The 230,686-nt window shown below is 71.3% G+C and carries 185 protein-coding genes, 1 tRNA gene and 5 pseudogenes (2 of these 191 only partly in view); 108 read left to right on the forward strand and 83 right to left on the reverse strand.

Going from position 1 to position 230,686, the window contains the following annotated elements; all coding sequences use genetic code 11:
• Together OG310_RS18450 and OG310_RS18455 are read left to right on the forward strand one after the other, a co-directional pair.
• A protein-coding gene (locus tag OG310_RS18450) for an endonuclease/exonuclease/phosphatase family protein (protein ID WP_329456975.1) crosses the window boundary here: on the forward strand, window positions 1-330 show its 3' end. Its footprint begins 654 nt before the window's first position; 330 of the gene's 984 nt are visible here — the last part of the coding sequence; the start codon falls outside the window, past its left edge; the stop codon is at window positions 328-330.
• 70 nt (window positions 331-400) lie between these two features.
• Entirely contained in the window at window positions 401-658 is a 258-nt protein-coding gene (locus OG310_RS18455) for a DUF2630 family protein (RefSeq protein ID WP_329456976.1), read from the forward strand.
• A gap of 291 nt (window positions 659-949) precedes the next feature.
• Here OG310_RS18455 and OG310_RS18460 read toward each other — a convergent pair whose 3' ends face one another.
• Window positions 950-1,453, reverse strand: coding sequence for an RNA-binding S4 domain-containing protein (locus OG310_RS18460; RefSeq protein WP_329456977.1), 504 nt, complete (start codon window positions 1,451-1,453; stop codon window positions 950-952).
• A gap of 573 nt (window positions 1,454-2,026) precedes the next feature.
• On the opposite strand from OG310_RS18460, the gene OG310_RS18465 reads away from it, so the two are divergent.
• The 3 genes from OG310_RS18465 to OG310_RS18475 all read left to right on the forward strand — a co-directional run bounded on the left by OG310_RS18465 (window position 2,027) and on the right by OG310_RS18475 (window position 6,520).
• The gene (locus OG310_RS18465; RefSeq protein WP_329456978.1) at window positions 2,027-3,442 is read left to right on the forward strand and encodes an APC family permease; all 1,416 of its coding nucleotides are present in this window, start codon (window positions 2,027-2,029) and stop codon (window positions 3,440-3,442) included.
• 160 nt (window positions 3,443-3,602) lie between these two features.
• Window positions 3,603-4,805 (forward strand): hypothetical protein, encoded by a 1,203-nt coding sequence (locus OG310_RS18470; protein ID WP_329456979.1) that lies wholly within the window; start codon window positions 3,603-3,605, stop codon window positions 4,803-4,805.
• Window positions 4,806-4,906: 101 nt separating this feature from the next.
• Window positions 4,907-6,520 (forward strand): VWA domain-containing protein, encoded by a 1,614-nt coding sequence (locus tag OG310_RS18475; protein WP_329456980.1) that lies wholly within the window; start codon window positions 4,907-4,909, stop codon window positions 6,518-6,520.
• 188 nt (window positions 6,521-6,708) lie between these two features.
• Here the strand turns inward: OG310_RS18475 and OG310_RS18480 are convergent, their stop codons facing one another.
• The 6 genes from OG310_RS18480 to OG310_RS18505 all read right to left on the reverse strand — a co-directional run bounded on the left by OG310_RS18480 (window position 6,709) and on the right by OG310_RS18505 (window position 11,794).
• Window positions 6,709-8,073: a sensor histidine kinase gene (locus OG310_RS18480; RefSeq protein ID WP_329456981.1), complete on the reverse strand. Its 1,365-nt coding sequence runs from the start codon at window positions 8,071-8,073 to the stop codon at window positions 6,709-6,711.
• Complete coding sequence (locus OG310_RS18485) at window positions 8,070-8,723, reverse strand: response regulator transcription factor (RefSeq protein WP_329456982.1); 654 nt, start codon at window positions 8,721-8,723, stop codon at window positions 8,070-8,072. The genes OG310_RS18480 and OG310_RS18485 overlap by 4 nt, the downstream gene beginning before the upstream one ends.
• A gap of 428 nt (window positions 8,724-9,151) precedes the next feature.
• On the reverse strand, window positions 9,152-9,697 hold the full coding sequence (locus tag OG310_RS18490) for a hypothetical protein (protein ID WP_329456983.1): 546 nt from the start codon (window positions 9,695-9,697) through the stop codon (window positions 9,152-9,154).
• Between the two features lie 41 nt (window positions 9,698-9,738).
• Entirely contained in the window at window positions 9,739-10,587 is an 849-nt protein-coding gene (locus OG310_RS18495) for a heavy metal-binding domain-containing protein (protein WP_329456984.1), read from the reverse strand.
• The gene (locus tag OG310_RS18500; RefSeq protein WP_329456985.1) at window positions 10,584-10,775 is read right to left on the reverse strand and encodes a hypothetical protein; all 192 of its coding nucleotides are present in this window, start codon (window positions 10,773-10,775) and stop codon (window positions 10,584-10,586) included. Before OG310_RS18500 ends, OG310_RS18495 begins: the two co-directional genes overlap by 4 nt.
• Before the next feature lie 17 nt (window positions 10,776-10,792).
• Window positions 10,793-11,794: a hypothetical protein gene (locus tag OG310_RS18505; protein ID WP_329456986.1), complete on the reverse strand. Its 1,002-nt coding sequence runs from the start codon at window positions 11,792-11,794 to the stop codon at window positions 10,793-10,795.
• Between the two features lie 415 nt (window positions 11,795-12,209).
• Between OG310_RS18505 and metG the strand changes: the two genes are divergently transcribed.
• The gene (gene metG, locus OG310_RS18510; RefSeq protein WP_329456987.1) at window positions 12,210-13,817 is read left to right on the forward strand and encodes a methionine--tRNA ligase; all 1,608 of its coding nucleotides are present in this window, start codon (window positions 12,210-12,212) and stop codon (window positions 13,815-13,817) included.
• 200 nt (window positions 13,818-14,017) lie between these two features.
• Here the strand turns inward: metG and OG310_RS18515 are convergent, their stop codons facing one another.
• The 4 genes from OG310_RS18515 to OG310_RS18530 all read right to left on the reverse strand — a co-directional run bounded on the left by OG310_RS18515 (window position 14,018) and on the right by OG310_RS18530 (window position 16,871).
• On the reverse strand, window positions 14,018-14,803 hold the full coding sequence (locus tag OG310_RS18515; RefSeq protein ID WP_329456988.1) for a YqjF family protein: 786 nt from the start codon (window positions 14,801-14,803) through the stop codon (window positions 14,018-14,020).
• Between the two features lie 126 nt (window positions 14,804-14,929).
• A complete protein-coding gene (locus OG310_RS18520; RefSeq protein ID WP_329456989.1) occupies window positions 14,930-15,250 on the reverse strand; it encodes a hypothetical protein in 321 nt (106 codons plus the stop codon).
• Window positions 15,247-16,290 (reverse strand): helix-turn-helix domain-containing protein, encoded by a 1,044-nt coding sequence (locus tag OG310_RS18525; protein ID WP_329456990.1) that lies wholly within the window; start codon window positions 16,288-16,290, stop codon window positions 15,247-15,249. Before OG310_RS18525 ends, OG310_RS18520 begins: the two co-directional genes overlap by 4 nt.
• 224 nt (window positions 16,291-16,514) lie before the next feature.
• Window positions 16,515-16,871 (reverse strand): ATP-binding protein, encoded by a 357-nt coding sequence (locus OG310_RS18530; RefSeq protein ID WP_443078683.1) that lies wholly within the window; start codon window positions 16,869-16,871, stop codon window positions 16,515-16,517.
• On the opposite strand from OG310_RS18530, the pseudogene OG310_RS18535 reads away from it, so the two are divergent.
• Window positions 16,845-17,075, forward strand: a pseudogene (locus OG310_RS18535) (Scr1 family TA system antitoxin-like transcriptional regulator); the annotation flags it as partial. The gene OG310_RS18530 and the pseudogene OG310_RS18535 sit on opposite strands and share 27 nt — an antisense overlap.
• A complete protein-coding gene (locus tag OG310_RS18540) occupies window positions 17,072-17,281 on the forward strand; it encodes a DUF397 domain-containing protein (RefSeq protein ID WP_329456991.1) in 210 nt (69 codons plus the stop codon). The pseudogene OG310_RS18535 and the gene OG310_RS18540, both read left to right, overlap by 4 nt.
• A gap of 313 nt (window positions 17,282-17,594) precedes the next feature.
• On the opposite strand, the gene OG310_RS18545 is transcribed toward OG310_RS18540, so the two are convergent.
• The 5 genes from OG310_RS18545 to OG310_RS18565 all read right to left on the reverse strand — a co-directional run bounded on the left by OG310_RS18545 (window position 17,595) and on the right by OG310_RS18565 (window position 22,631).
• Window positions 17,595-18,443 (reverse strand): tetratricopeptide repeat protein, encoded by an 849-nt coding sequence (locus tag OG310_RS18545; protein ID WP_329460243.1) that lies wholly within the window; start codon window positions 18,441-18,443, stop codon window positions 17,595-17,597.
• Window positions 18,444-18,572: 129 nt separating this feature from the next.
• The gene (locus OG310_RS18550) at window positions 18,573-19,742 is read right to left on the reverse strand and encodes an NB-ARC domain-containing protein (protein WP_329456992.1); all 1,170 of its coding nucleotides are present in this window, start codon (window positions 19,740-19,742) and stop codon (window positions 18,573-18,575) included.
• Window positions 19,739-20,137 carry a hypothetical protein gene (locus tag OG310_RS18555; protein WP_329456993.1) on the reverse strand — a complete coding sequence of 133 codons (399 nt, stop codon included), beginning with the start codon at window positions 20,135-20,137 and terminating at the stop codon, window positions 19,739-19,741. The genes OG310_RS18550 and OG310_RS18555 overlap by 4 nt, the downstream gene beginning before the upstream one ends.
• A 279-nt stretch (window positions 20,138-20,416) precedes the next feature.
• Window positions 20,417-21,340, reverse strand: a complete 924-nt coding sequence (locus OG310_RS18560) for an alpha/beta fold hydrolase (protein ID WP_329456994.1) — start codon at window positions 21,338-21,340, stop codon at window positions 20,417-20,419.
• A gap of 403 nt (window positions 21,341-21,743) precedes the next feature.
• A complete protein-coding gene (locus tag OG310_RS18565; RefSeq protein WP_329456995.1) occupies window positions 21,744-22,631 on the reverse strand; it encodes a L,D-transpeptidase family protein in 888 nt (295 codons plus the stop codon).
• A 796-nt stretch (window positions 22,632-23,427) separates the two neighbouring features.
• On the opposite strand from OG310_RS18565, the gene OG310_RS18570 reads away from it, so the two are divergent.
• Together OG310_RS18570 and OG310_RS18575 are read left to right on the forward strand one after the other, a co-directional pair.
• Window positions 23,428-23,994, forward strand: coding sequence for a GNAT family N-acetyltransferase (locus OG310_RS18570; RefSeq protein WP_329456996.1), 567 nt, complete (start codon window positions 23,428-23,430; stop codon window positions 23,992-23,994).
• Window positions 23,995-24,319: 325 nt separating this feature from the next.
• A complete protein-coding gene (locus tag OG310_RS18575) occupies window positions 24,320-25,780 on the forward strand; it encodes a lysine N(6)-hydroxylase/L-ornithine N(5)-oxygenase family protein (RefSeq protein ID WP_329456997.1) in 1,461 nt (486 codons plus the stop codon).
• Here the strand turns inward: OG310_RS18575 and OG310_RS18580 are convergent.
• Window positions 25,756-26,790, reverse strand: a complete 1,035-nt coding sequence (locus OG310_RS18580) for an iron-siderophore ABC transporter substrate-binding protein (protein ID WP_329456998.1) — start codon at window positions 26,788-26,790, stop codon at window positions 25,756-25,758. The two genes, OG310_RS18575 and OG310_RS18580, sit on opposite strands and share 25 nt — an antisense overlap.
• Before the next feature lie 294 nt (window positions 26,791-27,084).
• On the opposite strand from OG310_RS18580, the gene OG310_RS18585 reads away from it, so the two are divergent.
• From OG310_RS18585 to OG310_RS18595, 3 genes are read left to right on the forward strand one after another with little or no spacing between them, the layout of a single operon-like run.
• Window positions 27,085-27,573 carry a hypothetical protein gene (locus OG310_RS18585; protein ID WP_329456999.1) on the forward strand — a complete coding sequence of 163 codons (489 nt, stop codon included), beginning with the start codon at window positions 27,085-27,087 and terminating at the stop codon, window positions 27,571-27,573.
• Window positions 27,574-27,615: 42 nt separating this feature from the next.
• Entirely contained in the window at window positions 27,616-28,209 is a 594-nt protein-coding gene (locus tag OG310_RS18590; protein ID WP_329457000.1) for a SigE family RNA polymerase sigma factor, read from the forward strand.
• Window positions 28,206-28,526 carry a hypothetical protein gene (locus tag OG310_RS18595; protein ID WP_329457001.1) on the forward strand — a complete coding sequence of 107 codons (321 nt, stop codon included), beginning with the start codon at window positions 28,206-28,208 and terminating at the stop codon, window positions 28,524-28,526. Before OG310_RS18590 ends, OG310_RS18595 begins: the two co-directional genes overlap by 4 nt.
• Window positions 28,527-28,677: 151 nt before the next feature.
• On the opposite strand, the gene OG310_RS18600 is transcribed toward OG310_RS18595, so the two are convergent.
• Window positions 28,678-29,553 (reverse strand): glycosyltransferase family 2 protein, encoded by an 876-nt coding sequence (locus OG310_RS18600; protein ID WP_329457002.1) that lies wholly within the window; start codon window positions 29,551-29,553, stop codon window positions 28,678-28,680.
• A gap of 280 nt (window positions 29,554-29,833) precedes the next feature.
• Here OG310_RS18600 and OG310_RS18605 point away from each other — a divergent pair, with 280 nt between their 5' ends.
• A complete protein-coding gene (locus OG310_RS18605; protein WP_329457003.1) occupies window positions 29,834-30,706 on the forward strand; it encodes a helix-turn-helix domain-containing protein in 873 nt (290 codons plus the stop codon).
• 50 nt (window positions 30,707-30,756) lie between these two features.
• On the opposite strand, the gene OG310_RS18610 is transcribed toward OG310_RS18605, so the two are convergent.
• Both OG310_RS18610 and OG310_RS18615 read right to left on the reverse strand, forming a co-directional pair.
• Window positions 30,757-32,100, reverse strand: a complete 1,344-nt coding sequence (locus tag OG310_RS18610) for an acyltransferase family protein (protein ID WP_329457004.1) — start codon at window positions 32,098-32,100, stop codon at window positions 30,757-30,759.
• 483 nt (window positions 32,101-32,583) lie between these two features.
• A complete protein-coding gene (locus tag OG310_RS18615) occupies window positions 32,584-33,630 on the reverse strand; it encodes a zinc-dependent alcohol dehydrogenase family protein (protein ID WP_329460244.1) in 1,047 nt (348 codons plus the stop codon).
• 500 nt (window positions 33,631-34,130) lie between these two features.
• Here OG310_RS18615 and OG310_RS18620 point away from each other — a divergent pair, with 500 nt between their 5' ends.
• Window positions 34,131-35,726 (forward strand): Na+/H+ antiporter, encoded by a 1,596-nt coding sequence (locus tag OG310_RS18620; protein WP_329457005.1) that lies wholly within the window; start codon window positions 34,131-34,133, stop codon window positions 35,724-35,726.
• 110 nt (window positions 35,727-35,836) lie between these two features.
• On the forward strand, window positions 35,837-36,658 hold the full coding sequence (locus OG310_RS18625) for a class I SAM-dependent methyltransferase (protein WP_329457006.1): 822 nt from the start codon (window positions 35,837-35,839) through the stop codon (window positions 36,656-36,658).
• A gap of 61 nt (window positions 36,659-36,719) precedes the next feature.
• On the opposite strand, the gene OG310_RS18630 is transcribed toward OG310_RS18625, so the two are convergent.
• Window positions 36,720-37,232, reverse strand: a complete 513-nt coding sequence (locus OG310_RS18630) for an SPW repeat protein (RefSeq protein WP_329457007.1) — start codon at window positions 37,230-37,232, stop codon at window positions 36,720-36,722.
• A gap of 540 nt (window positions 37,233-37,772) precedes the next feature.
• Between OG310_RS18630 and OG310_RS18635 the strand changes: the two genes are divergently transcribed.
• Entirely contained in the window at window positions 37,773-39,185 is a 1,413-nt protein-coding gene (locus tag OG310_RS18635) for a S53 family peptidase (RefSeq protein WP_329457008.1), read from the forward strand.
• A 134-nt stretch (window positions 39,186-39,319) separates the two neighbouring features.
• On the opposite strand, the gene proP is transcribed toward OG310_RS18635, so the two are convergent.
• Window positions 39,320-40,870 (reverse strand): glycine betaine/L-proline transporter ProP, encoded by a 1,551-nt coding sequence (gene proP, locus OG310_RS18640; protein WP_329460245.1) that lies wholly within the window; start codon window positions 40,868-40,870, stop codon window positions 39,320-39,322.
• A gap of 589 nt (window positions 40,871-41,459) precedes the next feature.
• On the opposite strand from proP, the gene OG310_RS18645 reads away from it, so the two are divergent.
• The 6 genes from OG310_RS18645 (at window position 41,460) to OG310_RS18670 (ending at window position 48,422) form a co-directional block, all read left to right on the forward strand.
• Window positions 41,460-42,128, forward strand: coding sequence for a hypothetical protein (locus OG310_RS18645; protein ID WP_329457009.1), 669 nt, complete (start codon window positions 41,460-41,462; stop codon window positions 42,126-42,128).
• A 130-nt stretch (window positions 42,129-42,258) separates the two neighbouring features.
• Entirely contained in the window at window positions 42,259-43,794 is a 1,536-nt protein-coding gene (locus OG310_RS18650; RefSeq protein WP_329457010.1) for a nucleobase:cation symporter-2 family protein, read from the forward strand.
• Entirely contained in the window at window positions 43,794-43,979 is a 186-nt protein-coding gene (locus tag OG310_RS18655) for a hypothetical protein (protein WP_329457011.1), read from the forward strand. Before OG310_RS18650 ends, OG310_RS18655 begins: the two co-directional genes overlap by 1 nt.
• 282 nt (window positions 43,980-44,261) lie before the next feature.
• Entirely contained in the window at window positions 44,262-45,008 is a 747-nt protein-coding gene (locus OG310_RS18660) for a DUF4232 domain-containing protein (RefSeq protein ID WP_329457012.1), read from the forward strand.
• 128 nt (window positions 45,009-45,136) lie between these two features.
• The gene (locus OG310_RS18665) at window positions 45,137-47,731 is read left to right on the forward strand and encodes an excinuclease ABC subunit UvrA (protein ID WP_329457013.1); all 2,595 of its coding nucleotides are present in this window, start codon (window positions 45,137-45,139) and stop codon (window positions 47,729-47,731) included.
• 298 nt (window positions 47,732-48,029) lie between these two features.
• Window positions 48,030-48,422: a hypothetical protein gene (locus tag OG310_RS18670; RefSeq protein ID WP_329457014.1), complete on the forward strand. Its 393-nt coding sequence runs from the start codon at window positions 48,030-48,032 to the stop codon at window positions 48,420-48,422.
• A gap of 283 nt (window positions 48,423-48,705) precedes the next feature.
• Here the strand turns inward: OG310_RS18670 and OG310_RS18675 are convergent, their stop codons facing one another.
• From OG310_RS18675 to OG310_RS18690, 4 genes are all read right to left on the reverse strand, one after another.
• Window positions 48,706-49,794 (reverse strand): helix-turn-helix domain-containing protein, encoded by a 1,089-nt coding sequence (locus OG310_RS18675; RefSeq protein ID WP_329457015.1) that lies wholly within the window; start codon window positions 49,792-49,794, stop codon window positions 48,706-48,708.
• Window positions 49,795-50,186: 392 nt separating this feature from the next.
• Entirely contained in the window at window positions 50,187-50,852 is a 666-nt protein-coding gene (locus OG310_RS18680; RefSeq protein ID WP_329457016.1) for a class I SAM-dependent methyltransferase, read from the reverse strand.
• Window positions 50,853-50,897: 45 nt separating this feature from the next.
• A complete protein-coding gene (locus OG310_RS18685) occupies window positions 50,898-52,040 on the reverse strand; it encodes a TDT family transporter (protein WP_329457017.1) in 1,143 nt (380 codons plus the stop codon).
• Between the two features lie 318 nt (window positions 52,041-52,358).
• Window positions 52,359-55,172, reverse strand: coding sequence for an N-acetylmuramoyl-L-alanine amidase (locus OG310_RS18690; RefSeq protein WP_329457018.1), 2,814 nt, complete (start codon window positions 55,170-55,172; stop codon window positions 52,359-52,361).
• Between the two features lie 445 nt (window positions 55,173-55,617).
• Between OG310_RS18690 and OG310_RS18695 the strand changes: the two genes are divergently transcribed.
• Complete coding sequence (locus OG310_RS18695; protein WP_329457019.1) at window positions 55,618-56,637, forward strand: DUF2786 domain-containing protein; 1,020 nt, start codon at window positions 55,618-55,620, stop codon at window positions 56,635-56,637.
• A 42-nt stretch (window positions 56,638-56,679) separates the two neighbouring features.
• Here OG310_RS18695 and OG310_RS18700 read toward each other — a convergent pair whose 3' ends face one another.
• Together OG310_RS18700 and OG310_RS18705 are read right to left on the reverse strand one after the other, a co-directional pair.
• Window positions 56,680-57,876 (reverse strand): FAD-dependent oxidoreductase, encoded by a 1,197-nt coding sequence (locus tag OG310_RS18700; RefSeq protein ID WP_443078863.1) that lies wholly within the window; start codon window positions 57,874-57,876, stop codon window positions 56,680-56,682.
• 104 nt (window positions 57,877-57,980) lie between these two features.
• A complete protein-coding gene (locus OG310_RS18705) occupies window positions 57,981-58,670 on the reverse strand; it encodes a TetR/AcrR family transcriptional regulator (protein ID WP_329457021.1) in 690 nt (229 codons plus the stop codon).
• Between the two features lie 506 nt (window positions 58,671-59,176).
• Here OG310_RS18705 and OG310_RS18710 point away from each other — a divergent pair.
• Window positions 59,177-60,556: an MFS transporter gene (locus OG310_RS18710; RefSeq protein WP_443078864.1), complete on the forward strand. Its 1,380-nt coding sequence runs from the start codon at window positions 59,177-59,179 to the stop codon at window positions 60,554-60,556.
• A gap of 147 nt (window positions 60,557-60,703) precedes the next feature.
• Here OG310_RS18710 and OG310_RS18715 read toward each other — a convergent pair whose 3' ends face one another.
• Window positions 60,704-62,377 carry an esterase-like activity of phytase family protein gene (locus OG310_RS18715; protein WP_329457023.1) on the reverse strand — a complete coding sequence of 558 codons (1,674 nt, stop codon included), beginning with the start codon at window positions 62,375-62,377 and terminating at the stop codon, window positions 60,704-60,706.
• A gap of 579 nt (window positions 62,378-62,956) precedes the next feature.
• Here OG310_RS18715 and OG310_RS18720 point away from each other — a divergent pair.
• Both OG310_RS18720 and OG310_RS18725 read left to right on the forward strand, forming a co-directional pair.
• Window positions 62,957-63,604 carry a DUF1707 SHOCT-like domain-containing protein gene (locus OG310_RS18720; RefSeq protein WP_329457024.1) on the forward strand — a complete coding sequence of 216 codons (648 nt, stop codon included), beginning with the start codon at window positions 62,957-62,959 and terminating at the stop codon, window positions 63,602-63,604.
• A 268-nt stretch (window positions 63,605-63,872) separates the two neighbouring features.
• Window positions 63,873-65,447, forward strand: coding sequence for a cryptochrome/photolyase family protein (locus tag OG310_RS18725; RefSeq protein ID WP_329457025.1), 1,575 nt, complete (start codon window positions 63,873-63,875; stop codon window positions 65,445-65,447).
• Between the two features lie 510 nt (window positions 65,448-65,957).
• Here OG310_RS18725 and OG310_RS18730 read toward each other — a convergent pair.
• The 5 genes from OG310_RS18730 to OG310_RS18750 form a co-directional block, all read right to left on the reverse strand.
• The gene (locus OG310_RS18730) at window positions 65,958-67,856 is read right to left on the reverse strand and encodes a serine/threonine-protein kinase (protein ID WP_329457026.1); all 1,899 of its coding nucleotides are present in this window, start codon (window positions 67,854-67,856) and stop codon (window positions 65,958-65,960) included.
• 1,064 nt (window positions 67,857-68,920) lie between these two features.
• The gene (locus tag OG310_RS18735; RefSeq protein WP_329457027.1) at window positions 68,921-69,139 is read right to left on the reverse strand and encodes a CarD family transcriptional regulator; all 219 of its coding nucleotides are present in this window, start codon (window positions 69,137-69,139) and stop codon (window positions 68,921-68,923) included.
• A gap of 499 nt (window positions 69,140-69,638) precedes the next feature.
• Complete coding sequence (locus OG310_RS18740) at window positions 69,639-69,971, reverse strand: hypothetical protein (protein WP_329457028.1); 333 nt, start codon at window positions 69,969-69,971, stop codon at window positions 69,639-69,641.
• Window positions 69,962-70,996 carry a hypothetical protein gene (locus OG310_RS18745; protein WP_329457029.1) on the reverse strand — a complete coding sequence of 345 codons (1,035 nt, stop codon included), beginning with the start codon at window positions 70,994-70,996 and terminating at the stop codon, window positions 69,962-69,964. Before OG310_RS18745 ends, OG310_RS18740 begins: the two co-directional genes overlap by 10 nt.
• A gap of 17 nt (window positions 70,997-71,013) precedes the next feature.
• A complete protein-coding gene (locus OG310_RS18750; RefSeq protein ID WP_329457030.1) occupies window positions 71,014-73,371 on the reverse strand; it encodes a glycoside hydrolase domain-containing protein in 2,358 nt (785 codons plus the stop codon).
• Between the two features lie 416 nt (window positions 73,372-73,787).
• On the opposite strand from OG310_RS18750, the gene OG310_RS18755 reads away from it, so the two are divergent.
• Window positions 73,788-74,558, forward strand: coding sequence for an AfsR/SARP family transcriptional regulator (locus OG310_RS18755; protein ID WP_329457031.1), 771 nt, complete (start codon window positions 73,788-73,790; stop codon window positions 74,556-74,558).
• Between the two features lie 110 nt (window positions 74,559-74,668).
• On the opposite strand, the gene OG310_RS18760 is transcribed toward OG310_RS18755, so the two are convergent.
• Window positions 74,669-75,367 carry a ScbR family autoregulator-binding transcription factor gene (locus OG310_RS18760; protein WP_443078688.1) on the reverse strand — a complete coding sequence of 233 codons (699 nt, stop codon included), beginning with the start codon at window positions 75,365-75,367 and terminating at the stop codon, window positions 74,669-74,671.
• A 508-nt stretch (window positions 75,368-75,875) separates the two neighbouring features.
• Here OG310_RS18760 and OG310_RS18765 point away from each other — a divergent pair.
• The 4 genes from OG310_RS18765 (at window position 75,876) to OG310_RS18780 (ending at window position 79,741) form a co-directional block, all read left to right on the forward strand.
• A complete protein-coding gene (locus OG310_RS18765; RefSeq protein ID WP_329457032.1) occupies window positions 75,876-76,721 on the forward strand; it encodes an HAD family hydrolase in 846 nt (281 codons plus the stop codon).
• A gap of 606 nt (window positions 76,722-77,327) precedes the next feature.
• Window positions 77,328-78,653: a peptidase gene (locus tag OG310_RS18770; protein ID WP_329457033.1), complete on the forward strand. Its 1,326-nt coding sequence runs from the start codon at window positions 77,328-77,330 to the stop codon at window positions 78,651-78,653.
• 165 nt (window positions 78,654-78,818) lie between these two features.
• Window positions 78,819-79,121, forward strand: a complete 303-nt coding sequence (locus OG310_RS18775; RefSeq protein WP_329457034.1) for a hypothetical protein — start codon at window positions 78,819-78,821, stop codon at window positions 79,119-79,121.
• Window positions 79,122-79,432: 311 nt separating this feature from the next.
• Entirely contained in the window at window positions 79,433-79,741 is a 309-nt protein-coding gene (locus tag OG310_RS18780; protein WP_329457035.1) for a hypothetical protein, read from the forward strand.
• A gap of 440 nt (window positions 79,742-80,181) precedes the next feature.
• Here OG310_RS18780 and OG310_RS18785 read toward each other — a convergent pair whose 3' ends face one another.
• From OG310_RS18785 to OG310_RS18795, 3 genes are all read right to left on the reverse strand, one after another.
• Window positions 80,182-80,979 carry a putative T7SS-secreted protein gene (locus tag OG310_RS18785; protein ID WP_329457036.1) on the reverse strand — a complete coding sequence of 266 codons (798 nt, stop codon included), beginning with the start codon at window positions 80,977-80,979 and terminating at the stop codon, window positions 80,182-80,184.
• Between the two features lie 2 nt (window positions 80,980-80,981).
• Window positions 80,982-81,251 carry a hypothetical protein gene (locus OG310_RS18790; protein ID WP_329457037.1) on the reverse strand — a complete coding sequence of 90 codons (270 nt, stop codon included), beginning with the start codon at window positions 81,249-81,251 and terminating at the stop codon, window positions 80,982-80,984.
• A gap of 239 nt (window positions 81,252-81,490) precedes the next feature.
• Window positions 81,491-84,013 (reverse strand): VC0807 family protein, encoded by a 2,523-nt coding sequence (locus OG310_RS18795; RefSeq protein ID WP_329457038.1) that lies wholly within the window; start codon window positions 84,011-84,013, stop codon window positions 81,491-81,493.
• Between the two features lie 88 nt (window positions 84,014-84,101).
• Here OG310_RS18795 and OG310_RS18800 point away from each other — a divergent pair, with 88 nt between their 5' ends.
• Both OG310_RS18800 and OG310_RS18805 read left to right on the forward strand, forming a co-directional pair.
• Entirely contained in the window at window positions 84,102-84,605 is a 504-nt protein-coding gene (locus OG310_RS18800) for a MarR family winged helix-turn-helix transcriptional regulator (RefSeq protein WP_329457039.1), read from the forward strand.
• Window positions 84,606-85,161: 556 nt separating this feature from the next.
• Complete coding sequence (locus OG310_RS18805; protein WP_329460247.1) at window positions 85,162-85,392, forward strand: transposase; 231 nt, start codon at window positions 85,162-85,164, stop codon at window positions 85,390-85,392.
• Here the strand turns inward: OG310_RS18805 and OG310_RS18810 are convergent.
• From OG310_RS18810 to OG310_RS18820, 3 genes and pseudogenes are all read right to left on the reverse strand, one after another.
• Window positions 85,359-86,036 (reverse strand): annotated as a pseudogene (locus tag OG310_RS18810) (RHS repeat-associated core domain-containing protein); the annotation flags it as partial. The gene OG310_RS18805 and the pseudogene OG310_RS18810 overlap by 34 nt on opposite strands.
• Before the next feature lie 296 nt (window positions 86,037-86,332).
• Entirely contained in the window at window positions 86,333-87,784 is a 1,452-nt protein-coding gene (locus OG310_RS18815) for a sensor histidine kinase (RefSeq protein WP_329457040.1), read from the reverse strand.
• Window positions 87,781-88,530 (reverse strand): response regulator transcription factor, encoded by a 750-nt coding sequence (locus OG310_RS18820; protein WP_329457041.1) that lies wholly within the window; start codon window positions 88,528-88,530, stop codon window positions 87,781-87,783. The genes OG310_RS18815 and OG310_RS18820 overlap by 4 nt, the downstream gene beginning before the upstream one ends.
• A 147-nt stretch (window positions 88,531-88,677) precedes the next feature.
• Here OG310_RS18820 and OG310_RS18825 point away from each other — a divergent pair, with 147 nt between their 5' ends.
• The 6 genes and pseudogenes from OG310_RS18825 (at window position 88,678) to OG310_RS18850 (ending at window position 94,202) form a co-directional block, all read left to right on the forward strand.
• The gene (locus OG310_RS18825; RefSeq protein ID WP_329457042.1) at window positions 88,678-90,051 is read left to right on the forward strand and encodes a ferredoxin reductase family protein; all 1,374 of its coding nucleotides are present in this window, start codon (window positions 88,678-88,680) and stop codon (window positions 90,049-90,051) included.
• Between the two features lie 20 nt (window positions 90,052-90,071).
• Window positions 90,072-90,503, forward strand: coding sequence for an FMN-binding protein (locus OG310_RS18830; RefSeq protein WP_443078690.1), 432 nt, complete (start codon window positions 90,072-90,074; stop codon window positions 90,501-90,503).
• Between the two features lie 34 nt (window positions 90,504-90,537).
• A complete protein-coding gene (locus OG310_RS18835) occupies window positions 90,538-91,266 on the forward strand; it encodes an FAD:protein FMN transferase (RefSeq protein ID WP_329457043.1) in 729 nt (242 codons plus the stop codon).
• Between the two features lie 272 nt (window positions 91,267-91,538).
• Window positions 91,539-91,589 (forward strand): annotated as a pseudogene (locus OG310_RS18840) (hypothetical protein); the annotation flags it as partial.
• 20 nt (window positions 91,590-91,609) lie between these two features.
• Complete coding sequence (locus tag OG310_RS18845; protein ID WP_329457044.1) at window positions 91,610-92,815, forward strand: MFS transporter; 1,206 nt, start codon at window positions 91,610-91,612, stop codon at window positions 92,813-92,815.
• 118 nt (window positions 92,816-92,933) lie between these two features.
• Window positions 92,934-94,202 carry an APC family permease gene (locus OG310_RS18850; protein ID WP_329457045.1) on the forward strand — a complete coding sequence of 423 codons (1,269 nt, stop codon included), beginning with the start codon at window positions 92,934-92,936 and terminating at the stop codon, window positions 94,200-94,202.
• Between the two features lie 241 nt (window positions 94,203-94,443).
• Here OG310_RS18850 and OG310_RS18855 read toward each other — a convergent pair.
• A tRNA-Gly gene (locus tag OG310_RS18855) sits at window positions 94,444-94,517 on the reverse strand.
• A gap of 578 nt (window positions 94,518-95,095) precedes the next feature.
• Between OG310_RS18855 and dcd the strand changes: the two genes are divergently transcribed.
• Both dcd and OG310_RS18865 read left to right on the forward strand, forming a co-directional pair.
• Complete coding sequence (gene dcd, locus OG310_RS18860; protein ID WP_329457046.1) at window positions 95,096-95,671, forward strand: dCTP deaminase; 576 nt, start codon at window positions 95,096-95,098, stop codon at window positions 95,669-95,671.
• An 18-nt stretch (window positions 95,672-95,689) separates the two neighbouring features.
• Entirely contained in the window at window positions 95,690-96,187 is a 498-nt protein-coding gene (locus OG310_RS18865) for a phosphoribosyltransferase (RefSeq protein WP_329457047.1), read from the forward strand.
• 691 nt (window positions 96,188-96,878) lie between these two features.
• Here OG310_RS18865 and OG310_RS18870 read toward each other — a convergent pair.
• A complete protein-coding gene (locus OG310_RS18870; RefSeq protein ID WP_329457048.1) occupies window positions 96,879-97,832 on the reverse strand; it encodes a Yip1 family protein in 954 nt (317 codons plus the stop codon).
• 190 nt (window positions 97,833-98,022) lie between these two features.
• On the opposite strand from OG310_RS18870, the gene OG310_RS18875 reads away from it, so the two are divergent.
• Complete coding sequence (locus OG310_RS18875) at window positions 98,023-98,583, forward strand: hypothetical protein (protein WP_329457049.1); 561 nt, start codon at window positions 98,023-98,025, stop codon at window positions 98,581-98,583.
• A 296-nt stretch (window positions 98,584-98,879) separates the two neighbouring features.
• On the opposite strand, the gene OG310_RS18880 is transcribed toward OG310_RS18875, so the two are convergent.
• On the reverse strand, window positions 98,880-101,174 hold the full coding sequence (locus tag OG310_RS18880) for a (Fe-S)-binding protein (RefSeq protein ID WP_329457050.1): 2,295 nt from the start codon (window positions 101,172-101,174) through the stop codon (window positions 98,880-98,882).
• Window positions 101,175-101,286: 112 nt separating this feature from the next.
• Window positions 101,287-102,144 (reverse strand): sugar transferase, encoded by an 858-nt coding sequence (locus OG310_RS18885; protein WP_329457051.1) that lies wholly within the window; start codon window positions 102,142-102,144, stop codon window positions 101,287-101,289.
• 269 nt (window positions 102,145-102,413) lie between these two features.
• On the opposite strand from OG310_RS18885, the gene dnaK reads away from it, so the two are divergent.
• From dnaK to OG310_RS18905, 4 genes are all read left to right on the forward strand, one after another.
• Entirely contained in the window at window positions 102,414-104,282 is a 1,869-nt protein-coding gene (gene dnaK / locus OG310_RS18890; protein WP_329457052.1) for a molecular chaperone DnaK, read from the forward strand.
• Window positions 104,279-104,965 carry a nucleotide exchange factor GrpE gene (gene grpE / locus OG310_RS18895; RefSeq protein ID WP_329457053.1) on the forward strand — a complete coding sequence of 229 codons (687 nt, stop codon included), beginning with the start codon at window positions 104,279-104,281 and terminating at the stop codon, window positions 104,963-104,965. Before dnaK ends, grpE begins: the two co-directional genes overlap by 4 nt.
• 156 nt (window positions 104,966-105,121) lie before the next feature.
• Entirely contained in the window at window positions 105,122-106,312 is a 1,191-nt protein-coding gene (gene dnaJ, locus OG310_RS18900) for a molecular chaperone DnaJ (protein WP_329457054.1), read from the forward strand.
• 4 nt (window positions 106,313-106,316) lie between these two features.
• Window positions 106,317-106,793, forward strand: coding sequence for a heat shock protein transcriptional repressor HspR (locus OG310_RS18905; protein ID WP_329457055.1), 477 nt, complete (start codon window positions 106,317-106,319; stop codon window positions 106,791-106,793).
• Between the two features lie 223 nt (window positions 106,794-107,016).
• Here OG310_RS18905 and OG310_RS18910 read toward each other — a convergent pair whose 3' ends face one another.
• Together OG310_RS18910 and OG310_RS18915 are read right to left on the reverse strand one after the other, a co-directional pair.
• Window positions 107,017-107,991 (reverse strand): helix-turn-helix transcriptional regulator, encoded by a 975-nt coding sequence (locus tag OG310_RS18910; RefSeq protein WP_329457056.1) that lies wholly within the window; start codon window positions 107,989-107,991, stop codon window positions 107,017-107,019.
• A 129-nt stretch (window positions 107,992-108,120) separates the two neighbouring features.
• Entirely contained in the window at window positions 108,121-109,104 is a 984-nt protein-coding gene (locus OG310_RS18915; RefSeq protein ID WP_329457057.1) for a helix-turn-helix transcriptional regulator, read from the reverse strand.
• 321 nt (window positions 109,105-109,425) lie between these two features.
• Between OG310_RS18915 and OG310_RS18920 the strand changes: the two genes are divergently transcribed.
• The gene (locus OG310_RS18920) at window positions 109,426-109,746 is read left to right on the forward strand and encodes a (2Fe-2S)-binding protein (RefSeq protein ID WP_329457058.1); all 321 of its coding nucleotides are present in this window, start codon (window positions 109,426-109,428) and stop codon (window positions 109,744-109,746) included.
• A 119-nt stretch (window positions 109,747-109,865) separates the two neighbouring features.
• Here the strand turns inward: OG310_RS18920 and OG310_RS18925 are convergent, their stop codons facing one another.
• Entirely contained in the window at window positions 109,866-110,276 is a 411-nt protein-coding gene (locus OG310_RS18925) for a pyridoxamine 5'-phosphate oxidase family protein (RefSeq protein WP_329457059.1), read from the reverse strand.
• A 358-nt stretch (window positions 110,277-110,634) separates the two neighbouring features.
• Between OG310_RS18925 and clpB the strand changes: the two are divergent.
• From clpB to OG310_RS19005, 16 genes and pseudogenes are all read left to right on the forward strand, one after another.
• A pseudogene (gene clpB / locus OG310_RS18930) lies at window positions 110,635-113,223 on the forward strand (ATP-dependent chaperone ClpB); the annotation flags it as partial.
• Window positions 113,224-113,973: 750 nt separating this feature from the next.
• Window positions 113,974-114,507, forward strand: coding sequence for a YbjN domain-containing protein (locus OG310_RS18935; protein ID WP_329457060.1), 534 nt, complete (start codon window positions 113,974-113,976; stop codon window positions 114,505-114,507).
• Window positions 114,508-114,743: 236 nt separating this feature from the next.
• Complete coding sequence (locus tag OG310_RS18940) at window positions 114,744-115,925, forward strand: aminotransferase class I/II-fold pyridoxal phosphate-dependent enzyme (protein WP_329457061.1); 1,182 nt, start codon at window positions 114,744-114,746, stop codon at window positions 115,923-115,925.
• A 978-nt stretch (window positions 115,926-116,903) separates the two neighbouring features.
• Window positions 116,904-117,422 (forward strand): DUF2617 family protein, encoded by a 519-nt coding sequence (locus OG310_RS18945; RefSeq protein ID WP_329457062.1) that lies wholly within the window; start codon window positions 116,904-116,906, stop codon window positions 117,420-117,422.
• A 170-nt stretch (window positions 117,423-117,592) separates the two neighbouring features.
• Window positions 117,593-119,269, forward strand: coding sequence for a polyamine aminopropyltransferase (locus tag OG310_RS18950; RefSeq protein WP_329457063.1), 1,677 nt, complete (start codon window positions 117,593-117,595; stop codon window positions 119,267-119,269).
• A 37-nt stretch (window positions 119,270-119,306) separates the two neighbouring features.
• Entirely contained in the window at window positions 119,307-120,239 is a 933-nt protein-coding gene (locus OG310_RS18955; RefSeq protein WP_329457064.1) for a carbon monoxide dehydrogenase, read from the forward strand.
• Window positions 120,240-120,436: 197 nt separating this feature from the next.
• Window positions 120,437-121,225 (forward strand): aldose epimerase family protein, encoded by a 789-nt coding sequence (locus OG310_RS18960; protein WP_329457065.1) that lies wholly within the window; start codon window positions 120,437-120,439, stop codon window positions 121,223-121,225.
• A gap of 10 nt (window positions 121,226-121,235) precedes the next feature.
• Window positions 121,236-121,784 carry an orotate phosphoribosyltransferase gene (gene pyrE / locus OG310_RS18965; protein WP_329457066.1) on the forward strand — a complete coding sequence of 183 codons (549 nt, stop codon included), beginning with the start codon at window positions 121,236-121,238 and terminating at the stop codon, window positions 121,782-121,784.
• A gap of 86 nt (window positions 121,785-121,870) precedes the next feature.
• Entirely contained in the window at window positions 121,871-122,902 is a 1,032-nt protein-coding gene (fbaA, locus tag OG310_RS18970; protein ID WP_329457067.1) for a class II fructose-bisphosphate aldolase, read from the forward strand.
• A 259-nt stretch (window positions 122,903-123,161) separates the two neighbouring features.
• The gene (locus OG310_RS18975) at window positions 123,162-124,676 is read left to right on the forward strand and encodes an MFS transporter (RefSeq protein ID WP_329457068.1); all 1,515 of its coding nucleotides are present in this window, start codon (window positions 123,162-123,164) and stop codon (window positions 124,674-124,676) included.
• Window positions 124,677-124,678: 2 nt separating this feature from the next.
• The gene (locus OG310_RS18980) at window positions 124,679-125,092 is read left to right on the forward strand and encodes a DUF3151 domain-containing protein (RefSeq protein WP_329457069.1); all 414 of its coding nucleotides are present in this window, start codon (window positions 124,679-124,681) and stop codon (window positions 125,090-125,092) included.
• 236 nt (window positions 125,093-125,328) lie between these two features.
• Window positions 125,329-126,153 carry a tryptophan 2,3-dioxygenase family protein gene (locus OG310_RS18985; protein WP_329457070.1) on the forward strand — a complete coding sequence of 275 codons (825 nt, stop codon included), beginning with the start codon at window positions 125,329-125,331 and terminating at the stop codon, window positions 126,151-126,153.
• Complete coding sequence (locus OG310_RS18990) at window positions 126,146-127,393, forward strand: kynureninase (RefSeq protein ID WP_329457071.1); 1,248 nt, start codon at window positions 126,146-126,148, stop codon at window positions 127,391-127,393. The genes OG310_RS18985 and OG310_RS18990 overlap by 8 nt, the downstream gene beginning before the upstream one ends.
• 86 nt (window positions 127,394-127,479) lie before the next feature.
• Entirely contained in the window at window positions 127,480-128,415 is a 936-nt protein-coding gene (locus OG310_RS18995; RefSeq protein WP_329457072.1) for an alpha/beta hydrolase family protein, read from the forward strand.
• A gap of 431 nt (window positions 128,416-128,846) precedes the next feature.
• Window positions 128,847-130,031, forward strand: a complete 1,185-nt coding sequence (locus OG310_RS19000) for a sensor histidine kinase (RefSeq protein ID WP_443078865.1) — start codon at window positions 128,847-128,849, stop codon at window positions 130,029-130,031.
• On the forward strand, window positions 130,028-130,687 hold the full coding sequence (locus OG310_RS19005; protein ID WP_329457074.1) for a response regulator transcription factor: 660 nt from the start codon (window positions 130,028-130,030) through the stop codon (window positions 130,685-130,687). The genes OG310_RS19000 and OG310_RS19005 overlap by 4 nt, the downstream gene beginning before the upstream one ends.
• A 440-nt stretch (window positions 130,688-131,127) precedes the next feature.
• On the opposite strand, the gene OG310_RS19010 is transcribed toward OG310_RS19005, so the two are convergent.
• Window positions 131,128-131,985 carry a diacylglycerol kinase gene (locus OG310_RS19010; RefSeq protein WP_329457075.1) on the reverse strand — a complete coding sequence of 286 codons (858 nt, stop codon included), beginning with the start codon at window positions 131,983-131,985 and terminating at the stop codon, window positions 131,128-131,130.
• A gap of 157 nt (window positions 131,986-132,142) precedes the next feature.
• On the opposite strand from OG310_RS19010, the gene OG310_RS19015 reads away from it, so the two are divergent.
• Window positions 132,143-133,426, forward strand: a complete 1,284-nt coding sequence (locus tag OG310_RS19015) for an adenylosuccinate synthase (RefSeq protein ID WP_329457076.1) — start codon at window positions 132,143-132,145, stop codon at window positions 133,424-133,426.
• Window positions 133,427-133,537: 111 nt separating this feature from the next.
• Here the strand turns inward: OG310_RS19015 and OG310_RS19020 are convergent, their stop codons facing one another.
• A complete protein-coding gene (locus OG310_RS19020; RefSeq protein WP_329457077.1) occupies window positions 133,538-133,774 on the reverse strand; it encodes a DUF397 domain-containing protein in 237 nt (78 codons plus the stop codon).
• On the reverse strand, window positions 133,771-134,607 hold the full coding sequence (locus OG310_RS19025) for a helix-turn-helix domain-containing protein (RefSeq protein ID WP_329457078.1): 837 nt from the start codon (window positions 134,605-134,607) through the stop codon (window positions 133,771-133,773). Before OG310_RS19025 ends, OG310_RS19020 begins: the two co-directional genes overlap by 4 nt.
• A gap of 158 nt (window positions 134,608-134,765) precedes the next feature.
• Here OG310_RS19025 and OG310_RS19030 point away from each other — a divergent pair, with 158 nt between their 5' ends.
• Window positions 134,766-135,170: a hypothetical protein gene (locus OG310_RS19030; RefSeq protein WP_329457079.1), complete on the forward strand. Its 405-nt coding sequence runs from the start codon at window positions 134,766-134,768 to the stop codon at window positions 135,168-135,170.
• A gap of 247 nt (window positions 135,171-135,417) precedes the next feature.
• Here the strand turns inward: OG310_RS19030 and OG310_RS19035 are convergent, their stop codons facing one another.
• Together OG310_RS19035 and OG310_RS19040 are read right to left on the reverse strand one after the other, a co-directional pair.
• Window positions 135,418-136,536 (reverse strand): tetratricopeptide repeat protein, encoded by a 1,119-nt coding sequence (locus OG310_RS19035; protein ID WP_329457080.1) that lies wholly within the window; start codon window positions 136,534-136,536, stop codon window positions 135,418-135,420.
• Window positions 136,533-138,086, reverse strand: coding sequence for an ATP-binding protein (locus tag OG310_RS19040; protein WP_329457081.1), 1,554 nt, complete (start codon window positions 138,084-138,086; stop codon window positions 136,533-136,535). Before OG310_RS19040 ends, OG310_RS19035 begins: the two co-directional genes overlap by 4 nt.
• A gap of 535 nt (window positions 138,087-138,621) precedes the next feature.
• Between OG310_RS19040 and OG310_RS19045 the strand changes: the two genes are divergently transcribed.
• Window positions 138,622-139,290: a nitroreductase gene (locus OG310_RS19045; RefSeq protein WP_329457082.1), complete on the forward strand. Its 669-nt coding sequence runs from the start codon at window positions 138,622-138,624 to the stop codon at window positions 139,288-139,290.
• A gap of 218 nt (window positions 139,291-139,508) precedes the next feature.
• Here the strand turns inward: OG310_RS19045 and OG310_RS19050 are convergent, their stop codons facing one another.
• From OG310_RS19050 to OG310_RS19060, 3 genes are all read right to left on the reverse strand, one after another.
• Window positions 139,509-140,276: a hypothetical protein gene (locus OG310_RS19050; RefSeq protein ID WP_329457083.1), complete on the reverse strand. Its 768-nt coding sequence runs from the start codon at window positions 140,274-140,276 to the stop codon at window positions 139,509-139,511.
• A gap of 87 nt (window positions 140,277-140,363) precedes the next feature.
• The gene (locus OG310_RS19055; protein ID WP_329457084.1) at window positions 140,364-141,677 is read right to left on the reverse strand and encodes a lanthionine synthetase LanC family protein; all 1,314 of its coding nucleotides are present in this window, start codon (window positions 141,675-141,677) and stop codon (window positions 140,364-140,366) included.
• A gap of 21 nt (window positions 141,678-141,698) precedes the next feature.
• On the reverse strand, window positions 141,699-144,299 hold the full coding sequence (locus OG310_RS19060; RefSeq protein ID WP_329457085.1) for a serine/threonine-protein kinase: 2,601 nt from the start codon (window positions 144,297-144,299) through the stop codon (window positions 141,699-141,701).
• Between the two features lie 559 nt (window positions 144,300-144,858).
• Here OG310_RS19060 and OG310_RS19065 point away from each other — a divergent pair.
• The 3 genes from OG310_RS19065 (at window position 144,859) to OG310_RS19075 (ending at window position 148,414) form a co-directional block, all read left to right on the forward strand.
• Complete coding sequence (locus tag OG310_RS19065) at window positions 144,859-146,229, forward strand: aspartate aminotransferase family protein (protein ID WP_329457086.1); 1,371 nt, start codon at window positions 144,859-144,861, stop codon at window positions 146,227-146,229.
• A gap of 182 nt (window positions 146,230-146,411) precedes the next feature.
• Window positions 146,412-147,233 carry a GntR family transcriptional regulator gene (locus OG310_RS19070; RefSeq protein ID WP_329457087.1) on the forward strand — a complete coding sequence of 274 codons (822 nt, stop codon included), beginning with the start codon at window positions 146,412-146,414 and terminating at the stop codon, window positions 147,231-147,233.
• Window positions 147,234-147,763: 530 nt separating this feature from the next.
• Complete coding sequence (locus OG310_RS19075) at window positions 147,764-148,414, forward strand: hypothetical protein (RefSeq protein WP_329457088.1); 651 nt, start codon at window positions 147,764-147,766, stop codon at window positions 148,412-148,414.
• A gap of 83 nt (window positions 148,415-148,497) precedes the next feature.
• Here the strand turns inward: OG310_RS19075 and OG310_RS19080 are convergent, their stop codons facing one another.
• Window positions 148,498-149,739, reverse strand: a complete 1,242-nt coding sequence (locus OG310_RS19080) for an MFS transporter (protein WP_329460249.1) — start codon at window positions 149,737-149,739, stop codon at window positions 148,498-148,500.
• A gap of 81 nt (window positions 149,740-149,820) precedes the next feature.
• Between OG310_RS19080 and OG310_RS19085 the strand changes: the two genes are divergently transcribed.
• Window positions 149,821-150,582 (forward strand): DeoR/GlpR family DNA-binding transcription regulator, encoded by a 762-nt coding sequence (locus tag OG310_RS19085; protein ID WP_329457089.1) that lies wholly within the window; start codon window positions 149,821-149,823, stop codon window positions 150,580-150,582.
• 227 nt (window positions 150,583-150,809) lie between these two features.
• On the opposite strand, the gene OG310_RS19090 is transcribed toward OG310_RS19085, so the two are convergent.
• Window positions 150,810-151,586 carry an SLATT domain-containing protein gene (locus OG310_RS19090; protein ID WP_329457090.1) on the reverse strand — a complete coding sequence of 259 codons (777 nt, stop codon included), beginning with the start codon at window positions 151,584-151,586 and terminating at the stop codon, window positions 150,810-150,812.
• A 391-nt stretch (window positions 151,587-151,977) separates the two neighbouring features.
• On the opposite strand from OG310_RS19090, the gene OG310_RS19095 reads away from it, so the two are divergent.
• From OG310_RS19095 to OG310_RS19130, 8 genes are all read left to right on the forward strand, one after another.
• Window positions 151,978-152,313, forward strand: coding sequence for a YbaB/EbfC family nucleoid-associated protein (locus tag OG310_RS19095; RefSeq protein WP_329460250.1), 336 nt, complete (start codon window positions 151,978-151,980; stop codon window positions 152,311-152,313).
• Between the two features lie 261 nt (window positions 152,314-152,574).
• Window positions 152,575-153,174 (forward strand): recombination mediator RecR, encoded by a 600-nt coding sequence (recR, locus tag OG310_RS19100; protein WP_329457091.1) that lies wholly within the window; start codon window positions 152,575-152,577, stop codon window positions 153,172-153,174.
• Entirely contained in the window at window positions 153,167-153,829 is a 663-nt protein-coding gene (locus tag OG310_RS19105; RefSeq protein WP_329457092.1) for a DUF5063 domain-containing protein, read from the forward strand. Before recR ends, OG310_RS19105 begins: the two co-directional genes overlap by 8 nt.
• Before the next feature lie 488 nt (window positions 153,830-154,317).
• On the forward strand, window positions 154,318-155,589 hold the full coding sequence (locus OG310_RS19110; RefSeq protein WP_329457093.1) for an aspartate kinase: 1,272 nt from the start codon (window positions 154,318-154,320) through the stop codon (window positions 155,587-155,589).
• 19 nt (window positions 155,590-155,608) lie between these two features.
• Window positions 155,609-156,679, forward strand: a complete 1,071-nt coding sequence (locus tag OG310_RS19115; protein WP_329457094.1) for an aspartate-semialdehyde dehydrogenase — start codon at window positions 155,609-155,611, stop codon at window positions 156,677-156,679.
• Window positions 156,680-157,310: 631 nt separating this feature from the next.
• A complete protein-coding gene (locus OG310_RS19120) occupies window positions 157,311-158,093 on the forward strand; it encodes a SigE family RNA polymerase sigma factor (RefSeq protein ID WP_443078692.1) in 783 nt (260 codons plus the stop codon).
• 73 nt (window positions 158,094-158,166) lie between these two features.
• Entirely contained in the window at window positions 158,167-159,690 is a 1,524-nt protein-coding gene (locus OG310_RS19125) for a hypothetical protein (protein ID WP_329457096.1), read from the forward strand.
• Between the two features lie 364 nt (window positions 159,691-160,054).
• On the forward strand, window positions 160,055-160,807 hold the full coding sequence (locus tag OG310_RS19130) for an SURF1 family protein (RefSeq protein ID WP_329457097.1): 753 nt from the start codon (window positions 160,055-160,057) through the stop codon (window positions 160,805-160,807).
• 80 nt (window positions 160,808-160,887) lie between these two features.
• On the opposite strand, the gene OG310_RS19135 is transcribed toward OG310_RS19130, so the two are convergent.
• Window positions 160,888-162,714 carry a S9 family peptidase gene (locus OG310_RS19135; RefSeq protein WP_329457098.1) on the reverse strand — a complete coding sequence of 609 codons (1,827 nt, stop codon included), beginning with the start codon at window positions 162,712-162,714 and terminating at the stop codon, window positions 160,888-160,890.
• 399 nt (window positions 162,715-163,113) lie between these two features.
• Here OG310_RS19135 and OG310_RS19140 point away from each other — a divergent pair, with 399 nt between their 5' ends.
• Entirely contained in the window at window positions 163,114-164,139 is a 1,026-nt protein-coding gene (locus OG310_RS19140; protein ID WP_329457099.1) for a hypothetical protein, read from the forward strand.
• Window positions 164,140-164,821: 682 nt separating this feature from the next.
• Here OG310_RS19140 and OG310_RS19145 read toward each other — a convergent pair.
• Both OG310_RS19145 and OG310_RS19150 read right to left on the reverse strand, forming a co-directional pair.
• Window positions 164,822-165,076: pseudogene (locus OG310_RS19145) on the reverse strand (histone deacetylase); the annotation flags it as partial.
• Entirely contained in the window at window positions 165,073-165,759 is a 687-nt protein-coding gene (locus OG310_RS19150; RefSeq protein ID WP_329457100.1) for a TetR/AcrR family transcriptional regulator, read from the reverse strand. The gene OG310_RS19150 and the pseudogene OG310_RS19145, both read right to left, overlap by 4 nt.
• 201 nt (window positions 165,760-165,960) lie before the next feature.
• Between OG310_RS19150 and OG310_RS19155 the strand changes: the two genes are divergently transcribed.
• Window positions 165,961-166,950, forward strand: a complete 990-nt coding sequence (locus tag OG310_RS19155; RefSeq protein ID WP_329457101.1) for an SDR family oxidoreductase — start codon at window positions 165,961-165,963, stop codon at window positions 166,948-166,950.
• A 145-nt stretch (window positions 166,951-167,095) separates the two neighbouring features.
• Here OG310_RS19155 and OG310_RS19160 read toward each other — a convergent pair whose 3' ends face one another.
• Window positions 167,096-168,619 carry a transcriptional regulator gene (locus OG310_RS19160; RefSeq protein WP_329457102.1) on the reverse strand — a complete coding sequence of 508 codons (1,524 nt, stop codon included), beginning with the start codon at window positions 168,617-168,619 and terminating at the stop codon, window positions 167,096-167,098.
• A gap of 187 nt (window positions 168,620-168,806) precedes the next feature.
• Between OG310_RS19160 and OG310_RS19165 the strand changes: the two genes are divergently transcribed.
• On the forward strand, window positions 168,807-169,538 hold the full coding sequence (locus OG310_RS19165) for a DUF4232 domain-containing protein (RefSeq protein WP_329457103.1): 732 nt from the start codon (window positions 168,807-168,809) through the stop codon (window positions 169,536-169,538).
• 60 nt (window positions 169,539-169,598) lie between these two features.
• Entirely contained in the window at window positions 169,599-169,727 is a 129-nt protein-coding gene (locus tag OG310_RS19170; protein ID WP_329457104.1) for a hypothetical protein, read from the forward strand.
• 198 nt (window positions 169,728-169,925) lie between these two features.
• Here the strand turns inward: OG310_RS19170 and OG310_RS19175 are convergent, their stop codons facing one another.
• Both OG310_RS19175 and OG310_RS19180 read right to left on the reverse strand, forming a co-directional pair.
• Complete coding sequence (locus tag OG310_RS19175; protein ID WP_329457105.1) at window positions 169,926-172,031, reverse strand: hypothetical protein; 2,106 nt, start codon at window positions 172,029-172,031, stop codon at window positions 169,926-169,928.
• A gap of 372 nt (window positions 172,032-172,403) precedes the next feature.
• Window positions 172,404-173,552 (reverse strand): hypothetical protein, encoded by a 1,149-nt coding sequence (locus OG310_RS19180; RefSeq protein ID WP_329457106.1) that lies wholly within the window; start codon window positions 173,550-173,552, stop codon window positions 172,404-172,406.
• Between the two features lie 649 nt (window positions 173,553-174,201).
• Here OG310_RS19180 and OG310_RS19185 point away from each other — a divergent pair.
• Both OG310_RS19185 and OG310_RS19190 read left to right on the forward strand, forming a co-directional pair.
• Entirely contained in the window at window positions 174,202-174,768 is a 567-nt protein-coding gene (locus OG310_RS19185; protein WP_329457107.1) for a LemA family protein, read from the forward strand.
• A complete protein-coding gene (locus OG310_RS19190) occupies window positions 174,765-176,339 on the forward strand; it encodes a DUF2207 family protein (RefSeq protein ID WP_329457108.1) in 1,575 nt (524 codons plus the stop codon). The genes OG310_RS19185 and OG310_RS19190 overlap by 4 nt, the downstream gene beginning before the upstream one ends.
• A 291-nt stretch (window positions 176,340-176,630) precedes the next feature.
• On the opposite strand, the gene OG310_RS19195 is transcribed toward OG310_RS19190, so the two are convergent.
• The 5 genes from OG310_RS19195 to OG310_RS19215 form a co-directional block, all read right to left on the reverse strand.
• The gene (locus OG310_RS19195; RefSeq protein WP_329457109.1) at window positions 176,631-178,199 is read right to left on the reverse strand and encodes a phospholipase C; all 1,569 of its coding nucleotides are present in this window, start codon (window positions 178,197-178,199) and stop codon (window positions 176,631-176,633) included.
• Between the two features lie 91 nt (window positions 178,200-178,290).
• Window positions 178,291-181,629, reverse strand: coding sequence for an NHL domain-containing protein (locus OG310_RS19200; protein WP_329457110.1), 3,339 nt, complete (start codon window positions 181,627-181,629; stop codon window positions 178,291-178,293).
• A 637-nt stretch (window positions 181,630-182,266) separates the two neighbouring features.
• Window positions 182,267-182,809: a hypothetical protein gene (locus tag OG310_RS19205; protein ID WP_329457111.1), complete on the reverse strand. Its 543-nt coding sequence runs from the start codon at window positions 182,807-182,809 to the stop codon at window positions 182,267-182,269.
• Window positions 182,806-183,696 carry a hypothetical protein gene (locus OG310_RS19210; RefSeq protein WP_329457112.1) on the reverse strand — a complete coding sequence of 297 codons (891 nt, stop codon included), beginning with the start codon at window positions 183,694-183,696 and terminating at the stop codon, window positions 182,806-182,808. Before OG310_RS19210 ends, OG310_RS19205 begins: the two co-directional genes overlap by 4 nt.
• A complete protein-coding gene (locus OG310_RS19215; protein ID WP_329457113.1) occupies window positions 183,693-184,061 on the reverse strand; it encodes a hypothetical protein in 369 nt (122 codons plus the stop codon). The genes OG310_RS19210 and OG310_RS19215 overlap by 4 nt, the downstream gene beginning before the upstream one ends.
• Before the next feature lie 23 nt (window positions 184,062-184,084).
• Here OG310_RS19215 and OG310_RS19220 point away from each other — a divergent pair, with 23 nt between their 5' ends.
• The 7 genes from OG310_RS19220 to OG310_RS19250 all read left to right on the forward strand — a co-directional run bounded on the left by OG310_RS19220 (window position 184,085) and on the right by OG310_RS19250 (window position 191,471).
• Window positions 184,085-186,961 (forward strand): CHAT domain-containing protein, encoded by a 2,877-nt coding sequence (locus OG310_RS19220; protein ID WP_329457114.1) that lies wholly within the window; start codon window positions 184,085-184,087, stop codon window positions 186,959-186,961.
• Between the two features lie 59 nt (window positions 186,962-187,020).
• Window positions 187,021-188,133, forward strand: a complete 1,113-nt coding sequence (locus OG310_RS19225) for a tetratricopeptide repeat protein (RefSeq protein WP_329457115.1) — start codon at window positions 187,021-187,023, stop codon at window positions 188,131-188,133.
• A gap of 115 nt (window positions 188,134-188,248) precedes the next feature.
• Window positions 188,249-188,437, forward strand: a complete 189-nt coding sequence (locus OG310_RS19230; protein WP_329457116.1) for a hypothetical protein — start codon at window positions 188,249-188,251, stop codon at window positions 188,435-188,437.
• On the forward strand, window positions 188,434-188,694 hold the full coding sequence (locus OG310_RS19235) for a hypothetical protein (protein ID WP_329457117.1): 261 nt from the start codon (window positions 188,434-188,436) through the stop codon (window positions 188,692-188,694). The genes OG310_RS19230 and OG310_RS19235 overlap by 4 nt, the downstream gene beginning before the upstream one ends.
• A gap of 215 nt (window positions 188,695-188,909) precedes the next feature.
• Window positions 188,910-189,968, forward strand: coding sequence for a hypothetical protein (locus OG310_RS19240; protein WP_329457118.1), 1,059 nt, complete (start codon window positions 188,910-188,912; stop codon window positions 189,966-189,968).
• A 207-nt stretch (window positions 189,969-190,175) separates the two neighbouring features.
• Entirely contained in the window at window positions 190,176-190,418 is a 243-nt protein-coding gene (locus OG310_RS19245; RefSeq protein ID WP_329457119.1) for a DUF5302 domain-containing protein, read from the forward strand.
• Window positions 190,419-190,970: 552 nt separating this feature from the next.
• Window positions 190,971-191,471 (forward strand): NUDIX domain-containing protein, encoded by a 501-nt coding sequence (locus tag OG310_RS19250; protein ID WP_329457120.1) that lies wholly within the window; start codon window positions 190,971-190,973, stop codon window positions 191,469-191,471.
• Between the two features lie 223 nt (window positions 191,472-191,694).
• On the opposite strand, the gene OG310_RS19255 is transcribed toward OG310_RS19250, so the two are convergent.
• Complete coding sequence (locus OG310_RS19255) at window positions 191,695-191,922, reverse strand: hypothetical protein (protein WP_329457121.1); 228 nt, start codon at window positions 191,920-191,922, stop codon at window positions 191,695-191,697.
• Between the two features lie 1,073 nt (window positions 191,923-192,995).
• Here OG310_RS19255 and OG310_RS19260 point away from each other — a divergent pair.
• The 5 genes from OG310_RS19260 to OG310_RS19280 all read left to right on the forward strand — a co-directional run bounded on the left by OG310_RS19260 (window position 192,996) and on the right by OG310_RS19280 (window position 204,538).
• Entirely contained in the window at window positions 192,996-197,717 is a 4,722-nt protein-coding gene (locus tag OG310_RS19260) for a DEAD/DEAH box helicase (protein ID WP_329457122.1), read from the forward strand.
• On the forward strand, window positions 197,714-199,231 hold the full coding sequence (locus OG310_RS19265; RefSeq protein WP_329457123.1) for a nuclease-related domain-containing DEAD/DEAH box helicase: 1,518 nt from the start codon (window positions 197,714-197,716) through the stop codon (window positions 199,229-199,231). Before OG310_RS19260 ends, OG310_RS19265 begins: the two co-directional genes overlap by 4 nt.
• The gene (locus OG310_RS19270) at window positions 199,228-202,407 is read left to right on the forward strand and encodes a helicase-related protein (RefSeq protein WP_329457124.1); all 3,180 of its coding nucleotides are present in this window, start codon (window positions 199,228-199,230) and stop codon (window positions 202,405-202,407) included. Before OG310_RS19265 ends, OG310_RS19270 begins: the two co-directional genes overlap by 4 nt.
• Window positions 202,388-204,190, forward strand: coding sequence for a DUF1998 domain-containing protein (locus OG310_RS19275; RefSeq protein WP_329457125.1), 1,803 nt, complete (start codon window positions 202,388-202,390; stop codon window positions 204,188-204,190). Before OG310_RS19270 ends, OG310_RS19275 begins: the two co-directional genes overlap by 20 nt.
• A 159-nt stretch (window positions 204,191-204,349) precedes the next feature.
• A complete protein-coding gene (locus OG310_RS19280; RefSeq protein WP_032767136.1) occupies window positions 204,350-204,538 on the forward strand; it encodes a hypothetical protein in 189 nt (62 codons plus the stop codon).
• Here the strand turns inward: OG310_RS19280 and OG310_RS19285 are convergent.
• Window positions 204,519-205,184, reverse strand: a complete 666-nt coding sequence (locus OG310_RS19285; protein ID WP_233520741.1) for a very short patch repair endonuclease — start codon at window positions 205,182-205,184, stop codon at window positions 204,519-204,521. The genes OG310_RS19280 and OG310_RS19285 overlap by 20 nt on opposite strands.
• A gap of 137 nt (window positions 205,185-205,321) precedes the next feature.
• On the opposite strand from OG310_RS19285, the gene OG310_RS19290 reads away from it, so the two are divergent.
• The 6 genes from OG310_RS19290 to OG310_RS19315 all read left to right on the forward strand — a co-directional run bounded on the left by OG310_RS19290 (window position 205,322) and on the right by OG310_RS19315 (window position 214,171).
• Window positions 205,322-206,767 carry a DNA cytosine methyltransferase gene (locus OG310_RS19290; RefSeq protein ID WP_329457126.1) on the forward strand — a complete coding sequence of 482 codons (1,446 nt, stop codon included), beginning with the start codon at window positions 205,322-205,324 and terminating at the stop codon, window positions 206,765-206,767.
• A 271-nt stretch (window positions 206,768-207,038) separates the two neighbouring features.
• Window positions 207,039-209,621: a Z1 domain-containing protein gene (locus OG310_RS19295; RefSeq protein ID WP_329457127.1), complete on the forward strand. Its 2,583-nt coding sequence runs from the start codon at window positions 207,039-207,041 to the stop codon at window positions 209,619-209,621.
• Between the two features lie 23 nt (window positions 209,622-209,644).
• Window positions 209,645-210,634 carry a PD-(D/E)XK motif protein gene (locus OG310_RS19300; RefSeq protein WP_329460251.1) on the forward strand — a complete coding sequence of 330 codons (990 nt, stop codon included), beginning with the start codon at window positions 209,645-209,647 and terminating at the stop codon, window positions 210,632-210,634.
• The gene (locus OG310_RS19305; RefSeq protein ID WP_329457128.1) at window positions 210,631-212,511 is read left to right on the forward strand and encodes a hypothetical protein; all 1,881 of its coding nucleotides are present in this window, start codon (window positions 210,631-210,633) and stop codon (window positions 212,509-212,511) included. Before OG310_RS19300 ends, OG310_RS19305 begins: the two co-directional genes overlap by 4 nt.
• 47 nt (window positions 212,512-212,558) lie before the next feature.
• On the forward strand, window positions 212,559-213,410 hold the full coding sequence (locus OG310_RS19310) for a hypothetical protein (protein ID WP_329457129.1): 852 nt from the start codon (window positions 212,559-212,561) through the stop codon (window positions 213,408-213,410).
• A complete protein-coding gene (locus OG310_RS19315) occupies window positions 213,410-214,171 on the forward strand; it encodes a DUF6339 family protein (RefSeq protein ID WP_329457130.1) in 762 nt (253 codons plus the stop codon). The genes OG310_RS19310 and OG310_RS19315 overlap by 1 nt, the downstream gene beginning before the upstream one ends.
• An 86-nt stretch (window positions 214,172-214,257) precedes the next feature.
• Here OG310_RS19315 and OG310_RS19320 read toward each other — a convergent pair whose 3' ends face one another.
• A complete protein-coding gene (locus tag OG310_RS19320; RefSeq protein WP_329457131.1) occupies window positions 214,258-215,565 on the reverse strand; it encodes a restriction endonuclease in 1,308 nt (435 codons plus the stop codon).
• Window positions 215,566-216,352: 787 nt separating this feature from the next.
• On the opposite strand from OG310_RS19320, the gene OG310_RS19325 reads away from it, so the two are divergent.
• The gene (locus OG310_RS19325; protein ID WP_329460252.1) at window positions 216,353-217,288 is read left to right on the forward strand and encodes a phosphotransferase family protein; all 936 of its coding nucleotides are present in this window, start codon (window positions 216,353-216,355) and stop codon (window positions 217,286-217,288) included.
• 48 nt (window positions 217,289-217,336) lie between these two features.
• Here the strand turns inward: OG310_RS19325 and OG310_RS19330 are convergent, their stop codons facing one another.
• From OG310_RS19330 to OG310_RS19355, 6 genes are read right to left on the reverse strand one after another with little or no spacing between them, the layout of a single operon-like run.
• Window positions 217,337-217,591 (reverse strand): PTS glucose/sucrose transporter subunit IIB, encoded by a 255-nt coding sequence (locus OG310_RS19330; RefSeq protein WP_329457132.1) that lies wholly within the window; start codon window positions 217,589-217,591, stop codon window positions 217,337-217,339.
• A gap of 26 nt (window positions 217,592-217,617) precedes the next feature.
• The gene (locus tag OG310_RS19335; protein ID WP_329457133.1) at window positions 217,618-218,019 is read right to left on the reverse strand and encodes a hypothetical protein; all 402 of its coding nucleotides are present in this window, start codon (window positions 218,017-218,019) and stop codon (window positions 217,618-217,620) included.
• Window positions 218,016-218,654 carry a hypothetical protein gene (locus tag OG310_RS19340; protein ID WP_329457134.1) on the reverse strand — a complete coding sequence of 213 codons (639 nt, stop codon included), beginning with the start codon at window positions 218,652-218,654 and terminating at the stop codon, window positions 218,016-218,018. Before OG310_RS19340 ends, OG310_RS19335 begins: the two co-directional genes overlap by 4 nt.
• Window positions 218,651-220,747: a phosphotransferase gene (locus OG310_RS19345; RefSeq protein ID WP_329457135.1), complete on the reverse strand. Its 2,097-nt coding sequence runs from the start codon at window positions 220,745-220,747 to the stop codon at window positions 218,651-218,653. The genes OG310_RS19340 and OG310_RS19345 overlap by 4 nt, the downstream gene beginning before the upstream one ends.
• A gap of 25 nt (window positions 220,748-220,772) precedes the next feature.
• On the reverse strand, window positions 220,773-222,398 hold the full coding sequence (locus OG310_RS19350; protein ID WP_329457136.1) for a carbamoyltransferase family protein: 1,626 nt from the start codon (window positions 222,396-222,398) through the stop codon (window positions 220,773-220,775).
• A complete protein-coding gene (locus OG310_RS19355; RefSeq protein WP_329457137.1) occupies window positions 222,391-223,323 on the reverse strand; it encodes a glycosyltransferase in 933 nt (310 codons plus the stop codon). Before OG310_RS19355 ends, OG310_RS19350 begins: the two co-directional genes overlap by 8 nt.
• A gap of 212 nt (window positions 223,324-223,535) precedes the next feature.
• On the opposite strand from OG310_RS19355, the gene OG310_RS19360 reads away from it, so the two are divergent.
• Window positions 223,536-223,769, forward strand: coding sequence for a hypothetical protein (locus OG310_RS19360; protein ID WP_329457138.1), 234 nt, complete (start codon window positions 223,536-223,538; stop codon window positions 223,767-223,769).
• 43 nt (window positions 223,770-223,812) lie between these two features.
• Here OG310_RS19360 and OG310_RS19365 read toward each other — a convergent pair whose 3' ends face one another.
• The 3 genes from OG310_RS19365 to OG310_RS19375 form a co-directional block, all read right to left on the reverse strand.
• Window positions 223,813-224,265, reverse strand: a complete 453-nt coding sequence (locus OG310_RS19365; protein WP_329457139.1) for an ATP-binding protein — start codon at window positions 224,263-224,265, stop codon at window positions 223,813-223,815.
• Between the two features lie 208 nt (window positions 224,266-224,473).
• On the reverse strand, window positions 224,474-225,046 hold the full coding sequence (locus OG310_RS19370; protein ID WP_030898560.1) for a flavoprotein: 573 nt from the start codon (window positions 225,044-225,046) through the stop codon (window positions 224,474-224,476).
• The gene (locus OG310_RS19375) at window positions 225,043-226,278 is read right to left on the reverse strand and encodes a helix-turn-helix domain-containing protein (RefSeq protein ID WP_329457140.1); all 1,236 of its coding nucleotides are present in this window, start codon (window positions 226,276-226,278) and stop codon (window positions 225,043-225,045) included. The genes OG310_RS19370 and OG310_RS19375 overlap by 4 nt, the downstream gene beginning before the upstream one ends.
• 249 nt (window positions 226,279-226,527) lie before the next feature.
• Between OG310_RS19375 and OG310_RS19380 the strand changes: the two genes are divergently transcribed.
• Together OG310_RS19380 and OG310_RS19385 are read left to right on the forward strand one after the other, a co-directional pair.
• Window positions 226,528-227,481: an FAD-dependent oxidoreductase gene (locus OG310_RS19380; protein WP_329457141.1), complete on the forward strand. Its 954-nt coding sequence runs from the start codon at window positions 226,528-226,530 to the stop codon at window positions 227,479-227,481.
• 29 nt (window positions 227,482-227,510) lie between these two features.
• A complete protein-coding gene (locus OG310_RS19385; RefSeq protein ID WP_329460253.1) occupies window positions 227,511-227,912 on the forward strand; it encodes an NUDIX hydrolase in 402 nt (133 codons plus the stop codon).
• Window positions 227,913-228,028: 116 nt separating this feature from the next.
• On the opposite strand, the gene OG310_RS19390 is transcribed toward OG310_RS19385, so the two are convergent.
• Complete coding sequence (locus OG310_RS19390; protein WP_329457142.1) at window positions 228,029-228,733, reverse strand: nucleotidyltransferase domain-containing protein; 705 nt, start codon at window positions 228,731-228,733, stop codon at window positions 228,029-228,031.
• A gap of 503 nt (window positions 228,734-229,236) precedes the next feature.
• Here OG310_RS19390 and OG310_RS19395 point away from each other — a divergent pair.
• Window positions 229,237-230,058 (forward strand): DUF317 domain-containing protein, encoded by an 822-nt coding sequence (locus OG310_RS19395; RefSeq protein WP_329457143.1) that lies wholly within the window; start codon window positions 229,237-229,239, stop codon window positions 230,056-230,058.
• Window positions 230,059-230,138: 80 nt separating this feature from the next.
• Here the strand turns inward: OG310_RS19395 and OG310_RS19400 are convergent, their stop codons facing one another.
• Window positions 230,139-230,686 carry the final stretch of a relaxase/mobilization nuclease domain-containing protein gene (locus OG310_RS19400; protein WP_329457144.1) on the reverse strand. Its footprint extends 1,192 nt past the window's final position, so only the last 548 of its 1,740 coding nucleotides appear in the window; its start codon lies off the right edge, out of view — the gene reads right to left on this strand; its stop codon occupies window positions 230,139-230,141.

Consider the following 230,686-nt stretch of genomic DNA (forward strand, 5'->3'; position numbering starts at 1 on the left):
GACGACTGGCGCACCGAGCTCGGCCGGATCCGCGCGTACGCGGCGGCCGGACGCGGCGGGCCGCCCACGCTCATCGCGGGCGATTTCAACGCCACGCGCGACCACGCGGCCTTCCGCGACCTGCTGGCGGCGGGCGGTCTGCGGGACAGCGCCCTGTACGGCGGGGCCGCGCACACGCCCTCCTGGCCGCACGCGGCCCCCAGGCCGCTGGGCGTCCAGATCGACCACGTACTGGTCAGCCGGGAATTCTCGGTACGGGACGCGCGGTTCATCGGCCTGTCCGACACGGACCACCGCGCCCTGCTGGTACGGCTCGACCTGCACGGGTGAAGGGGGCAGGATCGGCATTAGGACCCAAGGAATCGTCGTCACTGACACGTGTGCGAGAGGCGGGCGCGCGATGAGCGCTTCGAACGACAACAAGGGCATCTTCCACACCATCGACGACCTCGTGGACGAGGAGCACCGGCTGCGCGAGCGCTCCGTCGGGACGCAGGGCCTCGCCGCCGAGGAGCGGGAGCGGCTCCGTGCGGTGGAGGTGGAACTGGACCAGTGCTGGGACCTGCTGCGGCAGCGACGGGCCAAGTCGGAGTTCGGCGAGGACCCGGCGGAGGCGAAGGTGCGCCCGGCGAACGAGGTCGAGGGCTACCAGGGCTGAGACCGCCCCTGCCCGCCCGTCAGGTCACGGACCGCCGTCCGGGCGTTCCGACTGCCCTGCCGTTCGGCGCCGGCGGATCGTGGCGAGGGCGAGGGCGAGGGCGAGGGCGAGGGCGAGGGCGAGGGCGGCGGACGGTGGCGGCGTGGTGCGGGCATGGCCCGTCGCCCCGCGACGGTTGGCGAGGGGGCCGCGTGGGTCCCGGGTCCCGAGTGCCCGGACGGCGCCCGGCACCCCCGCCGCGCCCCGACCCCTGACCTCTGACCTCTGACCCCCGCGATGGGCCGGCCCGTCTCAGTTGCCCTGGAGGCGGTCCAGCTCCCTGCGGTCGCGCTTCGTGGGGCGGCCCGCACCGCGCGGGCGCACCGCGGCCGGTGCCGTGAGTTCCCTCGGCGGAGGCGGCGGGCTGTTGTCGATGTAGCAGGTCGTGGCGACGGGGGCGCCCACCCGCTTCTTGATCAACTTGGTGATGACGACGCGTCGTTCATGGGCCGAGTGCCAGACGCGCACCTCGTCGCCCGCCCTCACCGGCTGTGACGGCTTGACGCGCTCGCCGTTCACCCGGATGTGGCCGGCCTTGCAGGCGGTCGCGGCCTGGGAGCGCGTCTTCGTCAGGCGTACGGACCAGACCCAGCTGTCCACCCGCACGGACGGGCCTCCGCCGGGGGCGGGGGCGGGTGCCTCGGCGCCGGGCGGCGGGGCCGGGGACGCGGCGGGAGTCCCGGCCTCGGCGGTCCGGCCGGGCTGCTCGGTCCGGCCGGACCGTTCGGTCTGCTCGTTCGGGTCGTCGGCGGGCATACCACCGAGCCTAACCGCAGCGCGCCGGCAGGAGCGGTGCCGCGGGACGGGGGCGGGAGAGGGCGGACAGCGGGAAGGGCGTCGGCGAGGCGGCCGCCCGCAGTCGGGCGCCGGGGTCCCGCGCGACGCGCCGCCCGCAGTCGGGCGCCGGGGTCCCGCGCGAGGCCCCGCCGCCTGCGATCGGGCCTCGCGGTGCTGGCCGGCGGTCCTGGCCAACGGGGAGCCGCCCGCGGCCGGGCGCCGGACCGTGCGTCGGCGCGCGTGACTTTGACGCGTACGCGTCGTTGGGTACGACGGCGTCGAACTGGTCTTCGTCATAGGGGACTTGCTCGAACAAGCCGTCCCGCGACCGGCGGTGTCGGACGGACTTGACGCCGTGAGGCACCGCGCGCGGCGCCGCCACGTCGCTACCATGCCGACCCCGCCCCTCTCCGGAAGCAGTGGGTGATCGCGATGCGCGGACGTAACGCACGCAGTGGACGTCGTGGGCCCGACGGGCGCGGCGGAGCCGTGCGCCCCGGCGCGCGGGGCCGTGGCGCGCCGGGGCGCGGCCTGCAGCCGGGGGTCCTCGGGATGTTCGCCACGACCGTGATGGCCGTCGCGGGCAGTGCGCCCGGGTACACGATCTCCGCCACGACGGCCGTGCTCGTCGGCGCGGTCGGCCTCGCGAGTCCCGCCGCGCTGCTGTACTGCGCGGTACCGATGTTCGGGATCGTCCTGGCCTACGGCAGGCTCGGCCGCGTCGACGGGAGCGCGGGTGCCGCGTACTCCTGGGTGGGGCGCACCCTCCACCCGTTCCTGGGCTTCCTCGCGGGCTGGGCGCTCGTCGTGTCCACCACGATCTTCATGGTGGCGGGCGCGCTGCCGGCCGGCACGCTCACGCTGTCCCTGTTCGATCCGGCGCTCGGCGACCGGACCGGGCTCGCCGCGCTGGTGGGGGCCGGGTGGTTCCTGGTGATGTTGGCGGTCGTGATGTGCGGGGTGCGGCTGTCCGTGCGGACGCAACTCGCCCTGACGGGAGTCGAGGTGGCGCTCCTCGTGGCCTTCCTGGTGCTCGCGCTCGTGCACGGCGGCGGGGGCCGGGACTTCGACTGGCGGTGGCTGGGGTTCGGCGACTTCGACGGGCCGGGCGGGTTCGCCGCAGGCGCGCTCGTCGCGACGTTCTACTTCTGGGGCTGGGACGTCACCAGCAACCTGAGCGAGGAGACCCGCAACAGCCGGCGGACCGCCGGGATCGCGGCGCTGATCGGGGTGGGTGTGGTGTTCCTGCTCTTCGAGGCGTACACCGTCGCCGTCACCATGCTCCTGACGCCCGGGCAGGTCGCGGGGGGCGGCGCGGACGTGCTGCGGGTGCTGGGAGAGGCCGTGTGGCCGGGGGTGGGCGGCAGGTTGCTGATCGTCGCGGTGCTGCTGTCGACGGTGGCGACGTTCGAGACGACCCTCATCCAGGTGACCCGGTCCCTGTTCGCGATGGGCCGCGACCGTACGCTGCCCGCCGCGCTCGGCCGGGTGCACCGCCGGTGGAACACCCCGTACACGGCGATCGCGGTGGTCGGTGTGGTGGCCCTCGTGATGCTGCTGGCCGCGGGCCTGTTCGGGTCGGTCACGGAGGTCGTGTCGGACGCGGTGACCGCCATCTCCCTCCAGATATGTGTGTATTACGGGCTCGCGGGGCTTGCCGTGGTCGTCGCCTACCGGAAGCTGCTGCTGACCTCCGTGAAGGAGTTCCTGCTGAGCGGGGTCTGGCCGCTGCTGGGTTCCGTGTTCGTGTTGTGGATGTTCTTCGAATCGCTGGGCCGGCTGACGGGACCGCAGGCCACCATCGGGCTCGGAGGACTCGGTATCGGAATCGTCCCGATGTTCTGGTACTGGCGGAAGGGCAGTTCGTACTACCGTCCAGCACGCCTGGACGCGTCGCGGGCGACCGCGGGACCTGCCCGGGAAAACGGTGTACGGCACGACGACGGCGCGATGGCGACGGACTTCTGAGGGCGTGGGAGCACGCGGGGGCGCGCGGGACGAAGCGGGCCGGCTCAGCTGAGGAGGGTCTGCCATGGCGACGGAGAACCGGCACAGGTCGGCCGGAGGCCGCGGGTGGCTCGGACGGCCGGTATGGCCGGGACGTCCGGGGGTGGCGAGCTTCGCGGGGATGCCGGACACCGACCGCGCGCCCGCCGCACCGGAGCCGTACGAGAAGCGCCACAAGCGTGCGGCGCCCTGGGCGCCGGGGGGCCGCGGCACCCGGGAGCCGCTCGACCCGCACGCGCCGCCACCCGCGCCCGGCGGACTGGGATGGACCGTGCGCCCCGCCGCCCTCGCGGAGGACCAGGTGGACGACGGCCCGCCCTGTCCGCCGCCCGGCACGGCGGAGGACGCAACCGACTTCGACCCGGGCTTCGGCGACATACGGCTCACCGAGGCGCGCCAGGACATCGTGATCGGCCGCTGGCAGGGCGTACGCGACCTGTTCGCGGTCACCGGCGACAACTGGCCACGCCGTACGCACCGGTTGCGGGTCCTCTCCAACGCGGCGGCGGCAGGGTCGGTCTCCGAGACGTGGGCCGAGGCCGAACCGGGCAACCCGGACGCGTTGGTGCTGCGCGCGGCCACGGAGGTGGTGCGGGTCTTCGACGAGGCGATCGCGCTGCACGGCGGGGTACGTCCCGGCAAGGGCAGCGGCGTCGCGGAGTCCCGGCTCGACGGCGTCGTACGGTCCTGCCTGCGCGCGGCGGACGCGAGCCCCCTCGACCCGGCCCCCTGGATTTCCCTGCTGACGGTCGCCAGGCTGTACGGGAAGGGCGTGCGCGGCCCGGAACTGCAGCGCTGGTGGGACGGGTTGCGACGGCGCGACCCGCACAACGTGGAGGGGCACACCCAGTTGCTGCGGTACTTCTCCGCGCGCTGGCACGGCACCCACGGCCGCATGTACGGCTTCGCGCGCGACGCCGCCGCCGTCGCACCGCAGGGCTCACCCCTGCCGGTGCTGGTGCAGATCGCCCGTGTCGAGGAGTTCCGGTACGTGATCGAGTCGGCGGCGGCGCAGGGCACACCCCCGCCGTGCGAGACCGGCCAGCACTGGCAGCACGAGATCGCGGTGACGGATGCGCGGCGCACCTACGCGCGGTGGCTCGGCGGGCGCCCCGAAGGCCCGCTCCTCCCGGAAGAGGTCGGCAGCCTCAACTACCTGACCCACGCGCTGTGCCTGGCCGGCCTCGACGCCGCGGCGTCGGACGCGTTCGCGCTGCTCGGCGGCCGGGCGGCGCGCGCGCCGTGGTCGTACACGGGCGACCCGGAGGGGCAGTTCACGGCGTACCGCAGGGCGAGGCGGGGGGCCGGCCGGGACGGCGGCTAACCTTACGTATCCGCCCTGGCCAGAAATGTGGGGTCACTCCGGGTCGATCCGCAGGCCCTGACTTCCACCGGCACACCCAACTCAGCTGAAAGGGCTCCCCCATGGGCATTCGGAGCTTGTTGCGCAAGGTGTTCGGACGCGACGGAGCCGACACGCGCGGCCCCGAGGAGCGCAACGGTGACGAGTCCGCCACGGCGGCCGTCCCGCCGCAGGCGGACCGCGCCGCGTCGGCCCCGCCGGAGCCCGCGACCTCCGCGGAGCCCGAGGAGCCGGCGACGACCGAGCCGGCCGCCGCGGCCACGGAGTCCACGCCGAAGGTCCCCGGGCCTTCGCGCCCGGTCCCCGAGGAGGCGGCGGCGGACCTGGTGGCCGCGGCCTTCGACAAGCCGCGTCCGGCTGCCGCACCCACACCGAAGGTCCCCTCGCAGGGGAGCCACCGGGACACCGCGGAACCCGATGCCGTGACCGTCGAGGCCGAGCCCGCGCCGACGGTGGAAGAGGCACCGGTCGCGAAGCCCGAGGCCACGCCCGCATCGTCGGCCGAGCCGGTACATGCGGTGGAAGAGGCACCGGTCGCGAAGCCCGAGGCCGAGGCGGATTCCGCCGCGCCCTCGGAACCGGAACCGATCGCGTCCGAGCCGGAGTCCGAGCCGGAGGCCGCCCTGGCTGTCGTGGCCGTCGAGCCGGAACCGGCCGAAGCCGCAGCTGTCGAGCCGGAACCGGCCCCCGAGCCCGCGCCCGAGCCCGAGCCGGTCGCGTCCGCCGAGCCGGAGGCGCCGGTGGCGGCGGTGGCCGAACCCGAACCGGCCCCGTCCGCTGAACCCGCCCCGCAGCCCGAACCGACCGCATCCGCTGAGCCGGAGCCGGAGCCGGAGCCGGAGCCGGAGCCGGAGCCGGAGCCGGAGCCGGAGCCGGAGCCGGAGCCGGAGCCGGAGCCACTCGCGTCCGCCGAGCCCGAGCCCGCCCCCGCCCCTGCCCCCGAGCCCAAGCCCGCCCCGACCCCCGCCTCCGAGGTCGAGCCCGAGCCGGTGGCCGTCGCGGCGGCCTCGGCCTCCGCCGATCGTGTGCCGGAGGCTCTGAGAGCCGCGTACACCGCCGCAGGGGAGGCGTTGGGCGGGGCAGGCGACACGCCTGAGCGGGCCGTGTACCTCGTGCTGGACCGCTCGGGCTCCATGCGGTCCTTCTACAAGGAGGGCAGCGCGCAGCGTCTGGGCGAGCAGGTGCTCGCGCTCGCCGCACACCTGGGTACGGACGACCCGGTGGTGCACACGGTGTTCTTCTCCACCGACATCGACGGTTCCGCCGCTCTCTCGCCGGGCGCCTACGAGAACGTCATCGACGAGACGCACGCCGGACTGGGCCGGCTCGGCCGTACCAGCTACCACCGTGCCGTCGAGGAGGTCGTCGAGCACTACGAGAAGTCCGCGGCGGCCGCCGCGGGCCGGCCCGCGCTCGTCGTGTTCCAGACCGACGGGGCGCCCGACGCCAAGCTCGTCGCACGTCAGGCGCTGAGCGATGTCGCGGGCAAGAAGCTGGAGTGGGCGTTCGTCGCGTTCGGGCCGTACGACTCGAAGGCGTTCGACTTCCTGCGCAAGACGGAGCAGGAGATGGACCACGTCGGCTTCTTCCACGCGGGACCGGAGCCGCACCAGCTGTCCGACGCGGACCTGTACGCGGGTCTCGTCGCGGCCTGGGACGCGGCCGGGGGCCGCTGAACCGCTGCCGCTCCACCCGGCGTGCCGACGATCCCTCCATGCCCCGCGGGCCCGTTCCCGCGGGGCATCGGCATGGGCGCCGTGCTCCCGCCCCGCCCCGACCCGGCCCGCAGTCACGCACCGCCCGCACTTCGAGCGGACCGCACTCACGCACCGCCCGCACATCCGAGCGGGCCGGCTCCCGCACTTCAGAGCAGGCCGGTGCCCGCCGTCACCGGCGGGGGTGCGGATGGCGGGGGTGCGGTCGTCGTGGGAAGGACGACCGTGACCTCCAGGCCGCCGACGCCCCTGCGGCCGGGGATCGCCGAGACGCCGCCCCCGTGGGCCTGCGCGATGGAGCGCACGATCGACAGGCCGAGGCCGGCGCCCGCGCCCCCGCAGAGCCGGTCCCGGCCCTCGCCCCGGCGGAACGGCTCGAACAGTGCGGGGATCTCGGCGGGCGGCACCTGAGGTCCCGTGTTCGTGACGCGGAGGGTGCCGTTCTCGACACTGACGTGGACCGTGCCTCCGGGCACGTTGTACTTCGTCGCGTTGGCCAGCAGGTTGGCGGCCAGGCGGGACAGGAGCAGCCGGTTCCCGCGGACGGGCCGGGATGTGCGCTCGACGGCCCCGGCTCGCACGGCTTTCACCGCCACCCCGGACACCGGCGTCAGCAGGGTGACACCGTGCCGCGCCGCTTCCTCCCCCACCAGCTGCACGAGGTCGACGTCCTCCAACTCACCGTCCGCCAGGCCGCGTTCGCTGCGGGCGAGGACGAGCAGACCCTCGATGAGCTGCTCGCTCCTGCGGTTGTTGTCCAACAGCGTGGCGCGTGTGCGGGCCAGTTCCCCGGGTGTGGAGGCGTCGTCGAGTCCCACCTGGATGGCCGCCCGCTGGGTGGCCAGCGGGGTCCGCAGTTCGTGTGAGGCGTTGGCGATGAACCGCCGCTGGCTGTCGAACGCCTTCTCCAGCCGCGCGAGCAGCGCGTCGAGTGTGTCGCCGAGCTCCTTGAGCTCGTCGTCGGGGCCGTTCGCGGCGATCCGCTCGTAGAGGTTCCGCTCCGACAGTCCGCGTGCCTTCTCCGTCATGGCGCGGACCGGGCGCAGCACCCGTCCGGCCGTCCACCAGCCGACGACCACCGCGAACAGCGCCATCGCCAGCAGCGCGACCAGCGACCAGAACAGCAGCTCGTTGCGGGCCGCGTCGCTCACGTGGTCCGTGAGCTGGAAGAGCGTGACGCGCGCGGGCCGCTCCGCCTCCCGCTCGATGAACAGGGAGTCCCGTTCGCCGCGTCCTGTCCCGGGGACCGCGCTCCACACCGGGACGACATCGGCGCGGGCCGCGATGCGGGCCGCCTGGTCGTGGGTGCTGGCGTTGGAGAGCAGGTTCACGACCCCGAGCAGGCAGGCGCCGAGGACGACGAAGACACCGCCGTAGACGAGGGCGATCCGGGTCCTGATCGTGGAGCCGGGTCCGAGCACAGGACCCGGTCCCCGCACCGGGGACCGCAGCGGTCCCCGCGCGAAACCGCGTGCCGGGCCGGGTGCGGGAGGGGTGGCCGCCGTCGCGCTCATAGGGTGTAACCGACTCCTTGTACCGTCTTGATCAGCGGTGGTTCGCCGAGTTTGCCGCGCAGCTTGCTCAGGCACACCCGTACCGCTCCGGTGAACGGGTCGGCGTGCGCGTCCCACGCGCGTTCCAGCAGTTCCTCCGCCGAGACGGGCGCCCCGTCCGCCTCCAGCAGGATCTGGAGTACGGAGAACTCCTTGGGCGACAGGTCCAGTGGACGCCCCTCGCGCGACGCCTCCCGCCGTACGGAGTCGAGCCGCACGCCGGCGCGTTCCAGCTGCGGCGGCACGGGTCGCGCGCTGCGGCGCCGCAGGGCCCGCACGCGCGAGACCAGTTCGGGGAACTCGAACGGCTTGCCCAGGTAGTCGTCCGCGCCGAGATCGAGGCCCGCCACCCGGTCCTCCATCGAGGCGGACGCGGTCAGCATCAGGATGCGCGTACGGGACGACTCGGCGACGAGCTTGCGTGCCACGTCGTCGCCGTGCACGCGCGGCAGGTCGCGGTCGAGGACGACGACGTCGTAGTCGTGCAGTCCGAGGTAGGCGAGTGCGGCGTCACCGCTGTAGACGGTGTCGACGGCGAAGCCCGCGCGGCGCAGCCCCGTCGCCACCAGCTCGGCCAGGATCTCCTCGTCCTCGGCGACCAGCACCCGCATGCAGACGTCCCTGCCTCTCGCCCCGTTCCTTCGTGCGTCGGCCCTGTCCCGGCCGGGCCGGAGCGCTTTCGCTGGGTTCACCCTGAGTTGTCACGGTCCCGGAGGCAGTCCTACCGGATCGGGTGTTTCGCAAAGCTCTCCACGACTGGTCCGCGGGGCTGCCCACGGACCCGGCGGGAGGCTCCCAACGGACCACTCACGGACCGCCCAGGGACCACTCATGGACCCGCGACGGGCCGGCCACGAACCCGCGACCGACCCGCGACGGGCCGGCCACGAACCCGCGACGTCGTGGCCACGCACCCGACGCGACGCCCCGGGCGGGACCACGCGCACCCCGCACCCCGCACCGCGTCCCGCGTCCCGCGCCCCCCGCACGGGCCCGGCCCAGGAAGCCCGCCCGTGGCGAGTGCCGCCCCGGACGGTGGCTACTCGCCGCCGCCGACCACCAGTCGCTCCAGTGCCGCCCGGGCCCGCGCGTCCGAGCGGGCCCGGGTCGCGATCGCCTCGGCGAGCCGCCGCGCCCACTCGTCCATCTCCACCTGCGAACGGGACAGCACCACGCCCCGCACCACCTTCAGGACCTCCGGGACCAGGCGCCCGCGCGTCATGCTCAGCACCAGGCGCTCGTCACCGAGCGAGATCTCGGCGCGCTCGACACGTCCGTCCCGGCCGGCCATCCGGTCCGCCATCGAGCGCTTCCGTTCCAGCTCCACCGAGCCGGCCGGCAGCGCCTCGGCGAGCGAGCCGCTCAGCACCTGCGCGTACACGTCGAGATCGGCCGCGTCCCGGCGCAGGGCGGCGGCCAGCAGCTCGACCGAGGCACCCGGGGCACCCGGGTCGTCAGCGGCGCCGGAGGCACCGGGGACCGCGGGGACCCCGGGGGTCTCCCGTCCTTCGGTGCCGTCCTGCCCGCCCGTGCCGCCCGACGTGCCCTCCGCCGCTCCCGGCTCGTCTCCCCTGGCGTCGTCCATGCGTGACATCCCCCTTCTCGGCTCCCGGCCGTCGTCGTCTCTCAGCCGTCCAGGCTCAGCACCATCGTCGGCCGTGCGATCTCGTGGTCCTCACGCAGGGGGCGTACGGCGGTGCCGATGGAGAAGAACTCCGTCGTGTGCCCGCCCCAGCGGTGGTTGTGCGCGTTGAGCTGGACGCCGACGACGCCCTCCGCGTGCAGTTCCTCGGCCTCCGCCTGCATCCGGGCCATGGCCAGCTCCCGCGCGTCGTACAAGGCCTGCGTGAACTTCTCGATCTCCACGTTCTTGCCGAAGTTCGACAGCGACGCGCCCATCCGCTGGTGTGCCACGTGGTAGACGCACGTGCCCATCACCATGCCGAGCGGCGCATAGCCCGCCCTGATCAGCGTCCAGAAGTCCTGCCCCGACAGGTCGGAGGTGAACGGCTGGTCCTTGTTGTTGCGCCAGGACGTGCCGCCGGGCGCGGGTTCGTCCGCCTTCACGGCGGTGCCGATGGCGATGAACTCGGCGATGTCGTTGCCGAAGTCGCGTGCCTCGACGCTGAGCCGTACGCCGACGATGCCGTCGGCGCCGAGCTGCGCGGCCTCCGCCTCCATCCGCGTCATCGCCAGCTCGCGGGCGTGGTACATCGCCTGGCTGAGCGTCTCCAGTTCCTGGTTCTTGCTCCAGCGGCCGATCTGGATGCCGACGTGGTAGATGGAACTGCCCAGCACCAGGCCGATCGGCCGGAAGCCGGCTTCCCTGACCAGCAGGAACTCATTCACGGACAGGTCGCTGGTGAAGATCGCACCGGCCTTGCCCGGTGTCAGGTCGGCGAGCCGGCGCATGGCGTCGGCGGGGACACCCTCCTGCGAAGGTCCTCGTCCCGGCTCGGATTCCGTACCGCTCACATCGTCACCCCTGTCGTGTCCGCTGCATCAACTGTCGATTCGTTCAGGTCCCGCAGGTCCCGTACGTTGCCCGGGTCCCGCAGGTCCCGTACATTGCCCGGGTCCCGCAGGTCCCGCAGGTCCCGCAGGTCCCGCAGGTTCCCCGGGTCCTGCGCGTCCCTCAGGTCCCTTGTCCGCGTCGCGTTCATCGGCTCCACCGCGTCCGTCACCCCTGCTCGCCCAGGTCGTGAAGCTCCTCCACGAGACGGGACCGCTCCAGCGGGTCCCCGTACGGTGACGACTCCACGGCGGCCAGCCGGGCCCGCAGCCGGTCCGAGTGCCGGCCGAGCGGCAGGACGGCCAGCGTGCTCGGCTTGGTCGTGGACCGGCGGAAGGCGGCGACGGAGGTGCCGATCATGGTGGAGTCCGCGATGTGGTCCCGCTGGTCCGGCACCCGCCAGCAGGCGGCCTCCCGCACGACCAGCGAGCCCGTCGCGAGGATCACGCCGTCGGAGCCGCGCGAGCGCGCCATCTGGGCGAGGCGGCGGCGGGAGGACGCCCGCGCGGCCTGGACCAGTGAGGACCAGCCGTCGACCTCCGCGTTGCTCCAGCTGCTCGACTGGACGTTGGTGAGGAAGGTGTCGTGGGTGACGCCTCTGCCCATGCCCACCAGCAGTTCCACCGGGACCCAGCCGTTGGAGACGAGCTTCGCGAAGCCCTGGCCGTCCAGGTGGCAGGTGAAGGGGCGCTTCGGCCGCACCGGGCCGCGGGCCCGTACGGCGGTGCCGATGACCTTGAACTCCAGGTAGCTCGGGTCCGTGGGGAATGGCGCGACGGTGAGTTCCGCCGCGACCACGCCGTCACCGCCGAGCATCGCGCACTCGGTCGTGAGCCGTTCGAGCGCGGTGCGGCGGGCCGCGTCGTACCCCTCCATGCCGTAGACGACGGTGCGGGAGGGGGCGCCCCGGTTCAGCATGTCGTAGCCGGAGTACTGGCAGTCGTAGACGTTCCAGATCTGGTAGACGGCCGAGCCCATCACCTGCCCGACCGGCTCGAAGCCGACCGAGCGCACGGCCGCGAACGCGCCGGTGGACAGGGCGGACGTCCAGGTGCCGCTGCGCTGTGCGCCCGCCATGCGCTCGCGGGCGGCGGGCGGCAGCCCGACACCGTCCCACGGCGGTGGTTCGGCACCGTCCGACCGACCCGACTGCTCAGCGTCACCCGCCACCGGACCGCACCTCCTGCCGCCTGTTCGCCTGTCGTACGACCACCGTGCGCCGCTCTCCCGCCCGCGCCCGCTCGGGACCGTGTCCGGGCGGCGGAGCACCGGCCCCGTGCCGGATCCCGAGATCCTTCGACCCACGAGGTGGAACGATCGGCCGCGCGCCGAAGATCCCGGAACCGCTCTCTCGTTTGGCACCTTAGACGTCCCCACCCCCCGGGGAGGGGGACAGATGTCCAGTGTTCACCCGTGGCGCCCGGCGCGGGCGTACGGCACGACGGTGGGACGTACGGCGTACGACGCCGCAGGCAGGCCCAAGGACAGGCCGCAGCGAGGCTCACGGGCAGGCCGCGGGCAGACCGCGCGGGGGCCGCGGGAAACGGTTCGAAGGCACCGGAGCGCGGCGGATACCATTTCGAGCATGGCGGCCACAGAAACCGAAGCGCGGGGCGAGAAGACGTACTACGTCTCCACCCCCATCTATTACGTCAACGACGCTCCCCATCTGGGCCACGCCTACACGACCGTCGCAGGCGACGTGCTCACGCGCTGGCACCGCCAGCGCGGTGAGAAGGTGTGGTTCCTCACCGGCACGGACGAGCACGGTCAGAAGATCCTGCGCACCGCCGAGGCGCACGGGGTCACCCCCCAGGAGTGGTGCGACAAGCTCGTCGAGGAGTCGTGGCGCCCCCTGTGGACCCACCTCGACGTGGCGAACGACGACTTCATCCGCACCACGGAGAAGCGCCACACCGACCGCGTCCAGGAGTTCGTCCAGGACCTGTACGACAAGGGCGAGATCTACAAGGGCGGCTACGAGGGCCCGTACTGCGTGAGCTGTGAGGAGTACAAGCTCCCCGGCGACCTCATCGAGGCCGAGGACGGCACGCAGCTGTGTGCCATCCACAAGAAGCCGGTGGACATCCTCCAAGAGGAGAACTACTTCTTCAAGCTCAGCGAGTACGGCCCGAAGCTGCTCGCGCACTACGAGGAGAACGCCGGCTTCATCCAGCCGGAGTCCGCCCGCAACGAGGTCGTCAACTTCGTCAAGCAGGGCCTCCAGGACCTGTCGATCTCCCGCTCGACCTTCGACTGGGGCGTGCCGGTCCCGTGGGACCCGAAGCACGTGATCTACGTGTGGATCGACGCCCTCCTCAACTACGCGACGGCGGTCGGCTACGGCTCCGACGAGGCCAAGTTCGCCTCCACCTTCCCGGCGGACGTGCACCTGGTGGGCAAGGACATCCTCCGCTTCCACGCGATCATCTGGCCCGCGATGCTGATGGCGAACGGCCTGCCGCTGCCCGGCAAGATCGCCGCGAACGGCTGGCTGCTGGTCGGCGGCGAGAAGATGTCGAAGTCCAACCTGACCGGCATCAAGCCGCAGGACCTGACGACGCACTTCGGTGTCGACGCGTACCGCTGGTACTTCCTGCGGGCGATCGCGTTCGGGCAGGACGGCTCGTTCTCGTGGGAGGACCTGAGCGCCCGCTACACCTCCGAGCTCGCCAACGACTACGGCAACCTCGCGTCCCGTGTCGCGGCCATGGTCGGCAAGTACTTCGGCGGGAAGCTGCCGGAGGCCACCGCCGACAGCGACGCCGAGCGGGCCGTGCACGCGGGCCTGGCGAAGGCCGTCGCGGAGGCCGACCGGCGCATCGGCGAGGAGCTGGACTTCTCCGGCGGCATCGCGGCGATCTTCGACTTCGTCAAGCAGGTCAACGGCTACCTGACCGAGCAGGAGCCCTGGAAGGTCGCCAAGGACACCTCCGACGAGGCGCAGGCGCGCCTCGCGACGATCCTGTACACGGCGGCCGAGTCGCTGCGCGCGATCGCGGTGCTGCTGAACCCGGTGATGCCGGACACCAGCCAGAAGCTGTGGGACTCGCTCGGCGCGGCCGAGTCGCTGGGGGCGCTCGCCGACCAGCGGATCGCAGGGGTCGGCACCTGGGGCGGACTGCCCGCCGGAGCGACGGTGACGAAGGGCGCGGTCCTCTTCCCGCGCCTTGAGGAGCCCCCGACGGCTTGAGTCGCCCACGCGGCGGCGGCCGCGCCGATGTACTACGCGTAGCCGTAAGTCCACGCGGCCGTGGCGACGGACGCGCGCGAGGAGGCCGGTCCGGGCCCATGCCACGGGCCGGCCTCCGGCGTTCCCGTCTCCGGCTCAGCGCGTGGGAACGGGGAACCGGGCACAGGGGCCGGGACGGGGCACGGGCTCAGGGCACGGGCTCAGCGCTCCGGCCGGCCGAAGCGGACCGGGACGCCCGGCGAGTACAGCACGCTCGCGGGCGGCCCGAGCGGCGCGTCGAGGCCGGCGGCGGCGATCAGCGTCTCGCGGCATTCGAGCAGCTCGGCGCGGTGCAGCGGCCAGCGCGGGTGGGTGTTCGGCAGGTGGGCGAGCGTGCCGCCCAGGGTCGTGTGCAGCGCCCAGCGCGCCGTGAGGAAGTGCTCCAGGGCCGTGGGCTCCGCGATCGGCTCACCCGCCCTGATCCGGATCCGCGCGGCGGCACCGACCGGGCCGGGCCAGCGCCTGCCGCTCGTGTACGTGAGCACGCGGCCGCCGGGCCCCTCGCGCCGGACGCGCATGCGCGCCCAGGTGTACGGCAGCCGGAAACCGGCCCGCGCGACCAGCACCGGCACCAGCCGGGCCGCCTCCAGCGAGCGGAAGACCACGGCACGGCGGCCCCGTTCGTCCACGGAGTACAGCCGCACGTTCGTCTCGGGGAACGTCCCGAAGTACGGCACCCTCGGCAGCCCGAGGAAGCCGATCCCGTACATCCGGAACGCGATCAGCCCCACATAGGTGGTGCCCTCGAACAGGTCCGGCACGGTGCCCGCCGGGAGCAGCGGCGCGACGGCGGCGGGATCCACCGGCCAGTGCAGCATCGCCAGGTCCTGCCAGTCCTGGGTGAGCAGGGTCCGGGTCCGCAGGGGCGGCCCGTCGGGGGCGACGGGTTCGGGCGTGACTGGTTCGGCCGTGACGGGCTCGGTTGCGCGGCGCTCCGGGCTGTCCATGCGGCCAGGATCGCAGAGGAAGCACACGAAAGCGGTCGGTCGCGGCCGGGCGGGTGCGGTCTGTGGGCGCGGGTTTGTGGGTGCGCGTCGACGCAGCGGGTGGGGGGTGTGAGGCCGGGCCGGGCCTCAGTTCACCGTGGAGAGATCCCGCAGGGCCTGTCGGGCGAGGTCCGGGTCCCGGTGCTCCAGATCGCCGGTCGCGCGGAGATGACGCGACGACAGGTCCGGCCTGCGCGCGATCTCGATGTCCCTGGCCCAGATCAGCACCCAACTGCGCACCGGAGTGGGCGATTGCCATGCAACGGCCTTGGCCAAGGCTTCGTCGTGCGTCCGTCGCATGTCCGGCAGGCGGCTCGGCGCGACGACGGCAAGGGCGGTGCGCAGCGCCTCCGGGGTCTGTTCGGGCCGGGGGATCAGCTCGTGCCCGGGGGCGTCCCGGGCGCTCACGCCGTCTCCCCGGGCTCCGGTGGCCGGCAGTCGCGGCACGTGCCCGGCTCGGGTGCCCGGAAGGCGCGGTCGCAGGCGTCGCAGGTCTGGAAGGGGTGGTGGACCGGCGGCGGGGGCTCCGGCGCCCGGAACGGCGGGGGCGGCGGCAGTTGCGCCGCGAGCCGGTGGGCCAGCAGGGCGGCGGGCCGTCGGGGGCCTTCGGGCGGGAGCCCGCTCGTCAGCGCGTGGCGTACGGCATCGGGGCCCACGTCGCGTTCGAGCCAGGCGGCGACTCCGGGAGCCAGATGCGCGGTGTCGCAGGCGGAGAGCAGCAGACGGGAGTCGCGACGTCGCAGGCCGGTGAGGAGGTCGGTGGCCGCCAGGAGGAGCGCGGGCGAGGGGAAACCGGGCTCCGGTACGGCGGGCAGGGGGTGTGTCCTGCGGGGCCCGGGCCGTCGGCGGTGGGCGGGGCGCTCCTCGTCGGCGACCGGGACGGATGCCGCAGGGGCAGCGGCAGGAACCGGGGCAGCGGCAGCAGCCGGGGCCGGGGCAGGGGCTGCCTGCGGGCGAACGGCGCGGGCGGTCGTCCCGCCGTGGTGCCGCGACACGGTCACCTGCTGACGGGCCGTGGCCTGCGGACGCGCCGTCGCTGCGGGCTGGTTGCAGGAGACCGTGCGGGTGACGATCCGGCCGCCGGGCAACCGGGAGCGTTCGCGGCGGAGATAGTGGTGCGCCTCCAACTCACGCAGGGCGGCGGCGATGCGCGTCGCGCCCTCGGGGAAGCGTCCGGTGAGGGTCCTGATGTCGACGCGCGCCCCGGCGGGCAGCGACTGGATGTGCACGGCGAGACCGATGGCGAGCAGCGACAACTGGGCGTGCTGGGCGAGATGGTTGCCGATCACCGTGAAGCGGCTGGTGTGCCGGGAGTTGTCGTGCGTGACGCCGGAGGGACGGTCGGCGGGCGGCCGAACGCGGGGGCGCGGATTCGCCCGCGCGAGGGGTCCGTCGGCGTCATCGGCTGACTGGGCGTGCGGGTGCACGCTAGGGTTTTGGGTATCCATCGGGAAGCGTTCTTCTTCCTCGGTGGTCAGGCCCTCGATCGGGATTGCGAGTCCCGGCCGAGGGCCGACGTATGTCTGCGATTGTTTCGCTTGTCGCGCTGAGCGTAGAGCAGCAGGGGGATGGGAAAGCCAGCTGAGCCAGGGATGTTCACCCGCCCGGGTGACGGTGGCCGGCGACTCCCTCGACGGGCGGAGGGGTGGGCTTGGCGGGGGTTCTTTCCCTCTCATGTTCCTTGGAGGAAGGCGCCCGTGGCACCGGAACGTGGAACCACGTGTCCCGGTGGCACGACACGCAGTTCGGCCCAGACGATCTTGCCCGAACAGTGATCGTCTGCGACGCCCCAGCGGTCCGCGAGAGCGTCCACGAGCAGCAGCCCACGTCCCGACTCGGCGTCCGAGCCGGGCCGGCCGAGTTCGGGCAGGCGCTCACCGCGCGTGTCCGCGACCTCGATACGAAGAAGCCCGCCGGTCACCCGGAGCGTGAGACGGAAGTCCCGTCCAGGGACGCGGCCATGGGTGACGGCGTTGGCCGCCAACTCGGCGACGAGATGCCGTGCGGGCCCATGGACCGCGAGGAACATGCCGGAGCGGACGGCGGGATCGAGGTGTTGAAGTTCGAGAACGGCACGGCCGTAGGGCGTTCTCCCGGAGCCGATTACGGACGCCCGGTGTCCGAGCCGAGGCATCTTCGTATCCTCGAACTGCGGTACGGCATCATCCGGGCCCAAGCTCTCACGCCGAGGGAGTCGATGGCCTTCATCGAGCGACTGCTTGGAGAGACATGACCCCCAACGCGGCTGGGGCAGGCGTCATAGCCCCCCTCTGGTTCAAGAGCAGTTACAGCAGCGGGCCCGAGACAGACTCTTGTGTGGAGGTTGCGGCTGGCCCCAGCGCGATCCACGTCCGCGACTCCAAGGACGTCGGGGGGCCGCGCCTGGCGCTCACGGTCGGTGCCTGGGCGCACTTCGTGAGGTACGCGTCGGAGGGCTGACTGCTTCTGGGGAAACGATGCACGCTGCCCAGGCGTACGGCGAACGCGGGCGGCCCTCACCATTCCCTGGCGTGTTCCCCCCGCGCCGGCCAAGTAGCACACAGATGTCCTGCGGGTTCGTGTGAGGAATCCGGACGGCGGTTGCCTCAGCAGTGAGCCGCGGCCACCTCCTTGATGTCGAGCAGGACGAGATCGGCGCGCGGTAATGCGGTTCCCCGCGGGTCCGACGCATTTCTACGATTTCTAGGCCTGTTGTGCTGAGAGGGAGGCGGTGCTCGGTAGAGGACTTCTGTGAGTCTTCGTCGATTCGAACTCACTGATGCGAGCTTCGATACCTCTCCAAGCGTTCCTTAGCCAAAATGGTATGGGGGTGAACCGGACCTAGCACGTCGATCCGCCCGTTGACCACCAGTTCCGTCTGCTCGATGGCCTCCCCCAACTGTCCCAGCTCAGCCAGCACGTTACCGAGAGTCGTCCTCGCATTCAGGGTGAGCGGATGGCCGGGACCGTAGCACTGCCGAAAATTGTCGACAGAACTGCGAGCGTGCGGAAGGGCCTCATGAGGGCGCCCCGCACGGGAAAGGCTGGAAGCGTAGTCCAGCTCGACCTGAATGGTTGTAGTGTGATCCGCTCCAAGCTCGCGGCGGCAGTCTTCCATCAACACAGGACCGCCCGCGATAATGTCATCCCTCTCCGCGGGCGCTGCTGCTTCGGCCATGCTCAGAAGATGTTTTCGGGCAATAAGAGTCAATGGATGCATGTGCCCGAAAATCCCTGTGCGCCCCTCCACTGCACGCCGAAGCAGCGGGAGGGCTTCCTGCATTCGACCAATATTGGACAACGGGCCGGCGAGAAGTAGGCAGTTTTCCAGCGTTTCCGGCGCGTCGAGGCCCAATTCTCGTTCGCACTGCTCCATCAGTTCTCTGTGCATGGCCGCTGATTCTTCGAATCGCCCGAGCCTGAGAAGCGCCCTTGCCGCACGACTGCGAATCCTGTACACGAGTGGGGCGTTCGGTCCCAATTGTCGTTCCGTCAATTCCGCGGCCTCGCCGGCAAGGGCAAGGGCGGACGTGTAATCACCGGACCTGTGAATGGAGAGAACGACTCGAAGAGAGCAATCAGCTGCGGCCTCTGCCGTGTCCCGTCCGATCGACCAATCCATTGTGCGCTTCAACAGCGCGGTCACATGTGGCGCAAGCAGACTCACATGAGGTCTCTGGTTTCCCCGCTCGGACGCTGCTGGTAGGTAGGCCCCCAGTAGGCGGGTGGCTGCCGAAGCAATTTCTTGGCGTTATTCGGCGGGAGTGGATTGAGCCACGCTGTCGAGGAGGACACCGTGGGTGCGCAGGCTGCGGACCGTACCGGGTACCAGCTCTGTGAGGGATTGATCAAGGAGCCCACGCAAAGCTGACTCGACGCGTTGAGCAGAGATCATGGCGCCTAGATCAAGGCCGGACAGCAGTGAGAGCGGCAAGGGATCGCCGGCCCAGCAGGCCAGCAGACGTAGGAGGCTTCCCGCTTCGGGCAATCCGCGCGCGTCAAGGGCCTCAAGTGAGAGCTGCCACGTACGACTGATCAAGTGGCGGGAGTCTCTTCCACCGACCAGTACGGAACCCTGGTCGATGAGCGAGACATGATCGACCCCGGCCACTCCGTCGAGTTTCTGGCGGTAATCAACCAGCGTCCATGGGTCGATCACTTGGTGAGACAGGAATCCACCAGCGAGTGTGAGAGCCAGGGGAAGCCGTCCGAGGCGGTCGGCCACCTCGGCAGCGTCCTCGACCGTCCCCGCGTGGGGGGCCAAATCACGCAGCACCATTGCGGCGTCATCGCGTGGCAGTACTCCCACGTGGAGCAGATCGGCGCCTGGCCACCAGTGCGGGGCCGCTTGCCTGCTGGTGACGATCACAGTGCCTGCCGGGCTGGTTCGCAGCCATCCGCCGTCACGGAGGATGGCTGGATCGTCAGCGTTGTCCATGACCAACAGCCAGGGCTGGTCGGAACTCTCCAAGTATTTCCAAACGAGATCGGCCGCTGGACGTAAGCCTCCTCGCGCTCCGCTCAGTTCGCTGTCGGTGGCGCCTCTATCCGCTGCGACTGCGAGCATGCCGGCTCGTAGCGAGGTCGGATCGGAGGCGTTGACCCACAAACCCAAGCGGCCCATCTCATCGGTGGCGTGCTGGAACACGGTGCAGGCAACGGCGGTTTTGCCGCATCCGCCGAGGCCGTGAAGCACGTATACGTGGTCACCGACCCCGGGTGCAACGGCAGCACGCAGGCGCTCCATCGTTTCTGTGCGGTCACGCAGCACAAGCGGCAGACGACTGACCGCGGGCCGACGTACGGAAGCCGGTCCTGACCAGTCCTGACCGTGGTGGTGATGTTCAACGATGTGCTGGTCACCCGATGCCTGGTAGACGCGGCCGTGTCCCTGCGCCTGAGCATCGTTGCGGCCGTTCACTGTTGCCCGTAGTTCAGATCGCGGCCAGCCTGATAGACCCTGGCATGCCCCGATACGGATGCGTGTTGGGTCACCGAGGGGAGTGTCGGTCCTGCCTGGCCCAATTCGGCCAGAACCGCACGGAGACCCTCGGCAGCTTCGGGGTGCGCGCCCAGCAGTCTTCGAACGCGTCCCTGCCACTCGGCTTCCAACTCAGCCGGTGTCTCTCGGTCACCGCTGGTCTGCGCGGCGAGCAGATCGTCACGGGTGGAGCCGAGTTCGGCTGCGACGGCATCGACGCGCTCCGGCTGATGCCTGCGCCACATAATGGTGAAGGCGTCCTTGACTCGCTGCCACCCCTCCGTCGTCAGCAAAGTAACCAGCGTGGACCCCGCGGCACCTGCCAGCGCGGTCATTTCTGAATCCATCAAGGCCTCCCCCGCCCAACCCGTACTCGGTTTCAGACTAACGAGCCGGTCAAAGTTTCTGCTTCACAATGCCGTCGAATATGAGCCAGTTGTGCGCTGCGTTCACGGTTGACATCCACCCCGGTCCATCACCTGCCCACGGTAAGACGTGTGCGCCGCCGGTAACACGGGCGCGCTTCTGGTGCCCTGGGGCCAACGCGATATCCGGCTCGCCGACTGCGACCACGTGTTGCGGCCGGACAAGCGCAGGACACCGGCCGGGCCGTCTCAGCCGCGCGTCGCGGCCATCTTCTCGATCTCGCCGAGGACGAGGCCGGGGCGGTCGATCGGGATGTCGTGCGAGCTGCCGGCGGCGGTGACGAGCGTGCGGTGGGGCCCGGCGTGGGCGAACTCCGTGGCGGCGTCGCGCCAGAGCTGGGCGTCCTGGGGTGAGCCGTCGAACGGGGTCTTCTCCGACACCATGACGGTGGCGGGGACGCTGTCGGGCCACGTCACGTGGTGGTACGCCTTGTGCATGGGGACGTAGCTCTCGGCGGTGGCGATGAGCTGACGGTTCGCCTGCGTGGAGGGGTCGGCCTCGGCCGCGGCGAGCGCCGGCTGGGTCGCGGCGACGATGCGGGCGATCTCGCTGTCGGTGTACAGCTCCGGCAGGCTGGCGTCGATGAGCACGGCGCCGGAGACCATCGTGGGGTGGGAGCGGGCGAAGTAGGTCGCGATCTCGCCCGCCTCGGAGTGGGAGGCCAGGATCACGTCCCGGTTGAGGCCCAGTTGGTGCAGGCCGGCCGCGAGGTCGTCGGTGGCGGCGTGCACGTTCCAGGGGCCGGGGACCGGGTCACTGTCGCCCATCCCGGCCCGGTCGTAGGTGATGATCTCGGAACCGGTCGCCGCGGAGAGCTTCGGCACCAGGTCCTTCCAGTAGGAGGAGTCATTGCCGCCGCCCGCGTCCAGGACGATGGCGGGCAGGTGGCCCGAGGTGACGTGGAAGGCCAGACGGTGACCGTGGTTCTTGATCATGTGGAGCGTCGACGAACCGGCCTGGTGGCCGGACGCCGGGACGGCCGACGCCGTCCTGGGAGCCGACGCGGACGACGGAGTCGCGGCGGCCGAGGGTGATGCGACAGCCTCACCGCAGACCGTGAGGGCTCCGGCGGTGACCGCCAGCAGCAGCATCGCCGTGGACGCGCGGCGCATAGGTCGACGAGGCAGGAAGTTCTTCAAGGGGATCAGTCCTCCGGGAACCGTTGGCGCGGCTTCACTGAACACCCACCATCCTGGGCGTGGCCGATCCCTTGATCGATCCGGCTGCCTGGAGGATCCGGGGTGTACCTACCGCCACCACGTCGGCCGGGCTGCCTCGGCATCAAGCAGATGTTCGACCGCGTCGGCCCGACGGACCGATCCGAGGAACGGCGCGTGGGAGTCCGGCCCGTCGTACACGGTCCGGCGGGCGGCCGGGAGACGCGCGCGGGAGAAGGCGTGCCGGAGTTCGGCTCGGTTCCGGGAGACAGCGCGTGGGAGTTCGGCCCGGTTCCGGGGAACGGCGCGTGGGAGTTCGGCCTGGTTCCGGGGAACGGCGCGCCGGAGTTCGGCCCGGTCAGGTGGCCAGCGACGCCGCGTCGCCCATCACGACCACGGGGTGGCTCGCCGGGTCCAGCAGCCGCAGCAGCTGCCTGATGTGGTCCTTCGAGATCGAGACGCAGCCCTGCGTCGGCCCGCCGTGGTCGACGTGGATCCAGATGCCGCCGCCGCGCGCGGAGCCCAGCGGCTTGTCCTGGTCGAGCGGGCTCGTGCCGGGGTCGCGGTTGTAGTTGATGGCCACGACGTAGTCGAAGGCGCCCGCGAGCGGTTCGCCGTCGAAGCCCTGCCCGTACGCGGTGAAGTGGAAGCTGTGGTCGTAGGGCATCTTCGTGCCGGGGTTGGCGAACTTGCCGCCCGCGTCCGTCAGGGAGAACACCCCGACCGGTGAGCGCCGGTCGTCGACCATGTGGTGCGTCGTCCAGCCGTGCAGGGCGTTGTGCGCGGGCCAGACGTCGGCGGCGGGGCGCCACGGCGAACCGCCGTCGGTCCGCTCGTAGAGGCGGAAGGTCGCGGTGTTCGTGTCGTGGTTCGCGCCGGTCACCACGACGGCCTGGCGCGTGGCCGAGGAAATCTTCGCGGTCATCCGGGGGCCGACGCCGGGGAGGGTGGGCGAGGCCTGGTCCGGGATCCGGGCGCTGAGCGCCGAACGGGTCTCGGAGCGGTTCGCCTTGCCGTCGTCCCCGGAGCCCTGTCCGCCTTGGCCGCCCTGGCCGCTCTGGGTGGTGTCCCCCGCGCCGTCCTGCTGGCCGGTGGTCCGGTCGCCCGTTCCCTCGTGGTGCTCACCCGCCGTGGTCGCCGTTCCGCATCCGGCGAGCAGCAGCCCGCCGACGAGCAGGGCGGCGGCCGGCCGGTGTCCGCCTCGCAGTGCGCGGAGGAGGCCGGGGCGGACGGACGGGAGAGACATGGATGAGCCCTTCGCGGTACTGAGGCCGCCCCCGGTTCCGCACGGATCGCGTACGGGCCCTGTGGCGGCGCCTGTTGTTGCGGTGGCGGCACGGCACCCGGCGGATCCGGTGTCCCCTCGGCACCCGATCGGTCGTATGACGCTCCGGTTTGAGCCTGCGGCGCGCATCCCCCGTACAAGACGGTGCCCGCCATGAGGCGTCGCACCGCCCCACAGGATAACCGCCCGCACACGCCGGGTGATGAGTGGCCGCAAATCGTCACCGTACGTCAATTCGAAGATCACTTCGGGCGGGCAGACGGTACGAATACGTGGTGAACGTGGCAGATGCTGCGGCAACTCCCGGGGTGTGACGATGCGCACAGGGTGGCCCACCGTGGGGGAAGGGGCCCGGGAACGGTGTCCGCACTGCCGCGTTCGCGGGCCCGGGCCGTGGCGACGCGCCGTGGCAAGGGGGGTGGCACGGACAGACGTACGGAGGGGTTCGCGGTCACGGTGCCCGTGACGGTGACGGCGTCCGTGACGGTGCCCGTGACGGCGACGGCGCACGTGACGGTGACGGTGTCCGTGACGGCGCACGTGACGATGACGGTGTCCGTGACGGCGCACGTGACGATGACGGCGTCCGGGACGGTGACGGCGGCTGAGGCGGTCGCGGCGGCCACGGCCCCCGCCCGCCGGTGGCGACAAAGATCCCCCAAGATCTCCGGAGCTGTTTCCGTCCCCCCACCTGCCCTGCGACGATGGACGCAGATGTTCACGGTCCGCACGGGCCCAGGTGGGAGGACAACCTCACGTGGCAGAAGTCTTCTTGCGTCACCTGAGCAGGTGGCAGGCGGAGCAGCAGCAGGAGGCACTCGCCGACGAGTTCGTCGAGACGTACCACCGGGCGCACGGCGCGGAGTACGACGACCGGCAGGCGTTCCTGAGGGCGTTCAACCGCGCCTTCAGCCGGGACGGGTTCGACATGGTGGTGGCCGGTTCGGGCGGCAGGACGGCGGGTCACGCCTACGGCTACCTGATCGACAGGTCGGGTGACTGGTGGCGCGGGCTCGGCACGGACGAGCCGTGGGACGTCGAGGAACTGACGGTCTCCAGGCGGGTGTTCGCGCTGGCGGAGCTGACCGTACGGCCGCCGTACCGGCGCATGGGCGTGGCCGGGCGGCTGCTCGAAGCGGTTCTCGCCCGTACGGACGCGGCGCTCGCCGTCACCCGTGTCGACCCGGGGAACGCGGGGGCTCTCGCCTCGCTCACCGCCTGGGGGTGGGTGCGGCTGGGCACCGTCGGCGTGGACGACCCGCATGTCCCGTCCGTCGGTATCGGTCCGGCCACCGAGATCTGGGGCCGGGCCCTGCGGGCCTGAGGGAGCGCGCGAGGGGAGAGCGGCGGGGAGGGTCGGCGGGGGAGCGCGCACGGGGAAGAGCGGTGGCGAGGGCGCGCGGTGTCGGCGGCCCGCGCCTCCCCCGGGCCGCCGCCCCCGTTCGCCCCCGCCGCGCCCCGTCCCGCTCCGCTTCCGCCGGGTCGGCCGGTGCCGATTGACAACAACGCTTCGTACACTGCGGGTTGATTACGGCACGGCCGGCAGCGAAGCCGGTGTCGCGGAATGACGGCCACCGCCGTACGGGGAACGCGACCTTGCACGTGCGCGTGTACGTCGTTCTCGCACCCCTCCCACGGAGGAGATCCGTATGGCGGAACAGCTCGTCCATGACCTCGTCGGGGTCGGCATAGGGCCCTTCAACCTGTCCCTCGCCGCGCTCGCCGACGCGACCCCCGGCCTCAGCACCCTCTTCCTCGACGCGAAGCCCGCGTTCGTGTGGCACCCCGGCCTGCTGCTGGACGGCACGGTCCTCCAAGTGCCCTTCCTGGCCGACCTGGTGACCCTCGCGGACCCGACCAGTCGCTGGTCGTACCTCAACTACCTGCGCGAACACGACCGGATGTTCCCGTTCTTCTTCTCGGAGCGTTTCCACATCCCCCGCCGCGAGTACGACCACTACTGCCGGTGGGTCGCGGAGTCCCTGCCCTCGTGCCGCTTCGGCGCGCACGTCACGGACATCACCCTGGACGAGGACGCGGCGGCCTTCGCCGTCACCTACCGGGCCGTCGACGGCGCGGCGCTCACGCGTGTCCTGGCGCGCCAGGTCGTGCTGGGGGTGGGTACGGAACCGGTCGTACCGCAGCCGTTACGCCCGTACGTCCGCACGGCGGCGCACACCGGGCGCGTCCTGCACAGCGCGGACTACGGTACGCACCGCGACCGGCTCGCGGGCGTGCGCGACGTGACCGTCGTCGGTGGCGGGCAGTCCGGTGCGGAGATCGTCCTCGACCTGCTGCGGCAGTACAGGGAACCCGGCCGCACCGGTGGGACGCAGGGCGGCCGGGGCGCCGACAGCCCTGGGCCGTACGTGCGGTGGGTGGCCCGTACCCCGGCCTTCGCGCCCATGGAGTACTCCAAGATCGGGCTGGAACACTTCACGCCCGACTACATCCGCTACTTCCGGGCCCTGCCCGAACACCGCCGCGACGAGCTCGTCGAGCGGCAGTGGCAGCTGTACAAGGGCGTCAGCGAGGAGACGCTCGCGGACATCCACGACCTGCTGTACGAGCGGACGATAGGCGGCGCGCCCCCGCCCGCCGCGCTGCATCCGGGCGTCACGGTCGCGGGCATCGGGACCGCCGCCGACGGCTCGTACGAACTGGCCTGCCGCCACCCGGAGCAGGGCAGCACCTTCACGCTGCGCACGGACGCGGTCGTGTGCGCGACCGGGTACGCGGCGGTGCGGCCGCCGTTCCTCGACGGCATGGCCAAGCTGATCGACTGGGACGAGCGGGGCCGCTACCGGGTGGACGGTTCGTACCGGGTGGCGCTCCAAGGGGGCGTCCCCGGCGCGCTGTACGTGCAGAACGCGGAACTGCACACGCACGGCGTCGGCGCGCCCGACCTGACGCTCGGCGCCTGGCGGGCGGCGACGATCCTCAACGCGGTCGCGGGCAGGACCCTCGTGCGGGTGCCGCAGCGGGCGGCGTGGACGACGTTCGGCGCGCCGGCCCAGGACCGCGCGCCGGCTCAGGCACCGGCGCCGGCTCAGGATCCCGCGCCGGTTCAGGGCCCGGCGTCGGTTCAGGACCCCGCGCCGCCGGTGTAGTCGGCCTGGATCTGGCGCAGGATCCGCCCGGCGCCGGTGTAGCCGATGCCGAGCATCCAGAGGTCGTCGTCCACCGCGTACACCCGCTGGTGGCGTACGGCGGTGAGTCCGTGCCACAGGGGACCGCCGACGACGGCGGTCTCCTTGGCCTTCTCCGGGTTCCCGTACGTCGAGTGGAAGAGGACGTCCGCGTCGGCCTTGTCGATCTGTTCGGGGCCGACGTCCAGGGAGAAGCCGTTCCTGTCCTGGTCGGCGGGGCGGCCGAGGCCGAGGTCGTGGAAGATCGAGCCGACGAACGTGTCGTTGAGGTACAGGCGGATGTCCGCACCCTCGACGAACCGGACGAACCCGACCGTCGTCGCCTTGGCCTTCCCGGCCCCGCCCAGTGCGGTGACCACCTGCTTCACCTGCGTCGTGTACGCCTTCTCGACCTCGGCGGCGCGCCCGGTGCGGTCCAGGGCGCGCGCGTGGAGGGTGAAGTTCTGCCGCCAGGCCGGTCCTGTGGTGCCGGTGAAGACGGTCGGGGCGATCGCGGACAGTTCCTTGTAGCTCTTCTCGTCCCTGGCCTTGCTCCCGAGGATGAGGTCGGGCTTGAGGGAGGCGATGGTCTCCAGGTCGGGCGAGCCGATGATCCCGACGGGCTTGATCCCGGCGACGGCGGACTTCGCCAGGTACGTGGACAGGGGCGCGCCCGCCGCGACGGTGGTGGCGCCGACCGGTTTCACGCCGAGGGTGACGGCGGAGTCGAGGGCGTCGGTGTCGAGCACGACGACGCGGTCGGGGTGCGGCCCGACCTGCACGTCGCCCATGACGGTGTGGAGGGCGTGGCCGCCGCTCGTACCGCGGCCGCCCGTCGCTCCGGCTTCCTGGCCGTCCCCGCCGCCCCTGCCTCCGTCCCCGCCGCCGCAGGCGGCGAGCCCCAGGCCGAGCGCGGCGACGGCGGCCGTCGCCCGAAGAGCCGTGCCGAGACGTGTGGCCGCGCGCGACGCGGAGCCCGACCGGAACACCATGAGAGCGTCTCCCCTGGGAGCGGTGGTCAAAGTTAGGCGAACCTAACTTATGGCGTCCCGGGCCACAAGTTCCTTTCCGGGCACGTCCGTTCGGTTTCGGTCCGGACCAGTGGAGCGTGGGGGTGCCGGACGGAGCGGACGCCCGCGCGGACCGCGTTCTTGATGCCGTCCGTGCGGCGTGCGGAAAAGTTTCCCGTGCACACCCGCAACCCGGGAGGGACCCGGACGTCTGTCGTGGTGGGAGGCGCCTTCCACCGTCAGAGCACCGCACGACCGACCGATTCGAGGAACCGCATGTCAGCTCAGCACCCCACCGACGATCGCCGGGCCCCACGGGGACGGTTGCGCGTCGTGGCGGGCGTGTCCGCCGCCGCGGCGGCGCTGGCCCTCGGCGGGACGGCGCTGGCCTTCGCCGCCGGCCCGTCCCCGGCGCCCGCCCCCGCCCGCGGCCACGCGGCCACCGCCGAGGCGGCCCCCGCCCCGGCGAAGGCGGCACCGGCGAAGGCCGCGCCGGCCCCGGCGAGGGCGGTCCCGTCGCCCGTTCCGTCCCCGGTGCGCGGTGGCGGCGCCGCGCCCGTCCCCGTCCCGTCGGCCCCGGCCCCCGCCAAGGCCGTCCCGGCGCCGGTCGGCGCGGTCCCGGGCCCCGCCCCGGCTCCGGCCCGTGGCCGGCACGCGGCACCCGCGCCCGCCACGGCCGTTCCCGCGCCCGTGAAGGCTGTCCCTTCGCCCGTGAGCGGGCGGCACGCCGCTCCGGCGCCGGTCCCGGCTCGCGCCGGGGGCTGAGTGTCCTCGTCCGCGATATACCGGCCGCGCCCCGGACGCCCCGTGTGGGGCGTCCGGGGCCGGCTGCTGCGCAGCCTGTCCGGCAGGCGGGAGGAGCCCGGAGCGCGGGAGTGGGAAGCGCCGTCCGTCGCGGGCGGCGCCGCGCGCCAGGACCCGGGCATCGACGCGCTCTACCACCACCGCAGGATGGAACTGGTCCGCCTGGCGCTGCTGCTGGTCGACGACCTGCCGACGGCGGAGGACGTGGTGCAGGACGCGTTCGCCGCGCTCTACCGGCGCCACGGCGACCGGCTCGCCGGGGTCGACGACCCCGAGGCGTACGTCAGGCGCTGCGTCGTCAACGGCGCGCGGTCGGTGCTGCGCCGCCGCAGGACCGTACGGGCGTACGTGCCCGAGCGCCCCGGCCTCGCGCCGCCGCCCGAGGAGGACGTCCTGCTGCGCGAGGAGCACCGCGAGGTGCTCGGCGCGCTGCGCAGGCTCACCCGCCGTCAGCGCGAGGTGCTGGTGCTGCGTTACTGGTCGAACCTCAGCGAGGCGCAGATCGCCGACACCCTGGGCCTGTCGCGGGGCGGGGTCAAGTCCACGGCGAGCCGTGCGCTGGACGCCCTGGCGCGACATCTGGAGGTGCCGAGGTGACCGGCACGGAAGAACGACTGCGCGCGGCGCTCGCGGCGAAAGCGGCCACGGTGACCCGCGCCGACCTGCGCCACCCGCTCCCGCCGTCCGCCGGCCGTGTCACGCACCGGCTGCGCACGGCCTCGCTGCTCGCCCTGGCGGCGGCCCTGATCGGCGCGGCCCTGTTGCTCCCTGGCGCGCTGCGGCACCAGGCGGACCAGCCGCCGGCGATCCGCCCGCAGCCCACCGCGTCGCCGTCCTCTTCACCGCCTCCGGCGCCGGCCCCGGTCCCGGTGCCGGCGCGCGGTTCCGCCCGCGGGCCCGTTCCGGCCGGATGATCCGGCCGGGCCGCGTGATCCGGCCGGGCGTCGCGGACCGCCGGGCGGCCGCGTGGGTCCGCGACGCCTCCCCGGGCAGGTGGGCGGTGGCGCGCGAAGGGCCCGGCCCGCCGCAGGCAGGCCGGGCCCGGGGGTCGTGGCCCCGCCGTCTTCAGATGACCGGCGGGCGGCCCAGCGCCGTCATGCGGCGTACGGTGCGCCACCGCATCGGCTGCCGGACGCCGCAGGCCGTGCGGACGCCCTCGCCGAACCCGGCGAACCAGGCCCGCAGGCCCGTCACCGAGCGGGTGCGGGCGACGGTCAGCAGGATCCAGGTGCCGAGGTAGAGGGGGACGAGCGGCGCGGGGAGGTTGCGCCGCGCCAGCCAGACGCGGTTGCGCGCGGTCATCCGGTAGTACACGGCGTGCCGGGCGGGGGAGGTGCGCGGGTGCTGGAGCACCAGCTCCGGCTCGTAGCGGATCTTCCAGCCGGCGTCGAGCGCGCGCCAGGCCAGGTCCGTCTCCTCGTGGGTGAAGAAGAACTCGTCGGGCCAGCCGCCGATCTCCTCCAGCATCGGCATGGACAGCGAGTGGCCGCCGCCGAGGAACGTGGTGACCTCGCCGCCGCGCATCGGGTCGTCGACCCGCAGGCGCGGCACGTGCCGGCGCTGGGTGAGACCGTTCTCGTCCGCGATGCGGAAGCTGACGATGCCGAGTCGCGGGTGGGCCTCGTACAGGTCCGCGACCCGGGAGATCACGTCCGCCTCGATCAGGAGGCCGTCGTCGTCCAGGTCGACCAGGACATCCACGTCACCGGCCTTGCGCAGTTCCTCGATCGCCACGTTGCGGCCGCCCGAGACGCCCAGGTTCTCCGGGACCTCGATGCCGATGACCCCGTCGGGCAGTTCGGGCAGTGGCGCGCCGTTGCCCACGACGACGATCCGCTGTGCGGGTTCGCGCTGCCCGGCCACGGAGTCCAGCAGGGCACGCAGCTCGGCGGGCCGGGTCCCCATGGTCAGGACGGCCACCCCCACACGTGGTCGCGTCACGCCGCATCACTCCGCATTCTGTTGCTGGGCACAAGGCCTGTCCGGGCCGAGTTTATCGGGGTCCCGCCATCGGCAGGTCACTGGAAGGTATCTTGCGCGACGCCGCAGGTTCACTTTTCCGGGTACGGAACGATCATCTTCCGCCATGCCGGGACCCTCGACAGACACTGGAGGGACGGCAGAACGAAAGCAACCGGAACAATGTGTACCGTGCAGCGTCTCAATCGATCTAGCTGTGCCAGACTGCCCGAGTCGCCGAGGGCCAGGAGGGGGTGGGGGTATGAGTGAGCCGCGTTCCGCGCCGACGATCGGACAGCTCGTCCTCAGCAAGCAGCTGCGTGCCCTGCGCGAGGGGGCCGGTGTCACCCGCGAGGAAGCCGCGAAACTCCTGCACGTGACGGTCGCGACGATCCGCCGGATGGAGTCCGCCGAGGTCGCGCTGAAGATCCCGTACCTCCAGATCCTGCTGCCCGCCTACGGTCTCCCGCCCGAGGACGTCGCCTCGTACACGGAGCTCACCGAGGAAGCCAACAAGCCCGGCTGGTGGCAGCGCTTCCACGACGTCCTGCCCGGCTGGTTCGGCGGGTACGTGAGCCTGGAGGAGTCCGCCAAGACCATCCGCGAGTACGAGCCGCACTTCGTGCCCGGCGTCCTGCAGACCGAGGCGTACACCCGGGAGATCCTCATCTCCACCGCTGTCGGCCAGCCCGATCCCGAGCGCGTCGAACGCCAGGTCGCGCTGCGGATGCGCCGCCAGTCCTTCCTGACCCGCTCCGAGGCGCCGCCGAACTTCTGGGCCGTGATCGACGAGACGGTCCTGCGCCGGCCCGTCGGCGGCGACGAACTCATGGGCGAGCAGGTCGAGCGGCTGCTGGAGATGACCGAGCTGCCCAACGTGACGCTGCAGATAGCGGCGCTCGCGGCCGGCCACCACCCCGGCACGTACAGCCCCTTCGTGCTGTTCCGGTTCGACGTCCCCGAGATCCCGGACATGGTCTACATCGAGTACCTGACCGGCGCGCTCTACCTGGACGAGGAGAACGAGGTCTCCGAGCACATGGAGGCCATGGACCGCATGGTCGCCATCGCCGAGTCCGCGACCAGGACCCGGCAGCTGCTCTCCGACTTCCGCAAGGACCTGCTGCGCGGCTGAGCGCCGCCCGCGGTCCACGGCGCCCCCGTCCGGCCCCAGGGCCAGTGCCCTCACGACGCCCTTGCCAGTCGCTGCTCGGCGGCAGCCACGGGGACGGGCAGCGCCTCGCCCCTCGCGCCGCCCCCGCCCGTACCGCCCCGCCGTCCGGCGCCCGGCCCGCGCCGCCGCCAGCGCCGGTTGAGGGGCTGCTCTATCAGGTAGTACGAGGCGGTCGCCGCGGCGAACGACGCGGCCAGCGTCGCCACCAGGTGCCCGCGCTCCACGCCCAGGTCGGCCAGGAGCCGGCCCAGCGGGTAGTGCCACAGGTAGAGCCCGTAGCTGAGGTTGCGGCCCACCCAGGCGACCGGGGCGAGCGAGAGCACCCAGGACAGCGCCGAGCGGGGGCGCAGTTCGAGGGCGGCGACGATCGTCGCCGAGAGCAGCGCCGTCACCAGGAAACCGACCGTGTACCAGCTCTCCGTCCAGGCGGTCGCGCCCGTCACGGGGATCTGCCAGACGATCAGCCCCAGCACGCCGAGCGCGGGCCACGCGAGCCGCCCCGACCAGCGCCGCAGCGCCGCCAGCCGCGGATCGTCGTGGCGCAGCCGGGCGACGGCGATCGCGAGGAGCGCCCCGGCGAGCAGCTGGTCGGCGCGGGTGTCGGTGCCGTTGTAGATGCGGTGCGCCTGGGTGGGGTCCCACAGCAGCCACCGCCAGGCGACGGGCAGGGCGCACAGCACCGCGGCCCAGATCAGCACGGTACGGGGACGCACCCGGTGCAGCAGGGCCCGCAGTAGTGGCGGCCACAGCAGGTAGAACTGCTCCTCGACGCCGAGCGACCAGTTCTGCGCGAGCAGCGAGGTGCCGTCCGAGTACGGGCCGGGCTGGGCCGCACGGACGATGTTGACCAGGAACGTCGCCGACAGCGCCACCGACGTCCAGGCCCCGCCGAATCCGGGCAGGCTGGTCATCCCGGCGAGCACCGCGCACAGCGCGCACACCGTCATCAGCGCGGGCACCAGCCGCAGCCAGCGCCGCCAGTAGAACGCGCCCATGGAGATGTCGCCGGTGCGGGCGTACTCCGCGACGAGCAGGCGGGTGATGACGAAGCCGCTGATGGTGAAGAAGATGTCCACGCCGATCGAACCGCCGGGCAGCAGGCCGGGCACCAGGTGGTAGACCATCACCAGCCCGACCGCGAGGGTCCGCAGCCCGTCGACGCCCCGCACCCGGCCGGTGCTGCGGATCGCGGACGGGAAGCCCCGCCCGCCGCCCGGCGCGGACGGCAGCTTCGGCTGGACGGGCATGCCGTCGCGCGAACCGCCTGTTGGTCTCTCGTCGGTCGCGTCGGCCGTGGTCGTGGACGCCGCGTCGGCCGTGGTCGTGGACGCCGTGGGGCTCGCGGGGGCGGCCACGGGTGTCACCGGCACGGCGGCTCGGGCGACGGGTGCGCGGCCGCCCGCCGTGCGTCGCCGGGGGCGCCCGCCGGGTCCGCCCGCCGGGGCCTCCCCGGGCATGCGTGCGGGAGAGTTCCCCGGGCACCGGTTCCCGGAGGTCGCCGCCTCGGCCGCACCGCTCGTACCGGCCGCCGCTGTCGTCTCGGTTCCAAGGGTCGGGTCCACATGGTGCCCGTGCCCGGAAAGGCCGATCCCACACGACGGCCCCGAGCGATTAACTCAAAACTCAGATTGGGTAGTCCGGTTGCCGTACGGGGCGTGTGTTTCCCGTGTGACGACCCTGTGGCGGGTGCCGCTCCCCGGGACAGCGCGCGGGGCCCGTACCGGAGCTCGCGGCGCGGCGCGCGGGGCCCGTACCGGAGCTCGCGGCGCGGCGCGCGGGGCCCGTACCGCGGCTCCGCTACGGCGCGCGGGGTCCGCACCGGAGCTCGCGGCGCAGGCTCACACCTGTGGGGTGATCACCGTCATGCCCGCCGTGACCGCCGCCGGCCGCTCCCCCATCGCGGCCAGCGCCGCGGGCGCAGCGTCGAGCCCGATCACCGAGGTGACCAGCAGGTCCGGCCGCAGATTGCCCGCCGCCACCTGCCGCATCAGCCGCGGATAGGCGTGCGCCGCCATGCCGTGCGAACCCAGCACGTCGATCTCGTACGACACGACACGGTCCATCGGCACCGGCGTACCGCCGCCCGGCAGCAGCCCGACCTGTACGTGCCGGCCGCGCCGCCGCAGGGACAGCACGGACGCGGCGCAGGTGGCGGCCGAGCCGAGCGCGTCGACGGAGACGTCCGCACCACCGTTCGTGGCGTCCCGCACCGCCGCCGCCGTGTCCGGGACCGCCGTCGCGTCGACGGTCGCCGCCGCGCCGAACTCCCGCGCCAACTCCAGTGCGCGGGCCGCCACGTCGACCGCCACGACACGTGCTCCCGCCGCCGCCGCGATCATCACCGCCGACAGGCCCACACCACCGCAGCCGTGCACCGCGAGCCACTCGCCTGGCCTGACCCGCCCCCGCTCGGCGACCGCCCGGTACGCGGTCGCGAACCGGCAGCCCAGCGAGGCGGCCGTCAGGAACGACATCGAGTCCGGTACGGCGACGAGGTTCGTGTCCGCGTGGCGCAGCGGCACCAGCTCGGCGAACGACCCCCAGTGCGTGAAACCGGGCTGCTCCTGCGCCTCGCACACCTGCTGCTCCCCTGCCGCGCACGCGTCGCACCGGCCGCACGCGCACACGAACGGCACCGTGACCCGGTCGCCGGGGCGCCAGGTGAGGACCGACGCGCCCACCGTCTCGACGCGGCCCGCCAGTTCGTGTCCCGGCACGTGCGGCAGCGTGATCCCGTCGTCGTGGCCCATCCAGCCGTGCCAGTCGCTACGGCACAGGCCGGTGGCCTCCACGCGCACGACGACCCCGTCCGGCGCCGGGACCGGGTCGGGCACCTCCTGGACGGCGGGCATCGTGCCGAACTCCCCGAACACCACGGCGCGCATGGCCGTCACGCCCCTTCCTGTGCTGTTCCGCGCGGTTTCCCGCACTGTTCCCCGCGCCGCCTGCGGTGCGGTCGCCTCTGTCGTACCGCGTGCCGGATGCCCGGTCCTGCGCCCCGGTGCGGGTCGTCCCGTGTCGTCCATGGTGCCGCCCCCGCGCCGCGCGTGCCCGCCCCGGCCCAGGGACCGAACTATCACATCCCTCGCGCGCGTGGCGGACGGCGTGCCCGGCGTGACCCTGCCCGCGGGGACGATCGTCCCCGCGGCGGCCGGCGGGGACGGCGCGGTGCGGGTTCGGGCCGGGTACGCCCCGGGTGCGGCGGCGGCGGCGGTTGGTGCGGGTCCGTACCGGGAAAGGCGGCCGGGCTTCGGGCGGGTCCGCGCCGGGGTACGGCGTGGGGCTTTCGTTAAAGTGGGTCGCGGTGTGCCGGGAAGCCTGGTCGGCGAGGGGACAGTCATCTGTTCCGCCAGCCGCCCGCCGCCCCACCGAACAGGGACTTCCCATGGCCAGCCTGACCGTCGTCCTCCTCCTCGTGGTCCTCGCCACCGCCGTGGCGACCGGCGCCCGGCACTGGCGGGTGCCCGCCCCGTCCCTGCTGGTGCTGGCGGGCCTCCTCGCGGGGCTGCTGCCCTGGGTGCCAGACGTGCGGGTGGCCCCGGACGTGATCGCCGTGGTCGTGCTGCCTCCGCTGCTGTACGCCTCGGCCGAGGAACTCTCCGCACGTGAACTGCGCCCGGTCTGGCGGCCGGTGACGGTCCTCGCCCTCGGTCTCGTCCTCGCGTCCGCCGCCGCGGTAGCGCTGGTGGCGTCCGTGGTCACCCCGCTCCCGCCCGCCATGGCGTTCGTCCTGGGCGCGGTGCTCGCGAGCACCGACCCGGTGGCGGTCACCGCGCTGGGCCGCAGGCTGTCGCTGCCGCCGCGCATGCAGGTGATCGTGCAGGGGGAGAGCCTGTTCAACGACGCGACGAGCCTGGTGCTCTTCAAGGTCGCGGTCGCCGGCGCGGTCGCGGCGAGCGCGGTGTCCGTGCCGGGCGCCGTCGGCGAGTTCCTGCTGCTGGGCGGCGGCGGCGCGGTGATCGGCGGGGCCGTCGGCGCCCTGGTGACCCTGATCCGCCGCCGTACCCGGGACGTGACGCTGGAGACGGTGATCGCGCTCGTCACGCCGTACGCCGCGTATGTCGTCGCGGAGGATCTGCACACGTCGGGGGTGACGGCGGTGGTGGTGGCGGCCGTCGTGCTGGGCAGCACCGGCCACCGGCTGACGGGGCCCCGCGTCAGGATCCAGCTGCACGCCGTCTACGGCACGGTGGTCTTTCTGCTGGAGAGTGTCGTCTTCGCCATCATCGGCCTGCAACTCCCGCTCATGGTCAAGGAGTTGGCGGCATCGGAAGGAAGCTGGCCGCTGTGGGTGCTGGGGTGCGCCGGCACGGTGCTCGCGGTGCGGCTGCTGTGGATCTTCCCGCTGTCCGCGCTGACGCAGTACCGGCGGCGCGGGCGCGCCCCGGCCGGGCAGGCGGGGCGGATGTCGTGGCGGGTGCCCGCGGTGCTGTCCTGGGCCGGGACGCGGGGCGTGATGCCGCTGGCCGCCGCCTTGTCCATCCCCCTCACCACGCATGCGGGGCTGCCGCTGCCGTACCGGCCGCTGGTCCTGGTGCTGACCACCGGGGTGGTCGTCGTGACGCTCGTCGTCCAGGGCTTCACCCTGTCCCCCGTGGTGCGCCGTTCGGGGGTGGCGCTCGACCCCGGGCACACCGCGCGTGAGGAGGCCCGCATCCGGCGCACCCTGACCGCTGCCGCCCTCGCGGAACTCGACCAGATGGTGGAGGTCGACGCCGCGCCGAGGGCCGCCGCCGACCAGGTGCGAAGCGGCCTGCGGGCCCGGTACGAGCGGGCCGCGGCGGCGGCGGACGACGCGGCCGGGGGCTCCGGCGCCCGCGACGCACACGAGGACGACGTGCGGGCCCTGCGCCGGGCGCTGACGGCGGCGGAGACCGCCGAGCTGCACCGGATGTACGAGGACGGCCGGGTCGGCGGCGCGACGATGCGCCGCATCCAGCACACGCTCGACCTGGAGCGGGCGAGCCTCGACGAGCGGTGACGGGTGCCGTGAGGGCGGCGCGCGGCGAGGGGAGGCGGTGCGAGCGACGGGCCCCTGCCGGGCGGCGCCCGCCGCCCTGGGACCCCGCGGTGATCGGCGATACTCGGGCCATGGCCGACCACGACGCGGACGACGGATACCTGCTCGACAACCAGCAGGCGGAGGCCGGGATCCGCTTCGACGCGCTGGCCGAGCTGTTCGACCCGGTGACCTTCCGGCACGTCGACGCGTTGGGCGTCACCGCCGGGATGCGGTGCTGGGAGATCGGCGCAGGGGGCCCCAGCGTCCCTGTGGGGCTGGCCGCTCGGGTGGGACCCGGCGGTGCCGTGGTGGCCACGGACATCGACACGTCGTGGACCGGGCCCGCGCCGGGCGCGGGCACCGGCGCGACGATCGAGGTGCTGCGCCACGACGTGGCGGCGGACCCGCCGCCGCCCGGCGGATTCGACCTGGTGCACGCCCGCCTGGTCCTCGTCCACGTGACCGACCGGGCGGAGGCGCTGCGCCGGATGGTGGGGGCGCTGCGTCCCGGCGGGCGGCTGCTGATCGAGGACGCCGACCCCGGGCTGCAGCCTCTGCTGTGCCCGGACGAGTCCGGTCCCGAGCAGCGGCTCGCCAACCGCCTGCGGTCCGGCTTCCGTGACCTGATGGCCGCGCGCGGTGCCGATCTGGCCTACGGACGTACGCTGCCGAGACTGCTGCGCGAAGCCGGTCTGCACGACGTACGGGCGGACGCCTACTTCCCAATCACCTCGCCGGCCTGCACCGTCCTGGAGGCCGCCACCGTGCGTCAGATCCGCACCCGTCTCGTGGACGCGGGACTCGCCACCGACCAGGAGATCGACCAGCACCTCGCGAACGTCACGGCCGGCGGCCTCGACCTGGCGACCGCCCCGATGATCTCCGCCTGGGGACGACGCCCGGGCCCGTGACAGCGAGGACCGGCGGCACGCGAGTGAGCGTGCCGCCGGTCCTTTCGCTACCCGCCGGGCGTCAGACCTGCGGTGACTGCTCCCGGGCGGAGCGGCCCCGGGCGGAGCGGCCCCGGGCACGCGAGCGTCCGGCACCGAGCACCGCGGTCGCCAGCGCGAGGCACACCATCACGCCGCCGATGACGCAGTTGCTCCAGATCGTATGGGTCGTGTTGAAACTACCGGTGATCACCCAGGGGGCGATGATCGCCCACACGCCGATCCCGAGTGCGGCCCAGCTCATGCCGTGCATGCGCTCGTAGGCGTGGTTGTTGTATCCCATGGCGAGCAGGGTGAACGCGAGACCGGCGATCAGGTTGGTGATGGCCAGGGGGGTGAACGCGGTGAAGCCGATGATCCACGCGGACCCCGCGAGGTACAGACCGGCCAGTATCGCGAGCCCTTCCACCGCCTGTGCCATCGGCGTGGAGGCGGCCCGTTCCGAGTGGTCCCGGCGCAGAGCCATGATGTCCGGGTGCTGGTCAATGCTGTCCGACGTACTGGATGTCGTGCCGGGTGACGTGTGTGCCGCCATCTCGGCCACCTCCTTTGATGTGGCTTATGACCGCATCCGAGTCTCCTGCTCGCATCACCTCAATCAGCATTTATCTAATTTTTATCTGACTTAACGCATTCGTGACCTTCCGTAAGGACTCTCCAGACCTTCGCCGACGGCCCTGTCCGCACCCCGTGGCGACGACGACGGGTGCGGACGGGCCCGTCATCGCGCCGGACGGGCCGCGCGGGGCCCGTCCAGCGCCACCGCCCACCTGCCCGGGGAGGCGTCACGCGCTCGTCACCAAACGCGCCCCGGTGCGCCGAACTCCGGCGCCGGGCCGGGCCGTCGCCCGCGTACGGTCCGGCTTCGAGCGCGGGTACGCCCTCGCGCGGTAGCCCGTCGGCGTCATGTCCCCGTCATGAAGGTGTCATGCACAGGCAAATTATTCGGCTGAGCGGAGTAAACAGGCACCTCCGAAGCGCCGGGCTCCTTGTTCCAGCGGTGACCTGACGATCTGATCGTCATACCGATCGCCTGATCGGTCGGCATGATCCACTCGATGCAAGGAGCACCTCCATGCACAGAGTTCTCCCGGCTCAGCCCCGGAAGAGAGCCGTGGCCCTGGCCGTGGGCGTCACCGCCCTCACGGCCTGCGCGCTCGCCACCGCGCCCGGTGCGCAGGTCGGCCCCGCGCGGACCGGCAGCGTGACGGCGAACGCCGCCCCGGTGAGCGCCGCACTGCCCCAGCCCGTGCCCGCAGTGGCGGGCGCGCAGGCCATCCGCGGCGCGAGCGGCCCCCTGACCACCGCGCAGTGCGAGGCCCAGTTCGGCATCGCGTGCTACACGCCCACGCAGTACCGGCAGGCGTACGACCTCAACGCCCTCTACCGCCAGGGGATCACCGGCAAGGGCCGCACGATCGTCATCGTGGACTCCTACGGTTCGCCGACCGTGCAGCACGACCTTGACGTGTACAGCAAGCAGTTCGGCATCAAGAGCACCCACGTCTCCGTCGTGAAGTGGGGCCACGTACCGACGTTCGACCCCACCGACGCGACCCAGACCGGATGGGCCGGCGAAACCAGCCTCGACGTCCAGATGGCGCACGCCGTCGCCCCCGACGCACACCTCGTCCTCGTCGAGACGGGCGTGGCGGAGACCGAGGGCGTCACCGGCCTGCCCGAGATGATGGACGCCGAGAAGAGCCTGATCGACCAGGGCGTCGGCGACGTCATCACGCAGAGCTTCGGCGCGACGGAGAACACCTTCCCCGGCTTCGCCACAGGGGACTTCTCCAGCATCCAGAACCTGCGGTACGCGTTCAAGGACGCCGCGAAGCACAACGTCACCGTGCTCGCCTCGTCCGGTGACGGCGGCGCCACCGACTCGACCGAGGACGGCGTCGGCTACTACGACACGCAGGTCAACTCCTGGCCGTCGAGCGACCCGCTCGTGACGTCGATCGGCGGCACCCAGCTGCACCTGGACGAGCAGGGCAAGCGGACCGCGCCGGACAGCGTCTACAACGACTACGGCGCGGGCGGCGGCGGCCAGTCGCACGTCTTCGCCCGGCCCGCGTACCAGAACACCGTGAGTCGCGTCGTCGGCGCGCGGCGCGGTACGCCGGACGTCTCGATGGCGGCGGCCGTGGACGGCGGCGCCTGGACGTACACGAGCTACGACCCGGCCGAGACCGGCTGGGGCGTCTCCGGCGGTACGAGTGAGGCGAGCCCCCTCTTCTCGGGCATCGTCGCGCTCGCCGACCAGCGGGCGGGCCACCGCCTCGGTGACATCCACCAGGCGCTGTACAGCCTGTCGGCGCAGTCCCTGTGGAACCCGTTCACGGGCATCACGGACGTGAAGGACGGCACGAGCAACTCGTACCAGGGCGTGACCGGTTACGACGCCGTGCGCGGGTACGACATGGCGACGGGCGTCGGCAGCATCGACGCCGCGAAGTTCGTCCCGGCACTCGCCAGAAGGCACTGACGGCCTGACGGCCGATGGCCTGACGACCGGCGGCCCGGCCGCGACGGTGGCGGTACACGGAAAAGAGCGGCGCCCGTGCCGCGCGCACCCGCGCGCGGCACGGGCGCCGTCGCGCCCGCCGTCGCGGCGGTCCCTCAGTCCTCGTCGTCCTCGTCCGTGTGGTGCCTGCCGGGATGCCGTACCCGCACCCACACGTCCCGTGCCTGACGGCCCGCCTCCGTCCTGCTCCGGGCCACGAGGCTGCGGGCCTGCTCCTCCGTCTCCACCATCGGCCCGGAGCCGCGCAGCGGCTTGCCGGCCGTCTCGTGGAGGAAGAACGTCGAGATCAGGCCGATCAGCCCGGCGATCATGAGGTAGTACGCGGGGATCATCTTGTCGTGCGTCTCGTCCACCAGCGCCGACGCGATCAGCGGTGTCGTACCGCCGAAGAGGGACACGGAGACGTTGAACGCGATCGACAGCGCGCCGTAGCGGATACGCGTCGGGAACAGCGCCGGGAGCGTGGCGGCGGACGTGCCCGCGAAACACACCAGCAGCAGCCCGAGGATCAGGCAGCCGAACGCGGGCAGCAGGATCCCGCCCTGCCGGATCAGCAGAATCGCGGGAATGGCCAGCACGATCATCGCGATGCTGCCCCCCAGGAACATCGGGCGCCGTCCCCACCGGTCGGAGGAGCGCCCCACGGTGGTGATGGTCAGCGCCACCACGATCATCGTGCCGAGGATCAGCAGCTGCGCGGTGACGTCGTCCTGGCCGAGCGTCTCCGTCATGAAGGTGGGCAGGTACGACGTCACCATGTAGTTGGTCACGTTGTAGAGCAGGACGAGGCCCATGCAGATCAGCACGGCCTCCCAGTGCTTCGTGAAGATCTCCTTGAGCCGCCCCTTGCCCGACTGCCGCGCACCGCTCGCCAGCTCGTCGTCGGCGCGCGCCGCCTCGGCCGCGCCGCCCTCGCCGTCGCGGTTCTCCGCGGCGGCGGCCTCCTGCTCGCGCAGGAACGCCGGGGTCTCCTCCAGCCGCAGGCGCATGTAGAGGCCGACGAGGCCGAGCGGCCCCGCGACGAAGAACGGCACCCGCCAGCCCCAGTCGACCATGCCCTTGCTGCCGAGCAGGGCGGTGAGCAGGGTGACGATCCCGGAGCCGAAGGCGTAGCCGATGAACGTGCCGAAGTCGAGCCAGCTGCCGAGGAAGCCGCGCCGCTTGTCGGGGGCGTACTCGGCGATGTAGGTGGTGGCGCCCGCGTATTCGCCGCCGGTCGAGAATCCCTGCACCAGACGGCAGATCAGCAGCAGGATCGGCGCCCCGAACCCGATGGCCGAGTAGCCGGGCAGGAAGCCCACGGCGAACGTGCTGATCGCCATGAGGATCATCGTGATGGCGAGCACGCGCTTGCGGCCGATCCGGTCGCCGAGCGGCCCGAAGACCAGACCGCCGAGCGGCCGTACGAAGAACGCGGCGGCGAACGTCGCGAAGGTGGAGACCACCTGGGTGCCCGGCGAGCTGGACGGGAAGAACACCTTCCCGAGTGTGGTCGCCAGGTAGGCGTACACCCCGAAGTCGAACCACTCCATCATGTTGCCGAGCGCGGCCGCCGACACCGCCCGGTGGACCTCGGCCTTGTTCGTCACCGTGACGTCGGACGGACTCAGCGGCTGCTTGCGCCTCCGCAGCAGGGAACGGAGCAGCCGTTCGTTGGTGGAGCGTCCCGAGCCCTTCGTCACGCGGCCCTGTCGGAGACTCTTCGATCGACGGGGGCGGCCGATATTCATCTCATCCTGTCCGTAGGCATCCGATTTCGCCCATTATTACCGTCGGCATCCCCGCCGTCGGGAGGACGAGCGGGGCTGACCGCGTGGCGCCGATGGGCCTGGCTCGCATACCCAGGGCCGCCCCGTCGATTCGCGTGGTCCGCGCCACGCGGGGTGTCGGTAGGGCCACCACCGATCCGGTCCTCAGGCCCAGCGACGCGACGGCGCGCGACGGGCAGGATTTCTCTTGTCGGCACGGCACGGCACGGACGCCGGGGACACCGGCACGCCGGACCGCACCGCGCCGGATCACACCGCACCGGATCACACCGCACCGGACCGCACCGCACCGGATCCCAACGCACCGGCAGGCGCACGGAACCGCCCGACGTCAGCCGGACAGCGCGTACGCGGAGCAACGCGCCCGCGCCGGACCGCGCGTACGCGGAGCCACGCCCGCCCCGCGCCGAACCGCACAGCGCCACGACATGACGCGCCACACACGCCATCACACCGGGGGACATCCATGAACGAGACCATCGCCAGGCGGCTGACCGGCATCGCCGGCATCTCCGCGGCAGCCGCCCTGATCGTCGAAGTGCCGCTCTACTTCCTCTACTCGGGGCCGCCGCCCGCCTCCAACGTCCTGGCGCGGCTGCTGATCGGGATCCTGGCGCTCGGGGTCCTCGTCATCTTCGTGACGGCCTTTCGTGAACTGGTCAAGCGGGTGAGCCCGCAGTACGAGTGGGCCGGCACGCTGGCCTTCGCCTCCGGTCTGGTCTACGCGACGATCACCCTGGTCTCCAGCGGTCTGGAGGCGGGCGCCGTCATCGCGGCCGACCATCCCGTCGACCCGACGATCACCGTCAACGGCACGTACATCCTCTACGGCACGATCTCCCGCATGATGCTGGGGATCTTCCTGGCGTCCGTGGGCTTCGCGATCTCCCGTACGCGCCTGCTCCCGCCCTGGACGTGCTTCTCGGCGTACGCCCTCGCGGCGATCAACGTGGCGTTCATGCCATCGCTGTTCTTCGGGAACGACCCCGCCCACTTCTACGCGGCCAACGGCTGGGGAACCACGGCCCTGATGGGCGCTCTCCTCAGCTACTGGCTGCTCGCCCTCGGGGTGTCCGTCGTCCGCAGCGCGTCCCGCGTCGCTCCGGCCACCGCCACCGCGGCGCGCGGGCACTGAGACCCAGGGGCAACGGGCCGGCGGCCGGTTGCGCGCCGCGCGGCCGCAACCGGCAGGAACGCGGGGGGAAACGGTGCCGAAACACCTTCAACGGAAAGTTGAAGCGCACCCCTTGTGCCAGGCGGCGCGGGTGCCGTACGAGTACGCGTACCACGCCCGTACGGCACTCGCACACATCACCGACCCCCTGCCCGTCCCCCGCCCGGTGCCGTCCGCGCTCACCCCCTCCCGTACCCCCGACCTGACGGAGGCCGATGTGCCACCCGACCCGACGGCACCCGACCCGACGGCACCCGAACCGCCCACGGCCGAGGCGGTGGTGGACACGGTCGACACGCGGCCGCCGGCGGGCCGCCTCGGCCTGCTCGGGCTCCAGCACGTGCTGGTGATGTACACCGGCTGCGTCACCGTGCCGCTGGTCTTCGGCGAGGCGGCGAAGCTCGACACCTCGACAGTGGGACTGCTGGTCAACGCGGACCTGCTGGTGGCCGGAGTGATCACGCTGCTGCAGTCGCTGGGCCTCGGGAAACTGCTGGGGGTGCGGCTGCCGGTGGTGGCTGGCGCGACGTTCACGGCCGTGACGCCGATGGTCCTGATCGCGGGTCAGTACGGCATGCGGGCCGTGTACGGCTCGATGATCGCGGCGGGCGTCTTCGGCCTGCTGGTGGCGGTGCCGTTCGCCCGGGCCGTACGGTTCTTCCCGCCGCTGGTCAGCGGCACGGTCATCACCGTCATCGGTCTGTCGCTGATCGGCGTGGCGGCGGGGCTGATCGCGGGCGACGACCCCGCGGCGAAGGACTACGCGGCTCCCTCCCACCTGGCGCTGGCCGGCGGGATCGTGCTGCTGATCGTCATGTTCGGCCGGTTCACCCGTGGATTCCTGTCGCAGGTGGGGGTGTTGGTGGGTCTGGTCGCGGGCACCGCCGTCGCCGTCCCGATGGGCCTGACCGACTTCTCCGCGGCGGGCGCCGCCCACTGGGTCGGTGTCAGCTCGCCGTTCCACTTCGGAACACCGACGTTCCCGGTGGCGGCCGTCACCTCGATGTGCGTGGTGATGCTCGTGACGTTCACGGAGTCGACGGCCGACATGCTCGCGGTCGGCGAGATGACGGGCCGCCGCCCCACCCGGGACGACCTGGCGCGCGGCCTCGCGGCGGACGGCGTCTCCGGCGTGCTCGGCGGGGTGATGAACGCCTTCCTCGACACCGTCTTCGCGCAGAACGTCGGCCTGGTCGAGATGAGCAAGGTCCGCAGCCGCTACGTGGCGGCGGTCGCGGGCGGCCTGCTCGTGCTGCTCGGGCTGATACCGAAACTCGGCGAGACCGTCGCCTCCCTGCCGGGCCCTGTCGTCGGCGCCGCGGGTCTCGTGATGTTCGCGACCGTGACGACGGTCGGCATCAGGACCCTGCGCAGGGTCGAGTTCGACGGTACGAACAATCTGCTCATCGTCGCCGTCTCGATCGGCGTGGGGATGCTGCCGGTCGTGGCGCCCACGATCTACCACGCGTTTCCGGCCTGGATCCAGGTGATCGGCGGCAGCGCGATCACGAGCGCGACGCTGACGGCGTTCGTGCTGAACCTCCTCTTCCACCACACCCGGGGGCGTGCCGCCACGGAAAGCGGGCATGCGCCATCGCACAGCATGGACCGTGAGGGGAGCCTCTGATGGCGAAGAAGATCCTGGCCCGTTTTCCCGCCGGAGCGCCGCGCGGCGCCTGGCCGGCCGAGGAGTTCGCGGCCCACCGGCGCAGCGAGGGCACCCCGGCGACGGTGGTGATGGACCTGGCGGCGGACGCGTTCCTGGTGGTCGTGCCGAAGGCGGACGCGGCCGCACGGGCCGGGATGGCCTGAGCGGCACGGGCCCGGGCAGGCACCGGCGGTGTCGCTCCGGTGCCGCCCCGGCGCCCCGCTGTCCCGTCGGCGAACGGGGACGCGGCCCCTGTGACGCCTCCGGCGTTCACATGTTGCCATGTCACAGGCCGTCGACAGCGGCGTCGTAGGCGTACGACGGACGGAAACGCTGATCGGTGGGCAATGATCCTCATCGAGGGGGCCGCGGTCGGTGCCTCCGCATCGGTTCGTCCCGCACGCCGCAGCCCTCAAGGGGCACGGCCCACTGAAGTGAGGCACCCCATGAAGCTGCGCCCCGCCACGCTCCCGCTCGTCGTCGCGACCCTGGCCGGCGGACTGATGCTCACCGCGTGCGGCGGCTCGTCCAGCACGGACGGCGCGTCCGCCGGCGGCTCCACGAGTGCCTCGGCGTCCACGGACGCGACCGGCGGCGCGGCCGGAAGCACGGACAGCCCCTCGGACGCGGCGTCCACCGGCTCCTCCGCGTCCGGCTCCAGCTCGGACTCCGGCTCGTCCTCGAACGCGTCCGGCACGAACGCGTCCTCCGGCAAGAAGGCGGCCGGCTCCTCCACGGGCGGCTCGGCGCCGCAGGCGGCCGCCGGGTCCGGCACGGCTGCCTGCCGCACCGCCGACCTCTCCTTCTCCTACGGGCCCGGCAGCGGCGCGCAGTCGGTGGGCTCCCCGGGCGGCGTCATCATCAAGATGACCAACAAGGGCTCGGCGTCCTGCAGCATGACGGGGTACCCCGGGGTCAACCTGGTCAGCAGCAGTGTCAGCTGGCCGCTGAGCCGGCAGACGTCCGTCGCCCCGCACCGGGTGACCGTCAAGCCCGGTGGGAGCACCAGCTTCACCATCACGTACATGCCCTTCACCAAGGGCTCCGGCGAGCAGGTGGACGTCACGACCCTCGTCATCACGCCGCCGAACGAGACCCACTCCACCCGGATGGTGTGGGACTTCCAGCCGGTCCTGCGCCAGGACGGCGCCACCCACCCGGCCACCTACGTGGGCCCCGTCGGCGGTCAGTGAGCCCGCGTCCCCGCAGCTGAGCGGGGCGTGCGTGCGCGACAATGAGGCCGGGGGCGGCGCCGCGGTGACGCGCGGCGGCCGGACGGCGCGCACGTGCGAGACGAGGCCCCCATGGAGACGCAGCGGCGATGACGAGCACCCCCGGCGCGAGCGGCGCCTCCGATCCGTACGTACGCGTCCGCGGTGCCCGCGAGCACAACCTGCGTACCGTGGACGCCGACATCCCCCGTGACGCGCTCACCGTCTTCACCGGTGTCTCCGGCTCCGGCAAGTCGTCCCTCGCCTTCGGCACCCTCTACGCGGAGGCGCAGCGCCGCTACTTCGAGTCGGTCGCCCCGTACGCCCGCCGGCTGATCCACCAGGTCGGGGCGCCGAAGGTCGGTGAGATCACCGGCCTGCCGCCCGCTGTCGCCCTGCAGCAGCGACGCGGCACCCCCGGCTCGCGTTCCTCCGTGGGTACGGTCACCACCCTGTCGAACCTGCTGCGGATGCTGTTCTCGCGCGCCGGGTCCTACCCTCCCGGCACGGACGAGCGGCTCGACTCCGACGCCTTCTCGCCCAACACCGTCACCGGCGCCTGCCCCGAGTGCCACGGCCTGGGCAGGGTGCACCGCGTCACCGAGGCCTCGCTCGTGCCCGACCCGTCGCTGAGCGTCCGCGACCACGCGATCGCCGCCTGGCCCGGCGCGTGGCAGGGCAAGAACCTGCGCGACGTGGTGGCGGCCCTCGGCTACGACATCGACCGGCCCTGGCGCGAACTGCCGCAGGAGGATCGCGACTTCATCCTCTTCAGCGACGAGCAGCCGGTGGTGACCGTCGACCCCGTGCGCGAGGCGGGCCGCGTCCAGCGGCCCTACCAGGGCAAGTTCATGAGCGCCGAGCGGTACGTCATGCGCGCCTTCTCGGAGTCCAAGAGCGCCGCGACACGGCGGCGGGTGGCGCGCCACCTGGAGAGTGCGGTGTGCCCCCTGTGCGGGGGCAGGCGACTGCGGCCCGAGGCCCTCGCCGTCACCTTCGCGGGCCACGGCATCGCGGACCTCACGTCGATGCCGCTGAGCACGCTCGCGGACATCCTCCGGGACACCGCCCGGCTCGCCGACCCGACCGCCACCGTGCCCGACTCCGCCTCGGGCGAGACGACCGAGGCGGCGGTGGCGCTCGCCCGCGACCTCTCCGCGCGCATCGACGTGCTGGCGGACCTCGGCCTCGGCTACCTCAGCATGGACCGCACCGCGCCGACCCTCTCACCGGGCGAGTTGCAGCGCCTGCGGCTCGCGACGCAACTGCGGTCGGGGCTGTTCGGCGTGGTGTACGTCCTCGACGAGCCCTCGGCCGGCCTGCATCCGGCCGATACGGAACCCCTGCTCGACGTGCTGGAGAAACTGCGCGCCGAGGGCAACACCCTCTTCGTCGTGGAGCACGACATGGACGTGGTGCGCCGGGCGGACTGGGTCGTCGACGTGGGCCCGGGGGCGGGCCGGTACGGGGGGCGGGTGCTGTACAGCGGGCCCGTACCCGGCCTCGCGGAGGTGGGCGAGTCGGCGACCCGCCCGTACCTCTTCGGGAACGGCCCCAACGGCCAGGAGAGTCAGGGGGGTTCCGGCAACGGGCGGACGCCCCGCACCCCATCCGGTTGGCTGCGGCTGCGCGGGGTCGACCGGCACAACCTGCGGGACCTCGACGTGGACATCCCGCTCGGCGTGCTCACCGCCGTCACCGGGGTGTCCGGCTCCGGCAAGTCGACCCTGGTCGGCCAGGTCCTCGCCGAAGCCGTCGCCGCGCACCTGCACACCGGGCCGGACGGCGACGCGGCCGTGCCCGCGTCGAAGGACGGCGCCCCCGAGCAGGAAACGGAGGCGGACGACGGGGACTTCGAGACCGGGGACCCCTCCTCCGACGCCGGCGCGGGAGTACGCGCGGTGGAGGGACTTCAGGCCGTGGACCGCCTCGTACGCGTCGACCAGAAGCCGATCGGCCGCACACCGCGCTCCAACCTCGCCACGTACACCGGCCTGTTCGACACCGTACGGGCCCTCTTCGCGGCCACCGACGAGGCCCGGAAACGCGGTTACCCGCCGGGCCGGTTCTCGTTCAACGTCGCGTCCGGACGCTGCGAGACCTGCCAGGGCGAAGGGTTCGTCGCCGTCGAACTCCTCTTCCTGCCCGGCACCTACGCGCCCTGCCCGACCTGCCACGGCGCCCGGTACAACCCCGAGACACTGCAGATCACCTACCGGGACCGCACTGTCGCCGACGTACTCGGCATGTCCGTCGACGAGGCCGCCGCGTTCTTCGCCGACGTGCCCGCCGCCGCCCGCAGCCTCGGGACCCTGCGGGACGTGGGGCTGGGCTACCTCCACCTCGGTCAGCCGGCGACCGAACTGTCGGGCGGCGAAGCCCAACGCATCAAACTCGCCTCCGAGTTGCAGCGGGTACGACGCGGACACACCCTCTACCTGCTGGACGAGCCCACCACCGGCCTGCACCCCGCCGACACGGACCTGCTGATGCGGCAACTGCACGGCCTGGTGGACGCGGGCGACTCGGTGGTCCTCGTCGAACACGACATGGGCGTGGTGGCGAGCGCCGACTGGGTCCTCGACCTCGGCCCCGGCGCGGGCGACGCGGGCGGCCGCGTCGTGGCCTCCGGCCCCCCGTCCCGCGTGGCACGCAGCACGGAGAGCAGGACGGCCCCGTACCTGGCCCGCCGACTCGGGGACTGAACCGGCCGGGCAGCGGGCTTCTGGGCAGGGCGCGACGGTCCAACTGGACCGCGCGCACGACATGTTGCGGGCACTTCGGCGTGTGCCGCCACCCCGGCCGCCGTGCGCGGGCCTGTCGATGTGCCACAGAGCCGTCCCGGACGGCCGCTCCTAGAGTTTCGTACCGGTGGCCGTGGCCTGCGGCAGGCGCCCACGAGCGGCGTCGAGCCGAATGATTCCTCGACGCGCGGCGACAGCGGTGCCGGCGGCACAGGCCTGGCCCGGCCTTATGGGACACCCGACAGAAATGAGCTCCATCATGCAGGTGCGATCCCGGATCTTCGCGGCGACGACGTTCGTGGCCGCCGCGCTGGCCGCGACGACGCTCGTCACCACGGCCGCCGCGTCGGCGGCCCCGGCCGCGATCGGGACGGGCCGTGTGCGGCTGTGCTCGCAGGGCGACTACAGCTCCGCCTTGGGGCTCTCGGGCTCCGGACACTCCCAGCAGACCGTGTACGTGCCCGCCGGCCAGTGCCAGACGTTCGGCATCCCCTTCGACGCGAACCTGAGCGTCACAGGACGCGACGGCAACGGTACGACGCTCTCCGTGCCGGGGCCGGGGCTCCAGTCGGGCCCGTCGCATGTGGGCATGAAGCCGGCCGGCCTGGGCACCGAGTCGTCCCCTCGGTTCGCCCAGAACGCCAACAACTGAGCGCGGGTCGGGCGGCGAAGCCCCGTCCGACCACGGCGTCCGTCCCCCGGCGCCCGAGGCAACTCGGGCGCCGGGCGGCGGCGCGCTGTTCGTTGCCGGGCCGCGTCCGCGTCGCCCGGACGAAGTCGTCGTCGACATCCGGCGGCCGTGCCCGGTGGAGGGCGGCCGACGCGTGCTGCTGCTTCGAATCGGCAGTGAACCCGCCCGCGTTGACACGGGACGTGGGGCAGATACAGCACGTGCGGGCCGTGGGGGGCGGCGGACCGGCGCGGGCGGTCGCCTTTCACGGGTGGCGGGCGCCCGCCATATCCGGGTCCCGGCGCGGCTCGTCGTCGATGGGCGGGGCGGCGGGGGCCGGGGCGGGCCCGCATTCGGCGCAGCGGCCGGGCCCGGGAGCGCGGAAGGCACGGTCGCAGACATCGCAGGTCTGGAAGGGGTGCGGCGCCGGGGCGGCCGGGGCGGCCGGGGCGCGGAAGGGCGGCGGGGGCGGCAACTGGTGGATGAGGCGGTGGGCCAGTAGCGCGGCCGGGTGGCGCGGGCCCCCGGGTGGCAGGTCGGCGCTCAGGGCGAGGGACACGGCGAGCGGGCTCACCTCGCGCTCCAGCCAGGCGGCCACGCCGGGGGCCAGGTGGTCCGTCTCGATGGTGGACAGGAGCAGACGGGGGTCGCGAACCCGCAGGTCGGCGAGGAGATCGGTGGCTCTGCGCAGCAGGGCCTGGGCGGGGAACGCGGGTGCCGGTACGGCGGGCAGGGAGCGTTTCGTGCGCTGGACGGGTGACGCGGCACCTCGGGTCACCGTGACGTCGGGCGCGGGTTCGGTGGGGGCCTCCGGGCGCTGAGCGCGGTCCGGCAATGTGGCGCCGTGTCCGGCCGCCGCCGGTCTGTTCCGGAGGACCGCCGGTCTGTTCCGGAGGACCGCCGGTCTGCTCCGGGACACCGTCGGGCGGTTCCTGGAGGACGCCGTCGGCTGGTTGCAGGACACCGTACGGGTGACGATCCGGCCCGCCGGGGTGCGTTCGCGTCTGCGGTGCAGGTAGCCGTGGGTCTCCAGTTCGCGCAGCGCGGCAGCGATCCGGGCCGAGCCCTCGGGGAAGCGGTGCACGAGGGTCTTGATGTCCACCCGGGCGCCCGCCGGCAGCGACTGGATGTGCACGCCGAGGCCGATGGCGAGCAGCGACAGCTCGTGGTGCTGGGCGAGGTGGTTGCCGATGACCGTGAAGCGGTCGGTGTGGCGGCTGTTGTCGTGCACGACGCCGGACGGATGGCCGGCGGCGGACCGAACGTGAGGGCGCGGATTCGCCCGCACGGGGGGTTCGTTGCCGGTAACGACTGACTGGGCGTGCGCGGGCAGGCTAGGGTTTTGGGTATCCATCGGGAAGGTCTGCTTCCTCGGTGGTCAGGCCCTCGATCGGGATCGTTAGTCCCGGCCGGGGGCCGACGTATGTCTGGGGTGGTTTTGCTGTGTCGCGCTGGTTTTGCTGTGTGTCGCGCTGAGCGTAAGTCAGCCGGGGGTCCGAAAAGCCAGCTGAGTCCGTGATGTTCACCCGCCCGAGTGAGCCGGCTCGGAGGGCAGTTCGACGGGCCCTGGTGGGGCTTGGTGAGGTTCTTTCCCTCTCCTGTTCCTTTGGGGGAAGGCGCCCGTGGCACCGGAACGCACGGGTCAGGAACGCACGAACCCGGAACGCAGGAAACCGGGTTCCGGTCGGTTGGCGCATGGTGGCCCGGTCGGCGGACAGCCCCGGCGCGGGCCGGGCCGGGGGAGCGTCAGGGACGTCCCGGCTTGTGTGCGAGAAGGGTCGCGACGGTCCTCACGGCTCCGTCGGCGGGCTCCTGCACCAGCCGTGCGGTGACGACGAGCCCCGCGCGGCCGAGCAGTTCGGCCAGCCGGTCCGGTGGCAGCACGTAGGACGCGTAGGTCACGGGAAGGCCGCCGTACGCCTGTGCGGGGCGCAGCCGCAGCTCCTCACCGGCCGCCACATGGCCCGCCACCACCACCGTGCCGCCCGGCGCCAGCGCCCGGTGGAACTCGCCGAACACGACGGGCAGCAGGGCCGGGGGTGTGTGGTGGACGCTGTAGTGGGCGAGGATGCCGCCGAGTGCGTCATCGGCGAGGGGCAGCGCGGTCATCGACCCGACGGCGAAACCCAGGCCGGGGTGGGTCCGGCGGGCCAGGCCGATCATCTCGGGTGACAGGTCGACGCCGAACGCGTCCACCCCCAGTCCCGCCAGGTGCGCCGTCACCGGTCCGGGACCGCAGCCCAGGTCACCGACCGCCCCGAGCCCTGCCGTGCGTACCGTCTCCGCGAAGGCGGCGAGCATCGCCCGTGACAGCGGGTCGAGTTGCCCCGGACGCCTGACCTGTTCGAGGTAGGCGCCGGCCACCGTGTCGTAGGACTCCCGGACCGCCCGGAGGTAGGAGAGATCAGTCACCGGGCGACCCTAGGGGATCGTCGACCTGCCTTGCACCGAGTGGAGTCACTGCCCCCCGGCCGGTCCCCTCACCTGCCCCGCCGCGTGCCGCAGCGAACGGTAGGCGACCACGGCCCACGCCAGGACGAGCAGGATGTAGAGCGCGACGGCGGGCCAGATGAACAACTCCGAGCCGGTGCGCGCGGCGAGGGCGCTGGTGCCGGTGACGCCGGCGCCGAGGGGGAAGATGAACGACCACCAGGTGGGTGCGAAGGGCAGCCCCGCCCGCAACGCCCGTACGGTCAGAGTGGCGGCCAGCGTCAGCCACAGCATGGCGAAACCCCACAGGGCGACCCCGCCGAGGAGCGCGAGGGCCTCCGCGCCCTGCGCGTACAGCGCGGGCAGCGCGCTCGGCGCCACGGTGGCCAGAGCGCCGAGGGCCGTCACCGCCTGGCCGAGTGCCCCCAGACCGATCCACACCGTGGGCACCAGGGCACCCGTGGGCGCGGGGTGGTGCACCAGGCGGCTGTAGATCATGGCGAGCACCAGCAGGACCGCCACCAGGCCGAGCCCGAACAGCGCGTAGCAGCCCAGCAGCAGGGCCTCGCGCGGCTGGCCGGCCGACGCGTGCGGGATGAGCAGCGCGCCCGTCGCGGCCGAGACCAGGGGCGGCACCACCGGCATGAGCCAGCCGCCGAACGCCGCGTCCGGCTCGAAGCGGTGCCGGCTGACCATCAGGTACGGCACCGTGCACACGGCGACGAGACCGAGCGCCGTGCCGATCGACCACAGCACCCAGTCCACGTCCAGGGCCGCCTGCGCGCCGATCACCCGATGGCCCAGCAGCAGCGTCCCGGCCCCGACCGTCATCAGCGCCATGGGTGGCGCGCCGAGGAACTGGGACTGCACCGGGTGGGCGGCGTGCAGTCCGAGCCCCCGCTGCCGGAGGTAGCCGACGGCCAGGACGACGAGCAGCAGCGCGGCCCCCGCCCAGACCACCGTGGCGGCGTCCTGGAGCCCCGGGAAGGTGCGCGGCAGGGTGACCGCCGCGTCGGCGACGATGCCCGTGCCCATGACGGCCGCGAACCAGCTGGGGCCGAGCAGGGCACGCCCCGCCCCGTTCGCCGGGGGACGGGCCGGGGCCGGGGGCCTTGGATCCGCGTCGTCCGTGAGCGGGACGGAGGCGGCACTGCTGGGGTGGGGTGTCACGGCGTGGAAGGCTTTCTTCTGAGGTCGCGGGATCACCGTGGTCACCGGCCCACCGGGGAGCCCGGGCCGAACGGATCACGCCGTCGGCCGAGTCCTTCGGCCCGCCGGCCCTATGACGCTAGGTCGGGAGCCCGCCCCGGCGGCATAGGGCGATGCGCCAGGACGCCCTCACATCAGGACATGGGAAGGGCCCCCGCCCCGGCCACCGTGAGGTGACCGGGCCGGGGGCCCTGCCGTGGTGACCCGGTGCCCCTGTCGGGATCCGGTGTCGTCCGGTGCGTCTGTGCGACGGGGGCGCGTGGCGTCCCCGCGGGATGGTCAGGGCAGCAGGTTGTAGGTGCCCCAGCCGGTGCCGATCTCGGTGCGCTTGGCGAACGGTGCCGAGGCCTTGCCGGTGCCCTTGTAGAACCACAGCGTGCCCGACGTGTCCCGGGCGATCAGGTCGCCGATCCCGTCGCGGTTGAGGTCGCTCGGGCCGGCGAGGGCGTTGAAGATCCCCCAGCCGGTGCCGATCTCCGTGCGCTTGGCGAACGGCGCGGCGGCGTTGCCGGTGCCCTGGTACAGCCACAGCACGCCCGAGGTGTCGCGGGCGACGAGGTCGGCCTTGCCGTCGCCGGTCAGGTCGCCGGTGGAGGTCATCGTGTTGAAGATCCCCCAGCCGGGCCCGACCTTCTGCCGCGCCAGGAAGGGCTTCGCCGGCGTGCCGGTGCCCTGGTAGAGCCACAGCGCGCCCGCGCTGTCCCGGGCCAGCAGGTCGGGCTTTCCGTCACCCGTCAGGTCACGGGCGCCCCAGAGCCCGTTGAAGATGTTCCAGCCCGTACCCACCTTGAGCTTGGCCTGGAACGGCTTGCTGGGGTTCCCGCTGCCCTGGTAGTACCAGAGCGTGCCGGTCGTGTCGCGGGCCACCATGTCGCCCGTACCGTCGGCCCGCAGCGCGGTCATCGGGGTGATCGCGCTGAACTGCTGCCAGCCCGAGCCGATGCGGAACTTCGTGTAGAACGGCGCGGTGGCGCTGCCGGTCCCCTGGTACTGCCACAGCATGCCGGAGGTGTCGCGCGCGACGATGCCGTAGCGGTCGGTGCCCGTGTCCGGCGCGGTGCTCGTGCCCACCTGCACGTCGCTCGACTTCACCCACGCGATGCGGTGGTTGTAGCGGATCGGGTAGAAGGTGGTCGTTCCCGTGACGAGGGTCCTGTCGTGGGCCGCGGTGCCCGCGAACGTACCGGCGTACCAGTAGTCGCCGACCTGCGCGGGACCCGCCTCCACGTACGCCTGCCCCGACGGAATGCTGTACTTCGTCAACGAGGCGCTGTTCGAGTCCTGTACGGGCACCCCGGTGCCCGCGTACGCCGCGTCCTCCGGATAGGCCCGCCCGTACACCGGGATGGACGTCGCACCGGCCTTGGCCTTGAGCACCGGCTTGCCGGTCTTGGCGACCTGCGCGGTGAACTGGCCGCCCGGGTTGGAGAACCAGGCCTTCTTGCCGCCGTACCAGATGGCGGTCCAGTTGGTCTGGGCCTCGGCGACGACGTACTCGCCACCTGCCACGACCTTGTTGCCCCAGTTCGGGCCGTCCGTGGACTTCACCGTGGGCATGTACGGATCGGTGATCATGGCCGACGTCGTCGAGGGCGACGTGTAGAGGTAGCCGAAGTTGGCCGGCTGCTTCGCGACGGTGCTGCCGCCGTAGGTGAGCGTCGGCTGGTTGGCCGTCGTGAACGGCGGTACGACCCGCACCACCTGACCCGCCTTCAGCGGCCCGCCCGCGCCCTGGTCGCCGGTGGGGGCGCCCAGGAGGGACATGTAGTGGTTCCAGTCCCAGAAGGGGCCCGGGTCCCAGTGCTGCGACGCCACGTTCGCGTCCAGGACGCCCGGCACCTCGTCGTGGCCGATGATGTGCTCACGGTCCAGCGGGATGTTGAAGCGCGCGGCCAGGTACTTCACCAGGGTCGCGGACGACTCGTACTCCGACGGGGTGTACCAGCTGCCCGCCTTGATGGCGTAGCCCTCGTGCTCGATCCCGATCGAGTGCATGTTGATCGTCTTGTTGGCCGCGTGCCAGGCCTCGTCCTTGGTCGGCACCATCTGCGTGACCAGGCCGTCGGACGCCCGGATCAGGTAGTGGGTGCTCGCGTACGCGGCCGGGTCCTGGAACTCGCTCACCGAGGACGCGTAACTGCCCTCGGTGTCGTGGATGACGATGTAGCGGATGTCCTCGCTGCCGGACGGGCGGTTGGCGACGTTGTAGTTGCCGAAGTCGTCCGGGGTGCTGCTGTCCTGCTTGAACGCGGCAGGCTTGAAGTCGCAGTTGAGGCCCGAGGGGCACTCCGGCGCCTGGGTCGCCGTGAAGCTCGCGGGCGTCGCCAGCGGCACGTTCGTCGTGGGCGCCGGTGTCACCGAGGGGTCGGCGGGCAGTGTGACCTGCTGGCCGTCCGTGGTGAGCGCGCTCTGCCCGTCCTTGACCGTGTCGAAGACGCGCTTCGCGAACAGCGCGGCACCGCCCGAGTCCGGCGACTGGCTGTAGCGCGCGACGGCCGCGTACCACTGGCCCGGGTCCTTCGACAGTGAACCCTTCGCGTCCTTCTGGTACTTCGCCAGCAGCGCCGCACCCGCGCGGATGCTCTGCTGCGTGTCGTCCTGCACGGCGCCGACCGGCTTGTCGATGAGCTTGGCGGCGGCGTCCAGCGTGTGCAGGCGCGGGTCGCTCGTGTTGACCGTGGGAGCCGCGGACTGCAGGGCGCGCTTCGCGTTGAAGTGCTTGGTGACCGCGGGGTCGCCGCTCATGTTGAGGTGCGAAAGCCGTTCCTGGTCACTGGGCTTGTCCACATCGCCCGCCGTCACCCGGGTCAGCCCCATGACGTTGTAGGAGCCCGTGGTGCTGGGCTGCCCGTCGTGGGACTGCCAGAGCGACGACTGGTAGGAGACGGCCATCAGGACGCTCTTCGGCACGTCGAACTCGGCGGCAGCGCGGTCGAACTGCGTCTGCAGGCCCGCGTTGACGGCGGCCGGCTGCGCGGCCCCAGAATTCTGCGCGGCGAGAGCGACCGTGCCGATCACGGCCGAGGCGAGAACGCCCGACGTCACGCCGTAGATCAGGACCCGTCTCTTCCGGTCCCTGCGGTGCTGCTTCAATCCCCACCCCTGAGTGTTGTCACCGATCGCAGAGCGCCGTCGGTGTACGTGTTCCGGAACACCTCTCGCTGAGCGGTATCGGTGCCCGGGTACCGGAACGGTAGCGGACGGCGGGGGCGGGGCAAGCGCCGGAGCGGAAGTGTGACGCACCTGGTGCCTGTCTCGCGGCTGTGCCCGGCCCGTCCGCCGGCTGTTCCGGGGCACCTCCCTGCTGTCCCGGCGCCGTGCGCCCCTGTTCCGGGCCGTCCGCCGGGTGCCCCTGGGGTGTCCAGCGGACCCACTCTCCCCACGCGCGGGCTGTCCACTCGGCCCGGTGCCCCCTGATCCCGGGCCGTCTTCCGGCTGTGCGGGCCCCTCCTCGCGCGCGTCCCGGCCCCCGCGTGCGCGGAGACCGTCAGGGGGCCGCCGCGCACCCGGGACCTGCCCCGTCCTGGACAATGGACGGGTGGACGAGTTCGAGCAGGCGTACCGCAGGACCCTCGGCGCGGACGCCGGCGAAACCGAGACGGACACGGCTGCCTCGGTGCTGGCCGCGCTCGGCGAGCAGTGGGACGCCGCAGCCGTCGCCACCGCGGCCCGGGTCCTCGGGGAGTGCGAGCGCCGGGGCTGGGCCCCCGTCGATCTCGTCCGGATGGCGGGCCGGGAGCTCACCGCCCGCCACCAGCGTCTCGCTGCCGCGCTCGCCGACGGTGGCGGTGTCGCCGCCTTCGCCCGTACGGAACGGCTGGACCGGTTCACGGCGGCCACCGTCCTGGTGGAGCTGCTGAGTTCGTACGGGCGACTGCCCGCGATCCCCACCGCGATCCCGCGGGCCGCGGCGCCGGTGGGAGAGAGCGGCAAGGTGCTCGGACGCATCCGGGCGCTGCTGGCCAAGGCCGAATCCACCGGCTTTCCCGAGGAGGCGGAGGCGCTGTCGGCCAAGGCCCAGCAGCTCATGGCCCGCCACCGCGTGGACGAGACACTGCTGCGGGGGGAGGGCGCCGCCGGCGGTCCCGGTTTCCGCCGGATCGGTGTGGACCGCCCGTACGAGGGGGCCAAGGCGCTGCTGCTGGACGCGGTGGCCTCGGCGAACCGGTGTGAGGCGGTGTGGTCGTCCGATTTCGGCTTCTCCACGGTCGTCGGCCACGACAGTGATCTTGAGGCCGTCGAACTCCTCTACACCTCGCTCCTCGTCCAGGCCGACCGGGCCCTCACCGGCGGCCCGTCCCGCCGCAGGGACTACCGCGAGTCGTTCCTGATCGCCTACGCGTCCCGGATCCGGGAGCGGCTGAGCGCCGCGGCCGACGAGGAGGTGGCCGCCCGGCGCGACAGCCCAGGACTGCTGCCGGCGCTGGCCGCCCAGGACCTGGCGGTGCGCACGGCCACCCGGCGCCTGTTCCCCGCCACGACGACGTCCCGCCTCAAGGGCCGCGACGCGGAGGGCTGGCGGCGGGGCGAGTCGGCAGCGAACGACGCCCGCCTGTGAGCGGCCGTCCGGCGGCGCCCCCGTGTTCGCAGAGATGAGCGACTACCCCCGCGGCACCGAACCGGCCCAGATGCCGGCGTCCCACTCCAGAAGCCGGACCAGTTCGCCCTCCCCGGGCCGGGCGGGCGGCGCCCCGTTGCCGGTGTCCCGCGCCGCAGGTGCGCCCCGGCCGGGACCGGGCCGCCGGCCGCCGCCCCGGGAGATCTGCCCGCTGACCGTGATGTTGTGTTCCACGCGCGGGCGGCGGATCGCCTCGTACAGGGCCAGCGCGGTGCCGGTGTCCGGCGCGTCCCGCAGCGCCTTCGCGAGGACGACGGCGTCCTCCAGCGCCATCGAGGCGCCCTGCCCGGTCGCCGGGGAGGCCGCGTGTGCCGCGTCGCCGATGATCAGGGCGCGCCCGGTGCGCCACGGCGTACCGAGCGGCATCTCCGTCGCGTTGGTGACCATGATCCCCTCGCCGGTGGCCGCCACGATGTCCGCGGCGGGGGTGGTGTCCTCGCGCAGCAGCGGTACGAGCAGGTCACGCCACCGTGCGGACGTACCGTCCGCGATCTCGCCGGCCGGCAGTGCCTCTCCGGCGACGCGCGCGAACCAGTACGTCTCCCCGGTGGGCGACACCGTGCAGCCGAAAGCGGCCTTGCTGCCGCGCACCATGGTGATGCTCTCCGCGTCGCCGCCGCCCGGGGCCGCGTCGGTGGTGTAGCCGTAGAAGACCCGCTGTCCCGCGTGCCGGGGCCCCGCGGCGGGGGCGATGTGCCGCCTGACGGTGGAGCCCAGCCCGTCGGCGCCGACGAGCAGGTCGCCGGTCGCGGTGGTGCCGTCGGTGAAGTGCGCGGTGACGGACGCCGGGCCTTCCTCGAAGGACGCGAGCCGGGCGCCGTGGCGCACGGTGATGCCCCGGCGTACCACCTCGGCCTGCAGGGCGGCGTTGAGTTCGCCGCGCCGCAGGCACCGGTAGCGCAGGAGCGGGTCGCCGCTCTCCCCGATCGGTGTGTGCGCCAACTCGGCGCCGGAGCCGTCCAGGACCCGCATCGCGCTCAGGGGATACCCGATCGCGGTGACGGCGGCGGAGGCGTCGATCCCCGCGAGGGCGCGCATGCCGTTGCTCGCGAGGGTGAGGAACGCGCCGATGTCCTCCGCCCCGTCGGGGTACGCCTCGTACACCGTGACGTCGAAGCCGGCCTTGTGCAGGGCCAGTGCCGCCGCCGTGCCGGCGATCCCGCCCCCGATGACGATCATTCGCCCCACGTCCGTACTCCCCCGTTCGCGCGGTGCCCCGGCCGGGCTCCGTGTGTACAGATCTGAACGCCCGTGCCCCGCCCGGCGTTCCGCGGCCCGCGGGCTCAGCCGGCGGCGCGCGGGGGCATCCGCGCGGCGTGCGCGAGCAGCCCGTCGACGAACGCGCCGAGCCCCTCGGGGTAGGTGTCGCGCGCGGCCAGGACGTGCCACCGCTCGCCGATCACGGCGAGGTGCGGCACCTGGGAGGCGTCGAAGCTGTCGCGGTAGACGGGTTGCTCCCGGTCGGCCAGGGGGCGGCCCGAGTGGGCGCGGACGAGGATCTCGCCGACGGTGTAATACCAGATGCTCCGGAAGACGTCGACGGCCTGGTCGGACGTGCAGCCGTGGTCCATGGCGCCGCCCACGACGGCGTCGACCATCCACAGCGCCGACTCGTCCAGGAGGCCGACGAAACCGTCGGTGGTGAGCACCTCCGCCGCCCACGGCCAGGCCGCGAGGGCGTCGTGCATCGCGAGGGCCGCCACGACGACGCGGTCGCGCGGGTCGTCGGGCAGGTGGGGGCGTGCGGTCTGGTTGACGTGGTGGTTGAGCAGCTGGACCAGGAGGTCCTGCTTGTCCCGGATGTGGTGGTAGAGGGTCGTCGCCCCGATGTCGAGCTCGGCGGCCAGCCGACGGATCGTCAGCTTCTCCCAGCCGTCCCGCTCGATGAGCCGCCGGGCCGCCACCAGGATCTCCGCGCGGGAGGTCACGGGCGGCCGGCCGGTACGGCCGTGCGGTGCGGGCGTGCGGGGCATCGCCCCATCATGCCGCCCCGCCGTCGCCCGCCGCGCGGCGGATGCGGGTTCGGCTCCTCGTGTTCACGGCTTCGGGTTTACGGCGCCAGGCTCCGGTGCTACTTTCGGAACACGTTCCTAAAGTCGAGTGACACGGGGGAAGGTCCGCGATGACAGGTGACACGGGGGCAGGAATGACAGGCGGTACGAGCGGGGGACTGCCGGGACCGGAGGTACGGGCGGGGCTCGGGGGACTGCCAGGACCGGAGGTGGGGCCGGGGCCGGAAGTGGGGCCGGGGTCAGAGGTACTGGGACCACAGGTGGGGTCGGGACTGGAGGTGGGGCCGGGGTCAGAGATACGGCCGGGGCCGCAGGTGGGGTCGGGACTGGAGGTTGGGCCAGGGTCAGAGGTACTGCCGGGGCCGGAGGTACGGCCGGGGCCGGAGGCACTGCCGGGACCAGGGGTGGGGCCAGGACCGGGGATACGGCCGGGGCGCACGCTCGCCGTGGTGGCCGTGGTGCAGTTCATGGTGTCGCTGGACCTGTCCGTCGTGAACGTGGGACTCCCGCGGATCGGCGCGGGCCTCGGCTTCGGCCCCGTGGGCCTGACCTGGGTGATCCACGCCTACGCCCTGACCTTCGGCGGGCTGCTCCTGCTGGGGGGCAGGGCCGCCGACCGCTACGGCCGCAAACGGGTGCTGCTGTTCGGACTCGGCCTGTTCGGCCTGGCGTCCCTCCTCGGCGGCCTCGCGCAGGAGCCCGGTCAGCTCGTCGCGGCCCGGGCCGCGCAGGGCATCGGTGCCGCCGCGCTGGCCCCGGCGGCCCTCGCGCTGCTGACCGCGACGTTCCCCTCGGGCCGCGCCCGCGTCCGGGCCTTCGGGGTGTGGAGCGCCACGAACGCCGCCGGAGGCGCACTCGGAGTGGTCGTGGGCGGCCTGCTCACGCAGTACGCCGGCTGGCGCTGGGTGATGTTCGTCAACGTACCGATGGCCGCGTGCGCGCTGCTCCTCGCCCGGCGCGGCGTCGCCCGTACCGAGCCGGCCGGCCGCAGTGGCCGTCCGGACGTGATCGGCGCGGTCCTGGCCACGGCGGGCATGACCCTGCTGGTGTTCGGCGTGGTGCGCACCGGCCAGTACGCGTGGAGCTCGCCCGTCACCCTGACGACACTGGCGCTCGCCGTGGCGCTGCTGGTGGCGTTCGTCCAGGTCGAGCGCGCCACCGGCCGTGAACCGCTCACCCGGCTGGGCCTGTTCGCCAACCGCTCGGTGGTCGGCGCGAACGTGTACAACCTGCTGGTCGGCGCGGCCATGACCCCGTCCTTCTACTTCGTGTCCCTCTACCTCCAAGAGGTCCTCAAGAAGGGCCCCGCGCTGACCGGCGTCATGTTCCTGCCGTTCACCTTCGCGCTGGTGGCGGGCTCCGTCCTCGCGGTGAAGCTCGGCTACCGGCTCCCTCCCCGCACCCTCCTGGTCGCCGGCGGGCTCCTCACCGCGGCCGGGTTCGCGTGGTTCGGACTGATCAGCGCCGACGGCTCGTTCACCACCGACGTCCTCGGCCCCTCGATCATCGCCGGTGTCGGCTTCGGGCTGTGCCTGGGGCCGGTGGTCTCCACCGCGACCGCGGGCGTCGCGCCCCACGAGAGCGGCGCCGCCTCCGGCCTGCTCAACAGCTCACGCCAGATCGGCGCGTCGCTGGGGCTGGCCGCCCTCGGCACCGCGGCCCACCACCGCACCGGCCGGGCCGTCACGCCCGGGGCCCTCGACACCGGATACGCGCTCGGTCTGACCCTCGGCGCCGCGCTGCTGCTCGCGGCCGTCTTGATCGCGCTCACCGTCCTGCGGCGGACCGGGCCGCCGGTCGGCCCCGAGCGGACCGCGGACCACGGCCTGGTGTCCGCCGGCGACTGACCGCACCGCGCGGACCGGCGCCGAGTCCGTACCGCGTGGGCGGGCGTTGGGCGCGACGCGTGGAGCCGACGGCCCGCCTGACGGAGGAGTACGCCGGGCCCGCCCGCTGCGGCGGACGGGCCCGGCGGCACGGCGTGTACGGGCGCGTCAGCGCACGTGGACGGTCACCGTGACGGTCTTGAGGACCGCGGGCAGCTTGGTGGTGTCGACCTTCAGCACCTCACCGCTGTCGGTCCCGCCCGTGGCCGGCATCACCTTCTGGTGGACGGTCCACTTCCCGTCGGGGTCGACCGCGATGGTGTCGATGCCGAAGTCGTCGTCGTTGGACAGGTACAGCGTCTTGCCCGCGTCCGTGGTGGCGACGCCCTCGATCTTGTCGTGCGAGAAGAACGCGCCGCTCGGGTCGAGCTGGCTCACCAGCGAGCCGACGCCCAGGTACGGCTGCTTCTGCGCGACGTTCACCCCGGCACCGGTCAGGGCGGCGAGCGCGGCGTTGGTGCCGTCCGTGCCGACGAGGGCCTCGGGCGACTTGCCGTCGATCTTCAGGCCGCTGACGTCGGTCGCGCCGTTGGTGTCGACCTCGTAGAGCGTCTTGCGGGCGAACGGCTCGAAGCCGCCGTCGCGTTCGTCGACGAGGAACTTCGTTGCGGACAGCGCGGTGATCTCGCTGCTCGCGTCGCCCGTGGCCGCCGGGTCGTCCAGCAGGTACAGGTACTGCTTCGACGCGTACGTGTGCAGGTTGATCGCGACGATCCGGGTGGCCGCCACGTTGGCTGCCTTCGTGCTGCCGAGGTCCGGCTGCTGCAGCGCGGACTGCATGACGCCCACCAGGGTGGAGCCGTCCGGCGTGATCGTCAGGCCTTCCATGCCCTTGTTCTTGACCCGGTCGGCGAGCTCGGCCGGCAGGTAACCGACGATCTTGTGGTGCGCGTTGTCCTGGCTGTTCCTGTACGGGGTCAGCCGGCCCAGCTCGTAGCCGTTCGCGTCGAAGTGCGTGATGTACGGGCCGTACTCGTCCGAGACCCAGAACGTCCCGTCGGGCAGGGCCACCAGGCCCTCCGAGTCGTAGCCGTACGGGTCCTTGGCGACGGGAGCGGGGGTGCCGCCGTGGGCGTTCGTCGCGGCGACGTCGTCGATGACCTCACTCGTGTCGTGCGGCGGCCGGCCGCTGTACGGGGTGCCGCCGAGGCTCTTCGGCCCCTTCATCGTGACCTTCTTGACCAGCTCGGCCTTGCCGTCGACGAGCTTGAACTCCCCTATCTCGGGCGTGAAGTCCGTGACCATCTCGGACTTGTTGCCGTCGGGGGCGTCGGCGTTCGGTCCGCGGTCCGTGAGGCCGAAGAAGTAGCCCTTCTTGCCGGGGACCGGGGCGAGGGACGAGCCGAAGCCCTCACCGGAGATCTCGGTGGTGGTGCCGCCGGGACCGGCGACCTTCCCGAGCGGCGGCAGGGGCGACCCGTTCGCCTGGGTGTCCTTGAACAGCTGCACCGCGTCGGTCGTCGTGTACGTGAAGGTGTCGGTGCCCTTGAAGCCGGACTTCGGTGTGTACGTGAACGAGCCGTCCGCGTTCACCGTCGCGGTGCCGTCGGCCGGGGCGGTGTGCCGCACGACCGCCGTCGCGCCGGAGTCGTTGCGCAGCACGTTGCCGGTCACCTTGCCGTGGCCGGAGAAGGAGTCGGCGGCGGCACGGAAGTCGTGCGAGGGGGCGGACAGCCAGCCGGCGGCCTGGGCCGCGGCCGTGCCCGCGCCCACCACGGCGACGGTGGCGGTGATCGCGACGGCGAGCCGGACGCGCTGACGAGAAAGGGGTCTTGAAGGCATACCCCTGAACCTGTCGGTCCGCGGTGAACTCCGAGCGGACCGCCGGTGAACCGCGTGTTCACAAAGGACCCGGTCTTCGGCCCGGCGGCCGTACCCGGGCCGCGGTGTCCCCCGCACCGCCCACGGGGCGGCCCCACCAGTCGGGCGGGCGGCCACGACCACCCGTCGGCAGGCGGGCCCCACCAGCCGGGCGGGCGGCCACGACCACCCGTCGGCAGGCGGCCACGACACGACCCTCGGCGGGGGCATGCTCCACGGCGACGGCCCGGGAGCCCTCCCCATGTCCTCGGCTGACCCGTGTCCCACGCCAGGCCCCCACCACGTGCGACGTCCATCGGTCGACGTCCAAGGCCAACGTCCATCGCTGACGTCAGTCGTTGACGTCCGGGCGGTGGGCCGGGCGTCGCTGAGCCTGCGCTCAGGGGAGCGGGTGGGGCCGGTGTGTTCGGCCCCGGTCACGCGCGCAGGCCGTGCGACGGCTCGTGCCCGGCGGACAGGGCGGGTCGAGGCCGGCAGGCCGACCGCGCGAACCCCGCCGACCGTGGTGACCGACGTGCGGCCACGACCTACAGTGAAGCCATGTCCGGTGAACTGGTACCCGAGCGCGGTCGGCTGCGCGCCTCCCACGAGGATCGAGACCGGGTCGTGGAGCGGCTGCGCGTCGCCGCCGGAGACGGCAGGCTGACCTCGGACGAGCTCGAAGAACGGCTTGAGGTGGCGCTGACGGCCCGTACGTACCAGGAGCTGGAAGCGGTCGTCGTGGATCTGCCGGTCGCCGGACCCGCCTGGGCGGGTGATCTCGCGGCCGTCTCTCCGAAGGACATGTCGCGGATCGTCGTCGGCAGCGGAAGCGCGCGGCGGGACGGCCCCTGGGTGGTGCCGCAGCGCATGGAGATCGAGTCCAAGAGCGGTTCCGTCGTCCTGGACTTCACGAGCGCCGTCATCGCGCTGCCCACCTTGGACATCGAGGTCTCGGTACACAGCGGCGCGCTCAAACTCGTCGTCCCGCCGGACGTCTTCGTCGACGTCGACGATGTGGCCGTGCACAGCGGCAGTGTGCGCAACACCGTGCGGCTCTCCTCCGCGACCCCCGTCCGGCTGCGGGTCCGCGTGACGGGGAAGGTGCACAGCGGCAGCATCACGGTACGGCCGCCCAAGCCGCCGCGCCGCGGGTTCTGGCAGTGGCTGACGCGGCGTCCCCGTCCGGTGGCGGCCCTCCCCCGCTGACGAGGCCGGTCACCGCCCCCGTGGCGGTCGTACCGCCCCGGGCTCCCGGCGGGGCGAGGCGCATCCGACGGATCGTCGGCGTGCGGGCGCGGGTGGAGGCTGGCAGCATCGGACGAGCGGAGCCCTTGATGGTCACCGCGCGCAAGGGCGGCCACCGCTCCGACAGCCGCAGCGCCCCTTCGACCCGCCCCGCCCCCGCCCCGTAACGGACGCGCCGGCACCCCGGCGCCCCGCCCACGCGTGGGCCGACGCCGTGAGAGGCGGACCCGTGGCGCCACGCCCCCACTGGATCTTCGGGGACCAGCTCGGCCCGCGCTTCGTCGACCCGCGCCACGGCGGACCCGACGCCAAGGCACCAGTGATCATGATCGAGGCGCGTTCGGTCCTGCGCCGGCGCCGCTTCCACCGCGCCAAGGCCCATCTGGTCCTCTCGGCCATGCGGCACCGCGCCGCCGAACTCGGCGACCGGGTCACCTACGTCCGCGCCGACACGTACGCCGAGGGCCTGGCGAAGGTGCGCGGTGCCCGCGGCCGGCTGACGGTCTGCCACCCCACCTCGCGCCGGGCACTGGACTTCGTGCGCGCGCAGGAGGGCGTGGAGATCCTGCCGGCGAAGGGCTTCATGGTGAGCCACGACGACTTCGCCGCATGGGCCGGCCGCGGCAGCGGCGGCGTCGGTGGCACTGGCGCCAGTGGCAACGGCAACGGCAACGGCAACGGACACGGACACGGACACGCTCTGCGGCTGGAGGGCTTCTACCGCTGGGTGCGCGAACGTCACGACCTGCTGATGGACGGCGACGAGCCCGCGGGCGGCCGGTGGAACCTCGACCACGACAACCGCGAACCCCCACCGCGCGGACAGGACACCCTCGACATCCCGGGCCCCTGGCGGCCGCACGAGGACGCCATCGACGACGAGGTCCGCAGCGACCTCGACCGCTGGGAGCGTGACGGCGACATCTCCTTCGTCGGCCGCGACGGCCCCCGACGCTTCCCCGCCACCCGGCGCGAGGCACGCGCCGCGCTGCGCCATTTCGTCGCCCACCGCCTCGCGGACTTCGGCAGCCTGGAGGACGCCATGCTGGCGGCCGACCCCGCGCTGAGCCACAGCCTGCTGTCGGCGCCCCTGAACCTCGGGCTCCTCGACCCCGCCGAATGCGTCGAGCGCGCCGAAGCGGCCTACCGGGCCGGCGACGCGCCCCTCAACAGCGTCGAGGGCTTCGTCCGGCAGATCGCCGGCTGGCGCGAGTACGTCTGGCATCTGTACTGGCACTTCGGCGAGGAATACCGTCACCGCAACGCGCTGCGCCACACCGCCCCGCTGCCCGGCTGGTTCCTCGACCTGGACGCCGACGCCGTCACCGCGAACTGCCTGTCCACCGTGCTCGCGCAGGTGCGGGACACCGGCTGGACCCACCACATCCCCCGGCTGATGGTGCTCGGCAGCCGAGCCCTCCAGGACGGCTGGGACCCGGCCGCCGTCACCGACTGGTTCCACCGCTGCTTCGTCGACGGCTACGACTGGGTGATGCTCCCCAACGTCGTCGGCATGTCCCAGTACGCCGACGGCGGCCTGATGACCACCAAGCCGTACACCTCAGGCGGCGCGTACATCCACCGGATGAGCGACCTGTGCGGCCCCTGCGCCTACCGCCCCACCGACCGCACCGGCGACCACGCCTGCCCCTACACCGCGGGCTACTGGGCCTTCCTGCACCGCCACCGCGACCGACTGTCCGCCAACCACCGCACGGCCCAGGCCGTCAAAGGCCTCGACCGCCTCAAGGACCTGCGGGAACTCCTCGACACCACCGCCCGACGAGGCGACTCGCCACCCTGACAGGCCCGACCGGGCCCGGGGCGCCTTCCCCAGGGAGAGCCCGAGCTTCGCGACGCGGGGGCGCGGGGTGCGGGGCGAGCGGGAAGGTTTCCGGCTCCGGGGCCTGTCCGGCGGTCAGTCCTCGTCGGAGAACGTGTATGTCGCGCGGTGATACGCCTGCGAACAGAGACGGGCGATACGACTGCGAACAGACGGTGGGGGTGAACCTGAGGTCGGTGGACGCCGGGTTGCCCCAGGTCGGTGGACGCCGGGTTGCCCCAGGACAGTGGACACCGGGTTGCCCCAGGGCAGTTGTCTCGCCCCTCGTACCGGGGACCACAGAGCCGTCCGCGTGGTGGCACCCGTGCCGAGTACCTGTGCCCGGCTTCCGGCCCCCGCTGATGACGGCGGCGCGGACCTCGGCGCGGACCCCGCCGGACAGGCCGGCCGCTCGGCCGCGCCGCCCGCCCGCGGTCAGGCGGGGGCATGGAAGGGGCCTGGGCCCGCTCCCGGTGGGCGGGCGCAGGCGGCTCACAGCGCCTTGGCCGCCGAGGCGGCGAGACCGGTCGCGAGGGAACGCAGCTGCGAGTCCGGCCGCGAGGACCCGCCGACCACCACCTCGACCAGCTCGCTGACGGCGTCACCGCCCGTGCCGTCGGTGCGGGCCACCACCTGCACGAGGGCCGTGTGGTCCCCCTCCTCGTTCGGCGGCGCGACGAAGGCGCGGTGGCCGCCGAGCCGGGTGAGGGCGCCGTCGGCCGCGGTCAGCGGATCACCCCTGTCGAAGAAGACCTGCACGTAGGTGTCGCTGGTGGTGCTGCCCCACGAGCAGTCCCAGTTGCCGAAGCCGATGTCCGGGGCGGTGGCGTCGATACCGGGCACCGCCTCCAGCGCCTTCGCGTCGAGCAGTGTGCAGGCGTCGTGGTGAGCCAGCGAGTCGGCCGGCAGCGGCGGGGACCGGCGGACCATCTCCCCGCCGGAGGGCACCGCGTTGACGGCGGAGACGGCGCCGGACGAGGCCAGGTCGGCCATGCGGCACAGCAGCGACGAGGCCGGAGTGCTGTCGTCGGCGGGTTTGGCGGTGACCGTCGCGTGGACGTGGTCCCGTCCGGCCAGCAGCAGTGTGCGGGCGCACTCGCCACCGTCGGGCTGTTCCTTGACGAGGCGCACGCGCCCCTCGGTCGTCGAGGGCCCGGTGATGCCGCTGGTGGATCCGCCGTCCAACTCGACCTCGACGTCGACGGACCCCGCGTCGGTCTGCACGATCGTGTCGCACCGGTTGAAACCGCCGTACGCGGGATCCAGGCTCGGATCGCCGAACGCGACGAGCGCCGCGGGCTTCGTCAGGGCACACGGGTCGACTGTGCGGTGGTCACCGAGCACGGAGGCCGCGGGCCGGCCGGGCGGTGACGCGTCCGTCCGCCCTCCCGAGCCTTCGTCCCCGCCGCGGCCGAGGACCCAGACCCCGGCGCCCGCGAGGACCACGACCGTCGCGGCCAGGGCTGCCACCGGGCCCAGGTGGCGGCGGAGGAACGGCACACCGGGCAGGACGGGTTCGGGAAGCGTGTCGGCCACGCGGGCCGGGAGGGTCGGCACGTCGTCCTCCGGCCCGGCGAGCGCGGCGAGCGCTTCCCGGGCGGCGGCCGTCGTGGGCCTGCGGCCCGGATCGGGCGCGAGCATGGCCTCCAGCGTCTTGCGCAGGGGGCCGGTCGCCTCGTCCACCTCCACGGCGGCGGGCGCCGCCCGCCGCGTCGCGAAGGGGGGACCCGGCTCGGTGCTCGCGTCCGCCCCCGTGCCTTCCGCGCGGCCGGGCGGCTGTCCCGTGCACAGCGCGTGGAGGGTGGCGCCGAGGGAGAAGACGTCCGAGGCCGGTTCCGGCCGGCCCCCGAGCACCTCGGGGGCGGCGTAGCCAGGGGTGTAGCTGACCCCGATGTTCGGCGTGATCGTCTCCTGGCCGCCCACGCGGTGGGCGGCGCCGAAGTCGGCCAGCTTGACGGTGCCGTCCCGGGTGATGAGGAGGTTGCCCGGTTTGACGTCGCCGTGCACTATCCCCTCGCCGTGCAGCGCGTGGAGCGCGTCGGCGACCTGGGCGCCGATCCGCGCCGCGGCCCGGGGCGGCATGACCGGTCTGCTGTCCAGGCTGCCGCCGGCCACGTACTCCATCACCAGCCAGGACGTGGGGCGCCACCGGCTCCCCGCCCGCACCGCGTCGTACAGCGTGACCACGTGCGGGTGGCTGAAGCGCGCCAGGGCGCGCGCCTCCGCACGCAGCCAGTCGAAGCCGGCTGCGCCCTCGTCGCCCGGGACGCGCTTGAGGACGACGTCCCGGTGAAGCTCCTCGTCGTGGGCGAACCAGACCTCGCCGCTCCCGCCGCGTACCGGCCCCCTGACCAGTCGGTAGCGCCGGCCGACCCGCGTTCCCAGGCGCACGGCGCCTCCCTGTCCCCTTGCTCTGCTCCGCCGCGGTCGTGACCCGGCCCGACGGCACGCACACGCAAACTCAAGCGCAAAGGGAGGGCCGCGCGCAGGGCTTCCCGGGCGCGAGGCGGCCGCTCGGCCCTGGTTTCACACGCTCTTCACGCCCGGCCGCCGTTCCTGGGCCGTACGGGGCCGTACGGGGCCGTACAGGTCCGTACAGGGCGGTACGGACCGTGCGGGGAGCGGGTGGACCCCGGCCCGGTGGACCGCGTCCGGGGATCGCGAGGGCCCTGCCGCGCCGCGGCCGAGGCGGGTACGGGTGGCGGGGCGGGTACGTTCGGCCCGGCCGCCCCGGCCGGGCAGAGGCACCGCGGGGTGTCGGCGGGCGGGCGAGGGCACGGTCCGGCCGCGGGGGCCTCGGAGGCGACGCCGTGGCCGGGCGCGGTGCAAATCCGGGCAGGGGTGAACGCGAACGTCAGCTGTAGGACGAGCTGCGGCAGCGCGGTGCCGCACCGCCGTCGCGTCCCTCGCCCTCGCCGTGTCCCTGCTCGGGCTCGGGTGAAGCGCCTTGCGGGCCACCACCGTCAAGCGGTCACGGCTCCGGACGCCCCGCCGGGCGTCAGTCTGGCCCGGGCCCCGGTAAGCGGGTCATGCAGGGTCCGGCCACGGGCAGGGCCCGGCGCACGATCCCCTGAACGACGGTGAACGGGCCGCATGAGACGGGAGCTCAGACGGCCGTACGCCGCACCGCGGCACCGGGGACGGCCCCCGGTCAGCCGTCGCCGCTACCGCCACGTGGGGCGGTCGAAACCGTCACGTGGGGCAGTTGAAGTGATTTTGGTCACGCCGCGCGTATGCCCGAGGCAGATCCCTGCGCGTCCTCGGACACGAAGGTCTCGTCCTCCTCGAAGTCCGGGGCCTGGAACGGGTTGGTCGTCGGAGGGGGCAATACGGCCGCGGAGCTGCGGGTTTGCGCCTCCGGAGCGGAGAACAGCGAGGTCGAATCGATGAGAGGTCCACCTTTCGTTACAGGCCCCCGAGGGGGCCTGGCGCGCCGTGACCGGGCACGGCGGGTCCTACAGCTTGGTCATCTTGGCGTACGGGCTCAGGATCCGCATTTGCGCGGAACCGAAATCCACGAGCGCCGCGACTCCCTCGATGCCGACCACACGGCCGAGGCCGTACATGTCGTGTGTGACCTGGTCACCCACGGCGAAGTGCTTGGGATCCGGGGCTACGGGGGCTTTGAAGGGGCTGGTGGGCAGAAAGCGCTTCGGTGCAGCAGGCTTTGTCATTGTCCCTAGTGTGCGCCTGCGAGCGCCCCGTTCGCTGCCGCGGGCCGGGTTCACTGTCCGGCAACGGACCCGGACGGCGACCACCGCCCCGTCGGAGAGGCGGGAGAAGGTCGGCGCTGACCTCGATCCCGGGCAGTCCGGACAAGGGGGAAGGTTTGATCGCGAGGGTGCGCGTTCCACTGCTGTGACCTCCGCCACACCGGGACGCCCTTGAGACCCGATCGGGTGCCACGCCCATGGACCACCGGTGGTGCGCGCCGGACAGTCCCCGGGCGGGCCGGTCGCGGCCGGCAGGGCGGGCCCGTTCCCCTGCAGCGGGGCTCGGCCGTGGACGAGCACCGTAGCCGTAGCCGTAGCCGTAGCCGTAGCCGTAGCCGTAGCCGATCCGGCCGTCCCGCGTCCCGGTCCTCCGGCCGGCCCGTACGCGTCAACGCTCACGGAGCGCGGCCGACGGGCCCGTCCGGCGCGCGGTGATGCGTCGTCTCCCCGACGGGCCGGGCTAGGCGGAGACCCAGCGTCCGATCCGGATGACGATCTCCACGGCGCCCGTGAGGAGCATCAGCACCAGGCAGCACCCGAGGCCGATCAGTCCGGCCTCCAGCCAGTAGATCGGATCCCAGTCCATGCAGGCGAAGGCCGGCGAGCAGCCGACGTCCTCCGGGCTGACCGCCGGCCCCTTCGTGAGGACCCCGATGACGACGCAGAGCACGGAGACGACGGCCGCGGCGGACAGCAGGTACCACCGCAGCCGCCGCTGTCCCCACCACGACAGGATCCATCCGGCGGCGGTCACCGCCGGCAGGATCCACGCGTAGCCGCTGATCAGTCCCACGTCGAATCGCTCCGCGACATCGAGTTCCGGCCGGTCTGCCGCTGGGTGACGTGCTTGCCCATGTCGATCAACCCTACCGAGGGGTGTTTGATCGTCGGCAGATCACCCGTCAGCTTCCGCGTCCTCACCTCCAGGCCCAGGTCGAGCCGGTCGCCGGACGTGAGCTTCACCGCCGTGCTCCAGCGGGTTTCGAACAGCGACGAGGTCCGCGTATGCGAGAGGAGCCGTACGCCCGCGTCGTGCACCTTGTGGTTGAGCCGGGCGGTGGTGATGCTGACGTCGCTGACCACCTGCGGATCCAGTGCCACGGAGAAGGACACGGCCGCGGGTGCCGGGCCCGGTCCGACACTGTGGACCGTGAGCCGCGCCGGGTAGTAGTACCACCGCTTGCCGTTCGCCCACTCGTAGCGGCTCCACACGCCGCTGACCTCAAGTCCCCACGGCGTGGCGACACCGCCGAACGTGCCCGGCCGGCGGGGCTGGAGGCTTCGCCGGCCGCCCGGCTTCGCGTTCTTGCGGCCCACGGCCGCGGTCGCGTCCGCGGGACCGACGACGAGGTCGCGCGGATAGAGCACGGGGTACGCGGTTCCCACGACGACCACCGGATCACTGCCCGCGGCGACCGCTTCGGCCAAGGTGACCGTGCAGGTCGCGAGCGTCGTCCTGGGGTCGGTGGTGACCGTGCTCGTCGTGCGCAGCAGGCGGCCGCCCGCGGTGGCCGCCGCCGCGGGCAGCGGGGAGTACAGCCGAGGATCGTAGGTGAGGGCCACCTCGGTCCCGGCCGGAAGATCCGCGCCCGCGTGCTGAACCTGTACGGCCAACTGTCTGGGGAAGGCGGCCGGTTGGACGCCGACGCCCGGAAGGACCGCGACCGGGCTCGCGCCGACCGGAACCAGCACCACATCGGGGGGCGTGGCATCGGCCCATGCCGGGCTGCCCAGGCCGGCGACGGTGACGGCACCGACGCCCAGCGTCAGTCCTCCGAGGACCAGGACCTGCCGGCGGGTGACCTTCGGGTCGTTCATGTCGAATCCTCGATTCCTCAGGAGCAGTACTGGACGATGGCGTCCCGGAACGCCGCCGCCACACCGGCGACCGCGTCGGTCGACATGAACTCGGGGGAAGGGCAGGTCACCGATCCGAAATCCTTGAACCAGAAGGCCGCTCGAATGGCGGCCGCCTCGACGGAGCCGCCGATCAGCGCATTCACGGCAGCCGATCCCAACGTGGCGGTCGACGACCCGAACCGGAGCGAGTAGAACGCCCTGCGCCGAGCGAGGGACGCGGCCGGCGAGGCGTAGTCCGCCTTGAAACCCGTCGAGAGCGGCTGGCCGGAGTTCTGCCGCGCCGTGTTGCCCAGAACCCACGCGTCGATATCGGCGAGGAAGTCGCTGAGCGACAGGAACGTGTCGTCGCCCTTGTCGGCGATCTTGCCGGCGGCGAAGTCGTACGACTGGTCGTCCGACAGCCCGCTCTGGTGGAACTGCCCCAGTACGCTGACGAGATCGCCGCCCCAGGTCCCGAAGTCCGCCAGGTTGGCCGAGGTGAGGTCACCGTCGAGACCCGTGGTGATGACGGCGCCGCACGACGCGCCGAAGTGATCGACGTCGCTGTCCCACAGCAGGTCGGGATCGCGCAGCGGGCTCGCGAACGGCTCGTCGGGATAGGCGTTCACGAAGTCCACGAAGCCCTGGTCGAGCGAGCCGAAGACCGTGTCGGAGCCCGTGAACGTGAAGGTCCCGTTGCGTGCCCGGAGGTACTGCGCGACCAGTTCGGGTGCGGACCGGTCGGTGTGCCCCTGATCGATCCACTGGCCGGCCCTGGCCTCGATCCAGATCAGGTACGTGTAGAAGCCGTCATTGGCGTCGCGCGGCCGGGTCACGCTGTTGAGGCCCAGATCGCGGCCGGAGGCGATGTCGTTGTCGATCTCCACCGAGCCGCTGGTGCCGGAGGCCAGCGTGAAGTCCTTGATCTGGTCGAAGGCCCAGTTGTCCGGGAGCGGGTAGCCGAGATTGCCGCTGTACCCGGTCGACATGCCGCTGACGAAGCTCCGGGTCGTCAGACCCTCGTTCTCCAGGCGGATGCAGGTGTTGCGGCACCCGTACACACCGATCGCGTACTGACTGCCGAACGCGCTGATCCCGTCACTGACGCCCTGGAAGTGCGGAATGATCGCGCTGGTGATGTCCGCGTCGGTCGCGTCGAAGTCGACCGAGAAATAGATGACCGTGCCGTACGGGATGCCGAATCCCATCGCGGCTTCGGCCGCGTCGTTCCCGGCTTCGACGCCCTGTTCGTAGCTGAAGTAGCTGAGTGCGTTCCCCTCATCCTGATAGATCGGGAAGAGGGACAGGCCGTTGTCGAAAATGAGGGCGATCTCGGAATTGGTCAGAATCTTGTTCGTGCCGCCGATGAGATAGCGGCCGGCTATCGAATACCCGTTGTTCTTCACCGTCTTGATCGTCGTCGCGTTCAGCGGATACATGCAGTCGAACGCGGTGCCCTCGCGGTCCGGGTCCCCGGTCGAGACGAGAAGCGACATCCACGTCTCATAATCGGCGGCGCCGGAGGCGGGCAGCGAGCAGAACTGCTGGAAGCGGGTCACCGTGTAGACGAGATCTGAGGTGAACGACCCGCCGTTGTCGCCCCAGTGGGCGTCGTAGTTGTTGAACGCCACCGCGCACTGGAACAACCGGACCCAGCCGGCGGACCCCGAGTCCTGCGAGCCGCTGGAGACGTACGCGACCGTCCGCAGCGCGCCCTCGGTGGTCGGCCCGAGCGAGCCCGTCACCTGGCTGTCCGTCAGGCCCATCTGGTACTGGATGCCCAGGACAAGGGCCTGCTGGACGTTGCGGGAGAAGTGCCCGTCGCACGGCCCGATGAAGAACTGGCCCTTTTGGTAGTACGCGTCGTTGAGCCACCGCTGGCAGGTCTGGATCATGCTGGAGCCGCCGGCCGTGAGCACGTACGCGTCCATGGTCAGCAGGGCTTTGAAGACCTTCGGTTCCACGTCGTAGATCTGCAGGTCCGGCTGCTGAGGACCCGGCAGGCCCATGTCCGCCACCATCGCGGTCAGGCCGCTGCCGGTGGCCACGTTGAAGCCGCCGTCGATGTCGCCGCCGCTGTAGCCCTTGCAGTAGAGGGCCGCCTCGGCGATGGTCCGCATGTTCACGTTGGCGGAACTCCGCCCGACCGGGCCGTACGCCTTCAGGTCCGCCCAGGTCGTCGGCCCGAAGCTGTCGGACAGCGCGGTGATGCCGAGTTCGTGCTGGAGGGCCCGGGTGAGGCAGTAGATCGTCTCCCAGCCGGTCATTCCGTCCTCGGTGCACCGGTTGTACCCGGAGACGCCTGAGTAGGTTGCATTGACCCATTGCTGGGCCTTGAGAACCATCTGATCCATAGGGTGGTCCTTCTCGATGCCGATGACCCGATACGTGGGAACATGGCAGGCCGCTCCATCACGGCCCCATCACCGGTCCACCACCACCCCATCACCGGATCATCGCGGGTCCACCGAACGGCAGTTCCAGGGCGCGGGGGCGGCGCGGCGGCACCTTCGTCGCCGCGAGCGGTGCGGTCGGTTCCGGCCGGGTACCCCGTCGTCCTCCGCGTGCGCCCCCAACTCAACGAATCATCCACTACGCCGGAATTGACGCACTTTGCCGGACGGGCCCGGGCGTCGGACGGTTCCTATGAGTCCCGCTGAAGCGCGACAGCCGGATCCCGCAGCGCTTTATACTCGCGAACGCGCGGCCGCCTGCTCATATCGGCGACGTGCGCACCATCCTGATCCCGCCCCCGCCGAAAGGATGGCCGATGCCCGACTTCGGGATTCTCGGACAGCCGTACGCCGAGCCTCTCCAGCCCGGCATCGGCGTGAATCGCCGACGCGAGTGGGTCATTCTTTCCGCCCTGATGACGCGACCGAACGCATTCATGTCCACGAATACGCTCGTCGACGCGATGTGGGATACCGAGCCACCGCGGACGGCACGCGAGCAGGTGATGAACTGCCTCGGTTCCATTCGGCGGGCGATCGCGGCGTCCGGCGCCGCCGACGTGCGTCTCGACCGGGTCCGGGACGGCCACGTGTTCGGCATCGACGCCGAACGGATCGACCATGTCGTCTTCTCCCGGCTCTGCGCCGAGGCGGAGTCGGCGAAGGCGCTCGGCCGGGTCGAGTCCAGTCTCGGCCGGTACGAGCGCGCCCTGGCGCTGTGGCGCGGGGGCGTGTACGACGGGCTCGACGTGCCGAGTTTCGCCTCGCACGCCGCGGCGCTGGAGGAGCAGCGGGCGAGCGCGGCCGAGCAGTACTTCGCCCTGTCGATCGCGGCCGGTCGCGGTGGCCGTGTGATCCCGCACCTTCTGCGACACGTCGGCGAGTATCCGCTCCGGGAACGTGGTGTCGCGCTGTTGATGACGGCGCTGCACGGCGAAGGCCGGTCCCATGACGCCCAAGCGGCGTACGCGCGCCTCGCACATCGGCTCCGGGAGGGACTGGCGGTCGGGCCGGGCAGCGAGGTCCGCCGGACCCTGGACGCGATCCTCAACGGCACCGTTCCGGCCCCCCAGCCCGCCGCCGGCTGACCCCGCATCCACCCCTCATCCTTGGGCCGCGGGGGGCGCAGGTCGCGGGGTCGCAGGCCGCGCCGACTCCTTTTCACCGGCCGTCCGGGCGGCGAGAACGCGGGGGCCGGTCACGGCTCCATGGCAGGGACCGGCGCTGTCCGACCCGTGCACCACCGGTCTGCGCCGTCGTCCGCCGGCTGGTCCGGCGGACCGGGCTGGTCCGGCTGGTCCGGCAGGCCGGGCTGGAGCGAGGGCAGTGTCAGGTGCCACCAGTCCGTGAGCCGGTCGGAGACGGTGGCCGCGCCCTCCAGTGCCTCGGTCACGGCACAGAAGCCGAAGAACGTACGGACCAGCGTGCGGGCGGTGGGCGCGGGGCGAAGGTGGCGCGCGAGGTGACCGGTGGTCCGCGCCTGGGCGAGGAGCCGTGTCGCGGCGGCGGTCCACAGGGCGAAGGGGTCCGGAATCGCGGCGTTGATGGTGTCGCGTTCGGCCCACAGCCGTGCGCCGGCGCGCGTGACGGTGTCCCCGGCGAGGGCGTGGGCGACGTCGTAGCTCAGGGCGACGAGGCGCTGCAGAGGCGGTACGGCCTCGTCCGCGTACCGCGCGGCGAGGGTCGGCCAGGTGGCGAACCGGTCCTTCACGACGGCCAGCGCGATGCCCTCCTTGCTGGCGTAGTGGAAGTAGACGGAGCCGCTGGTCCGGCCCGACCGGGTGCTTATGTCGTTGACGCTGGTGCCTGCGTACCCGTGTTCGGCGAAGAGGGAGGCCGCCGCTTCCAGGAGAGTTCTGCGGGTTGCCCTGGCCCGTTCCTGCAACGTCCCGTCCACCTTTGCTCAATCTGACCGACGACGAAGAATGTAGTGCGCCCGCGCACGCCGGGAGCAATTGGGGACCTCGCTTGAGCGAAATTCCGTATTTCTTTCGAGAGTGACCGCCGACGAGTGGTAATGGTGTCGGTCCGCCACTTTTTCGATGACTGCCCGGAGCGGCGGAGCCCCGGCGTCCGGTCGCGGGGTGCCCGGCGAATATGCCTCAACTGGCCGTCTTCCTGGCCGTCTTGGGCGCCGCGTGGACCCCGCTGACGCTCTGGTGCGTTATGTCCCCATACACCCCGGCCATCCCTTCGGTCGATAGCCCTGAGCGGTCATTGTGTGACTTTCCGTCATGGCAATAACGTAACCGCCACGATGTTTCCGTTTGGTGCGGATAGTCGCGAATCGGCATTAACGTCACGCCGTCATCCGGTGGACCTTCCGTCGCGTATCCGGGCTCGGAACATCGCCACACCGAGACCCCGTCACGCCGCGCGTGACCGTCTGCCCGGAGGAGACCACTGTGACCATTCCGCGCCTCTCTCTGTTCGACTGGTCCCCTGGAGCAGTCGTCTTCGACTGCGACGGCACTTTGATGGACAGTGAACGCCACTGGCAGGAAGCACGGCACCGGGCCTTCCGGGACTTCGGACTGAAGGCGCCGCCGGGATTCGCCGAGCAGGCCGCAGGCGTCCACTACGCCGACTGCGGACGGATGATGGCGGACTCGGTGCAGAAGCCGGAACTCGCCGCCGACCTGGCCGACTCGCTCCTGGAACACTTCCTGTCACTCGTCAGCGACGACCCGGTGACGATGCCCGGCGCCGTCGAGCTCGTCCGGACCCTCTCCGGCCGGCTGCCGTTGGCCGTCGCGAGCAACTGCCCGCTGAGAGTGGTAGATGAGTGCCTGGAGCGCGCGGGGCTGCGACAACACCTCCAGCACATCGTCGTACCGAGCGAGGAGCCCAAGCGGTCGGCGCCGGCAGCCAGTCCTGCACCTGCGGTGCGGCCCCAACCGGACACGCCGGACGGCACCGTGGAGCCGGGGGCGCTGCCCCGGACGGGAAGGCGGGACGACGGCGAGGCGTCGGCGGTGCGGCCCAAACCGTGGCCCGACGTCTACGTCACGGCGGCCCTGCTGTGCGGCGTCCAGCCTTCGCAGGCGCTCGCGGTCGAGGACTCCCTGACCGGCGTGGAGTCGGCTCACCGCGCCGGCCTGCGGATCCTTGGGGTCGGCCCCCGACCGGCCGGCGACGCCGACGAACGAGTGGACCTGTGGCTGCCCTCGCTGCGGGACCCCGAACTCCTCGCCTGGGCGCGGGCGCAGGCCCCTGATGCGCACCAGGGCCGTGCACGTCCCGCACATTGAGGCGTGCGGGAGCACCGCCCGGCAGCCGCGCCCGTCGGGAGGACGACCCGAGGGCGGGCGGTGCCACCGCTCGGCGACGATCCAGCGGACGGACCGGGAGGACGAGCGCATCGCCGGGCCTGTGCACTTCCCCACGCACCCGGCGCCATGGGTCGAACCGGCGCCGGGCGCCTGCTGTTTCGACGGCAGCCGGTCGTCTGGAGCCGCCTGGATTGCGAGGGCGGCCGGTCGCCTGGAGCGGCCTGGATTTCGACGGTGGCCAACCGCCTGGAGCCGCCTGGAGTGGAGCCCCGACCGGAGCCACTGCAAGCAAACGTGACCGGGCATCGCGATGGCGCATCCGGGGAGTGCGCGGGCGGCCGCAGGGTTCCTCCGGGACATGACATGTATCACTGAAGCGGTCCGTACGGGGAAGGCAACTGTCCGCTTAAGAGGTAATTGCCTGCCATGCGCAGCCGATGTGCAGCAGGCACCACCTTTCACACACACTTCCAACGCAGATCTTTCCGGTCATACGATCACCGGCACGCCGCCCTGCGTGGGTCCTGCCGCAGCGGTCGGTTCGGCTTTTTCTGACCGCGTCAGCCTGACCCGCGAAGGACTCTGTTGAAGATTCGCCGCATCCTTGCGACGGCCGTTGCCGCCGCCGTCACCACGCCCGTCATCCTGCTGTCCGCCACACCGGCGCTCGCCGCCGCCGACCCGTCCGCCGCCTCGCGGGCGCAGCAGCAGAGCGAGCAGGGCAAACCCTCCATCGAGGAACTCGAAAAGGCCGCCGCGAAGGCGCAGCAGGCCTACGACGACGCCGTAGCCGCGGACAAGGCCGCGCGGACCGTCCTCGACGCGGCCCTCTCCGACGACGCGCCCCTCACCGTCGCGGCGAAGAACGCCAGGGACGAGGCCGCGACGGCCGCCACCGCCAAGGAGAACGCCGACACGGCGCTCGCCGACGCGGAGGCCGCGCTCGCCGCACTGCCCGGCACCGCCAGTGCCGAGGAGAAGGCGGCCGCAGAGACGGCTGTCGCCGACGCGAAGGCGGCAGCCTCGGCCGCCCAGGACGCCAAGACCGCCGCCGACGAGAAGGCCGCGACCGCGATTCGCGTGTCCGACGACGCTCGCGTCGCAGCCGCCAGGGCGTACTTCCAGGTCCAGAACGCCAAGGACGAGGCCCTCAAAGGCAAGGAGGCCGCCGACAAGGCGCTCGCCGACGCCAGGGACGACACGGATCCGGACGGGCCCGGGTGCGTCTTCGAGAACAAGCTCACCACCGTCGCCATCGGGCTGCCGTCCACGATCGAGGCGGCCTCCACGACGGACTTCTCGCTCCGCGTGACCAACGGGACGGACAGGACACTCGACACGGTCACCCCGCACGTCCGCTTCCACGCCACGGACAAGAGCGGTCACCACGTCACCGACGATGCCTTCCACCTGCAGTGGTCGACTGCCGCGTCCCCGGCCTGGAGGAACGTGGCAGCGGACGGTGGCACCGGCTCCATCAGTGCGCTGAAGGCCGGTGCGCACGCCGACATGAAGCTCCGACTGAAGGTCGACGCCGACGCCCCGGCCGGTAACGGCGTCGCCTTCGTCGCGGGCAGCTACGTCAACGACGACACGTCCTGCGGCGGCAACCTCTCCACCGACCACGCCTTCGATCTCCTCGCCGCGCCCAAGGACTCCGGCAGCCGCCCGGGCGGTGCCGACGGAACCACACCGGGCAAGAGCGCGCCGCCGACCACGCACAACAGCCCGCAGGGCGGCGCGTCCACCACCCCCATCGACTCGGCCGGCCCCGCCATCACCGGAACGCTCGCCAGTACGGGCGCCTCCCCGGCCCTCCCGCGCCTCGCCGCGCTGTCCGGCGCGGCGCTCGTCCTCGGCGCGGGCGCCGTCGTCATGACCCGCCGCCGCAAGGCCGGCTCCGCGTCCTGACGAGCCGCGGACGGGCACGCGCCCCGCGTGTGCCACAGCTGGGAAAGGGCGCCGCCTGGCTCGGGGGCCCTTTCCGACACTGCGCGACCCGAATGCGCAACCGCTCGGAGTGACTCTCGCCCCTTTCAGCCCACCGTTCGTAGACATCCCCAGGTGGATCGGCCCATGACCTCCCTCGACACACCGGACGAGACGGGACAGAGGGCGCCGCTCGCGGTCCGGTTCGGTGGGGCGTCCCTGGTGCGCCGGCTCTGCTGCCCGTTCTGGATACTGGTCTCCTTCGTCACGCTGCCCCTGGCCCTCGTGGGCCTCGTGCGGGCCTACGTCGAGCACCGGGCATCGAGGTCGGGCCGGGCGAGCGGACCACGGGCCGCCGTGGGCGCCGTGCTGTCCCTGCTGGGCGCGACGGCGGCGATCGCCTACATGGTCTTTCTGGCGAGGCATCCGGAGCTTCCCGTCCAGGGGTAAGAGAGCCGGCCGAGACGCGAGGGCACGACGGCGCGGTCCTGCGGGCGCGAAGGCCAGGGAGAAGCGCATCGCCGCAGCCCTGAACCGGCCCTGTGAACAGGGGAGTCGGCGCCACAGCCTTCCTTCGGGAGGAGGGCAGGCACCACGGATCCCACCGCAACCGGGCCGCCGCTTGCGAGGTAAGGGCCTGGCGAGGAAGATCCCCGCATGCCGGCTGCCGCCCCCGACGGGGACTCACCTCACGTGCACGACCACGCCGCTCGACGACGTACCGCCCGGAACCCGATACCGGCGCGCGAGGCGATGTCGGCATGATCACGGGGTACGTGGCGATCCTGCCGGCGGCGACGCTGGTGTGCTGGATCCTGTCGTGGTGGAAATCGCGGTGGCTGCGGTGGGGCGTACTGGGCGGCGCGGCCGTCGCCTCCGTGCTCTGCTACTTCATCTCGTTCCAGGCACCGGGCGGCGTGGTCGACCCGGCCCACGGCTGCCCGATGCTCGCCGCATGCGGGTCCTGGGACGGGGTCTACTGGCTTGAGACAGGGGTGTTCACCTTTGTCCTGGTCATCATCCTGTGGATCGTGACCCTCGTGGTCAACGCCTGGCGCGGCACCGAATAGCGCCCACGTCCGGCGTGTGGTCGGACGGCCTCTGCGCTGGATCGCCGCGCACCTCGATTCGTAGGGGCAGGGGCAGGGGCAGGGGCAGGACCGCAGGGCACCGCTGACCTTCGCGACCAAGGGCGACACCGAGGTCCGGCTCTCGCAGGTGGAGGCGGTCCTCACGCGCGGCGCCCGGGAAGACCCTGGCCGCGGAGCGGTCAACTTCATTGATTACAGGGGGCGATGGGCGAACGAGTGGCCCGCCCCCACCGCGGACGAGCTGTACCGCCGGCTGCGCGGCTCGACGTCCTGCCCATCCTTCGGCGCGGCCGATCCGGCCGAGCTCGCGGCGCCCCACGTCCGATGGCGCGCGCAGGACTGTCATCCGAGCCGGCCAACCAGTGGCCGGAGGTCGCTGTCTGTCCGGCGCTGCGAAAGTGCGGTCAGGCACGGAACCCTCAGGGGCCCCGCTGCCCCCGCTGCTGACCACTGGCGCGCAGGATGTTCGACATTCCGGCGCCGGCGAGCCCCGCCCCACTCGCGATGGCTCCTGCGGAGGCGACGTTTGCAGGGACGCCGACGAGCGCGCCGATGCCGGTGGCGTCGAGCATGGTCCCGCCGACTTCGCCGCCGGCGCCGAGGGCCATGAGGCCGATGCCGCCGGCGGTCTCTGCGAGTGATCCGGGATTGTTGATCGCGGCGTTGCCGATGGAAGCGAGGTCGGTCGCGACGGTTTCGCCGACGTCTTTGGCGACATGTCCGGCGCCCGAGAGGAAGTCGCCCGCGTCGTGGGCCATGCGGGACCAGAGACTGGGCTTCGGCGGCGCGAGATCGCGAGCCCTGCCGACAGCGACTGCCGCGGTATGGCCTGCGGAGTCCAGTTGGCTTCGGGCGCTGTCCAGGGTGTCCTGGGCGGCCTGGTGATGTGCCTTGCCGGCGTTCGACAGGATGATTGCGTCGCCGGCCTGGCTCTGAGCCCAGGTGAGCGTGGAGATGTAGGAGCCCAGCGCGTTCGCGGCATCGTGGAAGGCGTCCCCTGCGCGCAGCCACTTGCCGGGCTGGCCGTGATAGACCTCGCGGAAGGCGTCGGCTGCTTCACCGCGCCAGCCTTCACTGGTGTCGATGCGCCGCAGTCCCTGGCCGGCGAGGTGGAGCATGTCGCCGTACGCCTTCAGCGCCTCCTGGGTGCTGCCGATGGTGGTTGGGTTGCCAGGTATGAGGGCGTCGGCATCTTCGGTGTCTCCGAGCTCCGTCACGGTCACTTCACCCCGGGGTCGCTGCTGTCGCCGTGCAACATGCCTGTGAAGCTGTGGTGTATGGCCTTGGCCACCTTGTCGTAGGCGTTGACGTTGTCCGTGAGGCGGGTGGCGATTTCTTGGGCGTCCTTGGAGAGGTTGTCCACGCCGCGCTGCCAACGGCTGAGGAAGTCCGAGAGAGTGCTGGCCAGTTCGCCGTGGCCGATGGCTGATTCATCGCGCGGGGTGGCGCTGACCTTCTGCACACTGATCTCGTCGAGCGTGCCGTTCACACCGGACGCCGCCTGCTACAAGGCCCCGATATCAACGCTGTACCCAGTACACATTCCCGCCCCTCCCCGCGAGCCGACCCGTCGACAAGTCAGATGGTCGTAGCAGTTACTGCCAGGTGGTTGGCTTCCGGGCGTGGTGCGCCTGGCCAAGGAGTACCAGCGGCTGGACTTCGTCCTGCCCCGCGCCACTCCGGCCCGGCTCGGAGCGGCATGGGGCGGTGTCGGGTCCTCGTCGCCGGTCAGCCGATCCTGTCGGTCAGGCCGACGGACAGGTAGGTCGCCTGGCGCTGGTCCTTCTCGTTTCGCCAGGGTTGGATGAGTTCCAGGAGCGTGCTGGTCTTCGGGTCGATGATCACTTCAGTGGTGTCGGCGCCGCCGTGCAGGGCCAACTCCGTCCCACTGCGGCCGGCGCTGTCTTTGACGGTGCCGACGACGCTCACACCCTTCAGTTGGGCAAGTGCCCTGAACAGCCCGCTGCGCAGTTCTGGACTGGCGGGGGAGTCGGCGAGCAGGGTGCTTGCCTGCGCGAAGCCGAGCGTGCCAGTGCCCTCGTCCCCACCCGCGGGTTCCTTCGGCGTGTTCTCGATCTGCCGGAGCAGCAACGCCGGGTTCGTGGGCAGGCGGTCCAGGGCGTTCCAGCCAAGGCGCCTCGGGCCGATCTTCCAGCCGGGGGACCGCATCGTGCGGAGGGTCTTGCCGGCGACGACGTAGGCGGATTCCATCGACCGCGAGGTGTACACGTCGTGGGTCTTGAAGTGGGTCTTCCAGTACTTCCCCGAGCCGGTCGGCTGAGTGGCGGCGACCTTGGCGACGTTGTTCAAGAAGACCGACGCGGACTGCGCCCGCGTCCCGGACTGCGCAGCGGCGGAGTCCCCTCCCACGTTCACGTACGTCACCACGGCTCCGACCGCGACCGCGGTGACAGCAAGGACGGCGATGGCGGCGACGCGGTGGCGCTTCCAGAACGATGCCCATACGGCGCCCTTGCGCGCGTCCTGGTGCGGGCTCTGCCACCTGGTTCCTTCGACCGGCTCCTGCCCCGGCCCCGGTGCCTCGACCGCACCGTTGATCTTCGTTCCTTCGATCCAGACATCGGTGATGTTGCGTGTCGCTGCGATGTCGGCGGTGGGGTCGCCGTGCACCAGCACGGCGTCGCTGCGTAGTCCTGCTCCGACGCGTCCGCGGTCGTTGAGGGCGAAGGTGTCAGCCGTGAGGGCAGTGGCAGAGGCGATCGCCTCGGCGGGGGAGAGTCCCGCGTCGACGAGGAGTTCGAGTTCGTGGTGGAGGGAAGCGCCGTGCGGCGGTGACCACGGTATTCCGGGTGCGGCGTTGGCGTCCGTGCCGGCCAGGATCCTGATACCGGCCCGGTGGAGGCGGCGGACGTTTTCGCGTGCCGCGGCGTAGTCCGCGTCGCCCCGGGTCCGGGCCATTGCCTCCATCATCACGAGCGTGGGAACGACGGCCATCGAGCCGGCCAACGCCGCAATGTCGTCTTGACTGAGGAGTCCGTCCATCGGCACGTGCGTGAGGATGTCCACGTTGGCAGCCGCCGCATCGCGGTAGGCGGTGAGCGACGCGGCGTGCGCGACGACTCGGAGACCGTTGCGGTGCGCCTCGGCGACGATGGCTTTCGCCGTGTCGACCGAGAGTCCCGCGGGAGGGGGGCCATCCAGGATGACCTTCACGTAGTCCACGCCGTCCTCGACCCGGCGCGCGACGAACGAGGCGGCGTCGTCGGGTGACGTGATGAGGCCGTCCTTCGGGAAGTTCGGAAGCTCGGCGTGGTGGCCGTGCGGACCGGTGGCGGGAGTGCCCGCGGTGCGCAGGTCGGCGACGCCGGGCTGATGCCGCATGGCGCGGGCGAACTGGGCCGGCCAGGTGGCCATGTCGAGGGCCGTGGTCGCGCCCCACTGGGCGAGGGATGCCAGGTCGGCGCGGCCTCGCACGGTGTGGGTGTGCGCATCGATGAGCCCTGGCAGGAGTGTCGCACCGGAACCGTCCACGACGACATCGGCACGGACCGCCGGATCGCCGTTCTCGAACACGGTCGAGAACGAGACGTCCTGGGGTTCGGTGAGGCGTGTTCCGTCGAAGACGCGTACGCCCGTGATGGTCGTCGTCACTCGTTTCGCGGCCTTGCCGGCCCACGCTCCCACTTCCGCGAGACGGCGCTTGACGAGGAGGACCACGGCCACGATCCCGGCGAGCGTGATCAGAAAGGCGACGGGCTTGTGGATGATCAAGAAGGTGGACGTGGGGAGCGTGAAGGCGAGCGTGATCGTCGTGAGGGCGTTCACCAGGAGGGCGCTTCCGAGCACCGCTGTCGGAGCTTGCCAGAGCCGGCGTTCGAAGTCGTTGGCGGGTGTCGGTGAGTCGCCGTTGCGTCGCCTGGCGAATCGCATCACGGTCATCAGCAGGGGCCGTTTGGCCATCGCCGATATCAGCAGCACGATGCCGACGGGGCCGACGAGCACGGCTTCCTGGATCTTCAGGACGAACGGATTCTCGCCGCTCGCGACGAAGACGAGCAGACCGATGCCGTAAGCGAGTGCCGCAAGGGCTCCGATCGGGTCGAGCTTCTTGCGGACCGGCCACTGAATCAGGACGAACAGCGCCGGGATCGCGGTCCCGATGACGAGAGCCGGTACAACTCCGCCGACCAGCGGCGGGAGCAGGATGAACGCGAGGGTCGGTAGACCCACGTTCACCACCGCGAGGACGGTGATCCGGAGGACGAGCGCTCGCATCGATGGCTTGGGCACAGGGACAACCTTTCCATTGCCTTTCCAGAAAGCTTCCTAGAATCTATAGCACAAGCTTTCAGAGAAGCCAATGTGGTAGTCTGGGCCCGTGAAGGACGACAGGAAGCCCGCGAGCGTCGAAGAGTCGGCTCTGCGCTCGGCCGTACCCGATGACCAGCTCACCTCGGGGTCGGTGGAGTTCATGCGGCGCATCGTGCGTCTTGCAGGGATGCTCAATGGGGTCCTCGAACCCGAGCTCGCGGCCGCGGGCCTGGCTCGGGCCGAGTACGACATCCTGACGACTCTTCTGTCAGCTCCATCTGACGACCGGCTCCGCCCCACCGACCTCGCCCGACGCTCCGTCCTGACCTCAGGAGGGACGAGCAACGCGCTGCGCAGGCTGGAAAAGCAGGGTCTGGTGGTCCGCGAGAAGAGCGACTCCGACGGCCGCGGAACGTGGGTGGCACTGACCGAGGAAGGGCGCAGGGTAGTCAGGGCGACGGCGCAACGCGTCATACGCAAGACATCGGATCTGCTCCGCCCTGCGGAGCAGCATCTGCCCGAGGCGAACGAGATGCTTCGGGCCCTGGCGGCGGCCATCGACGGTCGCTGACAATTCCGCGCGGCCCGATCGAACCGGTGCAGGAGACCTCGGCCATTCCGCATCCGTCATCTCACTCGGATATCAGCCTGCCTGCCTCCCCGGAGCGATCGAACCAAACCGCGCTCCGAGGGGGCGTCTCCTTTCAACGCGTGAAGACCTGGAAGTGTTGGAGCGATCCCGACCACGAGGCGAAGAAGGCCCGTATCGAGCCCCTCTACGCCATCGCCGAGGACGAGGTCGTCCCAAGAACGGTGAGTCGCTGTTGTCGTTCCGGCCATGAGGGGTGGGCTTCGAACCGGGGTTCCCGATCGGGTGGTCACCGTGGGTTCAGCGCATAGAGGTGGGGCCTTCTGACAGCTCGTTGGTGTCGAATCACCGAGCAACGTCAGGAGGCCCGGGTGTCGGAGTGTTCCGTGCGGATGGCCGGTCGGCCCAGTTCGGTCACTCCGGGGTGTGACTATCTGGCTCACCGGTTCGGAAACGCTGCCGGCAGCGGCGTTATCCGCCGGACATGACGGACACGGAGTGGGCGGTGGCGCGGCCGTTGCTGCCGGTGCCGGGCTGGATGCGGGGCCAGGGCGGGCAGCCGGAAGCGTACTGCCACCGGGCGAGACTGGACGCGGTCCGCTACCTGGTCGACAACGGCATCAAGTGGCGGGCGATGCCCGCCGACTTCCCTCCCTGGCACCGCGTCTACGCGTTCTTCCGCCGCCGGCGCGACCACGGCCTGACCCGGGAGTTCCCACGACCGGCTGCGCAGCCGGGGTCGAGCCACATGATGGGGTTGGAGACGTAGGTGGCCGGGTTGGGCGCGGGGGTGAGTCCGAGTGGGTCAGGGGTGAGGTAGCGGGCGGTTTCGGGGTCGTAGTGGCGGAAGTAGTTGTAATGGAGGCCGGTTTCAGGGTCGTAGTACTGGCCGGGAAAGCGCAGTGGGGTGTAGGCAGTACTGTCCGCTGCCCAGGCGGTGGTGCCCCACAGGGTGCTGCGCGTGTGCCAGGCGACGTCGCCCTGTTCGTCGATGAGTTCGCTCGGGGTGCCGACGAGGTCGGTAATGATGGCGAAGAAGCGTGAGTCGATCTCGTCTTGGGACGCATCGGCCGCGCCGATGCGTTCCGTCTGAGCGAGCGGGCGCAGGCTTTGATGGTCCCAGGTGAGGGTGACGGGGGCGGGCAGGTCGGGCGAGGTGGTGCTCTGTTCGCAGAGGGTGGTGCCGTCCCAGGTGAAGTCGACGCGTTCGACGACGCTTTCCCCGTCCGCTGCGAGGCGCAGCTTCGCGGTACGGCGGCCGACCGGGTCGTACGTGTAGCGCCAGCGGGTGCCGTCCGGTGCGAGGACCGAGGTGAGGCGGTCCTCGGCGTCCCATTCGTACCGCCAGGTGTCCGGTTTGCGGGACAGCCGGGTCTTCTGGCGGAGGGTGACGCGGCCGAGGGCTTTTCTTTGGAGCGGGTGACGAGAATCGAACTCGCGCTCTGAGCTTGGGAATCACCGTTACCAGCTGCGGCAACCTGCTGTCTGACCTGCGCAAAGAGCCTCGTATGGGGTTTCTCCCGCAGCCCCGTGAATGCCCGTGGTGGCCAGTGTTGTCCGCTCTGAAGGGCACGTGGTCCCGCCTGGGGATGGCAGCCGTGCTTGCCGTCATGCTGACCGCTGGTGACAAAGCGTCGGCGGACCGTGGACCATTCCCGGTGGACGTTTCACGACGTGCCAAGTCCGGCAGGAGGGCCAACGGGATTCGTTCATGGATGCGAGGTCGGAGGCGCAGGGCTCCGTGGTACCCGCACACGGAACCGGGTCCGACCCGGTCGACTGTCGAGTTCTGTGGTGCCCTGATGGGCCGCGACCACTGCGGCCACGATTGCCAGGCCGAGACCGGTGCCGCCCTCAGCGCGGGTGCGGCCCTGGTCGGCGCGGGTGAAACGTTCGAAGATGTCGGGTTGCAAGTGCTCCGGCACGCCCGGCCCGGTGTCGGTGATATCCATGCCGATCGTGCGGTCTTCCTCGGTGATACGCAGGGTGACCTCGGTGCCCGGGGGCGTGTGCGTATACGCGTTGGCCAGCAAGTTCGCGATCACCTGGTGCAGCCGGTGCGCGTCCCCTGTCAGCGTGACCGGGTCCTCGGGCAGTTCCAGACGCCATCGGTGCCTGGGCGCGGCAGTACGCGCGTCGCTCATGGCGTCCAGCGCAAGCCGGGTGAGGTCGACGGTGTCCCTGGCCAGCGGTCGTCCGGCGTCTAGCCGGGCCAGCAGGAGCAGGTCGTCGACGAGGCCGGTCATCCGCTCGCTCTCGGAGAGGATGCGTTCCAGGGCGTGGCTTACGTCCTCGGGAACCGCCCCGGGGTGGCGCAGTGCCAGTTCGGCGTGTGCGCGCACGGTGGCCACGGGGGTACGCAGCTCGTGGCTGGCGTCCGCCGCGAAGAGCCGGAGCCGCTCCTCGCTCGCCTGCCGCCGCCGCAGTGCGTCCCCGACGTGGCCGAGCATGCGGTTGAGTGCGGTGCCGACCTGCCCGACCTCGGTGCGCGCGTCGGTGTACGGGACCGGCCCGGGCATGGCGACGTCACCGCTGGCCAGGGGACGCCGGGTGACCTCGGTCGCGGTGGCGGCGACCCGGTTGAGAGGACGCAGGGACCACCGGACCCACAGTGTTCCCGCCACCCCTGTGACCAGTACGGCGGCTCCGAACACGATGGCCTCGACCATCTCGACGCGGTGCAGCGTCTCCTCCACGGGGCGCAGTGGCAGGCCAGTGACGAGCAGGTCGCCGTCGTCGCCGTGGACGGCAGCGACCCTGTAGTTCCCCAGGGCCGACAGGTGCAGTGTCCGGCCATGGCCGTCGGCGGGCAGGGCGGCCAGGGCGTGCCGGTCAGCGCTGGTCAGGGGGACGGAAGTGTCCGATTCATCGCGTACCACCGAGGCATGCGTCGCGGTACCCGGCAGGAGACGTGCGCCGAAGGTGCCCTCGGACTGGCCGCGCGTGTCCGCCTGATTGTCGGCGTCGGGGTGCTTTTCGTGTTCCAGGCTGGCGGGGAATCGGCCGCCCACGGCCAAAAGCTGCTGGTCGAGGCGCTGTTCGAGGAAGTTTCCGAGGGCGAGCACGGTGGTGACGCCGATCGCCAGGCACGCCAGGGTGAGCAGCAATACGAGCCCGATGCTGAGGCGGGCCCGGAGCGAACGGGGGCCGGGCAGTCTCACCGCGGCCCCCGTGGGGGACTCTCGGGCTTCAGGACGTAGCCGACCCCGCGCACGGTGTGGATCATCGGCGCCTGACCGGCGTCGACCTTCTTCCTGAGGTAGCTGATGTAGAGCTCCACAATGTGTGCCCTGCCACCGAAATCGTACGACCAGACATGGTCGAGGATGCGTTCTTTGGACAGCACCCGGCGGGGGTTGCGCATCAGGAACCGCAGCAGCTCGAACTCCGTGCGCGACAGCTCCACTGCGCGGTCGCCGCGCGTCACTTCCCGGGCGTCCTCGTCCATGACCAGGTCCCCCACTTGCAGCAGGTCGGTGCCGGGCTCGCGCGCCATGCCGGACCTGCGCAGCAGGCCTCGCAGCCTGGCCAGCACCTCCTCCAGGCTGAACGGTTTGGTGACGTAGTCGTCGGCGCCCGCTGTGATGCCCTTGATCCTGTCCTCGACCGCGTCCCGCGCGGTCAGGAACAGCACGCACACGTCCGGCGACACTTCGCGCAGCGCGTGCAGGACCCGCAGGCCGTCCATGTCGGGGAGCATCCAGTCCAGGACGACGGCGTCGGGCTGGAACGCGCGGGCGGCAGCCACGGCCGTGCGGCCGTCCGCCGCTGTCCGGACCGCCCACTGCTCGTAGCGCAACGCACCGGCGAGCGCGTCGGTGAGCGCGTCCTCGTCGTCGACGACGAGGACGCGGGCGGGTGAGCCGTCGGGTCTGCGCAGCACGGTGCGCGGGATGCGGGGGGCCATTGCCCTTCCAGCATCACCCACACCGGGCGGGGACACGGCCGCACGACCCTCTGAGTTTCCTCTGAAACACGTCGGATCTCTCCATTCAGAACGTGCTCAGAGGGTCATCGGTGAGGGTGGGGCTCCGCACGCGCCAAGGAGGGACCCATGACCACCGGCACTCTTCGCCATCCGCCTCCGCGCGCCCGGCCCGGGCCGTCGGCTGACCGGAGCGCCGCGGTACGCGTCGTCCCGTACGCGGCACAGGGCCTGGGCTGGACGGGGGCCGCAGGTCTGCTCGCCATGTGGTGGCTCGACACCGGTTCCGTCGTCGGCCTCGACGGCTGGCTGACGAACGCCGGACGCATAGCGGGACTGCTCGCGGGCTACGCGTGCGCTGTCCTGCTGGCGCTGATGGCGCGCGTGCCGCTGCTCGACCACGGTGTGGGCAGCGACCGCCTGGCACGCTGGCACGCCATGGCGGGCCGCTACGCGGTCTGCCTTATCTGCGCCCACGTGCTGCTGATCATCTGGGGCTACGCCCTGACGTCGAATGTTCCTCTCACCAGCGAGACCACCGACCTCGTCCTGCACTACCCGGAGATGCTGAAGGCCACGATCGGCTTCCTGCTGTTGTTGGGCACCGGCATCATCTCCGCCCGTGCGGTCCGCCGGAGGGTGAGCTACGAGACCTGGCACTACCTCCACTTCGCCACCTACGCAGCCGTCTTCCTCGCCTTTGGCCACACGCTCGCCAACGGGGCGGAATTCGTCGGCAACCGGGCACTGGAGATCGCGTGGTACGCGATGTACCTGTCGGTCGCGGCCCTGCTCCTCTGGTTCCGCTTCCTCGTGCCGATCCGGCGGGCGCTACGCCACCAGCTGCGCGTGGCTGAGGTCCGCGGCGAGGTCCCCGGCGTGGTCTCGGTCTACCTGACAGGCCGGCGACTGGACGTCCTGGCCGCCAGGCCGGGCCAGTTCTTCCGCTGGCGCTTCCTGGTCCGCGGCATGTGGTGGGCCGCCAACCCCTACTCCCTGTCCGCCGCGCCGGATCCCCGGTTCCTGCGGATCACCGTCAAGGCAACCGGCTCGCACAGCACGGCCCTTGCCGATCTCGCCCCCGGGACCAGGGTCCTGGCCGAGGGACCCTACGGGGGATTCACCGCGGCCCGCGCCACCACAGGCAGGACCCTCCTGATCGCGGGGGGCGTGGGCATCACCCCGCTGCGAACGCTGTTCGAGACGCTCCCGGGCGACGTCGTCCTCATGTACCGGGCCCGCAGTACGCGTGATCTCGCCCTGCGTGACGAACTCGACGAACTGGCCCGCTCGCGCGGCACGCGCGTTCTGTACGCCCTCGACGAGCCGGGAGCCCAGGCGATACCGCTGACGGCGCGCTCCCTGCAGCGGACCGTGCCGGATCTCGCCGCACGTGACGTCTACCTGTGCGGGCCGCCCGGCATGACGGACGCGGCACGGCGCGCCCTGCGCGCGGCCGGAGTGCCGCGCAACCGTATCCACCACGAGTCCTTCGCCTTCTGAAGCCCCCGGGGAGAAGACCCATGCCGCTGCACAGAGTCACCGTCACGACCGCCTCGACACTCGCGGGCGTCGCACTGCTGCTGTTCCTCAAGCCGCACCACACCGCTCCGCCCAACGTCACCGCGCGCCCACCGGCCACCCCGCCGTCGCAGCATCCTTCCACCGCGCCGGGCGGCAACGGCCGTTTCACCGGCTCGATCATCGACACCCCTTACGGTCCCGTCCAGGTCGCGGCGACCCTCGCACACGGGAGGCTCACGGCCGTCACGGTGCTCCAGGTGCCCCGTGGAACAGGCCGGGACCAGGAGATCGCCTCGTACTCCCTGCCGCGGCTCACCCGGGAGGCACTGGGCGCGCAGAGCGCTCGTATCGACGCCGTCTCCGGGGCCAGCTACACGAGTGCCGGATACATCAACTCCCTGCAGAGCGCGCTGGACCAGGCGCATGGCTGACGACCCTGCTGGTTTCAGACACGTGGAACACGTCATGGGCACCGTGTTCTCCTTCGATATCCGAGACCGGCCCACCGTGCGCGTACGACATGCCCTGCAGGACGCTGTGCGCTGGCTCCACCGCATGGACGCGATCTTCTCGACCTACCGCCAGGACAGCGCGATCAGCCGTCTCGACAGGGGCGAGACCACACTCGACCGCTGCCCGCACGAAGTGGCGGACGTCCTCGCGTTGTGCGACCGGGCCACCGCCGCCACCCGCGGCTATTTCACGAGCAGCCCGGCCGGCAGACTCGACCCCTCGGGGCTCGTCAAGGGATGGGCCATCGAACGCGCCGCGGGGCTGCTGCATGCCGCCGGCGCACACAACACGTACGTCAACGGCGGCGGCGACCTGCAGGTCTACGGCGAAGCGGCGTCCGGAGAGCCCTGGCGGATCGGTGTGGCACATCCCCACAGCCCCCGACGTCTCGTCGCTGTCGTGCCGGGGAGCGACATCGCCGTCGCGACGTCCGGAACTGCTGAGCGGGGCGCCCACATCTTCGACCCGCACACCGGCAAGCCGGCCGGAGCGTGGCTGTCGCTGACGGTCGTCGGTCCCCGCATCGGCCCGGCAGACGTCTTCGCCACAGCCGCCTTCGCCATGGGCGACGCGGCTCCCGCCTGGATCGCCGAGCAGCAGGGCTACGAGGCGATGGGCATTCGGGTAGACGGCAGCGTCTGGTACAGCGACGGCTTTCCGCCGCAGGAGTCCATGTGGTGAAGGCTCATCGAGCGCCGGGGATGCTCATCCCGGCCGCAACGTCCTCACGTGTAACACCCGATCCGCTCGACAGTGTGACGAGTGGAGACAGGACGGTTCGCTGGGCGCCGCTGGTGGGGCTGCCGTCGGAGCCGTCCCGGCACCGTGTGGCGTTGTGGCCGCGACCTGAGCCTGGAGCGGCTGTGTCGGTGCCACCGCGACTCAAGGCCCGCGACGTGTTCGCGGCGCCCTAGGCAGCACGGGCCGCGCAGCGGCTCAAGGAGTCCACCGAAGCCTACGAGGACTACACCGAGAGGGTCTTCCGCGCCCTGCACCAGCCCTGAAGGTCGGAGGACCTCCCCACATGACCACGCAACTCCCGGGCCCCACCGTGGCCCGATGGCGGACATGGCCGCTGTACACGGCCGGATTCACCACTGCCTTCGGCGCCCACGGAGTCGCTGCCAACCTGGGACGTTTTACCACCGGCCACCACGACTCCCTGCTCATGCTCGGCGGTCTGCTCGCCCTGTACGACGGCGCCGAGGTCCTCCTCAAGCCCGTCTTCGGCACCCTGTCCGACCGCATCGGCGCCCGCCCCGTCCTGATCGGCGGCCTGATTGCCTTCGCCGCCTCCTCCGTCCTGTTCACGCTCGCCCACGACAGCGGCCTGCTGTGGGCGGCACGGCTCGGCCAGGGAGCCGCCGCCTCCGCGTTCTCCCCGGCGGCCTCGGCCCTGGTCGCCCGCCTGAACCCGGCGGCCAAGCGCGGCCGGGCCTTCGGCTCGTACGGTTTCTTCAAGAGCATCGGCTACACCGCGGGACCCGTACTCGGCGGCGCGCTCGTCGCGCTCGGCGGTCTCACTCTCCTGTTCACCGCCATGACGGCGCTCGCCGCCGTTGTCGCGGTGTGGGCAGTCTGTACGGTGCCCCCACTGGCACCGCTTCCCAGGCAACGGCAGACCGTGCTCGACCTCGCGAAGCGGCTGGGCCAGGGAAGCTTCCTGCGGCCCACGACCGCGCTGGCCCTGGCGACCGCCGCGCTGTCGGTCGGTGTGGGCTTCCTGCCGATCGCCGGGAACGCCGCGCATCTCGGCCCGATCGCCACCGGTGCGGCCGTCTCCCTCCTCGCCGCCACCGCGGCACTCGTGCAGCCATGCGCCGGAGCCGCCCTGGACCACGGGCGTCTCACCACCTCGACCGGCACCACCACCGGCCTCGCGGTCACCGCCGCCGGCCTCGCCGCCGTGACACTGCCCGGCTTGTCCGGCCTCCTCCTGGCCGCCGTCCTGATCGGCACGGGTACCGGGCTGATCACTCCGATCGCCTTCACCGCACTGGCAGCGTCCACCACGCCCGAACACCTCGGCCAGACCATGGGATCCGCGGAACTCGGCCGAGAACTCGGCGACGCGGGCGGCCCGCTGATCGTCGCCGCCGTCGCGACGGTCACCACCCTCACCGGCGGTTTCGCCGTCCTCGCCGCCCTGACGGCCGCCGCCGTCCTTACTGCCCGCCCTGCGACGAGCCAGTCGGATCAGCCTCAAGTCCCCTCAGACGGGCTCCACTAGCTCCGGCATCCGAAGTCTCCCGAGGGGCGCAGGTCGGCTGATCGACACCTTGCTCATATATCGTGCGGCAAATTTCGGATTCCGTTATGACCACGAGACCGTGGTCGAGGAGCGAACGATGGGGACAACGCTTCCGTCTGACGAGGCGGGGGAACTGCGGCGGCACCTTGGTGTGTTCGATGCCGTGGTGATCGGGCTTGGATCGATGATCGGCGCCGGGATCTTCGCCGCGCTCACCCCGGCCGCCGTCGCCGGGGGATCCGGTCTGCTGCTGGGGCTTGCCCTGGCCGCTGTGGTCGCGTATTGCAACGCCACATCCTCCGCCCGTCTGGCCGTCCGGTACCCGCAGTCGGGGGGCACCTATGTCTACGGCCGCGAGCGGCTCGGGGACTTCTGGGGCTACCTGGCCGGCTGGGGTTTCGTGGTCGGCAAGACCGCCTCGTGTGCGGCTATGGCCCTGACCGTCGGCTCGTACGTGTGGCCCCGGCAGGCGCATCCGGTGGCGGTCGCGGCCGTGGTGGCGCTTACAGCGGTGAATTACGTCGGTGTGCGGAAGTCCGCGTGGCTGACGCGCGGGATCGTCGCGGTCGTGCTTGCGGCGCTCGCCGCCGTGGTGACCGCCTGCTTGACCGGCGGCACCGCCGCGGTCGCACATCTGGACATCGGCTCGGATGCCGCCTTCGGCGGCGTACTGCAGGCAGCTGGGCTGCTCTTCTTCGCGTTCGCGGGCTACGCCCGCATTGCCACCCTCGGCGAAGAGGTCCGCGACCCGAAGCGGACCATCCCCCGGGCGATCCCCCTCGCATTGGGTATCACGCTGGTGGTGTACGCGGCCGTCGCCGTCGCTGTGCTCCTGGTGCTGGGCCCGGCGCGTCTCGCCCACACCACAGCCCCGCTGGCAGAGGCCGTCCGGGCCGCTGGTGTCCCCTCCCTCGTCCCGCTCGTGCGCGTCGGGGCGGCCCTTGCGGCGCTCGGCTCGCTGCTCGCGCTGATCCTCGGCGTCTCACGCACCACGCTGGCCATGGCCCGTGACCGCCACCTGCCGCACGCGTTGGCCGCCGTCCACCCGCGGTTCCAGGTGCCGCACCGCGCGGAGCTCGCGGTCGGCGCCGTGGTCGCCATCCTGGCCGCCACGACCGACGTGCGCGGCGCGATCGGGTTCTCCTCCTTCGGCGTGCTGGCCTACTACGCCGTTGCCAACGCCTCCGCCTGGACCCTCACGCCTGCCGAGGGCCGCCCCGCCCGGATCGTTCCGCTCCTCGGCACGGCGGGCTGTCTGGTTCTGGCCTTCGCCCTGCCGTTCGCGTCGGTGCTGTGGGGGGCCGCGGTGATCGTGGCGGGCGCCGCCGCCTACGGCCTGCGCAGAGCCGTTGCCCACCGTGCTTGAACGGCTAAGAGTGCATGCGTGCGGCTGATCCGCGGGCGGGGAGCACCGCCCGTGCGTCGTCGAGACATCCGGAATCGAGAGCGTCTACGGCCCCGGTCGGATATGAGCGAGCGTCGCGCCGCTCGCTGCGCCATCCGCAGCTTCCATGGAGTCCGGTCCTCTTGGTGCGGCTCTCGTGCAGGACGCCGAGAGAGGTCTAGACAACACAAAAGCCCCGGGCCAATGGCCTGGGGCTTTTCTCTGGAGCGGGTGACGAGAATCGAACTCGCGCTCTGAGCTTGGGAAGCTCATGTTCTACCATTAAACTACACCCGCGGAGTGGCAGCCGAGGAATCCGGCGCCCGATCGATCCAGACTCTACCGCATCCCCCGCCCCCCGGCGCAGCCTGCTCCCGGCCCGTCGTGGGGCTTCTGTTGTTCGGGGCCTGGCGGCGTGTTCGGGGTGTCGTGGGGGTGGACGCGGGTGTGGCGGGCGGGAGTTGGGGCGTAGCGTGGGGCTTCGGAGTGCCGGGCGCGGTGTTGTCCTGGTCATCCCCTAATGTGGCGTTCGTCCGCGTTCTGGGGAAGGGACCTGATGGATTTGATGGACCGCACCGTCGTCCGCTGTGCCGAAGGCCATGTGTTCAGTACCGCGTCGTTCCCGATGCAGCATCTCGATGCCGGGAGGATCGGCCCCGGCCGGCTCATCCGGTGCCCGCGGTGTGCCCGGTTGCGCAATGCGGTGCCTGTTCCTGTGGCCGTGCCCGCGTCCGGGCCGGTGCCTGCGGTCGGGGCTGTGCCCGGGCCCGTGAGGGCGTCCGTGGGGCGTCAGCAGCAGCGTTAGGGCGGAGTGTGCGCGAGTGCGCGGGACGGCCGGTTCCTGGTGTCCCGCGCACTTTGCGTATCCTCGGGGCGTGCTTCTCTCCGACAAGGACATTCGCGCCGAGCTCGATTCCGGCAGCGTCCGCCTCGAACCGTACGATCCCTCGATGGTGCAGCCGTCGAGCATCGACGTGCGGCTCGACCGGTATTTCCGGGTCTTCGAGAACCATCTGTATCCACACATCGACCCCGCCGTCGAGCAGTCCGGTCTCACCCGGCTCGTGGAGCCCAAGGGTGATGACGCCTTCATCCTGCATCCGGGGGAGTTCGTACTCGCCTCGACGTACGAGGTGATCTCCCTGCCCGACGGCATCGCCTCGCGGCTGGAGGGCAAGTCGAGTCTGGGCCGGCTCGGGCTCGTGACGCACTCGACGGCCGGGTTCATCGACCCGGGCTTCTCGGGGCACGTGACGCTGGAGCTGTCGAACATGGCGACCTTGCCGATCAAGCTCTGGCCGGGGATGAAGATCGGTCAGCTGTGCCTGTTCCGGCTGAGTTCCCCCGCCGAGTTCCCCTACGGGTCCGAGCGGTACGGGTCGCGCTACCAGGGCCAGCGGGGGCCCACGGCCTCGCGGTCGTATCTCAATTTCCATCGGACCGATGTCTGAGGCTTTGGAGTGCCAGGCGTGAGCCAGTCCCGGGAAGATCTCTCCTACGAGCAGTTCGGCACGGCCGTGCGTGAGCTGGCGCAGTCCGTCGCGGACGACGGATACGAGCCGGACATAGTGCTGAGCATCGCCCGCGGGGGTGTCTTCGTGGCCGGGGGCCTGGCGTACGCCCTGGACTGCAAGAACATCCACCTGGTGAATGTGGAGTTCTACACCGGCGTCGGAACGACGCTGGCGATGCCGGTCATGCTCGCGCCGGTGCCGAACGTCGTCGACTTCGGCAACAAGCGGATCCTCATCGCCGACGACGTCGCGGACAGCGGCAAGACGCTGAAGCTCGTGCACGACTTCTGCGTGGAGCACGTCGCCGAGGTCCGCAGCGCCGTCATCTACGAGAAGTCGCACTCGCTCGTGAAGTGCGAGTACGTGTGGAAGCGCACCGATGAGTGGATCAACTTCCCGTGGAGTGTGCAACCTCCCGTCGTACGCCGCTCCGGGCAGGTGCTGGACGCCTGAGGTGTCATGCGGGATGCCAGGGTGACGCCTGAGGCGTCGTGGGAGATGCCTCGGTGATGCCTGAGGTGTCGTGCGGGATGCCTGGGTGATGCGAGTGATGCCTGAGGTGCCGGTGCGCGCAATGCCACCCGGCGGGGGTGCGGCGGTCGGGCCGTTCCATGTCGGCGTCCCGGCGCCGTCCTCGACCTCGTCCTCCCCGGCCCGGTTCACGTCGTGCGGGACGGGCGTGAGGTCCATGTGGTCCAGCACCGAGCCGCACCTGCTCCACCACCGAGCCGTACGCGCTCGCGAGGACGTTCTGGAGGTACGCGGGCTGGTCGGTGCGCAGGCGCCGCCGCGCGTTCGGGGCGCGGCCCGGCTCCCGGGAGCGGTAGCGGATGCGGCCGGCCGGCTCCACCGGCTTCCGCGCGCCGTCGGGTTCGGCGCGGTCCACGCGTTCGGGCCAGGACTCGTCGCCCCCGTACGGGAGATACGCCGCGACCGCCGCGACCTCGACGTCGTCCGTGGTGTCCGACGAGGGGCCGCGGCCGTGGGCCGGCGCCCGGGGACCGATGGCGCCGATGACACCTGGGGGGCCGGTGAGGTCCGGCGGCCCCTGACGCCGGGCGCGTAGCGCTTGCGGCGTTGAGCCCCCCGCGGCGGGCCTCAGCAGCCTCAGCCGTGCCAGGGCCCACTGGCCTCAGGGGAGTTCCTAGAACGTGCCCAGCTTCAGCAGGGAGAGCAGGCCCAGCAGTTCGATCGCCGAGGCGCCGAGTGCCTTGGGCCAGGGCAGGTCGTGCGACTTTCGGACCATCGAGGTCATCAGGACGCCCGCCGCCAGCCAGGTCAGCCAGCCGAGGATCTGCACGAAGCCGTTGTCGCCGCCCAGGAAGGCCGCGAAGAGGAGCCGGGGCGCGTCCGTCAGCGACATGATCAGCATGGACAGGCCGACGGTGGGCTGCCAGGAGCCGTCGCCGCCGAGCTGGCGGGCGAGGGTGTGGGTGACCGCGCCGAGGATCAGGCCACCGACGACGAAGGCCGCGCCGGTGATCAGTACGTACGGGATCGCGGTCGACAGCGTGGAGCCTATGACGTCGTCGCGCGCGTCGTCGAAGCCGAACAGCGCGAGCATGCCGTAGACGAGCGTGACGATCAGCGCCGGGCCCCAGACCGGGTAGTCCCGCATCTGGAGGAACGTCTCGCTGGGGCGCATCACGATGCCCGTCAGCAGGTCGCGCCACGCGAGCCGGGGGCCGCTGGGGACGGGGGCGGTGCCCGCCCGGTAGGTGGCACCGTCGCCGTACGGGTCGTCGACGCGGAACGCCTGGGTGTGCCCGGGGTTGTTCGCGGCGGGGTACGGGTCGGCCGAGGGGATGCCGCCCTGCCCGGGGCCCTGCGGCTGCCCGTACTGCGGCGGCTGCTGGTGCGGGTGGGGGGCGGCTCCCTGCGGGGGTGCGTAGTGCTGTTGCTGGTACTGCGGTTCGCCGAAGTACTCCGGTTCGCCGCTGTACTGCTGCCCGCCGCCGTACTGCCCCGGGTTCGCCTGGGCACCCGCCGACGGCCACTGGGACGGCTGCTGCCGCCGCCCGGCCTGCCCCTGTGGGGGTTGCGGTTGCTGTCGCGGGTCGCGGTTGTCCCGGCCGCGTCCGTTCCTGAATCCAGCCACGTCCTCGAACGTACCCGCTCCCACCGGGCGTGATGGCCGCGAGAGAGGAACGGGGACTCCATTGCGTCCGTCCTGTGACATCCCCCGGGGGGCTTCGGGGGTTACTCCGCACGGACGGAGGTCGCGTGTGGTAACGGAGTGGCTACTGTGGGTATCTCCTGGTATCCGTTCCCCGCACACTGGAGGTCCCATGTCGTCCGTACGGTCCGCCGTCGCCTCCGCGCTTGCCGCGCCCGTTCTCGTGCTCCTTGTCTCCGCCGGACCCGTCGCCGCCCAGGGCGAGGCCGCGCAGGCCGACACTGCCCAGGCCGGCAGCGCCCAGGCCGGCAGCGCCGTGGACGGTACGTACTACGTCAGGGACGCCCTCACCGGCCGCTGCCTGGCCGGTGCGCAGGTGGCGACCTGCGGCACCGACGGTACGGCGTGGTCCCTGCGCAACCACGCCGACGGCACGGTCCAGTTCCAGGAGTCAGGTTCCGGGCGGCGCTGTCTCGCGCTGCCGGTCGCGCTGACCTATCCGGCCGCCGTGCGGCTGAACACCTGTGACGCCGCGCTCGCGGCGGACCCGTCGCCGGACGCCGGCGGCCGGGACGCCAAGGCGGACCGGTGGCGCATCGAGGGCTGGGTCGACGGGCCCGTCACCATCGCGCACGCCTACCCGCCCGCGGGGCGCCTCGCCGTGGAGAACTCCGCCGTCCGGGTGAGCAACAACAGCTCGGTGATGTGGGTGCTCGATCCGGTCCGGAAGTGAGGCCGGGTGCTCGACCGGGTCGGGAGTGACGGCGTGTGTTTGATCCGGTCGGGAAGCGACGGCGGGTGGCCCGACCGGGCCGGGAGGTGGCGCCGGGTGCCCGATCCGGTCGCGTGGTGAGGTGGTGGCGGTGTCGCGTGGCGAGGTGGTGACGGTGGGCCCTGTGCGGTGTTCGCCGCCAGGGAGGATGCCGCGTGTGCCGCATGGGTGCCGCCGTACGTGGGAGGGCCCGAGGCGCCGGTGCGGCGCCTCGGGCCCTCCCACGCGAAAGGCGTGTCCGGGTCGGTGTGCCCGGGTTACTTCACCGGTTCGGGTTCCGGTGTGCCCACGGCCTCCTGCGTGCCCGCCGGGCCCGCCGGGGTCCGCACCGAGTCGAGCAGCAGCTGGGCGACGTCCACGACCTGGATCGACTCCTTCGCCTTGCCCTCGTTCTTCTTGCCGTTGACCGAGTCGGTCAGCATCACCAGGCAGAACGGGCAGGCCGTGGAGACGATGTCCGGGTTGAGGGACAGGGCCTCGTCGACGCGCTCGTTGTTGATGCGCTTGCCGATGCGCTCCTCCATCCACATGCGCGCGCCGCCCGCGCCGCAGCAGAAGCCGCGCTCCTTGTGACGGTGCATTTCCTCGCTGCGCAGGCCCGGCACCTTGGCGATGATCTCGCGCGGCGGTGTGTAGACCTTGTTGTGGCGGCCCAGGTAGCAGGGGTCGTGGTAGGTGATGAGGCCTTCGACCGGGGTGACCGGGACCAGCTTGCCCTCGTCCACGAGGTGCTGGAGCAGCTGCGTGTGGTGGATGACCTCGTACTCGCCGCCGAGCTGCGGGTACTCGTTGGCGATGGTGTTGAAGCAGTGCGGGCAGGTCGCGACGATCTTCTTCGTCGCCTTCGGCTTCTTCGTCCCGGGGTCCTCGGCGTCGTCGGGGGACTCACCGAACGCCATGTTCAGCATCGCGACGTTCTCCTGGCCGAGCTGCTGGAACAGCGGCTCGTTGCCCAGGCGGCGGGCCGAGTCGCCGGTGCACTTCTCGTCGCCGCCCATGATCGCGAACTTGACGCCCGCGATGTGCAGGAGTTCCGCGAAGGCCTTCGTGGTCTTCTTCGCGCGGTCCTCCAGGGCGCCCGCGCAGCCCACCCAGTACAGGTAGTCGACTTCGGTGAGGTCCTCGATGTCCTTGCCGACGACCGGTACGTCGAAGCCGATGTCCTTGGTCCACTCCAGGCGCTGCTTCTTGGCCAGGCCCCACGGGTTGCCGCGCTTCTCCAGGTTCTTCAGCATCGTCCCGGCCTCGCTCGGGAACGCGCTCTCGATCATCACCTGGTAGCGGCGCATGTCGACGATGTGGTCGACGTGCTCGATGTCGACGGGGCACTGCTCGACGCACGCGCCGCAGGTCGTGCACGACCACAGCACGTCCGGGTCGATGACGCCGTTCTCCTCCAGGGTGCCGATCAGCGGGCGCTCGGCCTCGGCGAGCGCGGCGGCGGGGACGCCGGCGAGCTGTTCCGCGGTGGCCTTCTCCTCGCCCTCGGCGTTCTTGCCGCCGCCCGCGAGGAGGTACGGGGCCTTCGCGTGGGCGTGGTCGCGCAGCGACATGATCAGCAGCTTGGGCGAGAGCGGCTTGCCCGTGTTCCAGGCGGGGCACTGCGACTGGCAGCGGCCGCACTCGGTGCAGGTGGAGAAGTCGAGGATGCCCTTCCAGGAGAAGTCCTCGATCTTCGAGACGCCGAAGACCGTCTCCTCGGCGGCGTCCTCGTCGTCGAAGACCGTCTCGAAGTCGATGACCTTGCCGCCGCTCGCCATCGGCTGGAGCGGGCCGAGTGCCGTGCCGCCGTCCGCGCGCCGTTTGAACCAGATGTTCGGGAAGGCGAGGAAGCGGTGCCAGGCGACACCCATGTCGGTCTTCAGCGCGACGGTGATCATCCAGATGAAGGACGTCCCGAGCTTGATCATGGCGAACAGGTAGACGAGGTTCTGCTGCGTGCCGGTGCCGAGCCCGCGGAACGCCGCGACGAGCGGGTACGAGAGGAGGTACGAGACGGTGTACGAGCTCTCGTGGTGCAGCGAGCCCTCCAGGCCGCGCAGCGCCAGGATGCACAGGCCGATGATCAGGATCACGGCTTCGACGAAGTACGCCTGGCCGAAGTTCGAGCCCGCGAAGCGGGACTTGCGCTCGGCGCGGCCCGGCCGGGAGAGCTGCCTGATCACGATCAGTACGAGGATGCCGAGCGTCGTGAGGACGCCGATGAGGTCGACGAAGACCTCGTACGGTGCCCAGTTGCCGATGACCGGCAGCAGCCAATCGGCCCGGAACAGCTGGCCGAACGCGTTGACCAGCGTGAGGATCAGCGAGAAGAAGCCGACCGCGACGAACCAGTGCGCGACGCCGATGACGCCCCACTGGTTCATCCGCGTGTGGCCGAGGAACTCCTTGGCCACCGTCATGGTGCGGCTGCCGGGTTCGTCCGTCCGCGTGCCCGCGGGGACGGACTGGCCGAGCCGTACGAAGGTGTAGATCTGCGCGATGGCTCGGCAGAACAGCGCCACACCGACGACGGCGAGCACCAGCGACACGATGATCGCGGCGAGTTGCATGGAGGGCTCCTCGGGCCTGCGAGGTGGGGAGGATCCGCAGGTTTCCGCACGCTGCGGCCGCTCAGATGTTTACTAAGCGGTAACTTAGTCGGTCCGCACTGAGCGTACCCACTTATCCGGCCGCAATGTAACGCCGTGACCGGTGATCTGCGTCGCTCACCGTGACACGTCCGCGCGCGGTCCGCGAACCCGGCCGTGCGCGCGGAACGGCGGCGGCCGCCCTCCTGCTTCTGCGAGCGCGGCCGGCCGAGCGCAGTACCCCGGCGAGCAGTGGACGCCCGCGCCGGCGACGCACACGACGGGACGCGGCGCCTGGGCGCCGGGCGCCGGCGCCGGGCGGATCCGCGGGCGTGGACAGGGCGGGCAGGGTGCGGACCAGCAGCCTCAGGTCCAGAGCGAGACAGCAGTGCTCCACATAGTGCTGGTCGAGCAGCGAGGACTCCTCCCACGGCATCCGCCACGCCCGCCGCACCTGGGCGAGGCCGGTGAGCCCGGGGCGTACGGAGCTGCGCCAGGCGGCCCGCGTGCGCGGGTCCCCTGCGGGCAGTGGCGCGGGGCCGACGAGCGACATCCGTCCGCGCACGACCTCGGGCAGCCTGGACAGCAGGTCCAGGCGCAGGCGCCGGGTGGCGAGCGAGCGCAGCGTGAACGGCCGGCCGTGCAGCCCGGTCACGTCCGCCCGTACGAAAACGCGGCCCTCTTTCAGAGGAGCTCGGGAAGGGGCGCGCAAGGGGGCCCGGGGGATGGCCCGGGCGGGCGCCCGGCGGGCGTGGACGGCGAGGGCGAGCGCTGTCGCCATGAGCACCGGCGCCGCGAGGGCGAGGAGCAGCGTTCCGAGGACGAGGTCGAGGGCACGTTTCGCGTCCGGCAGGCGTTTCAAACGGTGGAGGTCGAGCATGCGCCGCGATGCGGCGGGCGCCGGGGGAGGCGCGGTGGCGGCCTGAGGGCCGGGACGCTGGTCGAGCCGCATGGGCAGCCGTCCGTTCCATCCGATATGGGTGTTTGGTCGGTTTCGATAGAACGATCGCACGGTTGCCCCGCCGTCCCCGGGCGCCGCCCGGGCGCGTGTCGGAGGGCCGTGGCGTGCCCCACATTCCGGCCGGAAACCCGCAGGTGGACGACGTCCCCCGAGAGGGCTCCGCACAATAATTGAGTCGACCCCGCTCAGGTCCTTTGACTCTTCGAGATCCGTGTTGCATCCTTGAGCCTGTTGCACTCAAGTCAGCTGGAGGAATTGAAATGGCACGTGCGGTCGGCATCGACCTGGGCACGACTAACTCCGTCGTCAGCGTTCTCGAAGGCGGCGAGCCCACCGTCATCACCAACGCCGAAGGCGCCAGGACCACGCCGTCCGTCGTCGCCTTCGCCAAGAACGGTGAAGTGCTCGTCGGCGAGGTCGCGAAGCGCCAGGCAGTCACGAACGTCGACAGGACCATCCGGTCGGTCAAGCGCCACATGGGCACCGACTGGAAGATCAACCTCGACAACAAGGACTTCAACCCGCAGCAGATCTCGGCCTTCGTGCTGCAGAAGCTGAAGCGGGACGCCGAGGCGTACCTGGGCGAGAAGGTCGCCGACGCGGTGATCACCGTCCCCGCGTACTTCAACGACTCCGAGCGCCAGGCGACGAAGGAGGCCGGCGAGATCGCGGGCCTCAACGTCCTGCGCATCGTGAACGAGCCGACGGCGGCGGCCCTGGCGTACGGCCTCGACAAGGACGACCAGGTCATCCTGGTCTTCGACCTCGGTGGCGGCACGTTCGACGTCTCGCTGCTGGAGATCGGCGACGGCGTCGTCGAGGTGAAGGCCACCAACGGTGACAACCACCTCGGTGGTGACGACTGGGACCAGCGCGTCGTCGACTACCTGGTCAAGCAGTTCGCCAACAACCACGGCGTGGACCTGGGCAAGGACAAGATGGCCCTCCAGCGCCTGCGTGAGGCGGCGGAGAAGGCGAAGATCGAGCTGTCCTCCTCCACGGAGACCTCGATCAACCTGCCCTACATCACGGCGTCCGCCGAGGGCCCGCTGCACCTGGACGAGAAGCTCACGCGCGCCCAGTTCCAGCAGCTGACCTCGGACCTGCTGGACCGCTGCAAGACCCCGTTCCACAACGTCATCAAGGACGCGGGCATCCAGCTGAGCGAGATCGACCACGTCGTCCTCGTCGGCGGTTCGACCCGTATGCCCGCCGTCGCGGAGCTCGTCAAGGAGCTGACCGGCGGCAAGGACGCCAACAAGGGCGTCAACCCGGACGAGGTCGTCGCCATCGGCGCCGCCCTCCAGGCCGGTGTCCTCAAGGGTGAGGTCAAGGACGTCCTGCTCCTCGACGTGACCCCGCTGTCCCTCGGTATCGAGACCAAGGGCGGCATCATGACCAAGCTGATCGAGCGCAACACCACGATCCCGACGAAGCGCTCGGAGATCTTCACGACGGCCGAGGACAACCAGCCGTCCGTGCAGATCCAGGTGTACCAGGGCGAGCGCGAGATCGCGGCGTACAACAAGAAGCTCGGGATGTTCGAGCTCAGCGGCCTGCCGCCGGCCCCGCGCGGAGTCCCGCAGGTCGAGGTGTCCTTCGACATCGACGCCAACGGCATCATGCACGTGACCGCGAAGGACCTGGGCACGGGCAAGGAACAGAAGATGACCGTCACCGGCGGCTCCTCGCTCGCGAAGGACGAGGTCGACCGGATGCGTCAGGAGGCCGAGCAGTACGCGGACGAGGACCACAAGCGCCGCGAGGCCGCCGAGACCCGCAACCAGGGCGAGCAGCTCGTCTACCAGACCGAGAAGTTCCTCAAGGACAACGAGGACAAGGTCCCCGGTGACGTCAAGACCGAGGTCGAGACCGCCGTCGGCGAGCTGAAGGAGAAGCTCAAGGGCGAGGACGTGGCCGAGATCCGTACGGCCACCGAGAAGGTCGCCGCCGTCTCCCAGAAGCTGGGCCAGGCCATGTACGCGAACGCGCAGGCCGACGGCGCCGCCGCCGGTGCCGCGGGTGGTCCCGGTGCTCCCGGTGCCGAGCAGCCCGCGGACGGCCAGGACGACGTCGTGGACGCCGAGATCGTCGACGACGAGCGCGACGGCAAGGGTGGTGCCGCGTGACGGAGGAGACCCCGGGCTTCGAGGAGGAGCCCGACGTCCCCTCCGGCGCCGACCCCGACGACGCGCCGAAGGGAGCAGGGCCGGGCTCCGCGGAGTCCGGCCAGGCGGCCCAGGCCGGGGACGTATCGGAAAAGGCAGCGCTGACGGCGCAGCTGGACCAGGTGCGCACCGCGCTCGGTGAGCGCACAGCGGACCTCCAGCGCCTCCAGGCGGAGTACCAGAACTACCGCCGCCGGGTGGAACGCGACCGGGTGACCGTGCGCGAGATCGCCGTGGCGAACCTGCTGACCGAACTGCTGCCCGTGCTGGACGACATCGGTCGGGCGCGGGAACACGACGAGCTGGTCGGCGGGTTCAAGTCGGTGGGCGAGTCGCTGGAAGCGGTCGCGGCGAAGCTGGGTCTCCAGCAGTTCGGCGAGGAGGGCGAGCCCTTCGACCCGACGATCCACGAGGCCCTGATGCACTCGTACGCGCCGGACGTCACCGAGACGACCTGCGTCGCGATCCTCCAGCCCGGGTACCGGTTCGGCGAGCGGACCATCAGGCCCGCGCGGGTCGCCGTGGCCGAGCCTCAGCCGGGGGCGCAGCCCAAGGCGTCCGACGAGGACGCGGCGGGCGAGGATTCCCCGGGCACGGATGACGGGAAGCCCACGAAGGAGAGCGGTGGCCCGGACGAGGGCTGACACGACGACGGCCGGTGCGGCGGAGGTGACCGCGCGAGCGGTCGCGTCCGCCGCGGCGGCCGTCGTCGCCGCACCGGCCGCTGCCGATGCCATGGCGGTGGCAGCGGCCGGCGCGGACGGGGATCGGTATCCGTATCGGGAGGAGGGACGTCGGGAGTGAGTACCAAGGACTTCGTCGAGAAGGACTACTACAAGGTCCTCGGCGTCCCCAAGGACGCCACAGAAGCCGAGATCAAGAAGGCGTACCGGAAACTCGCGCGCGAGTTCCACCCGGACGCCAACAAGGGTGACGCGAAGGCCGAGGAGCGCTTCAAGGAGATCTCCGAGGCGAACGACATCCTGGGCGACGCCAAGCGCCGCAAGGAGTACGACGAGGCGCGCAGCCTGTTCGGGAACGGCGGCTTCCGTCCGGGTCCCGGCGGTGGCGGCGGCACGTTCAACTTCGACCTGGGCGACCTCTTCGGAGGCGGGCCCCAGGGCGGCACGGGCGGCGGGGGCGGTGCGCCGGGCGGCTTCGGCGGCGGCCTCGGGGACGTCTTCGGCGGACTGTTCAACCGGGGCGGCGGCGGGACACGCACCCAGCCGCGCCGCGGCCAGGACATCGAGTCCGAGGTGACGCTCAGCTTCACCGAAGCCGTCGACGGGGCGACCGTACCGCTCAGGATGTCCAGCCAGGCGCCCTGCAAGGCGTGCTCCGGCACCGGCGACAAGAACGGCACGCCCCGTGTGTGCCCGACCTGCGTCGGCACCGGGCAGGTGTCGCGCGGCACCGGCGGCGGATTCTCGCTCACCGACCCGTGCGTCGACTGCAAGGGCCGCGGGCTCATCGCCCAGGACCCCTGCGACGTCTGCAAGGGCAGCGGGCGCGCCAAGTCGTCCCGGTCCATCCAGGTGCGCATCCCGGCGGGCGTCTCCGACGGGCAGCGGATCCGGCTGCGCGGCAAGGGCACGCCCGGCGAGCGCGGCGGTCCGGCCGGCGATCTTTACGTCGTCGTGCACGTGGGTACGCACCCGGTGTTCGGCCGCAAGGGCGACAACCTCACGGTGACCGTGCCCGTCACGTATCCGGAGGCGGCGCTCGGCGGCGAGGTGAAGGTGCCGACCCTCGGAGGGCCCTCGGTGACCCTGAAGCTGCCGGCGGGCACCCCCAACGGGCGCACGATGCGTGCCCGCGGCAAGGGCGCCGTACGCAAGGACGGTACCCGCGGGGACCTGCTCGTCACGGTCGAGGTGATCGTGCCGAAGGACCTGGCGACCGATGCCCGCGACGCCCTGGAGGCGTACCGGAAGGCCACTGCGGGCGAGGACCCGAGGGCGGAGTTGTTCCAGGCTGCGAAGGGAGCATGACGTCATGGACAGGGACGGCGGCGGCGCCCGGCGCCGCGCCTCTGCCGCGTTCGGCAGGGCGTACGAGCTGACGGAGGAGACTCCGGTCTACGTCATCTCGGTGGCGGCCCAACTGTCCGGGCTGCATCCCCAGACGCTCAGGCAGTACGACCGCCTGGGCCTCGTCTCGCCCGACCGCACGGCCGGACGTGGCAGACGCTACTCGGCGCGCGACATCGAACTGCTCCGCCAGGTGCAGCAGTTGTCGCAGGACGAGGGCATCAACCTCGCCGGCATCAAGCGGATCATCGAGCTGGAGAACCAGGTCGCCGCCCTGCAGGCGCGGGTCGCGGAACTGGGATCGGCTGTCGACGGCGCGGCGGCCGCGATGCGGCAGCGCGAGGCGCAGGTGCACGCGTCCTACCGGCGCGACCTGGTGCCGTACGAGGACGTGCGGCAGGCGAGCGCGCTGGTGGTGTGGCGGCCCAAGCGGCCGGAGTGACGCACGACGGTACGCGGGACACGTGGGACGGGCAGGGGCGGGACGCCGGAACGGGCGCCCCGCCCCTGCCCGTTGCCGTGCGTAGGGGGCTGCCGCGCCTGCTGGGTCGCTCCGCAGGAACCGCTGGTGCCCGCTGAGGTCGGGCGCCTGCTGGGGCCGCAGGAACCGCTGGTGCCCGCTGAGGTCGCCGCGCCGGGCCTTCCGTACTTCCGTACCCTCCGCGTCAGGTGAGCTCGCGCTCCGGGCTCACGGCCCACCAGTGGACGAGCTGGTAGACGGTACGGAACCCGAGACGGGCGCGCAGATCGGTGAGGTGCGCGTTGATGGTCCTGGCGCTGTAGCCGAGGGCCTTCGCGATCTGCTGCTGATCGTGCCCGGCGCACAGCTCGCGCAGGATGGCGCGCTGGAGGGGCGTACTGACGATGTCGTCGTCGGCGGGGGCGGGGCTGAACCAGTCGTCGCCGCGGTTCCACTGCTGCTCGAAGACGTCGGACAGGAAGGCGGCCACAGCGGGGTCACGGACGTGCCAGGCGCCGGCCTGGGCCGGGCGGCCTTTGACGCTGTCGACGAGGAAGGCCTGTCTTCGGTCGAAGAGGACCATCAGGAGGAAGGGACTCGCGAGGGTCCGGAACTGGCCCCCTATGGGAGCTATCAGGCGGACGCGGTCCTGGACCGCCGGGTTGGTTCTGCCACTGACGTGATAGAGCGTGCGGATCGCCACGCCCCGCTTCAGGACCCTGATGTCGCGGTCTTCCGTCAGCGTGAGCATGCGGCGTGTGCGAAGGCCCGGCTGGGCGCAGAGTATTTCGCTCTTCGCGGTGTCGCCGGCTGAACTGATCAGCGCGTTCACCGCGTCCGTACCCTTGACGAAGACAGCGCCCGTCGACGGGTCCGTCTCCTCCTCCACCGCTCGTCGGGCCCGCAGATCGCGGATGACCAGAGGCAGTTCGGCGAAGAGTTCCACGGACTGCGCCAACGCCTCGCTCACGGACTCGCGCAGGCGCTGCTCGACGTGATCGAGGTCCACCACGGTCACCAACCCGCTGAGCGGATCCCGCAGGGCCAGTCCGTGCCGCTCCAGATCCGCGAGCCCGGGTGTCCCCGGCCCTGCGCTCTCTCCGGCCGCGAGCCGTGCGTACAGTTCCCGCGCTTCGACCGAGAGCAAGGAGGCATGGCCGAGCTGGGTCTCTTGCGCCATTCCCGTCCTCAAGAAGTGGAAGTTCCTACCTACGAAGTGCGCGGCGCTTGTCGTCCCGTCGACTGTCCGGAAGTGTGAAACACCATGGATATCGGTACACCCGGGCACCGGTCTCCGGCTACGCCTTCTTCAGTCCTTTGCTCCCAGAATCCCCGACCGCGCTATGAGATAACCGAGTTGAGCCCGGCTCCCACTGCCCAGCGAGACGGCGAGTCTGGCGATATGAGCCCGGCAGGTGCGGACGTTCATGCCGAGGCGCCGTGCGATGGCCTCATCGACGAGGCCTTCGACGAGCAGTTTCGCGATGGAACGCTGGACCTCCGTGATGCCTTCGAGGCCCGGTGTCGAGGGCAGCGGCTCGACGAGAGGGGTGGCGTGGTGCCACAGGTTCTCGAACACTTTGGTGAGATACGCCACAAGTCCCGGGTGGCGGAGTTCGAGCGCGATCTTCCTGTCCTCACGGGCGGGGATGAAAGCGACGTTGTCGTCGCAGATGATCATCCGCTCTATGAGCTGTTCCAGTGTGCGTATCTCCACCTTGGCCCCGGCCATGTGGTCCACGTAGGCGAAGGTCCTCTGGCTGTGCCGGACGGTGTGCTGGTAAAGAGTGCGGACGCTGATTCCCCGGTCGATCAGGGGCTTGCTGCGCTTGATGGCCTCGCTGAGGACGTGCTCACTGCGGCCCCCTCCGGGCTGCACGGTGAGAACTTCTTTCCTGCTCTCACTCATGGCGAGGTCCAGCGCGTCGTGGATGCGGTTGAAGCCTTCGAGCACGGTGATGGCATGGATGCTGGGCGACGCCTGCTTGCTGATGGTCATGAACTCCTCGAAGGAGTCCGTCAGGTCCATGGTGAGGCGGCGACGCTCCTGGATCTCCCGCTCTATGGGGTAGATGCGCTGGGCCAGGGCTGTCGAGGGGGCCACCGGACGGAGCCATTCGGGGTCGTCCGGGTCCGGGTGCAGCAGGGCGAAGTCGATGAGGCACGGGGCGGCTTCCACCTCGATCCGGCCGACCCGTCCCGTACGCAACGCGGTGGCGTAAAGGCGTGCCCCTTCGGTGCATAGATCCGTCAGGGAATGCTGATGCGCCCCGTTTGAGCTGTCTGTACCCAATTGTCCACCCCTCAGGTTCTTGTACCTGCAGGAACATGATGCATCGGTAGTGTGGCGTTGGTGTCGTCAGTGAGCGATCGTCGTGGAAGACGGGGAAGAGAGCTTCTAGATGAGGAACCAAGCTGCTATGCGTGAGAGATCGCGTCGCTCGGTGGTCATAACCGCGCTCGTTGGGCTCGCTGCGGTCGGAGGACTTTTCTCCGTTGCTCACGTGGGCTACGGGCGTGGTGCCGCTGATCATGCCCGTGTCGTGCAGGCGAAGTCGGAGGCGGCCCTCGGTGATGTTGGGTGGGACAGCGCTCCGTTCGGCTCCGCTGTCTCATGACAACGCCCGCGGACGACAGAAGTCTTCGGCGTGAGATGGCCGCGGCCTACCGGTCGGGGTGGCACTTCATCGATCTCGTGTCCGCGATTCCGCGGCGCGGGGACTCGTTGAGGGTCACACTGTTCGGAGAGCCCGTGCTCGTCGTGCGCGAGGAGGACGAGGACGTCCGTGCGTACCGTTGCCTGCGCCGCCCTCGCGGTGCACCGCAAATGGTCCGATGCTGCATCAGGTATGACATGATTTTTGTTAATCTTGATCGGCGTGACCATGAGCTCGTAGGACCACAACCCCATACAGCCACCCCCCGCAGTGCCTGAGCGATTCCCCCGTCGTAACAGATCGCTCAGGCGCTTCCCCCACACAACGGCGCCATCGTGGACCTGAAACGCGATGGCGCCGTTGTGCTGCCCGGACGTAGGTGGCGGGCGGTGGCGGATCAGCCGCGTCCCATCGCCCGGTCCAGGGCGATCTCGATGACCACGCGGTCCGGGTTCGGGGCCGGCGTGCGGCCGTAGCGCTCCGCGTAACGGCTGACCGCGTCGGCGACCACCTCGGGTTCGGTGCGGACCCGGGCCCGGCCCTCCAGCGTCGCCCAGCGGCCCTTCATCACCTGGCAGACCGCGACCCGTGCGCCGTGGGCCCCGTCGGCGGCCGCCAGGACGTTCGCGACCTTCCTGCTGTTCTTGTTGGTGATCACCCGCGCGACCCCCGCCTCGGGGTCGTACGTGACGCCGACCGGCACCAGGTGCGGTGAGCCGTCCGGGCGCTGTGTGGCGAGGGTGCAGAGGTGGTATTCGCGCCAGAACGCCAGGTACTCGGGATCGGGGGCGCGTACGTCGTGGGTCATGCCATGAGCGTAGGTCCCGGTCCCGGTCGCGGGAGTCCGGTCCGGGGAGCGCGGCCCGGGGGAGTCCGGACCGTGGGAGTCGCTCCGGGTCGGGCGGTGGTCCCCCCGGGGGCCGCCCGGGGACCCGTCCGTCCCGCTGCGCGTGCCCGGCGACCGTGCCCGTCACGTTCCCGGCGGCCGGTGCCCCGCTGCCCCTCCCCCACGGCCCGTGCCCGGCCGCCCGGCGGCCGGTGGCCGACGCGGGATCGAGGGTGCGATCGGGGTCGTGCCCGGGTCCCGTTTTGGAGTTGAGTGGAATAGACTCAACTTTGCGCAGGTTCTCATCGTCAGGATTGAGGAACAGGAGGAGAGAGCGCACGTGGACGCCGAGTTGACCAACAGGAGCCGGGAAGCGATCACCGCCGCGAGCAACAGCGCCGTGGCCCAGGGACATCCGGACCTGACCCCCGCCCATCTTCTGCTCGCGCTGCTGGCCGGGCAGGACAACGAGAACGTCACCGACCTGCTGTCGGCGGTGGAGGCCGACCTGGCCCTGGTCAGGTCCGGGGCCGAGCGGCTGCTCGCCGGGCTGCCCAGCGTCGCCGGGTCCACCGTCGCGCCGCCGCAGGCGAACCGCGACCTGCTCGCCGTGATCGCCGACGCGACCCGGCGGGCCCGCGACCTCGGTGACGAGTACGTGTCGACGGAGCACCTGCTCATCGGCATCGCCGCCAAGGGCGGTCAGGCCGGCGAAGTGCTGGCGGGTCAGGGGGCCACGGCCAGGAAGCTGGCCGACGCTTTCGAGAAGTCCAGGGGAGGACGCCGGGTGACCACACCCGATCCGGAGGGCAACTACAAGGCGCTGGAGAAGTTCGGTACGGACTTCACGGCCGCCGCGCGCGAGGGCAGGCTCGACCCGGTCATCGGCCGGGATCAGGAGATCCGCCGCGTCGTGCAGGTCCTGTCGCGCCGTACGAAGAACAACCCGGTGCTCATCGGTGAGCCCGGCGTCGGCAAGACGGCCGTCGTCGAGGGGCTCGCGCAGCGCATCGACAAGGGCGACGTGCCCGAGTCGCTGAAGAACAAGCGGCTGATCTCGCTGGACCTCGGCGCGATGGTCGCCGGCGCGAAGTACCGGGGCGAGTTCGAGGAGCGCCTGAAGACCGTCCTGTCCGAGATCAAGGACAGCGACGGCCAGATCATCACGTTCATCGACGAGCTGCACACGGTCGTCGGCGCGGGCGCCGGCGGCGACTCCGCGATGGACGCGGGCAACATGCTCAAGCCGATGCTGGCGCGCGGTGAGCTGCGCATGGTGGGCGCCACCACGCTGGACGAGTACCGCGAGCACATCGAGAAGGACGCCGCGCTGGAGCGCCGCTTCCAGCAGGTGCTGGTCGCTGAGCCGTCCGTCGAGGACAGCATCGCGATCCTGCGCGGACTCAAGGGCCGCTACGAGGCGCACCACAAGGTGCAGATCGCGGATGCCGCGCTGGTGGCAGCGGCCACCCTCTCCGACCGCTACATCACATCGCGCTTCCTGCCCGACAAGGCCATCGACCTCGTCGACGAGGCCGCGTCCCGGCTGCGCATGGAGATCGACTCGTCGCCGGTCGAGATCGACGAGCTCCAGCGCGTGGTGGACCGCCTCAGCATGGAGGAGATGGCGCTGAAGAACGAGTCGGACCCCGGCTCCGTACAGCGCCTGGAGAAGCTGCGCCGCGACCTGGAGAACCGCAAGGAGGAACTGCGCGGCCTGACCGCGCGGTGGGAGAAGGAGAAGAAGGGCCTCAACAGGGTCGGTGAGCTGAAGGAGCGCATCGACGAACTGCACGGCCAGGCCGAGCGCGCTCAGCGCGACGGCGACTTCGACTCCGCCTCGAAGCTGCTGTACGGGGAGATCCCGTCGGTGGAGCGGGAGTTGCAGGAGGCCTCCGCCGAGGAGGAGCAGGAGTCCGACAAGAACACCATGGTCAAGGACGAGGTCGGTCCCGACGACATCGCCGACGTGGTCGCGTCCTGGACGGGCATTCCGGCGGGCCGCCTGCTGGAGGGCGAGACGCAGAAGCTGCTGCGCATGGAGGACGAGCTCGGCCGGCGGCTGATCGGCCAGAGGGAGGCCGTAGGGGCGGTGTCCGACGCGGTGCGGCGTACCCGCGCCGGTATCTCGGACCCGGACCGGCCGACCGGGTCGTTCCTCTTCCTCGGCCCCACCGGTGTCGGCAAGACCGAACTGGCGCGGGCGCTCGCGGACTTCCTGTTCGACGACGAGCGCGCCATGATCCGGATCGACATGAGCGAGTACGGGGAGAAGCACTCCGTCGCGCGGCTCGTCGGCGCTCCTCCCGGCTATGTCGGCTACGAGGAGGGCGGTCAGCTGACCGAGGCGGTGCGGCGGCGTCCCTACTCGGTGGTGCTGCTGGACGAGGTGGAGAAGGCGCACCCCGAGGTCTTCGACGTCCTGCTGCAGGTGCTGGACGACGGGCGGCTCACCGACGGCCAGGGCCGGACGGTGGACTTCCGCAACACCATCCTGGTGCTGACGTCGAACCTCGGCAGCCAGTACCTCGTGGAGTCGGGCACCTCGGAGGAGCAGAAGCGGGAGCAGGTGCTCTCGGTCGTACGGTCCTCCTTCAAGCCCGAGTTCCTCAACCGCCTCGACGACATGGTGGTCTTCTCCGCCCTGTCCAGGGACGAGCTGGCGCGCATCGCCCGGCTGCAGGTCGACCGGCTCGCGAAGCGGCTCGCCGAGCGCAGGCTGACGCTGGAGGTCACGCCCCAGGCGTTGGACTGGCTGGCCGACGAGGGCAACGACCCGGCGTACGGGGCGCGTCCGCTGCGCCGCCTGGTGCAGAGCGCGATCGGCGACCGGCTCGCGAAGGAGATCCTGTCGGGCGAGGTCAAGGACGGTGACACCGTCCGCGTGGACCGTTTCGACGAGGGTCTGATCGTCGGGCGCGCGGACGGCGGCCCTGCGGAGGGCGCCTCCGCCCCGGGGCCCGTCGGGTCGGCACCCGAGGACGCCGAGAACGCCGAGGAGGCCGGGAGCGGCGAGGCGGCGGGGGAGCGCCCCGCGAAGACGCTGTAACGCCGGTCCGCGGCTTGTGGCCTCGGTGGCTGTGGTCTGTGGTCGGTGGTCTGTGGCAGGTCTGGCCGACTCCGGGCTGGGGCTGGGGCTGGCGTCCGCTGCCGGCGGCCGGAGAGATCGTGGTGGGGCGGTGGCCCGCCACCCGGGGAGGCTCCGGGTGGCGGGCCATCGCCGTACGCACGCCGGGCCACTGCCGTACGCACCCCGGGCCACCGCCGTACGCGCGCCGGGCCACCGGCACGGCTTCCGTGGTGGACGGTGCGGACGGACGGTGCGTTCGGTGCGGCGCGGGGGCCGGTGGCCGGGGCGGACCGCGTGGAGATTCACCGCACGGTCCGTCCGCGGCCGTGCGCCCGGGTGATCACCGCAGGTGCCGTGGCGCTCCGCGCGGTTCCCTCGCCCCGGGACGTCCGTCCGGGGCGCGGGCCCCTCGCCCGGGATGTCCGTCCGGTGGGAACGCCGGGGCGGCCGCGCGGGCCCGTCCGCCGTGTCAGCGGGCGCGGGCCGGGCAGGCGGAGGGGCCGGCGGTGGGACCGGGCAGGGAAAAGGCCGGACCCGCGCCCACCTGGCTTGCCACCTCCCGGCTGTGATGAGGGAGGATGGCGGGAACCGTACGAAGGGAAAAACACGGTGAGCATCGATCCGTCCTCGATTCCAAATTTCGGGGGGCGCCCCGAGCCGGAGCCGGCTGCCGGAGCGGCGGCTCCCGTCGTCGTCCCGGACCAGGACCTGGTCAAGCAGCTCCTCGGCCAGATGGAGCTGAAGTACGTCGTCGACGACGAGGGTGACCTCGCGGCGCCGTGGGAGGAATTCCGTACGTACTTCATGTTCCGCGGCGACGAGGAACAGCAGGTCTTCTCCGTGCGTACGTTCTACGACCGGCCGCACGAGGTCGACGAGAAGCTCCGCATCCTGGAGCTGATCGACGACTGGAACAGGCGCACCCTGTGGCCGAAGGTCTACAGCCACGTCCACGAGGAGGACGACGGTCCGCCGACCGTCCGCCTCATCGGTGAGGCGCAGATGCTGATCGGCACGGGCGTCGGCGTCGACCACTTCGTGTCGTCCACCGTCAGCTGGGTGCGCGCGTCGATCGAGTTCGACAAGTGGCTGGTGGAACAGCTGGGACTCGAACCGGGCGACGAGAAGCCCGAGGACGCATAGCCCACGGAGCGCGGCTGCGGGGCCGCGTGCCCGAGGGCGCGCGGCCCCGCACGGCCTCGTGAGGGGCCCCGCCGGCCCCCGCCACCGTTCGCGGTGACGGGGGCCGCCGCATGCCCCGGCCGAGGCGTCGCGCGCCCGGCGGCCCGGATCGCGGGCCCGGCGGGATCGCGGAGGCGAGGCCCTAGGGTGGCGGACACAGCGGGCTGGCGGCAGCGGCGGAAGCGGGAGATGCCTCGATGGACACGGTGAGCGGTACGGCCTGGCGGCCCGCGGCGCGGGTACGGGGCATGGGCACCTCGATCTTCACCGAGATGACTGAGCTGGCGCGGGCCACCGGGGCGGTCAACCTCGGCCAGGGCGTGCCCGAGCTGGCGAGCCCGCCCGCGCTGCTGCGGGACGTGGCAGACGCGGTCCTCGCCGGGGCCAACCAGTACCCGCCCGCCGCGGGCGTGCCCGCCCTGCGGGAGGCGGTGGCCGCGCACCAGCTGCGGCGCTACGGCCTCGCCCACGACCCGGCCACCGAGGTCCTCGTCACCACCGGCGCGACCGAGGCGCTGGCCGCCTCGGTGCTCGCGGTGTGCGACCCCGGGGACGAGATCATCGCCTTCGACCCCTGCTACGACGCCTACGCGGCGGACGCGCGCCTCGCCGGCGCCACCCTCGTCGGGGTGGCGCTGGCGACCGACGGTGACGGCTTCCTGCTGGACCCGGACGCGCTGCGCGCCGCCGTCACGCCGCGGACACGCGCGCTGATCCTGAACACCCCGCACAACCCGACCGGCAAGGTGTTCACCCAGGCGGAGCTCGCGGCCGTCGCGGAGGTCTGCCGGGAGCACGACCTGACCGTCATCACGGACGAGGTGTACGAGCACCTCGTCTACGCGGGCCTGCCGCATCTGCCGGTCTCCGCGCTGCCGGGCATGCGCGAGCGCACCCTGACCGTGTCCAGTGCGGGGAAGACGTTCAACACGACGGGCTGGAAGGTCGGCTGGGTGTGCGGGCCCGCGCCGCTGGTCGCCGCGGTGAGCGCCGCGAAGCAGTTCCTCACGTACGCCTCCGGCACGCCCTACCAGGGCGCGCTGGCACGGGCGCTGGGCTCCGTGGAGGAGTGGGCGGCCGGACTGCGGGGCGAACTGCGTGCGAATCGCGATGTGCTGACGGAGGGTCTGAAGGCGGCCGGACTACGGCCGTTCCGCGCAGACGCGGGGTACTTCGTCCAGGCCGACGTGCGTCCGGCCGGGTACGAGGACGGCGTGGAGTTCTGCCGCGACCTGCCGGGGCGGGTCGGGGTGGTGGCCATCCCGACGTCGGCGTTCCAGGTCGTGGCGGGGCCGCGGTGGCTGGTGCGGTTCTCCTTCTGCAAGAAGAGGGAGACGCTGGACGACGCGGTGTCCCGCCTCCAGCGGCTCGGCGCCTGACGGTCGGGGGCCCGACGGCCCGGGCCCTGACGGTTCGGGGCTCCCAGCGGTTCGGGGCACCGGCGGCCGGGGCCCGCGCGGCGCGGTGAACTGTGCGCCCGGGCTCCGATCGGGCCGCGGGGCGGTCGCGGGCACAGGCGCGCGGCGGACGTTCGTGTACGGAAACCTCCGGTGTTTCTCAACAGTTCCGCAACACGGTCTTTGGCGCGCGTTCACGGGGGGAGACGACAGGCAGAGACATCGACGGGGGAAGGCAGGTGACGCTCCGATGTGGATCATCGTGGGAGTCGTCGTGGTGGTCGTACTCGTGTTCTTGGCGGCCCGGCGCAGTAACCGGCGTGGCCGGAGCGGGGGTTACGGCGGCGGACGGGGCGGGTCGTCGGGCGGTTCGAACAGCTGGTGGGCGGGCGGCGGCGCCGCCGCGGGCGACCCGCGGCACGGTGGCGGGCACCACACCTCGCACCACGACAGTGGCGGCGGCGGACATCACGGTGGTGGGGGGCACTCCTGCGGTGGTGGCCACTCGTGCGGCGGTGGCGGCAGTTCCTGTGGGAGCTCCTGCGGCGGGAACTGAGTCCGGCGGGCGCGGTCGAAGGGTGCGCCCGGGGGACGGTCCACGGTGCGGTCGACGGCGCCACCGGGGGCCGGACCAGGGCGCCTTCGGGATGTGACAGAGGCATGAGCGGGGCGCGGGACCGGGCGGGCGGTGAGCCGCGGCCGGTCCCGACGCGTCGGGGCGCCTCCATCTGAACACCTGAACACCGAAGCCCCCGAGGGGATGGAAACCCCGCCAAGTTGGGTAAAAACGCTGTAGGCGCAGCGGACTTCGTGATTCGCTGGGAAAGTCTTCCACCAGCCCTCGGACTCCCGGGACCGACCCGCGGAGACGAGAGGGCGACCCTTCGCGCGTCCTTCAGCTGCATTCTCTCCGGGGGTGTCCCCCGGCCCATCCGTCACGTGTGTCTGCGGAGCCGATCCATGCTCACGACCCTGAATACCGCCTACACCGACACCCGCGCCGCCGATCTGGCCTGGGCGTTGGGACGGGGGCCACTTCCGGCCCTCGCCACACTTGACCTCGATCTTTCCGGCGCGAGACTTGAGCTGAGACTGCTCGGCGCGTCCCACCAGGTGCTGCTCGAAGAGGACGGGGGCGCGTGTTCGGAGACCGTGGCGTGCATCCCCGGCAGCAGCACACCACTGCCACTCGGTGTGTCCGAGCGCATCGGCGACTGGGAGTACGAGTTCGCCGCGCGCGTCGAGCATCTGTCACAAGGCCAGTTCGCCGGTCGGGCGCAGGAATTGCTCGCTCTGGTGGCCGATCACCCGAACGGCCTTGCGGGCACGTTCCCCGGTTCGCCGTACGCGTTCACGGCGCTGCTCGCCCAGCGTGACGAGGGTTCGGTGCGGTGGCGCACCTGGCACGCGTACCCGCAGGAGGGTCAGCTCGTGGTGACCAGGACACGGGTCGGGGTGCGGATGCCGGCCGTGCTGTGAGGCGGGGGACCGGGGGCGGGCCCGCCGGCCGGGGTGTCGCGTCGCCGCCGTGCCGCGTCCCGGTCGCCGCGCGAGCCGTGAGGTGCCCGGGGGGCGGACCGCGGCTCACGGGTCGAGATGCACCCGTGTGGGTGACCATGTGCGAGCGAGACGTGACGTAGCGTTACCTCATGCTCGACCAGCACGCCGTGGCGCAGCGAGACCCGTCACCGGCGGGACCGCCGCCACCACCGCCCTGCCGCGAGCCGCGGCCGCCGGTTCGCGCGGACGCGGTCCGCTTCCTGGTGCTGCTCGTGGTGTTCGTCTGTGCGGCCTGCGGCCTCGTGTACGAGCTGGAACTCGTCGCGCTCGGCTCGTACCTCATGGGGGACACGGTCACCCAGGCGTCCGTGGTGCTCTCGGTGATGGTGTTCGCCATGGGCATCGGCTCCCTGCTCGCCAAGCGGCTGCGCACCCGAGCGGCCGTCGGGTTCGGACTGGTGGAGTCGGGGCTCGCGCTGGTCGGCGGCATGTCCGCGTTCACGCTGTACGCGAGCTTCGCGTGGCTCGGCGGCTCGCGCGGGGCGATCGTCGCCTTCTCCCTCGCCATCGGCGTGCTGACGGGTGCCGAGATCCCGCTGCTGATGACCCTGATCCAGCGGGTCTCGCGGCAGGACGCGGGCGCGGCCGTCGCGGATCTGTTCGCGGCGGACTACGTGGGCGCGCTGGTCGGCGGGCTGGCCTTTCCGTTCCTGCTGTTGCCGTGGCTCGGGCAGCTGACGGCCGCGATGGTCACCGGCGCGGTGAACGTGATGGCGGGCGGCGCGCTCGTGCTGTGGCTCTTCGGGCGGGACCTGTCGCCCCGGGCGCGGCGGCTGCTGCTCACCGCCGATGTGCTGGTGCTCGCGGTACTGGCGACGGCGGCGGCGACGGTCGGCGACTTCGAGCGGGCCGCGCGCTCGGCCGTCTACGGCCCGGGTGTCCGGGTCGCGGTGCACACGAGCGTGCAGGAGATCGTGCTCACCGGCGGGGCCCGGGGGACGCTCGACCTGTACCTGGACGGCAGGCTCCGGGTCAGCGCGCGGGACGAGTACCGCTACGACGAGGGGCTGGTGCATCCGGCGATGCGCGGGCCGCACGCGCGGGTGCTGATCCTCGGCGGCGGCGACGGCCTCGCGGCACGTGAGGTGCTGCGCTATCGGGACGTCGCGTCGGTGACGGTCGTGGACATCGACGGCGAGGTCGAGCGGCTGGCGCGCGAGGATCCCGCGCTCAGCGCACTCAACGGGCACGCGTACCGGGACCCGCGGCTGCACGTGGTCACGAGCGACGCGTTCAGCTGGCTGCGCGGGGCCGAGCGCGCGCGACCCGGCAGCGGTCCTGCACCGTTCGACGTGATCGTCTGCGACCTGCCCGATCCGGGCATCACGTCCAGCTCGAAGCTGTACTCGCAGGAGTTCTACGGCCTGGCGGCGCGCGCGCTCGCCCCGGATGGGCGGCTGGTGGTGCACGTGGGGCCCCTCGCGACGCGCGTCCGGGCGTTCTGGACGGTGGACGCGACGCTGCGGGCCGCCGGATTCCGGGCGACGCCCTACGGGGCGACGGGACCCGCGGACGGTTTCGCGGGCGGCCCCGACCGGACGAAGCGGGCGGGCCGGGGCGAGTCGGCCCGGGAGGACTGGGGGTTCCTGCTGGCCGCACGGGGTCCCGCGGCCCCGCCGCTCGCCCTCGCGCCCGACGCGCCTCGGCTGCGGTCGCTGGACGCGGCCCGGCTCGCGGCGGACGGACGGGCCGCCGCCCGGCAGCGGCCGGGCGGGGCGGGGCGCCTGCCGCCGTCGACTTTGATTCACCCGAGATACGGCGAGTGAGCGCCGTCCGGGGCGGGTTTAAGTAGGCTCGGGTCCCATGGACCACGAGGTGTTCGTTCCGGTTACGGCGGCGGCCCTGCGGCGTACGCTGCGGGACCCGGCGCGGGTCGCCCACTGCGTCCCGGCGTTCCAGCAGGACGCGGAGAGCGAGCCTGGTGCGATCACCGGCCGGCTCAAGGTCCGCGCGGGCGGCCACACGATCACGTATCGGGGCACGCTCGGCGTGACCGAGGAGGACGACGGGGTGTTCACCGTCCGGGCCGAGGGCGAGGAGGTCAGGGGCACGGGATCGGTGTCGGTGACGCTGGACGTGCGTCTGACGCCGGCCGTCTCGGTGACCGCGCCGCCGCCCGGCGCCTCGGGCGAGCCCGGGGAACCCGGCACCACGGACGGGACGGACGTCGGCTTCACCGGCGTCTCGCACGCGCAGGGCCGGCTCGCGGAGCTGCCGCGCGACGCCGCGACGCAGGCGGCACGGCGGCTGCTGGATCGGTTCGCCGCACGCCTGGGCGACGAGAGCGGCCCGCACAAGGACCGCGCGCCGGGGACGCCGGACAGCGCCGAGGAGGCGGGCGAGCCGCTGCCGCCGAAGGGGACGCCGTCGGGTGGCCCGTCCACGCCCTCCGCGCCGGACTCCTCCGCACCGTCCTCACCGGACACTCCGCTGTCGGGCGAGACGGTCGCCGGGGACGGCGACTTCCACATCCCGGACGGGTTCGACGACCTGGACGACGCGGACGGCCCGGAGGACGACGACGGCCCGCCCGCCGAGGCGGCACACGCGCGACGGACCATGATCGGCCGCAGCGCGGAGGAGGTCGACCACGCTCCGCCCCGCGGCCGGTACGCCCCGGTCCCGCTGCCGGAGGCGACGACGGCTGTGAGCTCCCTGCGCTGGGTGGCCCCGGCCGCCGCGCTGGCCCTGGCCTCCGCGGTCGTCGTGACGCGCGCGCTGCGGCGCCGCCGCTGAGCGGGACGCCGGGCCGGAGCGCGCCGGGGCGGAGCGCGCCGGGACGGAGCGCGCCGGGCCGGAACGCGCCGGAGCCGCCAAGGGCGGCACGTGGCGGAGCGGCCCGGGGGCGGCACGTGGCGGCGGCGTACTCCGTGGCGGGACGTGACGCGGTGGGGTGGGCGCGGCGGGGCGGGTGGCGGAACTACGCTGCTGGCGTGAGTGATCTGAAACTTTCCGCCGGTGACGTCACCGTCGAAATCGCGCCGGACGACGGCGCCCGTGTCAGCAGCCTCGTCATCGGCGGCACCGAACTGCTCCGGCAGGGCCCCCGCTACGGGTGCTTCCCCATGGTCCCGTGGTGCGGACGCATCGCGCAGGGACGCTTCCGCAACGGCGAGACCCAGCACCAGATGCCGCTCAACTCGGGGCCGCACGCCATCCACGGCACCGGCCGCGACACCGTCTGGCGGGTGCGGCACGCCGACGACACCACCGCGACGCTGACGTACGAGCTGGCCGAACCGTGGCCGTACCCGGGGCTGGTCACACAGACGTTCCGGCTGACGGACAGCGCGCTGGAGCTGACGCTCGGCGTGGAGACCCGGGCGGACTCCTTCCCCGCGCAGGTCGGCTGGCACCCGTGGTTCAACCGGTCCCTGGGCGCCGGCGGCGAGGACGTGAGCCTGGCCTTCGCGCCCGCGTTCCAGCTGGAGCGGGGCGAGGACCACCTGCCCACCGGCCGCCGCATCGACCCGCGGCCCGGCCCCTGGGACGACTGCTTCGGCATGCCCGACGGTGTGGAGGCCACGCTGACCTGGCCGGGACAGCTCGCGCTGACCGTGTCCAGCCCCGCCCGCTGGGTCGTCGTCTACGACGAGCAGGCGGAAGCCGTGTGCGTCGAGGCGCAGTCCGGCCCGCCGGACGGCCTGAACACCGACCCCGAGCTGGTCACCCGCCTCCAGCCCCTGGAACTCGCCGCCACATGGTCGTGGGAGCGCCTCTAAGCTCGGAGCCATGACCTCTACGAACAACGCCAAGGGCGAGCTGCTGCAGTCGATCAAGGACCTGGCCGTGGTGCACGGCAAGGTGACGCTCTCCTCCGGCATCGAGGCCGACTGGTACATCGACATGCGGCGCGTCACGCTCGACGGGCAGGCCGCGCCGCTCGTCGGACAGGTGATGCTGGACGCGGCCCGTGACCTCGACTTCGACTGCGTCGGCGGCCTCACGCTGGGCGCCGACCCCGTCGCCACGTCGATGCTGCACGCGTCCGCCGCCCGGGGCCGGCGCCTGGACGCGTACGTCGTGCGCAAGGAGCAGAAGCAGCACGGTATGAAGCGGCGGATCGAGGGGACCGAGGTGAAGGGCCGGCGCTGCCTGGTGGTGGAGGACACCTCGACCACCGGCGGCTCTCCCCTGACCGCGGTGGAGGCCGTCCGCGAGGCGGGCGGCGAGGTCGTCGCGGTCGCGGTGATCGTGGACCGGGGGGCCGCCTCCGCCGTGGCGGACGCCGGACTGCCGTACGTGTCGGCCTACACGGCCGCCGACCTCGGTCTCGCCTGAGTCTGGAAGGATACGGGGTGACGATGACGTCGCCCCCCAGGTCAGGGACTAGTACCTCAAACCGCACATCACATAGGAGCGGCAACATGCCCATCGCAACCCCCGAGATCTACGCCGAGATGCTCGACCGGGCCAAGGCAGGCAAGTTCGCCTACCCCGCCATCAATGTGACGTCGTCCCAGACCCTGCACGCCGCGCTTCGTGGTTTCGCGGAGGCGGAGAGCGACGGCATCATCCAGATGTCGACGGGCGGCGCCGAGTTCCTGGGCGGCCAGTACAAGAAGGACATGGTCACGGGCGCGGTCGCCCTGGCCGAGTTCGCGCACATCGTCGCCGAGAAGTACGGCATCACGGTCGCGCTGCACACCGACCACTGCCCGAAGGACAAGCTCGACACGTACGTCCGTCCGCTGCTCGACGTCTCCGCCGAGCGCGTGAAGGCCGGCCGCAACCCGCTGTTCCAGTCCCACATGTGGGACGGTTCCGCCGAGACGCTGGCCGACAACCTCGCCATCGCTGAGGAACTGCTCGCGAAGGCGGCAGCCGCCAGGATCATCCTTGAGGTCGAGATCACCCCGACCGGTGGCGAGGAGGACGGCGTCACCCACGAGATCAACGACAAGCTGTACACGACGGTCGACGACGCGCTGCGCACGGCTGAGGCGCTCGGCCTGGGCGAGAAGGGCCGCTACCTGCTGGCCGCCTCGTTCGGCAACGTCCACGGCGTCTACAAGCCCGGCAACGTGGTGCTCCGCCCCGACCTGCTGAAGGACCTCCAGGAGGGCGTCGCCAAGAAGTACGGGCGTCCCGCGGGCAGCCAGCCGTTCGACTTCGTCTTCCACGGCGGCTCCGGCTCCTCCGACGAGGAGATCGCCACCGCGCTGGGCAACGGCGTGGTCAAGATGAACCTCGACACGGACACGCAGTACGCGTTCACCCGTCCCGTCGCCGACCACATGCTGAAGAACTACGACGGCGTGCTGAAGGTCGACGGCGAGGTCGGTTCGAAGAAGACGTACGACCCCCGCACGTGGGGCAAGTCCGCCGAGGCGGGCATGGCGGCGCGCGTCACGCAGGCGTGCGAGTCGCTGCGGTCCGCGGGTACACGCATGAAGTAGGCGGTACGGCGTGACGCGGTGGGGCGCTCCGGCGCCGCCACGGGCGCACGCGGACCGTCCATCGGGCCCGGCCCCCTCGAAAGATCCGAGGGGGCCGGGCCCGATGCCGTGCGGCGAGGGCGCCGGCCCGTACCGTCCCGACACGGCACGCGACCGCTCCCGGGCGGGAACGGGACCGTGTCGCGGATGGCCGGAATTCCCCCCGGGTGGCCGTGTCGACCGGGTCGCCACGCGGGCCCGGGACGAGGATGATCCCCGTATGGACATCCGCCTGTCCTCGGCCAAGGGACGCTGGGTCATCCTCACCACGGTGCTGGGCTCCAGCATGGCCCTGCTCGACTCGACCGTCGTCAATGTGGCGTTGCCCCACATCGGCGACGACCTGCACGCGAAGCTCAGCGCGCTCCAGTGGATCGTCAACGCCTACACGGTCACCCTGGCGGGTCTGATCCTGCTGGGCGGCTCGCTCGGCGACCGGTACGGGCGGCGCAACGTCTTCGTGCTCGGCATCGTCTGGTTCGCGCTCGGCTCCCTGCTGTGCGGGGTGGCGCCCAGTGCGCCCGTGCTGATCATCGCGCGGGCCCTGCAGGGTGTCGGCGGCGCGCTGCTCACGCCCGGTTCGCTCGCCATCCTCCAGGCGACCTTCCATCCCGACGACCGGTCGCGGGCGGTCGGGCTGTGGTCGGGGCTCGGCGGTGTCGGGGCGGCCGTGGGGCCCTTCGTCGGTGGCTGGCTGGTGGACGGTCCCGGCTGGCGCTGGGTGTTCCTGATCAACCTGCCGCTGGCGGCGATCTGCGTGCCCGTCGCGCTCCGGCACGTACCGGAGTCGCGGGACCCCGAGCACCACGGGAAGTTCGATGTGACGGGGGCGGCACTCGGCGCCGCCGCGCTGGCGCTCGTGACGTACGCGCTGATCGGCAAGGCCTGGTGGGCGGGCGCGGCGGGGGTCCTCGTCGGGGCGGCGTTCGTCCTGGTCGAGAAGCGGCGGCCGGATCCGATGTTGCCGCTGTCGATCTTCTCGTCCCGTCAGTTCACGACGGTGAACCTGGTGACGCTGTGCGTGTACGCGGCCTTCGGCGGGTTCTTCTTCCTCGTGACGCTGCAGCTCCAGGTCGTCGCGGGCTACTCGGCGCTCAAGGCGGGCGCGGCGCTGCTGCCGACGACGGGGCTGATGCTGCTGTTCTCGGCGCGCTCCGGGCAGCTCGCGGACAAAATCGGCCCCCGCATCCCGCTGACCGTGGGGCCGCTGCTGTGCGCGACGGGCATGCTGCTGATGCTGCGGGTCGGCGAGCACGCCTCCTACCTCGTGGACGTGCTGCCCGCGCTGATCGTGCAGGGCGCCGGGATGGTCACGCTGGTCGCCCCGCTGACGGCGACGGTGCTGGCCTCCGTGGACACCGGCAAGGCGGGGCTCGCGAGCGGCGTGAACAACGCGGCGGCGCGGGCGGCGGGGCTGATCGCGGTGGCGGCGCTGCCGCTGCTCGCGGGCATGGGCCCCGAGGTCTACAAGTCGGCGCCCCGGTTCAACCACGCGTTCGACAAGGCGATGCCGATCTGCGCCGGGGTGCTGGTGGTGGGCGCGCTGCTGGCGTTCTCCACCGTACGCGGGCACGTGCGGGCGCCGGCCGGGGAGCGGGCCGTGGCGGAGACCGAGTGCAAGGTCTACTGCGGGGTGAACGGTCCGCCGGTCGAGCCGGTGCGGGAGGTCGTGGACGGGGCGTCCGCGAAGCGGGACACGCCGCCGCCCGCGCCGCCCGCGCAAGGCAGACTGTAAGCATGTCGATCCACGAGAACCTGCTGGGGGGACCTCCCCCCACCCACCTGCCCGACAGCCCGGAACCGCGCGAACTGCTGGCGCAGGGCACGTCACCGGCCGATGTCGCGGCGAAGTACCCGACGTCGTCGCTGGCCTGGGCGCTGCTCGCCGACGACGCGTGGACGGGCGGCCGGGTCATCGAGTCGTACGCGTACGCGCGCACCGGCTACCACCGGGGCCTGGACTCCCTGCGCCGCGCGGGCTGGAAGGGCCACGGCCCGGTGCCGTGGGACCACGAGCCGAACCGCGGCTTCCTGCGGGCGCTGCACGCGCTGGCGCGGGCCGCGCAGGAGATCGGTGAGCAGGACGAGTACGAGCGCTGCGCGACGTTCCTGAGGGACTCCTCGCCCGCGGCGGCCGACACCCTGGGCTGAGCAGCCCGGCCGCAGGGGAGGGACCGCGCGGTGGGCTTCCGGGCCCGCCGCGCCGTCCCTCTTCCCGTGTCCGGCGGCCGCCGTCCCGCAGCGTCCGCACCGTCGCGCGCTTCGCACCGCGTCGCGCGGCGGGGCCGGGAGGCGCCGATTATCATGCCTGGTGGGGACCGGGGTTCCGCGATCGTACGGTTGCGGGGCGGAGCGGACCGCTACCCGGGACGCCAACGGAGACAGCGATGTCCAACGACCCCGAGACCCCGAATCTCGACTTCGCGGGGACGACCCCGTACGAGGACTACGTCCAGGCCGACGTCCTCACCCATGCCCAGCACCTGCGGTCCGACGACCCGGGCGAGATGGTCTTCCTCGTCACGACCCAGGTCATGGAGCTGTGGTTCACCGCGATCGTCCACGAGTGGGAGACCGCGTCGCGCGCCCTGGACGAGGACCGGGTGCCCGACGCGCTGGACGCCCTGCGCCGCTCCGCGTGGGAGCTGGAGGCGCTGAACGCGGCCTGGCGGCCGCTGGGCCGGCTCACGCCCGCGCAGTTCAACGCGTACCGGGGGGCCCTCGGCGAGGGTTCCGGCTTCCAGTCGGCGATGTACCGCCGCCTGGAGTTCCTCCTCGGCGACAAGTCCGCGTCGATGCTCGTGCCGCACCGGGGCGCCCCGCGCGTCCACGCGGAGCTGGAGAAGGCCCTCGCCCGGCCCAGCCTGTACGACGAGGTGCTGCGGCTGCTGGCCCGGCGCGGCCATCCGGTGCCCGCCGAGGTGCTGGAGAGGGACCTCACCCGCAAGTACGCGCCGTCCGACGGCGTGGAGCTGGTGTGGGCCGCGATCTACGCTGACCGGGACCAGCACAGCGAGCTGGTCCGGCTCGGGGAGGCCCTCACCGACGTCGGCGAACTGGTGTGGCGCTGGCGCAACGACCACCTCGTCGCGACCCGTCGCGCCATGGGCTCCAAGCCCGGCACGGGTGGCTCGGCCGGGGTGGCCTGGCTGGAGAAGCGATCGACCGCCGTGGTGTTTCCCGAACTCTGGAGTGCGCGTGGACATGTCTGATCTCCCGACCGTTGTCGCCACCCGCGGGGCAGCGGCACCGGACCTGGCCGAGCGTGCCGCGCACCTCGACGCGGTCGACGAACTCGCCCCGGCTCGCGCGTTGTTCACGCTGAACGACGGTGTCGTCTACCTCGACGGGAACTCGCTGGGCGCGCTGCCCTCCCATGTGCCGGACCGCATGCGGGATGTGATCACCCGTCAGTGGGGTGAACTGGGCATCAGGTCATGGAGCGAGAGCGGTTGGTGGACCGCGCCCGAGCGGGTCGGCGACCGCATCGCGCCGCTCGTGGGCGCCCGCCCCGGCACCGTCGTGGTGGCGGACTCGACCAGTGTGAACGTGTTCAAGGCGCTGGTGGCGGGGGCCCGGCTGGTGCCGGAGGACCGCGATGAGATCGTGGTCGACGGGACGACCTTCCCCACCGACGGGTACATCGCGCAGTCCGTGGCCCGGCTGACGGGCAAGCGGCTGGTGGCCGTCGAGCCCGCCGGACTCGCGGCCCGGCTCGGGCCGCGTACCGCCGTCGCGCTCGTCAACCACGTCGACTTCCGCACCGGCAGGCTGCACGACCTGCCCGGCATCACCGCCGCCGTGCACGCGGCGGGCGGCATCGCGGTGTGGGACCTGTGCCACAGCGCGGGAGCGCTGCCGGTCGGCCTGGACACGCACGGTGTGGACCTGGCGGTCGGCTGCACCTACAAGTTCCTCAACGGCGGGCCCGGTTCACCGGCGTTCCTCTATGTCGCGCCCCGGCACCAGGCCGCCTTCGACTCCCCGCTGCCGGGCTGGAACTCGCACGCGGACCCGTTCGCGATGGCACCGGGTTACGCCGCCGCCGACGGCGCGCCCCGGGGCCGTGTCGGCACCCCCGACATCCTGTCGCTGCTCGCGGCCGACGCGGCGCTCGACGTGTGGGACCACGAGGCCGTCAGCATCGGTGCCGTACGGGCGAAGAGTCTCGCGCTCACCGACTTCTTCCTGGAGTGCGTCGCCGCGTACGCGCCCCCGGGCCGGCTCGCCTCGCTCACCCCGGCCGCGCACGCGGAACGCGGCAGCCAGGTCGCGCTGCGCTGCGAGGGGGCACCCGAGGTGATGGAAACGCTCATCGCCCGCGGCGTGGTGGGCGACCTGCGACGACCCGATGTCCTGCGGTTCGGATTCACGCCGTTGTATGTGGGGTTCGCGGACGCGGAACGAGCGGCTCGCGTGCTGGCGGAGGTGCTGGCCGGAAAGGCCGCGTGAACGCGGAGTGATCAAGGGCCCGATCTGCTGGTAGCGTCCCCGCAGGTCGGGCCAATTCCGCCCCCGCATCGAAAGGTTGGACGAGTATGCCGGACGCCGCCGCGCACGAACCCGCGAACGACCCCACCCGTGGCGCGATCCGTGACGCAGCTCGTGACGCAGCGGAGTACGACTCCCTGTTCGGGCATCCCGTCGTGGCGCCCGATGCCACCGCCGCCTACGGCGAACACCCTGATCAGATCGTCGACTTCCACGCGCCGCGGGGCGTCGCGTCAGGCAGTGCGCCGCTCGTGGTCCTCCTGCACGGCGGCGCCTACCGGGCCCGCGTGGACCGGGCGCACCTCTCGCCCTTCGCGGACTTCCTCGCGCGGCGCGGGTTCGCCGTGGCGAGCGTCGAGTACCGGCGCGGCGCGGCGCTGCCCGGGCAGGCCGACGGCGCGCCCGCCGGGAGCGCGCCGCCCGCGGGCCGCTGGCCCGAGACGTTCGACGATGTGGCCACGGCCCTCGACGTGATGCCCGCGCTGGCGGCCCGGGCGCTGCCCGCCGCCGACACCGGGCGGATGGTGCTGGCCGGCCACTCCGCGGGCGGCCAGCTCGCACTGTGGGCCGCGGCCCGGCACGTACTGCCGCCGGGGGCGCCCTGGCGGCTGGATCGCCCCGCCCCGCTGCGCGGTGTGGTGGCGCTCGGCCCGCTCGCGGATCTCTCCCTGTCGGCCCGGCTCGGGGCGTGCGAGGGAGCGGTGGCGCAACTCCTGGGTGAGGGCGAGGAGTTCAAGAGCCGCAGCGAGCTGGTCGATCCGGCGCTGCTGCTGCCGACGGGCATCGCGACCACGGTCGTACACGGCCGCGAGGACACCACGGTGCCGCCCGGGATCGCCGAATCGTTCGTGGTGGCGGCGTCGCGCGCGGGCGAGACGGTGGGGCTCACCGTGCTCGAAGGGATCGGCCACTTCCCACCGATCGACCCGGCGGCGGACGCGTGCGCGGTGGTCGCGGAGGAGATCGCCCAGCTCGCCTGGTAGAGGAGGCGGGCGCCGAGCGGCAGCGGGGGTTCACGGCCGACGACGCCGTACCGTCCCGTCGGCCTCGTCGCACCGTCCCGGTGGCGGCGACGCCCGGCCTGCGGCAGCGGTGACCGTCTCCCCCCGCGAGGAGCCGGTGGGAGCGGGCCGGGGCGCGGGGCGGGCGCGGATTCGCCCCACTGCGAGGATCCCGTGCAAGGACCCGTCGTACTCCGTGTAGTACCTGGGACGGACCCCGCAGGATCAGCATCGCGCCGGACGGCAGGCCGACCGGGGGCCCCTACCGTTGTGGTGTGACCGAAACTGTCAGGAACTTCGAACGCGGAACCGGGGCGGCGGACAGCCCCGAGCTGCGAGTGGCGCGCGGGCTGCTCGGCGGGCTGCGCGAGGACCTCTTCACCGGCGTTTTCGCCTCCCGGCCGCTGCCACCGATGCGTCCGGACGGTCCGGTGGCACGGCGGGTGCCGCGTCTGCTACGTCCGTACGCGGTGTGGACGCCGCACGCCGTGGTCCTGTTCGCGGCACTGATCGCCCTGCTCATCGGCCTGGCGGACTTCGGGTCGGTCCTCGCGCTGGCGCCGGCCGCGGTCATCGCCTGCACCCTGCTGCGTCCGGTGCTCGCCTGGTGGCTGTCGATCGCTGAGCTGACGGTGCTGGGCCTGCTGAGCTCCGGGTCCCCCTACGGTGCCTTCACGCTGGGGGGCAGCGCGCTGACCGCCCACGTCGTGGTCGTGACGGTGGTCGCCGCGCGCACCCGGCCACGCACCGCCCTGTGGATGTGGCTGCTGTCGGCCGCCGGTGCGATGGCCACCGGGATCGTGATCGACTACGACGCGGCGACCGGCCCGGTGCTGGTACTGATGGCGGTCCTGCTGCTGGTGGTGGCCGTGGTGCAGGTACGGGCGGCGGCTCGGCACGAGGTGGCCGCGCAGCAGAGTGTGACGGCGGTGGAGCGGGACCGGCGGACGCTGCTGGAGGAGCGCACGACGATCGCCCGCGAACTGCACGACGTCGTCGCCCACCACATGTCGGTGGTGGCGATCCAGGCGGAGGCCGCCCCGTACCGGGTGCAGGACCCGCCGCCGGAGCTGGAGCAGGCGTTCGTCACGATCCGGGAGAACGCGGTGGCCGCGCTCACCGAGCTGCGGCGCGTGCTCGGCGTCGTACGGGCGGAGGACTACCAGGCGCCGGACGCGCCGCAGCCCACGCTCGCGGACCTCGAAGGCCTGATGAACAACGTGCGGGAGGCCGGCCTCACGGTGGACAGGACCGTCACCGGGGCGGTGCGGGTGCTGCCGCAGGGCGTGGAACTGTCGGCGTACCGGATCGTGCAGGAGGCGCTGAGCAACGCGCTGCGGCACGCGCCGGGCTCGACCGCGCGCGTGGAGATCGGTTACGTGCTCGGCGGCCTCGGACTGCGGGTGGTGAACACCGCCGCGCGCGGGCTCGTCAAGCCCTCACCGGGGGCCGGGCACGGGCTGACGGGCATGCGTGAGCGGGTGGCGATGCTGAGCGGCGAGATGACGACGGGCCCGACCGGGGACGGCGGCTACGAGGTCGCCGCGTTCCTGCCGGTACCCGCGGCCGGGACCGAGCAGGCGGGAGCGGCGGAATGACGATCAGGGTGGTGATCGCGGACGACCAGATGATGGTCCGCGAGGGTTTCTCGGTACTGCTGAACGCGATGCCGGAGATCGAGGTCGTCGGGGAGGCGGTCAACGGACGCGAGGCGGTGGCGCGGGTCGCGGAACTGCGGCCGGACGTGATCCTGATGGACATCCGCATGCCGGAGATGAACGGCATCGACGCGACCCGCGAGATCGTCGCGGCGGACACGGACGCCAAGGTGCTCGTTCTGACCACCTTCGACCTCGACGAGTACGTGTACCAGGCGCTGCGCGCGGGCGCGTCCGGCTTCCTCCTCAAGGACGCGTCGGCGCGCCGGCTCGCGGACGGCGTACGCGTGGTCGCGGCGGGCGAGGCGCTGCTCGCGCCGAGCGTGACGCGCCGCCTGATCACGGAGTTCTCCAGGCTCTCCGACACCCCGCGCGCCCCGACGTCGGCCCGGGTGGGGGATCTCACGGAGCGCGAGACCGAGGTCCTGGTGCTGATCGCCCAAGGCCTGTCGAACGGCGAGATAGCCGAGCACCTGGTGGTGGCGGAGTCCACGATCAAGACGCATGTGAGCCGCGTGCTGGTGAAGCTGGGCCTGCGCGACAGGACCCAGGCGGCGGTCTTCGCCTACGAGGCCAGGCTGGTGACACCGGGCTAGCGGGCGTTCGCCGGCCGGGGGCAGGGGGCGCCGGGCCGGTGCGGCGTGCCGGCAGGTGGACGGCGTCGGAAGCCGCGGCCCGGCTCAGGGGATGGGCGGGCCGCGGCTCCGTCGACCGCGGCAGTCCACACCCCGTGTCAGAGAGCGGCTTCCGCGGTCCGCCGGACGTTAGCGCCTCCGCCACCGCGCCCGGTGCCGAGAAGCTGACGTGAAAGTGACGTCGCCCCCGGAGCCGCGCTGCCCCGGACCGCGCCGCCCCCGGACCCGCGCGGGCAGCGGCCCGGGGCGGCGGATCCGGTGGGACCGCTTCCGGCGTGGCACCCGCACCCGGCAGCCGGGCCGAGTGCGCCCGCACCCGACTCGCCGGGCCGAGAGCGCCCGGCCCGGCCGCCGGGGCCCGGCGCCCCCTGGAGCGACCCGGCCCGGGGAGCCGCGCGCCCCTACCGGACCGTCGGAAGGATCAGGCTCCAGGCCTGCGGGCGCAGCGTCCAGGTGCGGGTCCTGACCGGGCCCGCGACCCGGGTGTCGGCTCCGTAGTGGAAGTCGGCGCCCGAGATCGTCACCGACGCGGCTCGCGCGCGCAGCGGCTCCCGCTGGTCCGGCAGCCGTATGACGATCTCGGCGAGCCCGTCACCCGGTGAGTGCACCGTGACCCGCTCCAGGGGGCGGTCCAGGTCGTTCAGCAGCACCCCGTCGGCCTCGACCCGCAGCCGGTACGTGGCGGGCGGGCCGCCGCCGGGACCTGACGGCCGGACCAGGCCCCGGACCAGGGAGCGGCAGGCACCCCATACCGAGGTGCCCGGGGGCCGGGCGCCCGGCCCGGACACCGGCGCGAGCGCCGGGACGCGCAGCCCGCCCAGCACCACCCCGTCGCTGTCGTCCACGAGCAGGTCGAGGCGGCGCGGAACTCCGTCGAGCACGGTCCGCGCCCCCGCGACCGCGCCCACCGGCACCCCGAGGGAACGCGCGAGCGCCACTTCCGCCGTGCCGCCCACCGGGACGAAGGCGAGGGCGCTCGCGGCGAGCTCCCGTTCGCGGTGCAGCAGCGCGACCGTACGCAGCAGGGCCCGGTCGTTACCGATCACGACGGGCCGTCTGTGGCCGCGCCGGGCCAGGGCGCGGGCGAACTCCTCCGGGGTGTCCGGCAGGCAGATCTTGGCGGGTGCGCCCGCGCACAGCACGTCTTTCGCGATACGCACGGACTCGCCGTCGCTTCTTCGCGCCAACGGGTCGATGACCACCAGGAGCTGCTGTGGCTGCTGCCGTGTGCCGTGGGCGGCGATTTCCGGAGCCGACACCTCGGTCCTTCCTCGGGTAGCATCTTTGTGCAAGAGCCCCTTGCGCTATTGCGCCAGGGGCTTCGTCTATTCCGGGGCAACCGGTTCGACGGTTCGGGCTGTGCCGCACGCCGCCCCCTGACCTTGGACATGCCCCGCCCGGAAGGGGTGTACGCCTGTGCCCGCACTTGTGCTGCTCGGTGCTCAGTGGGGTGACGAGGGGAAGGGGAAGGCCACCGACCTGCTCGGTGGCTCCGTCGACTACGTCGTCCGTTACCAGGGCGGCAACAACGCCGGCCACACGGTCGTCGTCGGCGACCAGAAATACGCGCTGCATCTCCTCCCGTCCGGCATTCTCTCGCCCACCTGCGTGCCGGTCATCGGCAACGGCGTGGTGGTCGACCCGGCTGTCCTCATGTCGGAGCTGAGCGGGCTGAACCAGCGCGGGATCGACACGTCGAAGCTGCTGCTGAGCGGGAACGCGCACCTGATCACCTCGTACCACACGACGATGGACAAGGTGACGGAACGGTTCCTCGGTTCCCGCAAGATCGGCACCACCGGACGGGGCATCGGCCCCGCGTACGCGGACAAGATCAACCGCGTCGGCATCCGTGTCCAGGACCTCTACGACGAGTCGATCCTGACGCAGAAGGTGGAGGCCGCGCTCGACTTCAAGAACCAGTTGCTCGCGAAGCTCTACAACCGCCGCGCCATCGAGGCGGGCCGGATCGTGGAGGAGCTGCTGACGTACGCGGAGCAGCTGAGGCCGTTCGTCGCCGACACGACCCTGATCCTGAACACGGCCGTGGACGAGGGCAAGGTCGTCCTCTTCGAGGGTGGCCAGGGCACGCTGCTCGACATCGATCACGGCACGTACCCCTTCGTCACGTCGTCCAACGCCACCGCCGGCGGCGCCTGCACCGGCTCCGGTGTGGGCCCGACGAAGATCGACCGCGTCATCGGCATCCTCAAGGCCTATACGACGCGCGTGGGCTCCGGTCCGTTCCCCACCGAGCTGTTCGACGAGGACGGTGAGGCGCTGCGCCGCATCGGCGGCGAGCGTGGCGTCACCACGGGCCGCGACCGTCGCTGCGGCTGGTTCGACGCGGTGATCGCCCGCTACGCGACGCGCGTCAACGGCCTGACGGACTTCTTCCTCACCAAGCTCGACGTGCTGACCGGCTGGGACCGCATCCCGGTCTGTGTGGCGTACGAGATCGACGGCAAGCGCGTCGAGGAACTCCCGTACAGCCAGACCGACTTCCACCACGCGAAGCCGGTCTACGAGTACCTGCCGGGCTGGTCGGAGGACATCACGAAGGCGAAGACCTTCGCCGACCTGCCGAAGAACGCGCAAGACTACGTGAAGGCGCTTCAGGACATGTCGGGCGCGCCGATCTCCGCGATCGGGGTCGGCCCGGGCCGTACGGAGACGATCGAGATCAACTCGTTCCTCTAGGCCGGGTCCGGGGAGCCGCCGGGCCGGTGGTGTCCGTACGTCTGCCGTACGGCCCGCCGGGCCCGGCGCCGCCCGCACGCGCGGTGCGCCGGGCCGCGCGGACCGATGTGATCAGTTCGTCCGGCCCAGGAAGGCGGACCAGGCGCCGGGAGTGACGGTGAACGAGCCGCGCGCCACGTCCTTGGAGTCCCGGACGTGGACGGCCCCCGGGCAGGTCGCGACTTCGACGCACTGGCCGCCCTCATCGTCGCTGTACGTCGACCTGCGCCAGGTGACGGCGACTTCGACGCACTGGCCGCCGCTGTCGCTGCTGTAACTGGACGTGAACCACCGCACTCTGCTGGTCATCGGTCTTCTCCCGCCAGTCCTTCGATGAGGGCCACCGATTCGGCCGGGCTCAGCGCCTGTGCCCGGATCCTCGCGTACCGCTGAGCATACGTTCGGACCTTTGCGGCTTCCTTGATCAGCAGGGATTCGTCCTGGGGCTCCAGGTAGACGAAGCGGTCGTCATCAGGGGTCTCGATCAGCGTGATCGACCCACGTGCCCCCGCGCACTCCCCGCGTGAGCCCGCGTTCAGCGGTAGGACCTGCACGGTCACGTTCCTCAGCCGGGCCAACTCGGCCAGACGCCGGAGCTGTTTCCTCATGATCGACGTGCTCCCGATCTGCCGCAGGAGTGCGGACTCGTCGAGGATGAGCTCGATCAGCGCCGTCGGCTGCCGGGAGAACAGCCCCTGCCGGGCCATGCGCGCGTCGACCAGCCCCTGTACACGCTCCTCCGAAGGCGGCGGGAAACCGCCGTTGATCAATGCGTGGGCGTAGTCCTCCGTCTGGAACAGCCCGTTGACGAGGTGGGTCTCGTAGATGAAGATCGCCACCACACGTTGCTCCAGCGCGGCGAAGTCCTTGAACTGAGCCGGATACTTGTCCATCCGCACGAACTCCCGTGCCTCTTCGAAGATCCCCGACCCCTCGCCGAGGACCCGTTCCAGTGCTTCCAGCATCTGGTCGCTGGCCGGTTGCGAACCCGTTTCCATCGCGCTGACGGCCGAGCCGGTGAACCCCAGCCTGCCGCCGAGTTCTTCCTGGGACCAGCCTTTCTGCTTGCGCAGGTTGCGCGCGATGCGGGCGACATAGCGGGTGGTCGTTCCCGCGCTTTCCTTGTTCTCGGAACGCGCCATCTTTCAGCCTTCGCTTCCTCTCAACCGGCCTCAACCGGTCCGTACCGGTCGCCGCCCGGATTCCAGCCGCTTGTGGGACGAAGAGTGCTGGTCAGGCGTGTTTGTACGCGGTGTGCGGGACAGGGGAAACGCTAGTCAGGAAGCGCTTCAATGGCGGCGTGAAACCAGATATCCGGGAATCAAACCCGTGGATTCCTGCGGTCGGTCACGCGCTGCGCAGAGCGGGCGTGCAATTCGACGCCGTACGTGTGGACGGCGACGAGGGGCGGGAACTGGCGCTGATGATGGAGTCCTGTACGGGCGGCGACCCCGGGCCGGTGATCCAGCGGGCGAACGCGGCGCGCGGCACGTACTTCCTGCTGCCGGTGGGCAGCACGCTCCGACGGGTGTGGCCCGTCGGTGTGACGCGGTACAACGCGACCCCTTGGGGCTTGCGCTACGTGCCGGTCCCCGCGCTCGAAGGGCGCACCTGGCCCTTGACGTGGTTCTGCGAACCCCTGGAACCGGGCAGGTTCGTCCACCCGTTGCTGCTGCGGCACGCGGCGATGGCGGTGCTGGGGTGACGGCCCTGCGAGGGGCGGAGCGGACGCGTGGGTCAGGCGGTGCCACCGGCGCCGGTGTCGCTGCCCGCCGCCGGGGAGCGGGGGAGCGGGCGGCGGCGACAGCGTGAGGCCCCGGGCTCCCTGGGCCCTGGCTGTCCGGGGCGTCGGTCGCAGGGATGACGGCGGCACGGTCGCGATCGCTGGGATGACGGCGTTTGCGGTCGTGGTCGCGGTCGTCGGGATGACGGTGGTTCGGTCGCGGTCGCCCTCATCCGTACAGGTCGGCGGCGCTCGGCCGGCCGGCGCCACCCGGTGTCACCCGGTGGCGCAGTACGTGGTCGCGGCAGGCGGCCAGGGCCACCGGCACCCAGGCCACGCCCGCGAGGACGTAGACCGGGACGAGGTCCGGCCACGGCACCAGGGCCATGACCACCGTGACCAGCGGGCTCCACAGGACGGATGCGGCCGTCCACCGAAGGAGCGCGCTGTCCCGGCCGACGCGGGCGAGTATCCGCAGCTTCCGGCGCGGGAGCGCGCGGGCGATCTGCCAACTGAACGCGGCACACGCCGGGAGTTCGAGGACCAGAGCGGCGACCCGTACCGGAAGCGGTGTCGGCGGCGGGAAGCCGTGCAGCACCACCAGCGGGACCAGGACGAGGACCGCGGTCACCACGCGCAGCCGGCGCAGGAGCATGTGCAGCAGGGCCGCCACCGGGTAGAACTGCTGCCGCTGGTCCGGCAGGGCGGCCAGCGCCTCGACGCGGACGGCCAGCAGTTTCACCAGAGCGAAGCGGTCCCGGCTCAGCGCGACGGCGTCGAGCTGGGCCCGGGCCTCGGCGTCGGAGGGGTCCAGGGCGAGGACCCTGCGCAACGCCTCCGCCCGCTCCCCGCCCCGGCCCAGAGCCCCCGAGACCTCGGCCACCTGCCGGTGCGCGCGGGGCTCCGAGGGGGCGAGTCGCGCCGCCTCCAGGGCCTCGGCGAGGGCCCGTTCGCGCGGATCGGGACGGGAGGAGGCGGACGGGGGACGAGGGCAGGCGCCCAGCACGCGCGACAGCGTCGCGTGGGAGGACCACCGGTCCGGCGCGAGCCTGACGCATTCCTCGGCCGCGGCGACGGCATCCTCGTAACGCCGTGACCCCAGCAGGGCCAAGGACAGCGCCCGGTAGGAAAGTTCACTCTCCGGCGCGCCCCGTACGCCCTGCGCCGCGGCGTGTTCCGCGTCGTCCCACTGCCGCGCCCGGACGTGGCACAGGGCCCGGAAGGACCACGCGGCGGCGTCCCCCGGGTCGGTGGCCAGCCGCTCGTCCAGGACGCGCGCGGCCTCCTCGTGACGGTCGATGCCCAGCAGCACCGCCGCGCGGGACACCGCGTCGGAGACCCCGGTCACCGACGGCCCCGGCGCTTGAGATGGGCCAGCAACTCGTCGTACGCGCCGTCCTCGTTGCCGTACTGTGCGACGCCACGGGCCGTGGCGAACCAGCCGGCGGTGGACGGCCGCACCTCGCCGGCCGCGTCCAGCAGGTCACGCATCCCGATCATGCGCGGCTCGCCGGTGCGCACCGAGTCCAGCAGCGCGTGCTCCGCGGCCGTCTCGCACACGTGCGCCAGGTCCGCACCGGAGAAACCGTCGGTCCGCCGCGCGAGACGGCCCAGGTCGATGCCGACCACGGGCCGCTCCCGCAAGTGGTAGCGCAGCACCGACTCGCGGGCCGCCTCGTCGGGGGGCAGGACGAGCAGCATCCGGTCCAGCCGGCCGGGCCGGCGCAGCGCCGCGTCCACGTCCCACGGGTGGTTGGTCGCCGCCAGCACGAACACCCCGTCGTTGTCCGCGTCCACGCCGTCCAGTTCGGTCAGCAGCTGGTTGACGGTCGTGCGCATACTGCCGGGCATCCTGCTGCGCTTACCGCCGAGCGCGTCGAGCTCGTCCAGGAACACGACACACGGAGCGTTGCGGCGCGCCGCCTCGAACAGGCCCCGGAGGTTGCGCTCGGAACGCCCCAGCCACATGTCCAGGACGTCGCTGAGCGCGATGCTGAGGAACGCGGCACCCAACTCACCCGCGACCGCACGAGCCAGGAAGGTCTTGCCGCACCCGGGCGGCCCGTACAGCAATAGGCCGCCCCGCAGGCTCTTTCCGTAGAGCCGGCGCAGTTCCGGGTTGCGCATCGGCGCCAGGAACGCGGCCTCCAGCCGCTCCTTGACCTCCTGCATGCCGCCGACATCGGCCAGCCGCACCTCGCTGCGCGCCCGCACCTCCCAGGCCTCGCCGGGCCCGTCGTGCGGAACCGCCGGTACGGGGGTGGCCCGGTCGGTCGCGGATGGGCCGTGCGCGGCCCGGCCCTGATCCCGGTTCTGATTCGTGCCGACGGGACCTGGGGCCGCGCCGGCGTCCGTCCCCGCGCCTGTTCCTGCCCCTGTTCCGGTGCCTCTGTCTGCTCCGGCGTCCGGGCCGCTGCCCGTTCCGGTGCCCGTTCCGGTGCCTGTTCCGGTGTCGTCGAGGAACCGCGCGGGCTGGTCGACCCCCGCGACCTCCCGCTCGGCACGCGACCAGTCGAAGTGACGGTCAGGTGCGGGGGAGCCCTGCCGGGCGGCGGAGGGGTCCCTCCCGGCCGAGGGGTCGTCGACCGGCGTCCCCTCGCCGGGTGCTTCGTGCTGGGGGACGGCCGGCTCCACGGGCGCCGCAGTATCGGTGTCCGGAGCCGGGCCGGTGACCGGAGCCGGGCCGGTGCCCGGGACCGCCAGGGCCCGGGCCATCAACTCGCGAGCGCCTTCGTCGCCCGGCGCCCGCCCCAGGACCGCGGCGGCCTCCGCCACGGCCTCGTCGCGCCGGCCCGCGTCGAGCAGCAACTGCCCCAGGTGCAGCCGCAACGGCACATCCTGCGGAGTGTGCGCGAGCGCTGCCCGCAAGCTCTGGATGAGTGGCTCGGAGTCGCTCATGGGTCTCCTGCCCGCGGACGGCGGAGGGGGACGGTACGACGGCCACGACGATTCGCGACCACGATCGCCGCTTCGGCCCCCCGGTATGGTCGCGGATCAGCATAACGACGGGCGTCAGCGGCGGAGGGGTTCCGGCGATGCCGGGATGGTGCGAGGCAGCCGTGGATCTTCGCTGACCGTACTGCCGAACTTCGCCGTGTGCCGTGGTTCGTGGGCTCCGCGCATTCGTCCTCGGCGATCGGGAAGCACGCCTCTGGCCGCCGGACCGGAGCCCGCCGCGGCGGGGCCGCTGACGGATCTGCCGAGCCGGTTCGTCCCTTCCGCGGCGGGTGAGGCGTCAGCGCGCCCGCGCAAACCTGCCGGACGGGCCCGCTCGGTCGCGCGCGGCGTGGCGATCGACCTGCTCCGACGAACGGTGTCCGGGACGGGAAACCGGGGGCGAGGATGCGCGTGCCTGATAGTTGCATGTAAGACGGTATCGATTGATACCATCGTGAACCAAGATGGCCCCGTGAACAGATGGAGGCGAACGGTCTTGGACGTCTACGAGGCGGTCGCGAGCCGACGGGCGGTGCGCGGATTCACCGGCGAACCGGTCCCGAGGGAACTGCTGGAGCGCGTGCTGTCCGCTGCGGCCCGGGCGCCGTCCGGATCGAACATCCAGCCGTGGCACGCCTACGTGCTGACCGGCGCGCCGCTGGCCGAGCTGAAGAAGCGGGCCGGCGAGCGCCTGGCCGCAGGGGACGCCTGGGACGAGCCGGAGTACGCGATGTACCCGACCTCACTGAAGTCCCCTTATCGCGAGCGCCGGTTCGCCTTCGGCGAGCAGCGCTACGGCGCCCTCGGCATTCCGCATGAGGACATCACGGCGCGTCAGAGGGCCGCCTCCGCGAACTGGGATGCCTTCGGCGCGCCCGCCGCCCTGTTCTGCTACATCGACCGTGACCAGGGACGCCCGCAGTGGTCCGACGTCGGCATGTATCTGCAGACCGTCATGCTGCTGCTGCGCGCCGAAGGGCTGCACAGCTGCCCGCAGATGGCATGGGCGAAGTTTCACCGGACGGTCGCGGAGGTCCTCTCACCCCCGGGGGACCTCGTCCTCTTCTGCGGCATGTCGATCGGGTTCGAGGACATCACGGTGGGTTACGCCCGAACGGGCCGGGCGCCCCTCGACGAGACGGTCACGTTCGTCGACGGCTGCTGACACCACCCGCACTGCCTCCATGTGGCACTTCAGCCGAGTCCACGTGCCCACGCTGAGCGGGAACACCCGGCCAATGCCTGGGGATGCATGCACCCCGTGAAGCGGGCAGGTGCGTCCATCCGTTGCCGCCGCTGGGGCCGTTGCCACCGCTGGCGCCGTTGCCGCTGCGGCACGCGGCGCTGACGGTGCTGGGACGACGTGGGACCGGCGGGGCCTCGTCACGACGCGGGCGGGGTGCGGCGGCGCAGACCGGCGGAGAGGATCAGGAGCGTCGAGAGGGCGAAGAGGACGCCCGAGGTGGCGAGTGAACCGGACGGCACCGTACGTGAGCCGGTGGGCTCGACCCAGGGGTGCAGGACCCCGAACGGGTCACGGAACAGGACGACGCTCTGACCGGGCTCGAACTGCCCGACGCAGTTCTGGCGCTCCGTCAGTTCCTCTGCCGCGCCCGTCGCGTCCTGGACATGGCAGTGGGTGCCGGGCGTGATGTGCGCGGTGACGGCATGGCCGAGTCGCTCGGCGTACAGCTGGTACGCGGTGGGGCCCGCGAAGAAGGGGAGCGCGAAGACGCACAGGGAGGCGAGGGTCGCGGCGATCACACGGTTCCACCGTGCGCCGGCGATGACCGCGGTGGTGGCCACGACGACGAGCGTCACGACGATCCCGAGATACAGCATCCCGAACGGGTACTGGCTGAGGAAGCCCGCGGCCACGGCGGCCAGGGGGAGGACGACGGCCCACATCAGGCTGTTGACGATCCGGCGCGGCGGCGTGGCGGACGACGGGGCGGGTCTCTCGCCGGGGGCCTCAGCGGCGGTACCGGCCGGGGCCCCGGCCGCCGGCTCCGGGGCCGGTCCGGTGCCCGATCCGGCCGCCGTTCCCTGCCCGGCCGCGTCCGGGCGGCCCTTCTCCGGCGTGATCGTGACCGTGACCGAGGACGTCCCCGGTCTGCTCTGCGCGGAAGGATTGATCTGCTGCGTGCTCAACGTCGTGCTCCCTGGCCCGGAACGAATGCCACGTACCCCCGCCCCCTACTCACGACGGTGCGGGGCCATACGGTTCCGGCGCACAGATCAGCGACTGGTGTCGGGGCCTCGTACCGGTGCCGGTCGCGGCCGGGTGGGCGGGTGCGCCGCCGGCTGGTCCGGCCAGGGGTGGGCGTACGCGGCGTCCCCGCCGCCGCGCAGGCGCGCGTAGCGCAGCAGTTCGCGGATGATGCCCGCGCTGCCCATGGCCCAGCCGGGTTCGGGTTCGAGGGTGCTGGGGGTGGCGCGGTGCTCGGTGTTGGACCAGCGCACGCCGTCCGCGTCGGCCGTGGCGCGGGCGAGGAGGTCCGTGGCGAGGGTGTCGGCGAAGGCGATGCCGTCGCCTTGTTCCACGGCCCGGTCGCAGGCGAGCGCCAGCACACCCGCCGTACCGCAGCAGTGGCCGTTGTTGTCCCAGAAGCCGGGGCGCAGGCGTCGTGGCAGGCCGGAGCGGGTGACGGTGTGCCAGCAGCGGTCGGCGAGCGACGCCCACGCGGGGTCGCCGGTCGTGTCGCGCAGCAGCCGGAAGACCTGGGCGTCGCCGGTCGGGCCGTGGCACCAGCCGTAACTGAAGCGCTGGACGCGCTCGTCGCTCACCTGCGGGTCGGAGTGCGGGACGAGGAAGCCGTCCGGGCCTCCCTCGTCGCGCACCGTGACGTCCGCTGCCCCGGCGAGGGCGAGTTGGCTCAGGTCGGTGCGGTGTGCGGCCCGGCCCACCGCGGCCAGCGCGTACACGACACCGAGGGTGCCGTGCGAGATGTGGTTCAGCCGTGACGCGCGCCCCCGGTGCCCCTCCCACCGGACACCGTGGCGCGTCGCCTGAGCCGTACGGAGATACGGCTCGGCGGCGGCGACCGCGAGATCCGTGTCGCCGCAGGCCAACGCGCCCAGCGCGATACCGGCGTTGCCGCCCAGCAGCTCGAACTGATCGCCCCAGCGGGTGCCGTCGAAGCGTGCGCGGACGAGGTCGAGTGAACGGCCGGCGGCCGTCCGGGCGGACGCGTCCCCCAGTACCTCCCCGACGGCGTTCAGTGCGACGGCGATGCCCGCCCGGCCGAAGTGGAGGGAGCTGTAGTCCCACTCCTCGGCGGTGTCGGCGAGGCCGCGCGCGGCACGGACGGCGGCATCGGCGTACCGGTCGTCCCCGAAGTGGCTCCAGCCCTCCAGCAGGGCCAACAGGACGCCCGAAGTCCCGTTGTAGAGCATCGGGTTCGGTTCGTCGTCGGAGGGACGGGTCGTCCAGGCGAGGCCGTTCGCGGCTCCCGCTCCTGTGATGGCCGGTGTGTCCCGCGCGACGCGCAGAATCCAGTCGAGGGCCCCTGCCGCCAGCGTCTCGGCCTGTGCGGTGCGGGTTCCGTCCACGGTGCGGGCCCTCCTGTGCCGTTACTGACGCTTGTACGTCACTGATTCACCAGTCGTCGTCACCCGGCGCAGGCTGCCGTCCGGCTGGACGGTCAAGGTGGTGGCCGGACCCGGTGTGCACGACGTCATCGGCTTGCCGACCGACACGGACGAGGGACCGATCCGGAGCGGGCCGCCCGACCCGGTCGGCGAGGCCGTCAGCGAGGCGGTGAACTCGCAGTGGTAGCCGCCCTTCCCGCTCGCCGCGCCGTCGGCCGTGAGGACCAGGACGCTGTCCCCGACCTTGCCCTGTCTGATCACCAGCTGCCGGGGACTGAATCCGTCCTTCGTCTGCACACCTCCGCTCCACGTGCCGACGAAGTCCTGCGGCACATCCCCCTTCGCGGAGGCGGACGGCGACGGGGACGTGGACGGCGAGCCGGACGGCGAGGACTTCCCGGACGGCGACGAGCCGCCCTGCTGCGGGGCGCCCAGCAGGCTCCCGGCGCTGGAACTGTCGCTGCCGGCGGCCTTGCCGTCCTTGGAGCCGCCGCCGTTCATGACCGCGTACACGGCACCGCCGGCGCCGATGGCGACCACGAGCGCCACGGCGATCAGCGCGATCGTGCCGCGCTTGCTGCGCCCGCCCGCATCGTCGCCGTCCTGGTCGTCGTCGAGCCCCGCGCCGCGGTCGGGGCTGTACGCGGCGGCGTAGGGCGACGGGCCGGGCTCCGGCGGTGGAGGCAGGACTCCGCCGGTGTCCTGCTGGGGCGGGTAGCCGTAGCCCGGCTGGGGCTGGGGCTGGGGCTGCGGTTGGGGCTGCAGTTGGGGTTGTTGGGGTTGAGGGGTCTGTTGTTGGAGCTGCTGCTGGTAGGGCTGCGGCTGCTGGTAGTGCTGTTGCGGGGGGTAGCCGTAGCCGTGACCGGTCTCGGGCTGCGGATAGCCGTACTGCTGTTGCTGTTGCTGTTGCTGTTGCTGTTGCTGTTGCTGTTGCTGTTGCTGTGGGAACTGCTCTGTCTGCTGGGTCTGTTGCTGTGGGGGGTAGCCGTACTGCTGGTGCTGCGCCTGCTGTGGGGGTTGCGGCGTGGGGGCGGCTTGCTGGGCCGGGGGATGGGTCGGTTGCCAGGTCGGTGACTGCGCCTGAGGGCCCAGCGGTGGCCAGGCCTGGCCCTGTTGCTGGAACTGCTGCTGGGACTGTTGCGGTTGCTGGGACTGGTGCTGTCGTTGTTGCTGTTCCGCGAGCGGAGAGATCGCCTGCGGGTCCCCGGCGGGGATCGGGCGCAGCCGCTGCGTCGACGGGCCGGGGCCCGCCGCACCGGCCGCCGCGTCCGTCACCGGCCGGAGCCGCGTGGTGGAAGGCCCGGGGCCGGCGCCCACGCCGTTGCCGGGGCTCGCCGCTTCCTGCGTCGCGTGCGCCGCGTCGGAGTCGCTCGCGGTGCCCGGTGTGCCCGGTGTGCTCGGTGTGGCAGGTGCGACACGTGGGCTCAGGGTCGCGGCGGTGGCGGATATGACCGGAGCGCGCGTCGCGTCAGGCGTGGCCGCTGTGGCCGCGGTCGCAGGTGTGGCAGGTGTGCCAGGCACGACGGGTCCCGTACGGACGGCCGGTGTGGCCCGTGTGGCCGGTGTCATCGGGGTGGCGGCGGAGGCGGCCACGGCGGTGCCGGTGCCCGTCGTGGTCGCGGCAGCCGGAACCGCGGGCTTCGTCGCCGGCAGGCGGACCGTGTGCTGCCCGACCTCGGCCAGCACCCCGCCCGGGAGCCACGCCTCCCCGGCCGTCTCCGGCACGCCGACCCGGCCCAGGATCGCCGTCGTGGAGGGGCGTTCGGCGGGGTTCTTGCGCAGGCACTCCAGGACGAGCTGGGCGAGACCCTCCGACAGACCCGACGTGTCCGGCTCCTCCTGCGTGATGCGGAGCTGGAGGGCGTGCGCGCTGCTGTCCGTGGCGCCGAAGGGGAGGCGGCCCGTCGCCGCGTACGTGAGGACGGAGCCGAGGCTGAACACGTCCCCCGCGGGCGTCGCGGCCTCCCCCCGTACCTGCTCGGGCGACATGAAGCCCGGCGAGCCGGTGAGGGCGCCGGTCAGCCGCTGCCCGCCGTCGGTCGCGGCGTCCAGGGCGCGGGCGATGCCGAAGTCCGCGAGGCGGGGGCCCTGCTCGGTGATGAGGATGTTCGACGGCTTGAGGTCCCGGTGGACCACGCCCGCCGCGTGGATGTCCTGGAGGGCGTGGGCGAGGCCCGAGGCGAGGACGCGTACCGAACGCGGGGGCAGCGGTCCTGAGCGCGTACCGTCGCCGTTTCTCCCGCCGCCCCGGGTGCCGCCGGCGCCGCCGCCCGAGACGAGTGCGAGGAGCGTGGGGCCGGCGATGTACTCGGCCGCCACCCAGGGGAGGTCCGCGTCCATGTCGGCGTCCAGGACGGGCACGGTCCAGGCGCCGGTGACCCGTCCGGCGGCCGTGACCTCCTGCCGCAGGCTCTCGCGGAAGGCGGGCTGGGCCGCCAGTTCGCGCCGGATCAGGCGGACCGCGACCGTACGGCCTTCGCCCGAGCGGGCCAGGAAGACCTGGCCGAGTCCGCCGGAGCCCAGCCGCGCCAACAGCCGGTACGAACCGATGCTTTGCGGATCCCCTGGTGCGAGCTTGTCCATGGCCGAGCGGTCCTCCCCCTACCCGATGACGTGTCCCGTTCGACGCGGGACACGGGCCCCCGTCCCGCAGGAGACTGCCATGCCTACCAAAGCGCTTTCTCGGCGGGGGAAGTGTGGCGACGCGGTGAAACCTTTCGGCTGCTCGGGTGCTCGCACGCGCGTGCCCCGGCCGTACCCGCGCCCGATCCGGGGCCGCCGGCATCCCCGCGCCGCGCGTCCGGCGCCCGCGAGTCCTGCGCCTGACGCCCGGATGCCTCGCAGGGGACGCCGCTCTCCGCCATCCGCCCCCAGCGCTCGTACGACACCGTGCCCGCCCGTACGACACCCTGCCCGCCCGTACGACAGCCGCCCCGCCGGTACGGAACCCACCCGCGTACGGCACCCGCTCCCGTACGGAACCCGTCCGCGTACGGCACCCGCTCCCGTACGGAACCCGTCCGCGTACGGCACCCGCTCCCGTACGGAACCCCGCCCGTGCGACACCCTGCCCAGGAAAGTGGTCCACTCCATACAAGGTGGCGATACCGGTTCGCCCGTGCCGCTCCCTACCCTGGCGGTCATGACCCCTGTGACCCCTCATGCCGCTCCGGACCCGCAGGCCGGTGCCGCCGTCAAGGCGGCCGACCGCGCGCACGTCTTCCACTCCTGGTCCGCGCAGGAACTGATCGACCCGCTCGCCGTCGCAGGCGCCGAGGGCTCGTACTTCTGGGACTACGACGGCAACCGCTATCTCGACTTCGCCAGCGGTCTCGTCTTCACGAACATCGGCTACCAGCACCCGAAGGTCATCGCGGCTATCCAGGAGCAGGCGGGCCGGCTCACGACCTTCGCCCCCGCCTTCGCGCTGGAGGCGCGCTCCGAGGCCGCACGGCTGATCGCGGAGCGCACTCCCGGTGATCTCGACAAGATCTTCTTCACCAACGGCGGCGCCGAGGCGGTCGAGAACGCGATCCGGATGGCGCGCCTCCACACCGGCCGGCCGAAGGTGCTGTCCGCGTACCGCTCGTACCACGGCGGCACGACGACCGCGATCAACCTGACCGGTGACCCGCGCCGCTGGGCGAACGACAGCGGGGCCGCCGGCGTCGTGCGTTTCTGGGCGCCGTTCCTGTACCGCTCGCCGTTCTACGCGTCGACCGAGGAGGAGGAGTGCGCCCGCGCACTCGACCACCTGGAGTCGACGATCCGCTACGAGGGCCCGACGACGATCGCGGCGATCATCCTGGAGACCGTGCCGGGGACGGCGGGGATCATGACGCCCCCGCCCGGCTACCTCGCGGGCGTACGGGAGATCTGCGACCGCTACGGGATCGTGTTCGTCGCGGACGAGGTGATGGCCGGATTCGGCCGTACGGGGAAGTGGTTCGCGACGGAGCACTTCGACGTGGTGCCCGACCTGCTGACCTTCGCGAAGGGCGTCAACTCCGGCTACGTGCCGCTCGGCGGCGTCGCGATCTCCGGCGCGATCGCGGACACCTTCGCCAAGCGGCCGTTCCCCGGCGGCCTCACCTACTCCGGGCACCCGCTGGCCTGCGCGGCGGCCGTCGCGACCATCGGGGTGATGGCCGAGGAGAAGATCGTCGAGCAGGCCGCGCGGCTCGGCGAGACGGTCCTCGGACCGGGTCTGCGCGACCTCGCCGAGCGGCACCCCTCGGTGGGCGAGGTGCGCGGCATGGGAGCGTTCTGGGCGCTGGAACTCGTACGGGACCGGGAGACGCGCGAGCCGCTGGTGCCGTACAACGCGACGGGCGAGGCGAACGCGCCGATGGCCGCGTTCGCGGCGGCGTGCAAGAAGAACGGGCTGTGGCCCTTCGTGAACATGAACCGCACGCACGCCGTGCCGCCCTGCAACATCACGGAGGCAGAGGCGAAGGAGGGACTGGCGGCCCTGGACAGCGCCCTGGCGATCGCCGATGAGCACACTGTGTGACGGTGGCCGGGCTGGCGTTCGGGGGCGATGACCGTTTTCGGCCATCGCTCCCGTGGCGTTCCCGGCCCTTCGACGCCCCGCCCGGGCTCCAGGTCGTAATGTGACGGAAGCCTTTTCCGCGAGGTGGCCGCAGGGGCCGCCGCGAGCGGAGCGACGACCGTACGAGGGGAAGCACACCGACCATGCCTGACGGCGCAGCCGTGACCCGGCACACGTTGCGGCAGCAGATCGCGGACGCGCTGCGTGACGAGATCCTGGCGGGCAGGCTGCTGCCGGGGCGCGAGTTCACCGTCAGGACGATCGCCGAGCAGTACGGCGTCTCCGCCACCCCCGTACGGGAGGCGCTGGTCGACCTCTCGGCCCAGGGGCTGCTCGACTCGGACCAGCACAAGGGCTTCCGCGTGCACTCCTTCTCGCTCGCCGACTTCCGGGGCATGGTCGAGGCGCGGTCGCTGCTGGAGGACGGTGTCTTCCGGAAGCTGGAGCGGACCCTGCCGGAGCGCGGGGAGTGCCCGCTCGCGGGACGGAACGCCGAGGCCCGCGACGGACGGCCCGGCGGCCCCCGGCCGGGCACGCAGTCGCCGCAGGCCCGCATGCTCGTCTCCGTACGGCGCAGGGCCCAGGAGGCGGCACGGGCGGCACGCGCCGGGGACGTCGCGATACTGATCGGATACGACCTGCGGTTCTGGCGTGAACTGAGCGCCCTGGGGGACAACCGGTACGTGTCGGAGTTCCTGGACCGGATGCGGGTGAAGGCATGGGTGTTCGCGGTCCCCTTCCTGCGGGAGGACGCGCAGGCGAACCGGTGGCTGTGGAGCGGCCACGAGGAGGTGGTGGACGCCGTGTCCGCGGGCGACACAGCCGCGATCAAGGCGCTCATCGAGCAGTACAACACCCATTTACTGACGTGGGCGGACACGCTGGTGGGATGCGGACCGGACCGGGCACGGGGCGGCCCCTCAGGCGGCGCGACGGGTGGCAGGCCCGGTGAAGCGGCGGTCTGACTCCGGTGCGTGCCGGACCCTTCGCGCGGCGTGCCGGGCGCATTACGCTGGCCCGACCACGGCTCCGCCCGGCCTCCGGGAGCGGAGCGGTGACGCTGTCCGCGCGCGTGCGGACACGACCGCGACGACCGTACAGACGACCGCACAGAGCAGCAGAGAGCAGCACGGAGCCGCAGCCCCGACACGTGAAGAGAGCCGCGCACCGAGACCGCGAAGCGGCCCGTGCACCGGGACCCGTGAGGGGCCCGCGCACCGAACCGCCCGCGCACCGAACCGTGTACCGATCGTGCATCCGAACCGACGTGACGAACCATCCACCGAGCCACCCCGTGACGTACCGCGTACCGGACCCGCGGGTCCGGTACGCACGGACCCGCGGGCCCCGAGCGCTGTGAGCCCGCAACCCGGGAGACCCGTAAGCCTGTGACTCCGTAAGTCCCTGTATGCGCAAGCCCGTGGACCCGCGAACCCGTGAGTCCGTGAACCGTCCGGCGATTCCAGAGCGAGAACTGCCTGAGAGCGAGCCCCCCTTGGCCTGTGACCTGTGGTTGGTCCCCCTCGTCGACGTGCTGTGCCACAGCCCCGACAACCCCTTCGCCGAAGAGATCGCCGTCTACGACAAGGCGCTCGGGGAGGCAGGGCTGCCGCCCGTCCCCGTGTTCGCCTACATGCCGGGACTGTCGGGGGACGTCGCCCCGGTGGCCGGGTTCGACTACGACGCCCTGCACTTCCTGCGACGCGCCTACCTGCTCCAGGTGTGCGGGCTGCCGGTGACCCCCGTGGGCGAGCTGGGCAGCGACTACGAGCAGCTACTGGAGATGTTCGACTCCACGGCCCAGCAGTCGCACCTGGTCTGGCACTTCGACCACGCGGGCGCGTACGTGCCGGTGGACTTCGCGGCGCCCCTGTCCAACGACGAGTTGCTGGAGGGCGGCGGGCCGCTGGGCTCGGCGCAGGGGCTGCTGCGGGAGCTGCAGCTGGTGGCCCCGGCGATCGGCATCGACCCGAGGAACCCGCCCGCACCGCCGGTGCCGCCCAGCGGGCCGACGGCGCTGGAGGAGCCCGCCCGCACCGTCGCGTACGGTGACGGCCTGTTCGAGCGGGAGCGGCACGTGTGGCTGGGGCTGCACGCGGCGGCTACCAAGAGCCTCGGTCAGGGCTCCATGATCGTCTTCAGCTGACCGGCTCCCGACCGGCACCTGACGGGCCCCCGGTCCGCAGCTGACCTTCGATGGGCGGGGCCGCGGCCGGCGGCCCGCCTCCTTCAGCCGACGCCGGCGGAATCGCCGGCGGGGCCGCGGGCGTCCTGGGCGGAGCCGTGTGGACCCGGTGTCAGGCCCGGGTCCACACGGGGCCGGAGGATGCGCGCGGAAACCGCCGCCGCCGCGCACAGCAGTACGGGAACGACGAGGGCCGCGTTCAGCGGGACGAACCGGGTGAGCGGCCCGATCACCGTCGGCCCGGCGAGCATCCCCAGATAACCGAGCCCCGCGACCCGCGACACGTTCGCGCCCGCGGCCTCGCGGTCCGCGTGCCCGGCCGCGCTGAACAGCTGCGGGACGCAGCCCGAGAGGCCGAGGCCGAAGACGGCCCAGCCGACGAGCGCGAGCGGGATCCACGGTGTGACGGCGACGGCCGCCAGGCCCAGGGTGGCGAGTCCGGCGCCGCAGCGGACGATCGCGACGGCACCGAAGCGGGCCGCGACCCGGTCGGTGACGAGGCGTCCGACGGTCATGGCGGTGGAGAACGCGCCGTACGCGAACGCGGCCGTGGCGGCGGGGGCGTCGAGGACGTCCCGCAGGTCGAGGCTGCTCCAGTCGTTGGCTACGCCCTCGCAGAGCATCAGCATGAACGCCAGGGCGGCCAGCGCCCAGATGCGCGCCGGGACGGCGCGGCGCCCGCCCCGCCCGGAGCCCAGCGGGTCCGTTGCGGACTCGGTGGCGTGCGGTTCGCGGGGCAGGAGCGCGGGTGCCGACGCCAGCGCGAGCAGCACGCCGAAGGCACCCATGCCCGCCAGCGTCCCCGGCGTGCTCCAGTTCCAGCTGAGGACCCGGGCGCCGACGAGCGAGGCGGCGACCCCGCCGAGGGAGAAGACGGCGTGGAACGCGGACAGGATCGGCCGGCCGTAGCGGTGCTCGACCTGTACGGCGTGGGTGTTCATGGAGACGTCGAGGCAGCCGTTGCAGAAGCCCAGTACGAGCAGTGCGAGGCCGAGCGCCCAGGGGCCGGTGGCGAGGCCCGGCAGCACGAGCGAGGCGCTGAGCAGGACGCCACTGGCCGGCACGACCGTACGCGGCCCGAGCCGGTCGGTGAGCGGCCCCGCGAGCCGCATCCCGGCGAAGGCACCGCCACCGAGGACGAGCAGCAGCCAGCCGAGGACGGCGTGGCCGATCCCCGCGCGCTGCTCGATCACGGGGATGTGGACCACCCACATGCCGAGGACGAAGCCGTTCAGTCCGAAGCAGGCGAACGTGGCGAGGCGGGCGAGGCGCAGGACGCGCGGCATACTCGACATGGAGTGAACGTATCGCACATCCATTGTGTTTGAAACTGGCTATATCGCACAGGAAAGATGTTCAATAGGGGGATGATGAACCGGTTGAGGCAGATCGCGGACGCGGTGCGGGCGGCGGGCGAGATGAGCGTGGCGGACCTCGCGGAGCTGACGGCGGCGTCCGAGATGACCGTGCGGCGCGACCTGGAGACGCTCGCCGGGCAGGGCGTGCTGGAGCGGTACCGGGGCGGCGCGCGGAGCCTGCTGCTGCGGGGTGAGGAGACGCCGTTCGCGCTGCGGTCGGACGACGGCGTCGCGACGAAACGCCGGCTGGCCGCCGAGGTCGCCGCTCTGATCGCCGACGGCGAAGCCGTCGTCGTGGACGGCGGCACGACCTGCCGGGAAGTGGCGCGGGCGCTGCGCGCGCGCCGGCTCACCGTGCTGCCGCTGTCGCTGCACACCGCGAACGCCCTGGCGGGCGGCGCGCAGTTGACACTGCTCCTGCCGGGCGGCGAAGCGCGTCCGGGCGAACTCGGCCTGGTGGGACCGCTGGCCGAGGCGTCACTCGCCGCGCTGCGGTTCGACACCGCGGTCATCGGCTGCTGCGGCCTCACCGCGGCGGACGGCCTGACGGCTCATGACCTGCCCGAGGCGGCCGTCAAACGGGCGGCGATGCGCGCGTCGAGGCGGGTGATCGCGGTGACCGAGGGCGCCAAACTGACACGCACGGCCCTCGCGCACGTGGCGGACGCGGCCGCGCTGGACCTCGTGGTGACGGACAGCGCGGCGCCGGCCGAGGCGCGCGCGGCGCTGGAGGCGGCGGGGACGGTGGTACGCCTCGTGGCGGAGGCATGAGCAGGTCCGCGGCCCGGCCCGGCGGCGCGCGTTCCCGCCCGGCGCCCGGCGCCCAGGTCTCGGCGCCCGGGTCTCGGCGTGGCGCGTCCCCTCGCGGCGTCCCACGTGCGGCCCGAGCGTGTGCGGGCCGAGCGTGTGCGGCCCGAGCGTGTGCGGGCCGAGCGTGTGCGGCCCGAGCACGTGCCGTCCGAGGCCGCCAGGGCGGCGCGGTCGGCAGCGGAAGCCGCTCAGCGCGGCTCCGGGGGCCGCTGGCGGGGCATGTTCGGGCGGGCGCCGGGGACGAAGGGGCGCGGTGGCGGCGGCGCCTCGCCCCGGTGGGGCGGCGCCGACTGGAGCAGCAGCGCGCCGGTGCCGACGCCCCCGCGGAACTCCACCATCCAGTCCGCCGTCTCCGCCCGTACGAGCTCTGTGACGTCCTCGCAGAACCGGCGCAGCACCCCGAGGCACCGTTCGGCCGCCTCGCTCGCGGTGCCCTCCGAGGGGCCCAGCACCTCGCGCACGGACTCGGCGGCCCAGTCGAACTGGAGCGTCTGGAGCCGTCGCTGCACCGCCTGCGCGGTCGCGACGTGCCGCATCCAGCCCGATGTCACGCCGAAGTAGCGGTCGCACGCCAGGCACGCCCCGCCCAGCAGCAGTGCCAGACAGCCCCAGCTCGCCACGCCCTGCACCTTGCCCACCAGGTCGAGCAGCGGCAGCGCGACGCCCGTGACGGCGCCCAGCGCCGTGCCGCCGCGCAGCGCCCGCGCCGCGAGCCTGCGGCGTACCCGGTCGGCCAGGTACCAGCGGACCGTGCGCAGCGCGCCCGCCTCGACCCACCGGTACAGCTCGTCCAGGCGCTGCGCGGGCTCGCCCCAGTCGCCGGGCGGGAAGGGCCCGCCCACCAGCTCCCCGTGCTCGGGGGCGCCGCCGGCGCCGCCGTCGGCGGCGGGCCGCGCACCGGCGCCCGTGTCCGCGAGTTCGTCCTCCCGGCCTGGCCCTCCGGGCTGCATCTCCGGCTGGCTCACCGGGGCACTCCTTAGCGGTTCGGCGTTCCCGGCGCTGTGATCGCCGAGATCTCGTACGTATGTCGTGCGGTCCTGCGCGGGCTCTCGCGTCGTTTCGTACGGCTTCCCGAGGGATGTGCCGTATGTCGTCCCGCGTGTCCTGGTGCGCGCATGCGGCGCACATCCGGGGAACGCGGGGGTCGTACGCGTGGCCTGTCGCACTTTCCTACCGCCGAACGGAGGGCGTGGAGCCCCCGATCCGGGGAATTTCCCCCGCAGGAGTCGCGTGATCAGGTAGGGGACCCGTTCGGCCTCACCCGAAAGAGTTGGTCCCAACGGGTGGGGCGAGGTGCCCCGAGAGCACGTAGGCTCGCCTCACAGGATTGTTGTCGTCGAATTGCCAGGAGTGACCGTGATTCCCGGTGGTGGTCAGCCGAACATGCAAGAGCTGCTCCAGCAGGCCCAGAAGATGCAGCAGGACCTCGCCCAGGCGCAGGAGGAGCTGGCGGCGACCGAGGTCGAAGGTCAGGCCGGCGGTGGCCTCGTCAAGGCCACGGTCAACGGCTCCGGTGAGCTGAAGGCCCTGGTCATCGACCCGAAGGCGGTCGATCCCGACGACACGGAGACGCTCGCGGACCTCGTCCTCGCGGCCGTGCAGGCGGCGAACGACAACGCGCACCAGCTCCAGCAGCAGAAGCTGGGTCCGCTCGCGCAGGGCCTCGGCGGTATGCCGGGTCTGCCGTTCTGACGTCGTCCGGGACGCCGCTCCGCTCCCGGAGCGGCCACGCCGAGGGCGCCCGGGCGGTATGCCGGGGCTGAGCGGCACGGTCGAGCCGGGCGGCACGGCCGGATCGCAGCGGCACGGCCGCCGGCGACGGCTGGTTCTCCGAGTTTTCCGACGCCACTTCTGACGTCGGCTTTACGAGGAGTTCGCGAGGCTGTACCTCGCCTTTAAAGGTCGGCCGGTACACCTGGTACCAAGAACGCAGGAAGTGAAGGAAGGCACCCGTTGTACGAAGGCGTGGTTCAGGACCTCATCGACGAGCTGGGCAGACTGCCGGGCGTCGGTCCCAAGAGCGCGCAGCGGATCGCCTTCCACATCCTCCAGGCCGAGCCGACGGATGTGCGCCGTCTCGCCCATGCCCTCCTTGAGGTCAAGGACAAGGTCAGATTCTGCGTGGTGTGCGGCAATGTCGCGCAGCAGGAGCAGTGCGGGATCTGCCGGGACCCGCGCCGCGACCCGGCGGTGATCTGTGTGGTCGAGGAGCCGAAGGACGTCGTCGCGGTCGAGCGCACCCGTGAGTTCCGCGGGAAGTACCACGTGCTCGGTGGCGCGATCAGCCCCATCGAGGGTGTCGGCCCCGATGACCTCAGGATCCGCGAACTCCTCGCACGCCTCGCCGACGGCGCGGTGAGCGAACTGATCCTCGCGACCGACCCGAACCTGGAGGGCGAGGCGACGGCGACGTACCTCGCGCGGATGATCAAGCCGATGGGGCTGAGGGTCACCCGCCTGGCCAGTGGTCTGCCCGTGGGGGGCGACCTGGAATACGCCGACGAGGTCACGCTCGGGCGTGCCTTCGAGGGGAGAAGACTTCTCGATGTCTGACGCAACGCTGCACGCCGTCCAACAGGACCCGGACGACTTCTCGGTCCAGATCGCCGACCAGATCGAAAGCTTCATCGTCGCGATCACCGAGGTCGCCAAGGGCGACGAGCCGGACAGTGCCGTGCCGTTCCTGCTGCTGGAGTTCTCGCAGCTGATGCTGGCCGGCGGCCGGCTCGGGGCGCACGAGGACATCCTGCCGGACGAGCGGTACGAGCCGGATCTCGGTCCGGAGCCGGACGTGGACGAGCTGCGGGAACGGTTCGCCGCGCTCCTCGACCCGATCGACGTGTACTCCGAGGTGTTCGACCCGTACGAGCCCCGCAAGGCGCCCGTCCCGTCGCGGATCTCGGACGACATCGCCGGTGTCGTCACGGACCTGCGGCACGGCATGGCGCACTACCGCGCGGGCCGGATCACCGAGGCGCTGTGGTGGTGGCAGTTCTCGTACTTCACCAGCTGGGGCGGGGTCGCCTCGGCGACGCTGCGCGCGCTCCAGTCGCTGATGGCGCACGTCCGCCTGAACCAGCCGCTGCCGGCCCTGGACGGCCTGGACACGGACGACGACCTGAGCGCCGAGGACGACGCACTGGCCGAGGAGGCGGGCCAGGTCATGGCCGAGGAGATCGCGGGCCCGCTGGGCCTGCGGGGCGCGTGACGCCCGTCCCTGACTGATCGTCCGCGCCCCGCCGCCCTCGTACCCCGAACGCCTTCGCACCCCGGTGCCTTCGATCCCGCCGGCTTCGGCTCCCGACGCCTCGACCCCCTGACGCCCCGCCGGAGACGGCGGGGCGTCAGGGGTTGTGCGGCGTGGTGAGGGGCCGTGAGGGCGCGCGCCGTGCCAGGACCCGCGGGGTGAGGGGCGCGTGGGACGAGGGGCACGCGCCGTGAGGGGACACGTGCCCGCGGGGCAGAACAAGCGGGGGCAGAACAAAGCGGGTAGGTCCTGTGAAGTGGATTACCTTCCGCGTGGCCTGCGCCATCGGGGGCATGCATCCATGCCGAGCAGCGCCGCGACCCTCGGGACGCCCACTTCGCGTGGTCACTCCGTGAGCGAGTCATCTCGACATGTGATATGTCCGGAGTGTCGCGCGGCTGCTCGATAGACTGAGCCGACCGCAACAACGGAATGATCGAGGAGCGCACGTGGGCCTTGTCGTGCAGAAGTACGGCGGCTCCTCCGTAGCCGATGCCGAGGGCATCAAGCGGGTCGCCAAGCGGATCGTCGACGCCAAGAAGACGGGCCACCAAGTGGTCGTCGTGGTGTCGGCGATGGGCGACACGACGGATGAGTTGATCGATCTCGCCGGACAGGTATCTCCGATCCCGTCCGGCCGTGAGTTCGACATGCTGCTGACCGCCGGAGAGCGGATCTCCATGGCACTGCTGGCCATGGCGATCAAAAACCTGGGCCACGAGGCCCAGTCGTTCACCGGCAGCCAGGCGGGCGTCATCACCGACTCCGTCCACAACAAAGCGCGCATCATCGATGTCACGCCGGGCCGTATCCGTACGGCGCTGGACGAGGGCAACATCGCGATCGTCGCCGGCTTCCAGGGGGTGTCCCAGGAGAAGAAGGACATCACCACGCTGGGCCGCGGCGGTTCCGACACCACCGCGGTCGCTCTCGCGGCGGCGCTGAACGCCGAGGTCTGTGAGATCTACACGGACGTCGACGGCGTGTTCACCGCCGACCCGCGCGTGGTGAAGAAGGCCAGGAAGATCGACCGGATCTCCTTCGAGGACATGCTGGAACTGGCCAGCTCCGGTTCCAAGGTGCTGCTGCACCGCTGCGTCGAGTACGCGCGCCGATACAACATCCCGATCCACGTCCGCTCGTCCTTCTCCGGACTCCAGGGCACATGGGTCAGCAACGAGTCCCCAGGGGAGCGCACGGTGGAGCAGGCCATCATCTCCGGTGTCGCCCACGACACCTCCGAGGCGAAGATCACGGTCGTCGGGGTCCCCGACAAGCCCGGCGAGGCCGCGAAGATCTTCAGGGCCATCGCCGACAACCAGATCAACATCGACATGGTCGTGCAGAACGTGTCGGCCGCCTCGACGGGTCTGACGGACATCTCCTTCACCCTCCCGAAGGCCGAGGGCCGCAAGGCGATCGACGCACTGGAGAAGACCAGGGCGGTCGTCGAGTTCGACTCGCTGCGCTACGACGACCAGATCGCGAAGATCTCCCTGGTCGGCGCCGGCATGAAGACCAACCCGGGCGTGACCGCCGGCTTCTTCGAGGCGCTCTCGGACGCGGGGGTCAACATCGAGCTCATCTCGACCTCCGAGATCCGCATCTCGGTCGTCACGCGCGCCGACGAGGTCGAGCAGGCGGTCCGTGCCGTGCACTCCGCGTTCGGTCTCGACAGCGAGTCGGACGAGGCGGTCGTGTACGGAGGCACCGGCCGATGACCGGCAGAGGCACCCGCCGATGACCGGGAGCCCGGCGACCGGGAGGCCGACACTCGCGGTCATCGGTGCGACCGGGTCCGCCGGCGCCGTGATGCTCCAGATCCTGTCCCAGCACGCGGACGTCTGGGGCGACATCAGGCTGATCGCGTCCCCGCGCACGGAAGGCACCAAGCTCTCCGTGCGCGGGGTCGAGACCGAGGTCGTCGCGCTCACCGAGGAATCGCTGCACGGCGTGGACGTCGCGGTCTTCCTCGTACCGGACGAGGTGTCCGCCCGGTGGGCACCCGTCGCGGCGGCGGGCGGCACGGTGGTGGTGGACGCCTCCGGCGCCTTCCGCGCCGACCCTGAGGTGCCGCTCGTGGTGCCCGAGGTCAATCCGCACGCCGCACGCATGCGGCCGCGCGGCATCGTCGCGAGCCCCGGCTGCACGACGTTGTCGCTGATCGTCGCCGTCGGCGCCCTGCACGCCGAGTTCGGGCTGCGCGAACTGGTCGTGTCCTCGTACGAGGCCGTCAGTTCGATGGGGCAGGAGGGCGTCGCCGCGCTCCGCCAGCAGATGTCGCTCGTCGCGCACACCAAACTGGGTACGCACCCCGGCGACGTACGGCGGGCGGTCGGCGACGCGACGGGCCCGTTCCCCGCGCCGCTTGCGCTCAACGTGGTGCCGTGGTCGGGCGCGCTGCGCGAGGACGGCTGGTCGTCGGAGGAGATGGGGATCCGCGACGAGACCCGCAAGATCCTGGGTCTCCCCGACCTGCCGGTGACGGCGACCTGCGTACGGGTGCCGGTCGTGACGGCCCACTCGGTGTCGGTCCACGCGCGGTTCGAGCAGGAGATCAGCGTCGAGCGCGCGCACGAGACGCTGGCCACGGCGCCGGGCGTCGTGCTCTTCGACAACCCCGGGGCCGGTGACTTCCCGACCCCCGCGGACGTCGTCGGCACCGACCCGGCCTGGGTGGGCCGCGTGCGGCGCTCGCTCGACGATCCGTGCGGCCTCGAACTGTTCGTCTGCGGCGACAACCTCCGCAAGGGCGCGGCGCTCAACAGCGCGCAGATCGCGGAGGCGGTGGCGGCGGAGCGGCGCGACTGAGCGTCGGCCGACCGACGGGACGCACCCGCAGCGTCCCGCGCCACCTCACCCCGCCGTGCCTGACCGCGCCCGTCGCACTTCACCCTGCTGCGCCTCACCCTGCTGCGCCTCACCGCGCCCCGGGGCACCTCGCCCGCGCCACCGACCCCGTCCCGCCTCACCCCGCGTCCCGTCCCCTCCCGGTTCCGGCCGTGTTGACCGCCGGCCCTGTTGACCGCCGGACCGCCGGCCCGCCGGACTGTCGCGGTCGGGGCCATGGGGCGTGAGCGCGTCGGCGCATGGACGTAAGGGGCTCATCACGACGGTCGCGGACAAGTCGCCCCTGTCATCGCGACAAGGACCCGTAAGTAAGCGAAACTGCGTGTCCAACTTGTGAACGTCCCGTGAGTAATCCAAGGGTCTGTACCTCTTGAACTGGGGCATCGTCGTGCCGGAGTATGCAGATCCGACCTTCTGCGCAAGCCCTGCAACCGCCGGCCTTTCCCGGGACGTCTACACCGTCACCCTTGTCAGGTGAAGGCCAGAACTGGGGCATTGGGGGAGAGCGGGGACGCATGGGTGCAAGTGGTGCATCGTCAGAAGCAACGGCATGCGCGTACAACCCTGCCGGGGGGCAGTGTGTCCAACAGGCGTGGCAGAGGTACTCGAATTCCCGGCGATCGGTCCGCTCAGAGGCGTGGCGACGCGCCCTGGGCGCAGGCCGAGGGCCGCGGCGACCGGCGGCGGTATGCCGGTGATCGCTCCCGTGCCGGCGGCCGGGCCGTCGGCTGTGCCGCCCATGTCCGTACAGCCGACAGCGCTCCCGCAGCAGCCGGGCCGTGGCCGGGCGCGCCCCGCCGGCGCCCCGGCGACCCCGGTCGTCCCGGCGATCTCGTCCGCAACCGGCCGCACGGACGCGGGTGCTGACGAGACCATGGCCGTGGGCACCACCGTCGATCACCTCACCGAGACGTACCAGAAGCACTACCGCTCACTGCTCGGTCTCGCCGCGCTGCTCCTCGACGACACCGCGTCCTGCGAGGACGTCGTCCAGGAGGCGTTCATCCGGGTCCATTCGGCGCGCAGCCGCGTACGGGAGCCCGAGAAGACGCTCGCGTACCTGCGGCAGACCGTCGTCAACCTCTCGCGTTCGGCCCTGCGCCGGCGCATCCTGGGCCTCAAGCTCCTCTCGAAGCCGATGCCCGACATGGCCAGCGCCGAGGAGGGCGCCTACGACCAGCTGGAACGCGACGCGCTGATCAAGGCGATGCGCGGGCTGCAGCGGCGACAGCGCGAGGTGCTCGTCCTGCGATACTTCGCGGACATGACCGAGGCGCAGGTGGCGGAGACGCTCGGGATATCCCTCGGGTCCGTGAAGGCGTACGGCTCCCGCGGTATCGCGGCGCTCAGAGTGGTCATGGAGGCCACCTCATGACGGGCCTGCGGGGAACGGGCGGCGGACCGGCGACAGGGATGTACCGCCGGACGAAGCGACTGGGAACGGGACAGTGAACAACGCGCCGGAGAACGAGCCGAACGCCCGAGCTGCCCGAGGCGCCGAAGACGCCGGGCGAGCCGGGGACGCCGGTGCGGACGCCCCGCACACGAGCGGCACGGCGAACGAGGCGACAGCCGGCGGTACGGGCACTCCGCCCGCTCTCCCCGCGCGGGCGGAAGCCACGGCGGAGGAACAGCGCGGTGAGCGACGCGACGACGCGCGTGACGCGCGTGACGGCGAGACCGACGGCACGCCGCCAGACGCGCAGGACAGCGAGGCGGACGGCATGCCGGTCGACCCCTCGCGTGACGCGCCGGACAGCGTGCCGGGTGACGCCTCGCGCGGCGGGTCCCGCCATGAGCCGCGCCCCGCGTCGCGTCACGAACCCCCGCACGAATCCGCGCACGAACCGGCCGCGGGCGACACGCCGTTGGACGAACTCGCCCTCAGGCGCATGCTGCACACGGCGGTCGAGGGGATGGAGCCGTCCGGCGGCACACTCGATCACCTGCGCACGGCGATCCCCGCGCGCCGGGCGCGCAAGCGGCAGGCCCTGGTGGGCGCGGCAGCCGCCGCACTCCTCTTCGGCACGGCCGTGCCCGCGTTCCTGCACGTCGCGGGAGTGTCCGACGCGTCGGGCCACCGTACGGTCAGGGCCGGGGGCAGCGAGAGCGAGTCGACGGGCACCTGGCCCGACGGCGGCCGCTCCGGCGACGCGCCCGGCCGGGAGGGGGGCGAGCCGGGCTCGCCGAGGCCGGGCGGTGTCACGGCGGGGCAGACACCGAAGCCGCACCGCGAGGACCCCGGGGCCAGTGGCACCGGCCCCGGCGGCAGCGCCGGTTCCGGCCCCGCCTCCTCGCCGGGGAGTACCTTCGCCGTGATGCTGCCGGTCTGCACGGCGGGCCAGCTGGGGGTCACGGCCTCCAAGAGCGCGCCGACCGCGAACGGCACGGTGTACGGCAGCTTCCACGTCTCGAACGTCTCCGCCACCGAGTGCACCGTGACCGGCAGCGACACGTTGGGCTTCGTGGCGACGGGCGCCGCCGACCCGATGAGGATCAGCGTGGTCCAGCACACGGCGGGCGACCCCGCGACGCAGCTGCCGGACACGTCCGAGGGCAGCGCGGCCGTGGCGCTGGCGCCGGCCACCGCGTACGAGGTGCAGTTCGCGTTCGTACCCTCCGCGACCTGTCCCACCAAGACGGAGGGCGGTTCCGGGGACCCGACGCCGCCGGGCGGCGACACCCCGGGCAACCCGTCGTCGGGCGGCAGCCCCGGGAGCGACAGCGGCGCCGTTCCGGGCACGGCTTCCGGCGTCGGCACGGACGTGGCGGCTTCCGGTACGGGCGCGTCCACCGGCCTCACCACCCAACTGGTCGAGGACGGCGTCGGCTCGGGCGGCGGTACGGAGGACGGAAGCGTGTCCGTCTCGCACACCCCGGAGGCCGGGGTGGCGAAGGCCGAGACCACGATCACGAACGCGTGCGCGGGAACGATCTACAAGACGGGCCCGGTGGACGCCCCCGCGGCCTGAGGCCTGAGGCCAGGGGCCAGGGGCCAGGGGCCAGAAGCCCGGAGCCCGGGGCGTGAGGCCTGGAGGGGGTGCGGGTGCCCCGGTCCCGCAGGTGCGGGCGTCCCGAATCCTCCGGTGGGTGTCCCGGGGCGCCTGCGGGCAGCCCGGGGTGTCCCGAGGGCGCGGGAGACTCAGACACAGCGGAGACACACCGGGGCGCGGCGCTGGTTCGCTGTCTCTCTCCCTGTTCCCCCCCGCTTCGTCCCCGGCGCCGCATGCCGTGGCTGCCGGTGCCGCGCCTCCCGGTACCCGCGCCGACGTCGGAATCCGGACAGTCCGGGTACCCGAAGCATCCGGGCACAGGCGGGTTTCGTACCGTGGTGGGGTGTACCGGTTTCTGCTGACGCCCCGATGGATGGGGATCAATGTCTTCGCCCTGCTGGCGATCCCCGTCTGCGTGTTCATGGGGATCTGGCAGCTGAGCCGTTTCGAGGGCCGGGTCGACGCGCAACGCGCCGCGGACCACCGGCCGGATCCGGCGAAGGAGCCCGCCGCGCCACTGGGCACGCTCCTCCCCGTCACACAGCAGAGCTCGGGACGGCAGGCCGAGGCCAGCGGGCACTACGGGGAGCAGTTCACCGTGCCCGAGCGCGAACTCGACGGCCGGACGGGCTCCTACGTGCTCACCATGCTGCGCACGGACGACGGCAGGGCCCTGCCGGTCGTACGCGGCTGGCTCCCCGAGGGCAGGAAGGCACCGGCCGCGCCCGCCGGCGAGGTGCACGTCGTCGGGGCGCTCCAGCCGTCCGAGACCACGGACAGCGACGGCGTCATCAGCAACGGTGGCCTGCCGCAGGGCGAGGTCGGCATGATCAGCGCCGCGTCGCTCGTCAACATCGTGCCGTACGGCGTCTACGACGCCTGGGTGACCGTCGACAAGGGCACCGGTGGCCTGCTGCCCGTCCCGGCGGTGGCCCCCGACAACACGGGCCTCGACCTCAAGGCCTTCCAGAACCTCGGCTACACCGGTGAGTGGTTCGTCTTCGCGGGCTTCGTCATCTACATGTGGTTCCGCCTGGTCCGCCGCGAGGGGGAGGCGGAACGGGACCGGGCCCTGGGCATCGAAGTGGCCGCGTAGCGCCCCGCCGCCTCCGGCCCGCGCCCCCACGGGGCGGCGGGCCGGGGCGGGCGGCAGGCGGGCACGGCGCCCGGCGGCTCTCAGCCGGCCACGTACTTGCTCGCGAACTCCAGCTCCAGCCGGACCTGCTTGATGCGCTCCTCGACCACCAGGGAGCCGTGCCCCGCGTCGTACCGGTACACCTCGTGCACCGCGCTCCTGGCCGCGAGGCGGTCCACGTAGTTCTCCACCTGCTGGATCGGGCAGCGCGGATCGTTGACCCCCGCCGAGATGTAGACCGGCGCCCGCACCGCGTCGACATACGTCAGCGGCGACGACGCCTCGAAACGCTCGGGGACCTCTTCCGGTGTCCCGCCGAGCAGCGTGCGGTCCATCGCCTTCAGCGCCTCCATCTCGTCGTGGTACGCCGTCACGTAGTCCGCGACGGGCACCGCCGCCAGCCCCACCGCCCACGCGTCGGGCTGGGTGCCGAGGCCCAGCAGCGTGAGGTAGCCGCCCCACGAGCCGCCCGCCAGCACCAGCCGGGCCGGGTCCGCGAGCCCGGAAGAGACCGCCCACTCCCGTACCGCCGCGATGTCCTCCAGCTCGATGAGTCCCACGCGGTGCTTCAGCGCGTCCGTCCAGTCGCGCCCGTACCCCGTCGAACCGCGGTAGTTGACCCGCACCACCGCGAACCCGTGGTCCACCCACGCGGCGGGTCCCGCCGCGAACGCGTCACTGTCGTGCCACGTCGGGCCGCCATGGATCTCGAACACCGTCGGCAGCGGGCCCGACGCCCCCGCGGGGCGCTGCACCAGGGCGTGGATCCGGCCACCGGGCCCCTCCACCCACGCGTCCTCGACCGGCACGGACTCCGGTGCCGTGTATCCCGGCGCGTCCAGCACCGTGCCGCCCGCCGTGGAGCGCACCGACGGCGGCTTCGCGGCCGACGACCACAGGTACTCCACGCTTCCGTCCGGCCGCGCCGTCGCGCCCGAGACCGAACCGGCCGGTGTGTCGACCCGCACCAGCGCGCGCTTGGCCATGTCGTACCGCCAGAGCTCGCTGCGCGCCTCGAAGCTGTGCTCCACCAGGAGGCCCGAACCGTCCGGGTACCACTCGGCACCGAGGTCGCCCGGCAGCTCGATCGCGAGGTCGCTCTCCTCACCCGTCAGCGGATTCCACACCATCGGCTCCCACCGGCCGCGCCGCTGGTGCCCGACGAGCAGCCTGCTGTCGCCCGCGACCGGGGAGAAGCCCAGCACCTCAAGGCCCAGCTCGCGCGTACCGCCCTCGGTGTCGTCCAGCTCGGCGACCGGTGTCCCGTCGAGCCGCACCACCCGCAGGGCCGAGTGCATCGCGTCCCCGTGCTCGGTGTGCTCGATCGCGAGCAGGTCACCGTCGTACGACAGGTCGCCGACGCCCGCCGACTCACGGTGCCGGTAGATCTCGACCGGCGCCCGGCCCGGCTCCGCGACGACGTGGATCGTCGTCCCGTCCTCGTCGGTGGACCGGCCCACGACCGCGAGCCCGCCCCGGCCGAGAGCGAGCCCCGCCGGGAACGACGGCGCGAGGCCCGCCACCGCGGGCTCGTCCGCCGCGCCGTCGGGCCGCCCGCCGAACGGCTGCCGCATCCACACCCCGAACTCGTCGCCGTCCGTGTCCGAGAACCACCAGATCGAGGTGCCGTCGGGCGTCAGCACGCCGTCCGTCGTCCCGTTGGGCCGGTCGGTCGCCTGGCGCTGCGCGCCCGTCGCGCGGTCCCACGCGTACAGCTCGTACGTCCCCGTCGCATTCGATACGAACAGCGCCTTGTCCGGCGCGTCCTCCGCCCAGTCGGGCAGGGAGACCCGAGGCGCCCTGAAGCGCTTCTCCCAGTCGGGCAGCGCGGCCGACGGGGAACTGGTGGAGTCGGTGATCTCAGTCATGACTACATTCTGCGCCCGCCGCCCGACACCGTGGCGGCTCCGCCCCCAGCCTGTGGATAACTCCCGTCGCGGCCGGACCCGGGCGACGCGGCGGAGCCGGTGCCGAACCGCGTGGTGAGCCCCGCGTCGTTCCGGCGGCGAACCGTGGGGCGACTCCGCGTCGTACCCGGTGCCGAAGTCCCCGCCGAAGTCCCTGCCGAAGTCCCCGCCGAATCCCCTGCCGGGTACCGCGCCGAGCCCGTGCGGGTCGGGCCCGGCGCCGGCGGCACCTGTCCGGAGAGTGTGTGCGTTGCGTCTCCGATACGTAACGTGTCGAGAAGTGTGAGCCCCTGCTCCGTGTGTAGAGCGAGAGGCTCCGCACGGTCGGAGCAACTGGGTTCACTTTCGAGGAGTTACCTGATGTTCCGAAAGCGCATGGGCATGCTCGCTGTCGCGTCGGCAGTGGCCGCGGGGGCCCTGACCCTGACCGCGTGCAGTTCCACGACGACCGGCGCGGCACCGGCCGCGTCCACCGCCTCGTCCCCCGCGGCGGGCGCCGCGGCCCCCTCCGTGGCGGCGTCGGCGGCGGGGGTGGGCGTGGCACTGCAGGCTCCCGCGCAGAGCCTTCAGGTCGTTCCCGGGACCGCCCAGCAGAACAACGCCCCCGCCGGTACCGGCGACTTGGCGAATCCGGCGGGACAGCAGACCACGCAGGCCGGGGAGGCGTGGACGGAACTGTCCGCGACGAAGGCGGGCGACCTCGATCCGGTGGTCGTCAACGGCGCCGGCTTCACGCTGTACCGCTTCGACAAGGACACCGCGGACCCGTCGAAGTCGAACTGCGCCGGCGACTGCGCGGCGACCTGGCCGCCGGTCATCGTCGACCCGAGCGGAAAGCTGTTCCTCGACGGTGTCGACATGAAGAACGTGGGCGCGGTCAAGCGCGACGACGGCTCGATGCAGCTGACGATCGGCGGCTGGCCGGTCTACCGCTTCAGCAAGGACCTGAAGGCGGGCCAGACGAACGGCCAGGGTGTCGGCAACACGTGGTTCGGCGTGACTCCCGACGGCGGCAAGGCGGCGGCCGGTACCGCGACCGGCGGTACGTCCTCCACGGGCAGCGCCTCGGGCGGTACGGGCGTGAACGGCGGCGGCACCGCCTCCGGCGACGGCGCGGGTGCGGGCGCGGGCGCGGTCAGGCCGGCCACCAACGCCGTGCTGTTCGACGACAAGAACTTCGCCGACAACGGCTCCCAGGGCGTCTCCGGCACGGGCTGCCAGAACGTGTCACGCGTCGGCGTAGCCTCCTCGCTCCAGACGGACGGCACGCTCAAGCTGTGGACGGAGGCCAACTGCACGGGTACGTCGAAGGTGGTCGACGGCAGCGTGAAGGACCTGTCCACCATCGGCTTCGACAACAAGATCGTCTCGATCCGGTTCAACTGAGCCGACGCGGCACCAACGCGGCGATCTCCGCCGCGCGCCAGTGCCCGGCGGCCCCCGGCCACCGCGCCAGATACCGCGCGACGGCCTGCGCGTCACCGGCGCCCGCCTCCACCAATCCGCCCGCCAGGTGCGCGAGATAGGCGGCGGAGGGCGGGTTGGCCGCGACATCCCGTACGCCCCAGGGCGCCGTGAACGTCAGCACCGGCACGCCACCGCGGTCACCGGGGTGGACGAGCGTCTCGTAGCGCCCCGCGCCCAGCCGGGCCCGGCCCGTCGCCAGCACCTCCGTGAGGTCGAGGTCCGCCGCGGGGCCGGTGCCCGGGGCGCGGCCCATCTCCTGGGCGACGACGTCGGAGAACTGCTCGACGGTGATCAGGTGCGCACGGGCCAGTACCTGCCCCGCCGAACCGGTCCCGGGGCCGCCGGGACCGGGATCGAGACCGAAGCGGGGGCCGGGTCCGATCCCGGGGCGGAGCCCTGGCCCGGGGCGGGGGCCGGGCCCGATCCCGGAATCACGGCCGAGACCTGAGACGCCGGGACCTGGGACGCCGGGACCTGGGACGCCGAGACCTGGGACGCCGGGACCTGGGACGCCGGGACCTGGGACGGAGTCGAGGCCAGGATCCGGGCCGGAGTCGGGGCGGTGATCCGGGTGGTGCTCGTCCGGGCCGGGACCCCGGAGGGCGTCCGGGTCGTAGAACGCCCGGCCGCCCGTCCACACGTCGGACTCCGTCGCGAAGTACAGCGTCCCGGACAGCCGGATCAGTACGGAGGCGGCGGGCGGCCGGGGATCGCGGCAGCCGGGGTAGGTGACGGCAGCCCCGGCGGGGCGACCGCCCGCGAGGTAGCAACCGAAGCGCGCCATGCGCATGTTCGACCCGTACGAGGCGTACCAGACGCGGCGCCCGCCGGACGCCGTCCGCGCCGTTCGCGTCATGTCCCCTCGCCGCTTCGCGCCAGGATGCCGGAGACCAGGACACCGACGAACTCCTCGACGGCCGGCCGGAACGCGACGCGCATGACGGCGAGTTCCGGTTCGGACTCGTACACGGCCAGCACGGCGTCCGAGGGGTGCGCGTGGGTCCACAGCGCGGCCGCGACCAGCAGTGCGCCGGCGGCGAGCCGCAGCGCGGCGGCCTCGTCGAGTTCGGGGAGCCGACGGCGTACGAGTCGGGCGAGCATGCCGGTCGTCTCGATGCCCGCGCGCTTGTACGTGGCCGCGACGGCCGTGGACACGTTCCGCTCCAGCACCGCCGCCTGGGCGCCGGCGAGCTCACACAGGACGGTCCTGTCTTCGAGGGACCGCGCGAACGCCCGGGCCAGCTGGCCGCCGCGTTCGCGCGCCGGCGCGCGCGGGTCGACGGCCTTCGCGAACACGTCGTCCAGCTCGGCCAGCCAGGCACGGGTCGCCTGGTCGAGGAGGTCCAGGAGCACGGCCTCGCGGGATTCGAAGTAGCGCAGCACGTTCGACTTCGCGAGACCCACGCGGCGGCTCAGCTCGTTGAGGCTGAGCTGCGCGACGGGCATCTCGGTGAGCATCGCGGCCGCCGTGTCGAGGATCGCCTGCCGGCGCACGGCGCGCTGTTCCTCGCTGCGGGCGCGCTGGAAGGGGGTGGCCATGCATCCCATCGTACAGAGGCGTACAGACCTCCGGTCTCTTGTTAACGAACCACCGGTCTGATACGTTGAAGACAACAGACCGCCGGTCTCTAATGACCTCTCCCGGCAGTCGGGAACGGGTCATCGGCGGGCTGGGGCCCCGGGCTCCGGGCTTCGAACGGCGGGCGGACAGCGGCGACGGACGGCAAGGAGATGAGTGCGATGTACGAAGTACCCGACCAGTCGGGCAGGTTCGCGGTGGTCACCGGCGCGAACAGCGGTACGGGCAAGGAGGCGGCGCGCAGGCTCGCCGAGGCGGGCGCACGGGTCGTGCTCGCGGTACGGACCCTCGCCAAGGGCGAGCAGGCGCGGGACGAGATCCTCGCGCGCCACCCCGGCGCCCGCCTGGAGGTGCGCAGGATCGACCTGGCGGACCTGGGAGCGGTGAAGGACTTCGCGGACGGGGTCCTCGCCGACGGGACGCCGCTGGACCTGCTGGTGAACAACGCCGGGGTGATGTCACCGACGACGCGTACGGCGACGGCGGACGGCTTCGAGCTGCAGCTCGGCAGCAACTACCTCGGCCCGTTCGCGCTGACGCTCAGGCTGCTGCCCGCCCTGCTGGCGGCGCCCGCCCCGAGGGTCGCCACGATGAGCAGCGGCACCGCCAGCTACGGCAGGATCGACTTCGACGACCTCCAGTGGGAGCGCCGCCGCTACAGCCCGAACATGTCGTACGCGCAGTCCAAGCTCGCCGACCTGATCTTCACCGGCCGCCTGGCGGCCCTGGCGGACGAACACGGCTGGCCGCTCCTCAGCACGGCGGCGCACCCGGGCTACACGCGCACCAACCTGCAGACGGCCGGGCGGAGTCTGGGCCGGGACAAGCCGTCGCTCGCCAACCGGCTGTTCGCCGCCGTCGACTTCCTCCCGTCGCAGGGAGTCGAACCCGGGACGGAGCCGCTCCTGTACGCCGCGACCAGCCCCGGCGCTGCCCAGGGCGCGTACTACGGTCCCACCGGCGCTTTCCACCTCGTCGGCCCCTCGGGCCCCGCGCGCATCACCCGCCGGGCCCAGGACGAGCGGACGAACACCCGGCTGTGGGCCGAGTCGGAACGGCTCACCGGGGTGAGCCTCGCCGACTACGCCGAAGCCGCGGCCGGCCCGTGGCCGGGGGCCGCGCCGACCGGCCGCGCGCGTCCCACGCCCTGACCCGCACGACGTTCCTCACGCGGGACTTCAGACCCGCTCGGCCTTCTCTGCGCGGTTTCTTATGCGCACAACCCTCTACCGCACGACGATCCCCGCGCAGGCCGCCCCCTTCCCGCGCCCCCGCGGCCTGCCCGCACGGGGCCCGTCAACTCGTCCGTGCGATCCAGTCGCTGCCGCCCAGCGGGTAGTCGTAGCCGGGGCGGCCGGCGTCGGCGCTGGTGCGGAACGGGGTGCCGTTGTTGTCGACGCGGACGGTGCCGTGGCGGTTGCCGCTCGACCAGTCCAGGGTGAGTTCCCAGCGGACGTCGTGCGCCTTGGTGTGGGCGGTGACGAAGAAGACCTCCGGGTCGGACTCGCTGACCTTGTACGGGAAGTCGCGCTGGCCGTTCTTGACGGTGGCCGTGGGGCTGCCGTTGTCCAGGTCGACGTCGAAGGACTTGGTGTCGACGCCGCCGCCGCAGCCGACGCCCATCGCGTAGTCGTTCCAGGCGAGCGGCGCGCCCCTGGTCTCGACGCTCACGTGCAGTGCTTCCAGGACGACGGTGTCCGCGCCGGTGCCCTGGACGGTGAGGGCGACCCGCTGGTCACCCGAGGAGACCGCGCCGTAGGCGGCGGCCCAGCGGGTGGCGTCGACCTCGTTCGCGGGCGGGCCGACCTGCGCGGGTGCGCTGTCGACGAGGAAGTGCTGGCTGCACGGGTTGTCGTAGACGTAGGGGCGGGTGGCGACGGTGAGGGCGACGGCGTCGGCGCCGGCCCCGCCGGCGGGACCGGCTGTCGTGCTGTGCTTCGGGCTGCTGACCGGGACACCGGCGCCGCTGCTGCGGGGCTTCGCCGAGGAGGCGGACGCGGACGGCGAACGGCTCGGCCGATGCGTGGACGGGGCGGCGGACGGCTCCTTCGGGTCGGCCGTGTCCGGGTCCCGGCTCGCTCGGGCCTCGGCCGCTGCCTGCCGCACCCTCGCGTCCTTCGTGCCCCCGTCCCACGGCGGATGGGCGGCAAGCACCGCTGCCACCAGGAGGGCGGCGACTCCGGCGGAGGCGATCAGCGCGGTACGACGCCGTCGCGGTGACACGGGGCCCGGCGCCACACGGACGACGACCGGCTCATCCGGCGCACCGTCCTCGCCCAGTGGCTGCGGTGCCGTGGCGCGTTCCGCGTCCCCGGCCGCTCCGGTGTCCGCCGTCCGCGACGTACCGGGCGCGGTATTGGAGCCGGCCGGACGGCCTTGCTGAGCCGCGTCCGCCGCGGTGGCGGATTCCGCGGCGACCTGGTCCTGGCCCCCGGCCCCGGCCCCCGCCTCTGACCGCGCCTCGGCCCCTTCGCCGGCCCCCGCCGCGGTCCCCACGGACCTCGCCTGGGCCCCTTCCCCGGCCCCGGCCCCCGCCGCGGTCGCGTGGTCCCCCCGGAGCCCGCGTGCCGCGTCCGCGAGGATCCAGCGCCGGTGCAGCTGCATGAGTTCCTGCGGCGTCGCCCGGCACACCCGCGCGAGGCGCTCCACCGGCGCGTACTCGTTCGGGACCGTGGTGCCGTTGCAGTAGCGGTGCAGCGTCGACGTGCTCGTGTGCAGGCGCTTGGCCAGCGCCCCGTAGCTCAGCCCCGAGCGGTCCTTGAGCTCTCGTAGCAGCGCCGCGAACTCCTCGGCCTCCCGGGCCCCTGTCGCATCCGACACCTGTTTTCCCCCTCCACAGCGTCCCGTTCGCGCATTCCAGGGACGCTGCATTATCCCTGCTCAGAGCAGGTTTTGTCGTTCCAGCGTCCCCAACTGACCGCCAGGCATGGCGGTGGGGACGGCTCAGCCCACAAGCTCCGAACATCCAAGCATCACAGCCACCCGAACAGCGAAAGAGGCACGCCTCATGTTCAGCATGCGAACCCCCCGCGCCCGTCTCCTCGGTGCCGCCACGAGCCTCGTCCTCGGCGCGCTGTCCCTGACGGCCTGCACCGGCGCGACAGGGGTCCGCGACGAGGGAGCCATGACGGGCGCCGCCGCGGCCACGTCTCCTTCCCCCGCCGCCCCGGCCGCCCCCGCGACCAAAGCGTCAGGAGCCGGCGGAGCCTCGGCCCCCGCCACCGTGCCGCCCGCCGCACCGGCCACCGCGCCCGGCGCCTCACGGCCGGCAGCGGACGCGCTCGCCACCAAGGCGCCTTCCTCAGCGGGCGACCCGGTCACCTGCGAGGGCTCCAACACCAAAGTCGTCGCCGCGCCACTGAACCGCCCGGTGAACCACATGCTGCTCACGGTCACCAACACCGGCAGCAGGACGTGCTACCTCTACGGCTACCCGGCGCTGCGCTTCGGCGACGCCCAGGCCGTACCGCCGGTCGTCGAGGACTCGCACCCGCAGGCCGTCGTCACGCTCAACCCGGGTGAGTCCGGTTACGCCTCCGTCGGTCTGTCCGCCGCCGACGGCAGCGGCTCGAACGGTCACACGGAGAAGGCTCTGACCGTCTACTTCCACGGCCGGTCCGGCCACGAGAGCGTCGGCGCGGGCGCTCACCCGCCGCTGCCCGCGAAGGGCACCTACATCGACGACTCGCTCGACACCACCTACTGGCAGCAGTCGATGGACGACGCCCTGACCTGGTGAGACCCGGGAACAGCACCCGACAGCAGTGTTCCGCACGCCCGATCGGACAGGTGGCCCGCCATGCACAGCACGCGCACGATCTCCCGCTTCGTAGCCGCTTTCGTCGCCGCGGTCTTCCACGTGGTCGTCCTGGGCAGCGTGGGCGCCCCCGCGTGGGAGGCGGGAGTGGCCTTCCGCGACATGAACTGAACACGCGTCACGTGCGGTTCACGCGCGGAGCGGACCACCCCGCCTCCGCCCCCGGCCCCGCGCGTGTCACCTGCGGCCGGGAGAACCGGGCGCCGGGCGGGGCGCCCGGGGAGGGCGGGGCGACCGGGGAGGGCGGGGCACACGAGGAGGGCGGGGTGAGCGGCGCGTGCACGTACCGGCTCAGCCTCGGTCCGCGCGTCAGCCTCTGGTCTTGACGCTCCCGAGGGTGGCGACGGCGACCGCGTACCCGCCCAGCGTGAGGACTTCGGCGGCGTTCCGCTCGGCACGGATGCTGCCGCCGCCCGATTGCTGATCCACGATCCTGATGTGCGCTCCGCGCAGTCCTTCGATGTCGACGGAGACGGGAGCGTTCGTCTTGTTGATCATCAGCAGTTTGCGGCGGCCCTTGTCGACGAGAGCGAGGACGTAGGCGCCGTCCGGGGACGACTGGTCCGGGACCTCGATGAGCCGGCAGCCGGGCCGGACCTCGTCGAGGATCAGCTGCAGCACCCGGTAGCGGGCGTTGGGCTCGCCGTTCGTCCAGTCCAGCATCGACACCGAAGGGTACTGACTCGGATAGCCCATGAGCTGGCTCTCTCCGACGATGTCGATGCCCATGAGCGCGAGCCGGGCGAACACGTAGGCGTAGATGCCACCGGAGAAGTTCCAGTACGCGTCCGGGATCGGCGCGGGGTCGGCCTGGGTGGCCGAGCCCGGGAGGATCGTGCCGAGTTCGTCGACGGTCGTGCGGACCGAGGGGGCGAGTGCGGTGCGGATCTCCTCGATCTGCCCGACGGTCGTGATGAATGCGTCCGCCTGTGCGAAACCGTCGGGCCCGTACGCGTCGGCGGTGTCGGCGGAGTTGGGCTGGGCGTAGAAGTGGTAGCTGATGAGGTCCAGGGGAACGCCCGGCTGATGGTTCTTCCGGTCGAGGAAGTATCGGTAGTAGTCCAGGCCGGCCGAGTTGCCGAGCGCCAGCCCGACGAACTTGGTCCGGGGTGACACCTCGCGGATCGCCGTGACGATCGCGTCGTACAGCGTCGTGTAGTCCTGCGGGCTGATCCCGTGCTCGAAGTCGACCTCGTTGAGCACTTCCCAGTAGGGGAGTTGGTAGTGGTGCGGCGATCGGTGGAACGTCCCGTACTCGTCGGTGAATCCGCCGGCGGTGTACCAGGAGACCAGACGCCGGTAGTAGTCGGCGACGACCGAGGGCGGCACCGCGAGTTTCCCGCCCTGGGAGTAGCCGAACGCGGGCTCGTCCGGGTCGGCCGGGTAGGCGACGGGCGCCGCCCATCGCGACAGACCGCCCGAGAAGTCGTCGGCGAACAGTGCCGTACCGGTGGCCGAGGTGACGACAACGTTGTCGAAGGTGGCCGACTCCGAGCCGTTCTCGCGGAAGCCGACCGTCCCCGCCGCGAAGGTGTCGTCGTGGACCGTCAGGACGTCCGTACCGTCCACGGCGACGGTCAGATCCGATCCGGCCACCGTCGTCCGTACCTGATGGGTCCGGCCGTCCTCGACCGCGAAGGGCAGCGCCGTGGGCCGGACGCTGACCGCCTGGCCGTTCTCGAACAGGACGAAGACGATGTATCCGGCCGCCGCCGGCGCGGTGTACGGGTAGTTCGACAGGAGGAGGCCGTAGCCGTTCCCGGCGTCCCGCATCCGCACGAGCCAACCCGCCTGCGCGTACGAGCCCCCGCCCTGCGAACCGGTCGCCAGCGGGGTGACGTCGACGGCGAAGGTGTAGTCCGTCCAGTCCGTTCCATCGGCGGCGAGGCCGTTGTCCCCGCCGACCACGCGCAACGCGCCGTCCTGCACCGTCCACGGAGCGGGCTGCCACATCCACTCCGGGGTCGTACTGAAGTTGAGGATCGTCGACCGGCCGCGCGTGGCCTTCTCGAAATCCTCGACGAGCGGGTCGAGGAGCGAGAAGTCCCAACTCGTCGTGCCGTTGGACGGCGGTTCCAACTCGGCCACGCCGAGCTTCGGATACGGGAACCAGGGGACGAAGCGCACGTAGTCGGTGTCCAGGTTCCGCAGTGCGCGGTAGACGCTGTCGTGGATCGGCGACTCCCGCCGGATCTTGGGGTTCACCACCACTTGAAGTGTCGGCGTCGTCCTGGACACCGTGGCCGGGCCGTGCCAGTCGATCGCTGTTGATGTGTCACTGGCCGCTGCCTGAGCGGTGGTTACGGGCAGCAGGGGCGAGGCCGCGGCGGCGAGGCCCACCGCGCCGACGGATTTCAGCACCACGCGACGGCCGGGTGATGCGGCACCACCGGGCTGGGGGGTCGGACGGTTCATGTCAGCTCCTGTCGGACGTGATCCGGACGTGTGAGCGGGGGCGGCACGGGCGTCGGGCGACCGTCAACTTCACTCTTCGACAGACGAGTCGGAGGTCGGGGCAGGGCGCGCGGGCTCTGGCCGTGAACTCGTCCGCACGGACTGATCTTGGACCGATCAGCCCTGGGGCTCGCACGGCGCAGGGCCCTCCACAAAGGGGGGTTGAAACGTTTCATGTCGACCGGACGCTGTGAGCCTACGCACTGCTCCGCACCAGCGTCCAGGGGGCCGACGCCACCTGGACGCCGGCGCGTTCTCTCCGAACCCCCTGCGGCCGGGGCGCATCCGGAAGCGGCCGAGGCCGGGACCCCCACGTGTCCGCTGCCTGCCGGCTCACCCGGCGGCGCGGAGGTCGTCAACGGGCGGGCAGTCCTTGCAGCGGCCGGGAACAGGGGCGCGAAAGGCGCGCTCGCAGCCGTCGCAGGTCTGGAACGGTTGCACGGTCAGGAGCTCCGGGTACGCGCGCCGCGTGGGCAACGGGGCGACAGGCAGCGGAACTTCCCGCAGCCGGAAGGCGAGGATGCCCACGGGGCGGGTCAGGAAGCGGTCGGGGAGCCGGGTGGTGAGGATGCGGGTGATCTCGGGTGCTTGCACACCGGCCGCCAGCCACTGGGTGACGGCCGGTGCGAGGCGGGCGGCCTCCCGCGCGGAGAGGACGAGTCGGGGATCGGCCCAGCGCAGGGATGCCAGAACACCGACTGCCCGCGGATCGGCGTCGTCGAGTGGTCCCGGCTCCTCCGGCCCGACTGCCCGCGGATCGGTGTCGTCGAGTGGCACCGGCTCCTCCGAGGCTCCTCCCGCGGACGCCGACACCGTCATCTCCCCGGCAACGGAGGGGCCGGGACCGGCCGGATCGGCCGAAGTGGAGGCGTATCGGGCCGAGTCGACCCCGTCCGAAGGACCGGTGGGGGCCGCTTCCGCGTCGCTCGCGGGAGGCGCCGGCGGAGGAGGGGGCGTGGGCCTGGCCTGCGCCGGAACGGGCCGCCTGCGCGGCCGGGGCGGGTTCGGCGGCTCGGGCGGGCCGTCATCGGGGTCAGGACCAGGGTCAGGACCGGGATCGGGGTCAGGATCGGGCTCGGGGTCATGACGGGGGTCGGGACCGGGATCCGGACCGGGATCGGGGTCAGGATCGGCGCCCGGCAGGACGGTGAAGTAGGTCCGCGTGCGGATCTGCCCCCGGGGAAGGCGTTCTCGGCGGCGCTCCAGGTAGCCGTCCGCCTCAAGTTCCCTCAGGGCTCGCGAGATCAGGATCTCGCCCTCGCTGAAGTGCCTGCACAGCGCGGTGATACTCACGGGCGAGCCGTCGGGCAGGGAGCGGATGTACGCCGCGACACCGACCGTGACCGCACTGCCGCGACGCCGCGCGAGGACGTTGGAGATCACGGTGAAGTCGGCTGTGAGCCGGGTACGGACGTGGATCACGCCGGAGGTCGGAGCTCCGGCGTCGGCGCGCAAGCGCGCGTTAGACTGCGGTTCAGCCATCGGGAAGGTTTCGCTTCCTGAGCGGTGAGGCCCTCGTCCGGGATGCCAGTCCCGGCGGGGGCCGTCTCTGTTTGCGGTTGTCGGGGCGAACGTAACCGTCTGTATCGCTCCCCTGCAAGCTGGTCACCCGGACGGGTGATGCGGGCCCGAAGAGGTGCCGCGCGCAGGGAGGGTGGGTGGGTGGGTAGTTCTTGCTCCCCGTACTTGAGGGAGGCCCGTGGCCCACCGGACCCTCGCGGACAAGGACCCGGCGGACCCGCACAACGGAGGGTGACCGGCGCCCGGCCGGCCCGGTGGGGACAGCCGAATCGGCGACCGGCGGCCCCGGGAAGGGGCGGTGACCGGATCCCGGTTGCCCAGGGGACGTCGGCGGCTGACCGGATACCGGATCCCGGTTGCCCAGGGGGCGGCGGCCGACCGGATACCGATGGCCCAGGAGACGGCGGCGGCCGACCGGATACCGATGGCCCAGGAGACGGCGGCGGTTGACCGGATATCGATGGCCCCGGGCCGACGGGTGAGCGCAGACCGGCTGCCCAGGGGCCCGTGGGTGCACGCGTCCGTGCCGTGGCGTCGCTTGACGGCCGGAATAAGATCACGTCGATCGGCCAGGGGGGCGGATCTTTGAGGGTCCTTGGGGGGCGACACCGTGGGTGTCATCGTTGGTGTGGTTGTCGCGGTACTTGTGGTCGCGGGCTGCTGGTGGGTGATCCGGACCTACAACCGCCTGGTCCGGCTGCGGAATCAGACGCAGGCTTCGTGGGCGCAGATCGATGTGCAGTTGAAGCGGCGGCATGAGCTGATACCGAATCTCGTCGAAGGGGCGCGCGGTTACGCCGCCCACGAGCGCGGCACCTTCGAAGCGGTCACCGCCGCCCGCGGAGCGGCCGTGAGCGGCGGGCTCGGTGTCACGGACCGGGCGGCCGCCGAGGACGTGCTCACCGCGACGCTGGGGAAGCTGTTCGCACTCGGGGAGAGCTATCCGGACCTCAAGGCTGATCAGCACTTCAGCACAGTGCAGGCCGAGTTGAGGTCGGCGGAGGACAAGATCGCCTACGCGCGGCAGTTCTACAACAGCGCCGTGCAGAGCTACCACACGGCCCTGGAGGGCTTCCCGGGCAACGTCGTGTCGGGGCTGGGCGGCGCGCATGGGCGCCGGGAGTACTTCGAGGCCGCCGGTGTGGCGCAGGACGCCGTGCAGGTGAGATTCGCGTGACGCTCACCGAACAGCTCTGGTGGGGCGGCGCCGCCCTGATCGTGCTCTGGCTCGTCGCCTTCGGGTGCGCGCTGGTCGCCACCCGCAATGGCGTGGTCGCGCCGGGGCCCGCGACCCAGGAGTTCGGGGACGACCCCGAACCGCCGGCCGTGGTCAGCCTGCTCGGCAATCACTGGCGGGGCGTGGAGCACGCCGCCGCGGCGACCCTGCTGGATCTCGCGGCCCGTGGCCTCGTCGAGCTGCGACAGCCGGGCGACGACCCGGCCCGCAGCACCGTTCACCTCACCGAGGCCGGCCGGGCGGCGCCCGGACTGACGCCGTACGAGCAGCGGGTCCTGGACCGCGTCAGCGCCCGCGCGGGGAACAATGGCGCTCCCATCGGGGCGATCGCCTTCCGTGAGGACAAGCGCGCCGCCTCCTGGAACACGGCGCTGCGCCGGGAGATCATCGCCGAGGCCCGCCTGCGCGGCCTGTCCCGGCACCGGTTCGCACCGTTGCTCGGCAGTGCTCTGCTGATCGGTGCCTTCGTGCCCGGCGCGCTGTTCGCCGTGGCCGTGGTCATGGGGGAGCACGCCGTGCGTGCCGCTCTCTCCGTGGGGGTGGCCCCGGGGGCCGCGCTGGCCTTCCTGCTCGGCAAGGCGCAGGGCGAGCGGGCGACCCCGAAGGGCCTGGAACGCGCCGGACATTGGGCCGGACTGCGGGCCTGGCTCACGGCGCACGAGGACTTCGCCCGGCTGCCGCCCGCATCCGTGACGGTCTGGGACCGCTATCTCGCGTACGGGACCGCGCTCGGCGTCACCACCCTGACCGGCCGGCTCCTCGGCTTCGACTCCGGCGAGAGGCGACGCGTCTGGTCCTCGTACGGAGGGGCCTGGCGCCCGGTGCGGATCCGCTACCCGCGGCTGCGCCCCGGCTTCGGCGCCTCGGCGCCCCGGCTGCTGCAGTGGGCGGCCGCGGCGGGCGTGGTCGCGGCGGGGCTCTGCGCCTTCGCGCTGTTGCGGCAGCCCGACTGGGCGGTCGCGGTCGACGCGCACGGCGGCGGCTCGCTGCGCCGGCCGGGACTGGTGCTGAGTGCCGGTTGGGTGGGCAGCGCGCTGCTGGGCCTCGTGGTGGCCGGCAAGTGCCGCCGCTGGACGGTGTTGGTGGCGTTCCTGGCGATGATGCCCGGTAACTTCGTGAGCGGCCGTCACGGCTGGTTCAGCGATGCGGCGGCCCATGAGGGGCCACTGCCCGGCGAGTTGGCGGCGGTCGCGGTCTTCGGCGCGCTGGCGCTGTACTTCCTCGCACTCGCCTGCCTGGAGCGGCGGGAGCCCGACACGGTCACCGGCGAGGTGCTGCGGATGGAGTCGCGCAAGGGGAAGGAGGCGGCCCGGTTCCTGGCTCTGGACGAGGGGAACACGGACCTGACCACCGCCTGGGCCCTGCCCGCGGCCTCGCAGGGCATCGCTACCGGCGCCCAGGTGCGGCTGAGGGTCTCGCGGGGCACCCGGACCATCCGCTCCGCGGAGCTGGTGAGGGTCGCGATGCCGGAAGGCGACCGAGCGCCTGCCCCCAAGCAGGACGCCTCTTAGTAGGAACGGGGCGCCTCTTCGTAAGAGCGGGGTGCCTCTTCGTAGGTACGGGGTGCCTCTTCGTAAGGAAGGGTGCCTCTTCGTAGGAACGGGCCTCTTCGTAAGGAAGGGTGCCCCCGAGCGCCCGCCGGCCCCGTCGGCTCCCCCGGGTCGAAGCGACCCGGGGGAGCACGACGGAGGCCGGGGGTGCCACATGCCCCTGAGCTCAGCACTCCTGGGCTCGGCCCGGGGGACGGCTCCCGGGGCCCGGTGCTCCTGCGCTCCGTACTCCTGGGCTCAGCGCTCCTGGGCTCAGCGCTCCTGGCCCGGCATGTGCTGGGTGGCCCCCGGTACCTGCGGCATGGGCTGGGTGGCGGCCGCGGCCTGGGCGTTGAGGTTGGCGAGCCGCGTCTCCTCGTCGAACTCCCGGCTGGCCGGGGCCGGCTGGGCGTGGCTCTTGAAGACGCCGGTGAAGTCACCGAAGGTCTGACGGCGCCAGCGCGTGATGGAGTCGAAGGTCACCGCGCCCTTCCCCGAGAGGCCGTCGGCGGCCGTGATCGCCTCGATGAGACGCAGCGGTGAGGTGTGGTCGGAGACCTCGGAGAATATGCGGCCTCCGACGGTCCACGGCGACACCACGAGGCACGGCACCCGGAAGCCGGCGCCGACCGGGAGGCCACCGCCGGGCGTGCCCTTCGGCGAGGCGAGGCTGACGTACTCCTCCGGGAAGCGCTTCCGGTTCGGGACGGGCGGCGCGACGTGGTCGAAGAAGCCGTCGTTCTCGTCATAGTTGATGACGAAGACCGTCGAGTTCCACAGCTCCTCGTTCGCGGCGAGGGCATCGAGCTTGGAGGCGAGGAAGTACGCGCCGGCGGCCGGGGTGTTCGGCGGGTGCTCGTCCGAGGGGTGGGGGCCGTCCGGGAAGAGCCAGGTCACGTCGGCCAGGGTGCCGTTCGCGCAGTCCTCCTCGAACCCGAGGTAGGGAGTGCCGGCCAGGGTCGGACTGTTCGGGTCGCCCGTCCCGCCCGGTGTGCCGTCGCCGAAGAGCGTGGCGTTGAGCATGATCCGGTTGTAGAGCTCCGGCGGGACGAGTCCCGGCTCCTTGAAGTTGGCCCACCAGCTGAAGTAGTTGTAACTGCCCGAGCTGGTGTAGGTCTTCACCGTGTAGCCCGCGTCGAAGAGCACCTCGGCGGCCGACTTCCAGGTCAGTGTGTTGGGCTGCACCGTCTCAAGGATCGGGCCGCCCTGGCTGCCCTGCGGGTCGTTGGTGCCCGACATCCACACCGCCCGGTTCGGGTAGGTGGGGCCCAGCACCGAGCAGTGGTAGTTGTCGAGCAGTGTGAAGTTCTCCGCGAGGGCCCAGTGGAAGGGGATGTCCGCCTTCTTCAGATAGCCCATCGTGTACGAGCCCTTGCCGTCGCCGTCGGAGGCGAGATGGGTCGTCAGCCACCCGTCCATCGCGCCGTTGTTCCAGGCGGCGTGCTGGTCGCGCCAGTCGTGCGACAGCGACGGTACGGCGGCGGCACCGGTGGTGACGGTGTCCATGTGGAAGGGCTCCAGGTAGCCGTCCGGGTTGGCCGGGTCCGGCTGCCGGAAGACCGAGTTGCCGTTCGGCAGCTTGATCGCGGTCTTGTCGGCGAAGCCGCGCGCTCCCGGGAAGGTGCCGAAGTAGTGGTCGAAGGACCGGTTCTCCTGCATGACGTACACGACGTGCTTGATCTGGGAGAGGTCGAATCCGCGCCGGTCGGCCTTGGCCGCGCGGGCCAACTGCGCGGGCAGGACACCGGACATGCCGGCGGCGGCGGCGATCGTGGCCGCCCCGGCGATGAAGCTGCGCCGGGAGGGGCGGTGGCTGCTCAAAGGGGTGCTGTTGTCAGGCATGCGGGGTTCTTTCCTGGTCACGACGGGATCGAGGTCATGGGCGGTGGGCGGTGACCCCTCGGCAGGGGTCACCGCCCACCGGGCCGACGTGTCAGCCGGAGACGCCGAGGATCTCGGCGATGGCGTTGTTGGCGGTATCGGCGACGTACAGCACACCGGTCGAGAGGTCGACCGTGAGGGCGTACGGGGTGTTGAGGTGCGAGGCCGATGGAGCCTGACCGCTTCTCTCGCCGCCCGCGGTGGGCGCCGCGGTGTTGACCACGGTGGTGATCGTGCCCTTCGGGGTGACCTCGCGGACCGCGTTGTTGAGGGTGTCGGCGATGAAGACGTCGCCCGCGCTGTCGACGGCCACGCCCTGCGGGGTGTTGAGCTGGGCCCGTGTGGCGGGGCCGCCGTCGCCGGAGTACCCGCCCCGGCCGTCGTTCTTGCCCTGGTCCTTGGCGTAGTCGCCGGCCACGGTCCTGATGACGCCGGTCCGTGCGTCGACCTCGCGGATGACGCTGTTGGAGGCGTCGGCGATGTAGACGTTGCCGTGCTGGTCGACGGCCACCCCGGTCGGGGAGTTCAGCTTCGCCTTGCGGGCCGCGCCGCCGTCACCGGCGTATCCGGCCTTGCCGCTGCCGGCGAAGGAGGTCATCCTGCCGTCCGGCGTGACCTCCACGACGCGGTTGTCGAAGGTGTCGGCGACGTAGAGGTCACCGTGCCCGTCCACGGCGACCGCCTCGGGATGGTTGAGCGTCGTGCTGGTGGCCTTCTGCTTCTCCTGCCCGGACAGACCCGAACCGGCGGCCGTCGCGCGGCCGGTGCCCGCGACGCGGCGGATGACTCCCTGGGGGGTGATCTCCCGCACGACGTTGTCGCCGCTGTCGGCGATGAAGATGTCGCCCTTGGCGTCCACGGCGGTGCCGGCCGGCTGGTAGAGCGTCGCGTCGGTGGCGGCACCGCCGTCGCCCTGCTCGCCCGATGCCGTGAGCGACCCGGCGATGACCGTGCTCTGTCCGTCGGCCAGCGCCGCGAGAACGTTGTCACCGGAGTTGGAGGCGTAGACGACGCCCTTGCTCGCCGAGACCCCGGCCGGGCGGTACAGGCCGCCCGCGGGCGGCAGCGGCAGGCCCGTGGTCGGGTCGATGCGGACCTCGCCGCCCGCGGAGGCGTCGTACGGCACGGTCTGAAGGATCGGGCCGGTCGGCTTGGTGCTGTCGCCGATGACGAGGCTGATGTCGTCCGCCTCGCCGTTGTTGTCCGCGCCGCTGTTCACAGCGGTGAGCGTGATCCTCAGGACCGCCTTGGCCGCCCCCGCGGGGACGGTGCCGTACCAGGCCTGCGGGGCGAGGCCGGAGACGCTGCCCCGCTGGTTGGCGCTGACGGGGCCGATGCTCGCGCTCGTCAGGGTCTTGCCGTGGGTGTCCTGGAACGTGGCGGTCACGACGGCGTTGTCGTTCTGCGTGGCGTAGCCGCCGAGCAGGCCGGACAGCTTGAAGGAGGTGCCGGCGACGTCACCGAGCGCACCGAGGTCGATCGGCTGGGTCTCCGTGGTCGCGACGCCGGCGACCGCGTTGTCGGGATCGTGGCCGCCCCAGAAGACGCGGCTGCTCGTCCGCACGGGCGGGTAGCTCGCCGGCGTCTGGGCGTACGACTCGGCGACGGCTCGCGGAGCCGGCAGACCGGAGGCGCTGACCCAGCAGTCCGGCACACTGGCCGCGGCATCACCGGGCGCGCCGAACCAGATGTCGGAGGCGTACTCCTCCGCACCCGGATTGGAGACCAGGTTGCGGTCCAGGGCGGGGGCCACCGGGTCGGGGCAGTTCGGGCTGGTGCCATGGGTGCCGGTGGTGAGGTCGTAGCTCTGTCCATGGGCGGACGACGCGGTGGGGTCGACGACGAAGCCCAGGTCGTCGGCGACGCCGTTGCTGTCGCCACCGGTGGAGATCGCCGTCGCGGAGAGCGTGATGACGACCTTGGCCGTGCCGTCCGGCAGAGTGCCGAGGGCCTGGGTGGGCAGCATGCCGCTGTCCGCCGGAGTGCCACCCTCCGCAGCCAGGTAGTCGGCCGCCGCGACGCGCTCTGCCTCGGTGATCGGCCCGATGCGCGAGGTCCCGAGGACGGTGCCGCCGGCGTTCTCGAAGGCCGCGTCGACCTGGGTGAAGTCGCCCTGCGTGGAGTAGCCGCCGAGCTGGCCGGAGAGCTCGAACGTGTGGCCACCACCGGCGTTCAGGGCGCTGACGTCGACGGTCTGGGCAGCCGTGGTCGTGACGCCCTGGACCTGGTTGGTGAAACCCCGGGCCGGTACGAAGCCGGGGTTGCCGGCGGACGTCGCGCTCGAATTGGTGCCGCCGAAGAAGAGCCGGGAGCCCTTCAGGCCCGGGTAGGGGCCCTTCTGCGCCTGCGACTCAACGATGGCGTCCGGAGAGGGCAGATCGCCGTGACTGACCCAGCAGTCCGGCACGGTGACCGTGGCGGACGCCTTCCCGGCGTCGGTGACGCCGCCGCCGCTGCCGTACGGGTAGGCGACGGACGCGAAGTCCTCCGCGCCCGGGTTGGAGAGCAGGTTCTTGCCCGCGCTGAGCGGAGCGGGATCGGGGCACGTGCCGGTCTCGTCGACGTTCTGGGCGGCCGGCGCGACCGCGCTGTCGCCGATGACGAGACTGAGGTTGTCGGCGTTGGCGTCGTTGTTGCCGGCGCCGCCCATGGTGAAGGTCAGGGTGACGACCACCTTGGCCGCGCCGGCGGGGACGGTGCCGTAGCCGCTGCGCGGGATCATGCTGGAGAAGTCGCCGCGATCGACGGCCTTCACCGGGCCCACCGAGGTGACGACATCCTGGCTGTCACCGCCGGTGACGGCATTGCCGTCGGCGTCCTCCCACGCCGCGCTGAGAGTGGTGGCGTCGTCCTGGTCGGCATAGCCGCCCAGGCTCGCGCTGAGCGCGACGTGCTTGCCGGCGACGTCGCCGAGCGAACCGAGGTCGATCGTCTGCGACGCGGTGGTGACGGTGCCGGCGACGGCCTTGTCGTTGGCGCTCTTGCCGCCGTAGAAGTCCTGCGAGCCGGTCTTGCCGGGGTACGAAGCGGCGGCCGCGCTCGCGATCTCGTTCGCCGGGTCGGTGCCGGCGATCGAAGAGGTGACGGCCCAGCAGTCCGGCAGCAGCACACCGTCGGGATCGGGGACCGTGCTGCCCGCGGTCGTGCCCGCGCCGCCCGGCAGCGCACCCCGGGTCGTGGCGTACTCCGCGCCCGGATTCGAGATCAGGTTGGCGTCGAGCCCGAGGGCCGCGAGACCCGTTCCCGAGGAGCAGTACGATGCGCCCGTCAGGTCAAAACTCTGAGGAGCCGTCACCGAAGGCGCGGCGTCCTTCGCGGACGCGTCGATCGACGACACGCCGGCCACCGCGAGCCCGACGACGACGGCACCCGCAGCCAGGCCACGCGGCACCCGGCCACCCCATCGACGTCTTCGCTTCTTGAACATCTCGTCCCACTCCACCCTGCGACCTCCACCCTCCGAATGACCGCGCGTAACGCGCCGAACGACGAACGGCACAGGCGGATCTCGGTCCGCCCGGCCCGGGCGCACGTTCCTTGGACCCGGTGAACGTTGCTCAAACGATTTCCCGGGGGTGCCGGAGAGTTCGAAGAACAGTTGCCGTCAGGTTCGGAAAGGTGAGGTGCAGGGACTCGCTCGGTCTACGTTGAACCGGCTGCTCCTGCGCCGGACGGCCCGGCTGTTTCGCGGCCCGGCGGCTCTGCTGCTCCACGGCCGTGCGGCCCTGCGGCCCTGGGGCTCCGCGGCAGTGCGGCCCTGCGGCACGGGGGCTCCGCGGCAGTGCGGCCCTGCGGCTCGGGGGGCGATCGCGGCCGGCAGGTGGACGAGTGGCGGCCGTACGTGCCAGTTGGGCCCCCGCTCAGCAAAATGCTTGTGCGGTACGGCTGTTCGCCCTGGCTGTATCGGACCGGCACCCCGAAGACGACACTGCGGGAAGCCCGGCCCGCCCCCCGGCTGGCGCCCCCGTGCGGGCGCTCCCCTGCGGGCGCTCCCCTGCGGGCGCTCCCCTGCTCGGCGAGCGTGGCCATCAGCTCGCCGAGTGCACCCGCATCACCCGGACACCGCGCCGCTGAAGTCCCGCGACGGTGTAGTCCCGCCGCTGCCACCTGCCGAGGGCCCCGCCCACGAGTTCCTCCGCCTCCTCGCGCCGCAGGTCCCGGTACCTGAGGTTGACCAGCGGCGGCTGGTAACCGGGCACCACCTCGAAGGAGTGGACCTCGCAGAACCTCTCGCCCAGGGGGTCATGGGCGGCGTAGTAGGTGAGCCAGCGGGCGTGGTCCTCCAGCCGGGTGGGGTGCACGCCTGGGCGGCCCAGCACCAGGTGGGCGACCATGGCGGTGACCTCGGGGCACTTGTTGGTGATCGAGGCGATGGGATCGTTGTCGAGGTCGCCCATGATGACGACCGGCTTCGGCGCGTTCCCGGGCCGGAATACCCGCACGTGATAGTCGGCGTGGCCGTACCAGTGAGGCGACCGGAAGGGCAGCGCGTGCTGGTCGATCACCAGGACTGCTTCGTCGTCGAGGGTCGGTGCGTCGGCGGGCCTGCGGCGGCGGGAGAAGAGGCTCATGTCCGTTTCCTCAGCAGTGTGGTGATCTGCGCGCCGACGTCCTCGGTGAACGTGCCCGCACACTGGATGCCGAGACTCTCCGCCAGCCCTCGGCCGTGCAGGTCGACTGCCGACTCGGCGAGTTCCGCGAACGCCACGCCCGCCGCCCGCGCCCGCCACCAGGCCGTCACGCTGGTGACGACGCCGACCACCGCCGACGGCCACCAGACGGCGCCCACGGCGAGATAGGCGAGGGCCCACGCCACCAGCCGGGTCGCGGCGGCGAGCCGGCCGCGGGCCGCGCCGATCTCGGCGCGCACATCCTCGGGCAGCGACAGCCACAACCGCGGCCAGGCCGAGGTGAGATCGAGCCGGTAGCTCTCCCAGACACGGGTGTCCACCGAGGCGATCCGGTCACCCAGCCAGAACGGGTGGGCCGGCGGTGCCATGCCGATCCGGTTGCGCCGGGCGTTGAACTCACGGGCCCGCGCCGCGGCCGCCGGCGCCTCGGGGGTGCCCTCGGCCCTGGCCGCCTCCAACAGCGCCTGGTCGAACCGCTCCCGCGCGGCGTCCCAGCGGCGGCGGCGCCGGGCAGTGAGCCGTCGCGGCGCGGAGGCGAGCCACAGCCGCTCCACCGCGCCGCCCAGCGCGGTGACTGCCAGCCCCAGGCCGGCCGAGGCGGCCAGGACCCCCACCAGGAGGAGGACCAGCGTGCCGGTGCTCCGCATCGCGGGCTGCGCCGACAGGTGGTTGAGCCGGATCAGCAGCAGGCCGGTGTCGTGCCAGTGCCGGTGCCCCAGCGTCACCCCGGCTGCTGCCACGCTCAGCAGCAGCACGCTGGGGCCGAGCAGCAGGGTGAGCCAGCGTTCGGCCAGTTTGCTGCCCAGGGCCTCCAGGAATGTGGTCACGACCTGAGCCTCGTCACGGCCATCGGCCGCCGGTGGACCAGGCAGTCCACCGGCACCGCGCCCGGTGCCTCGAACCGGGAGCAGCTACCGCCGGGGCAGGCGAGAACCTCCAGGACACGGTGACCGTCGCCGGCACCGGGCAGCTGCTCGTAGGAACGGACCGGGCTCAGGCCCGCGGCGTGCCCCGCCCGCAGCAGCAGCACCTCCAGCTCGTCGAAGTCGTCGATGAGTTCGGCGGGCGAGGCGCCCCCGCGGACCCGGTCGGCGATCGACTCCGCGCGTGCCCGGACCTCGGGCGAGGTCCGCACAGCGTCGGCGTCATCCGCCAAGCGGCTGCAAAGAACGGCGAGTTGGTCAGCGGTCACCTCAGTGAGGATAACCTCGTCCAGTGCCCCCGACACCCTTCGACAGCGAGATCGAGCGGAACCGGCGGCTGGCCGCGCAGGGCTCGGTCAACGCCATGAGCGACCTGGCGACAGGGCTGCGCGACCGCCACCGGTACACGGATGATCCGGCGGACCTGCTGGAGGGCATCGACCAACTGCGCGCCGCCATCGGGTACGTACCCGATCACCCGATCAGGCACTCGTTGCGGGCCACCCTCAGTGGCCTGCTGCTCGACCACTTCCAGTACTTCGGCGACGTGTCGGCGCTGCACGAGGCGATCGCCGGATGCGACGAGGTCATTCCGCTGCTGGACGGGCACAACGGGCAGGTGGCCGCCACGCTGCGCGGGGAGGCGCTGATCCTGCTGGCCGAACACACCCGCGACCCGGTGCACGTCACCGAGGCGGTCGAGTCGGCGTCACAGCTCCCGCGGGTGCCGGCCGTGCTGTTCGTGCTGGGCCGGGCCCTGTCCCTGCGTTACGGGCTGACCGGTGACCGCACCGCACTGGACGAGGCAGCCCGCGTCCTTGAGGAGAGCGTTCGGGCGTCGTCCGCCGACGATCCGAGCCGTCTGCTGCGGCTCAACCAGTTGGGCGACGTGTTGCAGCGCTCCGCGGAACACACAGGTGACGAGTCGGTGCGGCAGAGCGCCATCCGGTATCTGCGAGCCGCGGTGGACGGCGCCCCGAGCACGTCGGGCTCGGTGCTGGGCTTCAAGGTCGACCTCGCGGCGGCGCTGCGGGACCGCGGCCGGCACACCGGTGACCTGGCGGCGGCGCGGGAAGGGGTGAGCCTGCTGCATGAGGTGCTCGCGGCCACCCCGCCCGACACCCGCTCGTGGGGCAACCGGTGTGAGAACTACCTGATCGCCGTGCAGGGACTGGTCGAGCGGACCGGCGACATCGAACTGCTGGACCAGGCACTGGAGATGGGCCGGGCCGCCCGTGGCCGGGGCAGCAACGACGCCACGATCCCGCTGCTGCTGGGGCTGCTGCACCACGACCGGTTCGTGCGCACCCGGCTCGGGTCCGACCTGGCGCGGGCAGTCACCGCGCTCAGCGAGGTCGTCGAGGCGGTGCCGTACGGCGAGGACGACCATGTGTCGGCGCTCGGCAACCTCGGCCGGGTCTGGTTCTCCGCGTACCGGATCACCGGTGATCCGGAGGCACTGCGCCGGTCCGTGACGGCACTGGGCAGCACCGTCCGGGCGAGTGCCCCCGACAGTCCGAAGCGCGGCGCGGCCGAGATCAACTACGGTGACGCCCTGTACGCCCAGTACGAGACGAACCAGGACCCCGGCGTCCTCACAGCGGCCGGGCACGCCTTCCGGGCAGCGGCCCTCCATGAGGGATTGCAGCCGATCGTGCGGATCAAGGCCGCACGCTCATGGGCGGGCACCGAAGCGTCGGCTGGGCAGTGGCGCCGGGCGCGGGACGCCTACGCCTACGCGGTCGGCCTGCTGCCTCGTGCGGCGCCGCGACGACTTGCCCGCCTCGACCAGCAGCGGGCGCTGGAAGAACTCGACGGTCTCGCCGCCGACGCAGCCGCCGGCGCGATCATGGCGAACGACCCGGAGACGGCCGTACGGCTGCTGGAACTGGGCCGTGGCGTGCTCGGCGGACAGGTGCTGCAGAGCCGAAGCGACCTGTCCCGGCTGTCCGCCGTCGCACCGGAACTCGCTGAACAACTGGCGTACACCCTCGAACGGCTGACCCCGTCGGGGTATCTCCTGGGAGCGGCGGCGGACGAGCGGCACGACCTGGACATCCGGCTGGAGCGGCTGCTCGACGAGGCCCGCGGGCTGCCCGGGTTCGCGGACTTCTTCGCCCCGCCGACGCCGGCCGACCTGACGGCGTCCGCTGCGGGCGGGCCGGTTGTGCTCATCAACGTGAGCGGGTTCCGCAGCGACGCGCTGATCGTCGAGCCGTCCGGCATCACGGTGGTCGAACTGGCGGGCGTGACACCGGACTCGGTGGCAGGCCTGGCCGACGCGTTCAGCGCCGCGCTGCACGCGGCGACCCGCCCGGGAACAGGCGAGACCGAGGCCCAGGCCACGGTCATGGAGGTACTCGGCTGGTTGTGGGACTTCGTCACCGGGCCGGTCCTGGAACGGCTCGGGTACACCACCGCTCCGTCCGGCGTCTGGCCACGGGTCTGGTGGTCGCCGGTGGGACAGCTCGCGTTGCTCCCCCTCCACGCGGCAGGACGCCCCCCGGAGGGTCCGACGGTCCTCGATCGGGTGGTATCCGCCTACACCCCGACCCTGCGGGCGTTGCGGCACGCCCGGGGCCGGTACGCCCGGGCGCGCGAGGATCTGGTGATCGTGGCCATCGGGGACGCACCCGGCGCGAAGACACTGCGCGGTACAGAACGGGAGGCGGGCGGGATCGCCGCCCTCACGCCGGCCACCCGGCTCGTCGGCCGACAGGCGACGGTCGACGCGGTCCGTACCGCGCTCGCGTCCCACGCGTCGGTGCACTTCGCGTGCCACGCGGCCAGCGATCCCGACGACCCCTCCGCAGGACATCTCCAGCTGTACGACGGACCGTTGTCCGTACTCGACGTCTCCGCCCTGGATCTCTCCGGGGTCCGGCTCGCCGTGCTGTCGGCGTGCGAGACGTCGCTCGGCACGCGCCGGATCCCGGACGAGGGCCTGCACTTGCTGTCGGCCTTCCAGCTCGCCGGCTACCCGCAGGTGGTCGGCACGCTGTGGCAGGTCAACGACCACGTGGCCCGGCTGGTCGCCGTGGACCTGCACCAGTGGATCGCCGCAGGTGAGGACGTTGCGACGGCGCTGCACCATGCCGTGCGCCGCTGCAGGGAGCGTTTCCCGAGCACCCCGACGCTGTGGGCCGCACACCTGTATTCCGGCCAATGACGGCCACGCGGCCGTCAAAAGTATAGGCACGGGCGCGGCAGTGCACCCAAGCTGGTGCTGTGGCGTTCTGGAGCAAGAAGAAGACGGACAAGCAGCCGGAAGTCACCGACCACTACGTCGGAGACTTCGGCAGCGCGGACATCAAGGTGACCAAGCAGCCCGGCGGCGTGCCACTGATAGACATCAACGTGAAGGTCACCCAGGAATTCGCCCTGGGAGCACAGTTCGAGAACGCGCGCGAGGAACTCGGGCTGCACCACCCGGAGACACTGCACGCACTGCACCAGTACGCGGTGGCCCTCGGCGGACTGCCCGACCGGCGCAACGACGCCATCGAACTCCTGGACTGGCTGGTCACCGCGCGCGCGGAGGACGAGGAGAACAAGCTCCTGGCGCTCAACGACCTCACCCGGCTGCTTCAGGAGGGCGGCCATCTCGCCCTCGCCGAGCAGCGGTTGCGGGAGGCGCTGTCCGGGTGGGAGCGGCTGCGCGGCCAGGACGACGACGAGACCCTGTCCATCGCCTCGAACCTGGGGAAGGTCCTCATCGACCTCGGACGCCGCGAGGAGGCGGAAGGACTGATGCGTGACACTGTGGCCCGCCGGGTCCGCACCCGCGGCGCCGCCCATCCGGACACGCTGAGCAGCAGGAACACCCTGGCGGGAGCACTGCGCGGCTCGCCCGAACGGCTCGCGGAGGCCGAGCGCATGTACCGCGCGATGCTGGCTGACGCCGATGCCGACAGTGACGTGGCACTGACCGTACGGCACAACCTCGCGGCCGTGCTCATCCACCAGCAACGGCACGACGAGGCCCTGACGATGTACCAGGAACTGGTCGACGCCCGGTCGCGGCTCCTCGGCCACCGGCACCCGGACACCTTGATCGCCCGGCACAACCGCGCCGTCGTCCTGAACCGGCTCGGCCACGTCACCGAGGCGGACACGCTGATCACCGAGCTGCTCCAGGACTACCGGCGGGCATACGGCCATCGGCACGTCGCGACCCTCGGGGTCCAGGTCGACCTGGCGGCGATGAAAGCCAACCAGGGCCACAACGCCGAGGCGGTCCCCCTGCTGCGCGACGCGATCGAGGGCTACCGCGGCACACACGGCCCCAACCACCCGCGCGTCCGCGAACTCAGCAACATCGCCGAACAGCTGGGCGGGTGAGCCGACGGGGACAGGTGGATGGGGGGGTGAGCGGGTGAGGCACGACCTTCCAGCAGACATCCCGGCAGGCGCCGCAGGAGGCCGGACCGCCACGCCTGGCGGTATGGCCGGCACCGTGTGGGAATGGACGTCAACCAGCCTCACCGACCCGGGCGAGGCCGTGCTCTGCGGCGGTAGTTACGACAACCCCTTGCGCGCCGTGCAGGTGAGCAGCAAGGGCGTCCACCGCAAGCGGGGCGGAAGCAACGCTGTGGGCTTCCGGTGCGTGCAGGACATCGATCTCGTGGAGGGGAGAGTCTCATGAACGACGCACGGCACGGGGTCATCGTCGACAGGCGGCCCAGCGGCGGTGGGCTGACCGGTTCGATGGGCGCCTTCATCGTTCAGGACGAGGTGGACCGCAGCTACTACACCTTCGACTACACCCACATCGTGACCGAAGGCTTCCGGACGATCCGGACCGGCGAACGCGTCCGCTTCTACGTGAACGCGCAGCGCCCGGACCGCGCCGAGTTCGTCATCCGCCTCGACCAACCCGATCCGGTCGAGTACTACCAGTGACGGACGGCCTAGAAGGCGTCACCGGAGCGAGGCAGACCCTCACCGTCGTGTTTCCGGTGACCCTGACGCGTGCCCCGGAGTGGGAGGAGGGCCCCTTTCCTTTCCAGCTCGGCAGCAGACGGACTGATACAGCCACGCGGTCGACCTACTTCTCGCCCGCCGCGGCCAGGGTTCTGTACGGGTCACCGGGGCGCCCTTGCCGATGGTTTCGGCCTATGGAAGTCGATCACGAGGGACTCCATCTGCATGGCATGGAGTTACTGCGCACCGCAACGGCCCGGTACCACAATCACGCCTTGGCGGTGCTGCACTTCACCGTGACGAGGCCGCTGCTTCCCGTGCTGCGAGCGATCGGCCGCCGGCCTGGCGCTGAGGCTGAACCTCTTGCTGGTCCTCTTGCACCCGACCGGTTGCTTGGCGACACGGCCGACGTCCAAACCGGAAACGGCACGTTCGCCCTCGCTCGCCCGTACACGATCGCCTTCCTCACCCCCGAAGCCGAGCACACGCCCGCCTTGCGCACGGATCCCAGGTCACACGTGGAGCTGTCAGCCGACGCATGGCTTTGGCAGCTGGCCTCACGTTCGACCCCGGCGGACTTCCCCCTGGCCCCCGAGATCGCAGCGGACGAGTTCCGGCACATCGTAAGGATCTCCTCCGACTGGAGTGCCCTCGTCCTACGACACGGAGCTGCCTTCCTCGGGCACCGTCCCGACACCGGGGAGGGCGACTTCTACGAGTTCGGTGAGCTGCACGCCCGTTCCGTCTACCTCGACGCACTCTTGCTCGGCTCGCTGCAGCGCGACCACATCGACGAGCTCACGGACGAACTCTCCGAGGTATTCGACGACACACGGCTGGCCAGAAGAGTGGCTGCCCTGGAACGGAACATCGCTCGCTTCCGCAGCACCTATTGGCGCCAGCACCTGACGGCGCACGGGCCGGCGAATGAACTGCTGATCGCGTTCCAGGCCCAGCACCGGCTGCCTGTCCGGTTCGCCGAAATCCTGGCAGAGGCTGCGGACAACAGCCGCCTCGTCCAGACACAGGAGAGTCAGCAGATCAGCGGAGCTCTCGGCGTCCTCACGATCCTTGGCCTGCCCGTGGGGACCGCCCTTGGCATCCTCCAAGTCCTCGGCGACGAATCGGTCACCCACCTACTCGTGGCGCTGGCCCTCTCCGTCGCCGTGACCGCCGCCGGGCTCAGTACTCGATACGGACGCTTGGTGCTCTCGTCATTGCGGGCCGGCGCGGGGCGCGACAGCTCTCAATGACCAGGTAGACGGTCATCGCCCCTGCTTGGCCATCACGTCCCGTTACGGGGGTGCTCACCCCATGGAGGTCGCATCACCCCGCTCGTAACAGCACCTATCAAGGGGCCCCGGCCGCAGACCGGTTGCCACGCCGTTCGGGGGCACCCCCCGACGGGGGGTCCCGCATGACAAGCTGTGCTTCCCACTGCCGGAATTCCGAAGGACACCATGACTGAAGCGTCTCCCTCCCAAGAAGGTTCCGAGCAGGCCGGCGCCGAGGGCCCTGCCCTGGCGCCCGACGAGAACGGTCAGTACGACTTGAAGGCCAAGTTCCGTGAGGCCCTTGCGCGTAAGCGCGGCACGCAGGCGGAGGTCGCGACCCAAGCGGCGAACGGCGACGGGTCCAAGGTGCGCGGTGGGCGCGGCCCGGCTGCGAGCCAGCGGTCGTTCCGACGTAAGAGCGGCGGCTGACAGGTACTGGCTCGCTCCCCTCAGCCGCTCCGATGGCTACGCGTCGGGGGGATCACCTCCTTCGCCTCGGCGTCTGACTGGACAGGGGAAGCGCAGTCGCGGCAGAGCGCTGAGCCGGCGCATGGCGGTGGCGGGCGCTGCCCGCGCGGCGCATGGCGGTGACGGTCCTGGCGGCGGCAGCCTGCGTGGTCGGCGCGCAGGTGGCGGCGGTCTCTCCGGCGGATGGCGTGGCCACGAGCGGCGTGCCACTGGTCGGTCACGAGGGCGACGGTGACGAGCGTGCCGAGGATGCCGGCGGTGGCGCCGCCGTCCTGGAGCGAAGTTCTTGCCCGTCGGCCCCCGTCAGGCGCCATCCTGAGGGAACGGAGTCCGCGTTCGGGACCTGCGTTCGCCGTGCGCACTGTTCGGCGGGGCGAGGACATCGGGTTCTGGGGTCTCACCCACCGGGGCGGGTGGCAGGGCGGAACCGCTGAGCCACCACCATCAACCCCGACGGCTGACGCCGGCGCTGCAGCACGGGGCCGGTTCGTCCGTCTTCCCAAGGAGCATCACATGAGCGGTCGCGTCACCACCCGCCCGCGCAACCCCGAGCCGCCACCGCCCCACGCTCTCCTGGGTGTTGGCGTCATCGTGCTGTCGGTCATCGAGGGTGAGGAGCACGTTCTGCTCGGCCGTCACCGCAACGGCACCTTTGACCTCCCCGGCGGTAAAGCCGAACCTGGGGAGGCCTTGGAGCGCGCGGCAGCGCGGGAGCTCCTGGAGGAAACTGGGCTGCACACCGAATTGGACGATGTCGACGTGTTCGCGTTGCTGGTGGACGACAACCGGGGCGTCGCTCGCCTCACCGCCGCTGCCCTCGTAAGAGAGTTCCGAGGGGAGCCGACGGCACAGCCGGGTGAGCCCTATGAGAACTGGGCATGGACCCCTCTGTCGAATCTCCCTGACGGCCTGTTCACCCCCTCAGGGCAGGTCCTGCGGGCACGGTGGCCTCACCTTCCTATCGACCATCCGCCCACCCTGCAGTACGCGATCCGTCCGGCGGACGACCTGTAGGGGCGCCCGCCGGGTACTACGTCGGAATCCGCGGCGGTCAGCGAGAGCACTACGGCCGAATGGCAAAGGCAGGTAACAGGCGACGGCAGTCGTCACCCGCGACACGGTTGTCCTGCCGCGAGCATCGAGGATCTCTCGGCCGAGCAAGACGCTCAACGAGCAGCCCACCGAACCCTTCTTGACGCCGCTGCCGCCCCGCGTCAGGACACACACCTGAGTGCGCCTACGCGGCGCTGCTGCCACGGTGCATCGCCTCATCCAGATCTCCTGCCGGCCGCGTCAGCGAGTCCTTCTCGCGCGGCACCACCTCGTCCAACGATCCCCGCAGGATCACCGAACCCATGCATTCGTCGCACTGGTACATGCCGCCGTCGAGCTCAGTCATCGCCTCGATCGGGAATTCATCGCCACAGGCACCCGCACACACCGCGTTCTGCTCCGGATCTGCCATGTTTTCGACGGTCCGTCAGCCGACGTCGGCGCAGGAAGAGGCGCACAGACGCATCGTTGCGGCTCTCCATCCCGGGAAGCGCAGGGGTCCCAGGAGGCATCGGGTGATCGGCGACCGGCTGCCGATGGGAAGGCAGACTCATTCCTGGCGGCAGCTGAGCCCTCCAAAAACAGCCGGCACCGCAGAGGGCGGATTCCTGAACCTGCACGAGCCCGGCATATCCAGGGCCTTGCTGGACGAAGCTCTCACGAAGGGCCGGCGGCCCGACGAGCCCTTGATCCAAGAGACAGAAGGCTGGTCGCTCTTCGAAGACCGTGGCCACGCGGGGTGAGGCGGGGGCCACGCGCCAAGCCTGGCCGGTCCCACTCCCTGACAGGGACGCTGCCGTGGCGCTGAACCCCCCGCTGAGACGCAGAGTCACAGCGGGGCGCCCAAGTTCTTCTCCCGATTTTCTCCCGGAGTCCCCGGGAACGCCTCAGGGCCGGTCTTCCTGAGTGGAAGACCGGCCCTGATCTGCGGCTTTACCAGTCGGGGTGGCGGGATTTGAACCCACGACCTCTTCGTCCCGAATGAGGTTCGGCTACCACCCCTGCCAGCATGAATCCTGTTTGCCCTGGTCAGGTGGGTGGTCTCGCTTGGTCTCACGCCGTATGGAACGGGCCTGGGGAGCGGGTCGGCTCCCAAACGGCTCCCACAGCGTCTCCTACCCCAGCTCGGGCGAGGACCAGCACGCCGGCAACCGGGCGACGTTCCCGTTCACTTGGCCCATCCTCCTGTGCCACCGAGTCGGTGTCGTCTCGGCTCTCGCTGAGTGACCCGTCGACACCGACCCGTGACGTGCCTGCGCCTTACAACTTGTGAAGGTTTGGCGTAGGTTTCTATCCTCCTGCTTCGACGACCTATCTGGTAATAACCGGTCGGTCTGTCAGTGGATGCGTCTACAGTCCGTGGCAGGTCGGTGGTGTGGTTTGTGACACATCGCCGGTGAACATGGTGATCGACGTTTCAGGAGCCATGCAAGTGCGGCTTTGGCAATGGTGCGTTGCTGTGTCGGCAGCGGGGGCGGTGTAGGCGTGGCGACGAATCGAGCCGGTTGGATTCCCGACGAGCGTCTGGTTCGCGAGGTCGACGACCTCTTCGAGCGGGCGACCAACTCGTATCGTGCGAACTCGCACCTGATCGCGGAGCATGCCAATCAGGAGGAGTCCATCCGAGTCGGCGGTTACTCGAACCGCACGCTACTGGAGCTGGTGCAGAACGCGGCCGACGCGATGTCGGGAGCCGCCGAGCACGAGGAGGGGGCCGGGCGGGTCGAGATCGTCCTCGACCTCGATCGCCAGACCTTGTACTGCGCGAACGCCGGGCGTCCGTTTTCGCGTAGCGGCCTGACCACGCTCGCGCACGCGCACCTCAGCGGTAAGAGAGGCGATGAGATCGGGCGGTTCGGACTCGGGTTCAAGTCTGTGCTCGCGGTCACCGACGCTCCGCAGGTGTTCAGCCGGTCGATCGCCTTCGAGTTCAACTCCCCCAAGGCGAAGACGGCCCTCGCGGCGATCGCCCCCGCATCCAAGAGGCTGCCGGTCCTAAGGACCCTGACGCGGATCGATGCCGACGTCGAGTTCGCCGAGGACCCGATCCTGGCCGAGCTGGCGGACTGGGCGGTGACGATCGTCAGACTGCCGCATGCGTCGAGGTTGGAGAACCTCCGGAGGGAGATCGAGGAGTTCCGCTCCGAGTTCCTCCTCTTCGTCAACTCGGTGCGCGAGGTCCGGCTCCGGGTCGTCGGCGCCGACGCCGACTTCGTGACGAGCCACGTGTCGTGTGACCTCGGTGACGGTAGGTTCCGCATCGAGCGTCCCGACGGTGACCACGAGGAGTGGTACGTCGAGAATCGGATGCACGCACCCAGCCCCGAGGCTCGGACCGAGGTCGGTGAAGCGGTGTCGCGTGACCGGATGAAGGTCACGGTCGCCATGCCGGCACGGTTCGCCCAACTGAAGACGGGCGGGTTCTGGTCGTATTTCCCGCTCCAGGACAGGACGTCGGCATCCGCCCTCTTTAACGCCCCTTGGAGCGTCAACGACGACCGCACCACGCTGCTCGCGAACACGTACAACCGGGAGATCCTCGTGACTCTCTCCGGGATGTTCCTCGACATGTTGCCGAAGGTTTCGTCCTTCGACGATCCTGCAGCGCACTTGGACTACATGCCTGCACGTGGTCGCGAGACCCACTCGTTCGGCGATGAGATCCTCTGCGTTCATATCCCGCAGCTCGGATGCGAGAGGGCTCTGATCCCCGATGCTGCAGGTGTACTGCGCACGCCGCCGGAGCTCCGTCCTCTCGACTTCCGCGTCAGCGAGGCGTCCGAGCGCGACCACGAAGAGTGGATCAAGTCTCCCCACACCAGCGGCGATGTGCCGCACTGGCGTTGCTACGCCAACAATCAGCGTATGACGCGTCTGCGGACGCTTTACGTATGCAGTGTCTCCTCCGCCTTCGTCGACTCGCGGCCGAGGGATGAGGCGAAGGCGCTGGAGAAGGTACCCAAGAGAGGCGTCCTGTCGTGGCTGCGCGAGTGGGCGGAGGGGGCCGACGCGGCCTCTGCCGCGAGAGCGCTCGACTTCGTGCTGCGGAATCCCAGAGTCGACGGCATCGGCTCCGCGAAGGTCATACCCACGACTGGCGGCATGAAGTCCGTCAAGGATCGCGGTCAGGTCTTCCTCCATCGCGTGGAGGGCATCGAGGTCGAGGGATCGTGCTTCGTCGATCCGAATTTTCTAGCCGTTCCCGGCGTCGAGAAGAAGCTCGGTGACAGGGGCTTCCGGGACCTGGATCCGCTCGCGAAGTTCGAGGCCAGGATGGCCAAGCTGTCGCCGGAGTCGGAGGACGACGAGCTTCCGAAATTCTGGGACGCGGCCGTCGACGTGCCCATAGCGCAGGCGCAGAAGCTCGTGGCGGGCAACAAGGCAGGTTCCCTCAAGGTTCCGACACGCGACGGCGGCTGGGCGTCGCCCGAGTACGTACTGGACATCGACGGCCTCGGTGACGGCATTGCCGACCGAGTGTTGGACAGGACGAAGTGCGTTCCCCAGATCGCCCATGCAGCAGGCGTCATCACAGAACCTGTGGCTTCGTACTCGGTCGAAGAGGAGGTCCATTTCGACGACTACTGCCAGTACGTCCTGGACGAGCTGAACCGGAGGCTGGGGCCCGGAGAGCGCCCCGTCGAAGAGGTCGAGTTCGATAGGGGCGACGGTCCGGGTCCGTTCTCGGCGCTCCTGATGCTGAAGGAGGCGGAGGCGCCCGAGGGCATCCGCGAACACTGGACGGAGAGGCTGCTCCGGCTCGACGAGACGGGTCACTGGCTCTGCACGGACGTCGACACGGGGCTCGCCCACCGAGTCGCTTCCCCCGTGCGATGGGCGGTGGACCAGGCTGGCCTGCTGAAGTCGAGCCGCGGGTACCGGGCACCCGGTCACGTAGTCTCCGCGTCGCTCGTCGAGTACGAGGCTCTGCTGCCTCTCTTCCGCGGACCGCGCCACGTCGAAGACGTCCTGGCACTGCCGAAGGGACTGGACGAGGTTCCGGCGGAAGTCATGCGCGAAGCGCTCCGATCGGAGGTCCTCAAGCCGATCAAGAACGGGGCCCTGACGGGGTTCGTTCTCACTGCCAGCAGGACCGCATTCCCGGACGGGCGTCCGGCACTCATCCCCGCCAGGGTTGGACGCGTCATCGAGGCGAGGCGGCCCGACGCGGTGTACTTGGCGACGACTGAAGAAGAACGCGCGTTCCTCAGCATGAGGCAGAAGCCGTACCTCAAGGCGGACCCCGACGAAGCGGAGCTGCTCGTCGAGGAGGTCGGATGTCGTCGGTTCGAGGACAGCTTCTCCTTCTCGCTGCTGGTCGACGGCCGGCAGGGCGAGGAGCGCGTCATCGACTTGTACGCCGGGCTGCGTTCGACGTTCGTCGAGGACAAGGTCGTGAACGCGACCGTGGCGAAGGCCGTCCAGATCACGAAGCGCGTGACCACCGAGGACGGCGTCGAGGACCAGACGCTCGAGTGGCATCTCGAGGGGCTGACTCTTGTGGTCCATGCCGACCTCGACGAAGAGCGCGTTCTGCAGATCGTCAACGGCGCGTTCGACCTGCGTCTGTCGAACGCCGAGCTGAGCGACATCCTCCGAGCACGTGCAGACCAACGTCTGGAGGAACAGCGGCAAGCCGCCCGTGCCGCAACCGGTGATGCGGAGCGCCTGGAGATCTTCTTCGGCGACGACACGCTGAAGGAGTGCCTGCCGAAGGGGCTCTGGCAGGCACTCGAAGGGCAGGGCCTGGTGGACGACTCCACGTCCGTTGCGGAGCTCTTCCTGACGGTCTACGGCAGCGACTCGATCAGATTCCTCAAAGATCAATTCAGCGTCGAGGGGTACACGGACGTTCCCACGGCGTGGGCGGGGGGAGCGTCGACCGTCGCCTGGCTCCGGAAGATGGGATTCGGCACGCAGTATGCCGGACGCCGCGGTCGGCACCAGGACGAGGAGTTCGTCGTGCCCGGTGCCGTGAGGCTCAACCCTCTGCACGATTTCCAGAAGGAGATCAGCCGGGAGCTGAAGGAGGTTCTGACGTCCCGGGAAGCGGACGGGCGCGCACGCAAGGGCATGGTGGAACTTCCGACGGGAGCCGGAAAAACTCGCGTCGCCACCGAAACCGTGCTGCGGCTCTTCGTCGACGGCGACGTGAGCGGAACCGTGATCTGGATCGCGCAGTCGGAGGAGCTCTGCGAGCAGGCGGTGCAGACGTTCGAGACCGTCTGGCGATGGCTCGGCGACGAGCGTCCGTTGACCATCGGCAGGCTTTGGAACTCCAACGTGGTCCACGAGCCCGATACCGAGTTCAGCGTGGTCGTGGCCACCGACGCCAAGCTCGACAGGGTCGCCGACACCCCCGAGTACGAGTGGCTCAGTCGCGCGTCCGCGGTGTTCATCGACGAGGCCCACCGGGCGGGCGGATCGAAGATGTACACGAAGATCCTCAGGTGGCTCGGAGTCGACGGCCGTAGCTGGGAGCGGCCTCTGGTGGGCGTCTCGGCCACCCCGTTCAAGGGGAAGAGCGACGTCGTCACCAAGCCGACGGAGGAGCTGGCGGCCCGCTTCGGCCACCACATCATGAGTGCCTTCGGAGGCAACGCCTACGAGGAGCTGTCGAAGAGGGGCGTCCTCGCGCGGGTTCGACACGAGGTGCTGAAGGGCGTGGACGTCGCACTGAAGCCGGACGAACTCGAGCAGGTGCAGTCCTGGCGCAAACTCGAGGCCAAGGTTCTCGACCGCATCGGGCGGGACCAGGCCCGCATGCGGATCCTCGTGGAGGACATTCTTCGCAGGGACCCGGAATGGCCGATCCTCGTGTTCACTCCGAACGTCCTGTCCGCCCAGGTCCTCGCCGCCACGCTTCGTTACCGGCAGGTCGCGGCCGAGGCGGTCAGCGGCCAGACCGGACGGCAGGCACGCCGTGACGTAATCGAGAAGTTCAAGAAGGGGGAGATCCGGGTCCTGGCCAACTGCGATCTGTTGATCCAGGGCTTCGACGCACCCGGTGTCCGGGCCTTGTACATCGCGAGGCCGACGTTCAGCCCCAGCGCGTACATCCAGATGGCCGGCCGCGGACTGCGCGGCCCCGCGAACGGCGGCAAACCGGAGTGCCTCATCGTGGACGTCGCCGACAACTTCGGGGCGGTAAACGATTTCCTCGGATACCGCGCCTACGAAGACCTCTGGCGAAAGCAGGGAGCATGATCCTGGTACCGGATCTCGCCGACGTCGAGACGACGACCACCAGCAACGCCGAACGGCGGGTGGCGCGACTGCTGCGGGCTATTGACGGGCCCCACGGGGCGGTCGCCTTCCACTCGGTGAAGCTGCGGAGTCATGCGGTCAAGCAGCAGGGGGAAGCCGACTTCGTCGTGCTCTGGGACGGTGTCGTCGTCATCGTCGAGGTCAAGGGCGGGGGCGTCAGGAAGTACGACGGCGTCTGGTACTCCATCGACCGCCACGGTGACTGGAAGAAGCTGCGCGAGTCCCCGATGGACCAGGCGCAGTCGGCGATGTACGCGTTGCGGGACATCCTTCAGGAGGAAGGCGTCGGTTGGTTCGCGACCGAGGCCGTCGCCCTCACCCCCGACATCGACGCGCCTCCGGCCGCGGTCGAGTGGAAGGGGAGCCACTGGTGGGCTAGGGACCAGATGACCACCGCGGCGATGACGGAAGCCTTCGAAAAGGTCGCCGGTGAGGCCAGGACCGCACCCTTCGGAGTCAGGATCGCTCGGTCCGAGACCCTGCGGGCACGCCTCTTCGGCGAGTTCACGCGGATGCCCGTCATGGATGCACAGCGGGGCGCCGTCCTGGAGGAGCAGAACCGGGCGACCGAGGGGCAGGCACGGGTCCTGGCCGCGCTCTCCCGAAACCCGAGGATGCTCGTCTTCGGCGGTGCGGGCACCGGAAAGTCCCTGGTGTTGGTGGAAGGCGCGAAGCAGGAGGCGGGCGAGGGAAAGTCGGTTCTCATCACCTTCCACTCACCCGCTCTCGTCGACTTCTTCGGCCCGCGGATCGAGGGCAGAGACATCGATCTTCTTCCGTTCGCGGACTTGTCAGGTGACAAGCAGTACGACGTCGTCTTCGTCGACGAGGCGCAGGACCTTATGAACGCCGAGGGTATGGACGCACTGGACTCCGTGATCCGCGGAGGTCGCGAGGGCGGTCGGTGGAGGATGTTCCTGGATCCGAACAACCAGGCACGCGTCGACGGCGAATTCGACCCGGATGTCTGTGAGCTGGTCCAGCAGGAGGCGCTCCAGTACGACCTGGACCGGAACGTCCGCAACACCCGGGCGATCGTCCACGTCGTGCAGGAATACCTGGGTGCCGACGTCGGAGACCCGGGCATCGTCCACGGTGACCGAGTGGAGTGGCGGTGGTCCGATGGGACGGCCGACGTCGACGCTGCGGAATCCGTGGCCCGGGACCTCGTCGCGGACGGCGCCCGTCGTCAAGACATCTGGATCATCAACGTCTCCGAGAGCGCCGAGCCTTATAGAAGCGAGGCCGGGTTCCTCGTGACGAACCCGCGGTTCGCCAAGGGGCTGGAAGCAGAGCACGTCATCGTCTGCGGCCTGCCCCGTGAGTACGACGATCGGGGCCTGGCCGCCTTCTACGTGGCAGTCACGAGGGCGCGGGTCACGCTCCACGTGATCGCGTCCAAAGAGGATAAGAAGCGGCTCCAGGCTCTTCTTCGAAAGCAGGTCTGCAAGTGAACCTCACCGTGGCTCAGAAGAAGGCCCTGGAACACCTTCGAGAGTCCTACGTAGGGCCCGAGGCGGGCGATGACGAGGTCACGACGAACCTGCCTCACCGGCAGTACGCCGTCGGCATGCTGTTCCCGGTCGAGGCCGGAAATCGAGGGACTCACGGCGGCGGAGACACGGACGAAGACGTTTCCGCCGACGTCCCGGACGGCGAGGTGGAGGAGAGCGGCGCCGGGGTCCCCCTGGCAGAGGACTGGAGGCCCTCGTCCGTCGCGATCTCCTTCGTCACCGACGGCGATTCCGTCGACGTCGACTTCTCGTGCGGCACGTACGCCGTCGTCGACGGGGACGGGCCACCCGGATGGCGGCGTACTCCGTTCTCCGCCGGCGTCATCGAGCTCCGGCGGGAGAAGAAGATCGAGCGCCTGTCCGTGGGTGGTGTTTCGGTCGAGGTCGGATCGCGCTGGCGCGTCTTCGGGGGAAACTCGTTGGTCACCGTCCATGTACGGGTTCTGACCGAGTCCACGGGTGACGACCGTCTCGACATCCCCGGGATGCTGTTCCAGGTCCGTCTGGCCGTCACTCCGCCCGCTGGTGCAGAGATCCTGGAGTACGACACGACGCGTTCGTTCGACGTCGATCCGGAAGCCGCCGAGCTCCGTCTGCGGTACCGCAACCGAAAGGTCTACGCGGTCGGGCACGGAATGGCCGCGGACTGGGAGTTCACGGCTGGCCGTTGCACACGGATCTTCCTCGAACCGGTCCCGGCGTTCGTGGTGCCCGCCTTCGAGACCACGGGGTTCGACGAGGGGACGGCCGAAGCCGGGGCCTTGGAGCTGAGGCACCTCCAGCAGATCGACGAGGACCCCGGAGCGGTACTGCAATCGTTGGACGCCTTCGTCGAGGCGTTCGCCGGCTGGGCTTCCCGGCAGATGGAACGGGCGGAAGCGTTCGGCGACGACAAAGCCGTGGCCGTCCGTATCGCCGAACGTTCGGAGAACACGGTCGGCAGGATGAAGAAGGGCGTCGACCTCCTCCGGTCACCGGAACAGCAACATCTCCGAACGGCATTCTCACTCGGCATGGCCGCCATGCGCCTTCAGATGCGGCAGGGGGCGATCAACCGTGGGGAGCCGGAGGACCAGGTGCGGGAACCGGAGTGGCGGCCGTTCCAACTCGGCTTCCTGCTAGTCTCGCTGGCTTCCACCGTTGACGAGAGGCACGAGGACCGGGGACTCGTCGATCTCATCTGGTTTCCGACCGGTGGTGGTAAGACCGAGGCATACCTGGGTCTCGCCGCGATCGAGGTCTTCCGCCGACGGCTCGACCACGGTACGGCCGGTGGGGGAACCGCCGTCATCACCCGCTATACGCTACGACTCCTGACCGCTCAGCAATTCCAGCGGGCCGCGGCATTGGTCTGTGCGATGGAGAGGTTGCGGGCCACGGAGGGCCGGGCGAAGGGGATGGTGCCTTTCTCGATCGGTCTGTGGGTCGGCAACGAGGTCACCCCCGGTACGCGTGGAGAGGCGCGTGACGCGCTCAAGCGTCTTCAGAAGGCCGCGCGTCCGGAAGAGGCGAACGAGTTCCAGGTCGAGAGCTGCCCGTGGTGTTTGACGCCGATGGTGCCGAAGCTCAGGAGCGACAAGCCGCATGACTACGGCATGCGTCTGGTGGGACCGGACGTCGTACTCCATTGCGTCGACGAGTCGTGCGAGTTCACCGACGGACTTCCGCTCGCGGTCGTCGACGAGGTGCTGTACGAGGAACCGCCCACGATCCTGCTGGCCACCGTCGACAAGTTCGCACGTCTGCAGTTCAAGCCGGAAGCCGGGAGGCTGCTCGGTCTCGGGACCATTTTCAAGCAACCGTCCGTGATCATTCAGGATGAGTTGCACCTGCTCTCGGGGCCGCTCGGGACCACCGTCGCCGTTTTCGACGCGGTGATCCAGCTCCTGCTGAGCCGGTCGGGGGTCAGCCCCAAGATCGTGGCTTCGACGGCCACCATCCGCGCGTCCGAGGAACAGGTGGGAGGGCTCTACGGACGAAAAGTCGCCCTGTACCCGCCGTCGGGGCTCGACGACGGCCGGACGTTCTTTTCCCGCCCCGTCGAGAGCGGAGAAGGGCGTCTCTACGTCGGTTTGATGCCGCAGTCGGTCTCGCAGCCGTCGGCCGTCATCGCCGCCGTCACCCCCATGGTGGAGATGCCGGAGGCACTCGCCGCCCGCGCTCCGTCCGCCGCGCCACGGGACGCGTACTGGACACTGGTCATGTACCACAACAGCCTCCGCGAGCTCGGGCGTACCGGAACGCTGGTCGTCGACGACGTCAACGGCCGTCTGGAGCCTCGTGCCGAAAGGCTCGGTTTCCCGCTGCGTCCCGTCAGGGCCGGAAAGGTCCTCGAACTGACGAGTCGCCGCGCAGCGGAGGAGCTGCCGAACGACCTCCGTGCGCTCCGGATCGGGGTCGACGAGTCGTCGGACGCCGTGGACGTGGTCCTCTCGTCGAACATGCTCTCCGTGGGCATCGACATTCCGAGGCTCGCGCTGATGCTCATGGTGGGGCAGCCGAAGACCACGGCCGAGTACATCCAGGCCACCAGCCGTGTCGGGCGTGGAGACACGCAAGGCGTCGTCGTCACGCTGTTCCGGTCGAGCAGGGCCCGCGACCGATCGCACTTCGAGACCTTCCGCGGTTATCACGAGGCTCTTTACCGGAGCGTAGAGCCCACGAGTGTCACGCCGTGGTCGTTGGCCTCGCGCAACCGCTCGCTCGCCGGCGCACTCGTGGCGCTGTTGAGGCAGTCGTTCAGCGCGCTCGCCCCGAACGACGCCGCGGGTCGGCTCGACCTCGGGGACGACAAGATCCGCGAAGCGGTCGACCGACTCGTCGACGGGTTTCTCGGTTACGTGACGCGCGCCGACGGTCTCGAAGCGGAGGAGACGCGCTCTGCGGTGAGCAGCCTTCTGAGGGATTGGGACCGGCGGGCGGCACAGGCACGCGAGGCGGACGAGCCGCTGTACTACCAGCGCACGAAGAAGGATCAAGCAGCTCTGTTGAAGAGGTTCGGTCAGCCCGGAGAAGGGTGGCTCGTCGGAGACTCGATGAGGTCTGTGGAGCCAAACGTGGCGGTCGAGGTCCAGGAGCCGCAGGAGGAGGTGCACCGTGGAGAAGATCAGGCATGACCTGCGCCTCTCCGAGACGATCTCGCCGTTCGGTGTGGGAGCGATCGTCGACGTCCGGGGTGAGTCGCTCATGGCGCCGGACACGTCCTGGTGGGACAAGAGATTCGCCCATGAGATCAGCTGTGAGCGTCTGATGGCGCGCCTCGGTGCCGGCGTCCTCAGGCAACCGCCGGAACACGCGGGTCGCGCCGGCAAGGACACTCCCGCGTTGCCCTACTGGCGCTTTCCCGCTTGGCGGTTCTGCGAACGCTGCGACAAGCTCTCGAAGCTGACCGGGAAAAAGAAAGGTAAGTGGAGTAACGCCTGTGAGTGTGGCGGCGCCCTCGTACCGATGCGCTACATCGCCGTCTGTGAGAAGGGCAGCCACGCCCAGGACGTCAACTGGTTCAAGTGGGCGCATCGTGGGCGCGGGGCGAGCCTGAGCGAAGCGGTCCGTTTCTGCCGCGATTACAAGGCGCTCAGGTTCCACAAGCTGGCTACCCGTGGCGAAGGTCTCGCGGCGTTGGTGGTGAAGTGCTATGGATGCGGAAACGAGCGCAGGCTCGCGGAACTCGTGACGAAGGGGGCTCTGCACCGGGACGGGATCCGTTGCGCGGGGCGGCAACCCTGGGAGCCGGAGGACTCCGTCAAGAAGCCCTGCCCGTACGAGCTGGTCGCCGTTCAGCGCGGTGCCACGGGCAACTACATCGCCGAGAGGATCTCGGCTCTCGACATACCCGAGGAACGTCCGCAGTCCGCGGAGGCGGCCGACAAGATCCGCGGGCACGTGTTCTTCGAGAAGGTGGTGACGGACAACGGCGGGCCCCTGTCGGAGCAGGTGGCGGAGTGGATCGCCGACGATCTCGGAGTTACGTCGGAAACCGTCCTCGCCGTGGCGGCGGGGGAGGAGACCGCACCGGACGAGATGCTGCTCGATCTCAAGGATGGTGAGTGGGCGGCGTTCCTGAAGAAGCTGGACGGTGGACGCGACGGTTCGGGAAGCGACTTCGTCGTAGACGGACGAAGCCTCGGAGGCGTCACAGGGCCGCAGAGTCTGCTCGGCAAGATCAGCGGCATCGGGCAGGTGCGCAGGGTCCGTGAGGTCCGTGCTCTACGAGGATTCCGGCGTCATGACGCAGAAGCGGCGATGATCAGCGTTGATCTGGGCTCGGACCAGCGGCGTTGGCCCACCTACCCGGCGATCGAGCTGTTCGGGGAGGGGATCTTCCTGCGGTTCGACGAGCGGAAGCTCGCCGAGTGGGAGGCGCAACCGGAGGTGGAGGCACGCGCCGGCATCCTCAAGGAACGCAGGGCCGACTCTCCCTGGGCCGGCCGCCTCGACATGCCGGAACCCAGGTACATCGCCCTGCACACGCTGGCGCACCTGCTTATCCGGCGACTGGCGTTCGCAAGCGGTTATGCATCCGCCGCGCTGCAGGAGCGGATCTACGCTAACTCCGACCGTACGGACAAGACCGCTGGGATCTTGATCTACACCGCGGCGGGGGACGCTCAGGGGACCCTCGGCGGCCTCGTCAGACTCGGGGCCCCCGAGAAGTTGATCCCGCTCCTGGTGGCCGCTCTGGACGACGCGGATATCTGTTCCAACGACCCGGTCTGCATCGAGAGCGATCGGCAGGGAGCCTCGCAGCTGAACCTCTCGGCCTGCCACGGTTGCTCCCTGGTGAGCGAGACCTCCTGCGAAACCGGAAACCGGCTGCTCGATCGACAGCTGGTGCTGGGCGGAAGCGATGTGAGGGGACTCTTGGACGATGTTCTGGCGGAGGTCCGACAGCCAAGTTGATGTGGCGGCCGTCCTGTGACGCGCAACGTGGGACGGGCCGTAGTGGCTCGTTGCGGTTTGCGAACCCGTGCAGAGCGACTACGGGGTCTGGTCACTCTGGATGCGCCTGCCGCCCCAGGAGGAACAACGGGGGTGGGAGCGGCGTGCGATCCTGGCGGCATGATCCGAGAACCGGCTGAGGCCCTGGTGCGTGAGGACGGGTCCGTAGAACTTCCCATGGGGATTCTCGTCGAGGCCGGCCTGGCCCCCGGCGCCCGGCTCCTCGCCTACAGCGACGGAGACGGGCGGATCGTACTGCGAAGGGAGGTGGACGCCCTGGACGATCTACTCAACGGCCGTCCGCTCTGAGCACACGGGCGGTGCGCTCTTCTTTGGACTCCTCCAGTCCGAGTCGTACGAGGGCGGCCGCATCGTCGATCGGCGTGTGCTCCCAGACTCGGACCACGAACCAGCCGTGTTCCACCAGGAGGCGGTCCGTCTCTCTGTCACGGCTCTTGTTGCCTTCGATCTTCGACACCCAGAAGTCCCTGTTCGTCGATGGGATCGACCGGTGAGTGGAGCACCCGTGCCAGTAACAGCCGTCCACGAACACCGCCACCTTGTGCTTGGTGAAAAGGACATCCGCGGTTCGGCGCAACGTGGCCACCGGCCTAGCGTTCACCCTGAAGCGCAGCCCTTCCCGATGCAGAGAGGAGCGGAGCCTGAGCTCGGGCTTGGTGTCGCGTGCCCGATTGGAACGCATCGACGCTCGGGTACCGCTCGACGAGGCCCAGGAGTTCCCTATCTCCTCCTCCACCAGGAGCCCGGCTTCTTCGGCCAGGAGCCAAGCGGCACGAAGGTTGGCACTCCGGGTGGGGTGGTCCACTGCGCCGAGGGAGTATCGGCGTCTGCGTCCTGCGACCGCCCATTCGAGTCTGGCGACGACGTGCCCCGTCCTTCGAGACTCGGTCAGGACGACGGTGGCGGGTACTTTGACGCCGGACTCGTCGCTCACGAACCGCTTGGCGTGACCTCCGGCAGCCCGATCCTGTTCACGTTTGCGATCAGTCCTCGTCATGCCGGCCCTGGGGCGCCAAGCGCGGGAGGGCGGGCGGTAGGCAGAGGTGCGCCGTCGGCTCGCGGGGCCGTCCGATGATCCGCGTGAAGGGTGCCCAAGGTCCACTCCTTCAGCTTAAATGGCTGCATGACCTGATCGAGCAGTCCGAAATGGACCTGATTGGGGGCCGGCGCGAAACGCTGTTGAGCTGTAAAGTCGGGAGATTGCCTTCCGGCCTGGTGGCCGGCTACAGTGCGCCAATGCGCCAACCACACAATGAAGTCGACGCCTCCGAAATGGAGACGGGGGAGCCCGGTCTCCCTCCGCTGAGGACGATCGACCTCTTCGCCGGCTGCGGTGGGCTGACGCAGGGCTTCGTCGACGCGAAGTGCGGCGGCCGTCCGGTGTACCGGCCCGTCGCAGCCGTCGAGCTCGATCGGGCAGCGGCGGCTACGTACGCGGTGAACTTCACCGAGAAGTTCGGGGCGCATATCCACCAAGGGGACATCGCGGACTGGGTCGACAGGCCCGGAGGACTCCCGGAAGCCGACATCGTGTTGGGCGGTCCGCCCTGCCAGGGGTTTTCGAGGCTTGGAAACCAAGATCCGAACGATGCGCGCAACCAGCTTTGGCGCCATTATCTGGATGTGGTTTCAACCGTCCGGCCGATGGCTTTCGTTATGGAGAATGTCGACGCCTTCAGGAATTCTCCCGAATTCGAACTCTTGCGCAGAGAAGTTCGGGATGGGGGGGCTCTCTCCGAATACTTCATCTATGATGATCTTCTAAACGCTGCTGATTATGGTGTGCCGCAACGACGCTTTCGCGCGATTGTCGTCGGAATCCGAAAGGATCTACGATCCGCCGTGGACTCGGCGCGTCTAATCGATGACCTGACGGACATGGAACTACAGGCCGCGCTCATCCCGACTCCGGCTGCCGGGCCCGAACGCACCGTATGGCAGACGATTTCCGACCTCGTGCTGCGCAAGCTCTCCTCCGATCTACCCACCCGCGAGGTGTCCGCTAACGGGCGTAAGATCGCCGGCCCGTTCCGCATGGACGAGCTTCATCTACGCCGAAACGGCATAAAGCCGATCTCGATGTCGCGCTATCGTTCCATTCCCGAGGGGGGAAACCGGTTCGACATCCCCTTCGAGTTGCTTGCGCCTTGTTGGAAGAAGCACAAGAGCGGTTCCGCCGACGTCATGGGGCGACTGCACCGCGACAAGCCGTCGGTCACCATCCGTACGGAGTTCTTCAAACCGGAGAAGGGTCGTTACCTGCACCCTTGGCTGCATCGGCCCATCACACACCTGGAAGCGGCCAGACTGCAGGGCTTCCCGGAGTCTTTCCAATGGTGTGGAAGCAGGAGCGACATCGCACGGCAGATCGGTAACGCCGTGCCCGTCGGGCTGGGACGGGCCATCGCCGAGCACCTCGCTCCGCTGCTACTCGCTCAGCGGGACCTTCAGGCAACGACCACGGTGAAGGCTCCCCGTCCGCCCAAGCGGCGACGAAAGCTGGCGGCGGCGGCCTGACCGGTCCTGCGCAGAACGTTCGATGATTCCCTACGGGGAACTTCCCGCATCCGGGCCCGGTTGTCGGTGCGCGCGGATATAGAGTTGTTTCATTGGACACCGACGCCGGGGCCTCAACCGTTGATTCACCTAGGGGAGGGTGAGCGGTGGTGGTCACGGCCGACCTGACGTCCGCGGCCGACGGGCGCGCGGGTCGGACGCCGCTCGTATGGCGGTCGACCCGTAGGCCACCCCTACGATCGCGGCACGCCGTGTATCCGAGGGGTGGGGCTTGCAGGAGTTCGAGGATCAGTACGAGGCGTTCAAGCGCCTGATCAAAACGCACACGCCCGAACAGGCGTTGGCGACGATCAAGCTCTTCGGCATGTCCGACGAGCTCGCCAAGCGCATCGCGGAGCGTCATCAGCAGGAGACCATCGCCGTCCGCGAGAAGCGGGAGCCCGGTTCCGTCGTCCGGAACAACCGCGAGACTTGGTACGTGGGCCCTCAGGACGACGACAGGTGCTGGCCCGCCCTCAGGAACCTGCTGGCGAAACAGTCGTGGAACGAGGACAGCCTGCGCGGCCTCGACTCCGCTTCGACCAAGGTCGTTTCTATGCTCGACCACCCCCTGGAGTGCGCCTTCTCTACCAGAGGGCTGGTCGTCGGCTACGTGCAGTCGGGTAAGACCAGCAACTTCACCGCTCTCATCGCGAAGGCGGCCGACGCCGGATACAAGTTCTTCATCGTCCTCGCCGGCGTCCACAACGGGCTGCGACTGCAGACCCAGCTTCGGCTCGAGCGGCAGCTCGTGGAGCCGGTGATAGACCAGTGGCACCCGCTCACCGGTCGCGTCGGGGACTTCGAGCCTCCCGCGGGCAACCCGGCGGCCTTCTTCGGCGACAAGAGTCAGCAGCACGTCCTTTGCGTGATCAAGAAGAACGTGCCCAGGCTGCGGAAGCTCAAGGCGTGGTTGGAAAAGGCGCCCGACTACCTGCGTAACTGCCCGACACTGATCATCGACGATGAGGCCGACCAGGCGAGTGTCGCGTCACGTAGCACCAATCCGCTGATCCGGGAGATCATCGACCTGTTCCCCCGCGGGGGATACGTCGGTTACACCGCCACGCCCTTCGCCAACCTACTGATCGACCCCGCCGCCAAGGACCTCTATCCGGAGGACTTCGTCGTCAACCTGCCGAAGCCGCGCGGACACTTCGGCACCGAGGTTCTGTTCGGCCGGGACGCTTTGGACGGCGAGGACCCCCAGGAGGTACCGGACGGATACGACATGATCCGCACGGTCCCCGACGAGGAGGTGCCCCTCGTTCGACCGGGACGAGACGAGATCGAGGGGTTCGTACCCGAGATCAGCGGTGCCTTGAGGACGGCAGTCCTGTACTTCTGGCTCGTCACGGCCGCCCGGCGGGTGCGTGGTACGGGGGTGCCCCACTCCACGATGCTCATCCACACCAGTGTCAGCACCGTAGTCCACGAGAGTTTCGAAGGGCCCTTGGAGGCGTTTCGCAGGCGGACGGCAAGGTGGCTCGATGCCGCGGATGGGGAACTTATCGAGGAGCTGAGGCGGCTCTGGGAGGCCGAGGTCGCGCGTGTCCCCGGTAACGAGCCGGACCTCGGGGAGACGCCCGTTCCCTTCGACACCCTCCTTCCTTTGCTGGCCGGTGTGGTGGACGATTGCCGCATCATCCTGGACAACTCGAAGAGCGTGAAGCGATTGGACTACGAGGCCGGCCCGGTCGTCGCCATCGCCGTGGGCGGCAACACCCTGTCGCGTGGCTTGACTCTGGAAGGGCTCGCCGTCAGCTACTTCGTGCGAAACGCCACGACGTACGACTCTTTGCTGCAGATGGGCCGATGGTTCGGCTTCCGCGAAGGGTACGCAGACCTGCCGCGCATCTGGATGACGGACGGGATGCGCGACTGGTTCAGGCACATCGCCACCGTCGAGTCGGAGATGCGTCGGGACATCGATGTGTACATGGTCGAGGACAAGACGCCCAGGACCTTCGCCGTACGCATGCGGACCCACCCGTCACTTCGCATCACGGCGGCGGGCAAGATGCGGGACGCGGTGAAGGCGAGTGCGGCGTACGGAGGGCAGCGTGTGCAGACCCGCTACTTCCGTACGCGGGACGCCGAGTGGTTGCAGGCCAACCGCCAGGCCGCCCACGACCTCGTCGACCGCTCCCTGCGATTGGCGGGAGCCCGACACGAGGACAACGGAACGCAGGGCAGGCACATCCTCCGAGGTGTGCCCTATGACATCATCCTGGATTTCCTCGACGAATACCGCTTCCACGGCAAGTCGTTGGAGTGTGACGCGGGTCTGTTGCGCAGTTACGTCGAGCGTCGGGTGCGGTCCGGGGGCGGCGGTTCGCTCAAGCGCTGGAACGTGGCGATCATCGGCAATCCGCTCAGCGATGATCCGGACAAGCGGTACGAGTTCGGCCCCGGGTTCGCCGTGGACCGCGTCATCCGAGCGAAGCTCGGCGAGAGCGGAGGCGACGCCGCCGACATCAAGACCCTGATGAGCCGTCGCGATGCCGGCGTCGATCTCGACCTCGGTGCTCTGACGGAGATCAACGAGGCGGCGCTGAAGAACGCCAGGCGCGAGCAGGCGCCCGACACCGCGTTGCTGACCCTTTACCCGATCGACGCTCTATCGCCGTCACCGACCAACCGCGAGAGGCGTGCCCCGCTTGATGCCGTCGACCACGTGATCGGCGTCGGTCTGGTCTTCCCGATGCCTCGTGGTGAGGACAGTGAGGTGGAGTACTACAGCGCCGACCTGTCCCGCGTCCAGGACGACGAGGAGGAAGACCTGTCGTTGCTCTTCGAGGAGGACGACAGTTGAGCGGGGGCGCCGATCCGCGGCGTGTGCTCGACCGGCACTGGGCCGAGTTGGATCTCGCCCCACTCGGCCCAGGAGCTGCTCTCAGGACCTCTCCGCTCCCCGTCGTCACCGAGCACGGGGCGGTCGCCGCGGCTACCGACGGTGACTCGTTTCGCCACTTGCTGATCCCCCTCCGGGGACGTCGACGTATCCCCACCGGGCGGATCGGCGGAACACTCCGCGTGATGGAGCGGGCGTTGCAGGACGACGAGACCTACGGACGTTTCGCGGACGTCGTCTGCACCCGTAGGGATCTCGACGACGTCTTCACGGGGCTGTGCGCCGACGTCCTCGTGGCACTGGAGGCGGACGGGCGGCAGCCCTACCGCACTACGCTGGCGGTGGTGAACCGCTGGCGCCAGCTCTTCAGCGGCATACCCCGCACGCTCACCGAGACGCAGGAGATCGGCCTCATCGGCGAGTTGTCGGTCCTCCTCCGCCTGCTCGTCAAGGACCCGGGCGCCGTGAGGTGGTGGGCCGGCCCCGAGGGAGGACGACACGACTTCTCCGACGGCCTCCGCGCCGTGGAGGTGAAGAGCACCCACACGACCTCGGAGCGTAGGACTTTCGACGTCCACGGACTCGACCAGCTGGAGGCACCGCAGGACGGTCGTCTGATGCTGGCCTGGCAGCGGTTCGAAAAGAGTCCGCGGGGGCGGACCGTCGGTGAGCTCGCCGCGGAGGCGGCCCGGATGTGCGACGACGAGTCGGAGCTGTGGCTTCGACTGGCACGTGTCGGCTATCGGCACGGACAGACGGACGACGAAGGCGCACTGCGCGTGTCACCACTTGAAGAACGTTGGTACGAGGTCGACGGGGCTTTCCCCTGCCTCACGGCGGCTTCGCTGACGGAGCCGGTACCGGACGCACTCCTGGACGTTCGCTACACCGTCGATCTGGCCGGCGTCCACTCGCCGGTGCTGGACGACGCGGCCGTGGATGCCTTCCTGGACGAGTTGGGGTGGGCGCCATGAGCGCGGAATCCCCGCGTTGGTCGTCCGAGCCCTACGCCCCCGGCGGCGGAGGGACGGCCGAGGGTGCCTTGAAGAACCTCGACGGCACCGAGCTGGACCCGCTGACACTTCTGGTGAGGGAGTCGGCTCAGAACAGCTGGGACGCGCGAACCGGGGACGGCCCGGTGGACTACCGAGTGGAACTGCGCACCCTCGGCCCCAGTGAGGCTCCGGTGTGGCGCGAACTCCTGGCCGCGGGCGCGCCTCAGCTTCGACACCTCAAGCTCCGGGCCTCGCTGGCCCGTCCCGCCCCGCGCATCCTGACCGTGACCGACACGGGGACGAGGGGACTGGGCGGACCCACCCGCGCCGACGTCGCGGTTCCCGGGCAGTCGGACTTCGCGTCGTTCGTCCGCAAGACCGGCAGCTCCAGCAAGGTCACCGGCCGTGGCGGCACCTACGGTTTCGGAAAGGCGGTTTTCCACCTCCTTTCCGCGTCGCACACGGTGATCGTGCACACGCGCTGTCGTGTGGACGACCGATTGGAGACCCGACTCATCGGGTGGGCGGTGCACGAGAGCTATACCGTGGAAGGCGACGACGGTGCGAAGACGTTCACCGGCCGCCACTTCTGGGGAAGGGTCCGCCGCGGTTACGTCGAGCCGCTGGTCGGGGATGAAGCGGACGAGGTCGCCGGAAGTCTCGGCCTGAACTCCCTCCCCGACGGCGACACCGGGACCTCCGTCGCGATCCTCGACCCGGTCTTCGGCGAACGCGACGACGCCGAGGCCATGAGGTGGATCGTCGACGCGATGGTCTGGAACCTTTGGCCGAAGATGCTCCCGGAGGGAGGAGACGCCCCCATGCGCTTCTCCGCCCACCACGAGGGCCGGGCGGTCCCCGTTCCCAGGCCGTCGGAGGTGCCCCACCTGCGACCGTTCGTCTGGGCCTACGACGACATGACCCGTCTCGTCGAGCACAAGTCCATGGGGCGCGTCCTCGGCCGACTCGGTATGCGGAAGTTCATCTCCCCTCAGGGAAGGCCCCCTCGGGTGGCGCAGGAGGCGGGTATCGGGGAGCGGCTTCACCACACGTGCCTTATGCGGCCGGTCGACCTGGTGGTGAAGTACCTCGAAGGTCCCCCCTTCTTCGAGGAGAGCGGAGGTTACGTCGCGGTCTTCCGTGCCGACGCCGCAGTGGACCGGGTCTTCGCGGCGGCTGAGCCCGCATCGCACGACGCCTGGTTGGTGGACAAGCTCAGTGGCGACGACCAGCGCCTGGCCAAACAAGCCCTCCGCAAGATCAACGACGTCATGAAGGAGGCTTCCGGGCCGGCCCGGGTGGCGAGCGAGGCGGGCGAAGGCGTCTCCCTCGCGGGGATGAGCCGACTCATGGCTGGACTCATGGCGGGTACGGCGGGGGAGGGGGCGGAGGCGGTTTTCGCCGCGGGTACGACGCCCCCGGGAGGTTCCTCGGGCGCCGGACGGGGCTCCGGAGGGCCGGCCGGAGCCGGCGGGATCCCCGGTCCCAGAGGAGGATCGAGCGTCCCCTCCGGTCGCAGGCGCGTTCTGTACGACGGAGACCCCGAACACGACGTCGTGGACGGTGAAGCCGTCATCGTCCAGCGATTCACCCTGCCCGACGCGGTCTCCTACGTCGTCCAAGGTCGCCCCGCCGTCGCGTTGGGCGACGGTCGCGGTGTCGAGACGGAGCCGCCCATCGGAGCGTCGATCCCCACGGTGCTGGGATGGCGTGCGGGGAGCGGACCCGTGACTGAAGGGTCCGCGTTGCACACGGTCGGCGGTGACGGCACGGTCTGGTCGCTGGTCGTCCGGCCGGCCCCCGACACCATGACCGAGGTGACGGTCGTGGCTGAGGCAGGGGGTGACGATCGGTGAATCGTCGCGCCTACCCCTATCGCGTCGCGGCCGTCGGGTCGGTGACGATGTCTGAGTGGTCCCTCAAGTCCGGGGACGGGGAAGTCGTTCCGCTGCCCCCCTTCATACCCGACTGGGACTTCCAGAGAGACCTGTCCCTCGAGACGGTTGTCAAGGTCGACCTCGACGCAGTCAGGGCTTCGGCCGGACTCCCATACGAGGCCGAGCTCGCCCTCTCCGCGATCTGGAGCTCCACCGGCAGCGGCCTCCGGCGACTGGCCCACCGAATCACACTGCACGGTGGGGGCACCCGATCGGCACAGCTCTCGTTCACCGTGATCGGACGCGACAGCGGCGGCCGATTGTCCCTCGATACGCAACTGGTTCTCGCGAAGGCCCTGGACAATGCGGATCCGACCGGCCCCCGACGCGCGGGGTCCGTGCTCTGGCAGCACCGGGCCGGGGTGCGGCTGCAGGGCGACGCGTCGCAGTTCCCTATGGCCGTGGTCGACTTCAAGAGTGCCGGTTACCCGGAGAACGCCCCCTGGTACCTCGACGTCGGTCCGAACCTGGAGGCGGCGACGATGGGCGCAGTCGTGCTGCTCGTGAACAGCGGCACGCCGGTCGTGCTCAACGCGCTTCGCCGCGCGGAGAAGGCGTCATACGCGGAACGGCTCATCCAGTCCGCCGTCCGACAGGACGTCGTCCGCCTGATGATCGAGCGGGCCGTGTCCGACGAGGAGCTGACGGACTCGTCCCGGTTCGAGCCGGACACGCTCGGTCACACACTGCTCGGCCTTCTGCGTACCTTCCTCCCCGGTACATCCCTCACCTCCCTGCGCATGACGCGTCGCACGGATCCGGCGCTCTTCTCGGCGAAGATCCAGCACGCCGTCGGCCTCTTCTCCAAGGAAACGTGATGGTCCACCTATATCCGCGGCTTCTGCCCGCGGCCGCGGCCAACCTCCGGGAGGAGTGTTTACACCGTTCCGTCGAGTACCTGCGTGATCGTTCGGCTCTCTCCCACCCGGCCATGTTCTACGCGGCCACCGGCGGGTCCCGTCTTCCCGAGCGGAGCCTCGGCTCTCTACGCGAGGCGGTGCTCGCGTGCGCCACCGAACGCGGCTATCCCGTCAAACCCGGCAGGAGGCAGGCGGCGGGTTTCGACATCGACGTGGCGACGGTCCTCCACCGAGACTCAGGCATCGTTCCGGCGGAGGCGGTCGCGGGTGATCTCTGGGCCTTCCTCTCCCTCGTCGTCCTGCCGGACGTGTCCGCGTGGAGATTCGCGGACCTGCATCGCGACCGGGTGCTGGGGACCGACGTCACACGCCACGTCTTCGGCCGGCTGTGGTGGCGAGCACACCTTTTGTACGACGAGGACGGAGGGAGGGAGGACCTCTACGCCTCGTTGTCCGTGCTCAACGAGTCGGACTTCGACCAGATCTACGCCCGACGCACCTCGATCGGCGGGAGCCCGCATCTGGTGCGGGCGATCGTCAGGGTCTGGCAAACGCTCGACGTTCCGCCCAACGCGGAGAGGCGGATACTCCGCGATTTCCTCATGCGGGTGCTCAGGCTCAACGCCTTCATCTCCTTCGACTCGCTGCCGGCGGACGTACTCGACGAGGAGTTGGAAGGCGTGTTCCGGGAGTCGCTGTCAGTGGTGGTCGGAGCCTAAGCCCCCGAGTGCCCGTGGGCCCGTCTGCTCTGGACGGAGAGCCACCGGGATTCACCGCCCGTAGGGGCGGGTGGACCGGCGGCTGGCTACTGGAGCAGGATCTCCTCGGGGCGTCGGTTCGTGATCGCGATCTCCCGGCCGGCGAGGACGTGCTCGATGCACGCAGCCAGGTCCCCGCCGTGGTCGTCCCTGGCCATGCTTCGCAGTTCCGCGACCAGGCTCATGCCGTTCAGGAGGATGATCGGATACTGATCCTCCACCATCTCGGTCTGCGCCGACTCGGAGTAGGCGCCGGTGGTGACGTAGACCCCGATCCAGCCCCGTCGGAGCCGGGCGACCACCCGGGCGATCTGCTCCGCGGTGATGAGGGTGTCGGGTTTGACGCACTTCGCCTGCCCGAGTACGACGAGGCTCGTGCCCGCCAGGCCGCTTCCGCCGCCGAGGTCGAGACGTCCGACGAAATCGGCTCCGCCGTCGCCCGACCGGCGTGTGAGCCAGCCTTCGACGTACCCGTGACCCGCTCCACGCAGCACGCGGGCCGCCACCGCGGCGGCTAATGCCTCGAAGTCGTGTTTGCGCCCGTCGAAGTACTTGTAGACCGTTTCCAGGTCCGCGGCTTCACCACTGCCGGGCTTCAGGCGCTGATCGCGCACTTTGGCGACCTGAGCCCGGGCGACCCGGCGACGGAGTCCGGGGAGGGCCGAGGAACCGTTCTTGACCCACTCCCGCCATGCCCGCGGTGCGAGGCCGAGGGCATGAGCGAGGGACACGCCCTTATCCCTGCGCGCTTCGATCCATTCCCAATCGACCGTGTCATCCTCGGAGGTCAGGTCGATGAGGGCGATGTCGTAGACGTAGTTCACGAACGGCTCGTGCTCGCGACCTCCCCATTGAACCAATCGTTCGGTCCGCTCGATGACGCCGAGTCCGCAGAACGCCACATGCCCCTTGGGCTTGCCGTTCCGGGGTACGGCGCGGAACAGCAGCAGGGGTGTGGCGGCGGCCCGTTCCTCGGGAGTTCGCCCCTGGTGGTCCGTGAAAGCGTCGAGCAGGGCGGCGTTACCGGTGGTCGCGCCGGTCGGAACGTTCAAACCGGCTTTGTGGTCGCCGAAGTAGCGGACATGGCCGTTGTCCATGTCGAAGACGTCGTGCCAAGGGGTCTGCTCGGTGCCGGCCTTCCAAGGACTGGAGCGGATGAGGATCGCCGGGCGCCGTATGCCTTCGGAGGTGGGGACCTTGGCCATTCCGTTGATGCCGGCCTCCAGCAGGGCACGCTTGTGACCCGACGAGTGAGTCACGTGGTGGAAGTTGGGCAGGCCGTCGAGTAGCTCCGGTTTCGGATCCTTGCCGCTCGCATAGCGATACACCTGCCCCACCCGCAGTTTTCTGCCCACAGCCAGCACTCTCCCCGAAGCCGCTTCCCGACGCTGAACGACGACAGTAGCGGTGGGTACTGACAGACCGGGATGCGCCGACCCCGAGATCTGGAGATGCGGGGTGGCCCTATCGACGGAGGGAGGGGCACAGACGATCACGGCTCGGTGGCGCCCCAGGTCGTTGGGCGGCGGCCAACAGAAGGTTAAATTTCGGGAGGTCGACCACGGCTAGCCGACCCGGGGAGAGTGCGTCTCTCGGATGCCGAGCCCGCGCGGGCATCCCCGCTGCCATCGGTCTCAAGGAACCCCACACCGACCCATATGCCAAGGCCGTCGAACACGAGGACGAGGTCCGCTTCCGACACCCCGGAGTTGATAGAGCGCAAGGAAGATCGAAGCCAAGCACCAGGCGGCTCTCGAACGAGCCGCCAAGCGGATCAAGCCCAATCGGCCTCTCCTGGAAGTCCTCTCTGATGCTCTTGACTCTGATGATGACGAGGCTGACTGTTCGGCCTGCTGCCTCTAACGTGTAGGCACACACCGGCGTCCGTCGGTTCACCAGGTGGGTCTTGTCCTCGGTCTTCCATCTGAGGACGGTGAGTCGGGCCTGAGCTGCGTTTACGGCACCAGTGAGCGGTTTGAGAGACGGAGAGGTCCTGGGCGGGAGTGATTCCGACGGTGAAGGGCCGCAGCCACACCTTGGACGAGCTGCGCCGGACGTCGCTGTACGGCCTGTGCCGCATAGTCACCTCCAGCCCGAGGACCAGCGAGCTTTGTGTCCTTGACGTACTCCGGAGGAGGGTCGATGGGTGCAGATTCAGCGCCTCGCTTGCTATGGCAGGACCTCCCACCCGCAGTACGCCGTGAGATCGCGAGCCGGGGCGGTGCCCCGGTACTGCGGGCCGTGTCGCAGGAGGGCGGGTTCACGTCGGGTCTGGCTGCGAGACTTCTGCTGGCGGATGGTCGGCGTGTGTTCGTGAAGGGCATACCGGTGGAGCATCCGTTGGCCGGGATGTACGAAGAAGAGGCGATGGTGGCGGCTGCCGTGCCGACCGGCTTCTCTTCGCCGGCCCTGCTGTGGTCGGGCCGGAGTGAGGGCTGGATCCTGCTGCTGTTCGACGACGTCGACGGGCGCCATCCCAGCCTTGCTCCGGGCTCCGCCGATCTTCCCGCGGTCCTGGACACCGTGGCGTTGATGGAGAAGGCACTGTCCCCGTGCGCCTACGCCGGTGCGCGGCCGGTGGCCGAGGCCCTGACCCGGGTTTCGAGCTGCTGGCGGACGTTGGCCGCCGATCGGCCTCGCGATCTCTCCCCGTGGTGCGTGGCGCATCTTGCTGACCTGGTCGAGTGGGAGACGCGCTGGATGCCTGCGGCGGACGGTGACACGCTGCTTCACGCTGATCTGCGGCCGGACAACATGGTGCGCGAGCATGCCAGCGGGACCGTTTTCGTCGTCGACTGGGCGTTCGGGTATCGCGGGGCCGCGTGGTTCGACGCCGTATGGCTTGTCCAGTACATGATCATGGACGGTCATACGCCGGCGTCGGCGGAAGCGACGCTGGCTCGGGTTCCCGCCTGGAAGTCGGCGGATGCCGACGCGGTCACAGCGCTGGCCGTATCGGTCGCCGGCCACTGGGAGTTGGCCCGTCGTCGTCCGTCCCGGCCCGCGCTGCGGGCGTACCAGGCCCGGGAGGCCGCGGCGGCGCTGGAGTGGACGGCGTACCGAACCGGCTGGCGGTGACGAGCCGGTTGTCCGGCGCGGCGGTGAGCCGTCAGTGGGGGCCGGCGGTTACGGGGCGTCGAGGAGTCGGGCGAGGGCCGCGGCAAGCGGGGTGACGGCGGCCGGACCGACCACGATCTGGAAGGTATCCCGATCCAGCACTCCCAGCACGGCGGGATGGTCTCGCAGGGTGGTGTCGTCGACGCGGGTACGGTCGGCGAGGGTGAGTCGTAGTCGGGTGACGCAGTGGGCGAGCGAGACGATGTTGTCAGGACCGCCCAGCAGGTCGCGCAGGGCGGCGGCGGTGCGCGTGTACTTGTCCATGGTCCTTTCCTGAGTGGACGATGAGGTCACCGGGCGCCCCACAGATACCGGTCGATGTCGATTTCCGCGTAGCGGACCTCGGGCCGGTCGTCCCAATACGCCTTGCCGACCTCGTGGGCGATCAGCGACCGCAGGCGCAGGTGGGAGTCGAGCCAGGTCCCGGGCAGCCGCCAACGTGACCATTCGTCCGGATCGGTTTGTTCCAGTGCGCGGTGGGATCGGGCCAGGGCGTTCCGCCACCTGTGCAGGACCTCGGAGGACACTGCCTGGGTGTCGTGTTCGTCGGCTTGGGCGAGGAAAGCTCGTATCTCGTAGACGGTGGCGCGCAGTTCGGCCACGGCGTCAGAGGCGGTAGCCGTGTCGTCGGGAGGAACTGCCAGGGCGGTGAGGAGACGAAGGGTGTTCGCCGTGGCGGGCTCACGCGTCATACCGCCTCCGACGATCGGCCGCCCATGAGGGCCTCTTGCGGCGGGAGCCGGCGGACGAGGTCGGGTGGCAGCGCGTCGAGCAGGGTCGGCCAGCCAGAGGTGTCGGTGACGTCGAGCGTGGTGAAGGTACTGACGGGGAGCCAGACCGGCAGGTCGTCGAGAAAGTGCCGGTAAGCGGTGAGGAAGTCGAGGTCGAACCAGAGGGTGTGGCGCTCGTCGTGAGCGTGTGCGGACCGTCTGGATATCGAGGTGCCCGGGTCGGTCAGCAGGACCAGGGTGGTGAGGTCCGGGTGCGGGCCTGTGAGGTCGAGGTCGTGGCACAGGGCCAGGGCCTGCTCGAAGTCGCTGTACGGGGCTCGGCCGGCGGCGGCCAGCGCGTAGCGGTAGGCGAGGACCCCGATGTGGCACCTGTCCGAGGCGACGAGCAGGTCTGGGCGACTTCGCGACAGGTGTTCGGCGGTGTCGACACGGTCTCTGGCCTCATCCAAGAGGAACCGAGCGGTCTCGGCGTCCGACGAACCGTTCTCTGGGGGCTGGGCCTCGGGGAAGACCAGCAGATGATGCGGTAACGCGGCCTGGAGCCGGTGGAGAAGGGTGGTCTTGCCGACGCCCGGCATGCCGTCCAGGATGATCACAGCCGGGGTGTCCCTTCGGCTTCAAGGGCATCCAGAACGCCGGGTGCCAGGGCGATGACCTGGTCGGCGAGCGTGGTGTCGATCTCGATGGCCCATTGCAGAACCCAGCGGAAGTAACGGGCTGTGTGCCACAACAAGTGCCGGGCGTCCACGTTTGAGAGTCCGCCGAGGCGGGAGCTCTCGTCTTCGTAACCGGTCAGGACGAGGGTCGGGGAGCGGCCGTCGATCAGGCAGTTCTGGACGTACAGATTGGTGAGGTCCTCGTACACGCACCCGACGCCGCAGCCTTCGAAGTCGATCACGCCAGGTGCCAGGTCGGAGGTGAGGAGGAGGTTGCGGGCCGAGTAGTCGCCGTGCACGAATCCCGGAACGCACGCGGTCCGCTGGTCGGGTCCGGTCTTGTCGAGGACTGCGGAGAGGCGGACCCGTACGGGGTGCGCGTCTTGGTCCAGGGGCCGGATGTTGCGGCCGAACGCCGGCAGTTCGGTCAGGGTGTCGGCGCGCAGGGAGTGGAGGCGCGCGGCCACTTCGCCGAGTGCGCGCGTCTCGTTCGTGTCGTGGATGTTGTCGGGGGCTGCGCCGTTCAGGCGGGTGGCGGCCACCCATGAAAGGGCGCCTTCGACATCGTCGTGGCCGAGGACTTCGGGCACGCGCAGAGCGGGTACCCGCGCGGCGAGGCGGAGGCCGATGATCTCGCGGCGCGCCCGTTCGGCGGGCCGGTGCGTGTAGATCTTCAGGACAGCGGTCTTGGAGAGGAAGACCATGGACCGGCCGCCGTAGCCCACGATTGCGGCTTGGTCGAAGACGGTGTCGAGCGCGGATTCGGCGGCGTGGCGAGCGCAGTCGATCTCGCTTGCCAGTCGTGCCAGCACCGGGTGCTCGCGGCCGTTCGTCGATGAAGGCGTCTCGCCCATGGTCAGTTCCCTCCGCGTTCGCCATTCGTGTAGCCAGTATGGTTTCTGGCCTGCGAGTTTCTGGATGTAGCCAGCCCCGACCGCGGGTGTTGTCGCCGGTCCCGGGACATCGCGTACGGCTCGATAGGCGTTCTGTGCCAGTCCGGCCGCAGTCGCCCAGGAGAACTCGGTCTCCACCAGTCGGCGTCCCGCTGCGCCGAGTCGTCGCCGCAGGGAGGCGTCGTCCTGTAAGCGGGCCACGAGAGCGGGCATGTCGTCCATGGACGGGGCGGTGGAGACCAGCGCGAAGGCGCCTGGGTCGGGGAGTCCGGCGAACGCCTCCGCTGTGCCGACGACCGGCAGGCCGGCGGCCATGTACTGGAGCACTTTCAGCTTCATCCCGCCGCCGGAGTCCAGTGGCGCCAAGCCCACTTGGGCTGTCGACAGCGCTGATGGCAGATCCGGCACCGGGCCGTGCAGCCGTACGGTGCTGCCGATGCCAAGGGTGCGCAGTGCTCGTGGGTATCGCCCGTACACGTCGACGGATCCGCCCCGGGGCGCCAGCGCGGGGGCGAGCCGGGTGCGGAGGAAGGCGGCTGCGCGGGCGTTCGGCTCGTAGAAGAGGTTGCCGACGAACGCGGCCGAGCCCGGAGTCTTCTGTTCGCGAACAGGGGTCGGGCCCGGCTCCACACCGCACGGAACGACGTGCACCTTCGTCGCACGCAGAGCGGTCGCGAGGTCCGCGTCACGGCGGGTGAAGGCCACCACGGCATCCGCCGTGGCCACGGCCGCCGCCTGGAGGACAGCGGCCTGGCGGCATTCCCACTCGGCTTTGCCTATCGTCCGGGCGACGGCGGCCTCGTCGTCGTGCATCTCGTACACCAGGGCGGCCCCGGCGGTGTCGGCGAGAGCGCGTCCGTAGCGCACGGTCAGTTGTGTGTTGGACATCACCAGCACCTCGGGGGCGAGTTCCTTCATCTGCGCGGTGAGCGGCGAGGTTTCCTCGTACACGGCCTCGTACGACAGGTAGCGGACGGGGAACGGCCAGCGTCGGGTGGGTCTGGAACGGGGGTTGAGGTCGCACAGCAGCAGCGTCACCTCCACCCCGGCCTCAGCGAGGTGCCTGTTCAGGTGCAGTGTGCGGGCGGCGGCTCCGGTCAGCGGGAGGGAGCGTTGGAAGCCGGCGGTGTCGAAGAGCACAGCGACCCGAGGTTCTTCGCGGTGTTCAGGCATCGGTCTTCACCGCTACGAAGCCGCCGCTGAAGACGAGGGCGTCCAGGTCAGTGCGGCAGAACGTCGCCACCGCGTGTGCCGGGGTCTCCACGATCGGCTCGGTGTCGTTGAAGGAGGTGTTCAGTACGAGGGGTACGCCGGTGATGTCCCCGAACCTGGTGATCAGCCGGTGGAAGGCTGGGTGAGCGGTGGCGTCGACGGTCTGGAGGCGGGCGCTGCCGTCGACGTGGGTGACCGCGGCGATCTGATCCCGGTGCCGCGCTCGGACCTGCGAGGCGAACAGCATGTAGGGGCTGGGCCGGTCGATCTCGAACCAGGCGCCGGCATGCTCGGCCGGCACCGCCGGGGCGAACGGTCGGAAGAACTCACGGTGTTTGACCCTGGTGTTGAGCACTTCCCGGGTGGTTCCCGCGCGGGGGTCGGCGAGGATGCTGCGTGAGCCGAGGGCGCGGGCACCGAGTTCGCTTCCTCCGTCGAACCAGCCGACGAGCTTTCCCTGCGCGATGAGTTCGGCCGCCGCGGTGGCCGGGTCGGACTCGCGCCGGTAGGCGAACGCCTGGTGCGGGTAACGCTCCGCCAGGCCGGAGGCGGGATGTCTGCGCAGTGCCAGGTGGATTTCGGAGTCGGTGTAGACGCGGCCGAAGGAGTCCCGTCCGGGGAGCGGCGTCCTGGGTGTCCGGCCGGTGAGCAGGTGGACGCCGTGGAGCGCGTTACCGAGGGCCTGGCCACGGTCCGAGGCCGGCGGGGGCACGAACAGGTTCGCGCCGGTGCGGCGGCGGATCGCCTCGTTGGCGACGCAGTTCATCGCGACTCCGCCCGCGAAGCAGACGTTGGTCTGGCGGTGCTCTGCCATCAGGTGGGTGAGGACTTCGGCGAGAGCGTCCTCGGTCTGGGCCTGGACCCAGGCGGCCAGGTCGCGTGCCCGGGGCTCGGCCCAGGCGTACGGTCTGCCGAGATCGAGCCCGGACGCCGCGGCGAGCTCCACCAGTCCTCGGTCGTGGGTCCGCTCCAAGCGCCCCTCGACCTGCGCATCGGTGACGTCGAAGAGTTGCAGGTCGATGGCCTTGGGATCGCCGTACGAGGCGAGAGCCATGGTCTTGCCGGACTCCTGCCCGTCGAAGCCGAGCCAGTTCGTCACCGCCTCGTACGTCGCGCCGATTCCTCCCGCCCGAGCCCTTCCCGTACGGTTCCCGCCCACTCGGGTCAGCCCCGTGCGGTCGGCCAGGAAATAGCTCTCGGTCTGATGGTCGTTGCCCGATCCGTCCGCGACCACGACCAGCGCCTCGTCGGTGTCGGACAAGCAGAATGCACCGTAGGCGTGAGACAGGTGGTGGTCGACGGACACGATCCTGCGTGCGTCCACGCCGTAGCGCTCAAGACCGCCGGTGAAGCCTTCGTCGAGGCGGGGGCCAACGCATGAGAACACCACGACGCCGACGTCCGCGAGGGTGAGGTCAGCCGCTTCCAGGCAGTAGGCGAGGGCGGCCTGCCAGCCGCCGCTGTACCGGGTGCGGTTCAACCGTTCCTCGGCGATCGCGACGACCCGGTTCCCGGTCACGATCGCGCATCCGCCGTCGTGCCCGAGGTTCAGCCCTACGGCTATGGGGACGTCACTCATGGGAGACCTCCTTCGTCGTCGCGCACTTCTCTGCGCTCGCGGTGTGTTCGCTTCTTCCGGCCATGGCCAGCCGGAGTCGTTCCGCCCGTAGTCCCACGACCCGCGCGACGTCGGCCGCTGCCGCACTGCGACCCGCACTGCTCCGCAGGCGCGCGGGGGCGAGCGCGTCGCGCAGTCGGTAGCTGTCGTAGATGTCCGCGCCGGGGTGGATCATCAGCAGCCGGGCCACCGAGACGCCGTGCCACAGGGCACGGCCCCGCAAGGCGGATGGCGTCAGGTCGGCCGGATGGATCGCGCGGTGGACCACGGCATCCGGCACGACGACCACCAGATGCCCGCCGCGCTGGGCGCGTACGGTGAACTCCATCTCCTCGCAGCTCAGGTGGCGCCGACCGGCGACTCCGAGTCGGGTGTCGAACCGGGGCATCGGGTTCCGTCGTATCGCCAGGTTGCAGCCGACGACCCAGTACGGGGAGGCCAGTTCCGTAGTGGCCTGTGGCCATGTAGGAGGCACGAACAACTGGAGTACGTCGGCCGGTACGTCGCCGACGATCCCGTCGGTGAAGTACGGGACGACTTTGCCGCCCGCGCAGTACGCCCCCGTCGTCTCCAGGGCGGCGGCCATGCGCCGGGCCCAGTCGGGCTCGGGCCGTGCGTCCGGATCAGTGATCAGCACGATCTCGCCGCGCGCCCGCCGGATCCCGGTATTACGCGCGCGCGAGAGCCCGGGCCGCCTCTCGTGGACGACCTGGCACGGCATGGGCCCCAGCCGGTACGGTCCCTGCGGCAGGACCGGCGCCGAATGGTTGTCCACCACGACCAGCTCAAGCTCCTCGGCCGGGTAGTCCTGGGCGCGGACCGCTTCGCCCAGGTCGCCCAATGCGCCGATATTGCCTCGCACCGCGACCACGACGCTTATTCGCACGTTCGTCCTCCGCTGTCGATGTGGCATCGGATGGTGCTGGGGTGTTCGTCCTCGACGGGGGAGCGGAACCGGCACGGGGATACTCACGTACGGGGCAGACCACGGCCTGGTAGTGGACGTGGTCGCAGTCGACGATCTCGACTGACAGCCGCCTACCGGCGCGCAGGGCAAGCAGCGCCCGTCGGCGTGTCTCCTCGTCGCCGGTCCACCGGGTGGCTCGACCGACGTCGGGACCGCTCAGGAACCGGGCGAACGGTTCCAGCCGCGCGACGAACCAGGCGAGAGCCGCTTCCGGGCCGGAGACGGAATCCCTGCTCAGCCAGAACATCGAGCGGATGATCGCGCTCTGGGGGCCCGGGCTCTCCAGGGTCGCGAAGGCTTCGCACTGGAAGAGCTCGGACGGCGACGAGCGGTGCCAGACCCGGTCGACGGTGGCGGCGGCCTGACTCAGGCCGTCGAGCACGCCACGGTTCGTTGGACGGGAGACGATCACGATGCGTCCTCCGGCCCGGCTTCCGACAGCGGGAGCGACGCCCACACCGTCTTTCGGCCACAAGCACCAAGTCGGCATCCCCACCGGTCGGCCAGCGCCTGCACGAGGATCAGGCCCCGCCCGCCCTCGTCGTCCTCCGCGGTCCGCCGTACGGCAGGGCGCCCACCGTTGTCGTCTTCGACCTCCAGCACAGCGTCGCCGTTTCGGATCGTCAGGATCACGGACACACTGCCCGGGTCGCCGTGGTGGATGGCGTTGACCACCAGCTCGGTCACGATCAGCCCCATGTCGTCCGCGATCTCGGGGACGCCCCACTGCCGGAGGGTGGCGACGACCGCGTGTCGTACGCGGGCTACAAGGTGAAGCTGCGGGGCGATGTCCGTGCACATGACCTGCGGGAGCCTGATGTCGACGGGCGCCGCGTCCTCGGCGGGGAAGGGCGCCGTCACCGTTGCCACCGCCCCTGCCGGGTAACGGCATCGAGGGGTCTGAACGGGGCCGGCACTCGCTGGGCGCGATGGTCCGTCTGTGCCGTTCCCGCGTTGTGTCGGTCGACCATCTCAGGCATGGCGACAAGCTTCGACGCCCCATGAGCAGAGGACCCGGACAGTTTGTCAGGGTCCTCTGTTCCCGCAGATCAGGGCAGTTGACGTCCCGTTACCCAGCGGCTTCCATGGCTCGGTCGATCGTGTCCAGCACCGCTTCCCACGGGAGGTCCCGGCCTGGGGTGGCCGCGCGTGGCTCGTGCAGCGGCCAGATGTCCGGTCCGTAGACCAGGTGAACGTCGGCCTCTCGCAGCGCGGCGATATGGCGTCGCCATGCGGGGTGGCGCGCGTGAGCGGCGTTCACCCTCGGAAAGACGACGACGGGCAGTCCGAGGGTGCCGATGGCCTCCCCCACCTGAGTCAGCGCCTGGTTGTCGGCGATACCCGTCGCGAGTTTGGCCACCGTGTTCGCGCTGGCGGGGGCGACCACGTAGCAGTCCACGCTCGGGTGCGGCCTCGCCTCTCCGGGCAGGCGTGGTTCGTCGCGTACGGGCAGGCCGGTCAGTGTCTCCAGCCGGTCGACCTCACCGTTCATCCGCAGCCACCGACCGGCCGTCGGACTGAGCGTCACGGCGACCTGCCACCCGCGCGCCAGAGCCGGTTCCACCAGTCCGGTACGCAACGCCTCGACTCCCCCGGCACTCGTGCCCACGACCCCGAGGACTCCCCGCTTCTGTGTGTTCACTCCACCGCCCTGCATCGTTGAGCCATCATGAACACCTCCGACGAACGGGCGCCGCCGGTGGCCGGGGACCGCTTGATCAGGTCGCGCAGCGTGTCCCGTACACGGGGATTGTTCCGTACGAGCTGAGGCGACACGTGCTCGGCAGTACGCAGCTCGGCGAACGCGCTATCCCCCTGGCCTGCCAACGACAGGGCACGGGCGTGATCGATGCGATGGGAGACACCACGCTCCGGGGGCATGTGGCCCACGTCGATCTGGCCGTGTTCCACGACGTAGGAGATGTTGTCCAGGTCCAGCTCCGCCGACAGTCTGTGCAAGACGACGTTCGTGGGCCCGAAGCTCGTCTGCCAGTGGTTCTCGTCGGAACCGAGGCGGTCGGCGAGTGCTTCCGCCCGGTTCAGGAGATTCGTCGCCGTAGCCCGGTCCTGGCGCCGGGCCGCCGCGATGGCTGCCCGCAGGAAGATCATGCCCAGCAGGCTCAGGGCGGCCGGATCGGTCTCGTCGACCCGGGCCGACAACCACCTCGCCGCCGTGTCGCCCAGCTCCATGGCCTCGTCGTACCGGCCGTTGGCCAGCAAGGCATGTGTGCCGGACCGTGCGGCGGACGCGAGGACCAGCGGGTCGCCGGATTCGTCGGCGGCCCGCATGGCGCGTTCGGCGGCGAGCCACGAGATGTCGGACTCCCCGATCTTGGCGAGCGTCGTGGCGGCGAGGTGATGTACCCGGGCGGAAACGGCCCAGCATTCCCGGCTCTCCGTGGCGGAACGCGCCGCACGATCCTCAAGTTCCTGGGCGGTCTGAAGGAGGCCGGGGAGCCCGGCGATCACCTTGCCGAGGCGACCGGACTGATAGTCGCTCCAGGTCTGTTCGGCGAGCTCCGCGCTCGGGCCAGGGTTTGGGAGTTGTGCCTCGGCCTCCGGCCCGAACAGCAGCCGGGAGAGGCGACGCGGACTCATCAACGCGTCGCGGACGGCCGGGACGTCATCCTGCTGCCTCTCGTCCTCCATGAGTACGGGCTGGCCGACCAACTCCCCGAGCGGCACGCGCAGCACACGGGCCAGTTCGGCGAGCATGTCGATGCGCGGTGGCTTGCGCCGACCGGACTCCGCTTTCACCAGCCAGTCCGTGCTGCGGCCGACCAGCCCGGCCAGTACCTGCTGCGTGTACCCGCGGCGTCTGCGGTGGAAGGCGATCCGCTCGCCGATGCTCAGGTGATCTCCGAGACCACGCATACGTGCTGCCTCCCGTGATGTAGGGGCGGTCCCTACGATAGCTACGCGGCAACGTGATGGAGTGGGATCACGTTTCCGTGGGTCCCTGCGTTGCCCGAGCTCAAAGTGAAGGCACTGGTGCACGGAGGTACGGACGATCTGTCCGGGACTGAGCGGCCCCGGGCTCGCGTCAGGAGGCTGCTGGTTCATGAGGGTGGTCGCCTACTTGACGTGCCCCATCGATATCAGCCAGCCAGTGGAGTCGAGATCATGACCGCACGGGAGTGCGTTGTCGTCGTCGGGGCAGGGGTGTCCGGACTCACCACGGCCGTCGTACTCGCCGAGGCCGGGGCTTCGGTGCGCGTGATCGCTGGGCAGGTACCCGGTGCCACTTCACTTGCGGCCGGGGCGATGTGGGGCCCGTACCTGGTCGAGCCGAAAGACAAGGTCGACCGGTGGGGCCAGCGGTCCCTGGAGATCTTTCGCGAACTCGCCGAGGACCAGGCGACGGGCGTCCGGCTGACCAGCGGCATCGAGGCGTCCCGAACAGCCGAGGCCGCCCCTGACTGGGCCACCGCGCTGCCTGGTTTCCGCCCGTGCGAGCCTGCCGAACTCCCCACCGGGTTCACCGCGGGCTACCGGTTCACCGTGCCGCTCATCGATATGCCGGTCTACCTGGACTACCTCCTGCGCCGATTGCGCGATGCCGGGGGTGCAGTCGAGCGACGACAGCTGGCCACGCTCGCGGATGCCGGTCCGACTTCGGTGATCGTCAACTGCGCCGGCCTCGGCGCACGCGACCTGGTGCCAGACCCGGAACTCCGGCCCATCCGCGGCCAGCACGTCGTCGTCACCAACCCCGGTCTGACCGAGTTCTTCTCCGAGGACACCGGCCCCTCCCCGGACCTCTTGTGCTTCTACCCGCATGGCGACACCGTCGTCCTGGGCGGCACTGCCATTGAGGGAGAGGCCGATCTCTCCACCGACGCCAAGGCTGCGGCGGCCATCCTCGCCCGCTGCGCCGAGGTCGAACCCCGCCTTGCGAAGGCCCGAGTCCTGGAGCACCGGATCGGCGCCCGACCAACCCGCACCAGAGTCCGTGTGGAGGAGGAACAGTGGGAAGACGGCACCGTGGTCGTGCACAACTGCGGGCACGGTGGTGCCGGCGTCACGCTGTCGTGGGGGTGCGCCGAGGAAGCTCGGGCGTTGCTCTTCGTCAAGTGATCTGACTGGAGGAACAGTTTTTGCCGGAGATGACGGAGAAGCAGCCGGGCGTGGCGGCGGCCATCATCGTTCACGGGGGACGTGTACTGATGGTGCGTCGTCGTGTCAGGGAGGGGTCGCTCTCCTGGCAGTTCCCGGCCGGCAAGGTCGAACCCGGTGAGACTTGTGAAGAGGCGGCCGTGCGTGAGACGCGGGAGGAGACAGGTTTGGCCGTGGCGGCTGTGGAGCGACTCGGTGAGCGGGTTCACCCGGAGACGGGGCGGCAGATGTCCTACATCGCCTGCGAGGTACGGAGTGGCACTGCCCGTATCGCAGCACCCGACGAGGTGGCCGATCTTGCGTGGCTGGCGCATGGTGCGGTCTCTCGCTATGTGCCGTTTGGACTGTTCGGGCCTGTGCGGGTGTACCTCGACGCAGCCCTCTCCCGTTGAGAGCAGCCCGGAAGGCGGCGGCCCAAGGCTCGCTGTCGACCGGGTACACGTCAGCGGGCGCGGGCCGAGTCAGTGAAGCGAAATGGGCGCTGAGCCAGTCCGCGATACGAGATCGTTCACGGAGTCCCGGCGCGCTTATAGCCGACCCACAACCGGCCGCCGGCCTGCTCCAGCACCTTGTCCACAACGGTCACGAGAGGCTCCACTCTCCCGCCCAGAACCTCTTGTAGCCCGTGACGGAGGTGCGTGCTGAGCCCCGGTGCGGTCGTCCCAAGGCGCCGGGCCAGCCACTTTCCACCGCCACCCCAAGAACCGCCTATGGCCAGCGCCAGCTCACCAGTCCGTCGGACCAGTTCGGTGGCGATGAACAGACGCTCGTTCCGGTCGCCGCTTCCCGCGAGATCGTCCAGGAGGTCGGTGATCGCGTAGCGCCGGTCGTCGATCTCTTCCGCCGACAACGGGGGTGGTCCTGCGGTGGTCAGCTTCCGAGCCTCTGCGGCGATACGCGCTCCGAGCCCATCGGTGTCGAGGAGCAGCAACCCATCGGCACACATCCACAGCAGCGGTGACCGGCGCCTGTGTAGCTCCCGTTCGACGTAGGCGTGCCATGTCTCGTCGGTGTGTACGAACACCTCCACCGGCCACTCTGCGTACTGGAGACTTTCCCGGTACGGGGCCGGGGCGCCGTGGAGCAGCACCACGATGTCGAGGTCTGACGTCGCCGTGCGGCGGCCTGTCACGACGCTGCCTCCCAGGAACGCGGCACGCGCGTCCGGGGGTTGTCCATTTACGACGGCGTGTGCGGCCTCGATCGCATCCATGAGGCAACTATCAGCACGGTCGCCACCGCGCGCACATCGTTTTCCGGGGCGTGACCGGTTGCCTCCCGCTCCGTGCCGGGGTTCGCCGCAGGCAGACAGCACAGATCCACGAATGACTGGCCAACACTGCGATGGCATGTCAACGTGGACGATCTTCCCGCGAAAGCGCCAGGTCGAATAGGAGATCCCCGTAACTGCGGCAGCCCATGCCGGATTCTCCATCATCATCGCGCCTTTACTGAGGCATGAGAGGCCGCGCGGTCTGAGGCCGAGTCGCCTTCGTGACAGATCAGTTGGACTCGCGTGCTCTCCCCTGGTTGTGGACGACACGGAGCGTGTGCGGAAGCTCGCGGTAGAGCCTGACGGCGGCCATCGCCTACGTGAAGAAGGCAGGGCGCGGGGATACCAGGTCGGCCATCCGCCCCAGGCCGACAGGAACCCAGCGCGGATTTCCTGTCCAGTGCCGCAAGAACGTCGGCGGCGACAAGAACCCTCACGAGCCCTTGGAGGCACCCCTGCATCCCGACTTCCCGTGCGGACCAACCACCCCGGCTAGCAACCCACCCGCCTACTGGGTCGGTCCTCGGCACCTGGCCGGTGACGACGGGCGTCTCTACGACACCGTCGCTGATGCGCTCGCCGGCCTGGGCTGGACGAGCCTCATGATCGTTCGCGGGCGGCAGGAACGGGACGAGGCGCCGGAGGACCGTCAGGTCCTGCGCAGCACCGTCCTGCACGTCAGTCCCGACGCCTTGAGATGGGCGCAATGGGTTTTGCCGGACGAGCCGTTCCACCTGGGGAACCAGCCGATCGCCTGGCAGGTGTCCGCTCGTTCGGACCTGAGCAGCCCGCTCGCCCGGTGGTCGGCCTACTTCACCCGTGATGTCCCCGGTGAGGTCCTCGCCGACTTCCTTGCCGCACTCGACGCCTGCGAGCAGCCCGCCCTGCCGTTCGGTGGCCACGAGCCGGTCCTCGACGCGGTTACGGCGAACGGCTGGCTACGAGACGCCGACCAGCCCGGCGCTGCGGCGGCGGATCCGACCTTCGCCTCCCACATCCGTCTCGGTGAGATGCCGCCGCTCATTCAGGACGCCGACCCATTGGCGTTGGTGGTTGAGGCTGACGACGCGGTCCTGGCCGGGTGGCAGGCGTGGGCCGAGCCCACGCGCGGGGCGGGCTACTTGTGGGCGGCGTCGTTCGGCCTCGGCGTGCCGCCCGACCTCGTCGCCGTCTTCGCCGACTCCCTCAGCTCCAGCGCACCGGTCCTGCGCCGGGTGCTGCCGGAAAGCACGCGCGATCGGCTCCTGCGCGCCCCAGCCGGCTGAGAGCCGTCCAACCCGTCGAAGCCGGGCCCCATAGCGGGAGGCCCGGCTTCGATCGTCGGCTATGTGCCCTCGTCACCCGGTCAGCGTCGACGACCGGCATTGTTCGCGGTGCGCGGCGCTTGCAGGGTGCCGGCGGCCGGGGAACGCGGGTGCCGACCGCCTCCGGAGCCTGTGCCCTGGAGGCCGTCGGCGAGGGCGGGCAGGCGGGCGGTGCGTCGCAGTCGCCAGACGAGCACGTCGCTGATGGAGGCGGCGGAGTCGAGTTCGCGTCGTCGGGCGGCTTCGGTCAGCAGGGCAGCCGCGTCGTGGCCGGCTCTGTGGACGTCGTCGAGGGTGGCCGCCAGGGCGGGCCAGGCGGGTTCGGCCTGGACTCGTTGGGCCAGGTCCGGCAAGACCTGGTGGAGAAGTGCGGCGTGCCCCTGTCGAAGACGCGGGTCCAGGTGTTGGCCTCGCCGGCGGAGGAGTGTCATGGGTTGGGTCGCGGCGGCCTGGTAGGCGGCGCGCAGATGTTCGGCGGTTCGCTGGGCGGCGGCGGCCTGCTGGCTGTGGTGCTTCCTGGCGTGCCAGTTCGCTGCTGCGATGGCGAGGAAGAAGGCCATGTCGATGAGCATGGCGGTGGTGGCACCGT

The organism is Streptomyces sp. NBC_01497, assembly GCF_036250695.1.
GTDB lineage: Bacteria > Actinomycetota > Actinomycetes > Streptomycetales > Streptomycetaceae > Streptomyces.

Coding starts and splice junctions, on each gene's coding strand:
- OG310_RS18705 (WP_329457021.1), bottom strand. CDS start 58,670: ATGCCCCGCACGCCCGCACCGCACGGCCGTACCGGCCGGCCGCCCGTG.
- OG310_RS18620 (WP_329457005.1), top strand. CDS start 34,131: ATGGCCAGCCTGACCGTCGTCCTCCTCCTCGTGGTCCTCGCCACCGCC.
- OG310_RS18925 (WP_329457059.1), bottom strand. CDS start 110,276: ATGACCCACGACGTACGCGCCCCCGATCCCGAGTACCTGGCGTTCTGG.
- OG310_RS18995 (WP_329457072.1), top strand. CDS start 127,480: ATGCCGGACGCCGCCGCGCACGAACCCGCGAACGACCCCACCCGTGGC.
- OG310_RS18555 (WP_329456993.1), bottom strand. CDS start 20,137: ATGACCGCGCTGGCAGGTGCCGCGGGGTCCACGCTGGTTACTTTGCTG.
- OG310_RS18845 (WP_329457044.1), top strand. CDS start 91,610: ATGACCACGCAACTCCCGGGCCCCACCGTGGCCCGATGGCGGACATGG.
- OG310_RS18465 (WP_329456978.1), top strand. CDS start 2,027: ATGTTCGCCACGACCGTGATGGCCGTCGCGGGCAGTGCGCCCGGGTAC.
- OG310_RS18750 (WP_329457030.1), bottom strand. CDS start 73,371: ATGGATCAGATGGTTCTCAAGGCCCAGCAATGGGTCAATGCAACCTAC.
- OG310_RS18835 (WP_329457043.1), top strand. CDS start 90,538: ATGGGCACCGTGTTCTCCTTCGATATCCGAGACCGGCCCACCGTGCGC.
- OG310_RS18905 (WP_329457055.1), top strand. CDS start 106,317: ATGGACAGGGACGGCGGCGGCGCCCGGCGCCGCGCCTCTGCCGCGTTC.
- OG310_RS19245 (WP_329457119.1), top strand. CDS start 190,176: ATGACTGAAGCGTCTCCCTCCCAAGAAGGTTCCGAGCAGGCCGGCGCC.
- OG310_RS18500 (WP_329456985.1), bottom strand. CDS start 10,775: ATGAACGCGACGCGGACAAGGGACCTGAGGGACGCGCAGGACCCGGGG.
- metG (WP_329456987.1), top strand. CDS start 12,210: ATGGCGGCCACAGAAACCGAAGCGCGGGGCGAGAAGACGTACTACGTC.
- OG310_RS18830 (WP_443078690.1), top strand. CDS start 90,072: ATGCCGCTGCACAGAGTCACCGTCACGACCGCCTCGACACTCGCGGGC.
- OG310_RS19180 (WP_329457106.1), bottom strand. CDS start 173,552: ATGGCTGAACCGCAGTCTAACGCGCGCTTGCGCGCCGACGCCGGAGCT.
- OG310_RS19080 (WP_329460249.1), bottom strand. CDS start 149,739: ATGCCGCGCGTCCTGCGCCTCGCCCGCCTCGCCACGTTCGCCTGCTTC.
- OG310_RS18490 (WP_329456983.1), bottom strand. CDS start 9,697: ATGGACGACGCCAGGGGAGACGAGCCGGGAGCGGCGGAGGGCACGTCG.
- OG310_RS18975 (WP_329457068.1), top strand. CDS start 123,162: ATGGACATCCGCCTGTCCTCGGCCAAGGGACGCTGGGTCATCCTCACC.
- OG310_RS18820 (WP_329457041.1), bottom strand. CDS start 88,530: ATGGCCCCCCGCATCCCGCGCACCGTGCTGCGCAGACCCGACGGCTCA.
- fbaA (WP_329457067.1), top strand. CDS start 121,871: ATGCCCATCGCAACCCCCGAGATCTACGCCGAGATGCTCGACCGGGCC.
- OG310_RS19350 (WP_329457136.1), bottom strand. CDS start 222,398: ATGAGTGACGTCCCCATAGCCGTAGGGCTGAACCTCGGGCACGACGGC.
- OG310_RS18825 (WP_329457042.1), top strand. CDS start 88,678: ATGACCACCGGCACTCTTCGCCATCCGCCTCCGCGCGCCCGGCCCGGG.
- OG310_RS19385 (WP_329460253.1), top strand. CDS start 227,511: ATGACGGAGAAGCAGCCGGGCGTGGCGGCGGCCATCATCGTTCACGGG.
- OG310_RS18605 (WP_329457003.1), top strand. CDS start 29,834: ATGAGTGAGCCGCGTTCCGCGCCGACGATCGGACAGCTCGTCCTCAGC.
- OG310_RS19330 (WP_329457132.1), bottom strand. CDS start 217,591: ATGGACAAGTACACGCGCACCGCCGCCGCCCTGCGCGACCTGCTGGGC.
- OG310_RS19060 (WP_329457085.1), bottom strand. CDS start 144,299: ATGGACAAGCTCGCACCAGGGGATCCGCAAAGCATCGGTTCGTACCGG.
- OG310_RS19335 (WP_329457133.1), bottom strand. CDS start 218,019: ATGACGCGTGAGCCCGCCACGGCGAACACCCTTCGTCTCCTCACCGCC.
- OG310_RS18885 (WP_329457051.1), bottom strand. CDS start 102,144: ATGCGGCTCGACCAGCGTCCCGGCCCTCAGGCCGCCACCGCGCCTCCC.
- OG310_RS18485 (WP_329456982.1), bottom strand. CDS start 8,723: ATGCGGGTGCTGGTCGCCGAGGACGAGGAGATCCTGGCCGAGCTGGTG.
- OG310_RS19040 (WP_329457081.1), bottom strand. CDS start 138,086: ATGAGCGACTCCGAGCCACTCATCCAGAGCTTGCGGGCAGCGCTCGCG.
- OG310_RS18710 (WP_443078864.1), top strand. CDS start 59,177: ATGGTGTCGCTGGACCTGTCCGTCGTGAACGTGGGACTCCCGCGGATC.
- OG310_RS18585 (WP_329456999.1), top strand. CDS start 27,085: ATGTCAGCTCAGCACCCCACCGACGATCGCCGGGCCCCACGGGGACGG.
- OG310_RS18460 (WP_329456977.1), bottom strand. CDS start 1,453: ATGCCCGCCGACGACCCGAACGAGCAGACCGAACGGTCCGGCCGGACC.
- OG310_RS19240 (WP_329457118.1), top strand. CDS start 188,910: ATGGAAGTCGATCACGAGGGACTCCATCTGCATGGCATGGAGTTACTG.
- OG310_RS18805 (WP_329460247.1), top strand. CDS start 85,162: ATGCGGGGCCAGGGCGGGCAGCCGGAAGCGTACTGCCACCGGGCGAGA.
- OG310_RS18530 (WP_443078683.1), bottom strand. CDS start 16,871: ATGTTCCTCGCGGTCCATGGGCCCGCACGGCATCTCGTCGCCGAGTTG.
- OG310_RS19070 (WP_329457087.1), top strand. CDS start 146,412: ATGCCTGACGGCGCAGCCGTGACCCGGCACACGTTGCGGCAGCAGATC.
- OG310_RS18565 (WP_329456995.1), bottom strand. CDS start 22,631: ATGTCTCTCCCGTCCGTCCGCCCCGGCCTCCTCCGCGCACTGCGAGGC.
- OG310_RS19325 (WP_329460252.1), top strand. CDS start 216,353: ATGGGTGCAGATTCAGCGCCTCGCTTGCTATGGCAGGACCTCCCACCC.
- OG310_RS19105 (WP_329457092.1), top strand. CDS start 153,167: ATGTCTGACGCAACGCTGCACGCCGTCCAACAGGACCCGGACGACTTC.
- OG310_RS18940 (WP_329457061.1), top strand. CDS start 114,744: ATGGACACGGTGAGCGGTACGGCCTGGCGGCCCGCGGCGCGGGTACGG.
- OG310_RS19235 (WP_329457117.1), top strand. CDS start 188,434: ATGAACGACGCACGGCACGGGGTCATCGTCGACAGGCGGCCCAGCGGC.
- OG310_RS18545 (WP_329460243.1), bottom strand. CDS start 18,443: ATGGATTGGTCGATCGGACGGGACACGGCAGAGGCCGCAGCTGATTGC.
- OG310_RS18955 (WP_329457064.1), top strand. CDS start 119,307: ATGGACCACGAGGTGTTCGTTCCGGTTACGGCGGCGGCCCTGCGGCGT.
- OG310_RS18560 (WP_329456994.1), bottom strand. CDS start 21,340: ATGCGCCGCGCGTCCACGGCGATGCTGCTGCTGGCGGTCACCGCCGGA.
- OG310_RS18945 (WP_329457062.1), top strand. CDS start 116,904: ATGCTCACGACCCTGAATACCGCCTACACCGACACCCGCGCCGCCGAT.
- OG310_RS19000 (WP_443078865.1), top strand. CDS start 128,847: ATGCGTCCGGACGGTCCGGTGGCACGGCGGGTGCCGCGTCTGCTACGT.
- OG310_RS18780 (WP_329457035.1), top strand. CDS start 79,433: ATGATCACGGGGTACGTGGCGATCCTGCCGGCGGCGACGCTGGTGTGC.
- OG310_RS18515 (WP_329456988.1), bottom strand. CDS start 14,803: ATGGACAGCCCGGAGCGCCGCGCAACCGAGCCCGTCACGGCCGAACCA.
- pyrE (WP_329457066.1), top strand. CDS start 121,236: ATGACCTCTACGAACAACGCCAAGGGCGAGCTGCTGCAGTCGATCAAG.
- OG310_RS18910 (WP_329457056.1), bottom strand. CDS start 107,991: ATGGCGCAAGAGACCCAGCTCGGCCATGCCTCCTTGCTCTCGGTCGAA.
- OG310_RS18480 (WP_329456981.1), bottom strand. CDS start 8,073: ATGAGCGCGACGGCGGCCACCCCTCCCGCACCCGGCCCGGCACGCGGT.
- OG310_RS18525 (WP_329456990.1), bottom strand. CDS start 16,290: ATGGATACCCAAAACCCTAGCGTGCACCCGCACGCCCAGTCAGCCGAT.
- OG310_RS18615 (WP_329460244.1), bottom strand. CDS start 33,630: ATGCGCGCCGTGGTGTTCGGGGAGTTCGGCACGATGCCCGCCGTCCAG.
- OG310_RS18775 (WP_329457034.1), top strand. CDS start 78,819: ATGACCTCCCTCGACACACCGGACGAGACGGGACAGAGGGCGCCGCTC.
- OG310_RS19255 (WP_329457121.1), bottom strand. CDS start 191,922: ATGGCAGATCCGGAGCAGAACGCGGTGTGTGCGGGTGCCTGTGGCGAT.
- OG310_RS18875 (WP_329457049.1), top strand. CDS start 98,023: ATGTCGTCCGTACGGTCCGCCGTCGCCTCCGCGCTTGCCGCGCCCGTT.
- OG310_RS18985 (WP_329457070.1), top strand. CDS start 125,329: ATGTCCAACGACCCCGAGACCCCGAATCTCGACTTCGCGGGGACGACC.
- OG310_RS19380 (WP_329457141.1), top strand. CDS start 226,528: ATGACCGCACGGGAGTGCGTTGTCGTCGTCGGGGCAGGGGTGTCCGGA.
- OG310_RS18735 (WP_329457027.1), bottom strand. CDS start 69,139: ATGACAAAGCCTGCTGCACCGAAGCGCTTTCTGCCCACCAGCCCCTTC.
- OG310_RS19020 (WP_329457077.1), bottom strand. CDS start 133,774: ATGACCAGCAGAGTGCGGTGGTTCACGTCCAGTTACAGCAGCGACAGC.
- OG310_RS19150 (WP_329457100.1), bottom strand. CDS start 165,759: ATGGCCACCCCCTTCCAGCGCGCCCGCAGCGAGGAACAGCGCGCCGTG.
- OG310_RS19280 (WP_032767136.1), top strand. CDS start 204,350: ATGATCCGAGAACCGGCTGAGGCCCTGGTGCGTGAGGACGGGTCCGTA.
- OG310_RS18980 (WP_329457069.1), top strand. CDS start 124,679: ATGTCGATCCACGAGAACCTGCTGGGGGGACCTCCCCCCACCCACCTG.
- OG310_RS18720 (WP_329457024.1), top strand. CDS start 62,957: ATGTCCGGTGAACTGGTACCCGAGCGCGGTCGGCTGCGCGCCTCCCAC.
- OG310_RS18660 (WP_329457012.1), top strand. CDS start 44,262: ATGAAGCTGCGCCCCGCCACGCTCCCGCTCGTCGTCGCGACCCTGGCC.
- OG310_RS18645 (WP_329457009.1), top strand. CDS start 41,460: ATGAACGAGACCATCGCCAGGCGGCTGACCGGCATCGCCGGCATCTCC.
- OG310_RS19170 (WP_329457104.1), top strand. CDS start 169,599: ATGCACAGCACGCGCACGATCTCCCGCTTCGTAGCCGCTTTCGTCGCC.
- OG310_RS19195 (WP_329457109.1), bottom strand. CDS start 178,199: ATGCCTGACAACAGCACCCCTTTGAGCAGCCACCGCCCCTCCCGGCGC.
- OG310_RS18470 (WP_329456979.1), top strand. CDS start 3,603: ATGCCGGACACCGACCGCGCGCCCGCCGCACCGGAGCCGTACGAGAAG.
- OG310_RS19205 (WP_329457111.1), bottom strand. CDS start 182,809: ATGAGCCTCTTCTCCCGCCGCCGCAGGCCCGCCGACGCACCGACCCTC.
- OG310_RS19165 (WP_329457103.1), top strand. CDS start 168,807: ATGTTCAGCATGCGAACCCCCCGCGCCCGTCTCCTCGGTGCCGCCACG.
- OG310_RS18475 (WP_329456980.1), top strand. CDS start 4,907: ATGGGCATTCGGAGCTTGTTGCGCAAGGTGTTCGGACGCGACGGAGCC.
- OG310_RS19065 (WP_329457086.1), top strand. CDS start 144,859: ATGACCCCTGTGACCCCTCATGCCGCTCCGGACCCGCAGGCCGGTGCC.
- OG310_RS18630 (WP_329457007.1), bottom strand. CDS start 37,232: ATGGCGGCACACACGTCACCCGGCACGACATCCAGTACGTCGGACAGC.
- OG310_RS18990 (WP_329457071.1), top strand. CDS start 126,146: ATGTCTGATCTCCCGACCGTTGTCGCCACCCGCGGGGCAGCGGCACCG.
- OG310_RS19315 (WP_329457130.1), top strand. CDS start 213,410: ATGGTCCACCTATATCCGCGGCTTCTGCCCGCGGCCGCGGCCAACCTC.
- OG310_RS18635 (WP_329457008.1), top strand. CDS start 37,773: ATGCACAGAGTTCTCCCGGCTCAGCCCCGGAAGAGAGCCGTGGCCCTG.
- OG310_RS19290 (WP_329457126.1), top strand. CDS start 205,322: ATGATCCGCGTGAAGGGTGCCCAAGGTCCACTCCTTCAGCTTAAATGG.
- OG310_RS18745 (WP_329457029.1), bottom strand. CDS start 70,996: ATGAACGACCCGAAGGTCACCCGCCGGCAGGTCCTGGTCCTCGGAGGA.
- OG310_RS18920 (WP_329457058.1), top strand. CDS start 109,426: ATGACAACGCCCGCGGACGACAGAAGTCTTCGGCGTGAGATGGCCGCG.
- OG310_RS18880 (WP_329457050.1), bottom strand. CDS start 101,174: ATGCAACTCGCCGCGATCATCGTGTCGCTGGTGCTCGCCGTCGTCGGT.
- OG310_RS18670 (WP_329457014.1), top strand. CDS start 48,030: ATGCAGGTGCGATCCCGGATCTTCGCGGCGACGACGTTCGTGGCCGCC.
- OG310_RS19310 (WP_329457129.1), top strand. CDS start 212,559: ATGTCTGAGTGGTCCCTCAAGTCCGGGGACGGGGAAGTCGTTCCGCTG.
- OG310_RS18455 (WP_329456976.1), top strand. CDS start 401: ATGAGCGCTTCGAACGACAACAAGGGCATCTTCCACACCATCGACGAC.
- OG310_RS18850 (WP_329457045.1), top strand. CDS start 92,934: ATGGGGACAACGCTTCCGTCTGACGAGGCGGGGGAACTGCGGCGGCAC.
- OG310_RS19085 (WP_329457089.1), top strand. CDS start 149,821: ATGATGAACCGGTTGAGGCAGATCGCGGACGCGGTGCGGGCGGCGGGC.
- OG310_RS19135 (WP_329457098.1), bottom strand. CDS start 162,714: ATGACTGAGATCACCGACTCCACCAGTTCCCCGTCGGCCGCGCTGCCC.
- OG310_RS18715 (WP_329457023.1), bottom strand. CDS start 62,377: ATGCCTTCAAGACCCCTTTCTCGTCAGCGCGTCCGGCTCGCCGTCGCG.
- OG310_RS19390 (WP_329457142.1), bottom strand. CDS start 228,733: ATGGATGCGATCGAGGCCGCACACGCCGTCGTAAATGGACAACCCCCG.
- OG310_RS18665 (WP_329457013.1), top strand. CDS start 45,137: ATGACGAGCACCCCCGGCGCGAGCGGCGCCTCCGATCCGTACGTACGC.
- OG310_RS18580 (WP_329456998.1), bottom strand. CDS start 26,790: ATGGTGTTCCGGTCGGGCTCCGCGTCGCGCGCGGCCACACGTCTCGGC.
- OG310_RS19025 (WP_329457078.1), bottom strand. CDS start 134,607: ATGGCGCGTTCCGAGAACAAGGAAAGCGCGGGAACGACCACCCGCTAT.
- OG310_RS18700 (WP_443078863.1), bottom strand. CDS start 57,876: ATGATCGTCATCGGGGGCGGGATCGCCGGCACGGCGGCGGCACTGGCC.
- OG310_RS19305 (WP_329457128.1), top strand. CDS start 210,631: ATGAGCGCGGAATCCCCGCGTTGGTCGTCCGAGCCCTACGCCCCCGGC.
- OG310_RS18575 (WP_329456997.1), top strand. CDS start 24,320: ATGGCGGAACAGCTCGTCCATGACCTCGTCGGGGTCGGCATAGGGCCC.
- OG310_RS19155 (WP_329457101.1), top strand. CDS start 165,961: ATGTACGAAGTACCCGACCAGTCGGGCAGGTTCGCGGTGGTCACCGGC.
- OG310_RS19115 (WP_329457094.1), top strand. CDS start 155,609: ATGACCGGGAGCCCGGCGACCGGGAGGCCGACACTCGCGGTCATCGGT.
- OG310_RS19265 (WP_329457123.1), top strand. CDS start 197,714: ATGATCCTGGTACCGGATCTCGCCGACGTCGAGACGACGACCACCAGC.
- dnaK (WP_329457052.1), top strand. CDS start 102,414: ATGGCACGTGCGGTCGGCATCGACCTGGGCACGACTAACTCCGTCGTC.
- OG310_RS19005 (WP_329457074.1), top strand. CDS start 130,028: ATGACGATCAGGGTGGTGATCGCGGACGACCAGATGATGGTCCGCGAG.
- OG310_RS19250 (WP_329457120.1), top strand. CDS start 190,971: ATGAGCGGTCGCGTCACCACCCGCCCGCGCAACCCCGAGCCGCCACCG.
- OG310_RS18625 (WP_329457006.1), top strand. CDS start 35,837: ATGGCCGACCACGACGCGGACGACGGATACCTGCTCGACAACCAGCAG.
- OG310_RS18675 (WP_329457015.1), bottom strand. CDS start 49,794: ATGGATACCCAAAACCCTAGCCTGCCCGCGCACGCCCAGTCAGTCGTT.
- OG310_RS18950 (WP_329457063.1), top strand. CDS start 117,593: ATGCTCGACCAGCACGCCGTGGCGCAGCGAGACCCGTCACCGGCGGGA.
- OG310_RS19175 (WP_329457105.1), bottom strand. CDS start 172,031: ATGAACCGTCCGACCCCCCAGCCCGGTGGTGCCGCATCACCCGGCCGT.
- OG310_RS18755 (WP_329457031.1), top strand. CDS start 73,788: ATGCCCGACTTCGGGATTCTCGGACAGCCGTACGCCGAGCCTCTCCAG.
- OG310_RS19140 (WP_329457099.1), top strand. CDS start 163,114: ATGTTCCGAAAGCGCATGGGCATGCTCGCTGTCGCGTCGGCAGTGGCC.
- OG310_RS19375 (WP_329457140.1), bottom strand. CDS start 226,278: ATGCGTGGTCTCGGAGATCACCTGAGCATCGGCGAGCGGATCGCCTTC.
- OG310_RS18655 (WP_329457011.1), top strand. CDS start 43,794: ATGGCGAAGAAGATCCTGGCCCGTTTTCCCGCCGGAGCGCCGCGCGGC.
- OG310_RS18540 (WP_329456991.1), top strand. CDS start 17,072: ATGACCCCCAACGCGGCTGGGGCAGGCGTCATAGCCCCCCTCTGGTTC.